This window comes from Pararobbsia alpina, from assembly GCF_965118125.1.
Classification (GTDB): Bacteria; Pseudomonadota; Gammaproteobacteria; order Burkholderiales; family Burkholderiaceae; genus Pararobbsia; species Pararobbsia alpina_A.
In genome coordinates this window covers 460,771-691,456 of sequence record NZ_OZ221287.1, presented here as the reverse complement: position 1 = coordinate 691,456, position 230,686 = coordinate 460,771, and the positions used below count along the sequence as shown (strand labels likewise).

Genomic DNA, 230,686 nt, shown 5'->3' with positions numbered 1-230,686 from the left:
ACCGGCAGGTGGTGTTCCGACGGTTGCAGGTACTGGCCGATCGTCAGCATATCGACGTCGTGCGCGCGCAGATCGCGCATGACCTGCAGAATTTCCTCCTCGGTCTCGCCGAGGCCGACCATCAGGCCCGACTTCGTCGCCACGTTCGGATGCGATGCCTTGAAGTTCTTCAGCAGCATCAGCGAATGGTTGTAGTCCGAGCCCGGGCGAGCTTCCTTGTACAGACGCGGCACCGTTTCGAGGTTGTGGTTCATCACATCGGGCGGCGCGGCGTTGAGAATCTCGAGCGCGCGGTCCATACGGCCACGGAAGTCCGGCGTCAGGATCTCGATACGCGTATTCGGCGAGAGTTCGCGCGTGCGCTGAATGCACGACACGAAGTGTCCAGCACCGCCGTCACGCAGGTCGTCGCGGTCGACGCTCGTGATCACGACGTACTTGAGCTTGAGCGCAGCAATCGTGCGCGCCAGGTTCTCGGGTTCGTTCACGTCGAGCGGGTCCGGCCGGCCATGGCCGACATCGCAGAACGGGCAACGACGCGTGCACTTGTCGCCCATGATCATGAACGTCGCCGTGCCCTTGCCGAAGCATTCGCCGATATTCGGGCAGCTCGCTTCCTCGCAGACCGTGTGCAGGTTGTGTTCGCGCAGAATCGACTTGATTTCGGTGAAGCGCGAATTGCCCGTGGCCGCCTTCACGCGGATCCAGTCGGGTTTCTTGAGCTTCTCGGCAGGAATGATCTTGATCGGAATCCGGGCGGTCTTGGCCTGGGATTTCTGTTTGGCCGTCGCGTCGTACGGGGCCGATGCGGCATCCGTCGGGTTCGTTGCGGCGTTGCCAGGGGCTGCGGTAGTCATGTCGATTCCAAGTAAAGGCTCGCGCGGAACGCTTTATCCCGCTCGAGAAAGGCCCGATTGAGCGCTTCGCCCGCTCAGGCTCCTTATGCCGCGATGGCGGCTTGCCGACCGCCAATCTGCGCGATCAGGTGTTCTGCCAGCGTCTGCGCGACGTCGGCCCACGTCGCCGTGCTGCCGAGTGCCGCCATGTCGATCGTGCGAAGGCCAGCATACCCGCACGGGTTAATGTCGTCGAACGGCCGTAGGTTCATTGCAACGTTCAGACTGACGCCGTGGTAGCTGCAACCGTTGCGGATCTTCAGACCCAGGGCGGCGATTTTCGCGCCTTCGAGCGGCCCGCCATCGACATAAATGCCCGGCGCGCCCGCCTTGCGGACACCGGCCAGATTATACGCCGCGAGGGTATCGATCACGGCTTGCTCGATCCGGGTGACCAGCTCGCGCACCATGAGCTTGCGACGCCTCAGGTCGAACAGCAGATAAGCCACAACCTGCCCCGGCCCGTGATAGGTGATTTGCCCTCCGCGATCGACGCGCACGAGCGGAATACCCGACGCTTCGGCCAGCAGGTGAGCCGGATCGCCGGCCTGGCCCAGCGTGTAGACGGGGGGATGCTCGACCAGCCAGATTTCGTCGGGGGTGTCCGGCGTGCGCGCTTCGGTGAACGCGCGCATCGCGTCGAAACTGACTTCGTAGGATTCGATGCCGCGCCACAGCACATCGACGGGCGGAATGACGCGGGCCGTGCTGGCGGCAGGGGTAACGGGTTCACCGTTGCCCGCCGCTGCAATAAGAGAAGACTGATCGTCCATGATGGGACGTAGTGTAATCAAATCCGGCGAACTTCACCGTAGCCGGCCCGCACGCGCGGCCATCCCCGCAGGCGTGCTGCCGTCCTGCTGCGTCGGAGACCCCGTTGCTGGAGCGAGCCGAAGCCGTTGTGTCCCAAACCGCGCCCTCACCCGATCCGCAAACCCAGTCGCGAACCTGCGATCCCGCCGGCGCGGCGTCCTTGCCACCAGCTATTGATCGCGTCGACGACCCGGCTGCCGGAGCCGCCCGCAAGGCGGAACAGCAGCCGCGACGGGGCATCGGCGTCTACGCTGATCCACAGCATTTCATGCTGCCGCAGCGGTAGCGACTCACCGTCGTGAAGGAAATAGTCGACCGAATCATTGCTGCGGGTCAGCCAGACGCGAGCGCCGGACACCGACAGTTCCTGTCCGCGCCGCACGCGAATTCCGACGCGCTCGCCTGCCTGCAACTCAAACGCTACAGTTGAGTAAATCTCTTTCATGATGAGCTCCGAAATGATTGCGTACTGCCTTGGAAACCATCATAGAAGGGTTGCAGGGATTCTCTTAACGAGATATTTTCAGTGCAAATGTGAATTTAATTCACGTTACAACGCCTGCTAACAGATTCGGTCAGGCGGCCTGACGTGCGACACGGTGACGGAGAACTCGATGGCCAATCCCCCACGAAGACTGCCTAATCTCAGCGCACTGCGCGCATTCGAGGCCGCCGCACGCCACGAGAGCTTCACAGCCGCCGCAGCCGAGCTGTTTGTCACGCACAGCGCCATCAGCCACCAGATCCGGGCGCTCGAGGAAGAACTCGGTGCGACGCTGTTTCAGCGCTCGGGGCGGCGCATTGCGTTGACCGAAATCGGCGCGGCGTACGCGAACCAGATCACTGCGGCCTTCGCCAATATCGCGCTCGCCACGGCCAGCATCGTGCGCGACCACCGTACGCCGCGGCTCGTGCTCAGCACGATCCCGTCGTTTGCCGCACGGTGGCTGGCCCCGCGCCTGGGCCGCTTTATCATCGACAACCCCGAAGTGGACCTCGAACTGCGTTCATCGACCGATCTCGTCGACCTCGAGCACTCGGATGTCGACGTCGGCATTCGCTTCGGAACGGGGCCCTACCCGGAACTGTTTTACGAGCCGCTGATGCACGAGACCTTTCTGGTCGCATGCAGCCCGAAGTTCAACGGCGGCGTGTTTCCCGAGACGCCGGCCGATCTGCCTGACTTCACGCTGCTGCGTTCGGACTACGAACGCTGGCGGCTGTGGTTTGACGCGGCGGGTCTGCCCCATGCGCAGACGCCCACGCGTGGCGCCATTTACGAAGATTCGTCGCTGCTGATCGAAGGCGCAGCGGAAGGGCTCGGCATTGCGATGGTGCGCGCCTCGCTGGCCGCCGATGCAATCGCAAGCGGCCGGCTTGTGCAGTTGTTTCCGGAGATCGTTGCGCCGTCGCCGTGGAGCTATTGGGTCGTGTCGTCCAAGTCCAATGCCGAGCGCCTGCCCGTGAAGCGGTTTCGCGAATGGGTGATCGCCGAAGCGCGCGATTTTCTCGACGCGCAACCCGACACGACTACGCCGACGATGCCCTTCGTGCCCGAGACGGCGTCGGTCGGTGGCGCGATTCCGCCCTCGCCGCGCGGTCTCGGCCGTACGACGAGCGGCGCGCTCAAGTCGTTCCCGCCGCTGAGCGCGCCCCAGACACAGACCGAGGCGTTTCCGTGCCCGGACGCGCATGCACGCGGACAATCCCGATCGCGCAAAAGCAAACAGGCGCCCAAATGAGCGCCTGTGCTTAAGGAACGGCCAGCAACGATCAACGACGATCAACAACAACCCGCAACGATCCGCCGCGAGGGGTACTGCAACCCGGTGCGTGCAACCCACCCGGTCGCGCGCACCGCGTCTCCCCCATCACATCACGACCGACACCATCGGGTGCGACGACAGCGCCCGGTAAATATCGTCGAGCTGCGCGCGGTTCACCGCGCGCACCGTGCAGGTCAGGCCCGTGTAGTTTCCACCGCTCGACGGACGTGACTCGATGCGTCCGCTGTGGAATTCATCGTCGAATTCCTTGATCACGAGAACGATCGTCTCGGTGAACTCGGGATGTGACTTGCCCATGACCTTGATCGGAAAGTCACACGGAAACTCGAACAGCGAGTCATCAGTGGGAGTAGCAGCCATGTCGAATCCTTTTTCGTGCAAATTCGCGTGTTCTCGCACGCGGGTGGGCGGCTTGTTATGCCGCACGGACCGGGCCAGGATGCCTCTCCCGGGTCACGCTGCTCGTCGACGCATCGGACCAGTATGAAGCGAGGGGGGCTTCCGGGCTTGCCGGCGTCTGCAGCACTTCGTCCGCACTGCGCATGTCATCGACGCCGACTGGCCTTTCGATGAACGAATATGGGTAGCGCACCCCAATTTTCAAGTGGCGTCACGATGACGCCACCGGGGCGCGTTGTATCGGGGCGCTCAGGTGGCGCCCCTCGAGCAATACCTTAGCCCGCTTTCTTCTTGAACATCAGCATGATCGAGTCCCACAGGCGGCCCACGATACCGGCTTGCGGCACGGCTTCGAGCGCGACGAGCGGGTACTGCGTGACGTCCTTGCCATCGGCCTGGATCTTGACCGTACCGACGGTCTGACCGACCGTCAGCGGGGCGATCAGCGGCTGGTTGTACGACACGATCGGCTTGAGCTTGTCCGCCGAACCCTTCGGCACGGTGATCAGGTTGTCGACGTTGACACCCAGCTTGACCGTCGATTGCGCGCCCTTGTAAATGCGCGCCGTATCGATGACCTGACCCGGCTTGTAATAACGCACCGCGTCGTAGGCCGTGTAGCCGTACTGGAGCATCTTCAGGCTGTCCTGCACGCGGTCCGATTCCTTCGGCTCGCCCATCATGACGACGACCAGGCGGCGCGAGATATCGGGCGATGCGGGCAGCGGACGCTTGGCCGTCGCGATCAGGCAGTAGCCGGCGGCTTGCGTGTGGCCGGTCTTCAGGCCATCGACGGTCGAATCGATCCACAGCAGACGATTGCGGTTCGGCTGCTTGATGTTGTTGTACTTGAATTCCTTGATCGAGAAGATCGAGTAGTAATCCGGAAAGTCGCGAATCAGACGCGTCGACAGGATCGCGAGATCGCCCGCCGTCGTGTAGTGATTCGGATCGGGCATGCCGTTGACGTCGCCATAATGCGTATGCGTCATGCCGAGCTTTTGCGCCTCGGCATTCATCATGGTGACGAAGTTGCTTTCGCTGCCGCCGACGAGTTCGGCCAGCGCGATCGCGGCATCGTTACCCGACTGGATGATCATGCCGTAGACGAGATCGTGCACGGTCACGGGCTTGTTGGCCTCGATGAACATGCGCGATTCATCGGTGCCGACGCGACGCACGGCTTCGCTCGGCACGACGGTCTGCTCCATCGAAATCTTCTTCGTCTTGAGCGCATCGAACACGAGATACGCCGTCATCAGCTTGGTCAGCGATGCCGGCTCGACACGTTCGTCCGAATTGCCCGAAGCGAGCATCTGGTTGCTCGTCGCATCGACCAGCACCCACGAGCGCGCAGTGACGGCGGGCGGCGGCACTTGAGCGTGCGCGACCTCGGCGGTCAGGGGCAGCAGGAAGGTCAGGGCAAGAGCCGTTGCTCGAACGGCACGGACAGGGACGCCGAAAGACGTCGTAAGGCGAGGAACAGTCAAGCGCATAGGGTATAGGTCAGTCGTGCTGAAAAACGTGGCGCGGGGAGCGGCCGCGCCGTTCGCGGCATCGCGAGGTCTGCAGGATTATACGCGCCACGCCTCGGTGATCACGCGACGCAGGATATGAAGTTTTCGATGAAAAAAATGTTCCGCGCCCGGAATCACGATGACCGGTAACTCTTGCGGCGCCGCCCAGTCGTAGACGGACTGAATCGGCACGGTGTCGTCTTCGTTGCCGTGGATCACGATCGTGTCCTGCGGCACGTTGGCCACCTGCCAGTTGCTGGCGGCGGTGCCGACGAACACCAGTCGTTGCGCAGGCGTGCCCGCCTGGGCGAGCCGCTCGGCGACGTGCGACAGCACAAACGTGCCGAACGAAAAACCGGCCAGGACAAACGGCAGGCCATCGCCGCCGTGTTTCTCGCGCAGATGTGAGAACACCGCAAGCAGATCGTCCTGCTCCCCGTTGCCCTGATCGTGCGTGCCTTCGGTCTGGCCCACGCCACGGAAATTGGACCGCATCACGATGTAGTCGAGGCCGACGAACGTGCGCGCGAGCGTTTGCGCGACCTTGTTGTCCATCGTCCCGCCGTACAGCGGGTGCGGATGCGCGACGAGCGCAATGCCGCGCGGCGCGGCGCCCTGCTCGCGAACGGCATCGGGCAGATCGAGCGCGACCTCGATCTTGCCCACGGGACCCTCGATCAGATACTTCTCGGTATAGGCATTCATTCAGGCCATACCTCTTACTGATTCGAATCGACCGGATCGAGCAGCAAGCGCTCGACGACTTTCCCGCCCACGATATGTGAATCGATGATGTCGTCGATGTCCGCCTCGTCGACGTACGTGTACCACGTGCCCTGCGGGTAGATCACGACGACCGGACCTTCCTCGCAGCGATCGAGGCAGCCCGACTTGTTGATGCGCACCTTGCCGGGACCCGCGAGCCCCAGCTGCTTGATGCGCTTCTTGGCGTATTCCTGCATCTTCTGCGATCCGCAATTGGCGCAGCTTTGACGCTCGCCCGGGTCGCGTTGATTCAGGCAGAAGAAAACGTGATGTTCGAAATAGGCAGCCATGATGAATGCGTGAATACAGTTCGTTTAGTGAAGCGGGCTAAAGGTTCTGCGTCGACAACCACGTGATCAGTTGAGTGATCACCGCATCGCTGGCCAGGCCCAGCGCGCGGGCGCCGCCCGCCGCATCGGCCGACGATGCCTGAGAGGTGCCGATAAATGTCTGCTGCGCGATCAGCGCGCTGCCGTGCAGGATCGTTGCGCGCACGCGCACGCGTCCCGCGCTCGAGCCGGGTTGGTCGAACACCTGGGCGAATTCGTCGAGCTCGACCTTGAGCACGGGCACTGTCGGGCCGCCATCGCTCGTATCGAGCACATGCCCCTGCTTGGCGAGCTGCTCCCGCAAGCGCGTCGTAAAGAGTTGCGGCGGCGGCATCGTCCAGCGGGCCGATGCATACGCATGCGTCTGCCGATCGTCGGCATAGCCAAGCCGATACTGGAATGCATCGGTGCTCAACGCGGCCGGCGCCGATACGGCGGCCACGCGAATCGGCGTCGCGAGCGGCTTGGCGAGCGTCGTCTCGTCAGGCAGCGAACCGAAGTCGTATCGCGCAAGCGGAGCGGGCGCGTTGCCGCCGCCCGTGGAGCAGCCGGCAATCAGCGTCAACGCGACGAGCGAGACGGTGGCGGCCAATGCCGCAGGGCGCCAGACGATTCGAGTGGCCCTATGAAAAGCCGTGGAGGCGGAAGTTCTGCGTCGCATGATGGAAGTTCCAGTCATCGGTTATTTCGTTCCCGCGGCAGTCGGCGCCGTCGGAGCAGCCGGCCAATTGAACCCCGCCTCGCCGGGACCCGGCGCCGGCGCCGGTTGCCCGAACAGGAGGCCACGAGGATTGCTCGATAACGTATCGGCCGCACGATTGAACGACTGCGTCGCGACCCGGATGTCGTCGGATAGTGTCGCGATCCGGGGCAAGGTCTCGTAGTTGAGCGTCGAGCTCATCGACTGGACCGAGTCGCTGAGCTGCGTGACCGCGGCGCCAGCACGGCTCGCCGCATCGCCGACCTTGTTGAGGTTGGTCATCAGCGGGCCCTGCGGGCTGTTCATCGTGCCCACCAGCGTATGCACCGAATCGAGCGTGCCATTGAGCTTGGAGATCGTCTCGGGCAATTTGGCGACAGCAGGGTTGGCATTCTTCGTGAGCGTCGTAATGCCGTCGGCCGCGTGCTGCACGCTTTGCAGCGTGTGCAGCAGTTGCTCGCGCGTCTGATCGTTGAGCATGCGGTTCAGCGACACGGTCACCTGCTCCATCTGCTTGATCATGTCGGCGCCGCGCTTCTGGAGATCGTCGAGCAGGCCGGGGCGCAACGTGAGTTGCGCGACATGGGCTTCAGATGACGGCAGCGGCGTCGGATCGGCGCCGTTGTCATCGAGTTGCACAAAGCCCAGGCCCGTCACACCTTGATAGCCGAGCGTGGCGAACGTCGAATGCGTCATCGGCGTATCGGGGTTCACGGCGATGCGCACGATGATGATGCCCGGCGACTTCGGATCGAACTGGATCGTACGGACCTTGCCGACAGGGATGCCGCGATACCGGACGATCGAGTCGGGGTTGAGCCCCGTCACGCTCGTTTTGGCGATCAGGTCATAGGGAATGCGGACCGCGCGATCGTGGTTGAACCACGCGATCACGAGCACCACGACCGCGAGTAACCCCAGCGTAAAGGCGCCGGCCCAGAATGCGTGTGACTTGTTTTCCATGGCGTCCTGTCTCCCCTAGCGCGCGATATCGGCCGGTACCGGCTCGAACGCGGCCTCGGGCAATTGGGCGCGCCGGTCCGCCGGCAGCGCCTGCAATGCACGCCGTCCGCGCGCACCGAGGAAATATTCTTGAATGAACGGATGTTCGACGTTGGCAACCTGCTCGAGCGGCGCATTGACGATGACCTTGCGATCGGCGAGCACGGCGACCCGCGTCGATAGCGAAGTCATTGTGTCGAGATCATGCGTGACCATGACGACGGTGAGGTCCAGCGCCCGTCGCAACGACGCAATGAGTTCGACGAACTCTTCCGACGCCTGCGGATCGAGCCCCGCCGTCGGCTCGTCGAGAAACAACAGCTCCGGTTCGAGCGCGATCGCGCGCGCGATGCCGACGCGCTTGATCATGCCCCCCGACAATGCCGCGGGCATCTTCTGCGCATGGCGCGTGGATAGCCCGACCATTTCGATCTTGAGCATCACGAGATCGTGAAGCAGATCGGGCGGCACATGTCCGAGTTCGCGAATCGGCTGCGCGATATTGTCGAACACCGACATTGCGGAAAAGAGCGCGCCACGCTGGAACAACATCCCCGAGCGCGCACGAATCAGTTTCGCGTCGCGCTCGGTGAGCTTCGCAAGATCCATCCCGAGCACGCGAATTGTGCCGGAGGTCGGCGCTTCGAGTCCGAGGATCTGGCGAATCAGTGTGGTCTTGCCCGAGCCCGAACCGCCGACCAGCGAGATCACTTCGCCATGATGAACCTCGAAATTGAGATTCTCGTGAATGACCGCCGGGCCGTACTGCTTGAGCAGGCCGCGGACTTCGATAGCGGGAGGGAACGATGCAGGACGCGTCATCGCAACCCCACACGCTGGAACATGATCGCGAACACGGCGTCGGCGAGGATCACGACTGTAATCGAGGCAACAACAGATGACGTCGTGCCTTCGCCGAGGCTCTGGGAATTGGGTTTGATACGAAACCCGAAGTGGCACCCGGTCAATGCAATCAGCGCGCCGAACACCACGCCTTTGAGCAGGCCGATCCACACGTTGCGAATCGGCACGACGTTGGGCAACTGGTGGATAAACAGGCTCATATCGATGTCGAGCGCGAAGTGCGCGGCCATCGCGCCGCCGAGCAAGGCAATGATATCGGTCCAGATCACCAGCAACGGCATCGCCACGGCAAGCGCGACGACTCGCGGAAAGACAAGGCGAAGGCTGTGCGGGATGCCCATCACCTGCATCGCATCGAGTTCCTCGGTCACGCGCATCACGCCGATTTGCGCGGTGATTGCGGAGCCCGAGCGGCCCGCGACAAGAATGGCCGCGAGCACCGGACCGAGTTCGCGAATGATCGTGAGGCCGAGCACATTGACGATATAGGTGCTCGCGCCGAAGGTCCGCAACTGTTGCGACGACAGATAGCTCAGGACGATGCCGATCAGAAAGCCGACCAGCGCAGTAATCGGGAGTGCGCGCGCGCCGGCCGAATAGATATTGGCCGACACGTCGCTCCAGGGAACGCGCCGCGCACCTCGCAGGATATGAAACGTGTCGACGATGACCCCGCCGAACAAGCCAATGCCATCGGTCATGTGATGCAGGAACTTGAAGATGGCAAAGCCGAGGCCGGTGACCAGGTCGATCCGCTCGGGGCCCTCGGGGCGCTCGTACTGTGCGTCGAGGGCCGCGATCCGGTCGAAGATCTGCCGCTGCATGTCCGTCAGCCGGACCGTCGTCGGCCACTTGCGCCCCCAGACCCGCCAGAGCGCCTGCCCGCCCGAATGGTCGAGTCGCTCGATACCCGACAGGTCCCATTCGTGAGCATGGGCGTGCGCCATGAGCTGCATCTTGCGGCTCACGCCACCTTTGCGCTGATCGATCGCGAGCGCCAGCGCGGTCCATTGCCCGGACAGTCGCACGATCGGGCCATCAGCGCCCGAGTCGATCTGCAGTTGCGGAGGAGTGTCGAAATCCAAATGGGTGGCCGATGAACGCGTTGAATGGGTCGGTGCTCGCGGCATTGTATCGAACCGCTTTCATGGCGCAATCGACGAACACACCAATCGTCCGTCTGGCTAAGGCGCGAGCCCGGGTATCGATCGTTACAATAGCTGCATGAGTCGCGTCTCGCATGTCGGCAAGCGAGTGATTTCACGGTTGCCCGTTCCACGCGGCTCGCTGTCTTCGCCACAGTATTCAAAACGTATGACGGCAGCAGATGATTCGGCTTGAGCCCGGCCGCCCGGCGCCCGCGCGAGTTGCCCATGCTGTCGCAACGTTTGTGCCTCGGCAAGCCGGGGCCGTGGCAGACATGGCAGTCCACCATGGATCCATGGCGTCTGCCATCGATCCACGGCGTCCGCGATCGATCATTAACCTGTTTGCTTTATCAAGAGTTCAATGTCCGCCGTTCCTCCTGACCTCGAGCCGACCCTTCATCCGCTGCGCGCGATCGATCGCGACCGGCTGGAGCGCCAATTGTCATCGCCGGCTCGCGCGTGGCCGATCGAAGTCGTCGAGCAGACGACGTCGACGAATGCCGACCTGCTCGAAGCCCTGCGCAGTGAACGCACGCCTCCTGAACCTGCGTCGCGTGGTTCCGCTGCCCTCGCTACGCCGGGAAGCGCCGGGCTCGCCAAGGCGCGCGTCAAGGTCGCCTACGAACAGACCGCCGGTCGCGGTCGCCGCGGACGGAGCTGGGTCGCCCAACCGGGCGATGCCCTGCTGTTCTCGGTCGGTGGATGGCTGCCCAGAGGCATTGAAGGGCTCGGCGGGCTCAGTCTTGCCGTCGGGCTGGCCGTGCACGATGCGTTACGAGAGGTACTGCGCGAATCTCCGGTCGATGCGGCACGCGTGACTCTCAAATGGCCGAATGACGTCCTCGTCGACGGCGCCAAGGTGTCGGGCATCCTGATCGAAACGGCGGCGAGCACACGTGACTCGACAGCGCTCGTCGTGGGCATTGGCATCAACTTGCGCGGTGCCGCGACGATTGCACGAGAGGTTGATCAGGCACGTCAGGCGAACGCGAACGCGACGCCGGTATCGGCCTTGAGCGCTCCGCCGACGCCACCAACCGCCCTCGATGCGATCTGGCCGGAGCCGTCGATGACCGATTTGCTCGCCCGGCTGCTCAATGCGCTGGGGGCCACCTTCGACGCTTTCGGTGAGCGCGGCTTTGCGCCATTGCGCGCCGCATGGTGTGAGGCGGACAGTTACCGGAACCTGCCGGTGGCGCTCTACGAAGGCGGCGATCGACCGACACAGGGGATCAGCCGGGGCGTTGATGAAAGCGGGCACTTGCTTATCGAAACGGATGACGGGTTGCGCACGATTTCGAGCGGCGACGTTTCGCTGCGCGCCGCATGAGCCGCGCGCTACTGGTCGACTCGGGCAATAGCCGGGTCAAATGGGCGGTGGTGGAGACCGGTGCAGCGGTGGTTGAAGCCGGGGCAGCCGCGGTTGGGGCCGGGCCCGCGGTTGGGGCTGGGCCGGCGGTTGGGGTTGCGCCCGCAGTCGTTGAGGCTGGGCCGGCAGTCGTCCAGCCCGGAACACCCGCTGGATCGCTCGCCTCGGGGGTCTTCGACCATGGCGCCGGGTCGTCCGTGTCGTCTGTGCAGGTGGCGCTCACTGAGGCACCCAGGCCGGATCGTGCAGTCATCTCGAACGTCGCGGGTAGCGACGGCGCGGCGCGGATCACCGAGTTGATCGAGCGCACGTGGCCGGGACTGCATTGCGAATGGGTACGGTCGACCGAGCGGCGCGCCGGTGTGACGAACGGCTATCGCACGCCATCCGAGCTCGGCACCGATCGATGGTGCGGCATGATCGGTGCGCACGCCGCTTATCCGGGCGAACACCTGCTGATCGCCACACTCGGCACGGCCACCACCGTCGAGGCGCTGCGCGACGACGGCTTCTTCGCCGGTGGCCTGATCGCCCCCGGCTGGTCGTTGATGATGGAGTCGCTCGGTCAGCGCACGGCTCAGCTTCCGTCGCTGGATGCGTCCGATGCGCGGCGCGCGCTCCGTGCACTGGATGCGACGGAACACAATGGCGGCGCATTCGCGTGCGATACTCGCACTTCGCTCAGCGAGGGCAGCCGCGCGGCGCAGGCAGCGTTTATCGAATATGCGTGGCGTGAGGCGCAGACCCTGTTCGGCGGAACGGTACGCTGCATTCTTGGCGGCGGCGCCGCTGACGCGATCGGTGAAGCGCTGCGCGTTCCGTTCACGCGGCACGACGGGCTCGTACTCGCCGGTCTCGCCTTGATCGCTCGCGAAATGCGCCCATGAAGATGGCGACCGAAGCGGCAAGATAAGACGACGGTACGATTAACCGAATACACAACGAAGGAGTCGAACGATGTTGCGCTGGGTGATCGCATTTCTGCTTATCGCGAATCTCGCGGCATTTGCTGCGGTGAGCGGCGCCTTCGGCCCCCTGCCGTCTGCCGGCGACCTCGAACCGGGTCATTCGAGCAGCCAGGTCCATCCCGAACATCTGGATGTCCAGCTCGCGGCCGCGCCGGCATCGACGGCGATCGTCGGGGCGCCGGTTGATACATCGGCTCCGGCGTCGGCGGCGTTGACTGCGTCAGAGTCCGCAGCGGCATCGAGCGCGGGCGCATCGGCCAGCGAACCCGCTGCCGCGAGCGCGCCGTCGGCATCGTCCGCAACGGCAACGCCTGCTACTGCCAGCAGCGCCCCGTCGCAAGCCGCCCCGTCAGCCGCGTCAACGCCGGCAGCGGCTCCGGCCCAGGCAGCTTCGCAAGGTCACTGATCCGGCGGTCCGGCGCACGGCGACGGACGCGACACTCCCCTCACGCTCATTCACAAGGTTGGCGCCGCCCCGTGCAACACAAGGCGAGTGGCCATGCTCGCCGTGACGGCAGCGAATCCCGTCAGGTTGCCGCGCGCACCTTTTTGAGCAGCGACGTCGTCGAGCGCTGGTGCTCAAACGGAATCGCGAGTGCCTTGCCGCCCCACCCTCTGACGAGTGCCGACTCAGGCAGCACATCCATGTTGTAGTCACCGCCCTTGACGAGCACGTCAGGACGCAGTTCGCCGATCAGCTCGACCGGCGTCGATTCCTCGAACATCACGACCCAGTCGACGCTTTCCAGCGCCGCAAGCAACGCCATGCGGTCGGCCTCGGCATTGATGGGGCGATCGTCACCCTTACCCAGCGTGCGTACTGACGCATCGCTGTTGACGCCGACAATCAATGTCGCGCCCAGCGCGCGCGCATCGGCGAGGTAGGTCACATGGCCGCGATGGAGGATATCGAACACGCCGTTCGTAAAGACAACCGGACCCGTCAGGGAGGGACGCTGCGCAGCAAGGTGCTCGCGCGTCACGATCTTGCGTTCAAAGGGAGCAGGCATCGGAATAGTCGAATAAAGAAAAAGCCCGTCGGCGACGGGCTTTGATCGGATGGCGGTGACGCCGCATCAGGCTGGCTGTTGAGCCTGATCTTCCTCGTTACCCGAGGCTTGAAGGCGACCCACGATTTCCTTGCGATAGCGGTTGAGCTCCTGCGCCGTCGTGAACGTGCGCTCGAACAGCACCGACAGGTTGTGCAGAATGCGCTCGACGACCTTCTTTTCCCAGCTGTCATCAAAGCGGATTTGCTCGTCGAGCCAGTGCTCGAGCCATTCCGGGTCGGGCAGACGCGATTGCACCGTGTCGCGCGGGAACAGATCGCGGTTCACGTGAAGGTTCGTCGGGTGCAGCGGCTTTTCGGTCCGGCGGGCCGACGCCATCAGCACGCCAATCTTCGCGAACGCGGCACGCGCCGAGTCGCCGAAGTTCACGAGCGCCTTCTTCATGTAGCGCAGGTAAGCACCGCCATGACGGGCTTCGTCGCGCGAGATGGTTTCGTAAATGGCCTTGATAACCGGCTCCGTGTGCCATTCGGCCGCACGGCGATACCAGTGGTTCAGGCGGATTTCGCCGCAGAAGTGCAGCATCAGCGTCTCGAGCGGAGGCGCCGGGTCGAACGTGAAGCGCACAGCGTGCAACTCTTCCTCGGTCGGCACCAGCTCCGGCTTGAAACGGCGCAGATATTCCATGAGCACGAGCGAGTGCTTCTGTTCTTCAAAGAACCAGACGCTCATGAACGCCGAGAAGTCGCTATCGTGGTGGTTGTCGCGCAAGAACATTTCGGTGGCCGGCAACGCCGCCCACTCGGTGATCGCGTTCATCTTGATCGTCTTGGCCTGCTCGTCCGACAACTTCGATGCGTCGAAACTCTCCCACGGGATGTCCTTGGCCATGTCCCATCGGACCGATTCGAGAGATTTGTACAGTTCCGGGTAAAGCATCGTTTCCATTTTTCCCACCCCTATCCAGCGCTGTGCCTCAGGGCCGAAGACGCGCTATCGCATGCGTGCGACGCCTTCCGCCTGATCAAGCGCCCGCCAACCCGTTTGCGCAAAGTCGGCTCTAAAATATTTTACGCAGCAAAATGCATGACAGATGCCACGTTCCGAGGATTTTCGGCCTGCTCGAGCGCCGACTCGCCCGGGCATGCATCCGCCCCAAGTTGCGAGAAATCCGCCGATTTTAGCATGCCGCCAGAGTCGAAATTCTTGACCTGGATCCAGCTTTTATATGTGGGGAATATTGGAATCGCCCGTAGTATCCGATTTTCTGCGGCGTTATCCAAGCGTAAGCAACGCGGCATAGGGACGCCCGAACCGGCCCGTCGCTGCGGCGACCTGCGCGGTGTGTGGCATTCGCGCAACTAGCTCGCAGCGACCTGACGCTTGCGCCAGCCGATGACCGCTTCGTCGACGCGACCGAGCGCCGGGACATGCTCGATACCCGACAGCGTGCGCCGCGCGAGCGCCGCGGATGATCCACCGACCCAGATGTGCGTGCCGGTTGGCAGGCGGTCGCGCAATTCGCCAAGCCCGGTCCACACGTCCTGCATGCCCATAACCTCCGAATAGGACAGGGCAACAACGTCAGCGCGCTGCGCTTGTGCGGCCGCGCAGATTTCGAGCAACGGCGTCTGCGTGCCGAGTGCAATGCAACTCGCGCCCGACAGCATGAGCATGGCTTCGGCCATCAGCAGCCCGAGCCCGTGTTGCTCGCCGGGCACCGTGGTCAACAGCACCCGTGGCCTCGCATCGGCGTCTTGCCGCGCGTCGGGCATCAGGTTCATCGCACCCCGCAGCAGGTGTTGAAGGACCTCGCTGAACAAATGTTCCTGATAAACCTGGATCTTGCCGCTTGCCCATGCGTCGCCGACGCGCGTCGACAACGGCGCGGCGGTCTCGAGCACAAATCGCCCGAGGCCGAATGCGAGCAGCCGCTGGGCGAGCGCCTTGCGGACTTCGCCGACCTGGCCTGCCGCCAGCAGATCGACAAGTGCATCGAGCACATCGTCGGGCAGCACGCCGGCGCGCGGCGTCGCCGATCCGGCGAGCTGCTGCAACGCTTCGAGCGGGAGCCGCATGATCTTGCCCGGACGATGGCCGCCGTCGAGAAGTCGCTTGACGATCTTGAGCCGCTCGATCTGCTCCGCCGGATAGACACGCTCGCCGCCATGGGCGCGCAGCGGTTGCGGAAAGCCATAACGGCGCTCCCACACGCGCAACGTGTCCTTCGTCAGGCCGATCTCGCGGGCAATCACGCCGATTCCCAAGGCACCGGCCACGCTCGAATCACCGTGCCCGTTAGCTACGCCGTCCACCTGATCGGGGTCGTGGTCAGCCACGGCGTCCGCATCGGCCGCGCCGTCCGCGCTGGCGGCGCCGTCTGCATCGGCCGGTGAGGCCTGCGACGCGCCTGCAGTTGAAGCGGTGTTTCGAATCGAGTCGGCGTTCAAGTGCGCTCCGGCCCCGTCGATCGCGCCGGAATCGAAGCCTGAAGAGTGAGCATCCTTCGCACCGGTGGCGTCGTCCGGTTGGCGGGGAGAGTCGGGACTGTTCGGATCGATGTGCATAGTCTGACCTGGACAAAAAATCCGGATAAAGACGTCATGACCTATTATAGGCCGCTGCAGATCACATGCCGTCGACGAAATGACAATTTTGTCCACGACAAATTAGACGAATGTCCACTCTACGCGGTCTTCCGCGCGCCTCTCGATCGCTGACCGGCGCGCAGCATCTGCGTGTATCGAAGCCACCCTACCAGAGACGCCACAAAGTCGCGACCGGCGCCGCAACAGAGGGACACACGACGGCGAACTCCGCCGTCGCGGGAACGACAATGGGCGAAGCCGTGCGCAAGCCGCTCGCTTCGCACGCACCCGCATCACCTGCGCCTTTGTGTACCTCACGTGGTTTCAGACCTCGTCGGCATCTACGCTGAACGTGTCGCGCGCAGTTACATATGACGCAGAGTCGTCGTGCCAAGTCGCCACGCTGAGCTGCCATGGCGAGCCGCCGCGCTGAGCCGTCGCCCTGCGTCGCTGATCCGCGGTGCACTGACGCGGACCGGACACCCACGTCCCACAGCGTCGGCCGTCTGACGAGCCGTTGCTAGCCGCCCGGGCGGTCCGACGATCGCTAGGCCTTCTTGGCGCCGTTCCCGGCCGGCTTTGCTTTCTTTGAACTTGCTGCGCGGCTGTCCGGATCCTTCGAGCCGCGCCCGGTCGCGCCCGCGCCACCGGGCGATGCCGGCTCATCAGCGCGTGCCGATTGCGCCGGCTTCACGGCCGTTTTCGCCGTCGGCGCGCTCGCCGCTTTGCTTGCCGGCTTGCCGGCCCCTGCCGCGTCGGAACCGGCAGGCGTCGTGCTGCTGTCCCGTGCGGACGGCTTGGCCGCGGCCTTGGCGCTGCCCGCCCCTGCCTTGGGCTCCGAGCCGCCTGCACCGGCGCTTGCCGGCGTCCCCGCGCTTGCCGCGGCTGCACCCGCTTGTGCACTCGCTGCGGCCAGGCTGGCGATCTGATTGAACTGCGTCTGCAACAGGTTCCACCAGCCATTCGGGTTAAACGCGCCGGCCATCGGATTCGCCTGTGAAGACGACGCCTCTCCCTGCGCCGTCTGCTGACCCAGTGAGCCCGACGATGCGCCAGCACTGCCCGACGCCGCATCGCTCGCTGCACCGGTCCTGGCCGACCCGCTCGCGTTGCCCGCCGCACCCGAAGCGGATTTGCGCGCGGCTTCCGCCGCCGTCTCGGCCGCTTTGGTCGATTCGCGTGTCACCGCTGCGCCTGCCTCGGCTGCAGCCGCAACCGACGACTGCGCGAACGCACCGAACGCACGCAGCGTCGCCAATGTCGCGCGTTGCACTTCGAGCGCCTGCGTCGCGGATTGCAGCATGTTGAGATTGAGCTTGAGCCACTGCTCGACCGCGCGCATTTCCTCGATACGCTTGTCGAGCTCCTCGACACTCGTCATCGGCGTCACCATATCCGACATCATCGACAGCGACGGTGTGCCCGGCGTCATGCCTGCCATCGCAAACGGACCACTGCGAAACATGCCCCACATCTTTTCGAACATGTCATAGCCAAACGGCGTACCTGCGGACTCAGTCATCGATTCCCCCAGCTCAGTTCACGGCGCACTCAGGGCGCAGTCAGGGCACAGTCCAGGCGCGGTTACCAGGCTCGGCTTCGCGCCAACATACTGCGTTATTGCGTTCAGATGCAGCGGCTTACGCGACGCGATCGAGCGGTGCGACCGCTTGCTCGATCGCACCAAAAATCGACTTGCCGTTCGTGTCGAACATCTCGATACGCACCCGATCGCCGAACTGCATGAAGCCTGTCTTGGGCTCCCCATGCTCGAGCGTTTCGAGCATGCGCTTTTCAGCGATGCATGCATAGCCTTTCGAGCGATCGGTATTCGAGATCGTGCCCGAGCCGACGATCGTGCCGGCGCGCACGTTGCGCGTCTTGACGAGATGCGCAAGCAATTGCCCGAAGTGAAACACCATGTCCGTGCCGCACTCAGGCTGCCCGACACGCTTGCCGTTCCAGTGCACGGTCAGCGGCCGGTGCACGCGACCTTCGCGCCAGTCTTCGCCGAGTTCATCGGGTGTGACGGCAACCGGTGAAAACGCGGTCGCAGGCTTGCTTTGGTAGAAGCCGAAGCCCTTCGCGAGTTCAGCCGGAATCCGGTTTCGCAGCGACACGTCGTTGACGAGCATCACCAGGCGAATCGCTCGCAACGCGGCGTCAGGCGCGGTACCCATCGGCACGTCGGTCGCAATCACGGCGACCTCGGCTTCGAAATCAATGCCGTCATCTTCCGACACGCAGACGATATCGTCCTGCGCACCGATAAAGTCGTCGCTGCCGCCCTGATAGACCAGCGGGTCGGTCCAGAATTCCGGAGGCATCTCGGCGCCCCGCGCCTTGCGCACGAGTTCGACGTGATTCACATACGCCGAACCGTCTGCCCAGTGATACGCACGCGGCAGCGGCGCCATGCACGATTCCGGCTCGAAGTCGAAAGCGTTGCGCGCACGCCCCTGGTTCAACGTCTCGTACAGCGATTGAAGTTGGGGCGCGTAAAAGTTCCAGTCGTCGAGTACGCGCTGCAGGGTCGGTGCGATCGAATCGGCGATGACCGCATAACGCAAATCGCGCGAGACGACGATCAATTGTCCGTCCCGGGTGCCATCTTTGAGGGTGGCCAGCTTCATGGGGTAACAAGGGAACTAGTTGGAATCCGGGTATTCTACAAGTGGACCCGACTGCGGCCGCTCCCCGAACTGCGCATGACGCCCCTGACCGCCATCGAACCGCTTCACGTTCGCCCCTCTCACCGCTGGCTCCTCTGGACTCTCGCCCTTGCCGTCGTGCTGGTGCTGCACTTCCTTGCGGGAGTCTGGGTCATCCGCGCCACACGCATTGCCGATACGCATGAAGGCGCGTCGCACGTGCCGGTGCAAGTCGCGTTGCTCAAGCCGCAGGCAGTGACCGATGCGTCGGCCCGTCATCCGCAGGCAACGCAGGACGCGACTGCGCCATCGCAGCGGCCCCCTGCGCCCTCGACGTCCACGGAGAGTCAAGCAGATACCGGCGCCGGGAATCACAGCGCGTTACAAGCGCACTTCGGCGCGCCATCACGTGCGCCTGCGCAAACGGCGCCGCGACGCCCGCCGGACACGGCGCACGCGACTCATGCGACTCATGCAACTCGCGCGGCCAATCAGGCGAAACCCACTCCGTCTGCGTCGACATCGCCGACGAAAACTGCACGCACGTCTCGCTCGTCGAGCGAAGACCGCCCGCGCGACGAGCGTTCGACGGAACATGCGCCCGATGCTCAGGCGTCGACGCCCTCCGCTGCATCCTCATCGACGGTCGATGCATCTGCATCGACAGCGGCCTCCCATGCATCGATTGCATCAACGCCATCCGTCGCATCCGCAGCCTCTTCACCGGCTGACGCCAACGCATCGGCCTCGGCAACTTCAGCCACGGCGACGAACGATCACGACATGAGCAGTGGCGCGGCGTCGGGCTCGGTCCCCGGTATTGCGGCACACGCAGCCAATGCATCCAAAGGCGAGAAGTTCTCATTACCGCCATCGAGCGACTTGCGATACGAGAGCTTTTACAACGGCATGCAAAACCCGACCGGTACGATTCACTGGGCGACCGACGGATCGACGTATCAAATGATCGTTTCGATACCGTTGCCGTTCGTCGGCACGTATTCGTATATCAGTGAAGGTCGGATCGATGCATACGGTCTGTCACCGACGCGTTACACGGAACAACATGGCCGACGCGGTACTGATGTCACGACGTTCGACCGCGATGTGCCCGATGGCAAACCGCACGTGAGCTTCACGCGGACCCCTGCCAATGTGGACTTGCCCGCCGGCGCGCAAGATCGGTTCAGCATGTTCATGCAGCTATCGAGTCTCGTGCGCGGCAATCCGTCGCGTTTTACCCCCGGGGTCACCCGTGAATTTTTTGTACTCGATAACGATAGTGGCGAACTCTGGCCCATCGAAACGGTCGGCGATGAGACGGTCCATACCAATATGGGCTTCGTACCGGCGCGCCATTTCACGCGGTTGCCGCGTCATGAAGGTGACCGCCGCAAGGTGGATGTATGGTTGGCGCCTTCGCTTGGCTGGCTCCCCATTCGCTTCCTGCAGACCGAACCCGACGGCACGCAAATCGAACTCCGCTTTGCGGGATCGACATTGCATGACGACGCGCACGAGCCTTCGGCGCAGGAGAACGAAAACGCTCCCGCTCCGTCTGACGCATCGAGCGCCCCCGACGCTACGCCGAGCGAAAGCGACACATCACGCGACGCGACCCATCGATAGCCGCGTACACGTTGTACGACTTCACACGCAAGTCGAGACCCCTGCGTCGATGCGTTCAACGCCCCTCGTTTAGCGATACGGCGCGAAACATGCGGCACACCCATGCGCCACACCATATAGGACTCCCCATGACCGATGCTTTGTCCACCGCCTGTCTGGTATCGACACATGGTGAGCGCAACAACGACACGCACAACATGCGTTTGAACGAGATAACCCTAAAGCCAACGCGAGTTGGCACCGTTATTCTGTATAAGGACGCACGCAACGGTTCATGCAACACAAGCAGTCCGCGCGTTTACTTTTGGTTACAGCGCGTGCTGCGTGCAGGACCGCAGTGTGCTGTCATCGGCATCATGGTCACGCGCGTTAAGCGGCTAAGGGCGAGGCCATGAGGTTACGTGCGGTACCGATTGCATCCAGTGAGGACCGGGAACAACAACTGCGCTGATATGCTCAGATTGTGAAAGCCGGTACCCACGATCACCGGTAGTGTGAACAATCGGCCTATCGGACGTTGCCATCGCGCAACTTGAGACACGTCGGGCACGGATGCGTGCGGTGTCTCACTGCAGTGGCCTGGATTTGCGACTATGCTGAAAACGTTTCTACACAGCAGAGTCGAAATTGTAGATTCGGAAGCGGCGCAGGCGGGCGCGTCCGGGTCGACCTCTTGAATTCCGATCAACCCGCTCCATTTACGGTTTAACCGTGAATCGAGCAGCAGGAAAAGGAGCGTCGCCATGCAAATGATCTATAACAGCCCGAACTATTGTGTCGTCGAGTTTCCCGCGCAAGAAGACAACGTCGCACTGACCTCCGGCGGCTACGAGATCGTCGACAAGAATCTGCAGAAAGAGCTGTACATCGATGGCTTTATGGCGGCCCGTTTTCGCGAGCACGTCCAGAAGCTGATCGAAACGCAGCCGTCCCTCGATGAGGTCGACGAGTTCCTCGGTCAATTCGATAGCCTGATGCAGCAGCCGGTGGTGTTGCACTGAGGCGGGTACGCGTGAGTCGAACGTGATGTTGAGGCGCTGATAATCGGAGTACTTCGGCTACGCTAGCGCGTGCAGGTATCCGCGTCTGCTCGAAAAAAAGGCCCCGTTCCGCATGGCGGACGGGGCCTTCGCATTGGAAGAGCCGCCCGCTCCTGATGGCGCACGCATCCCTTTGGCTTTGTATCCAAATGTGAAGCCCCGTCACACCCGGTAAAATGCCGGTCTGCCCGGTTTGCGTGCTTTGCGCAAACGGCCGCCAGACCGCGTCAATGCGGGCTGCCCGGCGATTCAATCGATGGACCCGATGGAACGATCATGAGCGAAGCGATCTCATTACCGAAGGCCGCCACTGCGCGCCGCTATACGCGCGGTGCGCGGATGGCCGAGCTGCTCCCGCAGCGGATTCTGATCCTCGATGGCGCGATGGGGACGATGATCCAGCAATACAAGCTGGACGAAGCCGCGTATCGCGGTACGCGCTTCGCTGACCTGAATCGCGATATCAAGGGCAACAATGAATTGCTGTCGCTGACGCAGCCCCAGATCATTCGTGAAATTCACGAACAGTATCTGGCCGCCGGCGCGGACATCATTGAGACGAATACCTTCGGCGCGACGCGAGTCGCGCAAGCCGACTATCAGATGGAAGACCTCGCGGCCGAGATGAATCTCGAATCGGCACGTCTCGCGCGTGAGGCCTGCGACAAGTATTCGACACCCGACAAACCGCGTTTTGTCGCCGGCGCGATCGGACCGACGCCCAAGACCGCAAGCATTTCTCCCGACGTCAACGACCCGGGTGCCCGCAATACGAGCTTCGACGAATTGCGCGACTCGTACTACGAGCAAGCCAAGGCGCTGCTCGATGGCGGCGCCGATGTGTTTCTCGTCGAGACGATCTTCGACACGCTGAACGCGAAGGCCGCGCTGTTTGCACTCGATCAGTTGTTCGAGGACACCGGCGAGCTGCTGCCGATCATGATTTCGGGGACGGTGACGGACGCGTCGGGCCGGATTCTGTCGGGTCAGACCGTCGAGGCATTCTGGAACTCGCTGCGCCATGCGAAGCCGCTGACGTTCGGACTCAATTGCGCACTCGGTGCGGCATTGATGCGCCCGTACATCGCCGAGCTCGCGAAGCTCTGCGACTGCTATCTGTCGTGCTATCCGAACGCGGGCCTGCCCAACCCGATGAGCGACACCGGTTTCGACGAAACACCCGATATCACGTCGGGCCTGATTCACGAATTCGCGAGTTCCGGCCTCGTCAATATCGCGGGCGGCTGCTGCGGCACCACGCCTGCCCACATCGCCGAGATCGCAAAGAAGCTCGCCGATGTCCAACCTCGCCAGTGGCCACAACAATACCGGGACGTTGCATGACCCTCGACTCCAATCGCCCGAAGAATCCGACACGCCTCTCGGGGCTTGAGCCGTTCAATTTCGACGCCGAATCGCTCTTCATCAACGTCGGCGAACGCACCAACGTGACGGGTTCGAAGGCGTTCGCACGCATGATCCTGAACAGCCAGTTCGACGAGGCGCTGGCTGTCGCGCGCCAGCAGGTCGAGAACGGCGCGCAGATCATCGACATCAATATGGATGAAGCGATGCTCGATTCGAAAGCGGCGATGGTCCGCTTTCTGAATCTGATCGCTTCCGAGCCCGATATTGCGCGCGTGCCGATCATGATCGACTCCTCGAAGTGGGAAGTCATCGAAGCCGGGCTCAAATGCGTGCAGGGCAAGGCGATCGTCAATTCGATCTCGATGAAGGAAGGCGTCGAACCGTTCAAGCACCATGCGCGGCTGATCAAGCGGTACGGCGCCGCTGCAGTCGTGATGGCCTTCGACGAAAAGGGTCAGGCCGACACCTACGAGCGCAAGACCGAGATCTGCGCACGCAGCTACCGGATCCTCGTCGACGAGGTCGGCTTCCCGCCCGAAGACATCGTGTTCGATCCGAATATCTTTGCCATCGCGACCGGCATCGAGGAACACAACAACTACGCGGTTGACTTCATCAACGCGACGCGCTGGATCAAGGAAAATCTGCCCTTCGCGAAGGTCAGCGGCGGCGTGTCGAACGTATCGTTCTCGTTCCGCGGCAATGAGCCCGTGCGCGAGGCGATTCACACGGTGTTCCTCTATCACGCCGTGGCGGCGGGGATGGACATGGGCATCGTCAACGCGGGCCAGCTCGGCGTCTACGCAGACCTCGATGCAGACCTGCGCGAACGCGTCGAAGATGTCGTGCTCAACCGCGAAGTTCAAGGCGAACTCACGCCGACCGAGCGCCTGCTCGAGATCGCCGACAAGTTCAAGGGCGGCGCGGCCAAGCGCGAAGACAATCTTGAATGGCGCCAGAAGCCCGTCAACGAGCGTCTGGCACACGCGCTCGTCAGCGGCATCACGACGTTTATCGTCGACGATACCGAAGAGGCGCGGCAACAGTTCACGCGCCCGATCCAGGTGATCGAAGGGCCGCTGATGGACGGCATGAATATCGTCGGCGACCTGTTCGGCGCGGGCAAGATGTTCCTGCCCCAGGTCGTCAAGTCGGCGCGCGTGATGAAGCAGGCGGTGGCCCACCTGATTCCGTTTATCGAAGAAGAAAAGCGCCAGCTCGAAGCAGCCGGCGCCGACGTCCGATCGAAGGGCAAGATCGTCATCGCGACGGTCAAGGGCGACGTGCACGACATCGGCAAGAACATCGTGTCGGTCGTGCTCCAGTGCAATAACTTCGACGTCGTGAACATGGGCGTGATGGTGCCCTGCTCCGAGATTCTCGCGACGGCCAAGGCCGAAGGCGCCGACATCGTCGGCCTGTCGGGGCTGATCACGCCGAGTCTCGAGGAAATGGCCTACGTCGCATCGGAAATGCAACGCGACGAGCACTTCCGCGAACAGAATATTCCGCTGCTGATCGGCGGTGCGACGACCTCGCGCGTGCACACGGCCGTCAAGATCGCACCGAACTACGATGGTCCGGTGGTCTACGTGCCCGACGCCTCGCGTTCGGTGTCGGTCGCTTCAAGCCTGTTGTCCGATGAAGGCGCGGCGCGCTACGTCGAAGAGCTCAAGGCCGACTACGTCCGCATTCGCGAACAGCACGCGAATCGCAAAGCCGTGCCGATGGTCACCCTCGAGCAGGCTCGCGACAACAAGCACAAGATCGACTGGTCGGGCTATACGCCGGTCAAGCCGAAGTTCGTCGGCAGCCGCGTATTCGAAAACTTCGACCTCGCCGAACTCGCGCGCTTTATCGACTGGGGTCCGTTCTTCCAGACATGGGACCTCGCCGGCCCCTACCCTGCGATCCTCGATGACGAGATCGTCGGCGAATCGGCGCGCCAGGTCTTCGCTGACGGCAAGAAGATGCTCGAGCGCCTCATTCAGGGCCACTGGCTCAAGGCCAACGGCATCGTCGCGTTGCTGCCCGCCAATACGGTGAACGACGACGATATCGAGATCTATACCGACGATTCACGCACCAAGGTCGCGCTGACGTGGCGCAATCTGCGTCAGCAGACGGAGCGGCCGGTCGTGGACGGCGTGCGTCGCCCGAATCGCTGCCTCGCCGACTTTATTGCGCCGAAGGAATCGGGTGTCGCCGACTATATCGGCGTGTTCGCGGTAACCGCGGGGCTCGGTATCGAATCGAAGGAAGCACAGTTCCTCGCCGACCACGACGACTACAGCGCCATCATGCTCAAGGCACTCGCGGATCGGCTTGCCGAGGCATTCGCCGAGTGCATGCACGAGCGTGTACGTACGGACCTCTGGGGCTATGCGCCGAACGAGACGTTCTCGAACGAGGAACTGATCTCGGAGAAGTATCTGGGTATCCGGCCGGCCCCGGGGTATCCGGCGTGCCCGGATCACACCGTCAAGAAGCCGATGTTCGACGCGCTGCACTGTCACACGATTCATATGACTGTCACGGAATCGCTGGCGATGCTGCCGGCGGCGAGCGTGTCGGGTTTTTATCTCGCGCACCCGGACAGCACGTACTTCTCGGTCGGCAAGATCGGTCAGGACCAGCTTGAAGACTATGCGCGACGTGCCGATGTGTCGCTCGACAATGCCCGGCGCGCACTCTCGCCGAATCTCTAGGATGTAAGTGAATCCTTACCGGAATTCGCCGACGATTCGCCAAAGAAAAAGGCACGGCCCACTTCAGTGTGCCGTGCCTTTTTTGTTTTGCTTTCCAATCGCCTGCGAGATCTCACCGATCGTCCAACCGCCCGACGGTCTGGCAATGCATGGTCTGGCGCCGCATGTTCTGGTTTTGCGTCAGCCCTTGTTGCTCAGGCATGACGACATGAATGCCTTGCGATCGTCGCCCTTTTTCCCTGCAGCCTGCTTGTTGCAGTCCGTCATCTTCTGCTGCTGCGTCATCGGCGCGGAGGCCGCGACGGGTGCGCTCGACAGACACTGGCTCATGAACGCCTTGCGTTCATCGCCTTTCTTGCCGGCAGCCTGCTTATTGCAATCGGTCATCTTGTCGGTCTGGCTGCTCGCCAGACACGGCAGCGAAACGCTCAGTGCAAGCGTCGCGGCGACTACGGCTAGAGCTTGGCGCATCGTACCCTCCCAAGGGAAAAAGTCTGAACGGCCACCAAGCTTAGCCTGAATTAAATGTAAGGCGCCACCGCGCAGACCCTACCTTTTGACGTCAAACGCCCCAGAGAATATCGGCCTTGTCGCGCAACGAGGCACGCATCATGTCGAGAAACGGAAACGCGCGCTGCGCGAGACCGACCGGCATTTCATGGTGATGGTGATTGGGGTCTTCGCGGTGATGGAGCGCGTCGTGATGCGCTTCTGCATCCTTGTCGACGAGGATCGCGGCCTCGAGCTTTTCGATGGCGACAGGCAGTTCACCGTGGGTAATGACGCCGCGCTCGCCGAGATGCTTGCCGATAATCCCCAGCAAATACTGGGCAAGATTATCGAGCATGATGACTTCGGGTGCCGCGGTCGATTTGAACGTGATCAGCATGAAAACTCCTCGATATTGTTGTGGCATCACAGGTCGACGGGGCTGCATACGACGCGCTCGCGCATGCGTCGCATGTGAGTTTCCATCATAGCACCTGATAAACTCGCTTTTTCCGACGCCTGACGGGCTGACGCGCCGACCGGTTCGCCGCCAGATGCGGCTTGTCCGATTGTGCAGCACTTCCCAGTCCAGGCGCTGTCCAAGCTGCTTTGCCGAGCCTTTATGCTGCCCCAACAACGCCAAACGATCGAATCCATTCTTGCTGACGCCGCCGCGAAGCTGATCGCCGACGCCGGCCTCGAGACCCCGCCAGCACCGCCCTCGATCTCGCTCGACCGTCCGAAAGTCGCCGCACACGGCGACGCGGCGAGCAACCTAGCGATGCAGCTCGCCAAACCGCTGAAGATGAACCCGCGCGAACTCGCGCAAAAAATCGCCGATGTCGCGCAAGCCGATCCGCGTTCGGCGGGCCTGATCGACGCGATCGAAATCGCCGGTCCGGGCTTTATCAACCTGCGCGTGTCCGCGGGCTCGAAGCAGGCTGTCGTTGGTGACATCCTCGTGCAGGGCGCACGCTTCGGCTTTGCGCCGGACAACGCACCGCACGCCGGCGAGAAGGTCATGGTCGAGTTCGTGTCGGCCAACCCGACCGGCCCGCTTCACCTGGGCCATGCACGCCAGGCTGCGCTTGGCGACGCACTCGCGAAGCTGCTCGAAACCCAGCGCTGGAACGTGCACCGCGAGTTCTACTACAACGATGCCGGCGTGCAGATCGGCAATCTCGCCGCGTCGGTGCTCGCGCGCGCCGAGGGCAAGAAGCCCGGCGACGCCAACTGGCCCGAGGCTGCCTACAACGGCGAGTACATTGCGGACATCGCGCAGGACTATCTGAACCGCGAAACGGTATCCGCCAAGGATGGCGAGCCGGTCACGGCATCCGGCGACATCGCCGATCTCGACGCGATCCGCAAATTCGGCGTGGCCTATCTGCGCCACGAGCAGGATCTCGATCTTCAGGCGTTCGGCGTCGTGTTCGATTGCTACTACCTGGAATCGTCGCTCTACACGGAAGGCCGTGTCGAAGAAGCCGTCGAACGGCTGATCGCGTCGGGCAAGACCTATGAGCTCGATGGCGCGCTGTGGCTGCGCACGACCGACGACGGCGACGACAAGGATCGCGTGATGCGCAAGACCGACGGCACGTACACGTACTTCGTGCCCGACGTCGCCTATCACCTGACCAAGTGGCAACGCGGCTTCACGAAGGTGATCAATGTTCAGGGCACCGACCACCACGGCACGATCGCGCGTGTTCGCGCGGGCCTGCAAGGTCTGAACCTCGGCATTCCGAAGGGCTATCCCGACTACGTGCTTCACAAGATGGTCACGGTCATGCGCGACGGCAAGGAGGTCAAGATCTCCAAGCGCGCGGGCAGTTATGTGACGCTGCGCGACCTGATCGTCTGGTCGGGTGGCGGCGCGAACGCCGACGACGCGCACGCAAGCGACACGACGTTCGCGACGCCGGAGGTCATCCTGCGCGGCCGCGATGCCGTGCGCTTCTTCCTGATCTCGCGCAAAGCCGATACGGAATTCGTGTTCGACGTCGATCTCGCGCTCAAGCAGAACGACGAGAATCCCGTGTACTACGTGCAGTACGCGCATGCGCGCATCAGCTCGATTCTGAACACGTGGGTCGCGGAACACGGCGGCCACCTCGCAGCGTTGCCCAAGCTCGGTACCGCCGACTTCGCACCGCTCACGACCGAACGCGCGCAGTCGCTGCTCCAGCGCCTGGCCGAGTACCCGGAAATGCTCGCTCGCGCGGCGGACGAACTGGCTCCGCATGCCGTCGCGTTCTATCTGCGCGACCTCGCGAGCGAGTTCCACTCGTTCTATGCCGCGGACCGCGTGCTGGTCGACGATGCCGAGCTGCGCACCGCGCGTATCGCGCTGCTCGCGGCGACGCGCCAGGTGCTCGCCAACGGCCTCGCGACGATCGGCGTGAGCGCGCCGGAAAAAATGTAACAACGCGCGTCTATAATCGATCACCGTTTCCGGAATCCCTTTCGCGATGGCAACAAAACGTCGGACCAGTTCAAAACAAGGCGGTGCCCCTTCGAAGCAGGGCGGCGGCACTTTTGTCGGGATCGTGCTCGGCCTGATCGTCGGGCTCGCCATAGCGGTGATCGTCGCGCTCTATATCACGCGCTCGCCGACACCTTTTGTGGCCAAGCTCACCGGCGGCGGCGCAAGCGATGCATCGGCCGCATCGGATGTGGACCTCAATCGTTCGCTGCAAGGCAAGTCGCCGGGCCAGGCGATTCCGGGCGCGCAGCAACCCCAGCCGCAAGCGAACAACCCGGCGGCCGGCGGACAGAACCTCGAACCGCAGATCATCGAGGAACCGTCGTCGGCACCGCCCGCGCAGGCTCAGGGACCCAAGGTCGTGCCGGGCAGCAACGGCCCGACAGCTGAAGCTCCGGCCGCACCGCCCGCCTCGACGGCACCGGCGGCCAAGCCGGCGCAGAACGCCGCGAACCAACCGGGCGCTCAACCCGCACCGGGTGCGCAACCGGCACCTGGCGCGAATGACGCCAATTCGGGCTACCTGCTGCAAGTCGGCGCGTACAAGACCGAAGGCGATGCCGAACAGCAGCGTGCGCGCCTCGCGTTTCAGGGCTTCGAGTCGAAAGTCACGCGACGCGATGCCGCGGGGGTGACCTATTTCCGTGTGCGCGTGGGCCCGTTCACCAAGTTCGCCGATATGAACTCGGCGCGGCAACGCTTGGCCGACGCCGGCATCGATACGGTCGTCATCCGCTTCCAGAAGGATACGCAGCAATAAGCCCCTGCTCGCGATGCCCGGCAAACCGCGCGGCTGAACCAAATCCCGCGCGGTTCGTCTGACAGCGAATGTTTTCCCTTCTCCGAACATGATCTCAATGAACAAACTCTTCCGTACCCTGGTCGCCTCGCTCGCGCTTGGTGCTGCATTCGTGAGCGCGCCGTCGTTCGCGACGCCCGCTGCGCCGGTCAATGGCAAGGACTACAAGACGCTGCCCACGGCGCAGACCGTCGACGCACCCGCCGGCAAGATCGAAGTGACCGAGTTCTTCTGGTACGGCTGCCCGCACTGCAATGAGTTCGAGCCGTATCTCGAAACGTGGCTCAAGAAGCAAAATCCGGACGTCGTGTTCAAGCGCGTGCCGGTCGCCTTCCAGCCGCAGTTCGTGCCGCACCAGAAGCTGTATCACGCCGTCGTGGAACTCGGTGTCGAACCGCAGATGACGCCGAAGATCTTCAATGAAATCCATGTGCAGAAGGACTACCTGCTGACGCCGGACACGCAGGCCGATTTCCTCGCGAAGAACGGCGTGGACAAGCAGAAGTTCATGGCCGCGTACAACTCGTTTGCGAACGACAGCATGATCAAGCGTGACGAGCAGCTGATCTCGGCGTATCAGATCGACGGCGTGCCGACGATCGCCGTGCAGGGCAAGTACGAAACGGGCCCGGGGATCACCAACAGCCTCGACGGCACGCTTCAGGTGCTCGATTACCTGATCGCGCAAGTGCGCGCCAAGAAGATGTAATCGGCGCTGCATCACCCGGCTCATGCAACGCGGGCTCGTACGGCGCGGGCTGACCCGGTGATGCAAACGAAGGCGCCATGAAAACGATCCGCGGTTTCATTCGATGAACCGCGGATTTTTTATTGGGGAACGGAATCTGCGCTGTGGCTGTGGCTGTGGCTGTGGCTGTGGCTGTGGCTGTGGCTGTGGCTGTGGCTGTGGCTGTGGCTGTGGCTGTGGCTGTGGCTGTGGCTGTGGCTGTGGCTGTGGCTGTGGCTGTGGTCCAGCTTTCGGCCACGCTGAAGCGGACGTCGTTACCCGATTGCGCATTTATAGGATTCCCGTCACAGGACATCGTCAATGAAACCGACATCGGCACAGAAGGTGTGGATCACGGGCGCTTCGAGCGGAATCGGCCTCGCACTCGCCACGCAGTACGCCGAGCAAGGCGCGACGCTCGGCCTGGTCGCGCGGCGAGGTGACTTGCTGGAGGCGTTTCGCGCCAAGTATCCCGCCCTTGAGATCGCGCTCTATACGATCGACGTGCGTGACCACGCCGCACTGGCGGCTGCCGCACAGGACTTTATGGCGCATGTCGGATGCCCCGATATCGTGATCGCCAACGCAGGGATCAGCGCCGGTTCGGTCACGGGCCGAGGCGATCTCGAGGTGTTTCGCGAAATCATGGATATCAACTACCTGGCCATGACCGCGACGTTCGAGCCCTTTATCGCGCCGATGACCGCGAAGCGGCATGGCACGCTCGTCGGCGTGAGCAGCGTGGCGGGCGTCCGCGGGCTGCCGGGCGCCGGCGCGTACAGCGCGTCGAAGGCGGCGGCCACGCGTTATCTTGAAAGCCTGCGCGTCGAATTACGCGCGGCGGGGTTATCCGTCGTCACGATCGCGCCGGGCTATGTGCGCACGCCGATGACGGCGCGCAACGACTATCCGCGGCCCTTCATCATGGAAGCCGATGTCTTCGCACGCAAGGCCGTCCGTGCGATCGCCCGTGAACGGCGGCATGTCGTGATCCCATGGCAGATGGGGATCGTCTCGTCGCTGCTGCACGTGATGCCACGTTGGCTTTACGATTGGGCCTTCGAGCGCGCACCTCGCAAAAAACGTGCGGCAGACTGATACAGAAAGGACTTCACCATGATGTCATTCCGTCCCGACCCGGCTCGCATGGGTCGACATGACAACGAAACAACGCACCACCGCGGCGCGAGTGCCAATGCCGGCGCAAGTTTGGGTGCCCGCCAGATCGACGCCCAACACGGTGTCACGCGTCGATTTCAGCCAGCGCCGCTGCTCGCGGGTCTCGCCGTCATGGCCGGCGTCATCGCCGGATTGACTCCCGGTGCCGCATACGCGAAGGCATTAACGGTCTGCACCGAAGCGAGCCCCGACGGATTCGACGTCGTACAGTTCAACTCACTCGTGACGACCAATGCGTCGGCCGACGTGATCTTCAACGGCCTCGTCGCGCTCGATGAATCGAACGACAAGGTCGTGCCCGCACTCGCGGACAAATGGGACGTGAGCCCGGACGGCCTGCGCTATACGTTCCACCTGCGCGCGGGCGTGCAATTCCAGAAGACGGACTGGTTCACGCCGACTCGCCCCTTGAACGCCGACGACGTCGTCTTCACGTTCGCGCGGATGCTCGATGCGAACCAGCCCTGGCATAAGGTGAGCGGCCCAAGCGGCTTTCCGCACGCGCAGTCGATGAATCTGCCCAAGCTGATCAAGTCGATCGACAAAGTCGACGCGCAGACGGTGCGTTTTACGCTCAATGAACCCAACGCGACCTTCCTGCCCATTCTGACGATGGGCTTTGCATCGATTTATTCGGCCGAGTATGCGGACCAGTTGCTCAAGGCAAACCGGACGACCGATCTCAATGCGAAACCCATCGGTACCGGTCCGTTCATGTTGCGCAATTACCAGAAGGACGCGGTGATTCGCTATGACGTGAACCCGACGTATTGGGGCACGAAGCCGGCATTCGACAAGCTGATCTACGCGATCACGCCCGACACCGCGGTGCGGCTCCAGAAAATCAAGACCGGCGAATGCCAGATCGCGTTGTCACCGAAGCCGCAGGATGTGCTGGCTGCGAAAAGCGACAAGAAAGAGAAGGTCAGCGAGCGGCCCGCGTTCATGACGGCGTTCGTTGCCCTGAACACGCAGCACAAGCCGCTCGACAATCCCAAGGTCCGCGAAGCGATCAATATGGCGTTCGATCGCGATACCTACGTGAAGGCAGTGTTCAGCGGCACAGCGACGCCTGCGGTCAATCCGTATCCGGCAGGCACATGGAGTTATGCGCAGGACGTGAAGCCCTACGCACATGACATCGCCGCAGCAAAGAAGCTGCTTGCCGACGCGGGCTATCCGAACGGCTTTGCGACGACAATCTGGACGCGCCCGACCGGCAGCGTGTTGAATCCGGATCCGAAGCTCTCGGCCGAACTGCTGCAGGCCGACCTCGCGAAGATCGGCATTACGGCGCAGGTCAAGATCGTCGAATGGGGCGAGCTGATTCGCTCGGCCAAGCAAGGGCAGCACGATCTGCTGTTCATGGGATGGGCCGGCGACAACGGCGATCCGGATAACTTCCTCACGCCCCAGTTCAGTTGCGCGTCGGTGCAGTCGGGCATCAACTTCGCGCGGTATTGCGATGCGACGCTCGACAAGCTGATCGCCGACGGGCGCACGACGAACGACACGGCCAAGCGCACCGCCGACTACGAAAAGGCCCAGAAACAGATCCACGATCAGGCGCTCTGGATCCCGCTCGCTTACCCGACCGCCGCGGCCATTCTGAAGCCGGATGTTCAAGGCTTCACTGTGAGCCCGTTCGGTCGCCTGAACTTCGCGGGCGTGAAGCTCAACTAACGCCGCCGCCGCGGACCGACACGTTCACCGGGTCGGTCCGTCAACCCGGCGCTCAAGGCAGGGTGCTTCATCAAGCGAGATGCTGCGGTCATTGCGGGCGGCGCGATGGGGCAAAGCCCCCGTCGGATCGCTCACACAGACTAAGAGCGCCGACGCCCCACAGCTCAAGGCGCGAAGCGCAGCACACCGTCTTCGCCGCGCACGCGTCGCAGTTCACCGCCGTGCCACAGCACGTGCAGATGCGCGAGCGCCTCACCCATCGCAAACGTGATCTGGTGCGTGTCGAGCTTGCGCTTGAACATCATCGGCAGGATATCCGCAGCGCTTTGGGGTCGCACGGCGCACGCGTCGCGAACCTCCTGAAGGCGCGCGGCATGGTGATCCCGCAACTGGCCAAGACGTGTGTGCAATCCGCAGAACGGCTTGCCGTGCGAAGGCAGCACGAGTGTCTGCTCGGGCAAATCGTCGTAACGGCCCAGCGAATCGAGAAACCAGGCGAGCGGGTTCGCTTCGGGCTCGACGTCGAACACCGACACGTTCGTCGAGATTCTCGGCAGCACCATATCGCCTGAAATCAGGATCTCGCCCTGTGCGCTGTAAAGCGCGCAATGTTCGGACGAGTGCCCAAAGCCCGTGATCACACGCCAGTCGCGCTCGCCGATGCGAACGGTGTCGCCTTCGCGCAGGCGTCGATACGACTCGGGCATCTTCGGCACGAGCTTGCTGTAGTAGTCCTTGCGCGCCCGGATTTTCTCGATCGCGTCCTCATCATGCATCCCGTGCAGGATGAAATGCTTCGCCGCCGCTTCGCCACCGGCGCTCGAGCCGGACACGTCGCCGAGGCACAGCGTGCGGGCCGTCATGTATTCGCCCAGCGACATCCAGAGCCGCACGTCCCAGCGCTGCTTGTCACCGCCCGCGCTGATCCAGTGCGCGAGTCCGACGTGATCGGGGTGAAAGTGCGTGACGAGCACACGCAGCACCGGCAGGCCGTCGAGATGCTGGTCGAATATCTGTTCCCAATGCGCCTTGATCGACGGGTCGGTGATGCCGCAATCAATCACCGTCCAGCCGGCAACGCCATCGATTTCGTCGCGCAACAGCCAGAGATTGATGTGATCGAGCGCGAACGGAAGCGGCATCCGGATCCAGCGCACGCCGGGTGCGACCTCGACGACGTGGCCGGCTTCCGGCAGACGATCGCCCAATGGGTAGGTCAGTTGCTGTTCGAGTACGTTCATAAGCGCTTCATGAAGTGAAAAGGCAGTTTACGCGAACCGGCAAGGTTGACGATTACGTCAACCTCGATTGTAATCGTCCGAATGGCGACCTGCTGCCGAGGCAGCGGTCGTGTCGTCCGATTCCGTTTTCCGGTCTTTCGCCATGAGCGCCCGCTACACGATTACTGAACTTGCGCGCGAATTCGACATTACGCCGCGCGCGATCCGATTCTATGAAGATCAAGGCCTGCTGGCGCCACAACGCGAGGGAGCGGGCGGTCAGCGACGCGTCTACTCGGGGCACGATCGCACGCGGCTGCGCCTGACCCTGCGCGGCAAGCGGCTGGGTTTCACGCTGACCGAAATCAAACGCCTGCTCGATCTTTACGAGTCGCCGACGGATACGGTGCCTCAGCTCAAGGCCTTCCTGGGCACAATCGCCGAGCATCGGCACGTGCTCGAGCGGCAACTCGAGGATCTGACCGCAACGCTCGAAGATCTCGCCCAATACGAGGCGCAATGCAAGGCGTTGCTTGAAGGCGCCACGCCGCACGATGCGGCTGACGCCGCGTAGCGCAATGCTGAACGGTGAAGTACCGGAGTTTTTGCCGTACGATCCGCACCTGCGCTTTCGCGTGCGCTTAGGTTCGCGCTCAGGTTCGCGCTACGCCCATGCGCCAAGCCGACGCTGTTGAGCGTGGGCCCTCTGGGGCCCGTACCGCTCGCGTCGCCTGACACACTCACGAGGAGCTTCATGACTGACCACGATTCCCACAGCCATCCGTTCTCGCTCGAGGAACTGTTCCGCAACAACGATGCATGGGTGACCCGCATGCTCGGCGACGACCCGGAGTTCTTTACCCGGCTCAAGGACCAGCAATCGCCCGCCTTTCTGTGGATCGGCTGCTCGGATTCGCGGGTGCCCGCGAACCAGATCATCGGCTTGCCGCCCGGCGAAGTCTTTGTCCATCGCAACATTGCCAATGTCGTGGTGCCGTCTGATCTGAACTGTCTGTCGGTGCTCCAGTTCGCGGTCGACATGCTCAAGGTCAAGCACATCATGGTGGTCGGGCACTACGGCTGCTCGGGCGTCGGCGCCGCTGTCTTCGGCAAGCGCGTCGGCCTCGCCGACAACTGGCTGCGACACGTGCACGACGTGCACAACAAACATCAGGCCCTGCTCGAAAACTGGCCGATCGGTGAAGCGCGCCATCGCCGTCTCGTGGAACTCAATGCGATCGAACAAGCGGCACATGTCTGCCACACGACCGTCGTGGAAGACGCATGGGCGCGCGGACAATCGCTGACCGTCCACGCATGGGCGTACGGCGTGCACGACGGCAAGCTGCGCGATCTCGGCATGACGGTCGATTCGGCCGAAACGCTCGAGCCGGTTTATCAGGCGTGCGTTGCATCGCTCGCCCCCGGCGGCAAGCGACTCAGCCACGTGCATCCGGACCGCGGCCCCGAAGTACCCGTGGTCTGATTAACGCGCCGTCCAAAGCAGTCATCTGGAACGGTCGGGCGACCCCTGCTCCGGTCCAGCGAATCAGGCGTGCGCACACAACGCGCATGCTTCCATCAGGCAAGCGAGCGTGCGCCTGAGCCCGATCGGCTCTCGACGCACCTCAGGAAAGCAACGGAGAGAGACAACCATGACCGATCCGATCGTTATCGTAGGCGCCGCGCGCACCCCCGTCGGCGGCTTTCAGGGCGAACTGTCGTCGCTGACGGCACCCGAGCTGGGTTCGGTCGCCATTGCGGCCGCGCTCGAACGCGCGGGCGTCTCGCCCGACTCGGTCGACGAGGTCGTCATGGGATGCGTGCTGCCGGCCGGCCAGGGCCAGGCGCCCGCGCGGCAGGCCGCGCTGGGCGCAAAGCTGCCGCTCTCGACAGGCTGCACGACGGTCAACAAGATGTGCGGCTCAGGCATGCGTGCGGCGATGTTCGCGCACGACATGCTCCTCGCAGGTTCCGTCGACGTGATGGTCGCCGGCGGCATGGAAAGCATGAGCAACGCGCCGTATCTGCTGCCGAAGGCGCGGAGTGGTATGCGCATGGGTCATGGGCAGGTGCTCGACCATATGTTTCTCGACGGACTCGAAGATGCCTACGACAAGGGTCGACTGATGGGCACGTTCGCGGAGACGTGCGCCGACGAGTTCAGCTTTACGCGCGAGGCACAGGATGCCTTCGCGGTCGAATCGCTCAGGCGCGCGAAGTCGGCCAATGAGAGCGGCGACTTTCACTGGGAAATGGCACCCGTGACCGTAACGACCAGGCAGGGCGAACGCCGCGTCGATCGCGACGAGCAGCCCTTCACCGCGCGCCCCGACAAGATTCCGACGCTCAAGCCCGCGTTTCGCAAGGACGGCACGGTGACGGCAGCGAACTCCTCGTCGATTTCGGACGGCGCGGCTGCCCTCGTGCTGATGCGCGAGTCGACCGCCGCGAAGCTCGGTCTGGAACCGCTCGCACGCATCGTCGGGCACAGCACCTTTGCGCAGGCCCCGGATCACTTCACGACGGCGCCGGTCGGTGCGATCGCCAAGCTGTTCGACAAAACGGGCTGGCGTGCAAACGATGTCGATCTGTACGAAATCAACGAAGCGTTCGCGGTCGTGACGATGGCTGCGATGCGCGAGCACGGCCTGCCGCACGAGCGCGTGAATGTGAATGGCGGAGCCTGCGCACTGGGTCATCCGATCGGTGCATCGGGTGCACGCATCATGGTCACGCTGCTCGGCGCATTACGTCATCGCGGCGGCAAACGCGGCGTCGCAAGTTTGTGTATCGGCGGCGGCGAAGCCACCGCCATTGCCATCGAGGTGATGTGAGCAAGAAGAATCCGCATTCAGCGAAAGGCGGTGCCGCGGCTGCGCAATCGACGTCGCCTTGTCCGTGCGGCGGCCGGGCGATCGACGCGAAGCACAAGCCAGCCGCAACCTATGACCAATGTTGTGCGCGGTTTATCGACCACGACGACATTCCGGCGACCGCCGAGCAATTGATGCGGTCCCGCTATACCGCCTATGTGCTCGAACGTTTCGACTACCTTCGGCAAACATGGGACGCCGCGACGTGTCCGCCCGACCTCGGAAGTGAACCGGGCCCGCAGTGGCTCGGGCTCGATGTGAAGCGATACGAGCCGGTCGATGCGACGCATGCAAAGGTCGAATTCGTTGCGCGGTACAAGGTCGGGGGCCGCGCGCACCGGATCCATGAAACCAGCCGCTTCATGCGCGCGGAAGACGGACGGTGGCGCTACGTCGACGGCGACGTTTCCGAGTCATGAAGGGCTGTCCTGCGTCGACGCTGATCACACGCGTGCATCGCGTCGCGTCGGTGCTACGGCAACGTGGATACACCGGAGTCACGAGGTTCACGAGGTGCCTGGCAGCCCTGATGCTGTCTTCAAGCGTGCTTTGCGCGGCGCCATCGATCGCGGCATCGCTGCCGGTTGTCGGTCCCGGCATGAACGAGTCCGTCGTGATGATTCCCGCGAATGGTTCGGGAAGCATCGAACTCGAGACCACGCTGTTCAAACCGGATGGGCCGGGCCCCTTCCCGCTCGTTGTGTTCAATCATGGCCGCGACGCAGGCGACCCTCACGCGCAACCGCGCAGCCGTCCCACTGCATTCGCTCGCGAATTCGTGCGGCGCGGCTACGCGGTCGCCGTGCCGAATCGTCGCGGGTTCGCGGGCTCGACCGGGATCTATGCGGACACGGGCTGCGATCTGGAAGCCGACGGGCTCGAACAAGCTCGCGACATCGCCGCGGCCATCGCGTGGCTGTCGCGCGAGCGGTTCGTCGACCCCACGCGCATCGTGATCGCGGGCGTCTCGCACGGCGGCTTCGCGAGTCTGGCGTATGGTGCACATACTGCATCCACCGCCACGACCTCGCCCGCCTCAGCCTCAGCCTCAGCCTCAGCCTCAGCCTCAGCCTCAGCCTCAGCCTCAGCCTCAGCCTCAGCCTCAGCCTCAGCCTCAGCCTCAGCCTCAGCCTCAGCCTTCAACGCCGACGCCGGCATCAACGCGTACCCGGAAGTGCGCGGCATCCTGAACTTCTCCGGCGGCCTGCGCAAGGATGAATGCACGCAGTGGCAACACGCGCTGACCGCTGCCTTTGCTGACTTCGGTGCGCGGTCTCGCATCCCTTCCCTCTGGTTTTACGGCAGCAACGACCGCGTGTTCGACACCGCGCTCGTCAGCACGCTCGAGCATGCGTACAGGTCGGCGGGCGGACAAGCGCATCTGATCGACTACGGCCCGTACAAGGACGACGCACACGGACTCGTCGGCGATCGGGACGCTGTGGCGATCTGGTGGCCTGCGACTGCGCGCTTTTTGAATGCGATCGGGCTCCCCACGGACGTCGTCTATCGCGTCGACGATGCGCGCAAACAACAGCCCGCTCCTCGACCCAGCGGCTTCGCTCAAGTCGACGCCGTCGATGCCGTGCCTTTCCTCGACGACACCGGTCGCATCGGCTATTTACGCTTTTTATCCGAGCCCAGGCCGCGTGTATTCGCGATTTCGCGGACCGGCCGCTGGGCGTGGGCCGCCGGAGGAGACGACCCGTTCGCCGAGGCTATCGACAATTGCTCGCAAAAATCCTCAATACCGTGCAACGCGTACGCTATCGACGACATTGTTGTGTGGCGCGTGAAATAAGTCTGTGTCGCACAAGCAGGCCGGTTTGAGGAATAATCGGGCACCTGCAGCCACGCAGCGCGGATCCGTCCGTTCTGCCAGCCCCTTTCGATCCGAGGAATGCGCGCGATGACACAATCTTCCGCCACACTCCAGCGTATCGCCGTCGAACACGATGGCGCGATTGCGACGGTGACACTCGCGCGCCCCGAGGTGCGCAATGCGTTCGACGATCTGACCATCGTCGAGCTGACCGGTGCATTCCGTGCTCTGTCCGACGACGCTCACGTGCGCGCGATTGTGTTGGCGGCACAGGGTCCGGCATTCTGCGCGGGCGCGGATCTCGGATACATGCAGCGCATGGCCCACTTTTCCGACGCGGAAAACCGCGCCGACGCATTGGGCCTGGCGACGATGCTCAATACGATCTACACGTGTGCGAAACCCGTGATCGCGCGTGTCCAGGGCGATGCGTACGCGGGAGGCATGGGCCTCGTCGCGGCAGCGGATATCGCGATCGCCGTGGACTCGGCGCAATTTTGCCTGTCGGAGGCGCGGCTTGGACTGCTGCCCGCAACGATCGCACCCTACGTGATCCGCGCGATCGGTGAGCGCGCCGCGCGCCGATACTTCGTGAGTGCCGAGCGCTTCGATGCGGCGGAAGCATTGCGACTGGGCCTCGTGCACGAACTCACCACGGCCGACGCGCTCGACGCTGTTGTCGAACGTGTCGCGAAGGCGATCGCGGGCAACGGGCCACAAGCGGTCATCGAATGCAAACGTCTGGTGGGCGATGTCGCCGGCCAGTCGATCGACAGTAAACTCATGCTCGATACAGCCGACCGTATCGCGAGAGTGCGAGGCTCCGAAGAGGGCCGCGCCGGCATCGGCAGTTTCTTACAAAAAAGCAGCCCGCCATGGGCCGAACGCTAAACACACGGGGTGTGCAGGTGAACCAGCGAATGGACATTTCCCCAGGCGCAGACTGGGTCGAACGAAGCAAGCGTGCGGTGTGGCATCCGTGCACGCAGATGAAGCATCACGAGACGTCGCCGTTGATTCCCATTGCACGCGGCTCGGGCCCCTGGCTTTACGATGCGAACGGCAAGCGCTATCTCGACGGCATCAGCTCGTGGTGGGTCAATCTTTTCGGACACGCGAACCCGACGATCAACGCTGCGATCAAGAGCCAGCTCGATACGCTCGAGCACGCGATGCTCGCGGGCTGCACGCATGAGCCGGTCATCGAGCTCAGTGAGCGCCTGTCCGCTTTGACCGGCGGTGTGCTCGGCCATGCGTTCTACGGTTCCGACGGTGCGTCGGCCGTCGAGATCGCGCTCAAGATGAGCTTTCACTACTGGCGCAACCACGGCAAGGACACCAAGCGCGAGTTCGTTTGTCTCCAGGGCAGCTATCACGGTGAAACGATCGGCGCACTTGGCGTCACCGACGTCGCGATCTTCCGCGACGCGTACGACCCGCTGATCCAGCGCGCACATACGGTAGCGGCCCCCGATTCGCGCGACGAGACATCGATTCGCTCGAGCGTCGCCGCGATGGCAGAACTGCTCGCAGCGCGCGCCGATTCGATCGCGGCCGTGATCCTCGAGCCGCTCGTGCAATGCGCCGGCGGCATGGTCATGCATCCGCCCGCGTATCTCGCGGCCGTGCGCAAGCTGTGCGACATGCACAACATCCATCTGATCGCCGATGAGATCGCCGTGGGATGCGGTCGCACCGGTACGTTCTTCGCGTGCGAGCAAGCCGGTATCTGGCCCGATCTGCTGTGTTTGTCGAAAGGCATCACCGGCGGGTATCTGCCGCTGTCGGTCGTGCTGTCGAGCGATGCCATCTTCGAGGCGTTCTACGACGACGACACGGCGCGTGCGTTCCTGCACTCGCATTCGTACACGGGCAATCCGCTGGCCTGCCGCGCGGCGCTCGCAACGCTCGATCTCTTCGAGCGCGATGATGTGCTGAACGCGAATCGCGAAAAATCCGCGCGCCTTGCCAAGGCGCTCGAACCGCTTGCCAAACATCCGGCGGCGCGCAATTTGCGCCAGTGCGGAACGATCTTCGCCTTCGACGCCGCGATCACGCGTCCCGAATCCAGGAAGACGTTCTCACGCCGCTTTTTTGAAACCGCCTTGCGTCACGAAATGCTGCTGCGTCCGATCGGCACCACGGTGTACCTGATGCCGTCGTACGTGCTCAGCAACGAAGACATCGATCTGCTCGGATGGCGCACGCGCGCCATTTTCGAACACGTGATGGCACTCGATCTGTAGTTGAACATGCAATTGCTGGACGATTTGAATCAGCGCCTCGCGGACATCGATTCGCAAGGCCTGACACGGTGGCGCAGGGTGATCGACAACGGCTGCGCCGCCCATATGCGGGTCGACGGTCGCGAGATCGTCGGCTTCGCGAGCAACGACTATCTGGGCCTTGCCTCGCATCCGGCGCTGCGGGAAGCGCTCGCCGAAGGCGCCGCGAAATACGGGGCCGGCAGTGGCGGCTCTCATCTGCTCGGCGGCCACGGTGAAGCGCATGCGCTGCTCGAAGGCGAACTGGCCGCGTTCTGCGGCGGCTTCGTCGATGCGCCGCGTGCCCTCTACTTCTCGACGGGGTACATGGCGAACCTGGCCGTCATGTCGGCGATGTCGGGCCCGGGCGCGACGATCTACTCCGACAAGCTCAATCACGCGTCGCTGATCGACGGCATCCGGCTTTCTCGCGCCAACTTGCGCGTGTATCCGCATGCCGACGCTGACACGCTTGACGCGATGCTCGAAGCAGACAAGGCTTCGGCAAGCGAAATGCCCGGTGTGGCGACCCGGACGAGCGCAGCAGCAGACGCATCGAACGCGTCCCCCACGGCCGCCGCTGGTGCGGATACGGGCGCCGCCCCCATCAAGCTTATCGTCACCGACAGCGTGTTCAGCATGGACGGCGACATCGCTCCGCTTGCCCGGCTGCTCCAGATCGCCGAAAAGCACGGCGCCTGGCTCGTGGTCGACGACGCGCATGGCTTCGGCGTGCTCGGCCGCGACGGCCGCGGCGCCATCGAGGAAGCGGGCCTGCGTTCGGATCACCTGATCTATGTCGGCACGCTGGGTAAGGCGGCCGGTGTCGCCGGTGCGTTTGTCGTCGCCCATCCCAGCGTGATCGAATGGCTCGTGCAGCGCGCACGAACCTATATCTTCACGACCGCATCGCCGCCGGCCGTCGCGCACGCCGTGCGCGCGAGCCTCACGCTGATCCGCGGCGTCGAAGGTGAACAACGACGCGCGCATCTGCGTCATCTGATCTCGCGTACGCGCGCCATGCTCACGCGCACCCCGTGGCAGCCGGTCGATTCGGCCACCGCCGTCCAGCCCCTGATCATCGGATCGAACGAAGCGACGCTCGCGGTCGCCTCTGCCCTCGATGCCGAGGGGCTGTGGGTTCCGGCCATCCGCCCGCCGACCGTGCCGGCCGGCACGTCGCGGCTGCGCATTTCGCTCTCGGCGGATCATTCGGACGACGATCTCGACCGCCTCGAACGCGGCCTGAGAATTGCGGGAGGGCTTGCAGTGCCTGCCTCGGAGCATGCCGCGTGAGCGGCACGGAGCTTTGCGATGACTTCCTCTGAACTGACTGACTCCGGCCCTCGCGTGCGCCGCGCGCGGGGTGTCTTCGTGACGGGCACCGATACGGAAATCGGCAAGACCTTCGTATCGAGCGCGATCCTGCACGCACTGCGTGGCTTGGGTATCCGGCCCGCGGCGATGAAGCCGATCGCATCGGGTGCGGAGTGGCGCGACGACGCCTGGCACAACGACGATGTCGATGCGCTCGTCGAGGCGGCTGCCGTGCAGTTGCCGCCCGAGACCATGACACCGTATCTGTTCCCGACACCCGCGGCGCCCCATCTGGTCGCCGCGAGGGAGGGCGCCAGGCTCGATATCGGACGGATTGTTGCGTGTCACGACCAGGCGCAGCAGCGCGCCGAGTACGTGGTCGTCGAAGGCGTCGGCGGTTTTCGCGTGCCGCTCGACGACCGCTATGACACGGGCGATCTCGCCGTGGCGCTCGGCTTGCCCGTTGTGCTCGTGGTCGGCATGCGTCTCGGCTGCCTGAGCCATGCGTTGCTGACCGCTGAAGCGATTGTCGCGCGCGGCCTGACACTCGCAGGATGGGTCGCCAACCGCATCGACCCGAATTTCACGTTTGCCGACGAAAACATCGACACGCTGCGCCGCCGCTTCGCGTCGCCCGGCGTGACGAGCGGCGCCAGCGCGATCCCCTACCCGGTGCCGATGCTCGGCATCGTGCCGTTTCTCCAACCTGCGCAGCCGCGTATCGCGGCCGCCAGTCTCGATGTCGCACCGCTTATCGCGACATCCGATCGTGAAGGAAAAAACTGATGACCCTCGAAACCCAAACCGCCGCTGCAGTGACTCATGCAGGTGCCCATGCGGGCGCTGCGTCGGCGGTCGCAACCGGCGATGCGCGAGCAAACGACGCACGCTGGACCGTCGCCTCCGTCGTTGCGCTCTATGAGCTGCCGTTCAACGATCTGCTGTTCAAGGCGCAGCAAGCGCATCGCGAGCACTTCGATCCCAACCTCGTGCAGCTCTCGACACTGCTGTCGATCAAGACCGGCGGCTGCCCCGAAGATTGCGCGTACTGCCCGCAGTCTTCGCATTACGACACAGGCGTCGATGCCGACAAGCTGATGCCGCTCGACGACGTGCTCGACGCCGCTCGCAGCGCGAAAGCGCATGGCGCGACGCGGTTCTGCATGGGTGCGGCGTGGCGCAGCCCGAAGGATCATCATCTCGAACAGGTCGCCGATATGGTGCGCGGCGTGAAGGCACTCGGCCTCGAAACCTGCGTGACGCTCGGCATGCTGAAGTCGGAGCAGGCGCGCTCGCTCAAGGACGCGGGTCTCGATTACTACAACCACAACCTCGATACGTCGCCGGAGTTCTACGGCCAGATCATCAGCACGCGCACGTATCAGGACCGCCTCGACACGCTCGAGCACGTGCGGGATGCCGGCATCAACGTGTGCTGCGGCGGCATCGTCGGCATGGGCGAATCGCGCCGCGAACGCGCGGGGCTGATCGCCCAGCTCGCGAACCTCGACCCGTATCCTGAATCAGTGCCGATCAACAATCTCGTGCAAGTCGAAGGAACACCGCTCGCGGGTACGACGGCGATCGATCCGTTCGAATTCGTGCGCACGATCGCGGTGGCGCGCATCACAATGCCGAAGGCCATGGTCCGCCTGTCGGCCGGGCGTGAGCAGATGGATGAAGCGCTGCAGGCACTGTGCTTCGCCGCCGGCGCGAATTCGATTTTCTACGGGGAAAAGCTGCTGACGACAGGGAATCCGCAGGCAGAGGCCGACAAGAAATTGCTTGAACGCCTCGGCATGCGCTCGGAAGTCGGCGCGGCTTAAGCGCCCCGCAAAAAACGCAACGCCCCTTGGACCGACGATGACACGTCGGTCCAAGGGGCGTTTTTTTATTGCCTGACGACTCAATATCTTTGTCGTCTTCGATCGGGCATTCGCTTGATTCGATTCTATGGGCCGATTCGATTGATCGCCGTAAATCTGCGAAATCGAATCGGCTTCAAATCCGAATCAACAATAAATAAAGCGATTCGCGTCGAATGATTTTATTTATTTCTTCGCTTCGGCAATGATCTGATCGAACGAACCGCCATCGGCGAAGTGCGTCTGTTGCGCCTTCGCCCAGCCACCGAAGACCTGTTCGACCGTAAACGTCTTGATCGGCTTGAACTGATCCGCATGCTTGGCGAGCACTTGCGGGTCGCGCGGACGCAGATTGTGTTGCGCGATGATTTCCTGCCCTTCCGGCGAATACAGGAAGTCGAGATAGGCCTTCGCCTGTTTGCGCGTGCCGCGCTTGTCGACCACCTTGTCGACGATCGCGACAGGCGGCTCGGCCAGCAGGCTCGTCGACGGATAGACGGCTTCGAACTGGCCCTTGCCGACATCCTTGTTGATCAGTATCACCTCGTTTTCAAACGTCACAAGCACGTCGCCGATATCGCGCTGCGTGAACGTGGTCGTTGCGCCGCGACCGCCGGTATCGAGCACCGGCACGTTGCGGAACAGCTTCGTTTCGAAGTCGCGCGCCTTGGCGTCGTTGCCGCCATGCGCGAGCACATAGCCCCACGCGGCGAGGTAGCTGTAGCGTCCGTTGCCCGACGTCTTCGGGTTCGGAATCACGACCTGCACGCCCGGCTTGGTCAGATCGTCCCAGTCCTTGATCTGCTTCGGATTGCCCTTGCGCACGAGGAACACCATCGTCGTCGTGTACGGGCTGCTGTTGTCGGGGAACTTCGCTCGCCAGTCGGCCGGCACCAGGTTGCCGCGGTCGTGCAGCAGATCGATGTCATTGGACTGATTCATCGTGACGACGTCGGCCTGCAGGCCTTGCGAGACCGCCATCGCCTGCGCGCTCGACGCGCCGTGCGATTGCTTGACCTCGATCGATTCGCCGCTCGACTTCTTGTAGCTCGCGATAAACGCGGTATCGATGTCTTTGTAGAGTTCGCGCGTCACGTCATAAGAGACGTTGAGCAGCGTGGTGTCCGCGTGCGCCATGCCCGTCATGCCCGTCATGCCGACCGACATCGCGAATACCGCCATCGCCAGGGTGCGCCCGCTTCGCGCCCGAATCGCCATCATGCGTGTGCTCCGAATGTTTTTTGAGGAACTCGGGATTGTAGCGGAGGGTTCGGTGCCGGCTGCGTCGCGCTGGGCCTACAATCGAGGCTGTCGTTTTGCGGTCGATGGCCTTCGGTGGCATTCGATCGACGGCTCGCGCGCGCGTCTCCGATCGGGACCCCCGGGCCAACGCGCCGACATGGCACGGCACCGATCGTCGCGGTGCCATGGCGTCGCACCGTACATCGAGGAGACAGTTATGTTGCCGCGCAAGGTCAAGCTCGTTGAAGTGGGTCCGAGAGACGGCTTGCAGAATGAGAAGGCGTTCGTATCGACGGCCGTCAAGGTCGAGCTGGTCAACCGGCTTGCGGATGCCGGATTTCCGAACGTCGAATCCGCGTCGTTCGTGTCGCCCAAGTGGGTGCCGCAAATGGCCGACGGACTTGACGTCATGCGCGAGATCGCACGTCGTCCGGGCACCTTGTACTCGGCACTCACGCCGAATATGAAGGGTCTCGAAGCCGCGCTTGCGGCGCGTGCGGATGAGATCGTGATTTTCGGTGCGGCAAGCGAGATGTTCTCGCAGAAAAATATCAATTGCAGCATCGCCGAAAGCGTCGAACGGTTTCGCCCGGTCGCACGCGCGGCGAAGGACGCCGGCGTGCGCGTGCGCGGCGCGATCAGTTGTGCGCTCGGTTGCCCGTATCAAGGGGATGTGCCGGTGGCGTCGGTCGTCAGCGTCGCGCAGATGTTCGACGAACTCGGCTGCGACGAGATCGATATCGCCGACACGATCGGCGTGGGTACCGCCGGCCGCGTGCGTGCGGTGTTCGATGCGGTCACGCGCGTGATCGACCGGTCGCGCCTGTCGGGCCATTTCCACGATACCTACGGGCAGGCGCTCGCCAATATCCTCGCCTCGCTTGAAGCGGGAATCACCATTTTCCATGCATCGGTGGCAGGCCTCGGTGGCTGCCCGTATGCGAAGGGCGCGACAGGGAACGTCGCGACCGAGGATGTGCTGTATCTGCTCGACGGCCTCGGCATCGAGACCGGTGTCGAACTCGCCAAGGTCGTCGAAGCGGGCGATTTCATTTCGAATGCGCTCGGCCGCGCGAACGGCTCGCGCGCCGGCAAGGCCCTGCTCACCAAACAACGCGCGGCACGCGAAGCGGCCACGGCTTGAGCGCCCGGTCGGGTACGTGAATCGGGTGCGCGAATGGGGGCCGTGGATCGGCCGCGTGAATCGGGGCCGTGGATCGGGCCAGTGATTCGGTGAAGTAAGTCAGGGACACGAGTCGGTCCCCTCGTTGAGCCGAGGCATCAACGCAATAACCAGACGGAGCAACATGCAAGCAACACCTCAACACGAACTGCCCGACGCCGCTCGGCGCGTCGCCGAATTGCTCGAGACGCACGGATATACCAAGCCGATCGTGATGCTGCCTGAAACGGGCAAGACTTCAGCGGAAGCCGCCGCGGGACTCGGCTGCGAAGTCGCCCAGATCGCCAAGTCGATCATCTTCCGTCGCGTCACCGACAATGCGCCCGTGCTGGTCATTGCCAGCGGCGCGAATCGTGTCGATGAAGTGAAGGTCGCGGCGCATGTCGGACCGCTTGGCAAAGCCGATGCGCGCTTCGTCCGCGAGCAAACTGGCTATGCGATCGGCGGCGTCTGCCCGATTGGCCACGCAACCAAACCGGTCACCCTGATCGACCAGGATTTGCTTGCGCTCGAAAGCCTGTGGGCGGCGGCGGGTCACCCGCATGCCGTATTCAACCTGTCGCCTCAGGAATTGGTTTCGATGACAGGCGCGCCCGTCGTCGACGTCAAGCTGCAGGCCTAGGTTTTAAGGCGCATTCGATCGACGTTTCAGAAAGACCGCGAATTCAATATACGGCGCTGCATATTTTTTAATGCATGCAATCAAGCTCGCGAAGAAACGGCCGTTATAGCGTTAAGGGTTCAAGCATCGCGGCCAGCAGGGGGAACGGGTCGACGATAGGTAAAACATTGAATCGCGATGAGTCAAATCCACGCGTCAGCGAGACAGCGGGTGAAGCCATCGCGCTCGATTGAGGCACAGTGCCGGGTGCACGCGCGGGGGATTCGCGTGCATGACCGGATCCCGGGCGACAGGGGTGCCGATGATGGGCGTCGCAGTGGCACACAAGCAGGGACCGGTGCAGTAAAGGGAGTTCGGAGAGTCGAGGGCGTGTGTGAGACCCACGCGACCCTTTCCATTTGTATTGGTATCAGATGGTTCGAAGATCATGACAGCACACTCAAGTTTCGCACCCAGGCTGGTTCGCGCCGGGGAAGTCCTCCATCACACGTATCAACTCACGCCGAAGAATGTGCGCGAATTCGCGAACGCGGCCGAAGACCAGAATCCGCTTCACCATAATTCGATTTACGCGATCGATTCAGACTTTGGCGGTTTAATTGCTTCCGCCACGCAACTCGTGTCGCTGTTCATGGCCGTGCCGGCCACGCATTATTCGAAAACGCATCAGCCGCTCGGACTCGAATTCGACTTCAAATTGCGCAAAGCCGCGATGGCGACCGATGAACTGTCGTTTCGCTGGATCGTGACCGAAGCGGTATTCAAGGAATCGCTCGAAGGCGACATCGTGACGCTCGAAGGCACCGTCAAGAACAGCGAGGGCGAGACGCTCGTCAACGGCACCGCGAAACTGCTGGTCACCGAAAAGATCTGATCTGCCGCGAATGAATCACCCCAGACGTGCACGACGCGGACTCTCGCGCGTCGGCACGAAAGTGGGTGAATATCGGAACGGTTCGCAGTCCTGCGCAGCGAGAAAGGGGATACGGCCCCGAAGGCACGTATTCAAAAGAAAGCCGCTCGCACTGCTGCGAACGGCCTAATTGTGACGTGATCATCCGTCGTGATTGATGCTACGCCGCACCCTACCGGCAAGCATCGGGACTTTCCCTGAACCATCGATGCCGTGAGGCGTTTCAGCAAGCGCGCGTATCGAAGAACCGCGACATCTCGTCGAGCAGCGCATCCGGCGCATGCTCAGGAATGCACGGGGCGCACTCGAATGCACGACCCGATGTATCGCGCGCGACCTGACGCCAGCCGTCGAGCGGATGGATCGTCCAGGCTCCCCGACCGCCCCACAGTACCCTCACCGGGCACGCGATCTTCTCGCCCCGCTCCAGATTGCCGCGAGCCAGTTCCCGGTCCGCATGCTCCGCGTCGACGATATACGTGGGTGGCACGGCGCCGTTGGTCGCCGATGCATCGTCCGGGTCGGGTACGCCGTCGAGCTCCGACGGCAAGGTCGGCGCCGTGTCGAGCACCATCATCCGGTCGACACATCCGCCATGATCGAGCGCAAGGCGCTGAGCGACGCGCGCGCCGTCCAGATGCCCGCAAACCATGAATTGCGCATAGCCGAGCGCTTCCATCATCGCGACCTGTTCGGCCGCGATTTCGCGATGGCCAAACGGAGCCGTCTGGGTAGCGGCGGCGGCGAGCGGACTGCCATCCCGCTGTGCCGTACGCGTGGTGCCGCCTGGGTTCGCTGCGTCATGGCCCGTACCGGTGTCGCCCGACGTCGGACGCCCATCACGCAACGCGGCGAAATCGATGTCCGGCACGACGATCGCGTGCCGCTCGGCGAGCTGGCCTGCCACCGCGAGCCAGAGTCTCGGCGAATGCGCGCTGCCATGAAGCAGGAGAAGCGGCGGGCCGTCGCCGCCCTTGAACCCGCGGATCGAGGTGCCATTGGCAGTGAGCTCGAAGTCAGTGAAATCTTCGAAGCGCATAGCGGTCATCCCTGCAAAAGAAAAACGTCGGAAATCCGCCGTACGGCGAACGAACCCGCCTCGCATTACGCTTGCGCGCGTCGGATCGCCGTGCAAATTGAAGTGTGACGATTGTAGAAGCCGCGTGTGACGCGGTCAGCGCGCAAACGCGCTTTTTCGTAGAACCTGAGTACTCGTTCGAAAAATAGTCGGCAGCGCAAATGCGTTTCGGCCTCTACAATAGAACGATCGTTCGCAATTTCGAACGTCACAATCTGCTGTGCGCAGCAGGTGCGACTCCTTAAGGGCCATTGATGCCCCTTAAGGAGTCGCACCCGGTCATCACTGAGGAGACAGTACATGGCGCTTCCGTCCGTCCTGCAAAACCTGACGCTGCCGGTCATCGCGTCGCCGATGTTCATCGTCAGCTATCCCGAGCTGGTGCTCGCGCAGTGCAAGGCCGGCATCGTCGGTTCGTTTCCGGCACTGAATGCGCGTCCCGCGGAAATGCTCGATGAATGGCTGACGCAAATCGAAGAAGAGCTCGCGACGTTCAAGGCGGCCAACCCGGGCGCTACCATCGGACCCGTCGCGGTCAACCAGATCGTCCACGCGTCGAACGCGCGTCTCGAGCACGACATCAAAGTCTGTGTCGATCACAAGGTGCCGATTTTCATCACCTCGCTGCGTGCGCCGCCGCGCGAGATGATCGACGCCGTGCATGCGTACGGCGGCGTGGTGTTGCACGACGTCATCAACTTGCGTCATGCGCAAAAGTCGCTTGAAGCCGGCGTCGATGGCCTGATTCTCGTGGCGGCGGGCGCAGGCGGCCATGCCGGCATGCTGTCGCCGTTTGCGTTGGTCGGTGAAGTCCGGCGCATGTTCGATGGCCCCATCGTGCTGTCGGGGTCGATTGCGACGGGCGATGCCGTGCTCGCGGCGCAGGCAATGGGTGCCGACCTCGCGTACGTGGGCACGCGCTTTATCGCAACGCAGGAAGCGCATGCCACCGAGGTCTATAAGTCGGCCATCGTTGAAGCCGATGCGTCGGACATCGTGTACACGAATCTGTTCACAGGCGTGCACGGCAACTACATCAAGCAAAGCATCCTTAACGCAGGCCTCGATCCCGAGAATCTGCCGGTTTCGGATAAGTCGGCCATGAACTTCGGCGACGGCGGTGCGAAAGCCAAAGCGTGGAAGGATATCTGGGGCGCCGGACAGGGCGTCGGCCTGATGGACGATGTGCCGAGCGTGGCAGACCTGATCGCCAGAATGCGTTCGGAATACGAGGCGGCACGCACGCGAATCGGCGCACGCTAGCCAAATGGCCGCCAGCGGATCCGATCCATAGGGCGAAAAAAGAGGCGCGCTCCGTAACCGGTGCGCGCCTCTTTCTGTTTCCGTCCAACGACTCGTGCGGGTACGAGCCGGTTAATTCAGGCGGCTACAAGCCCATGCCGCTTGCAATGCAACGCGGCAACGGCGTCTTGCCTCAGCTTCAAGCCGATTAAAACCCGAACAACGCGGCCGAAAAAGTGAGCCGGGCGAGCACGATCAGCAGCACCTGGATGATGACGAACAGCACGAGCGGCGAGAGATCCATGCCGCCGATCAGCGGCATGGCGCGGCGAATCGGGTTCAGAAACGGCGCGGTCAGTTGCATCGCCACACCCATCGCCGGCGACCCCGGGTTCACCCACGAGAGCACGGCCAGCAGCAGCGTGGTCCAGAGCAGCAGTTGCAGCGCCCATTTGATGACGATCAACAGCGCGACGAGCAGCGCCTGCGGAAACAGTCCGAGCGGTGAAGCCCCGGTCGATCCGGCAAGCAGCACAAGATAGACAAGCGCGACCAGGTACGCGGCGACGATACTCGTCCAGTCGATATTGCGTACGTTCGGAATCGCCTTGCGCAGCGGCAGCACGAGCCAGTTGCTCAGCTGAAACACGGTATGCGAAATGGGATTGAACGGCGGCAGGCGCACTGCCAGCATCCAGGCGCGCAGCAACAGCACGGCGCCAAATAACGAGAACACGGTGTCGAGCAGAAAACTGGCTACGTCGCCGAACATTGAAGCTCCTCTTGTGGACTGATGCGTCTGCGGATTGTCGCATGACGCGCGCATCGCGCGGCACAAGCCCGTATCGGGACAACTGTGTCACGCGATGCACACTTTACGCATCGCCAGCCGGATTTCAACGCAAGCGCACCGGGCTGCGGCTCACCGGCGCGAATCAGACCGCGTCCTCGACGACGCGCCGTGCCGCCGTGTCCTTACGCCGCAGTGTGCTTCCGCCGTCGTGTCCTTTCGCTGTTGTGTCCGTTCGCCGTTGTGCAGCGGCACGTCAGAACATCGTTCGGATCCCGACGCCGTAGGTCTGCCCGACCGACTGGTCCGTGACCTTGTCATAGAGATAGGCTGCGTAGACATCGGTCTGCTTGGAGAGGTGGTAATCGTATCCAACGGCGAACGTGCTGCGGCTCTGGGTCGCCGCGCCGTTCGACTTCGAATACGCGTAGTCGGCGAGGATCGCGCCGCCGCCAAGCGGAATCGAGAAACCTCCCGACCCGGTGTTGACCTTGAGATCGCCGGTGTTGATCGAGTTGTTCACAAACATGTACTGCCCGTAGAGCTTCACCACGCCGAAGTCGTATGAAACACCGGCCTGAACGGCATTCTGTCCGGTCATACCGGGCGTCAGGTCGTCTGCGACGTTGTTGTATTTAGCGTCCTGATAGACGACGGTCGCACCGAACGGTCCCTGGTAGTAGCTCGCGCCCGCGCTCCACTTATGCGAGCCGAAGTCCGTCGAATTGCCGAACGAGAACATCGCATTGGCGGAAAAGCCGCCGAATGCGGGTGTCTGGTACTGCACGGCGTTGTTCCAGCCTGAATCGCCGACCAGCCCCTGCCCGTTCACGCCGATAAAGGTGTGCAAGACGATCGGCGAGAACGTGAACGAATCGACAAACGGATTGAAAATGATCGTCGACAGAAACGCTTCGGTCGTCAGCCGGCCGACGGTCACGGTACCCCAGCTTGGCGAGACGATGCCGACATACGAGTTACGCGCAAAGAAGGTGTCGCCCTGGAATCGCCCGGCCGCACCGGTATTCGCAAGGAAAAAGCCTTCGAGTGCAAACACGGCCTGCAGTCCGCCGCCGAGATCCTCGGTGCCTTTCATGCCCCAGTAGGACGTCGACATCGCACCGCTCTCCTCGACCCAGGCGCGATCCGCACCGGGCGCCTTCTGGCTGCCCACGAACATATCCACGAGCCCATACAACTGGACATCGCCGTCGGCATGCGCTGCCGTGCTGACAAAAGTGCACGCGCAGGCGGCGGCGATCAGGGCCCGTTTGAAGGTGCGATTCATTCTTCTTCCTCGTCGAAGTCGATCAATGATTAAAAAAGACCGGAGCCCGCACGACAAAAGCGCGCGGGCGACACATGCAAAAACTCGAAATGGGTGACCTGCGGGAGAGCCCAGCCGATGGCGCGCAGAGCGTCAGGCGCCAAACGTTTTGCAGATGCTCGACGAACATTTTCTGGAAAGAATTCCAGCGCCGTTATCAGCGGTATATCGAATTCGGAAGGTGCTGAATTAAAGGTGAGAAAAAGAGGGAACACCTGCGCGAATCCCTTATCCAGCATGGGATTTAACCGATATTGCGGTGCAATATAAAATCCGCAGCAGGGCGCTTGCGGCGTTGTTTTGACAGGCTTGACGCGACCTTTTTATCAGGCGGTCGAATGACACGAATCGGCCGCTTTCCGCACATCGAATAAAGTGCATAAGCACTTATCCGGCGCGGTAAATAACCGTGGCGGACGCTCAATACTCAAAACAGGGGATTCGGGCCAATTTGCGCCCGTGTATGGAGGGGTGTCGGTCGATCGCTAGTTCGACCGATAACCGCCGCGCATTTGAGGCGCGCGTGCCGGATCGCCGCCTCCCGTCGCGCGTGGCGTGGCGCGCTCGGCGTTGTACCGGCTCACATCACTGCGGATCGAATTCGACCGCATCGATGCATCTTCCGGCGCACGGGCAGCACCACGGAATTCCTCGCTGACGGGGCGAAATCCGCCGTTCGCATACGCGACCGTGCAAGCGCACGCGCTCGCAAAGACCAGCGAAACGAAGGCTAAGGTTCCTGACCGCAAGGACATGGTGAGTAGACTGCTTGACGCTTTATTGGGCGCAAAACCATTTCGCGCCGCTGTCCGGGTTAGCGGGTACTCGCTTTTCTTGCGTGAAATACCCGTGACCGTTGTCGTCAATTTAGGTATCTGCCCCCACCCTGTCGAGCCGAAAAATGTTAGGTACGAGGCGCGGATGTAACTACGTGTTACTGGTAAAAAATACTGCTGGATGAGGTACTTAAGTGAATTCCGAGGCGCCTTCCAGAGCCCTTTGGGCTCCGTGGGAGGGATCCGTGCGGAGCCCCCGCCGGGCGCTGTCCTCAGGTTGTCACATTCGGTGAAACAGCGAAGATCGGACGCGCTGCCAACGCAGGAAGGCGGCACCCGGTCGCACGGTCGACACGGTCTGTTCGCCCTTCGGACCGAAGGTATGCTCCACGCGTCGTCGTTGCCATCCAGACGTTGGCCCCCTCGGCGATCAACTTGGAGATCAGCGTGGCGATCAACTTGGCGACCCATCGGTGCCTCGCTCGTGACCCTCCCGCGCGTGTGCGCGTCAGAAATACCCTTCACGAATGAATTGACGCGTGGAATGAATTTGCGTGTTGAATAAGTCGCCCGCACAATGCCAGTTTCCGAATCTCCGCCGGACCGTCCATCATGTCGCGCCCACGCTTCCTTCCCGACAATTTCACGCTCGCCCTGATCACGACCGTCGTGATCGCGAGCCTGCTGCCCTGCCGCGGCCCGGCGGCCTCGGCGTTCGACGGCATCACCACGGTCGCGATCGCCCTGCTGTTCTTCCTGCACGGCGCGAAGCTCTCGCGTGAGGCCATCGTTGCGGGCGCCACGCACTGGCGGCTGCATCTGCTCGTGCTGGCGTCGACCTTCATCATGTTTCCGATCATCGGTCTGATTCTGCGCCCGGTGTTTGCGCCGCTCGTCACCCCCGAGCTCTATGCGGGCGTGCTGTTTCTCTGTGTGCTGCCGTCGACTGTCCAGTCGTCGATCGCCTTCACATCGATCGCCCGCGGCAACGTCTCGGCCGCCGTCTGCAGCGCATCGGCTTCGAGCTTTATCGGCATCTTCCTGACGCCGTTGCTCGCCAACGTCATCGTCAATACGCAATCGGCTGCGCATACGTCCGAGCTCGACTCGATCTTCAAGATCGTGTTGCAGTTGCTGGTGCCGTTTATCGCCGGGCACCTGTCGCGTCGCTGGATCGGGCAATGGATCGAACGCAACAAGGGTGTGCTCAAGTTTGTCGATCAGGGTTCGATTCTCCTGGTCGTGTACACAGCGTTCAGTGAGGCGGTTGTCGAAGGCCTTTGGCATCACGTGTCTCCGCTCGCGTTGCTGATGGTCGTCGTGCTGTCCTGCGTGTTGCTCGCCATTGCGCTGTTCATGACGAGCTTTACGGCGAAACGGCTCGGATTCAACCGCGCCGATCAGATCACCATCGTCTTCTGCGGCTCGAAGAAGAGCCTGGCCGCAGGGATTCCGATGGCGAAGGTCATCTTCTCGAGCAATGCCGTCGGTGCCGTCGTGTTGCCGCTCATGCTGTTCCACCAGATCCAGCTCATGACGTGCGCCGTGCTCGCGCAGCGCTGGGGCGCGCGCCAGCAAGAGGCGTCCGGCACGCTCGCATCGGGTTCGTCCCGCGCCTGAAGCGGCCGGCTGTGTAGCGTTGACTGATGTGTGCAAACTTTGCGGATCGCCGCCGGACATCCGGCCCACACCCGCGAAATTGCCCCGCCGTCGGGGTCTGGCATGAGGATTGCCGTCATAGCGTGAAATCTGACTATTGCGACGGCGCTCTTCGCGCGTCGCGCGCCCACGACAGGACTCCGCCGGATGGACGCTTTGAAGCACTCAGACAACGCCGTAGACGGCACACCCGAATCAGTCTGGCAGGCATGGGGCGGTTTTGACGCGCTGCCGGAATTGCGCCCCGATGCGCTGGTTCCATTGCACGGCAAGGCCGTGTTCGTGGCGCCCCACCCCGACGACGAAGTCCTCGGCATGGGCGGCCTCATGGTTCATCTTGCACGACTGCAGCGAAAACTGGCCCTGGTCGCGGTCACCGACGGCGACGCGAGTCATCCGGGCTCGCCGGCCTGGACGCCCGAGCGCCTGCGCGCCGAACGGCCGATCGAGACACGTGAAGCGCTGCAGCGCCTGCGCGCATTCAATGTCGAGGTGTCGAGGCTGCGTGTCGCGGACGGCAAGGTCCGCCAGTCGGAGCACATGCTGCGCGACCACATCGCCAGGCATCTTGGCGCTGACGATGTCGTGATCACGACGTGGCGGTTCGACGGTCACCCCGATCACGAGGCGACGGGCCGCGCCGCCGCGGCGGCCTGTGTTCAATCCGGCGCGACGCTCGTTGAAGTGCCGGTCTGGGCCTGGCACTGGTCGTCGCCGGGCGACACGCGCCTGCCCTGGGGGCGCGCGCGTCGGCTGACTCTGGATTCGAACACGCATGCGCGCAAGCGCCATGCGGTCGAAGCGTTTTCCAGCCAGCTCGAAGAGGATGCTTCAACCGGCCACAAGGCCGTCCTGAGCCAGGGCGCACTCGCGCACTGGCTGCGCCCCTTCGAGGTCTATCTCGTCTAAGCGTTCAGGCAGGTTGGCGGAACAGCTTGATCAGCTCCGGGTCGCACGACGCTCGCAATCGACCGTCGGGCAGGCGTGCGACAACGACTTCGCCCAGCTCGGGCGTCGTGATGACCACTTCATCACGCACGGCCAGCAGCTCGGTGAGACGGCGCTCACCCGCAATGATTTCAACCCCTTCGGTGGTTTCCCGAATCACGATCTCGGCTGTCATGTTCCTTCCCCTCACTTCCGCGCACTACCGGTGACTTCACCCTGAACCCGTCTGGCGGCGCTTTGTCGAGATGCTTTCATTGCGTCGGCCAGATGACTGCGTAACGGCACTTTTCGGAAAAATCTTTAGGGCTGCGGAAAATCATTCGAGGATCCGGCAATTCGTGCCGGCAACTCGTACCAGGAAAGGCTTAAACAGCTGATTCGAAAAAGAAAAACCCCCTTCAATCGAAGGGGGTTTTCAGGATTCAAATCCGCAATATGGTCGCGCTGTTTTTCGCGTTAACCCGATTTGCAGAGGGGCGATTTCAGCCCCCGGGTTTCAATCCGGCATCACGGTCTGCGTGACGGTCTCGAACAAGTAATTGCGGATCGTCGAGCGGCTTTCCTGCGGCATCGATACGAATTCGAGACCGTAGCGCGTGACACCGTCATCTTCGCGCTTGTTGCGGATCACCGTGGTCAGCGCTACCGGGCGGTCCCAGCCACCCGTGTGCAGCTTGAACGACATCTTGATGCGCTCGCCGACTTCAAACACGTTCGACGTCGATGTCGCGCCCGCGCCGATCAGGCTGATGTCCGACAGGCGTGCCTCATGCAGCTGCGGCTGCAGACCGTTGGTCAGCATCTTGGCCGTCACGTCGGCCTCGACGCGCACATGCTGACGCACCGGGATCTCGCGCACATGCGTGGGGTAATGCAGGTGAAGGTATTCGAAAGGTTCGACGCACACCTTCCGCACATAGGTCCGGAATTCGTAAATATGGCGGCCCGAAAACATCTTTGCGTTGAGTTCCTGGCCTTCGTGCAATGCGTCGACGGGGAAGCCCGTCAGCGGCGTCACCATGATGCTGACGTCCTTCATCACGCCGATATAGGCCACGCGGAACGGCGCGTTGGTCACATCGCTGTCGGTGATCGCCGACAACTGGAATGCTTCGACGCCCTTGCGCAGCGACGGGAACGGCACATCGTCACGATCGGAACGGGCCGAGGCTTCTTCCTCTTCGTGCTCGGCGATCACACGCTGCACATTCGGCTTGATGGCCACGAACGGACCGGTCTTCGGACGCGCGAGACCTTCTTCGCGGTACGCACCGATCTCACGTACCTTCGTGAGCAGCTCGACGCTATTGATGATCTGACCGCGCTGCAGCAACAGTCGGTTCGTTTCCGTGTAAATCGCGTATTCGAGTGGCTTACCGAGCTGAATGTCGGCCTTTGCCAGCTTAATCAACGGCATAAATCCTGCCCCGGTGGTCGTGCCTTTTATGAGAAGCGTCAAGTATAAGCGGGCGCGGTCTTCAGGAACAATTGATGACTTGGCGCGAAGTGCGCGTACAACGGCAGGATCGCACCACCCATCGCCCGCGCATCGGCGCCCGCGCGTCCTTGCAGCAGCGCCGGGCGCGCGATCCCTTCCCAGCGTTGGGCATCGAGCGCCTCCGACGTCGCCGCAATCAGCGCCGCGATCAGATCACGATGCAATGACCCGTCGATGACAATCGCATCGAGGTCGAGCAAGGCCGCCGAGGTCGCGAGCGTCGACGCGAGCGACTGCGCAGCATCGGCGATCCAGGCCTGAGTGACCGGACGCAACGCGTCGGACAGCGCGCGTTCATCATGCGCGGCGGCGGCCGGCACCCCTTGCTTGCGCACCGCCTGCTCGAGCACGAGGCCCGACGCTCGATGCAGCAACTGAGTCGCGGTATCGAGCGGCACCGAGCCGATCGCGCCCGCGTTGCCGTTAGGACCGTGGTGGAGCCGGCCGTCGATCACGAGCCCGCCGCCGATAAATGTGCCGATAAAGACATAGAGAAAGTTGTGCACGCGCTGGCCGTGCCCGGTGACGAGCTCGGCTGCGCACGCCGCGGTCGTGTCCTTGGCGAACTCGATCGGCAAACGGGTCATGTCCTGCACGCGTTCGCGGATGTCGAGATTGCGCCATGCATCGAGCACCTGCACGGGTGCGCCGATCAGATCGCGCCATCCGCCCATCCAGAGTGGCGCGGCGACACCGATGCCGACGATGCGCGACGCATGCTCGCCGAGCGTCGATTCGACGAGTTCGAGCTTGCGCCGCATCGCCGGAAAGATGATCTCCGGGTCGGGGTAGTCGTATTCGACGATCTCCCGGCACCGGACGCGGCCAGTGAAATCGAGCGCCAGGACATCGAGACTGCGGCGGCCGACCTTGACGCCGAGCGTGAACGCACCGTCGGGATTGAGCGCAATCGGCACGGAGGGCTGGCCGATACGTCCACGCAGGCGCTCCTGCTTAACCACAAGATCATCGGTCAGCAGCGCGTTGATGATCACCGAGACCGCCTGCATCGACAGGCGCGTGACGCGAGCAAGTTCAGCCTTGGGTAACGGGCCATGCAGCCGGATCGCCTGCAGCACGATACGCTCGTTGAACTGGCGCATGCCCACATGGTTCGAGCCGACCGTTCCCGCAAGCGGCGCGACGCTTGCGCGCTTCGTATGGCGGGCCGGGTCGTCCGCTTCACGCGCGGACGGCGGCGTGACCTCGTCGTCGGCCGACACGTGCTCATCCGCTTTGCGCTTGCTCATACGACTGGACCCTGGAAACAATCGAAAGACGTTCGCGAGACAGCGACGAACGCCATGGCGGCTGTGCCCACACCGCGGACTTCACACCGAGCGCGCAACAGCCTTGTCGCCGCTGCACGCTCGTTGCAACCACCTCACTGCGACCGCCCTACTGCAACGTGGCGGCCCCGGTCATCACGGCGACGGCGTGGTTCATATCAATGTCACGCTTGTTGACGAGCGCGACCCGGCGGCCGAGACGCTGGATATGAATCCGGTCGGCGATCTCGAACACGTGGGGCATATTGTGACTGATCAGAATCACGGGCAGCCCTTTGTCCCGGACCCGGCTGATCAGTTCGAGCACCATGTTCGATTCCTTGACGCCGAGTGCGGCGGTCGGCTCGTCCATGATGACAACATGTCGTGCGAAGGCCGCCGACCGCGCAACGGCCACACCCTGACGCTGACCGCCGGAGAGTGTCTCGACGGCCTGCTTCATCGACCGGATGCCGATCTTGAGGCTCGCCATATGCGCATTCGCCTCGGCGAGCATGCGTCGCTTGTCGAGCAGGCGCAGCTTCTGTCCAAAGAAGCCCGGCTTGTAGAGCTCGCGCCCGAGGAACAGGTTTTCGGTGATCGTCATCGCCGGGGCGACCGCGAGATCCTGATACACGGTTTCGATGCCCTGGGCACGCGCATCGAGTGGGCCGCGAAAACTCACCGGCTTGCCGTCGAGATACATCTCGCCCTCGTCGGGACGCACGGCTCCCGAGAGCACCTTGATCAACGACGATTTGCCCGCGCCGTTATCGCCGATCACGGCGAGGATTTCCCCGGGCAGCAACTCGAAGTCGGCGCCGTCGAGCGCGGTCACGTGGCCATAGCGCTTCACGAGGCCGGATGCGGCGAGCACGGGTGCAAGCCCGCTTTGCGAGGCCGTGGCGGAACCGCCGCGCAGCGGATTGGCCATCGGCTGGGCCGCAGGAGAGTTCGATTGAACGGTAGACATGGTGGACTCCTCTACGTAGCCGCTCAGCGGTGCGAGATCTTGTCGGCCGACACGGCCAGAATCACGAGAATCCCCGTCACGAGGACCTGATAGACAGACGACACGCCGATCAGCGTGAGGCCATTGCGGAACACGCCGACGATCAGCACGCCGAGCAGCGTGCCCATCATCGTGCCGCGTCCACCGAACAGGCTCGTTCCGCCGAGCACGACGGCCGTGATGCTGTCGAGGTTTTCGGTCTGGCCCGACTGCGGGTCACCCACACCGGTGCGAGCGACCGCCAGCAATGCGGCGATGCCGTAGCTGAGGCCGGCAAGCGTATAGATGGTGATCAGGATCCGCTGCGTCGGCAGCCCCATCAGTCGCACCGCTTCGGCGTTGTTGCCGATCGCGTAGACGTGACGTCCGGGCGCGGTCTCGCGCAGCACGAACCACGTGAGCAGATACAGCAGCAGCATGAGCACCGTGCCAAACGTCACCGTGCCGGCGCCGATACCGAACGTGTTGCCGAAGAAGGTCAGCGGCGCGGGCAGGTTCGAAATGCTCTCGGCGTTCGAGTAGATCTGCGTGATCGCGAACGCGATATTGAGCGTGCCGAGTGTCACGATGAAAGCGGGCAGCTTCACGCGGGTGACAAGCAGGCCGTTGATCAGGCCGAACAGCGTGCACACGGCAACGCCGAGCAGGATCGAGATAAACGGGTTGATGCCGTTCGCCACGGCGACCTTGCTCATCACCACTGAGCCGAGCGCCATCACCATGCCGCACGACAAGTCGATGCCTGCAGTCAGCACGATCAGCGTCTGACCGATCGCGATGATGCCGACGACCATCGATTGCTGAAGAATCAGCGACAGGTTCTGCACCGACAGAAAGCGCGGCGTCTGCGAGATAAAGAAGATGCACGCAAGCACGAGCGCGACCAGCGGCCCGAGCAAGGTGAGCGGCGGCAGATGGTCGGAGAGCTTCGCCTTGGGCTTGGCGATCGGAGAGGCGGGTGTGGCGTTCATCATGTGCTCCTGTATGAGACTGAGCGTCGGCCTGGCGGCAAACGCGCCGCGCTTCGACGTGCGCGGCGCGGCCGCGGGCAAAGCCGCCGCGACTACTGAGGCGCCCCTCGACCGGGGCGCCGATCCTGCGGAATGGTGCGGGTCGCCGCAGACGCCGGGGCGTCACGCCCCGGCATCACACCGGCACCCGTTCACGCGCGAGGCGCGTGGATCGCTTGCGTCAGACGATGGGCTTTACTTCGTGCCCCAGCATTCGTCGAGGCCGAACTTCGTGTCCTTGCTCGCGACGCCGTTTTGCGGCTGGTCGGTGATCAGCGTGACGCCGGTATCCGTGTAGCCACTCGGCTTCTTACCCGTCTTCGCGTAGTCCACGCCGGCCTGCACGCCGAGCGCCGCCATCTTGAGCGGGTACTGCTGCGAGGTTGCGGCGATCTCGCCTGCCTTGACGTTGCGCACGCCTTCGCAGCCGCCGTCGATCGACACGAGCAGCACGTCCTTCTTGCCCGCCGACTGGATTGCGCGATACGCGCCCGCGGCTGCCGGTTCGTTGATCGTGTAGACGACGTTGATATCGGGGTTCTTCTGCAGGCAGTTTTCCATCGCGGTCTGGCCCTTGGCCTGATCGCCGCGCGTGTCCTGGCTGCACACGATGCTCGGGTCGCCTTCCTTGACGCCGAAGCCCTTGAGGAAGCCGTTGTGACGCAGCACGCCCACGCTGATGCCCGGGGCAAGGTCGAGCGTCGCGATCTTCGCGGGCTTGCCGTTCATCTTGGCTTTCGCGTATTCGCCGATCAGCTCGCCAGCCTTGAAGTTGTCCGTCGCAAACAGCGCGTCGGTCGCTTCCTTCGGTTCGGTCGGCGTGTCGAGTGCAATCACGAGCACGCCTGCGTCGCGTGCCTTCTTGATGCTCGGCACGATGGCCTTCGTATCGCTCGGCGTGATCAGGATGGCCTTCGCGCCTGCGCCCACCATGTTTTCGATCGCGGTGACCTGCGTCGCGTTGTCGCCGTCGTAGCGGCCCGCGGCCGTCAGCAGCTTCGCACCCGATTTGTCGGCAGCTTCTTGCGCGCCTTGTTTCATCTTGACGAAGAAGGGGTTCGTATCGGTCTTCGTGATAAGACCGACGATCGGCTGGTCAGCCATGGCGACCACGCTGGCCGTCATCGCCAGGGCAAACAGGGTGCGTTTCAACGTCTTCATCGTGTCTTCCTCCGTTTTTTTTCAGACCGGGGTCGCCGGTCACGTGACATGCGCACCGCCGCGTTTTCGCGGCCTGGCGTCGCATCGTTGGGCACTTCTGGGACTTCAACCCGGCCTCGCTGCAAGTCGCTGTTTAGCTGCCAGTCGGACCACTTCGCGAGCACTAAATCAATCTCTGTGAGTTAGTAAAGCCGTTGCGTGTCGACACGTCAAGAAACAAAGCTCAAAAGGCGGGTAAACGAGAGGAGCTGAATGCCGCAAAAGCCCGCTGCAAGCGCTATCAAGGGGTTGGGAGGGGGTTGCATGGGTGGGTATTGAGAATGCGCGCGGCGAACCCGCGCACATTGGGCTCTCAGATTGAGGAGCGGCCGTCCGATGCACGTTCAGGCATACGGGCAGCGCGTAGCGACAGTCGCGCGCGCTAAACACCCGCTAAACACCCGTAGCGCACCGACTGGCAGAAAACTTGGAATCAATGTCATTGATGCCAGCGCCGGGGCTGCCTATCATTCGAGGTCCAGTCCTGTCTTCAAGGTCCGCGCATATGGACACCACCGCCCAGCCCCACCGCATCGTGCTTGTCGCTTTCGACAATGCCCAGATGCTCGACGTCACGGGTCCGATGGACGCGTTCTCCGAAGCCAATACGGCGTGTGAGGCGAACGGCCGCCCGCCTGCCTACGCGATCACCTTCGCGGGTCCGCGCGTTGGCCCCGTATCGACCTCGTCCGGGCTCGAACTCAATGCGCGCACGAGTTTCTACGACGAGACGCTGGCGCCCGACACGCTGGTTGTCTGCGGCGGGCGCGGAGCACGGCTGTCCGCCGATGACGCCGATGCCGTCGCGGCTATCGCCAGGCTCGCGAACAAAGCCTCGCGCGTCGTCTCGATCTGCACGGGTGCGTTCGTGCTCGCGGCAGGCGGCCTGCTGGACGGCCGTCGCATCACGACGCACTGGAAGTATTGCGACGTGATCGCCCGGCGTTTTCCGCGTATCGATGTCGATGCGGACGCCATCTTCATTCACGACGGGAAGTTCTATACGTCGGCCGGTGTTACCGCCGGCATCGACGTGGCCCTGGCCCTGATCGAACACGATCTGGGTCGCCCAGTCGCACTGGAGGTCGCGAGAGAACTCGTCGTGTTCCTGAGACGCCCGGGCGGCCAGTCGCAGTTCAGCGCGCATATGGCCGCCGATGTGCGGGCGGCCGACCCCGACCGGTTCGCCGAACTCACACGCTGGATGAGTGAGCATCTCGCCGACGACCTGTCGGTCGAGCGCCTGGCCGCGCGCGTGTCGATGAGTCCGCGCAACTTTGCGCGCCGCTTCGCGGAGGCGCTCGGCACACCGCCGGGCAAATTCGTACAGGCGCTGCGGATCGACGCGGCACGTCGCCTGCTGACCGATGGCGACGTGCCCTTGTCGACCATCGCGCGCAAGTGCGGTTTCAATTCGCTCGAAACCATGCGCCTCTCGTTCCAGCGCCACCTCAAAGTCGCGCCACAGGATTTCCGTGCGCGTTTTCAGTCGCGCTCAAGCGTCGCTCAGACGGCCGATTCAGTGTGTGCGTAGCGTGTGTGCGTAGCGCGTGAGCAGATCCCCGCTGAATCGGTCAGGGTTGGAAGCAGGGCTCAAAGGGAGTGCATCATTCCCGGCAGAACGCCGTCTGTCGCCTCGTCCGGATTTCGGCTATTTACAGTGCCTTTACACCCGCTCGCTGAAGTTTTCCTGCGTCGATATCCGCCCTGGCCTACCTTTGGAAGGTCCGTGCGCGCCACGTTACGCGCACGACGAGCGTGACTGTCACGGTGAGTCCGCGTCGCTTGCACGACACCCACTCGCCATGAAGCAAGCCTGTACGCAACGCGGTAACGTATGCCCGGCGCATTCGAGTGCGTCGTCACTGGCATCGAAGCCCCGAACGGCGTTAGGCTTGAGGCTGCGCTTCCCATGAGGCCGCCCGATCGATTGCGATCAGGCCGCCCGATGACGTGGGTTTTCAGGAAAAGAGCAACGATGATGAGCAAAATGCTCGCGAGTACGGTGACATCGGTCTTCACGGCCGCACGTCCCGCTTTGCTTGAGTCGCACGGCTACTTGAACAGTCCGGCGGCCAATTCGAACATGAGTCCTTCGACAACGATCAGTCGCGCAGTCACCGCCGCGATCGCGGCCGGCGCTGCGGCGCAGCCCGGGTTGCGGCAGCAAGTGCGAGAGAGCACGGTTCGTGACACTCCGCCGCTGACTTCCCCCGTTCAGCCCGCCGTTCGACCCGCTGCCCGGCTTCACGCCGTTAAAGTCATCACCGCGCCTCGCGTGCGGCTCGACGTCACCCTGCCCCTTGCACCTCGCGAAGCGGCCGACACCAAACTCCATACCCTGATGCAGAGCGGCCTGGGCGCCTATGTCGCCGACATTCAGGTGACCCCACGCAAAATCGTCGTCGAGCTCAACCTCGCGCACGACGATGTCGACTTCGCATTCCACACGCTGATTTCAAAACTCTCAGAAGCGATCATCGGCCCGGTCTGCACGCGGGTTCCACGCCCCTAGTCGCCGCACATCGCGGATGTCACTCGTTGTCACGCCTTCAGCTCTGGCTGCGCGGCGTGTCCGGGCTGAACCGGCACCCGAGCCTGTACCGCGAGCCCGGGTGCACGAAGCGCGCAAACGTGACGGCCACACCGCTGCTCCACGTGCGTCGGACCAGCGTCAGGCAAGGTGCCTCGGGGCCGATTTCAAGCCATTGCGCTTCGGTTCGCGTCGGCAATCCGGCATCGACGATATGTTCGATCTCGTGGGCGGGCACGATGCTCATCAGATACTCCGACGGGCGAGTCCGCGTGAAGTCCTGATCGATGAATTCCGGCACCACGGCAGGGTTCACATAGCGATCCTCGAGCTGGACCGGCAAACCGTTCTCGCGATGGACACAGATGATGCGATAGACCGACGCGCCGGGCTCCAGCCCGAGCGCCGTCGATACGTGCGCAGGCGCAGCCTCTCGCGCCAGCATCACGTGAGTGCAGCTGTATTCGTGTCCGCGCGAACGAACCTCGTCGCCGATATCGGCAATCATCAGCAGCGTGGACTGGGGCTTGGCCTGCGCGACGAATGTGCCCACGCCCGACAAGCGGGTCAGCAAGCCTTCGTCGGCCAACTCGCGCAACGCACGATTGATCGTCATGCGCGACACACCGAGCGTGTCGACAAGACTCAGTTCCGACGGGATCCGATCGCCCGCGCGCCACGTTCCCGACTGGATCGTCGAGCGGATGTATTCCTTCACGCGCGCATATCGAGCCAAAGGCTCCGCATGCCGCGAGGCCGGCGCCGAGTGATTCGTGCGCAATGCCGCGCTTCTCATGAGCGTGGGCCGGCGCCCGCGTTGCCGACCATCGTCGAATCTGCGCTTTCGGCTGCCGGCGGCGTGCGGTGTTCGACAACAGCCGCATTGCCCGGCGCACCGTCGGCCGACCGCGTCCAGAACGCATTGCGGTCGAAGTAGTTCTGCAGGAACTGTCGCAAGCGCGGATGCTGCGCGTCGTGAAAGACGTGCTGCGGAGAACCCTGCACTGCGATGCGCCCCTCGTCGATAAAGACCACCTTGTCCGCGACCTGTGCCGCAAAGCCCATCTCGTGCGTGACGACCGCCATCGTCATGCCGTCGCGTGCGAGTTGCTTCATGACCTGGAGCACTTCGCCGACGAGCTCGGGATCGAGCGCCGACGTCGGTTCGTCGAACAACATGATGTGCGGCTCCATTGCGAGCGCACGCGCGATCGCGACGCGTTGTTGCTGTCCACCCGAGAGTTTCGCGGGATGCGCATCCGCCCGCGCCGCGAGGCCCACGCGATCGAGCATTGCGAGCGCGACCCGGCGAGCTTCGTCGCGACCCATGCCTCGCACGCGCTGCAGCGCTTCCATCACGTTGCCCGCCGCCGTCATATGCGGCCAGAGATTGAATTGCTGGAACACCATGCCGACGTTGCGCCGAACATGATTGATCTGTGTGTGCGACGCTTTCACACGCTTGCCGTTGCGCGTCGTGTAGCCGAGCAACGCGCCCTCGATCAGCACATCGCCCGCGTCGTACTCCTCGAGAAAGGCAAGACAACGCAACAGCGTGCTCTTGCCTGAGCCCGATGGGCCAATAATGCAGACGACTTCCGATTTCGCGATGTCGAGATCGATGCCGCGCAGGACCTCGACGTCGCCATAATGCTTGCGCAACGCGCTGACCTGGATCAGTGGCTCGACGCGCCCCGTCATCGTTGTTCCGGCCGATCCAGGAACGCTCGACGCATGACTCGCAACCCATGGCGCCGGCGAAGGCGCAGTGGGCCCGTCGCGCTCCGCCGCGGGTTCATCCGCCCGCATCCCTCGTTGTATGGCGTTCATCCTGTGTCCTCGGCGGCGATTTATCGCAACGCAAAACGCGCAAGCCTGCGCTCGGCCCATGTTCCCGTTCGCGACGTCAGCTCGACGAGCGCGAGATAGCAGACGCACAGCACGAGCAAGGTCTCGACGAATGCGAATGACTCGGTGCCGATGCCGGTCAGCACGAAGGTCAGCTCCGGCACGGTGACAATCGACAGCACCGCTGTCTCCTTGCTGAGCACGATGATCAGGTTGGTCAGGGCCGGCACGATGATCACGAGCATTTGTGGCAGCTGGATCCGCGTCACGGCCTGCCAGCGCGACAGACCCAGGCACTCGGCGGCCTCGAGGTGCCCCTTCGGCACCGACTGGAATCCTGCGCGAAACACTTCGGCGAAATACGCGCTGCCATACAGGCCCAGACCGAGCACGCCCGCGGTCATCGGCTCGAGCGTAAGCCCGAAATTCGGGCCGCCGTAATACAGCAGGAAGAGCTGGATCAGAAACGGTGTGCCGCGAAACAGCTCGATATACGCACGCAGCACGCCGCGCACGCCCTTGCCGGCGAACAACTGAATCACCGCGATAACAAAGCCGAGCAGCAAGCCGATCGATACACCGGCCGCCCACGTGCCGAGCGTCAACAGCAGCCCGTGCCCGATCTCCGGCAGATTGTGGGTGATCACACCCGGATCGAAACTCGCCATATCCGTTCCTTCACTCCGTGCGCGATGCCGCGCGGAGGCGTGCGGTGCTGAATCCGGGCGTCGCCTCCGCCCGCCTCTGCTGCCCCGTGCTCATGTGGCCCACCCTCATGTGGCCCACCCTCATGTGGCCCACCCTCATGTGCCCCGCCCTCATGTGCCCCGCCCTACTGTGCAGCGCCTCATGTGTCCCACCTCATGCGACACGCAGCCGATGCTCGGCATAGTGCGCGGCGAGCGACAGCGCGCCGTTGATCACGAAGTAGATCAATGCAGCCGCGAGGTACGCCTCGAGCGGCCGATACGTGCTCGCCGCAATGTTCTGCGACGTGCGCGTCAGCTCCGCGACCCCGACGACCGACACGAGCGACGACGCCTTGAGCAACAACACCATTTCGTTGCCCAGTGCAGGCAGGGTCAAGCGGAATGCCTGCGGGACCTGAATGCGCCACAGCATGTTGAAGCGCGACAGCCCGAGCAGGCGCGCTGCCTCAACCTGTCCATGCGGAATCCCGAGGAAGCCTCCCCGCAGGATTTCGGCGACATACGCCGCCGAACACAGCGCGCAGGTGCTGATCGCTGCGACGAGCGGCGGTACGTTGATTCCGACAAACGGCAGCAGGTAGTAGACGAGCAGAAGCTGGACGAGCAGCGGAACGCCACGAAAGAAAAAGACGTAGGCGCCGCCGAGCGCCCGCGCGAAGGCATCGTGCGAAAGCCGCGCCGCGCAGACGGCGACCGCGACAAAGAACCCGATAAAGAGGCCCGCCAGCGAAATGCCGATCGTGGCGAGCGCGGCCTTGAACAGCAGCGGGAAGCCTTGAAGAAATACGCTCAGGTTGAACATGATGCTCGCGCCAGAGAATGCACTGCGTCACACACGAAATACGCGATTCACGCGCGACGCAGCTTGTTGCACATCAGTACGCACGTCCGTACGCACATCAGCACGCACGTCAGTAGTTGAGCACGGGCTCCGTTGTCGGCACATCCATCGCCGTGCCAAACCACTTCTTCTGGAGCGCCGCGAGACGGCCATCCTTGTTGAGCTTGACGAGCGCCGCGTTGAACGCATCGAGCAAGGGCTTGCTGTCCGCGTCCTTGCGCATGCAGTAAGCGAAATACACCTTCGCGCCGAACGCAGGCTGCACAACCGCGAACGTGTCGGGCCGTTGCTTCGCGACATACGCGATATTGGTCAGCGAATTCGCGACGGCCGAAATACGACCGGCGGCCAGGTCGGCGTAGGCCTGATTGTTGTCGACGTATTCGCGCACTTCCGGCGGCTTGGGCAAGGTGGCGATATACGTCTTGAGCTGCTCGAGCTGCGCGGAGCTCTTGCCGGCGCCGACGACCTTGCCGGAGATATCGCCCGACATCTTGATGCTCGTGTCGTTCGACCGCTTGAGCAGCGCATCGGTCGCATCGGCGATCGGTAGCGAGAAGGCATAGCGTTCCGCGCGCGCCTTGGTCATCGTCAGCGGGCCGCCGACCATGTCGAACTTGCCCGCTTCGAGACCCGGCAACACGCTGGGCCAGGGCAGATCGATAAAGCGCACCTTGACGCCGAGTTCCTTGCCGACCTCGGCAAACAGGTCTTTGTTGAAGCCGGCCTGTTGGCCGTTCTCGAGGAAGTCGAACGGCGCGAACTGCATCTCCGTGCCGACCACGAGCTCGCCCGCCTGCTTGACCTTCGCGAGCTGGTCTTCGGCATGCGCGCCGAGACTCACCGCACTCGCCGCGCACAAGGCCAGCGTCATGAAACTGCGCTTCCAGCCTGCCAGAATCTTCATAAAAGATCTCCGAGTAAACCAGGGGTAAGACAGCGTGCGGGCCCCGACAAGCGTCGCTGCGATTCGGGTTGCGTTTCGATCTGCAATTCGATTCACAACTCGATTCACGATTGGCGCCGCGTGAGCGTGTCACGTAGCGCGGATAAGCGACGGGGATACGATGCGGGGCAGTATATACCGCGATATTCGGCCGAAAAAAATAACGGTTCGCACGCTGATCGAACATGCGATGCCTGCGCAACGAACCGACAACGAACGTGTCTCGAGCTTCGGGCTTGCAGGCGCTGTTCTGCAGACCCAACGCCTGTCGTGGGCGTATGGTGCGCCGAGTTTCGTGTCGCATCGCCCCGGGAATCAGCCAGTTGCGTGCGCAGTTTTCGCGGTATATACAGCGGTAGGTGCGCGTTGCCTGGACGCCTGAAAGCGTGTCGAAGGCCACCCGCCTTTCGTCGGGAATCCTTTCGTCGGGAATCCATATCGCCGAGGAGCGCTCATGTCGTCGTCCAGTCGTATTCCGATTATCGATTTCTCCGGCATGCGCAGCACCGATACGCACGCGCCCGACCCGGTCACGCTCGCGCGAGTGGGCCGCGAGATCCACGACGCGTGCACGCAGATCGGTTTCTTCTATCTGGCGAACCACGGCGTGCCGCAGGCCGTCATCGACCGGGCCGAGCAGGCCGCACGCTCGTTCTTCGCTTTCCCGGTCGACACAAAGCGCCGCGCCGCGGTCAACATGCGGCACCGCGGCTTCAACGCACTTGGCGATGCGACGATGTACCAGGCCAAGCGACCCGACTACAAGGAGTTCTTCAGCATCGGTCTCGAACTGCCTGAAGACGACCCCGACGTGCTGGCCGGCCAGGCATTGCGCGGCCCGAACAACTGGCCCGACTTCATGCCCGAACTGCAACCCGCGCTCTATGGGTACTACGACGCGATCGGCGCCTGCGGTGCAGATCTGCTACGCGCTGTTGCATGCGGACTCGGCCTCGACCCGGCCTTCTTCGCCTCCCGCTATACCAAGCGCATGCAGCGCACGCAGATGGTGTACTACCCACCGCAACCGCCGATGTCGGACGAGGACCAGTTCGGCGTCGCGCCCCACACCGACTACGGCTGCATCACCTTGCTCTGGCAGGACAACGTCGGTGGCCTGCAGGTCCGTGAAATCGCCAACGATACGTGGATCGACGCACCGCCGATTCCCGGCACGTTCGTCGTCAATGTCGGCGACCTGCTTGCGCGATGGAGCAACGACCGGTTCCGCTCGACGCTGCATCGCGTGATCAATACGTCCGGCCGCGAGCGGTACTCGATCGCGACGTTCTATGACCCGACTTACGACGCGCGCGTCGATCCGCGCGAGCTCGGCGCCGACCATGGCACGCTGCGCTACGAGCCCGTCGCCGCGGGCGACTATATCCTCGGCCGGATCAACGATTCCATGGCTTACCGGAAGCGCCGCGCATGAGCGGCGCGACGACAGATCAGACCGCAACGGCGGCGAAGGGCGAGATCGACACCGTGATCGCCGCGCTGCGCGATGCGCTCGGCGCGGAGGCCGTGCGCACGGGTGAAGCCATCGGCGAGCGCGCGTTGACGGACTGGACTCGCATGACCCCCACGCGCCCGGCCGCGCTCATCCTGCCGGCATCGACGGAGCAGGTTTCCCGGGCACTGGCCATCTGCGATGCCGCTCGCCAGCCAGTCGTCCCGCAAGGCGGCATGACCGGCCTGGCCGGTGGCGCGATCGCGCGTGACATCGACGTGGCGCTCTCGCTTGAACGGATGTCCGGTGTCGAAGAGATCGACACGGCCGCCGCGACGATGACCGTGCTCGCTGGCACGCCGCTCGAAGTGGCCCAACAGGCAGCAGCCGACGCGGGATTCGAACTCGCACTCGACCTTGGCGCCCGCGGCTCCTGCCAGATCGGCGGCAACCTCGCGACCAACGCCGGCGGCAACCGCGTGATCCAGTCGGGCACCGCGCGCGACCAGACGCTTGGCCTCGAAGTCGTGCTCGCCGACGGCACGGTGCTCAGTTCGCTCAACAAGATGGTCAAGAACAACACCGGCTATGACCTGAAGCACCTCTTTATCGGCTCCGAAGGCACGCTCGGGGTGATCACGCGCGCCGTGCTCAGGCTGTCCCCGCCCCGGAGATCACGCCATACCGCGCTCGTCGCGCTCGATCACTACGACGCCGCGGTCGCGCTGCTCAATACGCTGCGCGCGCGCTTCGGCAATGATGTCGGCGCGTTCGAGATCATGTGGCCGGACTTTTTCGACTTTGGCGTGTCGTTGACGTCGCATGCCCGCTCCCCGTTCGACGCGCCGCATCCGATGTACGCGTTGATCGAACATGCCGGCCTCGATCCTGACGACGATGGGCAGGCCTTCTCTCGCGTGCTGACCGATGCGCTCGAAGCCGGTGCGCTGCGCGACGCGGTGATCGCTCAGTCGCTCTCCGATGCACGCGCTCTCTGGACGATACGCGAGGCCACCGCCGAATTTCCGCTTCGGCTCGAACCTGTCAATTTCGACGTGAGTCTGCCGATCGGCGAGATCGGGCGTTTCGCCGATGCCTGCCGTGCGCGTTTCAAGCAGTGCTGGCCAGGACAGGTCTCCTATTACTTCGGTCATATCGGCGATTCGAACCTGCACGTGACGGTCGACGGCCGCTCCGTCCCGGGCGTCTCGCACGAGGCGATCGACCGCGAACTCTATGCGCTGCTGGCCCCGTATGGCGGGTCGGTGTCCGCCGAGCACGGCATCGGCGTGCTCAAGCGCGCGTTCCTGCCGGTGTCGCGGACCCAGGCGGAGCTCCAGGCCATGCGCGCCATCAAACGCGCGCTGGATCCCCACGGCATCCTGAACCCGGGTAAGCTCTTGCCGGATATGTAACGCGCAAGACATCTCATGGAAGATCTGAAAAAGGACGGTGACGCCGCAGCCCCCGGCTTTCGCGACGGCATGCTCGATGTGGGCGATGGCCACTCGCTTTACTGGCGCAGTCACGGCAACCCGAACGGACCTGCGGTCGTGATCCTGCACGGCGGTCCCGGAGGGGCGACCAATCCGCGATGGGCGGACTTCTTCGACCCCGCGCAGTGGCGCATCGTCATGTTCGACCAGCGCGGATGCGGTCGGTCGACACCGTTTGGCGAATTGCGTGAAAACGGCCTGAAGCAACTCGTCTCCGATATCGAGGCACTTCGCACACTGCTTGGCATCGAGCAATGGGCCGTGTTTGGCGGGTCGTGGGGCACCACGCTCGCACTCGCCTACGGCATTCAGCATCCCGAGCGGTGCACGGGCTTTTTGCTGCGCGGCATCTTCCTCGCGCGCCGGCAGGACATCGACTGGTTTCTCTGGGATGTGCGGCGCGTATTTCCCGACGCGCATGCCCGGTTCCTCGACGCGATCGAACAGGCGAGCGGGCGGCGACCGAAAAACGTCGCCGAGGTGCTCGAGTTCGCCGAGGCGCCGTTGTCGCGGTTCGATACGGCGGGGCTACGTCTCGCTCAGCAGTGGTCGGGGTTCGAATATGGCCTGTCGTCCGTCGGCCCCATGCCGGACGATGCGCCAGCCAAGTCGGGCGACACCGGCGCTTCGGATGCGGATGGAACAGGCGGCGTGCGGAACACGAGTGCTACGAGTGCGACTAGCTCCGCTGCGGGAGCAAACGGCGCGGGTGCCGCGGCCGGTTCGGGCGCGGCAGGCAGCCATGCGCAGAACACCGCTGCAAACACGCCCGGCGCGGCGCGCGTGCCTTCATCGGCAATATCGATGGCGCTGCTTGAACGCCACTACATGGCGAAAGAACTCCCGCCGCCGGATCTGCTGCTGCAGGTCTACCGGATCGCACACCTGCCCTGCTATATCGTGCACGGCCGCTTCGATATGGTGTGCCCGGCCGATCAGGCGCAAGCACTCGCCGACGCATGGCCCGGCGCGAGTCTGTCGCTGGTCAAGGCATCGGGCCACTACACCTTTGAACCCGGCATTGCGGCTGCGCTCAAGCGTGACGCGCAGCGGCTCTATGCGGATACCCGCTCCGCCGCGACACGAGGATAATGGTCGGACCTCAGGGTCGAGCCGTCGCGCGATGCGATGCCTGATGTCATCCCTGACAACGATGCCGAAAAGAAGCGAACGATGAGAGCGTTATGAACGAACCGACAGAAGCCCAGAAGCGCGCCGAAGAGGCTCAGGCGATGGAACGCGTGGTCGCCGCCACACACAAGGTCCAGACGGCCTTTACCTCGCTGCAATCGCAGTTTCCGCCCGAAGGCAGCGGTCAGCCGTCGAAGCTCGCGCTTCAGGTGCTCGATGTCGCTCTACAGGAACTCGAGGACGCGCAAATGGCGTTCGACGGTCTGCTCAACGATCTGCTCGACGGCGAACGCTAGATTCGCCAGCCCACGCCCGATCACTCAATGATCTGGCGTGGGTGCATCATGGCGACGACGTCTTTCGGTTCGGCGCCTTGCAGTCCGGCGTCTTGCAGACTGGCATCTTTCAGACGACGTCGTTCAGACCGGCACTTTGAAAGACTCACGCGCCTTGAGCGCGAGCGCCCGTGCAGCGCATCCATCCTGATGGTCGTTGACCAGCCCCATCGCCTGCATCAGCGCATACATCGTCGTCGGCCCCACGAATTTCCATCCGCGTTTCTTGAGCTCTTTGCTGAGCGCCGTCGATTCCGGCGTGATGGCCATCGTGCTCAACACCTCACGGGTCAGCTTCTTCGGCCGCGTCTTCGGATCGGGCTCGAAGCGCCAGAGAAATGCGGCGAGTGAGTGCTCCGTTTCAAGCAGTTCGAGCAGACGCTGCGCGTTGTTGATCGCAGCCTCGATCTTGCCCCGGTGCCGCACGATGCCCTCATCGCCGAGCAAGCGCTCGATATCGCGCTCATCAAAGCGCGCGACCTTGCGTGCGTCGAAATTCGCAAAGGCCTTGCGGAACGCCTCGCGTTTGCGAAGGATCGTGATCCAGCTCAAACCCGACTGGAAACCCTCGAGACAGATCTTTTCGAACAGGCGCCGGTCGTCGTCGACCGGAAAACCCCATTCGTGATCGTGATAGCGCTGGTACTCGGGGATGCCTTCGCACCAGTGGCAACGCGCGACCATCTCGGCGCTTTCCGAATGGTCGGCGACCATCGGGGCGGCCTTCGAAACGGCCTTTGAAGCCGTTTTCGGGCTCGTTTTTGAAACCGCTTTTGAAGCTTGATCCGGATCCGCCTTCGAGCCCGCTTTCGTACCCGATTTCGTACTGGCCTTGAGCTCCGTCGCGGAACCCGCTTTCAACGTCCCTTTATCGGAAGCGGAGCTCGTTGGTTTCTTTGAAGTCTTGCGCGTTGCTTTTTCGTCAGCCGACATGGGTGTCTCCGTTCGCCGTTCGCGAGTCGGTGAGAGTGTAAGCGCATGCGCGCGACAACGTCTTTGCCGGTTTGGCCTACCGCGACAGCGTGATCAGCAAATACGCCGCGTAAAGCCCGCCGTTGATAAGCAATGCCCAGACACGCACGCCGTCCTTGTGCGAATTGAGCCGCATCCAGATCGCGGCGATAAGCGTGATCGTCACCCCCGTGAGCACTTCGATGCGCGGCGCCCACGGCGTCAGCATGATGCCGATTGCCGGCAGCAGCGTGCCCTGGAACACCATGGCACCCGTGATATTGCCGAACGCGAGCGTGTCCTTGCCGCGGCGGATCCAGAGAATGCTATTGACCTTCTCCGGCAGCTCGGTCGCGATCGGAATGATCAACAACGACAGCAGCAACGCCGAGACGCCGAGCGCTTTCGAGACGCCTTCGACACCGTGAATAAAGCCCTTCGCGCCGCCGACCAGCAACACAACGGCGAGTGCAAGCTGCAGCACGATGGTGGCAAGGTTGGTCGGCAGCCCGAATCGCGCGAGAAACATATGTCCCTCGGCTTCGGTGCCGTGGCCCGCATCGACGAGGGATTCCGAGGCGCGCAGCGTCGACGCGACGTAGGCCACATACACGCCGACCAGGGCCAGCGAGATCAGCGCACGCACCAGCGTGTTGTGGTGCGGCACGAACATCGCCGCGGCCGCGAGTACGAACGCACAGATAAAGAAGTTGAGGTCACGCTCGAAGCCCGAGCGTTCAGGGCGGATGCGGCCCGACACCTTGCGCTCGCGGAACACCGCAAGCGTCATCAGAAATGTCGACAGCGTGGCAAGCATCAGCGGCGCACCGAGAATGGCGCCGACCCCGATCTCCTCGTTGACCGTTCCCGTCGCATGGTCGCCGGACAAAATGGCGAGCAACGGCACCGTGGTTTCGGGCAAAGCCGTACCAACCGCCGCGAACAAGGAACCCGTGACGCCTTCGGAGATCTTGAGGCGCTCGCCCAGATGTTCGAGCGCATTGGTAAAGAGTTCGGCTGCGATGAGGATAATCACCAGCATCAGCAGCAACTCGAGAACAAGAGAGATCACGCAAGCTCCAGGGGCCGGACGATCGATCCATGACGCACCCTTCTCGTCCGGCCAGGACGAAGTGGCGCGTCAATGGTCTCGCCAAACCTTGCAAGGTCGAACGCGCCACGGCTATCGCCGATGATGTTGACGCGCTCTCTTCCCGAAGCGGAAGAAGACTACTCCCCAATGACGGGGGGCATTGTATCGAGCGGGGCGCCTTTCGACAAGTTTTCAGCCGGCAGCATGAAGTCGCGGGTGCCGCTCGAGATGCCGTTCAGGGTGCAGGATACGTACCCGTGCCGTCCGGCCAGGGCGTGAGAACCTCGTACCCGTCGTCGGTCACCGCGATCATGTGCTCCCACTGGGCCGACCACGACTTGTCTCGCGTGACGACCGTCCAGTTGTCTTCGAGCACCTGCGTCGCCGCGCGTCCGATATTGATCATCGGCTCGATCGTGAACACCATACCCGGCTTCAGCTTCAGGCCTGTGCCCGGTTGCCCGTAGTGCAGCACCTGCGGTTCTTCGTGATAGATCTTGCCGATGCCGTGCCCGCAATACTCACGCACGATTGAATACCCCTCGCGATGCGCGACACGCTGAATCGCGTGCCCGACGTCGCCGAGCGTGGCACCCGGGCGCACCTGATGAATCCCGGCAAGCATGGCCTCATACGTCGTCTCGACCAGACGCTTCGCCTTGTCGCTCGCCGGCCCCACGAAGTACATGCGGCTCGTATCGCCGAAATAGCCGTCCTTGATCACCGCGACATCGATATTGATGATGTCGCCATCCTTGAGCGTCTGCTTCGCGTTCGGAATCCCGTGGCAGACCACGTGATTGACCGACGCGCAGATGGTCTTCGGAAAACCGTGATAGCCGACATTGGCCGGAATCGCACGTTGATGATTGACGATGAAGTCGTTGCAGATCGCATCGAGCTCGTCGGTGGTCACGCCCGCGCGCACGTGGGGGGCAATCATCTCGAGCACGTCCGCGGCGAGCCGGCCCGCAATGCGCAGCTTCGCGAGATCCTCCGCGGATTTATAGGTAATGGGCATTCACATTCGACTGAATTGGGCCGCGCGGACGATTCCGCGCGGGCATCGCGACATTCTATCGGCCATTGCACGCGCGCGCTCAAAGCAGGTCACAGCATGCGCACCTGCCTTCAACGTGCGGCGAAGCGGCGATGAGCGGATTCGTCAGCGCCCGATGTGCCCTCGCCCTCGGTGTCCTGAGCCGGGATCACGCGGCCGCCGAACTGAAGGTGTGCAGCCAGCACGCACGCTTCGGTCAATTCATGAAGCGTCGCGACGAGATTGGCGTTGCCGAGATCCGAAATCGATCCGCTTCCCTTCGCCGCCGCATGAATCCATTCCCGGCCCAGACCGAACACGATGGTGGCACCCGGCACACGTTGCTGCACGCGCCGGATCAGGTAGCGCAAATAGAACGGCAGGTATTCGGCATCGAACGAGAGGATGCAGACGATCGTCGAGCGCTCGAGTGCTTCGACGGCCTGATTGTCGCGCGCGAAATCGTCCGACGCGACGTGACTCGCGCTCATGCCGTGCTTGTCGAGCAACTGCATCGCGATCGCGGCCATCAGTTCGTCGAGCTCGCCGCGGCCGGAAATGCACAGCACCGGCGCGTGACGTCCGCCGCGGCCCGGATCGAAGTCGGGCACCGATTGCACGGCCCCGTCAAGCCGCTCGGGCAGGAGATCGCCGATGGGTGCGCGTTCCGCGGCTTCTTCAGGTGACATCGATTCGAGCGCCCGGTCCTCGACATCCTCGAGCCCCTCGATCAGGTCCTGCGTCGCCTGCTTGATGCGTCGCAACTGCGCCTCGGTCACCACGCCACGCGCCATATCGTTGTAGGCGAGGCGCAGGCCCTTGATCGCGACTTCGTCGTAATAGGCCATCAACGAGTTTTCGCGCAACAGGACCTCGGCCTGCGTCAGGGCTTCATCGGGGTCGCCGGCGAGAATGCGTTGATAGAAATTCTCGTCGGGCGTGAGCGCCGGCCTGTCTCCGAACAGCACCTCGAGGAATTGCAGCCGGTCGACGTGCCGGCCCAGGATCACGAGGCACAGCGTCAGCGGCGTCGACAGAATCAGCCCGATCGGCCCCCAGATCCAGCTCCAGAAGATTGCCGCGACAATCACCGCGAACGGCGACAGGCCCGTGCTATGCCCGTACAGCACGGGCTCGATCACCTGCGAGGCAAGGATCTCGACAAAGCCGAACAGCACGATGGTCCAGACGAACAGCGTCCAGTTGGGCTGAACCGCCGCAGCCAGCAATGCCGCCGCGGCCGCAGCGAGCCACGAGCCGATATACGGGACGAACCGCAGCAACGCCGCCAGAACGCCGAACAGCAGCGCGCCCGGCACCCCCATCACGACGAGCCCGATTGCGATGACGATGCCCACGCCCGCGTTCATCGACAGCTGCGCGACGAAATACCGGCTCAGGCGGCGAGCCGCCTCGTCCATCGCCGTGGTCGTGCGGTGCAGGTCGCTCGAGCCGACAAGCCGGATCATCCGGTCGCGTAGGTCACCGCGCTGAATCAGGATAAAGATCGCGACAATCAGCACGATGCCCGACGTCGCGAGTGGATCGACCACCGGCGACAGGAAGCGCTGCGCGAGCTGGAGCGGCGACGCAGACGGCTCATGAACCTCGACGGGCAGCGGGCGCACGTCGTTTTCCGCGTCGGCCGGCTTCGGTGTCGAATTGTCCTGAACACGTTGCCCCGACTCCTTGAGTGCATGGGCGGCGCGCGTCAGCAGGTCGTCGGCCCTGCCGAGGGTCTTTTCCTGGACGGTGTTGACCTTGTCTTCGATGGTGGCCTGATACCGCGGCAGCGACGACGCGAGTTGCGCGATCTGCACGCCGATAAGCCCGCCCATCGCGAGCACGACGAGCAGCGCGAACACGACGGCTGCAATCACTGAAGGAATCCGGCCCAGGCGAAACGACCGCAGCCAGTCGGCAAGCGGCGCGAGCAGGAAACTCAGCAGAATCGCCAGCGTGATCGGAATGAGCACCGTGCGGCCGAAATACAGCGCGCAGACGACGATAACCGCCGTGATCAGCGTCGTGAGAACACGAATACCGGGTGCTTCCGCAGGGGCCACCTGTGCAGGCGGCCGGGGCGGCTTGGGTACGCCATCCATAGAACTCTCACTGTGAACACCGGCGCGACCGGCGACGGTTGAATAGTGCGTCCGGGCCGCGCACGCTGCAGTTCGCCCGCATGGCGCATCGCTGCGAGCAACGTCAAGCAAGGGGCATTCCCGCGGCGCTGCACGCATGCGGTCGATAGAATGCCCGTCTCAAGCGTACGCTTTGCCGGAACCCGATGAAAACTTTCCTGCTCTACTTTGCGACGGCGATCGCCGAGATCGCCGGCTGCTACTTTCCTTACCGTTGGCTTCGCGAGGACGGCAGTGCGTGGCTGCTCGTTCCCGGTGCCCTCTCGCTTGCGCTGTTCGCGTGGCTGCTGACACTGCACGCCAGCGCCGCGGGACGCATTTACGCCGCGTACGGTGGTGTCTATATCGGCGTCGCGATTCTCTGGCTCTGGACCATCGACCGCGTGCGCCCGACAGCCTGGGACCTCTGCGGCGCCGCTGTCGCGATGCTCGGCATGTGCATCATCGCGTTTCAGCCGCGCGTAGCGTGATCAAGACCGGCGGTACGAGCCAGCGGTGCGAGCCGGCAGTGCGACCCTCCGGTCCGACCCGCGGTCCAGGTTCGTCATGCGCTGCCATGATAGCCAAGCCACTGCGCACGCCACCGTGTCAAATCGTTCGAGTGTTGTGTTTGAAGTAACAAACCATTAGCGGGATCGACATTTATCCGGGCCGATGCCCACGCCTACTATCCGCAGACCGTATGAATTCGGATACAAGGTGATGCAATGAATACGAAGTCGAATATGAAGTCACTGGCCGGCGCCGCCCTTATCGGCTTGGGCCTGGCCTGCGCCGCACTCTCCGCGTCCGCGCACGCCGATACGATCAACCCCGTCGACACGCGCAACCTGTGCGCGCCGACACAGCCCGCCTCGACGGGCCCGCTTACCCGCGCGCAGGTCGTGGCGGCAATGCAAGCGGAAAAAGCCAATGGCTGCTGGGAGCTGTCACAGTTCCACTATCCTGCGCCGTACGACCAGCCCCTGCGCGCGCACGTCCTTGCGATGCAACAAGCCGCGGCACGCAACACGTCGGCGCAATAAGCAAGCGGATCGTGCCTCAAGTCGTGCGAGGCAACACTGCTCGCCCTCTTCGAGGCTGCGCCGCCCCACTCCGCGGGTCCGCAGCTCGCTATTTCTTCTGCTGGCAGACGACCTGTTCGACCAACGCCGGCTCCGATTCGGGCTGGATCGCCACGAAGCTCGCGTCGGCGGCGTCGTCGGCGTACACGATGTCACCGCTTGATGCGATGAAATCCGTATGAATGATTTTCGCCTCGTGCCGCTTGCAATCGAACACGATGCGCGCGACCGTCGTCGTAAATTCAAGTCCGCCCGCGGACTGGGGTGATTTGTAGGCCGTTTTCACGAACGCACGGCGCGTCCCGTCCGGGTATATCTCTGCCGCCGTGCGTTTCATCAGCAGCGTCTCGGTATTGCTCTGGGCGATCGGAATCCAGTCCTCGAGCGGCTGCGCACGCACCGAGGCGGTCACCGCCGCCAGGGACAAGGCGGCGCAGAGCACCGGCAACAACGTCTTTCTCATGGCACTCCTCTAAAGCGAACCGCAAGTCTAGCCGAGTCTGCGCGACAGGTCCGTCTGCGACGGCTGAAGGGTCTGTGGACCGTAACTGAGCGTAAGAACGTCGTGACAAAACCGCCGGCCCCCGCCGCTAGAATCGCTGCGACACCCCAAGGCTGGCTACGGACCCGCGCGACGCCGATGCGAACACCCACACTCCTGATTCTGATTGTTGCCATGAGCGGCGCCACATCGCTCTGTTTCGCGCAAGCAAGCCAACCCGTGGAAAGCAGCGTGTTCACGCACCGTGCCGCCGTCGACGACGGCCCCGAAAGCGGCGCCATCAACGACAACTGGAAATTCATCACCAGTCCGCCAGCGAAGCCGGTCGCGGCCAGTGCGCCGCCCGCCGGCGACAGCCCGCGGCATGGCCGAGGCGGCGGGCGCGGCTCCGGTGGTCGCGGGATGCGAGGCACAAGCAGCGCCTCGAGCGACGGATCGAACGGGGCGACCACGGGGGCGAACAATGGGACGAACGCCGGGGCGAACAACGGGACGAACGCCGGACCGAGCCCTGGCCCGAACGGCATGCCGGGGAATCCGCCTCCCGATGCGCCGAACGGCCCTCCTCCGGGCGCAACTGGCGGCCCAGGCGCGGCGCCGCCGTTCGCCGCATCAGGTTCCGCGGGCGGTGGCGCGCAATAGCGACGACGCCTCCCCATCGGCGCTGTGCCGCGATTCCGCCGGCCCCGCAGACAGCGGCCAGATTCACCCCCTGACCCAGGGCCCTGTATCCGGCCCGATCCGCAGTCTGGCGCGTCGCCCGATGCCACTTGCCACCGTTGTTCGCTTCCCCGTTGATGCCCAAATAGCGTGACTGTTGCACGGCAACGATCCCTGCATTGCCAGCGCCCCTGCCTTTGTTGCATGCTCGCTCCACACGGTGTGGCTGTCACGCCGTCAAGGAGCCCCGCCCATGCCCGCTCATGCACGTCGCCCGGCCCGCTATCTGCGCGAACGTACCGGTGACGAAGCGCACGTCACGAATATCGAGCTGTTCTTCGACCTCGTCTACGCGTTCGCGGTGACGCAGCTCTCGCACAAGCTTGCGGGCGATCTCTCGGCAGTGGGCACGGTACAAACGATCGTGCTCTGGTTCGCAGTCTGGCTGGGCTGGCAATACACGTGCTGGGTCACCAACTGGTTCGACCCGGAGCGCCTTCCGGTTCGCGTGCTGATCCTTGTGATCATGCTGATCGGCACGATCATGTCGGCGAGCCTTCCCCTCGCGTTCGGCGAACGCGGGCTCACGTTTGCGATCTGCTACGTCGTCATCCAGGTCGGACGCAGTCTTGTGGCCATCGCATTTCTCGGGAGCGGGCACGATCTGAGTCAGAACTTCAAACGCATCGCGACGTGGCTATCGATCTCGGGCGTGCTCTGGATCGCGGGCGGCTGCGTCGACGGTCCGGGCCGTCTTGCGTTCTGGCTTGCGGCCGTGGCGTGCGAATACGTGTCGCCGATGTTCGGCTTCGCACTGCCCGTGCTCGGGCGATCGCGCTCGAGCGACTGGCAAAGCGCCGAGGGCGGACATATAGCGGAACGCTGCCAGGCCTTCGTGATCATCGTGCTCGGCGAGTCGCTCCTATCGACGGGCAGCACGCTGAGTAGCGCCGAGCGATGGACCGCTCCGGGCATCATTGCGTTTCTCGTGTGCTTTCTCGGCACCGTCGCGCTCTGGTGGATCTATTTCGACACGGGTAGCCGCGCAGGCTCGGAGCGGATTGCGCGTGCCGAGCGGCCCGGGCAGATGGCCGCGTACTTTCACTACGTGCACGCCGTGCTGGTGGCCGGCGTAATCGGCATCGCGGCAGGGGACGATCTGGTGATCGAACACCCCGACGAACGCATCCGCGCGGCGACGGCTCTGCTACTGGTCGTTGCGCCGGCGATCTATGTATTCGGCAATGCGATTTACAAGCGAATCATTTATGGCGTGTTTCCGTTGTCGCACTGGATCGGCCTGGGTCTGTTACTCGTGCTGTTTCCATTCGCATTCGAAACGGACGTGCTGATGGTCGACGGCTTGACGACAGTCATCCTGATTGTCGTCGCCGCATGGGAGAGCGTTTCGCGTCGGCGCAGTGAAGCACTTCGATAAGCACTCCGAGAAGCAACTTGCCCGGCACACGTTCGTGTCCGCATGCTATTCTTGCCGCGCTTAAGACACGACCTATGAAGACCTCTCGCGCCCATCGACGACTCACCGCCTGGCTTGGCATCATTGCCATGTGGCTGGCTGTCGTCATGCCGGTCATGAGCCAGGCCCTCGTGCATAGCGAGCAAACGAACGACGCGCTCGCCGCACTCTGTACGGTCGATTCATCGTCGGCCCAGGGGCATTCGACGGTAGCCGGGCACATGGATGCGTGCGGCTACTGCAATATGCTCGCGCATCATCCCGCCGTTGCCGCCACACCGGTCGTCGTCACGACCACGTCGTGGGTTGCACATACGCACGCTGTTGCGCTGTCGGCCGGTACGCTACCCAACGCCACCTTCCCATCGGGCCGCCCTCGCGACCCACCCGCGGCTTCCTGATCGTTTCCGACTGACGCCCGTGTCACGCGCGATGTATTCGCGCGTGACAGCCGTTCGCCCATTCGATACACAGGGAATCGCTCATGCCTCGCTTTGCCTCGCAAAGCCGGCAGGTGTACGCACGCGCCCACGCGAAGCGCACCTCGGCTTTATTCGCTCGCCTGACCTGCACGCAGTGCAGCGGCAGGGTCTCCGAACGACCACCCCGCCGCTCGACCATTGCCATGCTCATCGCAAGTGTCCCGCTCGCACTGACGTGCAACGGTGCTCGCGCCGAGGAAGGCACCGTCGCGCTGCCGACCGTCACCGTGGTGGCGCCCAAGCTTGTGGCCGCGTCGCCGCTCGACCCCGAACTTCCTGCGAGCACCGAGTCCGTCACGCGCGATCAATTCGAGAACTGGAACGTCGTCAATACCGAAGACGTGCTCAAGTACATGCCCGGCCTCGCAGTTCGAAAACGCTTTGTCGGCGATCTCAATTCGATCATTGCTGTGCGAGGCACCAGCAATTCGCAAAGCGCGCACGGCGTTGTCTATGCGGATGGCCTGCTGCTCAGCAACTTCCTTGGCAACAGTTTTTCGTTCCCGCCGCGGTGGTCCCTCGTGTTTCCCGAAGAGATTGCGCGAGCCGATGTGATTTACGGCCCGTATTCCGCGCTGTATCCGGGCAATTCCATTGGCGCGACCGTCGAACTCACGACACGCATGCCCGATCATTTCGAGGCCGATGCGGATGTGCAGGCGTTCACGCAACACTTCGATTTGTTCGGTATCAATCGCAACTTTGGCGGCGCGCAGACGAGCGCGACAGTCGGCGACCGCATCGGAAAATTTTCGTATTTCATCGGCGCCAACCACCTCGAAAACACAAGCCAGCCGCTCCAGTTCGCCACGCTCGCAAAGTCGACCACGCCCGCGCAACCGGGCGACACCCCGGTGACCGGCGCGCAGTTCTACAACGATCAGAACAACAAGCCGACGGCCGTATTCGGCGTCAACGGCGAAGGCATCGAGCGCACGATCCAGGACGAACTCAAGTTGAAGTTGCGCTACGCGTTCACGCCCACACTCGACGGCGACTTCACGCTCGGCTATTGGCACCAGACCTACAACAGCCAGACGTCGACGTTCCTGCGCGATGCGAACGGCAATCCCGTATACGCGGGTTCACTCAATATCGACGGCTATCACTACACGCTGCCGGCGTCGGCGCTTGCGCCGAGCCTCGGCCAGAACGAGAACTGGCTCTACGGCCTGGCGCTGCGCACGCACAACGCATTCGGCTGGAACGGCGAAGCGATCGCGTCGTACTACGACGTGACTAACAGCGTCGCACGGCTCGCCAATTCGGGCGTGCCGGGTAGTAATGCAGGCACGATCACGTATGGCGACGGTACGGGCTGGAAGACGCTCGATCTCAAGGCGAGCTATACGCCTGAAACGCGTTCCCCCGGGCTCGGCTTCGACGCGCACGTCGTCACGTTCGGCTATCACTACGACAATTATTTCGTCGACAACGAGACGTTCAACACGACGAACTGGCAGGACGGCGGCCCATCGGGCTTTGCCAACGCGTTCAAGGGCAAGACGCAGACGCAAGCCGTCTATGCGCAAGACGCGTGGCAATTCGCTCCGCGCTGGCACGCCGTGTACGGACTCCGTTACGAATGGTGGCAGGCCTATGACGGCTCGCGGGCGCTGGGCGCGACATCGGCGCCCTATCCGGATTCCAGCGAACACCATCCATCCCCGAAAGTCTCGCTGTCGTTCGATGCGACTGACGATCTCATCCTGCGCGCGTCGTGGGGCCGTGCATATCGGTTCCCGACGGTCGGCGAACTCTTCCAGGGGCAAATCAACGGTTCGTCGATCATCAACAACAACCCCAATCTGAAGCCCGAGAACGATCAATCGAAGGAACTCACGGCCGAGTGGAGTCACTGGAACGGCCTCTTCCGACTGTCGCTGTTCGAAGACGATGTGCGCAACACGATCTTCAGCCAGACCGATACGACGGTGATTCCGAATGTCACGAGCTTCCAGAATATCGGGCGCGTACGTTCGCGCGGCGTCGAGCTCGGGTATTCAGGAGAGGACGTGGCGATTCGCGGACTCGACCTGATCGCCAACGTGGCCTATACGCAGTCGAAGATCCTTGAGAACGCACAGAACCCGGCGTCGGTCGGCAAATACTTTTATCGCATCCCGCTCTGGCGCGTGAATCTCGAGACCACGTATCACTTCACCGAAAAGCTCGCGGCATCGGCCGGGGTGCGGTACTCCGGCCGCCAATACAACACGCTGACGAACACGGACACGAATCCCGATGTGTTCGGCGGCACGAGCAACTACACCGTCGCGGATCTCAAGGTCATGTTCCATCCGAACAAACGCAGCGAGCTGTCCGTCGGCGTCGACAACCTGTTCGACGAGCGCTACTTCGTCTATCACCCGTATCCGGGGCGCACGTTCTTCGTCGAAGCGAAGATCGGCATTTAAAGGGGAAAACACGTCATGAACACACGCCTGAAATGGAAAGCGATCGCAGCGTATTGCGCGGCCTCGATGATGATCGGCCTTCCTGCAGCGACCGCACATGCGCATGCGGTCAGCACGTCCGATGGGTCCAGCGCCACGCATGCTGAAACGGCTGAATCTGCCGGCACGTCCAGCACGTCCACCACATCTGGCACATCCGGTATGCCCGGTATGCCCGGTATGTCCGGTATGGGCGATATGCACGGCTCCACGCATCACGGCGTGTCGGGTACCGCCAGCGCGGCATTCGATGCGAACGGGCGGCTCTGGGTACTGACCTCGCACGACAATTTTCTCTGGCTTCAATACTCCGACGACCTCGGCAACACGCTGAGCACCGAGCGACGCGTCAACGAGGTCAGCGAGAAGCTCTATGCCGATGGCGACAATCGCCCGAAGGTGCTGCCCGGGAAGGACGGCCATCTGTACATCACGTACACCCAGGTCATCGGCACATCCTGGGCCGGCAATATCCGGCTCATCGAATCGCACGACAATGGCCGCACGTTTTCGGCACCCGTCACGGTCAACGACAATCTCGATCCGATCAGCCATCGCTTCGACGCGTCGATCGTCGCACCGGACGGCTCGCTCTGGATAGCATGGCTCGACAAACGCGACCAGGCCAAGGCGACGTCAAGCGGCGGAACGTACGACGGCGCGGCGCTCTACTACATGCGCTACGGCTCGAACGAGACGCGCGCAATCGCCGACAGCAAGGTCATGGATAACGCTTGCGAGTGCTGCCGGGTCGCCATCGCTGTCGATACCGACGGCACACCCGTCGTCTTCTGGCGTCAGATCTATGGCGACAACATTCGCGAGCACGCGATTGCCCGACTCGACGGTCACGCGACCGCCATTCGCGCGACACAGGACAACTGGCATATCGAGGCATGCCCGCATCACGGACCGTCGTTGTCGATTTCGGACAATGGGATCTACCACATGGTCTGGTACACGGGTGCTCCGGGCACCGAAGGCTTGTACTACCGCAACACGGCCGATCGCGGCCGCTCGTTCTCGAAGCCCATGCATTTCGGCGACAACGCGGCTCAAGCCGGGCACCCCTACGTCGCAGCAAGCGGACACTACGTGGTGATTGTGTGGAAAGAGTTCGCCGACAACGCCAGCCGCATCCGCATTCTCGAATCCGACGACGATGGCAAGGACTGGTCCTCACCCGAAACGATCGCTTCGACGAAGGGCGGGTCCGACTTTCCGCTGCTGCTTTCGCATGACGGCACGATCTTTCTATCGTGGCTCACCCAGGATGAGGGATATCGGCTGATGTCGACGCGGAAACCCACGAAATCGCTGCAAGCCGGGGCATCCCGATGAAGCGAGAACGTCGAGGCGCGCACGTGATGCGCGTAGTGTTCGTTGCGTTGCTGTCGATGTGCGCGCGTATCGACGGCGCCCATGCAGGGTCACTTAAGCCGCTCACCGTCGACACGCTTCCCGCGCTCGCGTCGAGCCCTGACCACGCGCCGGTGCTGGTCGCGTTTTGGTCGCTCGACTGCATGTACTGCAAGGAAGATATGGCCGTGCTCGATGCGTTTGCGCGCAAGCACCGCGATGTGCGGCTCGAGATCGTGTCGACCGACAACGTCGACGACACCGAGCCGGTGGAGGCCGCGCTCAAATCGTACGGCGTCGATCGCTATGACAACTGGATCTTCGCAGACGCGATTCCAGAACGGATTCGCGGCACATTCGATCCTGCATGGCACGGCGAGCTGCCGAGGACTTACTTCTATGTCGCCGGCGCTCGCCAGCAGGCCGTCAGTGGCCGGGTCAGCGAGGCCACGCTGGAAGGGTGGTACGCAAACGCGGCGCGCGCGCAAAAGTGAGTGAGTCAGGTGCCACGGCCTCTACCGGGCACCGCACTGTCCGGCGTCATATTTCCGCTGGGCCTCCTGAAGATCCGTCGGATAGTACGGATCCCACGCCTTCGGCGTGTAACCGCACGCCTCGAGGTTGGCAAGATCCCGCTGATTCTGCTGCCACACCGGATCGTTGGTCGCACAACCCGCGATGGCCAACGCGGCAGTCGCCACCGTCATTGCACCGATGCGCTTCGTCGCGTTCTTCAATAAGGTTAAGTTCATCCCTGACCTCCACATCACAGTCGGCTGAACAATGCTGGAACGCCTCGCCCCGACCGCATCTCGTCCGCCGTATTCAATCCACTGTCCGTCCGACAGACTTCTCATTGCCCATCCATACATTGTAGGCGTGGCAGCCTTTTCGCGCTTTTTTGTAGGGCACCATCGGCGCGCTCTGTAGGACAAAGCGCCATCTCAATTCAGGCAAGCCGGATTCCAACAGAGGCCCGTCACACGGGGCGCCGCGCTGACTAGAATCGTTTCCGTCGTCCTTTTGCAGACGCAAAAAGATCGCAACGCTTCCGGGCCGCGACGTGCCCGCATCTGACTATCCGGAGTTGAGATGGACACGAACACACTTTGCCTGCTGCAACAGCAACTGCGTCATTCCAAATGGAAGTATTCGAAGTTCAGCCGCGAGAACGTTTTGCCTGCGAGGTCGAGATGGAAGCGCTTTTCCTCTACGCGGTAGGCCTGGTCCGAACTCATGCAGCGTGGATAGGCGTCAACGTCGTCTACCCGCTCGTCCTGCCTACGCTGGGCTCTTGCCTGCTGGTTATGTTTAAAGCCGTATCCCATCGTCATCTCGCGACGATCGTACTGGACACGATCCGATTCGGTCAGCTGAGCTGGCTGGCCATCGCGTGGAGTGCAAGTGCTATTTTTGACGGTTGGCAGCGCTTGTCGGAGGCACCACGGAGTACTTCGTGGATGGGTTGGTGCATCGTTGCCGGGTTCTTTATTTCGGCAGTCGGTACGTTTACCGCGGTGGCTTGTTCCGAAACCGTGCGGCCCTACACGAGGCACCGGCTCAGTCTGGCCGTTTCAGTGTTTGTCGCGATGCTCGCCGCTGCAACAATGATCTACACGCACGATCAAATGACTCGTTGAGGACTCAATGAAATCGCAACCTATTCGTGGCATCAGGAACTGGACCAGCAGGGAGTTCGATCGATTCTTTGGCGTGTACTTTCTCTCCGTGCTCCCGTTCTTCTTTTTCAGCTTCTACATGATGGTCATCTCAGCGCCAAGGTAGTCACTGCAGATATTCGGATGGACCAGACGGGCTTCGGGAGAGCAAAACGATGAACACTGAAACAGCAGAGAGGCAGGAAGACCCCTGTCCGCCGTGGGGTTGGGAGCACACCCGCATGTTAATCATCTGGGTAACCGCAACGATTGCCTTCTGCGGCTCAGGCGGCTACATCGCGGTGCTGGTCGCGACGCATATTTACGGATACGGGCCTTGATCGATGTACGGACGCCGACAACGCAGCCCGCGCTCCCGAGTCTGATGTTTCAAATAGCGGCTTCTCTCAAGGCGGCCGCGCGCTGATCTGCGCGCGCAGCACGCTGAACACCTTGCGCCTTACGCGGCGCTGCGCATCCTCCCTTCGACGATCTCCGCGATCACGGATTCGCCAATACCGGGTCCGACACTCATGCCGACGCCGGTATGCATCCAGACGCCCGTCACCCCGCGCGACGCTTTGAGCACGCTGAATGGGCGATTCACATTCGCCGCACGCGATCCATAGACACCTTGCCAGCGCTGCATGATCTGCAAGGGTTCGTCGAAGAGTCGCTCGGCCAGTCTGAGCAAATGCTGGTCAACCTGCTCCTCGTTGAATGGCATCGGGTCGGGGTTGTAGTCATGTGAATCACCGATGATCACACTTCCATCGGGGGCCGGACTCGCGAGCAAATGGATGCCTTCATCGAGGAGGGCGGGATCGGTCGCGAGCACCTCCTCGTGCAATGCCTGTGCGGACGACAGGTCAGAGAACGCGCCGTAGTGCAGGCAACTCAGGCCGGTCAGCAACGCATGACGCACGGCGATGTCGCGCGTCGGCTTCACACGCAGCATCTGGAGTCGGCACACGCGTGGCCCCAGCGGAGCCAGCGCATCCGACAGCAAGGTCAGGTAGTCGTGCCCCGAGCACACGACGATATGCGCGGCATGCCATTCACCGGTGGTCGTTTCGAGATAACCGTCAGCGACGTTCTTGACTAGCGTGTCGAACACAAACTCGACACCGAGATGGGTGCGCAGGTACTCGATGATCGCGGGCAGGGCCTCGCGCGAGAACACCTGCATGTCTTCCCGACCGTGCAAGGCGGCCTTGTGATGCGCAAACCGGCCGTCGTAGAGCGCGGCAACCTGGGACTGATCGAGCCGCTCGACGTCGTAGCCTTGCTGGCTCGCGCGCGTCGCAACGAACTCGTCGATGACAGCGACCTCGGCATCGGTTCGCGCAAACAGCAGACACCCGGCTTCTCGTGCGAAGAACCCTGCATGCTCTGCCCAGTGCTTCCAGATGCCGCGCGATGTCTTCGCGAGCGTCAGCATTTCGCCCGGCGGCTGGCCGGTCACCAGCACCTGGCCGAAATTGCGGATCGACGCGCCGGTCGGTGTGCCGGTTCGTTCGAATACGGTGACGCGCAAGCCGCGCGAAGCGGCGGCATAGGCATGCGACAAACCGAGGATGCCCGCCCCCACGATGGCCACGTCGGTCTCGCCGACACGCTTGACTGCATTCAATCTGATGCTCCTTGCAAAATCACCACACGCCTGCGCGGCCTGCGTGCCGTATAAAATGGCGGCGTTCGTCACCCAACCGCCCCCAGCCCGCCGCGCACATGCTTGCGAAACAGAGACAGCAACGGATCCTCGAACAACTCGGCCGTGACGGCGCCTTATCGGTCGCCGACCTCGTACGCGAACTCGACGTGTCGCGCGAAACCATCCGTCGCGACCTCAACGCGCTCGCCGAACGCGGCCTGCTCGTCACGACCCATGGCGGCGCACTCACCGTCGATCGAAACGAACCCGACGTCGATACACGCGAGGCGTCGAATGCCGCGGCCAAACGCGCGATCGGCCGACGCACGTCCGAGCTGATCCCCGATGGCGCTTCGCTTGTGATCGACTCCGGCAGTACGACGCTCGCGGTAGCCCGCGAATTGCTCGAGCGTCGCGGCCTGACGATCTACACGAACGACTGGCGCATCGCGCTGCTGCTCGGGCGACGCAACGACAATCGCGTCACGCTGCTCGGCGGCGAGTTGTCGGGCCACGAGGACGCGACCTTCGGCCTCGACACCATCAATCAGCTGCGCCAGTACCGCGCCGATATCGCCCTGGTCGGCGCCGGCGGCATCTCGCTCGACGGCAACCTGACCGACTATTCGCGCATGGCCGCCGAGGTGCGTGCCTGCATGCTCGTGGCCGCGCAAACGGCCATCGTGGTCGCCGATCACTCCAAGTTTGGTCACGTGACACCCGTGCGCGTCGCCAACTTCGAAACCGCGCGATATCTCGTCACCGAACTTGCCCCCGACAAGGCGTTGCGCAAAGCGCTCGCCGCGCTCGGACCGGAACTGCTGATCGCCTGACCCAACGCCTCGATCACCGATCAACGATCACTGGTCGCCGCGGAGCGAGGTGTCTCTCCCGGCGCTCAGCGCCTGCTTTGAGCCCCTCATCCGCAGCGCGTAACCGCATCGACGATCGCGCGTTCACTCGCTCGACGCGTCGACAGGCGTCGCGCTCACCTTCCGCCCCCTTCATACGTCCTCGCCACACCGTGGAATTTCGGCGAGCCACACTCGACAAACACGCCTTGCCGGGCGGTTCAACACGCCCTGTCTTCCGGTTCGGAGGTACTTTTTTGAACACTTGCTCGTTCAACGCCTGTGTAGTTTAGTGGCAAAATGTGTCAGTTGTTGGAAATTTTTTGCGTCGTCATCGCTACGTCACACGAAGCGGTGAAGCTGGCGGCTGTCTGATTCTGTCTCGCATCCGAGACACCGGCACTGATGCCGGGCAGGACACGGGCATCGGGAGTGAAGTTAAATTTGTCGACAATCCCGCAACGCCCGTACAAGACTCGCGGCCGCCACACGGCCGCTCACCGGATCTGTGTGTCGGCACCGCCGACCGCTGGAAGTCCGCACTACGGAGAAACTGAGCAATGACGAAGATCACTGAACCGCGCGCATCCCGCCTGATCGCCCGCACCCTGATGTCCGCCGCTGCTGTCCTCGCCACGTTCGGCGTGACGTCGCAGGCTTTCGCCGCTGGCGAAGTGGTGCTCTACACGGCCGACGGCCTCGAAAACCTCTACAAAGACGTGCTGCCCGCTTTCGAAAAGAAAGAGGGCGTGAAGGTCGCAATCGTGACGGCCGGCAGCGGTGAAGTCGTGAACCGCGCGACGGTCGAGAAGGACTCGCCGAAGGCCGATGTGCTCGTCACGCTGCCGCCGTTCATCCAGCAAGCCGCGCAGACCGGTCTGCTGCAGTCGTACCAGAGCGTGAACTACAAGAACGTGCCGGCGATCTCGAAGTCGACCGACGGCACGTGGGCGACGTTCGTGAACAACTATTTCTCGTTCGCGATCAACCCGGACAAGGTCAAGCAGGATCCGAAGACGTTCGACGATCTGCTGAATCCGGCGTATGCAGGCAAAGTCGCCTATTCGAACCCGGCAACGGCCGGCGACGGCATGGCCGTCATCATCCTGACGAGTTCGCTGATGGGTGAAGACAAGGCGTTCGACTACCTGAAGAAGCTCGAGCAGAGCGTCAAGTTCCACACGAAGGGCACGGGCTACCTCGACGTGCTGCTGTCGCGCGACGAACTGTCGGTGGCCAACGGCGACCTGCAGATGGATCTCGACGACGCCGCGAATGGCGGTCTGTCGCTCAAGCCGGTGTTCCTCTCGGTCAAGCCCGGCGACAAGCCGACGACGTTCCAGCTGCCCTACGCGATCGGCCTGATCAAGGGTGCGCCGAACGCCAGCGAAGGTCAGAAGCTGATCGACTACCTGATGTCGACCGACGTGCAGTCGAAGGTGCCGGATATCTATGGCATCCCCGCTCGCACCGACGTGCCGCTGACGGGCAAGAACGGCGAGGCGGTCAAGCAGGCGATCACGGGCGTCAACCTGATCCCCGTCGACTGGAACGCCGTGATGTCGAAGAAGGCTGACTGGGTCACGCGCTGGAAGAGCACGGTGATCGCCGATTCGGGCAAGCAGCTCGAAGTCGTCAAGCCGAAGCAGTAAGGCAGTTGCCGGGGCACGATCGCGCATTGGCGTGATCCGTGCCCTTGTGCTCGAAGCAGTTAACCCGCGCGGAGACGGACGCACGACCCCGTCTCCGTGCGAGCGCGACGCAAGCGTGACGCATCCCCGGCCAAAGCGGCCGACCCGCGTTCACCGCGCTGTGCCGCCGCATGCAGCCCGTATCAATACGTAGTCCGATTTCACATGCAGGAGACGAACCGGTGAACTTCGCAAGCAGCTCTGCCGCTCTGGACGCCGCCGCCGAACCCACAATTCCGCTCGACGGCGCACACGTCGCCGCCGGTGAGGCCGGTGTGCAGATCGATCGATTGACCGTGCGATTCGGCGAACGCGCCGTGCTCGACGATCTGTCGCTGACCCTTCAACGCGGTGAGTTGCTGACGGTGCTCGGCCGCAGCGGTTGCGGCAAGACCACGTTGCTGCGCTTTATCGCCGGCTTCGTCGAAGCCGATCACGTCACCGGTCGCCTGACCGTGGCGGGCCGTGACCTGACTGACGCTCCGCCTCACCAGCGCAACCTCGGCCTCCTGTTCCAGAGTTATGCGCTGTTTCCTCACCTTTCCGTCTTCGACAACGTCGCATTCGGCCTGCGCGCACGTCGCATCAAAAGCGGCGAAATCGCGCGGCGGGTCGCCGATGCACTCAAGCTCGTGCAACTCGGTGACGCCGGCCACCTGATGCCCGCCCAGTTGTCGGGCGGCATGCAGCAGCGCGTCGCGCTCGCGCGTGCGCTCGTCATCGAGCCCGATGTGCTGTTGCTCGATGAGCCGCTGTCCGCGCTCGACGCCAATCTGCGCGCGTCGGTGCGCTCGGAGCTCAAGTCGCTGCACGAACGGCTGCCCGATCTGACGATCGTCTGCGTCACCCACGATCAGGACGACGCACTCGTGCTGTCGGACCGCACGCTCCTGATGCGTGACGGCCGCATCGCGCAGCTCGGCACCCCGCAGGAACTGTATGAAAACCCGGCGGACGGATTCGTGGCGCGCTACCTCGGCGCGGCCAATCTGCTCGCACCGTCGCTCGTCTTCCCGATCGGCGATCCGCGTCACGCCGAACGTGAAAAGCTTGCATGCCTGCGCCCCGAGCAATTGAAGATCGACACGCTCGGTGCCGGTCCGTTACACGGCGTCATCAACGCGGTCGACTGGTATGGCGCCACGTTGTCGGTCGCCGTCGAACTCGACGCGCTGCCGGGCCTGCCCGTGCTGGTTTCGATGCAGCACGGCTCCGGTCGCCAGCCGGCTCGCGGCGATCGTATTTCGCTTCGCTATGAGGTCGACGATGTCGTACTCGTCCGTCCCTGAGTCCCGCGCGCTGAACGCCGCGTCCGCAGACGTCGCCGGCGCAGGTGCAGGCGGCGTCGCTGCGCAGGTCGGTACCGCTGCGCCGGATGTGCTGAATCCGCACGTGCCCCTTCAGACAGTGCTGCGCCGGCGCCGTGAGCGCGCGGCGTGGTGGCAGATGCTGTTCCTGCTCGTGGTCGTTCTGGGCCCGATGATCGTCTATCCGCTGTTTCGACTGCTGACACTCAGCATCACGGGCGAGCACGGCCTGAGCTTTGCGCCGTATCAGCGCTTCTTCGGCAACAGCGATACGGGGGGCGTGATTCGCACCACGCTGGGTATTCTCGTCACGAGCGCCGGACTTGCGTCGCTGCTCGGCGTAGCGATTGCAGCGTTGCTGCACTTCAAACCGTTCGCCGGCGCGAAGCTCCTCACGCGGTTTCTTGAACTGTTCGTCGCGTTCCCGTCGTTCCTCGTCGCGTTCACGCTGATCTTCCTGTACGGCACGCAGGGCTCGGTCAGCATCGCGCTTCAACAATGGCTGCACCTCGACAGTCCACCGCTCGATTTCCTGTTCGGAACCTGGGGTGTCGTGCTCGCCGAAGTCGTGTTCTTTGCACCGTTCGTCGTGCGCCCGACACTCGCGTCGTTCGCGCTGCTCGATATGCGCATCATCGAAGCCGCGCGCAGCCTCGGCGCGAATGGCTGGATGGTGGCGATGCGCGTCGTCTTGCCGCTGGCATGGCCCGGCATTGCGGCCGGCACGATCCTCTGCTTCCTGCTCACGCTCAATGAGTTCGGGATCCTGCTCGTGTTGGGCAGCGCCAGGCTCGTCACGCTGCCCGTCGCGATTTTCAGCGCCGCGACGGTCGACCTCGATCTCAATGCAGCCGCTGCAGGCGCGGTGCTGATGCTCGTGCTCTCGCTGTCTCTTTACATGCTTTATCGCCAGGTCAACCAACGCCATGTCCAACGCACAACCCGCTAGCGTCTCCTTGCCGCTCGTGGCGCCGAGGCGGCATCTTCTGCGCAAGACACTGTCGGCAATCGGCGTCACCGTGGCCGCACTAATCTGTTTCTGGCTGTTCGTGCTGCCGGTGATCGTCGTTGCGCTGTCCAGCGTCGCGGCGCACTGGTCGGGGACGATCTTCCCCACGGGCTTCAGCCTGCGATGGTTTGAACGCCTTGGCGGCAGCGACCTCGACGCGCTGACGATGAGCATCGTGATCGGATTTACCGTCGCCGCACTCGGCACGGCGCTCGGCGTGTGGCTCGCGCTCGCGCTCGAAGGCCGCGACCGCAAGGGTCTGGGTGCACTCGTGGACACCGTCGCCATGCTGCCGAACGGCGTGCCGAGTGTCGTGCTCGGCCTCGCCGTGCTGATTGCGTATCACAAGCGACCGGTCGACCTGTCGAGTTCGTCGGCCATCGTGATTCTGGTTCAGCTCGCGCTGGTGTTGCCGTTCTGCTATCGGTGCGCGGCCGCGGCGCTGCGGCCGGAACTGACGGTGCTCCGCGAAGCCGCGGCGAGCCTCGGCGCCCCCCCTTCGATGGTGCTGCGCTCGGTGGTCCTGCCGCAGCTCGTTCCGGCGCTGCGCGCAAGCCTCGCACTGGGCTTCGCGCTGTCGCTCGGCGAACTGGGCGCGACGCTCACCGTCTATCCGCCGGGTTTCGCGACCGTGCCAATCGTGGTGGTCGGGCAGGTTGAGCGCGGCTATTACCTACCCGCCTCGGCGTTGTCGCTGATCATGCTGATCGCCTCGCTCGCGGCGCTCTCGCTGATCGCCGTGAAGATGCCGCGCCGACGCGGCGCCTGAGATCCAACAACGGCGCGCGCCGGGGCTGACGCCGCATCAGGCCTGCCTCGCCGACGCGCCCTTTCCACCGGGCAATCAGCCATCCGTGCGCCGCACGTGATCCGTGCCGCTCGGCCTTAAATGTGGCAATTCGTGCTTTTATGTTGCATAATGAGGCGAAATGAACAACAACGCTGAGTCGACGCTGAACGCGACGAACGACGGCCACCCGAAGCACGACGGGGCTGGCGGCGATCAGGCACTGAACACGCGCGTGCGTGACGCCCTGCTCGACGCGATCCAGTCAGGAGAACTGACGCCGGGTGCCAAGCTGGTCGAGGTCGAGTGGGCAAACCGCCTCGGCGTATCGCGGGCCCCGGTGCGCGAAGCGTTCCGCGCACTCGAGCAAGCGGGCCTCCTCGAGATGTATCGCAACCGGGGCGTCTTTGTACGGACGGTGTCGGAGCACGAGGCCGACGAACTTCGCGCCGTGCGCGCGCTGCTCGAAAGCCACGCATGCCGGCTGCTGGCCGAAAGGCTCGACGCGGGGAACGCCGCGGAGCTGCATCGGCTTGTTGATGCAATGTCGGATGCGCTGACGCTCGACGATCGGGAGCGATACGCGCAGCTCAATCGCGCATTCCACGACCTTATCGTCGCGTCGGCCGGGAATCGCAAGCTTCACGGGATCTATCGCGACATGATCGATCAGCTTCATTTGTCGACGCGGGCGGGGACGGACGAGGCCCCGGTCGATGCGATGCGCGGCGTGCTTGCCGAACATCGCGCGCTCGTGACGGCGCTCGCGTCGCGCGACGCCGACGCAGCGGCGCAGATCATGCATCGCCATATCGTCACGCAGGCGCACCCTGCACAGAGCTTTAACTGAACACCGCATCGCAGCACATGAGGACTCGAGCATGACCGCACGCCACCCCACTTCCGAAATCGCCGTGAACGGCCGTTCCTACCGGATGCCCGTCACGCCCACCGTCATCGTGTGTGTCGACGGCTGCGAGTATGACTACCTTGAAGCAGCGGTCGCAGCAGGCGTTGCACCGTTTATCGGCAAGATGCTGGCAAGCGGCACCGCGCTCAAGGGCGACTGCGTGATCCCGTCGTTTACGAACCCGAACAATCTGTCGATCGTGTGCGGCGTGCCGCCGTCGATCCACGGCATCTGCGGCAACTACTTCTGGGACCCGGCCGCGAACGACGGCAAGGGCGCCGAAGTCATGATGAACGACCCCGCGTATCTGCGCGCAGGCACCATCCTCGCCGCAGCCGCGCAGGCCGGCGCCAAGGTTGCCGTCGTCACGGCCAAGGACAAGCTCCGTCGGCTGCTCGGCTGGCAGCTCGAAGGCATCTGCTTCTCGGCTGAAAAAGCCGACAAGGCGACGCTCGCCGAGAACGGCATCGATCAGGTTCTTGATCTCGTCGGCATGCCCGTCCCGGACGTCTACAGCGCCGAGCTGTCCGAGTTCGTGTTCGCCGCGGGTGTCCGTCTGCTCGAGACGCGACCGATCGACCTGATGTATCTGTCGACGACCGACTACGTGCAGCACAAATGCGCGCCCGGTAGCGACGGCGCCAATGCCTTCTACGCGATGATGGATCGCTATCTTGCCCGCCTCGATGCACTCGGCGCGCATATCGGGCTGACCGCCGATCACGGCATGAACGCCAAACACGATCCTGCTTCGGGTCAGCCTAACGTCGTGTATCTGCAGGACGTCCTCGACGCCGGGTTCGGCCGCGATGCAACGCGCGTGATCTTGCCGATCACCGACCCCTACGTCGTGCATCACGGCGCGCTGGGTTCGTTCGCGACCGTCTATGTCGGCGAAGGCGTCGATGCCCGGGCGGTCGCATCCCGTATCGCCGCGCTGCCCGGTGTGCCGCTCGTGCTCGATAACGCCGCTGCCGCGCAACGCTTCGAGCTGCCCGCCGATCGCATCGGCGACCTCGTCGTGGTGTCCGATACGCATGTCGTGCTCGGAACGCGTGAGGCCGAGCACGACCTGTCCGGACTGACGGTGCCGCTGCGCTCGCATGGCGGCGTATCCGAGCAGACCGTTCCGCTGCTGTTCAATCGCGTCGCGGCCCTTTCCGCGGACCGCGCGCGACTGCGCAATTTCGATGTCATCGATATCGCGCTCAATCACCTGGTGACTGCATGATGGCTACGGTAATGCACGAACACGCCGCATTTCGCGCGGCATCGATGCTGATCGGCGGCCGGCGCGAGCAACGCTCGCGCACGCTCGACGTTCTCGATCCGTTTTCAGGGCAGCGCGTGGGTACCGTGCCGATGGCGAGCGTCGACGACGTGCGCCGCGCGATCGAAACCGCCTACGCTTATCGCGCGCATCTCACGCGCTTCGAGCGCGCGCAGATCCTCGAGCGCGCCGCAGCCTTGCTGCGTGATCGCACCGAAGAGGCTTCCGACCTCATCACGCGCGAGTCGGGTCTGTCCAAGAAGGACTCGCGCTACGAGATCGGTCGTGTCGCGGATGTCTTTCAGTTCGCCGCCAAAGAGGCGCTGCGCGATGACGGCCAGACGTTTTCGTGCGACCTGACCCCGCACGGCAAGGCGCGCCGCGTGTTCACACAGTGCGAGCCGCTTGACGGCGTGATCGTCGCGATCACGCCGTTCAATCACCCGATGAACCAGGTCGCGCACAAGGTCGCCCCGGCCATCGCGACCAACAATCGGGTCGTTCTCAAACCATCGGAAAAGGTGCCGCTTTCCGCGTACTACCTGGCCGAATTGCTCTACGAAGCCGGCTTGCCCGAGCCAATGCTTCAGGTGGTGACAGGTGACCCTGCCGAAATCGCCGACGAACTCGTCACGCACCCCCGGGTGCAACTGGTGACCTTTACGGGCGGCGTTGCGATCGGCAAATCGATTGCGGCGCGTGCCGGCTATCGGCGCGTCGTGCTCGAACTCGGCGGCAACGATCCGCTGATCGTGCTCGAAGACGCGGATCTGGACCGCGCCGCGTCGCTCGCGGTTCAGGGTTCGTATCGCAACTCGGGCCAGCGCTGCACGGCGGTCAAGCGGATGCTGGTTCAACGCTCGATTGCGCCGGCCTTCACCGAGCGCGTGGTGGCCCTGACCGAGCGCTGGGCCTACGGCGATCCGTTCGATGAAAACAACGAAATGGGCACGGTGATCGACGCGCACGCCGCCATGCTGTTCGAGACGCGCGTGAACGAAGCCATCGCGCAAGGTGCGCGGCTGCTCGCAGGCAATCGCCGGGACGGCTCGCTTTATGCTCCGACAGTGTTGGACCGGGTCGATCCCGCGATGACCGTCGTCCGCGAAGAGACCTTCGGGCCCGTCTCGCCGATCATGACTTTCGATACGGTCGACGATGCCATCCGGATCAGCAACGGCACCGCTTACGGTTTGTCGTCGGGGCTGTGCACGGATCGGCTCGACCTGATCCGTCGTTTTGTCGATGAACTCCAGGTCGGCAGCGTCAATGTTTGGGAAGTCCCGGGCTATCGAATTGAATTGTCACCATTTGGTGGTATCAAGGATTCCGGGCTCGGGTACAAGGAAGGCGTGCAGGAAGCGATGAAGAGTTTTACCAACCTGAAGACGTTTTCCTTGCCCTGGGGTTAACCGCATCCAACCAGGCACTTTGGGAAACACAGCATGGCTTTGAGTATCGAGGACATCCGCCAGCTTTACGCATCGCACGGCGGCATTGCCTATAGCGGAGAACCCGTCACGCAGCTTGAACATGCGTTGCAATCGGGGATGCTCGCTGAGCAGGCGGGCGCGAGCGAGGAGCTCGTCGTCGCGGCGTTCCTGCACGACCTCGGGCACCTGCTCAATCTTCAGGGCGACTCGCCGACCGTTCAGGGTATCGACGACCAGCATCAGTACTTCGCACTGCCCTTTCTGCGCCGTGTGCTGCCGGAAGCGGTGCTTGAACCGATCCGCCTGCATGTCGACGCCAAGCGCTGCCTGTGCGCGATCGATCCGGAGTATTTCGGCAAGCTGTCAGCGGACTCCGTGCGCAGCCTGAAGCTTCAGGGTGGGGTTTTCAGTCAGGAGGAGGCCCAGGCCTTCCTGGCCAAGCCTTACGCGCAGGACGCATTGCAGCTGCGCCGCTGGGACGACCGCGCCAAGGTCGAGGGTCTGGAGACCCCCGATCTCACGCACTATGTAGCGCTCGTCGCCGAGGTCGCCGCGCGGCACGCGGAACCCAGAACGGTTTGACGGGGTGGCCGCCGGATTGCCGGGCCGCCCGATGACCCACCACCGTTGACGGACCGCCCGGTCGCAGACTGCCGCTTATTCTGCGCTTTCGATCTGCGAGAACGTGTACAGGCCCTTGAGCTCGACGTTGATTGCAGCGAGGTTTTCCTTGCCGCCGGTCTCGCGGTCGATCACGCAGAGCGTCAGATCGACCGGTACGCCATCCTTGCGCAGCTTCTCGACCGCATCCGTGATCGCGCCGCCGCTCGACACGACGTCTTCGATCAACACGATCTTCTTGCCCTTGAGCTCCGCGCCTTCGGCATACTGGCACGTGCCGTATTCCTTGGCTTCCTTGCGGATAAACGCCGCCGGCAGGCCCGTGACCTGGCTCAGCATCGTCACGATCGGGATACCCCCCATTTCGAGGCCGCCCAGCACTTCCGTGCCGGCCGGGATCAACGGCGCCATCGCTTCGGCGATCGCCTTGAGCAGCACGGGGTCCGATTCGAAACGGTATTTGTCGAAGTACACATTGCTCCGCTTACCTGAGCGAAGCAGGAAGTCGCCCGTCAGCTTGGAGACTTCGCGGATACGTTTCGGAATATTCATGGCGACCTTTCTGTTCTGTTGCGATATGACTGCATTTTGTGCGGGCACGAATTTACCATGGACACGTCCGGGTCTTCCGGATACGCGACACTCGGTACGTTGCTGAAGCGGTGGCGCCCGGAGGCCGGACTGCCCTGGCGTCGCACCGGCTGCTTATCGACCCGCACGAGATGTCGACGTTCCCCGACGTTCCCCTGCGTTTTTTGACGCTCCTTGAAGTACCTGAATCCGACTGAGTCACATCGCCACGCTTCGACCATGACCCGAACCTTCACCCTACGCGCTGCTTTCACGCTTGCTTCTCTCTGCATTCCGGCTGTGATCGCGCTGAATGCCTGCGCGGCCAACCCCGATGCGCTCTGGCAGATCGTGAGTCAGAAATGCGTGCCCGCGGCGCAGGCGGGGACGACGCCGAATACCTGCGCCCTGGTCGACACCTCCGCAGGCTACGCGCTGCTCAAGGACATCAACGGCGTCGCGCAGTACCTGCTGATTCCGACCACGCGCGTCACCGGCATCGAAAGCCCGTTGCTGCTCGACCCGCAAGCGCCGAACTACTGGGTCGACGCGTGGAATGCGCGTTCTTACGTCGAGCAGAAGCTCAATGCACCGCTACGCCGCGACGAGGTCGGGCTGGCCATCAATTCCGCGAGCGGCCGCTCGCAGAACCAGCTGCATATTCACATCGATTGCATGCGACCCGACGTGATGCAAACGCTGGTCGCCCACCGTGATGCGATTGGAACGCAATGGCGTGACTTCCCTGAACCGCTCGCGGGACACACCTACCGCGCACGCGTGATGGACGAAGCGACGCTCGAGCGTGACAACCCGTTCAAGGACCTCGCCGCCGATATCGCCGCGCGCGGCGAAACGATGGGCGATCAGACGCTGCTCGTCACGGGCACGACGCTCGCCAACGGAGCGCCGGGTTTTATCCTGCTCGCCGATCACGTTCACGGGTTCGACCGCGCGTCGTCCGAAGAGCTTCAGGATCACGACTGCAAGATTGCGCATTGACGGACAAGTCGGACCAGAGAGGCAGAAGGGCAGAACGGCAGGAGGGCAGGAGGGGCGATCGGGAAGAATCGTGGACAAACGGCTCGGTGAGCATCGAAGCGGCCGGGTCACGAAAGGTGAGAAAAAAAGGGAGTGACGCTCGGATTAACCCGAAAAGCGTTCGACAACCGCGCTCACGCGTTCGTTAATCGCACATTTTCTCCAGATTTCACTTGTGCCCCACGGGCCCCGTCATTAACGTGCTTTCCGTCGGTTGACCCATACACAGGGCACGAGGAGACACGCATGACGTTCGCGATACAGCCCCCCGTCTCGACACCGGTCGAGGCATCCCGCTCCCGCGCGCGCAAAGCCGCGCTCGGCAGCTTTGTCGGCGCCGTCGTCGACTGGTACGACTTTCTGCTCTACGGCATCGTTGCCGCGCTGATCTTCAACACGGAGTTTTTCCCCAAAGGCAATCCAGGCGTCGGCACGCTGGCCGCCTTCGCCACGTTCGGCGTGGGCTTTCTGTTCCGGCCGCTCGGCGGCATTGTGTTCGGCCATTACGGCGACCATCTCGGGCGCAAGCGCATGCTCGTGCTCACGGTCATGATGATGGGCCTGTCCACTGCCGCGATCGGGCTGCTGCCGACCTACGCGAGCATCGGCTGGTGGGCGCCAGCGCTGCTCGTGCTGTTGCGCGCGATCCAGGGCTTCGCCGTCGGCGGCGAATGGGGTGGCGCCGCATTGATGGCTGTCGAGAGCGCACCCAAGGAAAAGAAGGCGTTCTATAGCAGCGGCGTGCAGGTGGGCTATGGCGTCGGGCTCATTCTCTCAACCGGCATCGTGGCCATTCTGAGCGCGACGCTCGACAACGCGGCGTTCAAGTCGTGGGGCTGGCGTATCCCGTTCCTGTTCAGTGTCGTGCTCGTGCTGATCGGCCTCTGGGTTCGATCGAGCATGGAGGAGTCGCAGGAATTCGTTGAAAAAGTCGAACGGCAGCATCACACGTCGCGCATGCCGGTCATCGAAGCGCTGACGCAACATCCGAAGGCGTTTTTGCTGATCATCGCGTTGCGCCTGGCCGAGCTGTTCACGATGTATATCGTCACGGCATTCGCGCTGAGTTACTCGACGTCCACGCTCGGCATGTCGCGTGAATTCTTTCTGAACATCGCCCTGCTTGTCGGCGCAATCAGCTGCGTGACGATTCCGTGTTTCGCGTGGTGCGCCGACCGTTTCGGCCTGCGTCGCATCTATCTGATCGGTGCGGTCATCGGTCTGCTCTCGGCGGTGCCATTCTTCCTCGCGCTCGAAGCCCGTTCGACGGTGTGGATCGTGATCTTTGCAGTCATGCTGGCTAACGGCGCGCACGATTTGATCGTCAGCGTCCAGCAGCCGCTGTTCACCGAGCTGTTCGGCACCGAGTATCGCTATAGCGGCGCGGGCGTCGGGTACCAGTTCGCGAGCGTCGTGGGCGGTGGTTTCACGCCGTTCATTGCCCAGGCGCTGGTCAATATGGGCGGCGGCTCGTGGCATTCGGTCGCGGGCTACCTCGCCGCAGGGTGCCTGATCTCGCTGCTCGTCGCCGCAGGCATGAAGCCGGGACGCCGCACGACGTAAGCAGGCAGCGCCGGGGGAGCCTGACACACGCTCTGTCAGGCTCGCGCTTCCCCATGCATACTTCGGGCATCGTTCGTCAGAACAACCATCATGATGACGCTGCCCTCCGCCCGGGACTGGATCTTCTCCGTCAAAACGTTCATCGCTGCGATGCTCGCGCTTTACATCGCGCTTGCAACGCAGCTGCCGCGCCCGTACTGGGCGATGGCGACCGTCTATATCGTGTCGAATCCCTTTGTGGGCGCGACCACATCGAAGGCGCTTTACCGCGCGCTGGGCACGATCCTCGGTGCCGCCGCTTCGGTCCTGTTCATTCCGCCTTTCGTCGAAATGCCGCTCGTGCTGAGCCTCGTCGCGGCAGTCTGGATGGGCGTGATGCTTTACCTTGCGTTCACCGACCGGACGGCGCGGTCGTATGTGTTCCTGCTCGCCAGCTACACGCTGGCCCTGGTGGCATTCCCGACTGTCAACAATCCCGAATCGATCTTCGATGTGGCCATCACGCGCGCCGAAGAAATCATTCTCGGCATCACCTGCGGTGCCGTCGTGAACTCGGTCATTCTGCCGTCCAAGCTTGCACCGGTGCTCAGCGAGCGAACCGTCGGCTGGTTCCGCGACGCGTCGATCTACGCGAAGGAGACGCTCGCCGGACGCGTCGCGCTCAAGGCGTCCACCGATAGCCGACAGCGCATGGCGACGACGCTCGATGCGTTCGAACTCCTGCTGAGCCAGCTCAGCTACGACGGAACCCGCCCCGATATCGTGCGGCATGCGACTGAACTCCGCGGACGCATGTCCGTGCTGCTGCCCGTGATCTCGGCGCTTGCCGATCCGCTCCGGGTGCTGCTGGCCGACACGACGCCGGCTCATGAGGCCATACGCAAGGTCGTCGACAAGCTCGAGGCATGGATCGACGAGACCTGCCGGCGCCCGGGCTCGCACCCGGACAGCGACGTCCGGCGCATCGCGCGCGAACTGCGCGTCGACATCGAGCAGCTCGAACCCGCGCGTGCAACGCTCGAGCACTGGCATGCCGCGCTGCTCTCGACCGTCGTCTGGCGGCTCAAGCTCGTCGTCGACATCTGGGAAGACTGCATCACGCTTCAGCACTCGATCTCGATCGACGACACCGATGCGTGGCATCCCCAATTTCGTCACTGGCGCGTGGGCGCGATCAATCCGTACTTCGACCGCGGCAATATCCTCTTTGCAATCGTGACGTCGGTCTCCGCCGTGTTCGTCGCATGCCTGCTCTGGATCGAATCGGGCTGGGTCGACGGTGCGGCAGCCGTGTCGCTCGGCGCGGTGGCCTGCTTCTTTTTTGCAGGCCTCGACGACCCGGCGCCGAACGTGTTCCGGTTCTTTATCGCTTCATGCATCAGTATCGTGGTGTCGGGGCTACTGCTGTTCGTCGTGCTGCCGAACGTGCATGAATTCGAAATGCTGGTGGTGGTGTTTGCCGTGCCTTTTATCTGCGTCGGCACGTTGATGCCGAATCCACGCTTCAGCCTGATGGCGACGCTGGTCGCGCTCAATACGGCGACGTTCATCAGCATTCAGAGTGCCTACGACTACGACTTTCAGACGTTCCTCAACGCGAATCTGTCGGCCCTGGTCGGCGTGCTCTTCGCGTATCTCTGGACGCTCGTTACGCGTCCGTTCGGGGCCGAAATGGCCGTGCGCAGCCTGACGCGCTCGAGCTGGCGCGACCTGATCGCCGCGGCGTCGCCGCATCCGATCGACACACAGCGCGATCTCGCGGCGCGAATGCTCGACCGGCTGTTGCAGTTGTTGCCGCGGCTCGCGTCGACCGACACGCCGGATCGCCTTCATCCGCAGGTCGAATACTTCCGCGACATGCGGGTCGGCCTGAATACCCTGGATCTTCAGGTCGAGCGCCAGACCGCTGATCCATCCCTCGTTGCTGCCATCGATCACGTACTGCTTGGCATCCGGCATCATTTCGACGCGTGCATCGAGCACGGCGCACGTCAGGTGCCTCCGCAAAACCTGCTTGATACGATCGACGTAGCGATGGACCACACGCTCGCCCCGATCGCGCGTGGCGAGTCGACCGACGCGATGCATGCGCTGGTCTCGTTGCGACTTGCGATCTTCCCCGATACACCGCCGCCGGCATCGCTGCGGCGTGCGTAACCATGCCTAGCCTTCGTCCTTGCGCGTTACCTTGCGCATCAGATAGCTGTCCATGATCCAGCCATTGCGCGCCCGCGCTTCGGTCCGGATCCGTTCGATCTCGGGTGCCACCTCCTTGAGCTTGCCGGCGACCAGCACCTCGTCGGGCGTGCCGACGTAAGCCCCCCAGAAGATCTCGAGGTCATCGCGATCGATACGCTGGTACTCACCATTCGCATCGAGCATTACAACCACCGTGTCGGCGTGCTCGGGAAATCCGCCGGCGATCTTGCGCCCCGTCGTGATTTCGACCGGCTCACCAATCTGGTTAAGCGGCACGCGATGGCGTGCGGCAAGTGCCTGCACGCTGCTGATGCCCGGTATCACCTCGTACTCGAGCGCCAGTTCGGCCACGGTGCGCCCCTTCAGGGCGATCGCGTCGACGATCCGAAGCGTGCTGTCGTAAAGAGTGGGGTCGCCCCACACGAGAAATGCGCCGCACTCGCCGGGCGCGAGCTCGCTTGCGATCAGCGATTCATACACGGCCTGCTTGTCGCGGTTCAGCGCCGCGACGGTCGCCTGCAAGTCCGGGGTGCCGATGACGAGCTCGGGACTCGGCGCATGCGCAAAGCGGTACCGCCGATGCGTGATATAGCGTTCGCACAGCGATTGACGAAACGCGACGAGGGGATCCTTCGCCACGCCCTTGTCCAGCAGAAAGAACACGTCGACGCGATTCAGCGCGTTGACCGCCTGCATCGTGATCTGCTCGGGATCGCCCGCGCCGATGCCAATGATCAGAATGGTCTTCATGCGACTGGGTGCCGAATCGCGCCGCCAGCGGACGATCAGTTACCGATGCCGACGAGTTCGACCTCGAAGGTCAGGTCGCTGTTCGGCGGAATCGGGCCGATGCCGCGCTCACCGTAGGCCGTCGCGGCGGGGCACGTCAGCTTGGCCTTGCCGCCGACCTTGATGGTTTGAAGACCTTGCGTCCAGCACGGGATCACGCGTCCGAGCGGGAACGTCGCCGGACCGCCATGCTTGGCCGAGCTGTCGAATTCGGTACCGTTGGCCAGCGTGCCGCGGTAGTTGACCTTCACAGTGTCGGCAGCGGTGGGCTTGGGACCGTTACCGTCGACCAGATGCTCGACGACGACGCCCGAAGGCAGCTTTTCCGTCGTGCCAGCCGAAGCAGGCGCAGCCAGAGCTGCGGAAACCGACAGGGCGACAAGCAAAGCGACAGCTGTTTTCACGTGAAAACCTCGTGAGCAATGATGGGTGGACCCGTATTGTAAACACAGGCTCACGGATCGACCGGCAGGCTCATCGACTGGCGTGGCGCGCACCATCCTCAGGTGGACAGCACGCATCGAGCAGCCGCTCGACCTCGCCGAGCAATCCGGACTTTTTCCACGCGAGAAACTTGATGTAGCACGTCTGCTGCGCGGGATATTCCGCGGGCAGATAAATCCATCGTTCGCCGGTCCGCCGGATCCAGCGGATGGCATTGAGAATCGCGCGGGCATCCGCGGGCGGGCGTCCGGCTCCCGATCCGGCACGCCGTTCCTCGAACAGGTGCTCGATGCAGGCCCACTGGACGTCTGAAAGGTTTGTCACGTCAGGCTCCCTTACTTCCAACCCGTCTGCGCGGGGTCGGCAAATGCTGGACGGATTTCGTCTCCCAATCGTCCCACTGCCGGTATATTCGTCTCGCCGACGCATGAAACGGAAACGCAAGACATCCGTAAGAGCCCTTACGTGGCAGTTATTTGACAGTCACACAAAGTGTCACATCAGCGTCGCATCGGATCATTAGGCTGCAAGGCGTTCTATTTGCCGTTCAATTACCCATGCAGGGCCGCCGTTCACTCACGATTCACCTTGAGCAAAACGCTCAAAATCCCCGTTTCCTCCGCGCCTTCGGTGCCCGCCTCGACACATCGTTGAGCCGTGCCGGTTTGAGTTCGGCCCGCGTCGCGGAGCTCATGCGGGTGTCGACCAGCGATGTGCAGCTTTGGCGCACGGGCGTCACCGTGCCCTCGAGTTCGGAATGCCGCCGTCTGTCGGAGCTGGCTGACTCGACGATCGATTGGCTCTGCGGCACCGCGGCCTGACCGCGCGTCTCATTGCTGTACCGTGCGGGCACCGCGACGCCATGACGTTGAAAAACCGGGATACCGCGCCGCTGAGGCATCGCAATCCCTTGCGTCAATGCTTTCTCCATTGGACGTATCGGGTTCGCTCGCACTAAAGTAGGTCGGGCGCTGTGTCGATAACCGTCGTAACTGAGCGTGGGCGACTTGCAGTTTGTGTCGACCCGAACCCCGTCCATGAAAGGTATCCACAGCAGGCCACGCCGGATCTCCGGCGCCGTCGGGACACTGATTGCGGCGCAGCGCGGCAACAGGCTGGCAGGTGTGGCCAACTATCTCTACGCGCGCCCCGGTCTTGTCGGCATCACAGGCACCGTCGTTGCGTTGGCGATGATGGGGCTATCGCTTGTCACGCTCTATAACGGCCGCACCGATGCGCTCGCCCATTCGCGAGAGACGTCGGAAAATCTCGTCGGCGTGATCAGTAACGACGTCGCGCGCAATATGGAGGTGTACGACCTGTCGCTTCAGGCGATGGTCGACGGAGCATTCGCGCAGGGCGTTAAAGCGCTGCCTCCGTTGGTGCGGCGTCAGGTCGTGTTCGATCGCGCAACGCATGCGGGCTATCTCAGCGGCGCGTTCGTCTTCAATCCCGACGGGCAGGCGGTGCTCGATCGCGACAGCGATGTCGCGCGCAGCCTCAATGCCAGCGATCGCGAATTCTTCATTCACCATAAAAACGATCCGTCGACGGCGACGTTCATCTCGCATCCGTTCCAGTCTCGCGTACAGAATGCCGGCCCCACGATCACGATGAGCCGGCGCATCGATCGCGCCGATGGGAGCTTTGCGGGTGTGGCTTCGATCGGCTTGCGCATCGAGCTGTTTCGTTCGCTGCTCGATCGGGTCAGCACGGGTGAGCATGGATCGACCTTTATCGTGCGACGCGACGGCACGATGGTCGTGCGCAAGCCGTATAGCCCCAAAGACATCGGAGCCAGCATCGCGTGGTCGCCGACGTTTGGCGTGATGGCGTCGCACGACCACGGTACCTATGCCGCGCGCGCGGCAGTGGACGGTGTGCGCCGGATTTATACGTTTGCGCGCATCCCGAATACGCCCTTTATCGCTGTCGTGGCGCCGGCTGAAGAAGACGTGCTCGCGCCGTGGCGCCGCCGCACGCTGGTCGTCGGCGGCCTGACGCTGCTGTTCGGATTGACCTTTATCGGCTTGGCCTGGGCGCTCGTCGGCATGATGCGCCAGCACGTCGCGACGCAGATGGAACTGGCGCGTCTCGCTGGCACGGACGGGCTCACCGGTTTGCTCAACCGCCGGGCGTTCGATCTGCGCGTGGGCGATGCATGGGCCCACGCCCGGCGCGAACGTTTGCCGCTATCGGCGTTATTTGTCGATATCGATTTTTTCAAGCTGTTCAACGATGCGTACGGTCACGCCGTGGGTGACGACGCCCTGGTCGCCGTGTCGGACTGCATCGAGGCATCGATCCGCAAACCCGGTGATATTGCGGCGCGGTACGGTGGCGAAGAATTTGTCGTCGTGTTGCCGGCCACCGGATCGGACGGTGCACTCGCGATCGCCGAGCGCCTGCGCGAGCGCGTGGCGGCGGCAGGCATCGCGCACGAGGCGGGTGTCGTCGAAGTGCTGACCGTCAGCATCGGATGCGCGACCGCATTCCCCGCCGAAGGCAGTGACATCGTCGAGCTGCTCGCGGCCGCCGATCGCGCGCTGTACCAAGCCAAGAGCGCAGGACGCAATCGCGTCACCGTGGTCGAGCTGCCATTCGACGAGGTACGCTCAAGCACGGACTCGAATACGGACTCGAGCGCCCATGCATAAATGGGCAAGCGCTAGGCGCCGTCAGCCCCCATCGCCTTGAATACGTCGCTGGCGAAGTCCTTGAGCTGAGCCTCGAAATCCGGGGTGCCCAGGTGAATTTCAGCGTAGGTCGGCTTACCCTGGGCCCGTCGGACCGTATCGACGTACGCCTCAATGATCTGCATCGGCGCGTAAGCACGATCCGCGGAATCGACTGGCCAGGCTTGCGGCTTCGCGCGTTGACCGGTGGTCGCATCGTCAAAGGCCGCCGGCCCCTTTCGTCGGCGATCCGGCAATACGGAAAATGCGGACGGCGCGTCGCCTGCCGCTTCGCTCGCGGAGCGACGCGTCAGGCGTTTGGGCGACGCCGCGGGCGCGCGTTCGGCCGCGCGCTGAGACGCCTTCGCAATCGGGCTCACACCCGAGCGTGGCCATCCTTTTCCCGTCGTGCGCCGATCGGACCGGCCATCCGTAGCAGGGCCGCCCGGGCCCGGTCGTCGTTCACGCGGGGCAAACCCCGGAAACACGCGCGCCACTTCACGCGAGTGCCAATTGTGCATCCAGATCATGCAAAGCTCCGAGAAGGCGCGAAGGTGCTGGTTCTCCCAAAGAGATACTGCGCGGAGAACACTGTCGTGATTTACTCAGCACACTTACCGATGGCTTCCACCATAGCGTGACCGTCTTTTTGTTCAAAGCTCGCGCGGCGAGTCATCGTTCGAACTCGCCATGCGTATCGGTCCGCACTCGAATGCGGCATCCGGCATGCGCGGTGCACGCGGATCCGCCTTTGCTTCCTCTTCGTTGCCGGCCGCGAACAACGCCGCGGCAGGATCATGCTATTTCACGATGGGGCCCGGCATCCCGGCTGCGCACCGGGTACCGCCCATCCGTTCATGGCATGCAGTTCAGGCAATCCGTTCAGGCAGACTGAGCCGGCATCGCCGGCGGCAGCAGGTCATTGACGACCGTCGCACCCAACAACCGTTCGACCTCCTGAATACGTCCGTCCTTTCTCCACTGCAGGAATTTCATATAGCACGTTTGCTGTGGCGGAAAGCACGCCGGCAGATAAAGCCATCGTTCGCCTGTCTGCTGAATCCAGCGGATGGCGTCGAGAATTGCACGCGGATTGGCTGCCGGCCGGCCGGCGCCCTTGCGTTGACGCGTCTCGTCGAACAGATGTTCGACACGCGCCCATTCAATGTCTGTGAGATTGGTCATTTGGCCCCCCTGTTGAGATGACTGTCTTTTGCAGTCTTGGGCGCAAAGATACGGCTGCACTGTCTCCTATTCGTCCTATCTACAGACAAATATGATGAGGCGTGTGTTTAGACCGCCACACATATAGTCGTGGTCATGACGTCTCATGGATGACGTCAACGGATGACGTCAAGCGGTTGTCTGTGCGACGTCCGGTAACAGATACCGATGAACGATCCCGTTGGTATACCGCGGCGATGCCGCAGCGCGACGGCTGTGAAAGACCCGCGCCCGAAGGAGTCCATCGGATTTCGTCGCGATCGGACGCGGCATAATGTGCGCGTATCCGCGCTTGTATCCCGCGCCTGTCACCTGCTAAACCGAGCGACACTCCCATGGTTGACGAACATCGCCACGACCATCCCGGTCACGACCACTCGGCTCCGGACCATGCCGGTCACGACCATCCGGCTCACGACCACGCCGATCACGATCATTCAAGTCACGCACATGCGCATGATCACGGCCATGGCCATAGCCACTCGGGCCACAACCATCTGCACGGGGTGACCGATCAACGTCGTATCGGCTGGGCTTTCCTGATCATCGCGATCTTCATGATCGTCGAAGTCGCCGGAGGGGTGATGTCCGGCTCGCTCGCCCTGCTCGCCGACGCGGGCCATATGGTCAGCGATGCCGCGGCGTTGGGCTTCAGCTGGGCCGCCATTCATTACGGCCGCCGCCCCGCGACGTCGCAACTCTCGTATGGCTACAAGCGGCTCGAGATCCTCGCTGCATTCGTCAACGGCTGCGCACTCTTTGTCATCGCCGCGTGGATCGTCATCGAAGCCATCACCCGATTCGCGAATCCGGTCCCCGTCACCGGCACGACGATGCTGATCGTGGCGTTCATCGGGCTTGCCGCCAATATCGCGGCGTTTCTCGTGCTGCACGGCGGCAATCGCGAGAATCTGAACCTGCGCGGCGCCTGGCTGCATGTGCTCGGCGATATGCTCGGCTCCGCCGCTGCGATCGTTGCGGCGGTCGTGATTCTGCTTACGCACTGGACGCCGATCGATCCGCTGCTCTCGATCTTCGTGGCGGTCATCATCCTCAAGAGCGCCTGGGGTATCGTCCGATCCTCGGCGCATATCCTGCTCGAAGGCACACCCGAAGGTGTCGAGCTTGCCGACATCAAGGCCGACCTCGAACAGCACGTGTCCGTCGTGCGCAATGCCCACCATATCCATGCGTGGTCGATCACCGGCGAGCAGCATTTGCTGACGTTGCACGTGCACCCCGTGCCCGGCGCGACCACGCGCGAGATCGTGATCGCGGTCAAGCAGCGGCTGACTCAGCGCTACGGCATCTCTCATGTCACAGTGCAGGTCGAGGAAGAAGAGTGTATCGACGCCGGTCACGAACACGAAGACGGTTCGTCGACATCGCCCTGCGCCTGAGCGCGACTCGCACCGGCACCCGATGAGCCATCGATTCCTGATCAAGGAAATTGCCCTTCAGGCGGGTGTCGGCACCGCGACCGTCGATCGCGTGCTGAACGGCCGCGTGCATGTGCGCGAGCACATGAGGCGGCGCGTCGAGCACGCGATCAGGGAACTCGAACAGCAGCAATATCAGCTTGCGAGCGCGGGCCGCAAGCTTGTGGTCGACGTCGTGGTCGAGGCGCCTCAGCGCTTTGCAGACGAAATCCGTGATGCGCTCGAGGCCGACGTGGCCGATCTCCAGCCCGCCGTGTTCCGGCTGCGCTACCTGACTCGCGAGATCATGACCACGAGCGAGGTCGTCGAAGCCTTGCATGCGATCGCGCGGCGCGGGAGTCATGGTGTGCTGCTCAAGGCGCGCGACGAGCCCGAGATCGTGCAAGCCATCGCGCTGCTTGAACAACGCGGCATCCCGGTGATCACCATCTTTACCGATATCCCCGGCTCGCCGCGTCTTGCTTATGCCGGGCTCGACAACACCATTGCCGGTGCGACGGCGGCCTACCTCGTCGGCAAATGGCTCGGCCGGCGCGCAGGTCATGTGCTTGTCACGATGAGCCACGAGCGCTTCTACGGCGAGGAACAACGGCTGCAAAGCTTTCGCCGCGTGCTGGCCGAACGCTTTCCGCACTTGTCGCTGATCGACGCAAGTGGCGGACAGGGACTCGATACGCAGACCGAAGAACACGTGCGAACCGCGATCGGCAACGCGAAGATCGCCGCCGTGTACTCAATGGGAGGTGGCAATGTCGCGATCGTGCGTGCGCTGCGTGGGCTCAGACAAAAGCCTGCGTGCTTTATCGGTCACGACCTCGACCGCGATAACGTCGGTTTGTTGCGCGACGGTGCGATCGACGCGATCCTGCATCACGACCTGCGACAGGACATGCGTTGCGCATGCCACCAGATCATGCATTTCCACAAGCTGTTGCCCCGCGCGGCGGTCGAACAATCGTCGTCGGTCGTCGTGGTGACGCCCGAAAACATTCCGCAGCAGATCGAATCGCGTCTGAGCGGCCGAACGCGCCGCGCGGGAGAATGACGCAAGAAAAAGGGACGCCGCGTTGCTACGCCCTTCGCCCGCGCCCGAAAAGCCGCAGGATGGCGAGCAGAATCACCGCACCAATGAGCGCCGTCAACAACGACCCGAGAATGCCGCCGCCCAGGCTGATCCCGAGTGCGCCACCGACCCAGCCGCCGATAAAGGCCCCGACAATGCCGACCACGATATCCATCAGGATGCCGAATCCGCCGCCGTCGACAATCCGCCCTGCCAGTGCACCTGCAATGCCGCCGATAATGATCCAGAAGATGATGCCGTGCGAAGCGTGGTCCATGGTGACCTCCGTGAAAGGAAGAGACTGACTTACCGGGTTCGTGGCTTCATGCGAATCGACCAACGCAGGGTTGGACGCAGCTATCGTACTCCATCGCTCCGAACATCGGTTCGCTCATCACTGACACAAACCTTTCACGCAATATCGGCGCGACTTGGGGCAGAGCAGCGCTTCAGGCCGCGTGCCCGATGCTGTCGAGCAGGCGCGCGACCACTGCGCCGTCGACAGGCTTGGTCAGAAAGCACAGCGCGCCATTGGCATACGCGCGCTGGCGCAGCGTATCGGTCGCAAAGGCCGATACGAAGATGATCGGCAGCTTCACACCGCGCTCGATCAGACGATCCTGCATGTCGACGCCCGTCATACCCGGCATCTGCACATCGGAAATCACGCACTGTACGTCGTCGAATGCACCGGACAACAACAGTGCCTCGGCGGAATCGAATACCTGCACGCGCCAACCGAGCGAACGCGCGAGGTTCGCCATGGCACGGCGCGCCGACTCATCGTCGTCGACGATCGATACAAGCGGGTGATGGCTCAACACTCTGTCCCTGGCCGTACGTACTCTGGCATTGCGTTAGGGGCCACACCGTGCGGCCCTTCAACGTTGTCAGCTTAGGGCACAAGACCAGCGCAAGGTAATCATCTACCTGTATAGAAATGCGCCAGCGACACCGATTCGTCTTGCGATTCACACGTTCGTATAGTCCGGCTAACCTACGGCCTTCTGCAATTTCATCCTTACAGACAATGTTCCGCGCGTGGCCCGATGGCTACCTTATTCACTACGCAATGACGCGTGATGAACCGGGAGCCGGTCGCCATGAAACTCTACGAAAAGCTCGTGAGCCAGGTCGAGCATCTGATCCATATGGGCGTATATCAGCCGGGAGAACGGATCCCTTCGGTTCGGCACGCGTGCTATCTGAACAGCATGAGCGTGACGACCGTGCTGCGTGCGTATTTGCAGCTCGAAAGCCGTGGTGTGATCGAAAGCCGCCCGCAATCCGGCTATTTCGTGCGCCGCCCCGTCGAGGCGTCGAGCGTTGAACGCGCGTCAATCGGGCAGCCGCAGGCCGTGCGCAATTCGGAACGCGACGTGAGCGTGAGTGCGAGCGAGCGGCGTGATGGCGCAGTCCCCGATACGAGTCGGGTACGGAAAGGCCATCGAAGTTCATCGAGCGATTCATCGAGCGCATTAACGTACGCATCTACGTACGCATCCACGAACGCATCTACGCACGAATCAACGTACGCGCCCACGCACACGTCCTTCAGCTGGTCGGCCTCCGACCCTGCACCCGATGCGGGCCAGTTCGTGCTGGCGACGTTACGCGAAATCGCCCGGCATGGCGCATTGCCGCTCGGCTCGCCGTATCCCGATCCCTCGATCTTTCCGACCACGCGCCTGAACCGATATGCGGCTGCGCTTGCGCGTCAGCGTGAAGCGCCAGGTGTCTTGTCCGACCTGCCGCCTGGCGATGCGGGCCTGATCCACCAGATCGCACGCCGCTACGCCGACGCAGGGTGTTATGTGGATCCCGGCGAGATTGTGATGACGGTCGGTGCGACGGAAGCCCTGAACCTGTGCCTGCAAGTCGTCGCGAAACCCGGTGACACGATTGCCATCGAATCGCCGACGTTCTATGCCCATCTCCAGGCCATCGAGAAACTCGGCATGCGCGCGCTCGAAGTGCCGACACACCCCGAAGCGGGCATCGATATCGATGCGCTGACTCGCCTCTGCGACACACAACGTATTGCCGCCTGCGTCGTGATGCCGAATTTCCAGAATCCGCTGGGTTTTCAGATGAGCGACGAGCGTAAGCAACTGCTCGTCGAGCGCATGAATGCGCGCGGCATTCCGATCATCGAGAACGATGTCTATCGCGAGCTCGCGTTCGAGGGTAAGGCGCCCTTGCCGCTCAAGCGTTTCGACCGGGCGGGTCTCGTGCTTCACTTCTCATCGTTTTCGAAGACTCTGAGCCCCGATCAGCGCATTGGATGGGCCATGCCCGGCCGCTTCCGGCAGGCGTTCGAGACACTCAAATTCTTCAACACGCTGACCACGCCGCTGACGCCACAACGCGCGATCGCCGAGTATCTGCGCAACGACGGATACGACGCGCACTTGCGTCGCATGCGCCAACGCTATTCCCAACAAGCCGCGATCATGCGTGCGATGGTGAGCCGCTTTTTCCCTTCCGGCACACGCATCTCGAAGCCCGCCGGCGGTTATCTGCTCTGGATCGAACTACCGAACCGCGCAGATTCGATGGCGCTCTATTCGGCCGCCATCGCCGAAGGCATCACCGTTGGCGCCGGGACCTTGTTCTCGCGCTCTGAACGCTATTCGAGCTTTATCCGGCTCAACTACAGCTACGCGTGGTCGGCGAACACCGAGCAGGCCATCCGCACGCTGGGCAGGCTCGCAGGGGCATTGCCCTCGCGCGAGCCCCTGGAAGCAACACTGCCAGACGAACTCGATTGACACGCTGAGGTACATCATGTGCACGAACTGGACGCTGCAACGCCCCCGGCACACAAGCCGCGCATCGGGCGGTCGTTTAGGTGGTCGCTTGGGTGATCGTTCAGGTGGTCGTTTGACCGCTTGTATGACCGCTCGCACCAGCGTTGCTGCTCAGACACAGAGAGGCACGCTCGCGAGCCTCTGTGGACGCCTCACCCTTTCGGCGCCGCCGGCTCGATACCCAGCGCCTCGGCCTTGCGAACGAGATCGGCGACGGATGTCGCTTCCATCTTTTTCATCGCCTGGGCACGGTGAATCTTGACGGTGATTTCACTGAGAAACACTTCAGCGGCAATCTGCTTGTTGAGCAAGCCCGCGATCACGTAGCTCATGACCTGCCGTTCGCGCAGCGTCAACGTCTCGTACTTCGCACGCAGCTCACCCAGCCCGCGGTTCGCTTTTCGACGCTGGCGATCGTGTTCGATCGCGTGATCGATCGCATCGAGCATGTCCTGATCCCGAAACGGCTTGGCGAGGAAATCCAGCGCTCCCGCTTTCATTGCGCGAACGGACATGGCGATATCGCCATGCGCGGTCATGAAGATGATCGGAATATCGATCTCGGTGTTTGCAAGCTCGGATTGAAACGCAAGGCCGCTTTGCCCCTTGAGCCGCACATCGAGCACCAGGCAACTCGGTGCGTCGGGCATTTCGAAGTCGAGAAACTCACTCGCGCTCGCGAACAGTTCGACACGCAGGCCGACCGAGCGCAGCAGATTGCGAAGCGAAGTGCGAAGCGATTCGTCGTCGTCGACGACATAGACGATCGGCGCCGCTTCGTGGACCGGCTCCTTGCCGGATGTCGTCGTTTGGGTCACGGTGTGATCAGCGTTTCAGAAAGCAATGGCAGGGTGATTTCCATGCGTGCGCCGGGCTGTGCGGATGCGACGCAATCGATCATGCCATCATGCGCCTCGACAATGGAGCGGCAGATCGAAAGCCCCATTCCCATGCCGTCGGCCTTGGTCGTATAGAAGGCATGAAAGAGTTTCGCGGCGTTCTCCGGCGTCACGCCGACGCCTGAGTCCTGGACAGCGATAATCACGCGTCCCCTGTCGTCGGTATAAGTGCGCACGGCCAGCACACGGGGTCGATCCTTGATCGACGTCATGGCCTGCAGACCGTTGATGAGCAGATTGATCACGACTTGCTGAAGCTGCACGCGATCGCCTCGCACGATCAGCGGTCCGTGCGCGAGTTCGAGATCCACGTGCGCGCCATATTGATGCACCTCGCGATTGACGAGGTCCATCGCTTCGCTCACCACCGCGTTGATATCAATCGGCACAAAAGCAGGCTCGCGCTTTTGCGCGAGCGCGCGAATACGCCGGATGATGTCGCTGGCGCGCCGCGCATCGCGAATCATCGCTTCGACGATCTCGCACGCCTCGCCGATTTCGGGCGTATCGCGGCGCAGCCATCTGAGTGTCGCATCGCCGTTCGTCACGATCGCTGCGATCGGCTGACTGACCTCGTGCGCGATCGACGCAGCGAGTTCACCCAGCATCGTCACGCGTGTGGCATGCGCGAGCTCTGTCATCGATCGATGCAGTGCCTCGTGAGCCGCATCGAGCTCATGCACCTGCGCCTCGAGTCGAACCGTGTTCGCTTGCAGGCGCAGCGTCAGATACGTGGTCGTTGCGATCGCAACACACGCCAGCACACATCGCCCGATCGCCGAATACGAGGGGCCTTCGGTATGACCGAAGACATAAGCAATGATCGTGAGCACGATGCACCCCGCGGCGACCGCCAGCGTGCCACGCCGCGACAGCACAGTCGCGGCGAGCATGACGACGATCACGTAGAGCACCATGATCGCCGTCGCGAGGTGACCGAAAGTGTCGATCACGAAGACGACGAGTGCCAGCACGCCCGCAAGCGTCAGCGTGAGGGTCGGGTTGGGTTTGCCGATCAGGGGTACACGTTGCGTGGGAGAGAGCATGTCGTATCGCATGGCGCATCGAATCGAAACGAGTGTAATGCAACCACAGCGTTCCGACAGACCCTCGATCCGCGGCGCCACCGTGCGATCCGGCGGGTAGCGGGCAGCCGGGGTACGCGACTTCGACGGGCCGCCACTTCATTGCGCCTCGATGCATAGGCAAACGATCGTCTCGTGCCTTTACTGGCCGGACGACGCCACCTCAGGCACGCGCCACCCGCCTCCCAGCGCTTCGAGCAATGCCACATCGGCATCGAGCCGGCGGCGTGCGATATCGATCTCCGCACGCTGGTTAGCCAGCGCGGTCGTCTGCACCGTCACGACGTCGAGATACGAAATCGCGCCGCCCTTGTAACGGTTCATCGCGAGCGTCAGGGCTTCGTTCGAAGCCTCGACGGCGCGATGCTGACTCTGCGCTTCGTCGTCGAGCGCGTGCGCCGAGGCCAGACTGTTCTCGACCTGCTCGAATGCCGTGAGCACGGTCTGACGATAGTCCGCTACAGCGGCCGTGTAGTGCGCATCGGCTACATGCAGTGACGCCGTACGCTTGCCGCCGTCGAACAGCGTTTGCGCGAGTTGCGGCCCGAGCGCCCAGAACAAGCTCGGCGCCGTCAGCCAGGGACCGAAGGCAGAACTCTCGAGACCGGCCGTGACGGACAGCGTGAGGTCGGGGTAGAACGCGGCTCGCGTCGCGCCGATCTGCGCATTCGCGGCCGCCACGCGGCGCTCGGCGGCTGCGATATCGGGTCGCCGCTCGAGCAACGTCGACGGCAAGCCGACGGGAATGTCCGGTGCCTCGATGGTGCCGATTGATGAGACAGCGTCGGTCGAAGTCATTGCCCCCGGCGATGTGATAGCGCCGGTCGAAGCGAATTCGCCCCTTGATGCCATAGCGCCGGTCGAAACGATCGGGCGGGTCGGAGCAATGGCGCCCGTCGACGCGGCTGCGCTTATCGACGCGGTCCGGGGTGCCAGCACAAAGGACGATGCCGGCACGCCGATCAACGTTGCAATCGCGTGCTGTAGCCGGGTGCGCGTCAAACCCGCGTCCGTCGCCTTCGACTCGGTTGCATCGAGTTGCGCCTTCGCATCGGCGACGTCCGATGCGCTCGCGATACCGATCTTGAGCCGTTGCTGCGTCATCTCGTAGGCATCGCGATAGGCAGCGACGGTATCGTCGAGCAAGGCCTTGTCGAAATCCGTCTCGCGCAGGTCGAAGTAGTCGGTCGCCAGTTCCGCCCCAACGGCAAGGCGCACGGCGCCGAGGTCGGCGTCGCTCGCCTGGGCATTCGCGTTCGCGGTGTCGACACTCGAGCGGATCTTGCCGAAAAGATCCGGCTCCCACGACGCACCCACGCCAACCGAGTAATCCGGAATCGTCTTGCCCGCCAGCGAATGCCCCTCGACGTTCGACGAAGTCCGGAAGCGCTCCTGCGAGGCGCCGGCTGTCACCGTCGGCGCATAGCCCGCGCGTTCGTACGCCACCAACGCGCGCGCGGCGTCGAGTTCCGCGACCGCCTTGACGACAGTCTGATTCGACACATCGACGCGCTGCTCCAGCGCATCGAGGTCCGGGTCGTGAAACACGGACCACCACGCACCGCGGGGCACGGTGTCGGCCGGTGCGGCAGCTTGCCAATGCGGTGCATCAGAGATTGAGGACGATGCCGCGGCCGTCTGCGCCGATGTCGCTCCTCCCGTTCCGCCCGCTTTTCCAGTTTCGAGGTAGTGGTCAGGCACCGCGACTGAGGGCGATGCATACGGCGGCTCGACCGAGCACGCCGACAACGCGGTCGCTAACACCAATGCCAGCGCGAGCCCCAGAGCCGGACGAGGTGTTGCGATCATCCGTGGCCCGTTCGCCCGAATGCCGCCTGCAGAGGTGCCGATCGTCCGGTCGCGCGTTGCCCGGACGCCGATTTCCCGGCGGCGGGTCGTCTCCGCGACAGTCACACGCCCGCGCATCATGATCGCGCTCCTGCCGGATCCGCTGCGACCTGCACGCGGGCGCCGGCGTAGATCGAATCACCGGGGTTCAGGATCACGCGCTCATCCCCGTTCAGTCCGCTCGCAAGTTCGACGTACGTGCCGAAATCCCTGCGGATCGTGACCGTGCGAAGCTCGACATGCTCCGCCTGTTCGGCGCCCGAGGTCGAAGCACCCGACGAACCAATCGCCGTCGGCTCGGCCACCGCAACCGTCACCCCCGATGCACGGAACAGCAGCGCATTCACGGGCAACTGAAACCCCGGTGTCGCGGGCTTGAGCTGCAGATGCACCTGCGCATACGCGCCTGGAATCAACGCGCCAGCGCGGTTGTCGACGTCGATCTCGGCAAGCAGTGTCCGGTTCGACGGCGTGATCGAGTCGTTCGTGCGCGTGACCGTCGCGGCGATCCGTGCGCCGGGGTTTTCCGGCGTCTCGAGATACGCCGATGTCCCTTGCGAAACCAGCGCGGCCTCCGACTGCGGGACCTGTACATAGACTCTGAGCGCCTGCGTCTGCTGAATATGGAAGAGCTCCGATGCCGGGGTCGACGCCCCGCCGCCCGTGCCCCCCGCGTCGACAAGCGCCCCGACGTCAATGCGCCGCGCGGTGATCACACCGTCGAACGGCGCGACGACCTTCTCGTACGACTGCAACTCGGTCAGACGCGCAACGCTCGCCTGCGCCTGGTCGAGCGCCGCGCGCTTCTGCTGCATGTCGCTGACCTTCAGATCCGTTTCCTGCTGCGACACAGATTGCGTGGCGAGCAGCGTCTGCCAGCGCTGCGCCGTCGTGCTCGCGATCTGATAACTCGCCTGCGCCTGTTCGACCGCCGCTTTGGCCTCGCGGAGCTGCGCATCGAGTTCCGGCGCGGCGATCGTCGCGAGCAAGGTGCCCGCCTTGACCCGAGCGCCGATGTCAACGTACCAGTGGGCGATATACCCGCTCGTGCGCGCATAAATGGACGCATCCTGGAACGGTGCGACGCTACCCGGCAGCGTCAGGTCTTCGGTCGCCGGCGCGGGTTTCGGGGCAATCGTCTGTACAACCGGCACCGCCGATTCACGCGAGATCGACGCGACATGCTCGTTCGCGCGCAATCGGGGCACGATGCCGATCGCAAGTACAGCGGCGACGACGGGGACGATCACCAGCCCGGCGCGGCGCAGGTTTCGGCCGGTGGCGGGGGGCTTTTCAGCAGGCGAGTTCATGTTTTAATTCACCTATTGGCGATAGGGGTATTGGGGAGGGCGGGTGCAGTGGTATGCGAAGCGGTGGCGTGATCGTGAGCAGCGGTATGCACGCCGCCCAACCCCATGCCGCCCGGGCCGGCCGACAGGCCGGGACCGTCCGGCGGCGCGGAATCGCCGTCGTCGTCCGCGAGTCGTTCCCTTCGCTTCTGCATCCACGTGTGGACCGCCGCGAACACGACTGGCACGAACATCAACGTGGCGCATGTGCCAAAAGCGAGGCCACCGATCACCGCCCGGCCAAGCGGCGCGTTTTGTTCGCCGCCATCGCCCAGCCCGAGTGCCATCGGCAGCATGCCGATCAGCATGGCCAAGGCGGTCATCAGCACGGGACGGAAACGCGTGAACCCGGCTTCGAGCGCCGCATCATGCGGTGACGCGCCGCGCGCCAGCGACTCACGGGCCGCATTGATCACCAGAATGCTGTTGGCCGTCGCGATCCCGATGCAAAGGATGGTCCCCGTAAGCGCGGGCACGCTGAGCGTTGTGCGCGTCGTGAAGAGCATCCAGGCGATCCCGGCCAGCGACGCGGGCAGACCAGAGATGATCACGAGCGGATCGATCCACGACTGGAAATTGACGACCATCAGCAGGTAGACGAGCACTACGGCGAAGACCAGTCCACTCGCCAGCCCCGAGAACGACTCGCGCATTGACTGGACTTGTCCGCGCAACACGATGCGCGTGCCGCGCGGCAGAGTCGCCTTCGCCTGGTCAATGATCCTGCTGACGTCCGACGCGACACCGGCGAGGTCACGCCCCTGCGTCGACGCGTAGATGTCGATGACCGGCTGGATGTTGTAGTGCGACACGACCGCCTGCTGCGTCGAACGCGTCATGGTGCCAAGCGTGCCGAGAATATCGGGCGTCGGTGCGGCCGACGCGACTGCCCCCGTCGATCCGCCTGCTTGCGCGGCTCGTGGCGCCGCGCCGGAAGTACCCGACGCTCCGGACTCTGCATCCCCGCCCGACGACGTCGACAACGGCAGATTCGCCAGCGACTGCATCGAAGCAATGTCGTACTCGGGCACCTCGGTGATCAGCGGATAGCTGACGCCGTTCTTGGGGTCGAGCCAGAAATTCGGTGAGGTCTGCGAGCTGCCCGACAGGGCAATCAGCAGATCCTGCGCAATGTCGCGCTGCTGAAACCCGGCCTGAAGCGCACGCGTGCGATCGACATCGACATTGATCGACGGCTGGTCCTGAGGCTGCTGAATATGCGCATCGACAAGGCCGTGCACGCCACGCATCTCGCCGAGAAGGCGCTGTGCGACGGTGTAGTTGTCCGCGACGTTCGACCCGACGATCTGCACGTCGATCGGCGCAGGCAGACCGAAGTTCAGGATCTGGCTCACGATGTCGGCCGGCAGAAACGAGAACTCGATCGACGGAAATGCCTTCGGGAGTTTCAGGCGAAGCTGCTCGACATAATCCGCGGTCGGCCGATGGCCCGGTTTCAGCGAGATCAGGATATCGGCGTCGCTCGTCCCGATCGGCGATGCGGCGTCATAGGTCAGGTTGATGCCGCTGACCGGCAAGCCGATATTGTCGAGCACGCTGCCGAGTTCGGCAGGCGGAATCACCTGTTTGACGACCGACTCGACCTGATCGGCCAGGCTTGCCGTCTGTTCAATGCGCGTGCCCGTCGGTGCGCGCATATGCAGCCGGATTTCCCCCGCATCGACAGACGGAAAGAAGTCGCGACCCGTGAATGGCAACAGCGCGCAAAGCGAACCGACGCAGATCACACCGAACGCGAGCGCGACCGCGCGACGGTTCGCGAGCGCCGTGGCCAACGTGCCGTGATAGCGTTCGCGAAGGGCTTCGAAGCGATGCTCGAAACGCTGCTGGAAAGCGCTCAGGCCCGAACCCAGGCGTACGAGGAAGCCTTTCTCCGCGCCCGAGGCGCGCCGAAACGATTTGGCCCGCAGGATAAACATCGCCAGCGTCGGAATCAGCGTGCGCGAGAGCAGATACGACGCCAGCATCGCGAAGATCACAGCCTCGGCGAGCGGCACGAACAGATAGCGCGCCACCCCGGAAAGCAGGAACATCGGCGCGAAGACGATGCAGATGCACAGCGTCGAAATCAACGTCGGCGCCGCGATTTCTCCCGATCCCTTCAGAATCGCATCGTGCAGCGGCTCACCCATTTCGAGGTGATGCGTAATGTTCTCGATCGCCACAGTCGCGTCGTCGACCAGGATGCCGACCGCGAGCGCGAGGCCACCGAGCGTCATGATGTTGATCGTCTGACCGAGCGCGGAGAACGCCATGATCGAACTGAAGACAGCGAGCGGAATCGTTACGGCAATGATCAACGTGGCACGCCAGCTGCCGAGGAACAGCAGGATCATCAACGCAGTCAGGCCCGCCGCGATCAGTGCCTCGCGGACAACCCCTGCGATCGCCGCCTTCACGAACACCGATTGATCCGAGAGCTGCGTGACATGCAGCGAACTCGGCACGCCCGCGAGCACCGTTGGCAAGAGCTGCTTGATCTCGCTGATGATCGTCAGCGTCGATGCACTTCCGGTCTTGTCGACGGTCAGCAACGCCGCGCGCTTGCCGTCGTTGCGCACCATATTGAGCTGGGGCGCGTAGCCGTCGCGCACGTGCGCGACATCGCGCAAATAGATGACTCCGCCGCCCGGCAACGTCTTGAGCGGAATCGCGTTGAGCGCATCCACGTGCTGAAAGCTCCCGTTGAGCTGCACGTTGACGAGCTGATTGCCGATCTTGGCCGTGCCGCCCGGCACGACGAGGTTTTGCGCATTCACCGCGTTGACGACATCGGCGGGCGACAGGCCCTTGGCCTGCATCGCCTGCGGGTCGATATCGACCATGATCTGACGAACCTTGCCGCCGAAGGGCAAGGGAATCGACGCCCCCTCGATCGTCGACAATTGCGTGCGGATGAAGTTGTTGCCGAGGTCGTACAGTTGCTGCTCGGCAAGCGTCGGACTCGACAGGGCAAGCTGCAGAATCGGCACCGTCGACGCGTTATAGGTCAGCACGGTCGGCGGCAGCGTGCCGGGCGGCATGGCCTTGAGCAGCGATTGCGCATTGGCCGTCGCTTCCGCGACCGCGCGATTGATATCGGCGCCGGGGTGAAAAAACACCTTGATGACTGAGACACCGTTCAGCGAGTTCGACTCGATATGCTCGATATTGTCGACATCCGAGGTCAGCGCGCGCTCATAGATCGAGGTGATCCGGTGCGACATTTCCTCGGCGTTCAGCCCGTTGTAGCTCCAGACGACACTGAGCACCGGGATATTGATGTTGGGAAAAATATCGGTCGGCGTGCGCAGGATGGCGAGCGGCCCGCCGATCACGATCAGGATCGCGAGCACCAGAAAGGTATAGGGCCGGCTCAACGCCAGTCTGACGATCCACATGGAGGCTCCTGTCGTAACGATTCGGCATGACAACGCCAATGCCGCTAAAGTTACGGACGCACGGGACCCCGGACAATTGCACGATCAAGCAGTTCTTTCAGTTTCCAGTGTGAAACGACTATACGAAGAGATAGCTTGTCGCGCGTCCATCACGAGTCATGCCCATGAAAGCGATCGATCTCAATCCGAAAGTCCGGAAAGTCAGCCCTTTGTTCTGGGTATTCGAATCCCTCGAAGACGATCCGGGTTTCATGACGCGCAAGTTCTTCATGTTCGACGCGGCCTATCTCGACGGCCTGCTTTACCTCGCCGTGAACGTCGGCGAGGAGCCGTGGAATGGCCTGGTTGTCTGCACGTCGCACGAACACCAGGCAAGCCTGATCGAAGACTTTCCGGAATTGCACGCGCATCCGATCATCGGCAAATGGCTGTACCTGTCGCAAACGCATCCTGATTTCGAATCGCTTGCACTCAAGCTCGCGCGACTCGCATTGCGACGCGATGCGCGCATGGGGATCGAACCCGGAACGCGCAAGCGCTCGGGCTCGGTCAAGCGCGCGCAGTCCGCTAAAAAAACTGCGACGAAGACCGCGACGAAGACGGCAACCCGCACGAAGAAAGGTACGTGATGGGCGACGTCATCCGTAACGGCATCCGTGACGTCATCAGTAGTTTCAACAACGACGCAATGAGCGACCGGGTGGCCGACGAGATACCGTTGTCACAGCAGGCTTACGATTCGAAGGCATGATGCGATTGATTCTCCACATCGCGATGACCACACCGCAAGGACATTCAGCATGAAGTTCCAGATCGCTTCGGATTTGCATCTCGAACAATTCGCCGCGTTTCCGGGATTCCGCGTGATCGAACCCGCTCCCGATGCCGATGCGCTGATTCTCGCCGGCGACGTGCATAGCCACGCCGAGGCGATCCATGCGTTCGACGACTGGCCTGTGCCCGTGATCTATGTGCACGGCAACCACGAATGCTGGCGCGGCGAATATGGTGGCGTGATCGATCAGATTCGCGGCGCGGCCTCACACGCGGGCATTCACTATCTCGAGCGCACGACCATCGAGCTCGGTAGCGTGCGCATTCTCGGCGCGTGCCTGTGGACCGACTATTTGTGGGGCGACCATATTGACGCGGCGATGGAAGAAGCCACGCGACAGATGCACGACCATCGCGTAATCCAGCTCGGCGATGACGCGTGGTTCACGCCGGAATCGGCACGTGCCGAACATCTGCGTACGCGTGAATGGTTCGAGGCCGAACTCGCCAAGCCCTTCGACGGGAAGACGGTGGTCGTCACGCATCACGGCCCGCATCCCGATTCAGTCCATCCGCGCTATGCCGGCGATATCGTCAATGCCGCGTTTGTGAGTGACCTCACGCCGCTGATGCAACACGTCGATCTCTGGGTGCATGGCCACGTGCACGACTCATTCGACTATCGCGTCGGCGCGTGCCGCGTCGTGGTCAATCCACGCGGGTACGCGCGCAATCGAAAATATGTCGACGATCCGTCGCAACTCAAATGGGAAAACGCGGCGTTCAATCCGCAACTGGTGGTGACGGTCTGACGAGCGACGGCGACTCGTCCCCCAGCGCTCAGGCGCCGCGTGGTGGCGGTTCAGGAACTGGGGCCGACCTTCGCATCGAACGTCGACCTGTCCCGGCTATTCGACCCTGACCGCTGCAGCACCGAACAAGGTGTATTGGCTCTTGCCCGCGTGCTTGGCCGCATAGAGTGCACTGTCGGCACGCATGAACAGTTCGTTGGTCGAGCTGCTGTCACGCGGATCGTGAATCGCGGCGCCGACGCTTGCGCGGCAACGAATGTCGCATTCTTCGATGTCGTAGGGCTGCGCAAGCGAATCGACGATCTTGCGAGCGATCGCGTCGATCGTGTCGACGCTGACATCGCGCTCGAGCACGATCGCAAACTCGTCGCCGCCGATGCGCGCGACCGCATCCGTCTCGCTCACGCAGAGCTCAAGGCGTCCGCCGACGAACTCGAGCAGGCGGTCTCCACATGCGTGTCCATGCGTATCGTTGACGTCCTTGAAGTCGTCGAGATCGACGAGCAGCAACGCCATCGGACGAAGGCTGTCGTTCGATCGCTCGAAAGCCGCGGAAACGCGTCGATCGAAGCCCTTGCGGTTGAGCAGCCCGGTCAGGTGATCGACGAGCGTCGTCTGCTCGAGTCGACGAAACTCCTCACGCTCCGTCGTCACGTCGCGCGAAAACACGTGGATGCCGACAAGCTGCTGCTCCGCGTCGCGCACCGGCTTGTAGACCACTTCGAAATAGCGTGTGCCCGCAGGCGTCTGCCATGCATAGTCGAACGTTGACGACTCGCCCGAGCGAGCCAGTGCGATATGCGGGGCGATATGCGTGTCGTACATCGCATCGCCCCAGACTTCGCGCACCGACCGTCCGATCATGTCGGGCACGACGAAGCCATAGCGCGATTCGAACGCACGATTGGCGAACACGTAACGTTCGTTGAGGTCCAGATACGCGACCAGGTCGGGAATACGATTCGCGATCGTCTCGATCAGTTGCTTGCGTTCCTCAGCGAGCTTGCCCGCTTCACGCAGGCTGTCGGTCTTCTGGGTGAGCTGCCGCATCAGCGACGCAAAGGCGCGTGCAAGGTCGCCGACCTCGCCGCGCTGAGTGGTGGCGAGCGCTTTGTAGGCCGCCGGGTCATGTGCACTTTCGATCACCACACGATGCAGATGCTGCACCGGGATCAACAGCCTCCGAACGATGGCATAGACGACCAGCGCGCCGAACACAAGCGCGATGGCCAGTGCGGTGATCAGACGTGGTCGGGTACTCGTGAACGGCGAGTACGCTTCATCGGGCGGCAGGTTCGCAATCAATTCCCAATGCGTCGACCTGAGCTGATGACGAGAAACGATGGGTCCGAGCTTGGGACTCAGTATCCAGAGTCGCCGCGGTGCACTCGGCACGCAGGCGTCGCCGGCACCGCCCACGGTCGCGAGGATCCGCGACACATCGGGATGCATGACATAGGTCGCTTGCGGGCCTTCCGTCACAAGACAGAACGTCCCCGACTGCACCGGCCGCGCGTGCGACAGCTCGTTGAGGAAGTTCTTGCTCTGCAGATCGAGGCCACCGTTGAGCACCGCCACCATGCGGCCATCCGCCGTGCGCACCGGCACCGCGATGATCACGCCTGGCCGTCCCGTGGCCCGGCTGATGACTGGATCGGAGATCGCCAAAGGCGCGCCGTCGGCGAGCTTCTGAAAATAGTCACGATCCGAATACGCGACGTTGGCCTCGATGCCCGGTCGCGTATCGAAGATGCGCTGACCGTCCGGCGAAATCAGCAGCAGCCAGTCGAACGTCGCGGGGATGGCGACCGATTGACGTGCAATGGTCTCGAGATGTTCGGGATCGTGCTCGATGGCAGGCGCAAGATGCACCGCCAGAGCCTGAAGAATGCGCGCCCGGAGTTCGAACTTGTCGTCGAGCTGCGTGGCAACCAAGGCGACCTGATTGTCCTGCTGTTCCTGCAACAAGCGCCGCAAGCCGATATACGCGTAGTGCCTCGCTGTGAAAATCAGCAGCACCATCAACACGGCCAGCACCGAGACGGTAATCGCGACAACGCGAGACTTGAGTGACCACCGTACCATTGTCAATGTGCCGTAACCATCCGTGAGCGACCTGCGCGACCTTCCTTTAGGGTCTTGAACCGAACGCCGCCATCCTCAATCAGGTCGCTCTGACGTGAAGCGCCTGACGGACCTCGTCGACACAGACCGGTGTCGACTGTGTCACTCCCGACTCACGTGGTTCGTGATGTGCGTTGTTCTTCGCGTGAGTATATCGCGCCGATACAGATGGAAACGCGGTTTTCTGGCGCGCCAGCCCCCTGAAAGCGGCCATAAGCTGCATGCGGACAACAGTCACGCAGCATGCTTACGATTTTCTATCGCACGCATGTGGCATTCACTACATCGGCGGAGTCGAGGACATCATCTAAATATGCATGGCAGAAGCTGTTTTCATACAGGGCGCGGGTTTTCGAGCATTCAGTGCGTGACCTAAACCAAAGGCAGCTGTTTTTTTATTCCGCTGCGGCCGATCAGAATCAAGGTTTTGAATCTGCAACCGATAAACAGACAGATGTGTCTCGATTAACGGCGTGTCGTGCAAGACACCGTGCTGTTTAGCTCTGGAAGCCGGTGTTTCGTTCCAATCATCTGCATTTCGCAGATCCACGATGGTTCGACTGACGGCGAGAAACGGATCGCATCACACAGACGAACCGCGCGGTAGCGGAGTGAACGATGAAACAGAAGTGCAATGTGTTGTTCCTGTGTTGGGCTAACTCGGCGCGAAGCATCATGGCCGAGGCGCTGCTGCGCGAACTCGGCGGCAATAAATTTGGCGCATACAGCGCGGGCATTCAGCCTGCGACGAACGTTCACCCGCTCGCGCTTGCGCAGCTCGATCCGCATGTGACGTCGGATCAGCGCATGCGCCCGGCGAGCTGGCATCTGTATGCGCGCCCCGAAGCGCCGAAGATGGATTTGATCATCGCGATGTGCGAGCAATCGGGCGCGCTGTCGCCGACATTGTTCCCCGGCGATCCGATGTTTTGCCGCTGGAATTTCCCTGACCCTGTCGAGAAGCACGGCACCGATGCTGATCAGGCCCGCGCTTTCGAACAGGTCTTCCGCCAGATCCTGCGCCGCATCAGCGTGTTCGTTGCGTTGCCCTTGCATTCGATGAAGCCGGCCGAGACGGTTGCCGCGATCGACGGAATGCATACGATGAATCAGGCCGGACCTTTCGCTGCGTAAGCGGCATCGGAACCCGGCGCTTCGTCGGGAGCGCGGCTACCGGGCCCGGCCCTGCTTCGGCTTCGCGCCTAGCTGCGGTCCACGTCCTGCCATGTTCCGTGGTGCGTGCTCGCGACCGACGCTGCGACAAGCGCGAGCCCTTTGACGCCGTCGGCGGCCGTCGGGTAAAGCGTCGCGCGGCGCGGTGAATCGATCCCCTTGAGTCGCTCGGCTACGCGTTCTGCGAACTCCGTGTAGAGGTTCGCAAACGCCTCGAGATACCCCTCCGGATGACCGATATGAATGCGTGTCGAACGCTGCGCCCCATCGCTCATCTCCGGCCCGAGCCGGCGCGTGATCGTTTCTTCAAAGCCGCCGTGGCGTCGGTGAATCAGCTTGTTGGGTTCTTCCTGATGCCATTCAAGGCCGCCCTTGTCGCCATGAATGCGGAAACTCAGCCCATGCTCCGAACCGGCCGCCGCATTCGTTACCCAGAGCGATCCGCGCGCGCCGTTCTCGTAGTGCAGAAGGGCTGACACATAGTCGTCGACGCTGCGCCCCGGTATCGCCGAGCCGACGTCCGCACACAGCTTCGTGACATCGAGCCCCGTCACATACGCGCCCAAGTGGAATGCGTGCGTGCCGATATCCATCAGCACCAGCGAATCGCCGCCGCGCTTGTTTTCCGTGCGCCATCCCTTGGGCAACTCGCCGGCCAGATAGCTCTGCACGTATTGCAGATGCACTTGCCGGATTTCACCGAGTTCGCCGTTTTGCACCATGTCACGTGCCTGGCGCACCATCGGGAATCCCGTGTAGCAATACGTCACGCAAAACTCGACGCCTTTGCGTTGCGCGGCCACGGCGATCTCGCGCGCCTGCGCGAGCGTATTGGCGAGCGGCTTGTCGCAGATGATATGGAAGCCGTGGTCGATCGCACGCATGCAGATGTCATAGTGCGAGTCGTTGGGTGTCATGATGGCGATCACATCCACGCGGTCGTCCCGCGCGGCTTCTTGCACGAGCATGTCCTGCCACGATGCATACGCGCGCTCAGGCGCAATGCCAAGCTCGGCAGCTGCTTGCCGCGCACGCTCAGGATCCGACGACAATGCCGAGGCAACGATATCGTAGTGTCCGTCGATGCGCGCCGCGATACGGTGCGTCTCGCCAATCATCGAACCCGGGCCACCGCCAACGAGGCCGAGTCTGATCCGCCTGCCGACTTCCTTGATCACCATGCCGTCTCCTCCGTGATTGTGTTGTATCGCGTCGGAGCAGCTTATTCGGAAACCGTCGTGAGCGGCGTTGATCCCGACATCAAAAATGCATCAACGCGTTCGACACCGAGGGCGTTCTGCTTCAGCGTTTTGTCCGGGCGTCGTGCGGCACCGTCTTGCATCAACGTGCTGCCGGCCGTGGCAATCGATCAAGCTTCCGTGTGCTCCAGCCTGGCTTTGACACGTGCCGCCAGCTGCATCAGCGGATCCCACTCGATCGGCGGGTACAGCGCCGTCTCGCTGACAAGCGGGAAATTGGCGTCTGTCCAGAACGTCTGCGGGTTGAACCAGAACTTGGCGATCAGCCTCCGTCCGAAGTCCATCTCGAAGTGGCGGTAAAGCTCCTTCTGCTTGAAGCCTCCCATCTCGGGGTATTCACCCAGCAGATAGCCTTCCTGCACATGCGGGCGAAGCGCGGCCGGCGGACACACACTCGATAGCCGCACTGCCTGAAGTCCCGCTTCGGCACTCGCTGTCAACCCACCACCCAGAAAAGGAATGCCGAGCACGAACAGAAACGCCTCGGTTTGCGCACCGTGCGAGGCGAACGACGCCGCAATGCGCAAGGAATGCGTGACGTCGATCAGCGGTGTCGGACAGACTTCGTAGTGCTGCAACACCGCCCACCGCACGATGCGCTGACGCTGCAAACGCTGCATGCCGAGAAAGCCGTCGTTGACATACTCCTCGGCAAGATAGGCCTCCGCGGCCTCGAGCACCTCAAAGCGCTGTTGCAACTCCGTTGGCGTCGGATTGCCTTTCCTTGCGCGAAACAGCGTCGGCTTGAGCGTTGAATTGTGCTGCGTATTCCGATGATCGGCCCGTTGACCGCGAAACAGCAGCACGTGATCACGATTGCGAAACTGAAGCTCGGCGACCTTCGAGGCCAGCTCGAGAAAGTTGTTCACGAAGTGGCCGTTGCCGCGACGCACGTCCGAGCAGCGGACCGTGACGGCGTCCGCTTGTCCGACGATAAACGACCACAACCTTTGTTGTCCGATCGTCTCCATGGGCCCGTCATGGTGATGAATGGTGAGGCGAGTGTACTCCCGGAACCGTGTCGGTTTGCTTCACGTCGTAGGCCGAGTCTGCTTCTCTGTCCGACATTTCTGAAATAGGGCCGATTACCATTTCAAGACATCAATAAGGCAAGACACTTGGGCCCCTGCGCGTGAAAGGCACTGCCAGTCGCATGCGGATACGCAATCCCGATCGATCGAGATCGATTGCGTCATTTCATAAAGCTCAAGGAGACGCCATGAATTCCTCCCCCAAGGGTGCGTCCGCGCTCGCGGTCACCGATCCCCCGGCCACGTCACCCACCACCGCCTCTCGTCTACGGTCCATCTTCTCCGGCTCCGTAGGCAACCTGATCGAGTGGTATGACTGGTATGTGTATTCAGCCTTCGCACTCTATTTCGCGCGATCGTTCTTTCCGGCCGGCGATCAGACCGCGCAGCTATTGAACACGGCCGCGGTTTTTGCGGTTGGCTTTCTGGCGCGTCCGGTCGGCGGCTGGATCATGGGCCTCTGTGCCGACCGCTATGGCCGACGGTCAGCCTTGCTGATGTCGATCATGCTGATGTGCTTCGGCTCGCTGATCATCGCCCTGTGCCCGTCGTATGCAGAGATCGGCGTTGCGGCGCCCATCCTGCTCGTAACGGCTCGCCTTTTACAGGGTCTGAGTGTCGGTGGCGAGTACGGCACTTCCGCCACCTATCTCAGCGAGATTGCGACATCGCGTCGTCGGGGCTTCTATTCGAGCTTTCAGTACGTAACCCTGATCGCGGGTCAATTGCTTGCACTGGGGCTGCTCGTTGTATTGCAACGATATGTGCTGAGCACCGAACAACTCGAAGCATGGGGCTGGCGCATTCCGTTCTTCGTGGGCGCCGCGTGCGCACTGGCCGCGATGCGTCTGCGCTCGACGATGGAAGAGACGGACGAGTTCAAACGCGCACGCGCATCGAAGCAGGCGCGTGGCGGCCTGGCGGAATTGCGCAAGCACCCGCGCGCGGTGTTGACCGTGATCGGCCTGACGATGGGCGGCACGATCGCGTTCTACACCTACTCGATCTATATGCAGAAGTTCCTCGTCAACACGGTGGGCCTCACCAAGCATGACGCGACACTGATCTCCGCCGCGTCATTGGCGTTGTTCGCCGTGATGCAGCCGATCGTTGGCGCGATCTCCGACCGGATCGGACGGCGGCCTGTGCTGATCGCCTTCGGCGTGCTTGGCACGGCGTTGACCGTACCCATCCTGACCGCGCTGAGCCATACGCATAGCGGTTGGACTGCGTTCTTTCTGATTCTTGGCGCCCTGGCGATCGTCTCGGGTTACACCTCGATCAACGCCGTCGTCAAAGCCGAACTGTTCCCTGCGCAGATACGCGCATTGGGCGTGGGCTTGCCCTACGCGCTGACCGTGTCGATCTTCGGCGGGACGGCGGAGTACATCGCCCTGTGGCTCAAACAAGCGGGTCACGAATCGCTGTTCTATTGGTACGTGACCGCGGCGATCTTCTGTTCACTGCTTGTCTATGCCGGCATGCGCGACACGAGCAAGCATTCGATGATCAAGGAAAAGCAGGAGGTGGCGGCTATCGACTATCGGTCGCCCCCACCCAGCTCACGGGGGAGCATGCCGTCGATGGGCAGAATGGTTCCAGTCACTTCGTAGTGACGAATCTGTCTAATGATGCCGATCGCCGGCCCCGTATAGAGCAGCATTTGATTCACGACGAGCGTATAAAAGCGCGGCTCGACGCTCACGAGCGTCACAAAGCCGCTCGCTCCCTGTGTAAAGGTGATCGAGGCGGACTGATCGAGTTCCGTGGGCAGGCTCTGATAGATGCTTGCCAGACTCGCATGAGGTCCGATATCGGGTGGAGGCACGATATTGATCGTCGAGTTTAAAGCGCGTGTTGTCGCGCTTGTTGTTATGCATGTATTGAGTTCTGGTACCCATGAGAACCCTGCCTGAGCAACCACCTCCCTGATCCCGACGGGTGCTTCAGGCTACCCAGCGCCAACTCCCGGTGCGGGTCAGATGCTACCCGAACTTCGTTACACGGGACTGCGCGCCGCCGCACCAATGAAAGCTTCACGTCTTTTGCATTGCAGCAGCACCACAGGCATGCGAATGTCGCACAAGCTGCGGCGATGCAGCATGCAGGAGCATTGTCGACACGCGAAGGTTATGAAGCACGCTCGTTATTTGCGCGCTGATCAACGAATACGGAACCGCAACTGCCGCGCACTGGTATTCAATGAGATAGCAACCTATAAAGGGCTTAGTTGCGTCCCCACACCTCATTACTCAGTAAGGCTGATGATGGACAGAGATCCCGCAAAGACAGTGCTGCTTTCATTGATCGCAGTCGGTATTGGCCTTGCCGTGATATCGACCGAGAGGAAACGGCGCGACCGCGGAGCAGCGCTCGCGCATCAGCAGCAAGACGTTGTGCTTAGCATCATTGAAGAAAGCGGCATTGCGAGTTTTGCCGATATCAAGGCGCGATATTCCGAGGCGGTCATCCGATTCCCGGTCGCTGGAATCAGAAAACACGAGATTCATAGCGGCGCACTCAAGCGTGCACTGCTCGCGCTGATTCGCACCGATGCCGTGGCGATGACAGACGAGGGGAAATTCCGTCTGAGAGATTCATCGGAAGAGCACGTGCGTCTGGTGAGTGCTGCGACTTTTGTGCGCAGAGCGGCGCGTGCGGACCGGGTTGAAAGCAAGCGGCGCTGGCTCTATGCAGTGACACCGGAAACGCCGTCTCATGGTGGGCCGAGATCGATTACTTCGAGAATTTCGGAGTCGTAGGCGACGTGTTCTTCGGGCCGCAAGCATGCGCCTCGCAACACCAGGTGTCTCGTCTTCGCCGAGTTTCAGAAGCATTCGACGGCCGCCCGCTCGCACGGCTAACGCTAGTGAGCGACAAGGAATATGTCGCGTCGGCGTTATGTTTCTACAATAGCGGTCGATCCCTTCTTCGACCGCCCTCATGAAAGCAGTCAAAACGCTTCTGGTCGCCGCTGCATTGCTTACCGCAGCGCCACTCTGTCTGGCTGATGAAACAATCGTCTTTCTGCGGCACGGCGAAAAGCCCGCAGCCGGGCTTGGACAGCTGGATTGCCAGGGCCTCCAGCGCTCACTCCATCTGCCGGCCGTGTTGAACACGCTGTTCGGAAAACCCACCGCGATTTTTGCGCCGAATCCAAGCGTTCGGAAAGACGATAGCGGGGTGTCGTATGACTACGTGCGCCCGCTCGCGACTATTGAGCCCACTGCAATTACATTCGCACTGCCCGTGAATACGGATATCGGGTTCAAGGATGTCGATGGTCTGCGCAAAGCGTTGACGGCCCCTGAATATGCAAACGCCATCGTCTTCGTCGCCTGGGAACATCACCTCGCACGCACCGTGACAAAGGACCTGCTCAAACAATTCGGAGGCGATGACAAAAGCGTGCCGAAGTGGGAAAGCGATGACTTCGATAGTTTGTATGTCGTGCGGCTCAAACCCGATGCGAAGGGAAATACGCGCGCATCGTTTGAGTTGATGCATCAGCATCTGAACGAGTTGCCGAAGACGTGTCCGGGCGAGGCGGGTTAGCGCTCAGCGACAGGAGCACCATCTGCGCATTTCATAGCGCTGCAAGGACAAGCCAGCGCGCGAAGGATCTGCATACGTTTGCACATAACGCTCAAACACCCGTCGGGTACTGTACGCACATGCAGAGCGTGCGTCAGTATGGCGCGTCATCACACAAACGCAGCGGGTGGTCTCGTGAATCTCCAAGCCGAACTGGGTTCTCTGTTCGAGGTACATGCCGAGGAGCATGGCGCACAACGGGTCATGACGCCCTTCGAATTTCCCGGAACGGGAGATCGCATCATCGTTCGGGTGCGGCATCACAAAGAAGGTTATTTGATCGATGAGAACGGCGAGGCGTGCTTCCGAGCGAATATGGCCGGCGGCGATACGGAGTCGGATGAAATCGCTCGATGGGCACGTGCGCTTGCGTCGTGTGGGTGCGTCAAGCTACTCAAAGACGAGACCTTGACCGCAACGACCAACGACGTTCGAGTTGTTGCCTCGCTTGTTTTTCAGGTCGCCGAAGCTGCTCAACAACTGTATGCGCTTTCGATCGCACGCACTAACCTGCAATCGTTCGACTCTGCGGTCCGATTGGCCAACGCTGAACGCGCGGCTCGTACGCTGCTCAAGCGACCCATCGAGTCGGACGTTGAGCTACCCGTTGCCGGCATACGTGCAGCCACGGCTATCGAAGGGGTACCGAATGCCACGGAGCAACTTGACGAGAACGTCAGTACGTACGTCGAGCGTGTCAGAGTTTTTATGGAGCAGGCGCGGGCGTGGTGTACCGCGCATGGACTCAGAGTCGAATCCCTGCCAGCGGTCGTCATTGAGTCCTGCGCGCCCAAGTATCTGGCACCCTCGCTGCTCATCCTGAATGGACAGAGCGGCGTGCCTATCGCCGAGTTACTTCCGACGGGTTCGGCGATCATGTGTGCGCAAGGACGGATCGACTTGAAAGGGTGTTTGGCTCGTCATGCCCTTCTTTATCAAACTCGTGACGACCCCGAACGCACGGCGAGTGCTGCGTCGGGTGATGATGTGATCTCGCGCGCGATGCACTCTTCTGCGTACTCAGGCCATGCCGGAGATGGATGGTATTGGCGCGAGGCCCAAATTCGGAAGGCCAAACTCGTCGACGAATCGCTCTTCTTGGAAATGATCACGGATGTCTCGGACCATGAGTTTCAGTAATCCGCTTCAACCCGTTTACAGCACTATTACCGAGTGTGGCGCACGCTGTGGCGCTCAATGCAGCGGGTCCACGCTAGCGGGTTGAAGAGGGAGACGTCGAGCTTTTTCGTGTTCGAGGCGCGTGACGTATTAGCGCTCCGTTCAGCACGATGCAGGTCTCATCAGTATCATCATTTTTGTGTCAGGCAAATTCGCCCACAAACTTGATGATTTTGATCAGGGCATGAGTCCCCCAAGATCCCTCCATCACCGCCAACCGAATGCCCCGATGACCCGAGCTCGCAAGAGCCTGCTTGTTGTTGGGATCATCTTGCTTTTGGCTTTGCTCGGATGGATCCTCGCGCTCATTATCGCCCCCGCGTTCCAGAACACGATCGTCATGACCGCTGGCGTGGACAACGGCATTTACCGCGGTTTCGCGGACAAATATGCAGCGGTCCTTAAACGGCAGGGTATCAATCTCGAGATCCACAGTTCTTCGGGCGCTGTCGAAAACTATGAGCGACTCAAGGACCCTGGCAGCAAGTACGACGTTGGCTTTATTCAATCAGGCACGACTCATCCTCAGCCATCCGATCATCTCGAAACGATCGCGGTGGTCTCGTACGAGCCGATCTGGGTGTTTTATCGCGGTAGTACGGACCTGACTCGCCTCGCCGACCTACGCGGCAAAACGATTGCCGTTGGTGTGCCGGGTAGCGGACTGAATAATGTCGCGATGGCGTTGCTCAGCTTTAGCGATGTCACGCGCGAGAACTCGACGCTGCTCGAAATGGACGCTGTGCGTTCTTACGACGCGCTCGCAAGCAAGAAGGTCGACGCAGGCTTTTTTATCGGACGCCCCGACGCAGTCATTCAGCAAAAGCTACTGAATAGCGACCTCAAGCTGATGAGCTTTTCCCAGGCCGATGCCCTTGTTCAGAAATTCCCTTCACTCTCGAAGATCATCTATCCGCGCGGGTCGACAAGCATCGTCAAGGACCTGCCTCGCACGGATGTGACACTGCTCGCCGCCACTGCCCTGCTTGTTGCGAAGGACGCGCTTCATCCCGCGATGGTCTATGTGCTTCTCGAGGCAGCGAAGCAAGTACATGGCGGCGAGGACTACTTCACGCCGATCGGCGCGTTTCCCAACCTGAAGACCGACGAGTTCCCGGTGTCAGGCGAGAGCGAGCGATACTTCAAATCGGGGCAGCCTTTTCTGCTGCACTACCTGCCGTTCTGGCTCGCGAGCTTTATCGAGCGCCGCCTTTTGATCCTTCTACCCTTTATGGCGGTCCTGTTCGGTCTGATCCAGGCGCTCCCGCGCTTCTATGAGGCGCAGGTCAAGAAGCGGCTCGTCGTCTGGTATCGCGATCTCAAGGCGCTGGACGATGAACTTTGGACAACTCGATCGCCGACTTCGGAGCAGATCGCCCGATGGCGAGATGAAATCGAATACATCGACGCGCAGGCCAGCCGCATCCGGATGCCGCGCAAATACATCCAGGATGTGTATTTGCTCAAGCAAGCCATTGGGGTCGTGCGGGCACGGATAGGGAAACTGACAGAGCCCCTTTGATCTTGCGTCAATGCCGGCACAGCGCCGTGCACTACGAACTTGCTAAAGAAATTTCGGGCACGAGTTGCGTCACAGCCTCGCCCGGCACGCTTTTGCGCCGGACGAGTCACCTTGCTGCACGCAACTCATTTGCTGATTCTGGTGCTGTGTCAGGGAAACGATAGGCTTCCGTTTGGCCGTCGATTGACTCGCCGTGCCCCGCTGGATAAGGCTTTCCGGTTTCCCAAACGCAAAACGCGAAGCGCGGTCACCCCCCATTCTTGGTCAAACTCGCTTGATAGGCCGCGCAGGAAAAGAAAGCCTTCCGAAGCCCGCCCACCAAGCGATTCAAGGTGATTGCCCCCCTCGTTAAAAATCGATGTCAATCTCCGAGGCATCCTCCGCTACATGATGGGTGAGGCCGTCCGCTGCGACTCGCACTTCATCTGAAGCTGTCCTAGCGCTTCTATTCACCTTCGCCAATATTGCGCGGGTGTCGGCTGCACCTGTATGCGCCACGGCGGTCCTTCGGGCTCGCCGGCTGTTGACCTCCAGTGGAAGCCCTTCGACAGCGTCCATCTGCTTCTTGGTGGCCTGTGAAACGCCGCCGCGTTTGACCGCCTGGTCGACTGTAGGATGGTCCCGAGTCTTGAGCAGTTGGTCGCCGAGGTCGGAGAGGTCACGAAACTGAAAGTAGTCGCGAATGTCGGGAATCGAAACGCCGAATTTCGACAACGTCAACTTTGTGGCCTCAAGTTCTTCGAAGTAGCCGTTGTCATCCCATATCGCATGTAACTGCGACGTGAACAGTTCATATCCTGCTACTGGCATCGATTGCCCGTGAATGGCTTCATATTCAACGGCTCTCCTTCGAAGCTCGAATGAAGTGAACTCCTTCTTCTGAAGGGTTACGACGCCGCCGGGGGCCACGGTTTTGAAAGGCTTCGCGAGCCGACGAATCACATCCTCTTCGGTTAGCTCCCACGCCGCATCCCCCTCGCGCATAGCCATGTTGAACTGGAACATGTGCTTCGGCACCGGCGGGACATTCGCCTCAAGCATGACGCTGTTCCTAAGCCTGCGCATGTCCGCCTGCAAGTTGTATCGGCTTATTGCTGTGAGCAACGCCCGCATAAAATCCCTCAGCGTGAGCGTCGCTCCGGCTGGAGCCTTTCGTAACTTGTTCCTGTTCCGTTTCCTCGCTTCTTCCTTCTCCGTCGCCGTGCCGTTAACTACCTCACCGTGCGTGACGCCAGGCAAATGAGCGATTTCGTCCTGGAAGAAACTCATCAATTGCTCAACGTCACCTTTTGCCTTCCCCTCGCCAGGTCGCGCCATCAGTAAGCGCAGCCGCATCAGCTTGACGACCGCTCTTCTTACTTTTTCGGAAATTCCGGAGCCGCGGTCCACGAAAATCGCGCTCGGGCAGCCAAATACCATGCCGTTCAAGTGCGCCAGGTCCCATCGCGCGAGGTCTTCTTCCTTGTCTGTGCAGACGCTGAAGAGACACGCCAAGTATGAATCTCCGTCTTCCGGTCGATATGTTACGTACCATCCGACGATGGCGCGACTTGACCTATCAATCGCGAGAAGGACCGTGGGTTTCAACACTCCGTTGATTGCTACAACCGAGTCGCCAACGCGCAGAAAGCAATCGGCAACGGTGCCGTCGATATCGACTACGTTGAGGTCACCATTTGCTATTTTCGCCGAGTAACTTTTCCCCTTCGCTGAACTGCGGAGCACAGCCATTCTGGCCCGTTCTTGCTTAAATAACGGTCTCCCGATTTTTTTGAGGTTGTCCTCCGACGGCAGTTTCACCGGGCTGATGGGAAAGCTCCGCTTTTCTCCATCGGCCCCACGATTGCTGATACGCATGCCTGCCAGGAAACGTCGAACAATCGCGGTGAGCTTCGCACCAGGAGCGTTCGCTTCCCGTTGCACGAAGTTCGAAAACCTTGCGTGCATGCGCGCTGTAACTTGCACGCGGGTCAATTTAGTCTGCGGATTGATGAGTTGCGCGTAGGTCTTCCGACCGGCATCAATTCGCGTCCCGTCTTCGTGTCGCGCGCCGCGCCTCTCGATACCGGGCCCACCCTTTTCCCAATCATGGTCTATGAGGGCAAACTTATGCTCGCCGTAAAAGAGGTAGCGTTCGTAGTATTGGCGTACTGTCTTCTCGGATAGGTTGTACTTCGTCGCTGCATCGCTCACGGCAGTCGCGTACACCTTCCGATTCTTGAACGCAGCGTCGCCATGCGCGCTCACGATGTGCTCAACGACGTCCGTCTTACTCTTGAGGTTCGCTTCCGCATCCCCCGAGGCGACGAAGCTGTTCATCTCTGGCGGTATGCCACGCTCGGACACGCGCCAAACCATCTTCCTCTCTCTCAGCGCTCGGAGGTGCTCAATCGGCAGCACAAATCGATTACGCTTTGTATTAGGTGCGCGATTCAGATTCAGAACATCGTCCTTCGTCGAACCGAGGTCAACGACGTATGCTCGCGCCTCGTCTTCCCCTAAGTAGCGAATGAGCTTCTGTGTTTCCTTGTCGACCACTAGAACCAAGTTGCAGTTCTTTGGGAATAGCAGCCCGGGACTGGCTGCTTCATCGCTGTTTTCCATGGTGATAACTCCTTTACCTTCAGCCACCTCCGTGGCGTCCCCCGTCAAATTAGGCGCGTACGAATTTAAGTGGCTCCGTCCGCGCGAAGAGATACTGCACGTCCCACCTCAGATGCCCGAGGAACAACGCCACTGCGAGTAGACGGAACGACGTCTGTCTATTCAAACCTAGGATATTTCCAACCATAGGGACTACTCGCGACGCTGGTCCGTCTGCTTGGGTTTCCAGCAGCGCCTCCGAGAGCTGTCGTGCTCCTCCCATCAACTGCTCCAGTTCATCGAGCTCGACGTACTTCATGTAAGAGAACATTCGCAGATAGCTTTCGTACTCAACTTCGGAAACTGCGTCCTCCGTCATGACTTCGTGCGACGTACCCCATATCCACAGCTCATCTACTTCCCGTTGATGCCGTGAAATCACGTTCGGCAGCTTCAAGTGCGCAGCCGGCTTCCCGGACACGCCGTGATAGATGAGGTGGGGTATGCCGGGCACCTTCAGCGTCAGCATGAAATCGACAGTCATAAGTTCGTTGCGCGGAAACATCCGGCCTTCTCGGCAATAGGCGAGAAAGGATTCGCGATTCCACAGAGGGTATTGAGTTCGAATCTCGACTACGAACGGACACATCTCGAAATACGCCAGGAGCCGAGCCTCCAAATGTGAATGGCACGCGACCTGTCCACCTGCTTTGAAGCTGAAGTAGTAGCCGGCCACCCCCACGCGGCTGTCGCTAGCTTTCTTCCAACACTCGAATTGCGGGGCACTCAAGACACCGCGCCGGTCACGCTTGGGAAGCGCTATTGGCCATTGAAGTATCGGATGTCCCGTTAGGCGGCGAAGTTGGAGCCGTTCGCCGAGTACCGCGTCGACCTCGAGGTCTTGTTGCTCCTTTCCCTTTGATTTCGGCGTCTCGATAGGTTCCGACCATGGATACCAATCGGTCGAGCGGACGCCGCTCGCAATCGCACTTCCGCGTAACAGTCTTCCGCGAGCTCGCGAGAAAGACAGGTGTGAGCAATCCCCAATCAGCCTTCGTTTTGCTTCAACCATTTTCTCCCCCGCGTAAAGCGTCTGGATAGCTGCCGTCCCTGCAAACCGTCGAAGGTCTTCTTTTTTGCCCACTCAGAACGTGGGTCAATGCCCCGAGCAAGCGATACAAAGATGTCAATCTTTCGATTGCGCCACGTTGTAAGCGTGTCCGCGCACTCGTTGAGAGCAGTCTCAAGTTCCGGGCCACCCGCTCCCCGCCTGTACGCCGCTTCGTTACCTACCTCACTGAGCAAGAGGGCCCTGCTGATATAGCGTTCCGGACGAGTCCGAACTGTCTCGGCGTAGCGCCTTCTGACCAAGGCCGCCATCTCTGAATCTCGTTTAAAGCTTCGGTCGACTTGGGCGAGAGATGTAGGCACGCGGGCTTGAGTCGGAAGAGTTGCATCCAACCACCCTTCATCGAAGTTCTTCGCAAAGAACACGAGCTTCTCGCCGTTCGGAAGGAAGTGAAAATCCGACCGCACAAGATTTCTGTTCTGCGCAATCGCAAGCAAAATCTTGGCTCTACAGTCAGCTCGGAAGCGAGAGAACTCAGCTGGACCAAGCTGGCTAATTTGACGACGCCACCTCACCGATTTCGTGTTGTTGTGTGGGCGAATTCGCTGTGGCGTGTAGCGCTCGGCCGCGTCGTATTGGCCGGGGTTCGTACCCCTTTCAACCGTTTCCGCAAGGAACTCCGGCCAGCCTCCGAAGAGGCTCCATATTGCAGCGATGTTCTGAACGGGATTTATTAGCGGCCCCTCGACACCGTAGCGACCACCGGCCCGTTCAATACTAGATTCCGTGAAGCGTAGAGAGGAGATAAGGTCTGCCCCCAAGCGAGATTCGAACTGTTCGCGTGCAACCCGATGGTAGTCGCGTCGCCCCAAACTGTGCGCGATTGCACTCACTCGTCGTTTAAGCACGGGTGCCGTGTTATCAGCTAGTTCCGATAAGTCGACGTTCCCTGTTAGAACGTCTTGCGCCATCCTCGCAATTTGAACGGCCGCGTCAACGCCGTTCGGATGCTCGATTGTCTCGAGGTGTTTGAGCGAGCGCCCGCAAACACATGAGTCACGTGGAAACCAAGTTTTGCGCGCCCTCCGATGGCTGAGGTCGCAATGCTCGCAGAAAGTCATCAGCGGCTCGGCATGAGTGGGGCAGAAGAAGATTGATGGCATAAGGTGGATACGCCGCCAGATAGAGAAGCCGTGCTCCTTAACATCGGATGAAATGCAGCTTAGACACACGGCGAGGCGCCCTCTGGTGTGCATCACCAGATGCTGCGTTGCTCCACGTTCGCGCCCTGTCTCGTACTGCTCTAGCATCCTTAACTTTTTGGCCCGCGGTAGAAACGCGCTGTTGTCAACGGCACTCCGGAATTGATACAGCGACTTCCGGCATCGGCACTTTAGATTTGATACACCGATTTGTGGTGTTATTGCGGTGCCGGCCGCGCTCAGTGGGCGTCGTCCTCCTTTGGCACAGCCGATCTCTTCGAGACCAACCCGGCCCGTCGTTTCTCGCGTAGCCGGTAGCTCTCCCCTTGGATGGCCACGACGTGAGCGTGATGCAAGAGCCGATCAAGCATCGCGGCAGTCAGCGTTGCGTCGTCGGCGAACGTCTGATCCCATTGCCCGAACGGAAGGTTGCTGGTCACGATCAGACTGCCGCGCTCGTATCGTTTGGCAATCACCTGGAAGAACAGGTTGGCTTGCTCGCGACTCATGGGCAGGTATCCGATCTCATCGATGATCAACAGTCGGTACGGATTCACGAATCGTTTGAGCGCGTCGCCGAGCTGATTTTGTCGATGCGCCGTTGTCAATATCATCAGCAGATCCGCCGCCGTGATGAAGCGCACCTTGATGCCCGCCTGCGTCGCGGCATAGCCCAGTGCCATCGCGATGTGCGTTTTGCCCGTGCCGCTCGGTCCGAGCAATACGACGTTCTCGTTGCGCTCCAGGAAGGCAAGGCTCGACAGCTCTTGAACCTGCGATCTCGGCACGCCGCTAGCGATGGCGAAGTCGAAGCCATCCAGAGTCTTGATCGCCGGGAAGCCTGCCAGGCGTGCGAACGTCGCTCGCTGCCGCACGAGCCGCGCCGTGTGCTCGGCCTTCAACACCGACTCCAGGAACTCGGTCAGGTTGATCTCGTCGGCGATGGCCTTCTGAGCCAAATGCGGCAGCACGTCAGCGACCGTCGAGAGCTTGAGTTGGGCACATAGCTGCGCCACACGTTCATGTGCGACGTTCATGCGGCAACCCGAATCAACTGGTCATACACCGACAGCGGGTGCTGCAGCGGAGAGAGCCAGTCGTGGAATCGCTCACGCAACTCTTGCCCGCTCGCCGGCGTCGTTGCTGGCAACAAGGCCGGATACGGCGGCGGCAGACTCTGCAATGCCTTCTGCTCCACAAGCAACTGTTCGCCCGGCTTGAGCTTGGTTGTCCCATGTACCCGCATGTGTGCGACCTCGCGCAGCCAGCGCCACACTTGAGTGTTGGCTGTCGTCACGTCTAGCTCAACACTCGCCGCCTTGAACTGAGCGGCCAACGGTACGTAGAAACTGCGGCGCAAATAGCCGTTCATCCGTTCGACTTTGCCCTTGGTCTTGGCGCGGTACGGCTGACACAGCTCGGGTTGGAACCCATAGTGCCGAGCAAAGTCGAGAAACCCAGGTTGGAAGCGATGCTGCTTCGGACCATATGCGTCTCGCTCAACTACGACAGTCTTCATATTGTCGTAGAGCCCTCGCCGAGGCACGCCGCCGAACCAATCGAAACAATTGGCATGGCACGTCAGCAAAGTATCGAGTCGCATGTCGGAAACGAACTCGACGTACGCCGCGCGGCTGTAGCCGAGAGTGGCGACGAACGCGAACAGGTTCGCACCTTTGCGCCTGCGGAACTCGACCCAATCCACCTGCATTTGATCGCCTGCAGCAGTTTCGAATCGCACGAGCGGATCGGGTGGTTGCGCGGGGCGCAGCGTAGCCACGAATTTGCGCACGACCCGCTCGCCGCCGCCAAACCCCATCGCCTGAATCTCGCGCCACAGGACTGTCGCCGGAATCCACTCGGGTGCCGCTGCCGCTACGCGTTCTCGTAGATAGGCTTCGTACGGAACCAGTATCGACTCACGTGGCGTCGTTGCAGGCCGAAACGTCGGCGCGTCCTGCGCCGCCAAGTACTTCCTCACCGTGTTGACTGAGCAGCCAACCTCACAAGCTATGGCGCGAAGGCTCTTGCCCTGTTTGTGCAATATCTTGATCTGCATGTATCCCTCGTACGAGACCATCGCCGCTCAAAGCGGCCATTATCCCTTCGTCGAGGTGTATCAATTCCTCAGTGCCGACTGTGTATCAATTTACCAGTGCCGCTGACACTGTTTAGAAGATACCGCGTGTGCTTCATGACCACGTCGTTCAGCGAGGGCAGTAGGGCATGGAAAAGTTCCTTAGTCACTGCCACATTGGTGCTATGCACGAATGCCGGTCGATGACCGTCTCTTTGAAGCAGAGTCATCAACCCACTGTGACCGCTGACGTTGCTAAGTTCGGTTTGCCGGACGACAAACCCTGTGATGTCCTCTTCAGGTCGGATTTTTGTCGCGTGAAAGGGAATTACGTTGCTCATTTTTTCTTGTATTCAGCTCGTCTAACCGACGAGTCTTAAGTTGTCTGACTGTCGATTGACGCAGTTTCGCCGCGCGCGCCACACGCCATTCCTTGAGCTGGACGGAGCGTTGCCCTCTGGCTACCCACGCAATACGGTCCGTAACGTGCTCATCACGGCTCTGTGTGAAGCCGCCTCGCGAAGTGCGAGCGAGCGAAGAATTGAGCGCGTATTCGCTGACTCCCAACATCAGTCGAAGTCGATACGCACTTTTCCTCGCTGGTGGCCCTTCAGCCGTATCAAGGATGCGCTCTGCATCTCGGACAGAGTGGGTCAGGGCAGCCAGTGGGATGCGCGGTCTGCGGCGGGGAAGTCTTGCGCGGCGCGTCGCTGCAGGCGTCGCATGCCTAAGCCACTGACGCTCGTGGCGATACAACTGAGCGAACGTCGCCGACGCACGTAGCCGGAGTTGTGTCTGCGTCGAGTTGGGTCTTTCGTCCTTGAGCGATTGCCAATCTTGCTTCGCCCTCTCACTCGCTTGTTTCACTCGGCGCCTGTAGTTCGAGTCAACCCAGGGCATCGCCTTTAGGACTCGGTACACGGTCGTCGTCGACGTACTGGTGACGCGACCTACTTCCTGAGGCGCTAGTCCGCGAAGCAGATGTTCGCGAATCTGCATCAGCTTTTCGTCGGTCAACTTAGACGGTCTGGCATCAACAGGGATTTCCGCGCCCCGGCAGAAAATAGACAGCTGATGTGGGCTCGTGTGAAGGACTCGCGCGGCGGAGACGACCGTACCGAACTCGGACAGTGCCGCCCGCACCGTGTCGTTGGTGAGTCTGTTTGTCTCGCGAGGGCTGGGGCGCCCCTTGCTCACGCTGTCGCATTCGCATTGCCGCGCGAACCAGGTCAACAAGATGCACCAGACGGGATGCACCGCGTGGTCTTCACGAACAAGCGCGCGGAGCGCCACTTCAAGGTAGTTGGAGTTGGTTACGAGTTCAGTTAGCCGGCAGTCATCGAAGTGGTTACGAAAGAACGAGCGAAATTCCGACACCAGCTTGGACAACCTGAAGCGATTGCTCTCAGTCAACCAGTTTGCGCTCCGCAGGGACGCGACCACTCCAGCTCTTCTGTACGGGGATGTCGTCTCGTCGCCTTCAACGCATGCAGCGGAATGCTGCGCAAATTGGAGGGCATAGCTCAGGTGCTCCGTCGAGCGCTCTCTCCGACATGCTGCGTCAAAGAAGTTCTCTCCCGATACGCGCTGTCTTAGCCAACAGCCGTGATGCGGGCACGCCCCTACGAACGGTGCAACATCACGACGATGCGTAAACCCGAAGCCGAACCGCTCAAGTGCCGCTTCGGTACACTCCGGGCAAACAGAGAATGCACCCTCAGCTGTCGCAAGCAATACAGGAAGCCGCACCAGTCGAACAGGGCCTGCACATTGCCCTCGAATTCGGGCTCGTTGGGCCGAATGGCGGTCGGGCGACAAACCAAGTAGTTGATACGCAAGCAGCGTGTGCCTCGCCTCAAGCGCCTGTATGTCTCCGAAAAGGTAACCGATGCGTTCTTGGAACTCGTCGAGTCGACTCGGCATTCCTTCTAAAGCTGGAAGTCGAGCGAGAAGCTGACGGCTTACCTTGCGAATCGAACTATCACCGGCGAGCGCCGCGCAGTGCCGGAGGTGCGAGTTCACGGTTTCGCCATCGGGAAATGACGGTATCAACGCAAGCGACGGTTGTACGTCACGCATGTCCGACTCCGAGTAGCGGGCGCGAGCTGAGCGCCTCCATTGCCGAGCCTGCGGCGAAGGGCAGATGGTCGACGTATCGAAGGGCATTCGCCCGACTTACGAATGCGGGGTCTTCCCCGTACTCCGCGATGGTGGTTCTCGCTCCCGCCCAGGTGCAAAGTTGCTGCTCAAAAGTCTCCTTGACGGCTTGCTCCGAGGGGCCACCGCTTTCGAGCAACTTCGGTTCCCAAACGAGACGCTCGAGAAGTGCACGAAAACCTGCCGAAAGCCAGCTAACACGCCCATGGCACAGCTCAGAAGTCCAAATGGGTAAATTGCGGGGCATCTCCAGAAGCGGTGGGAGGAGCCCTGCTTGCCAGAACCACTTGTTGTACGTGCCCCATGTACCAGTGCCCGGGGCTTTTGGATTGGGAGGGCTAAACGGCTTGAATTCGAGACGGTGGCCCCTTAGTACGGCGTCGACTTCCGAGCCCAGCAACTTGGCCCCATGCATGAACATGTCAGTGCACGAAAGCAAGACTGGGACGTTCGTATGCGCCTGTAGCCGACAAAGAAACGCGAGGATGTCTCGAACCTGGCCTTTGAGGCTATTAGCTGAGGCGCCGTCGATGGCTACCATTCCGACGTTCAGTAGGACCATTGCGGCGATGACTGCAGACTCGGCATTTTCGCCGCGCATCTTCCGAAAAATGGGCGCGACATCCCGCGGGTCGCGTATTTCGGACACGAGTTTTTCGCGGAACTGCTTGAGCAGCCCCTTCAGCGTTCCGCAAGTCGGCCATTGCAGCACCAAGAGTGGGAAGTACCAGACAAGCACAATGTCACCCAGCGAATCGCCCACGACGCGAAATGGCGCTCCGAAGAGGTTTCGCAAGCGCTGTATGTATGCGGTTCTGCCTAGTTGGGAAGGCCCGGTTATGACAAAGCTCGCACCGGTCAACGTCTCAAGATGTTGGCGGCTAGGGATACCGCCGCGTCCTTGTACTGCCTCCTGGAAAGAGTAGAAATAGCGCCGGTACCGGCTATCAGCGAGGCTCCTCGATTTCATACACTCGACGTAGGTCGAAAGGAGTGTGAACGTGTATCTTGCGACCTCTTCTGTTGCTAGGTATCCCTTGTCGAATCTCGACATGGCCTGAATCTTTGCCTCGGGACTTGCCCTCCACAACTCAGGGTCCGCTGGGACGAGCCTGTTTCGGAGTCGCTCGATGAGCGCCTGCTTGCTGGGCGGAACGGCAAACTCCGGGAGCTCCGAGGTTTGATTGACGTATGACTCCAGGCTCCCTGACTCAGCCGACACGCTTTGGCGGCGGAACACCGGCCAGCTTGGCATTTCCATGAGCTCCATCATTCGCCTGCACGAACGTGCGCGTCATGGCCTCGTTTGTTCAACGAGGTCATGACGCGTGCTTGGTCGGCGCCGCGAATCTGCGTGCGACGCGGCGCGGAGCCCAGGCTGTGACGGAGTAGAAAGTGTGAGGGCGCCGACTGGCGGTCACGGCTGTGACCCTTTTGGTCAGCCCCCTGGGGACACACTGGCGCTCGACGCCTAGACGCGGGGACGTGATGGCTCGAAACACGGCGTGCGCTCCCCCCAACGACGATTGGGGTGACGCGCGATACAAAATGCATCGCGAACTTCATTTCACAAAATCCTGTTTTCGTATGGCGACCTCATCCGCGCTGCGCCGGAAGGGCGCAACGGACGAGCGTTGACAAACGAGTTCCCGTGTGAAAGAATTCGCGCGTGAGACGTGTACGCGAGTTTCTTTCGGGAACTCGACGAGATGGGACGAAGTTAGCGCTTCGTCCTTTTTTCGTTTACGGCTTTGCCGTGCTATTCGTTGCTTTCTTCGCCTACGTTCTCCATGAGGTGGGCTCGTGCGTAACGGATTTGGTCACAGTTTCTTGCTGGACTTCGAAACGTAAGCGCGAGCGTCGTCCAATTCGTCGCAACGTGTTGACAGCGCGCGAAGTTGCTGGAAGTGCCATTTCTCGCTATACTGTCATTATCTTGCGGTAAGTTCGCTCAACGCGAAGCAAACAGCGCAAGATAGTAGACGATGCAGGAGCGGTTCGCAACCCTGCACTCCGAGATTCCGCAGTTTGATAGTGCCTCGTCGTTTTCGGCACTTCGCAGACGTCGTTTCGCGCTACAGTCCCTCCATCAATCTTGATTGCACACCGTCATTCGTGGCACAAGTTCGTGACACGAACCGTGCCTACGGCAGTGACAATTTGTGAGCGCAGGCCTTCGGCAAGGGCATGAATCCCCACCGATGGCAGCGAACAGCTCGGCGCATCACGCACCGAATTTCGTTTCAAATTTCGACATTATTTTCGCTTTTAGCGTAGGCCAAATCTCACAAAAAGCAAGATTCTTCACAGGAGCACCGTGAACGACCTCAGCGACCCCTGGGCATCGCTCGCCTCGCGAGCAATGCGCGTTGCGCTTGCACGGCATGATGTGACTTACGCATCGCTGTCCGAATCGCTCGTGAAAGATGGAGTGTCGGCCGGCCAAGGTGCCATCGTCTCCCGCATATCGCGCGGCACGGTCCACCTAAGCCTTTTTCTCCGCGTCATTTCGATGACTGGCGACGACACGCCAAAGCGGTGGATTGACGCGCTTCGCGCGCCCGCCAGCTGGGAAGCGCGAGCGTCAGCCGTCATGAAAGCAGAGTTGGCTAGACAACCCACCGAATCTAGCAGCGACATCGTCGGAAGGCTAGAACGGATGGGCGCTCCCGTCTCACTAAGGACGTTCGATTCGCGCGTGCGTTCAGGCGACTCCTCCCTCGCCTTTTTCCTTCAGTTGCTGTACGTACTAAACGCCGATTCGGCGGGACGGTACGTCGCCTTCGAGTCTCTGATGCACGCGGCGCAGTCTGGGTCGGCTCAGCGTCGATAACGATTTTTCTTGCCTTATCTGCAGGCTCGACTAGGCTTAAAAATGATTGAAAAATGTCATATTTTGATTTCTTCGGTCCCCATTTAATTTTTTGACTCCTACCGCTCGTCGACGCGGTAACACGGTGTCGAGCCTCGACTGCTTGGTGTTGTGGGAACCGTTGGGGCGCTCTCAAAGCCTCTAGTCCATCGCTCAAGCCGACGGGCTTGCTAGGGGTCGAAAGAAGTCAGTCTCCGTGACCACACGGGTTGAAGGAACCTAGACTATCGCCCGTGACCCATCGTACTTTAGACCGGGCCACATCTTAAGCTGTACTTAGTTAATACACGTGACAGTAGCCACATCGACTGCGAGTGTCGCCCCAAGTCATGAACACTTTTCTCGCGTTTACGTTCAATCACCCTGCGCTCCTGGTTGCGCCGACGTGCGGGGTCGCGCTCACGATGGTCGTGTTGCGCTTCAAGAGACACCGAGAGAACACAGGCTTTTTTCGGGCAACGGTCGTCTGGCGAACCCGACCCATCACTTGCACCGCCTGAACGGGAAAAGGACATGCCATCCGAAAGCCATATCGACCTCGAGATTGCGCTCAAGAAAATTCACGAACTCGCGGCGGAATCGAACAGCGACCTTGGCGTTCTCTATTGGAATCAGGTCGGACGGTTGCTACAACGTGCTGCGCGCATGCAAGCGGACATCGACGCGCTCAGCAAGGAGCTAGAACGGTGCCAGGCGATGCTGCGCAAAAAGCATTGATGTGGACGCCGACAAGCAGCGCGTGTGCAAGATGAGGAGCGAGTCGCCACTCCGAAGTCCGCACAAAATGCCAATGACAGCGCTGCGTTTATGCAAATCAAGATTGACTCTCTCGGCAACGAGTTGGAACTGTGCCGAGCGATGTCGCAGAAGGCGCTAACAGGAAGCTAGCTCGGACATCTCGACAGGATTCTGACATGGCCATCAACGTGAAAGCCTTACTTGCGAAGGCGACTCCTCTAACGCGCGAGCGCGCAGACGAACTTATCGCCGAAGACATGGCGAAAAACGGTTACACCGCCCGCTATGGTCCGTTCAAAAACGGCACCGAAACCGTCGAGAGCGTCGAATCATCGAAAGATGGGTCCCGGCGTCGAAACACGTCGAAGAGGTCCGAAAAATCGAAGTTGTTTGAAGCGACGTTTGGCAATGTCAAAGAGGGAATGCATATGCCGCGGTCTGCACGAGATAGTAAAACCAATGCAGAACTCAAGGATGCCCGTGCCGAGCATTTCATCCACGTCGCCGTCGGAGCGGCGATATTGGTCGAGCCGGAGGGCGTTGATGAGTGGCTTAAAGTACCTGACGCCGAGCTCGGTCGCCAATTCAAAAACCGACTATGGAAGGCGGCCGGAATTGCTGCAGCCTACAATCTCGACCTGCCTTCGCTCCAGGCCGAGGGAGAGGCGTTACAGAGGCGCGCTAAGCAATATTCGAAACGTCGGGTCAGCGAGCAAGAAGATTCGAGCGAGGACGCCGAACGCTATGCGCTTGTGCGGCAGGGAAAATTTCTGAGCGTCCCTGACTACTGCAGGGCAGCGGGAATCAAGGTGGGCAGACTGCAGAAGGAACTCGCCGCGCAGCGGGTTTTTAGCGTCAACATTGGAGCAGAACAGTACGTGCCGTCCGTCTTTCTATCCGGGCTCTTCGAACGGAAAGCCATTGCAAAAGTGGTCCGCCGATTGGAGCGAATGTCTGGCTGGGAGAAGTATCTTTTCCTTACTACGGCGCTTGAGTTACACGGCGGTGCGACGCCACTTCAGCTTCTGATGGCCGGCTCACTGAAGACGGTATTGAACGCAGCGGATGTAAGAGCTGCGCTAAGCACGAACGACGCCCAGTCATGAAGGTACGCATTCGCATCAAGAGGCGGACGATACGACACGTGCAAGAACGCGAGTTGAGTCGTGAGCGAGCCAAGAATCTGACATTCGTCGACGCTAGTGCCAGCCTTAGTGACGATGATGCCGGACGCGTCCTATCGGAGGCGGAATTTCGTCAACAGCGCCCCCATCATCTGCGCATAACGCTGTCCATTTTAACTTGGCCGGATTGCTGAACACCGTCGAGCACATCGATATTGACGACATGAATCCAAGGAGTGGCTGATGTTCGCTCGGCGTAGGCGTGTCGCCTCCTTCCGAATCTTGATGAACTGAGCATCTATGGAAGCAAGCGAAAACTCGAGCTCATCCGGCGAGCACTCCGCGGTGAGCAGGCTACTGAGCAAAATACTGCGACACGAGCCCGAATTGGTTGGCGTAACGCTCGACCCTCAAGGTTGGGTAGGCATAGATGAGCTCATACGCGCAATCGACCGAGCGGCTAAGGCGGCAGGCGCATCGAAGCGCCTCAGAACACTGCCGCCAATAACGAAAGACCTCATCTACGCCGTCGTCGCGCAAAGCGATAAGCAGCGCTTCTCGCTGTCACCCGACCGCATGCTAATCCGCGCAGCCCAAGGCCATTCGGTGAGCGTCGACCTCGGGTACGTCGCGACGGAGCCGCCCGCGGTTCTCTATCACGGCACCGCTCGAACGAACCTGGCAAGCATCTCTCGCGAGGGCTTGAATCCGGGAAGCAGGCACGCAGTTCATCTCAGCATCGATGTGGCGACGGCGACGCGTGTCGGTGCTCGTCACGGGGCCCCCGTCGTGCTCGTCGTCGACGCGGCACGAATGCACGCCGACGGGTTCGAGTTCTTCTGTTCGGAGAATGGTGTGTGGCTTACCGCGCATGTGCCAGTGAAATATCTTGACCAGCTCGGGACGAATCCAGGCAGGTCTACATCATCAACGCGCGCGAAGCTGTGAACGACACGCAGCACAGTATCAAGTGATGGAGGACGAAATGGCAGACCGACACGTGCCTGAAGACTTTCCGAGAGAGCCGACGCTTGGCGCTGTGGCCGGCGTTCAACCGAAGCTTCTTGTCCGAAAAATCGACGGTCGCTATGTGAGCGGACTCACTGATGACGAGTTGTGGTTACGCTACGATGCGTGCGACGACCTTGCCAACCAACTCTTCGAATACGTGTCACGGAAAGTTGTTACGGCGGGTCTGTCGCCAGACGTAGCTCTGGCACGGGCGGAAACAGGTGTGCGACTAAAAGTCGACGCAGGAAAATGGGATTTCTCGCAGGCTGAAGTAGCATGGGTAATGAAGCGCACGCACTTGTTGCTTGCAGCGAGAGACGATGAATGCGGCGCCGGATACTCACGCCGGTAGCTCAAGTGGGCAGAGCGCTCGCTGCCATCCTTCGGGTCGAAATGCATGTCGACGTCCTGAACTCACGTAAGCATCGTTGGGCGCAACACGTATGTCGCATGACGGCTTGCAACATGTGCTCAAATCGACGCGCGGCGGATGCTGCCCAGACGTTCCTGTCTGGGACAGCAAACTTGAAATCGGTTGGCTGCGCCCTACACTCGAAGCATCGCACCGTGCCGAAGCTGCCATGCCTTCCATGCCGCGTCATAGCCTTACGTCGCAAGCTGCACTCCTGACGTATCTCATAATTTCAGAGCTTTTCGAGAGACATTCGACGGGTCGATGGATGACGCTCGAAGGCGTTGTCGAGTGCTCTACGTTCGCGTCCGTTAGGAGCTACGACAGCAACGACGTCGTGAGAAGGTCGATGCTCGCGAGCCGAGCCTTAAAGTTGGCGCAGGAGATTGAGAGCGAAGGCGCAATCAAGCTAAGCAGTGCTGACCTGCTTTCAATGCTCGACGACAACATCCGGCTCGACCTGTCCTTCTCACCGGCGCGTGACATCTATGAGCGTTGCATCGCTCATCTACTGCGGACAAGATGGTATGCGTAGCCCCGGCTCCACACCCGTGCTGCGACGTTTATTCGCGCCGCGGAGACGTGTAGCCGGAAGGCCCTTATAAGAACAATGGAGCGCGCTCGCTATCAGCGATAGACCGCTAGCTGCTCGGTCCAGCGCCATCCGCATTTTCTCGGACGCTGACGTGTCAGGCCTGGTGGGGCGAACAAACTTCGGCGCGTCCTCCGTCAGCGAAGTTACTTTCTACGACTCGAAGTGCACCCAGGCAGTGGAGAAATTTCGATGAAATGGCTCGTTTTGGTGCTAGTGCTCTCGCTTACTTCCTTTCCGCTCTCGCTGGCGGCACAGCCGAGAGATTGCAAAGTCGATTCCGCATTTGCAAATGGAGTGTTGACCGATGAGCCACACGCTAACGACGAGGCCATCGTCGTTTCATTCGCTCTCGAGTCTCGGTGGGAGGAGTTGAACACGGGCCAGATGCTCGTCCTTTATCACAGAGACGACGGTCTGAACAATCTTGCCGAAGTCTTTCACCTAAAAAACAGCGAGGCTGAGGAGTTTGCGAAACGGCAAGCGCTCATGGACCGGGTCTTCTCCGTCATGGGGCTTAATAACAAAGCACTCGCGCTAAACTGGCCAACTGGTCGCTTGGTCGCATCGGTGCAACAGTTCATCGCATCCAAGAGTTTTAGCCCTGAGATTTTGAAGCGAGTTAGCAGCCAAACGGCCGATGACGCACGCCAAATCTCAAGCGAGTTAAATTCCGGACGCCCACTGCTCATAGTGGCTCATTCGATGGGAAACCTCTACACAAATGCGGCAGTGCTTTCACTTAACGACAGAGTGTCTCCAGGGACGTTGAGCGTACTTGGCCTCGGCGTGCCGGCAGCATTCGTCGTCAGCGACAATCAGACCAACAATCGACTGCTCGCGAAAGGCGACCCCGAGGCCATGGCCAAAGTCGCAAGCGCCCCATACGTCACAAATACGAACGACCTGGTTATCGAGACGCTTCGCCAATTAGGCTCGCCTAACTGGCGCAGTCCGCTTGCGGGGAATGTGACGAACAGCCCTCTCGAACCGCCAGGTCATAGTTTCATCGACATCTATTGGCACTCTGGGAAACCCACCGGGGAAATGGCACTTAGTTACGCGGGCCAGCAAGTCACACGATTGTTCGACGAATGCATGCACAGGCACCCGACGGCCGCAAATGCACCCTCGCGCGACGTTGCCCCCACCCACGACGAAAAACTTCCGGGCCCGGTTCTTCCTTATCCAAACGCAGCAACTGGAGGCGACTCTTTTGAGCTTCCGGGCGAAGTTGTTAAATCCATAGACGCGAACTTCCGTTGGAAGCCTACTCACGATGCCGCCTTGGCATTTGCGAGCGCTTCGCTCAGTTACTGGCTTTCCGTCGCCAAGCAAGATTGGCACTACAACCAGGTGGCCAACGAGCGCGTCGGTGCGGCGCAGGTTTGCCTCCGCACGCTAATCCGCAAGGCTCCTAGACCGGACGGCACACTCGAAGAGTCGTATCTCCGTTTAATCTTGGCGCCTTTAACCGCTAAGAAGTCGCTCTTTGAGAAATATAGCAATGCGGATGCCGTTGCGTCAGGCCATCCATTGCTGCTGAATCTCGATATGGGGACATCGTGCAAAACAGTGGGTGTGAGCATTAACGGCTAGCGATGGCCGTCGCTCTGGTCGCTTGGCTAGCTACCAAGCCTTTCCTTGGGTGTCTTCCAAGACTTGAGTCGCTCAAGAACGTCGACTCTCCCTAAGAACTCTTTGACCAACTGCAGGCGCTCAAGGAGTTCGGGTCTCGTCGCTTCGTCCGCGGCCAAAACAGCGGCTTCAATCTCTTCCACAAACTGCTGAATCTGTCGGGCTTCGGTCCATTTTTGAAATAGCAGAAGAAGTTCCTCCTTGCTTTCCTTCACGGCGTTTTCTTCCCTGCGGACTCGCTCAGCGGCTCTTCGGCGCCGGTCGTCTTCGTCCCATTTCTCCCGCTCAAGTTTTTGTCGGCGCAGCTCGGCTTCAATCAACTTCACGATGTCCGGCGCCGCCGCCTCTATCGTGTCGACGATTTTGTGAAGCAACCCGTCAATTTCTCGAGGCTTGCTCTCACGCCAATGATGAACCCACTTCGCCCCGGGATACGGGGAATACGCCTGCAAGCAGAATCTACCGGTGGCGAACGCCTTTGTAGTGGTCCACGTATGGTCAGCGCCATATGTATGCTTAGGCGGTACATATTCAGATTCTCTTACGTATTCCCCCTTCACGTATCGAACGGGTACTTCCTCGGACATCTCGATAATCGTAAGGCCGATTGCAACCGTGCCGACGTATACAACCGTACATCTGAACGGTGACCACAGGTTCTGAAAGTGATTGCCGCGCGTTGGCTTCTCTCTTTCATCAACTTCGTGACGACAGAGGCGTTCGCCATTGGCCGCGATAACAACTCGGTGACCTCGCGCTTCGAGCGACACAAAGAGTTCGTTGGCTATTTCGAGCGCCCGGTCGAGGCCGTTTTTTGTGACCGCCAAGTCGACCAGAAGCCGCTTTGCCGGCTTGAGGTACTCGGCCTCGTACGATGTCCGCCCGGTCCCAAAATGCTCCCGCGCTCCAACCACGAGAGCGTGGCGACGTTTTCGGCTTTCAATCCGCAAACTTCGAGGGCTTGGCGATTCAGCTTTGGCTTGGGGAGCGGCAGGTGCTTGCGGCGTTGTAGGCAGCCGTCCGTCACGGCTCCAGAAGGTTTCGTCGCCCGGTCTTGCTGGAGGCAGCGTGGGTTGCTTCGCGACTATGCCTACAGCCCGTTTTGCCCAATAGCCTCGGGGAGGCCTTGGGACGTGCAGTGTGGTGCATACGCGAGCCAGGTAACTCGACGAAACACCGTATCGCTCGGCCAGCTTGAGCATTGGCTCAGCCCAGACCAGTTGGTACAGCTCCTCCCGTGTAAGCACCGCAGTGACGCGCGCCGAAGATGTCTCATTTGGACTATCGTCGATGTCTCGTTCGTCCATCGATGTTGACCTCGCCTAAGCTCGAGCACGCCTTCGTTGATGAGACACGGAGCAGGGCCTTCGCGTCGTACCTGCAAAGCCCCGCGCGCAAGCGACAGGAGCTAGGCGTCTGACGCGTCCAGTCCAACCGTATTCGGGTCGTCCACTTTCGTCAACGTGGCTCCTGTCACCGACACAACTATCGATGGTAGGGGAATGGCAATCTGGTCGTTTGGCTTCAATGCAGCCGGAGTAGTGGTGAACTCGAGACTAAGCGCCCACCGGCCTTCTTGAATACCTTGGTCGCGCAATAGCGCACGAACTAAGTCTTCAAAGGTGTACTTGAATGCGCTCGTGGGCATCGTCAACCTCATCGGCGGTTTCCGTGTGCCCAGTCTAGGTTGTTTCCGCACCGGTACCGACCTGATTTTCGACCAATCTCTTATCGCACGAACAGCGGTGAACACAAACCTCGTGGGGAGGGGTGCCGGAAGTTCCAATGCGCGCGAGGCGACGCGCGTTGACAACTGGCTACTGGTCGTCAGGAGTATTCGTCAGCGGCCCACATACTTTTGAAGCAACATCCCCAAGTGCCGTGTCAGGTGCCGCCGAAACTATGGGCATACGCTCATCGGTCCTCGCGACTGGCTGGCCGTTCGACGTCCACAGTGTCGACACGACGGTCGCTGCGAAATCGCGGCAGTCGACGCTGATGCGGAAACGGACATCGTTGAACTGAGCTGCGTCGTCGGAAATACTTTGAGGTGTTGAAAACCGTTCTCTGAACCAAACCGATACCTGGTTGCCGTCACGCGCCAACGTTGACCGTTCGATATCGACGGAGACGTTAGCGGTGCGACTGACCACATCCCAATCAGCTCCTTCAGCCGTAGCCGTCTCTGCAGTGACCAACAACACTGCGGCAAGAAGCAATTTCAGCACAGCCTGCACTCCCCGGTGGATGGGTCTGGGATAACCGAACGACTCAACGCCTGCGGCCTCGTCGTTGCATTCGCTCGAGCGACTTTGCCGTGATGAATTCCCAAACGGAACATGACGGCCAGAGCGTGACCGACCACCCTATGATATGAGGAAATATGGCAGACTTTATACTGCGTGTAGGAGTCGTTGTGTGAAAGCGCCGTGACGGAAAGTCCCAACCTCCGGCTGCCCATCAAATAAATGGGGATTGGAGACCGTCAAATGAAACTGGTGCGGGACTGCAGCACGCTTTGCCGTGCGACGAAACTCATGGGCGCATTCATTCTTGCGCTCGGCCTGACAGCTGCAACGGCGAGGGCTGCAGATGACTCCGTGGTTCAACATCCACACTTCGGCCCATATACACAACAAATCGCATCCGTAGCTGCGTGGAATGTCCAGCCTGGGTATCTGTCGCTCGACAGCGACGACACGACGCGACTGATGGAGTCAATGCAGAATCCCGGGGTCGTCGAGGCTTGGCTTTATGCGCCAAAAGGGCTTGACCGATGGTTTTCAGTAATCAGATACGGCCAAACCGGGCATGTGAGCGACGATGAGAAAATCGATGCTGCGGCCGTGCTTGAGCAACTCAAACGGGCGACCGAGGTTGGAAACGAGGAGCGGCGAAAGCGGGGTTGGAATGAATTCCACATTATCGGTTGGCAGGTCGAGCCTCACTACGAACCAGACACCAAACGACTATCGTGGGCGACGCTAGGGGAATCCGGCGGCCAACAAGTAATCAACTACACCACGAAAATTCTTTCGCGGGAGGGCGTCGCCACGGTCACGCTTGTCACCGCGCCTGCCAGCCTTGACGCATCCATCGCGGAACTCAAGGCTCAACTCGACAACTTCGAGTTCCATCCGGACCAACAGTACGCAGCGTTTCGTAGCGGCGACAAGATAGCGGAATATGGCCTCACCGGGCTGATTGTAGGTGGTGCCGCGGCCGTCGCCGTCAAAGCCGGTGCATGGAAATGGATTGTCGGCATGTTGGCTGTCGGCTGGAAATTTATAGCGGCGGCCGTTGTAGCAGCGCTTGCAGGAATCAAATCGCTCTTTAAACGGCGAACCACGTGAGCACGTTCTTCGGTGACTATAGCCGTTTGCTCGCCGCTGCTATATGGCTGTGCACTGCCAGCGGATTCGTGATGCTGAAGTCAACCGGGATGGGTGTGGCATATCTCGGCCCGGGCGACGTGCGACTGCGCTTTCCGTCCTGGAGAGCAACATTCGGACGTCGTCTGGCGATGGTAGTGCTCCCGGTTCGCTCGTTTTGGCCGATGGCGGCGGTTGGCGTGTTCGAGAGTGCGCGAGAGAATTCGATGCGTGACCTTATGGTCTCCGCGGACCAGTTAGCGCGCTCGATGCGTCGCGCGCGTCCGATTCTGATGGCCGTAAGCGCGGTCGTAGTCTTCGCGATTCCGTCATGGCTGCTCGTTCGAGGAGCAGACCGGGTTTTTTTGGTGTTGGCGTGTCTGGCGTACCTGATGTACGTCGGCACTACCGTCGTATTGATGTACGGCGGCGGCGACGAGGACCGCCGCCGCTTGGCCAAGCACTGGAGGGTCTTGCTTGAGCCTTTGCTGTGTCTTCCGTTCGGTACGCGGCTTTTTCGGAATTTGAGTGAGCACTATCGATTGACAGTACCACTCGTTGACGTGCTCCGTTCGGCTACTGCATTGCGCTTGGAAGACCTTCAAGACTTGCGCGTCAAGCTAGAAGACCATCGTATCGTGACGGACGATTTGCACGAAATAGCGCACATCGCCACTTTGCAAACACTCATCGGCGAGCGCCTCGGGGAGATGAGTAAATGAGGATTGCGGTTCTCGTTGTGTTCGCCCTTTTAGGATTTTGGATAGTTGGCGCCATTTTCGAAACCGTTCAGAAGAAGCGACGTGCCCCCTCATCCCGGAGTGCTGGTGAAAAGGAAAATGCGGCAGACACGGAGCGAACGCGTGAAGACCTCATCGACGAAGCATGTCGAGTGCTTCAGCTCAAAAGGCCCTTCACGGACGACGAGTTGCGAACGGCATATCGTCAGCGCATGTCGCAATATCATCCGGACAAAGTGGCGAGCCTTGGGCCTGAGTTTCGTGAGCTCGCGGAACAGAAGTCGAAGGAAATAAACGGCGCATTCGCCCTGTTGGGTCGAGTTTCGCGATGAGATGCTACTTCCGTGTTTCCAAATATTTGAAAGCATCCATCTTTCTTCTTTCAGCCCACGCGCGGCGCAATCCCACCCGCCTTTGCCATAGCGGGGGCAGCGCCTCCAAGAGGCAATAGGCTTCTTATCCACTAACATCGCGCCAACAATCAATAAGATGCCTTCCCTATTTTTCTCTTACTCACACGTTGACGAGGCCCTGCGGGACCAACTCGAAGTGCATCTGGCGATGTTAAAGCGCGACGGGCTCATCGACACTTGGCACGACCGACGTATCAGTGCCGGGGACACTCTCGACGACAGTATTGATGAGCAACTGGAGCAAGCCGACGTCATCTTGCTCCTCGTAAGCGCCAATTTCATCGCTTCAGAGTATTGCTATTCGAGAGAGATGAGTCGAGCTATTGAGCGAAACGTAAGCGGAGAAGCACGTGTCATCCCGGTCATCCTGCGCGCCTGCGACTGGCACACTGCGCCTTTCGGAAAGCTCCTGGCGCTCCCGACTGACGCTCGTCCGGTGACATCTTGGCCCAACCAGGACGAAGCGTTTGCTGACGTCGCAAGAGCTATTCGAAAGGCGGTAAGCAGAGATGCGGCACCCGCAAGGACAGTAAATTCTCCTGCGCAGCGCGTGGCAATCGCGGCCGCAAGCAGGGCGGAGGAGTACCTTCCTCGCTCAAGCAATCTACGCGTGAGAAAGGAGTTTTCGGACCTTGACCGGGACACCTTTCTCTCGGACGCGTTCAGCTTTATGGCGCGCTTCTTCGAAGGCTCGCTGTTGGCTCTGCAAGAACGTCATCCCGAGCTCACAGGACGCTTCGAACGGATTGATTCGCGTAATTTCACGGCAAGCGTTTACAAGGGTGGCAAGAGCGTTGCCGAGTGCACGATATCGCAGGGTGGGTACGGTCGACGTCACAGCGAAATCCGCTACTCGAATCAAATATCGACGCACCTCAATAGCTACAGCGATGTTCTGACAGTTGGCGAAGACAGTCAAAGGCTGTTCCTGAAGCCGCTCGGGAACATTGGGCGAGGCACTGAGAATCAGCTATCGGAATCAGGAGCAGCTGAGCACTTTTGGTCGGCGCTCATCGAGCGCATCCAGTAGCGCGCTCACGCGTTGAATGAAGCTGGGTACACGGCAAGGTTGAAACACGTAAAGGAGAACTCGTATGCTGGAAGTCACCAACGCGTTGCGAAGCGCACGTGCGGCCATCGAACATCCGCAGTGCGGGCAAACCTTTCAAACAGCCGTGGCGATGGAACCTCGCCCGTTCAGCGACAGTCACGCGCTAGGTATTTTGCTTGCCATCCCTCGCATCCCAGAGGCCAGCGCGCAGCAAGTGGAGGAAGCGAAGAGGTTGCTTGCGTTGTGGGAAAGCAAGTGCAGCCACTGGCGGAATGACCAAATGAACAGTCATAACGCCGCGCCGACGCTCCCGCGCACCTTGGAACATTGGCAGCCATATCTGGTTGCCGCGGAGCGGGAACGCAATGCTGGGTGACCTGTAGTGCGAAGAGTGCGGCACGCGAGCGGTCCGGGCGCAAGTCCGGTCGCCACGGTTACACGCGAATCGCCTTTGAGCATGATTTCTCGCCCATCGCGCGACAATGTTGGGTTAGGGCCTGACGGTCGGCGTTCTTGCCATCATAGTGGCTTTGAAGCCATGCAACATCGTTCTGGCCGCGGCCGCGGCCGCAGGCGCCCAGCCACACGGCCGTCCGTCAAGAAGGTGAGCCCGTCGAGATAGGGGCTGATGTCGAGCGGCATTCAACTTGATGAATCTGCATAAGGTCGGGGAAGGTCTGCACGCTGTTCGAAACGAGTGGGTTGTTTGCCCGCCGTTCGTCCCCGACGTGGTCGTACAAGAATTGCAGCGCGACGTCTCGTCCAGTCGCAGCCCGCCGCAACAAAGTGAAATACTGAAAGTCGTAGTACGGAGTCGTTCCGCCCATCTGTGTGCTCGCTTCCGCAGCGCCCATGGAGTTCAGTGTTGGACTGAACTTGGTCGCGAAATCGTACAGCGTTGAATCGTCTGCGAACTTAAAACGCGTCGGACGGCTTTCCGCACATCAAGGTTCGCTTTCAAGATGAGTTCGTCGAACGCTTCATCGTCGCAGCCTCTGAGGTAGCGCACTTCCTCGCCCGACAGGGGAAGCTTGATGACGGCGGACTTCGGCCAGCCCCTCGTGCGTGCCTTGCTTCCTCGAGTCTTTGGATAGACTCAATATCCAAAATGAATTAAAAAACCACAAACCGCGACACTCGCGCTGCGCAATGGAAAACTACTACGACATATTGAGCATCCGCGAAGACGCGTCGACGAATGAGGTCAAACTAGCGTACCGATATGCCGCCGCGAAGGTTCATCCGGCACATGGAAATGCCTTGCCCGATTCATTTCGTCGTTTCTCGCAACTTGCAGAAGCGTATTCGGTCCTTGCCGACGAAACCGCCCGCGGTGTGTATGACGTCCGTCGCCATCCGGCCGGCAGAACCCGCAGCTATCATCCGTCCCCGGTGGTCGCCGAGGCTGAGTTTGTTTTTATAAGCAGCATGGTTGAATGGGTGCTTGAACTTCGCACCCAAGGGTATGCGGCCGACCCAATTCGCAGCATTCTTGTTTCGCATCAGTGCCCAGGAAGCATCGCCGACTCAGTATGCGCGCTCGCTGACAAGACATTACTCCCCTCGGTAAATCAATCGACGCGCACTCTCGGTCAGGGTGCGCCGGCAACAGGTCAAGGTGGGTACTCAACCGGCTATGCAGCAGGAAAAGCGGTTGGCGGGCAAGGCAAAGCACTTCTCCTTGTGGCGGTGGCCGCGATAGCTTTTTTCGTGATGCTTCAGCACTTTTCGGAGAAGCAACAAAGCTCGTCGGCTATTCCCGCACCTACCGTTACATCCAGCGCCGGCTCCGACGCCTCGGCCGTTGTTGCGAGCGCGCCCGCCGCAGAAACGCCCAGTGGCCCACAGCCTTACGCATTCTTGAAGGACATCCCGGAGTTGCAGTCGGTAGATACAGTGCGCGGCGTGGCCTTGCGGCCAGGTAACTCGTTTCACCTACCCACCGGTGTTTCAGTTCCTGCGAGCCAGTCGGGCTCGTTTAACACGACTGTGGCCCAGCGTATTCCTCTTCCATTTGGCTCTCGGGTTCTCTACCTCCTGACTTCCGTTCCAGTCGAATCGCAAGCATACGACTGCCACGCGTGTGCGCCCGTCGTGTCCGTCGCGGTCACAACCGTGTCAAAGCGAGGCGTCGAAGCGTTAGCGGGTCCCATTCAGGACGTTGACCAAATGGGCGCGTGGGGCAAGTACGACACGACAAATGTCGCACTCGTGGAAATTGGAAAAAGGCGAGTTGGTCTTGTGTTCCCGTTTGAATACACTGGACAAGGCGAAACAAGTGGGTCAATCAGCATCTTCAGCGTCGATTCAGCCAGCATTCGCAAGTTGGCGAATATTGCGACATACGAAGATGCAACTGCCTCTATGTCTTGTGACGGGTCCAACGCCGTGTGCGAGAACTACCGGACTAAGGTTCGCTTTGTCCGAGATAACAAGAGCGCGTACTATCCGCTCGAACTAAAAATTACCGGCAAAATCAAGAATAAGACCGGCTTGATTGTCCCGGTCGATGGGACCTTCGTCGCTAAGTTCAACGGAACGGGCTACGCCCTAGACACGGACGAATCGGCGGCACATCCGACCGAAGATTCTCCTGCCTCCTCGCCGCAGCCACCGGGAGGGGCGTCGTGAGAAACGTCCTGGTGAATTTGAGTCTCTGCGCATTGGTAGGCTTTTGGACCATGCCGACGTCAGCGCAGGTGAATTCAAACCTGCAGACGTGTCTGTCCGGCCGCGTCCCCGCCCTATGCCAACATGATTTATTGACTCCGGACCAAGCAGCTGCGGTTCAGCAAGCTGAGCTAGCTCAAAACTACAACGTTTGCCTGACTGGCCGATATCCGGCGCTATGCCGGCATGACTTACTCACAGGGCCACAAATCGAGTCAGTGAGCGAGGCCGAGCACCGAGCGAATTACGCCGTATGCATTCAGGGGCGATACTCGGCGCTGTGCAACCACGTATGGCTGAGTGCGGCCGAGAAATCTGAAGTCACGAAGGCCGAGCGACAGGAGAACTATCGAACGTGTCTAAGTGGCGTGACTCCGTTCATTTGTCGACATCAGGACTTGACGGCGGAGCAGACGGTCGCCGTGCATGACGCCGAACATCGCGTCAATCAGCGGAACTGTGCTTCGCCCACTATGCAATTCAACTGTCGGCGCGACTGGCTCGCGGAAGACACGCAGGCTGCGACTCCGCCTACGACGGCCCCATCGCCCAGTCTAGCGCCCGTGCCGGCCCCCGTGTCCATCACGACGGCGGTCAACCCTTCGACTCCCGCGGCATCGATATCGGCACCCCAGATTGGATTGGCGAGTTCACCTTCCAATGCGCATCCCGATGTGACTCGCTGCCAAGCTTTTTGGGTCGGCGCCGTTGCCGCAGATGGAAAATACTTGTACTTGTCTGACTACGCGAAATTGACTCCGGTAGCAGCCAGTGACGCACAAATACTGGCCGAGTGGCGGCGAGGACAACACGTCGTGAGATGCGGACAACGCCTAACAAACAAGGATGCCGGACAAACAATTGCCGTTATGGATTGAGGCTGAAAGGCCTCTCTCGATAGCTCGCGTCTATTTGACGACTCGGTAGTCTTCTTCGGCCTGTGCGACCTGTAGGTCCGCGTTCAGCACCATCTCTCGCAAATACCCGCGCTGCTGCTCGAGCTTGTTCTTCGATTGCGTGAGTTGAGAGGGCCCTGCTGCGAGAGCCCCTTCCAGTTGTCGGCGAAGCTGCGCATAACGCTGTTGTAACGTGGCCAAATCGGCTGGCGCAATTCCTTTGTTCGGGTCAAACACGAAACGCGCCTCAAGCGATTTCCGCCAAGCCACCAACTCACCGGTGAGGCGCTCGCCAAACCCTTTGATTGAGCGGACTCGATTCCAGGAAACGTCCGCTGCCGACTCCACTCCGAACGACTCCAACATCGCCTTTCGCGTGGGACCAATCCCGGGGATGTCGTGGTCCGAGATGAAGAAGCGTTCTAAATAGTTCCGGAGCTGAATCTCGCGCGCGTTGGAATGAAGTCGTTGCTTGTCCTGGGCCAGTCGTTGGCCGAGTTCTTCGTACTCTCGCCGCGTTTGCTTTAGCTCCTCCAAGTTGTCTTGGAAGGACTTGTCCGTGGCGGCGCTCGCCCATTGCGACCACGCGGCCGCCGACACCTTATTAGCTAGGTCGAGAGCAGCCTTGCGTTGGATTCTTTCGGGCGCCGCGCCGTTGCCCCATATGAAGCATAGACTCGAGAGCACCAGAAAAAGCACTGCATACTGCTGGGCTGCGGCGATGCCGGCGACACTGACCGCCACGGCAATCCATGGGCGGAGTTGCCTCCATGTTTGCGCCCTTCGCATCTCGGCCGGCAACGCCTTTGCCTTCAAATTCTTCGGCCTGACGAACGAAGGGGCGGCCGCCGTTCCGGGCGACGCAATTGCCAATATGTTGGACCACGCCCTAGCTAAATCAAACGATGACGAACCCGGTCCCGGGCTTCCCGCGAGCATATTGATGAAACAGACGAAGCCGGTTCGGCTCTCGAGTTGACACCACGGGCACGCTCCTATGCCTGCGTAGTACTTGTGAACCGAGTCCGTGCTACACGTACGAAGCTGGTTTTTCAGCCCGTCCAGCGCCGTCACCCACTGCATTGCAGTCGGTCGCGCGTTACTTTGTACGCCAGCCTTCGAAAACGCAAGTTCGAACATTGCGACCATGCTCGGCGGCAAGATTTCCGGCCCCACTGTGTTGGGGGGAGGGCGCATTCCCTGGCTGCCCGCGGGACTGGAAAAGGCGTATCGGAATTCCTTGATAGCCCTTTCCGGCGGCATGTCCTCTCGGCCTGAATAAACGCCAAAAAACGGGTGCCGCCCCATGAGCAAGAGGTGAAAAATTAGAAGAGAGAGGCCGAACCGGTCGTGGTTCACGGTTCGCATTGCGTCGCGCATACTCGACAGCCCCTGTAACTCCGGCGGGGTAAACAGAGGTACACCAACTTCGCATCCGAAGACTCTGTTTCCGCTCGAGAACTGGAACGAATCGCAGTCGATAAGTCGCGTAACCGTGTTGCGACCGACAAAAACCAGATTGGGATTCACATCGCCGACCACGCAGCCCGAAGCATGAAGCACTGCAAAGGCCGCAGCGACATTGCGCGCAGCATTTACTAAGAAGGCCCAATCAGCGTCCGGAAATTGTTGTTTTCGATGGCCAGGACCGTAGAGGTGATGCAGCGGCTCAGCATTGACTGCCTTCGGCATAACAAATCCGATGGTGGGACCCTGTCGGGTCAAATGCAGAGTCTCTAGGGGCCACGCGGCGATTGCTTTTAGGCGGTCGTCCGAACGCGCTACCATTGCACGGAGCTTTTCCTGCTTTTCTTTCGAGACCGGGCCGTGATAAAGCTTCGCTGCCAAGTTAGCGCCAGGAAGCAGTACGTCAAACGCGGTACCTTCGCCCCCTCGGCCTAGTTCGTTTCCCAGCGAGACTTTGCGACCCTGTCCGTCAAAAAGCTCCATTTATGCGGTCCTGCGGGTCGCAAGTATCAACGTCTTGTCGTCATCTGTTCGGTCGTTAATCTGTTTCCCGGATAAAAACAGCGAAAGCTGCGCGCTCAACGCGTCGCAATCCTCTGGCGTTTTGCCTCGCAAAACACCGTACATGGGGTCGAAGAAGGCGAAATGCGGCATCTGCGATTCGAACACCAAGGCAAGACGTTGGAGCCCGTCAGTGAGCAGCGCGACTTCCTGAGCATGCAGAGGAACGCTGCATACTTGCAGGTGCTCGGCCACATCGTCGTCAGTCACGAAGTGAGTCATGTTGGCGTACTGTCCGTTATCGGGCCAGAACACGACACCTTGGGCACTGTCTGTGGTCAGCACGATTGCACCGTCACCAATCTGAAAGAACACTGACTCGTCGTCGCCAAGCACCGCACCCAGCAATGTGCATGCGTAATCGCGAGCCGTTTCCTTGGCTTCGGAAGCGGCGCGTTGAATCGCAACTTGCACGGCGCCCACCCACTGCGTGACATCGTTAACTGCCAGCCCACGCCCTTCGTTCAATGTTTCTTGAATGGCGTTGATGGCCGTCGTACAGGCTAAGTCCGCCCCTCGGGCCGAGAATTTGGCACTGCCCGCGCCGTCAGAGACGAGACAGACCAAGTACGAGCGCCCACCTCCGCTGGTGAGCAGGTCGACAAAGCAGGTATCTTGGCAAACATCACCGGCAGAGACATGAGCTGTACCGATGGCACTAGCGCTGACGGTCTTCCAGGTCACACGAGCGTCCAGTCCGTCGGAGGGTCGATAGAAACCTTTGAGCCCAGCGCCGACTGCGACACCGATTTCATCGAATTCGAGAGCCACTGAAACAGCTCCCTGAACTTCAACCCGTCCAGCTTGACCGGAACGCGTGCCGAAATCTGACGGAGCACGCTCATGTCCGCCCCACCCACTGCTACGGCGAAAAACGCGAACGAGCTCGCCTTTTCTCCGGCATGAACAAGTGCGGCCGCATCCTTCCAGTCGTCGGTAGGGGCTCCGTCCGTAATTAGAAAGACCCACGGCCGGTAGAACGAAATGCCGTTCTCACGATATTCGACTTTGCGCTGGGCCAGCAACTGAAGTCCCTGTTGAATAGCCGCACCAATCGGCGTATCGCCGTTTGCTTCAAGATGAGGGGGAAAGAAATGGGACGCGGTTTGAAACGGAGTCTTGACCTCGACCGGGCCGAAAGTGACCACAGCCACTTCGACTCGTTTCATTGCCAGCGAATCCGACGAAAGTTCGTCCTTGAAGGTGGCGATACCGGCATTCAGCTCGGCAATACGTGCGCCGTCCATTGAAGTCGACGTATCAAGAAGCAGTAAGCAAGGGCATCTTGGCTCGGGATTGTCCGCAAAACTATCCGTTCCGAAAGGAACTTGGACGACCAATTCGTTTCCAGACATCAGATGCCTCCGCCGTTTATGAGCACGCGCAATCATAGCGGTTGACCACGCCAACGGAAACCCAATCGCATTGCCAGATTTCCGGCTATCAACCTTTCTTAAATCAAGACAGCACGGAAAAAGACGTGCCGACACTCCTTTCCGAAAGATGTCAGTCCGATGCAAACGAAGCGCTTCGACCGTTAATAGACAAACTCGAGGCAAACTGACAACTTCCGTTGTGCTGCGTTCGGGAAGCGACGCGTTTAATTACCTTTGCTACTCTTCTGTGTCGGTGGCTATTTTATAACGGAGGGAGTCGTGAAATTGCCCAATGCGTTGTCCATACACCCAACGAAGGCAGTCAAGCGCGTCGGTGCATGCGGCTCTGCTTGCCAACCACGCTTTCTGTGACTCTTTCACGGTGTCGCTCGATGGACCCTCAGTAACATTCTGACAATCGGCGGCTAGCGCCAAGTCCATTGCGGCTCAGCGTGCTCGTTTTTCTTTCGTTCGCAAGAGTGCTGGTCATCAAGAACAGGCAAAGAGCGTATGGTCAGCTCCAGCGAAGCACACATATAGCGAATGCAAATGCCAACTGAAATTGTCTTGCCATCAGGCGTTGAGTACGTTGCCACTGTGGACGCTGCGCGATTGCTAGCGCGCGCGCTTCATCCTGAAGTCGCGCAGGAGCCGCGGACGGTGTCCTATTTCACCAAGACCGCTCGACCGAACGCAACTGGCGAAATGGCGAAGTGGAATGGCTGGCCAATCGACGACGATGACAGGATGGTGTTGGCACGCCTTTGGAAGGACCTTCCTGCACTGCGCGACCACGCTACCTCCGAGGAAGTGGAACCCTACCTTGCGCGAGCCGATAGCGCCGACCTCGATTGGAGTTTGGGTGTCGTCTGGACAAATCCATCGTTAATTGCGGGAATCAATCGCCTCCAGGCCGAGAAAGAGCATCGACAGGCAATCATCACGGCAATTCGACGACGTGAGTTGACCGTGGTCGCACCGAATACACGCCTTCCGACGGACGAATATCGTGGAGACTCGGAAATGTCCGTCGAGGAGCTGCGTCGGTATGCAGCGCAATTCAAGATATTGGTACGGTTCGAGCCTGTTCCCGACTCGTCACCGCTGTCCACGTCGGCGGTAATCGCGGAGCAGGCAACACTCTGGTCGCGGAGGCAACCCGCAAAACTGTTCGGCGACGGATTCGGTCCAGAGATGCAAAAACTAACCACCCTGAGCAAGTACCTCGCGTACGACACATGGACGCCTGAGGCGGCGGCTATGCTCGTGTGCGGCATACAGGCGCCCATCATTGACGGCCAGCTATACACATCAATTCCCGAACAAGGTGCGATGGGTCTCGATAACGGTTTCCTCATGGGCAGCCAGGACCCGTTTCATGAGGCCAAACGTCTGCTGGGCGTTTGGTATAGCCAAGAAAGCCCGCCGGCAAGGATACGGCCGCTTGACTTTATCAAGTGGTGTCAAGCGCGGGGCTTTGATACTTCCTGGTTGCGTTCCATCGAAGAAGAAATGTCCAAGCGGACTAGGGAAGATATGAAAGCAGCGCTCGGCTCCGGCGTAGTTGTTCTTCCGAGTGCGCGGCCGCTTTCCGTCGAATGGCTAGCCCATCAAATTGCGTTCTCGTTGGTTGCAATTCCCGACGACGAACAGCTCGCCACCGTATGCAAAGAGACCGTGGCGGCCCGCACTCGAGGGGCGACCTGTTCAATTCTCAGTGGCGAGGACTGGCGCCTAATTCGCTCGATTTGCGGTAATCCGCCCGTACCATGCTCGCGGTCGCAGTTCGAAGAATGGAGCGGCAAGTTTGCCGCTGCGGAAAACAAACCTGAATGGTCATTGGTCGGTGACTTTAAGCCGAGCGATGAGATGGCAAAAGCTCAGGCGCGATGGTCCGATGCATCGATAGCTCACGGCCAACAAATCGCGAAGTGGCTCAATGCGAATCATATTTCACTCTTAACGACTGGTGGCGTTGAGACCTCAGACACAACGAACGGGCTCATCCGCACTGCGGATGTTAAGCGCTACTTGGACCACTACAACCTCGCGTGGCGCGAAGCCAAGCCTGCGGTCTCCAGTGCTCACACAAGCGGCAGCGACGATAAATCGCAGGAGCCGCGAGAAATCGACGCGCCGACTGCTCGTGAGTTATCGACCATTGGCCTGACCGTCGACGATTGGCAAGATGCACCCGGCGCGCAGAGAGAACGCATACGAGAAACGATTGCCAGTACGAAAGCGAATTCAGACAAGGTCGCCCGCCAGGCCTTAGACCGACAGGCCGGCGGGCGTTTCACCTTGAACGAAGCGGCCAGGCAGATTGCCGACTCAGGCGAGCGCTTCGGCCCGCTTGTCGAAAAGCTGTGTGATGCCGCTCGACGCGGTGACCTTCCCACGTACGGCCCAGGAGAGTCAGCCCGGTACGTTTACGGCAATGGTCGGGAGGTTCGTCCGTATTACGAGGAGGCTCATTGGGGTGACCTGAACTCGTGGCTCGCGAAGAATGAGCCAAAACTAGCGTATCGCTTTTTCGAACCATCGACGATTGAAGTCGAAGATGTTCTGGACTCGCCGCAGAGCCAGTCCGAACAGCAATCAAAGCCGCTTCAACGACACCGATTCCAAGAGCAGGAGATAGTGCGTGTCATCAGGGGACTCGGGCACGACCCGGCAGCAATTCCGAAGTGGCAGAGTGGGAAGTCGGGAATAAAAGCGGCCATCCGAGCAAAGCTGCCAGAGTTTACGGACAAGGTGTTTGAAAAGGCGTGGGAACGCCTACGCAAAGACAAAACAATCAAAGACGTAGATTAGCGCCCCCAATTTGGGGGATAAGGGGACGCTTGCGGGGGACACCAAGAGGGGAAATCAAATAGGCATCGTCATCAACAGACCGCACCTGCGGACAGGAACAAGACGATGTCTTCACACTCTCAAGACCTTTTCATGCAGCCGGGAACTCCGGCGTGGCCCTGCCGAGGCTCTTTGGCTGGGCAAGTACTCCATCGGCTGGTCGCCGGCGAACACCTGACGCAAATCTCCTTCGGCACAGCTCATTGGCGCTTGGCCGCGTACGTCAATCGGCTTCGCAACCTCGGCTGGGACGTGCGCTCATCGCGAGTGCGCGTGCCCGGGAGACCGGGAACGATCGCCCGATACTGGCTCACCCAAAGTGCCGCCGCCTCTTCAATTGGCAATGAGCAGCTCACTCTGCGCTTTGCTCTTCCAATCGAGCAGGCAAACTTGGCGATGGAGGGCCCAAGGCCCGAATCGGTGGATTGAGTTAGCGCAGAAAAAGTAGACGTACGTCGGTCCGGTGGAGGGCCGGGGGACGGGCCTTGTTCGACAAATTTCTCCGTTAAATCGCGCTTTCGGCGACTTAACGGGGGAATATGTCGAACGGTACCCACAGTCGCGAGGTCTGTTCGAGGTGCGTTGAGCGGGAAACTCAGGCTAGCTACGCGGCGATGTAAGTTACCCCGGGAGCAAGCCGCAGCGGCAAGAGGCTGATGGCTACCGTACTCCCCGAAGGAACTCGAGTTTCCTCTTTGCCAACATCGACAGTCGTTACCACTCGTTGGGTCAGCACACCAACGGCCTCATGCGTCCGCACTGTGACACCACAGCGTCGCTTGTTGTTAAAGAAATAGCTATCGTGCGCCGATAGCACACGAGTCAGTACTCGGAATGACTCTGATTTTTTCGCGTGCCGTTTGCATTCCGGCGTCGTGACACTATTCAAAAAACCAGGGCAACCGACGAAGTATTACGTTCGGTTCACAAGGAAACTATGAAGAAGGCATTTCTCATTCTCACCGGCATCACTCTTTCGTCCGTCGGCACAGCGCAGGCTGCAACGGCCGAGGCCAACGTGAACAGCAAAGACGTTTGTTTGTACGCTGGAAAGCCGTATTCCATCGGTGCTCAAGTCGGCGGCAAGGTATGCACCGAGAGCTCGGTTCAAGTCTTCGTACCTCCGGCTAGCGGCGGTGTCGCAGTCAAAGAATCCGACCCTCCGCATTGGGAATCGGTCGTGAAGCACACCGCGAAGAGCCCTAACTAATGCTGTAGAACCAGCAAGCCATGGCCGCTGGTTCATCCGCTGGTATGCGAGGTTGAGCATGCAATGCCGCCTGACGAAGCAACGGCGGACGCGAACGGTCAAGCCGTTTTTGGGGCGATTCCAAGTTCGCTTCGCAACACACTGAGGGGCATTCTGAGCAGTTGACTCTCAGGCGCTACAAGAATTATGTGTTTCGCCGACCGGTGCGGCGCCGCAACGCTAACGCGTTTCGCGATTTCACTGTAGTTCCTCTTGCTCCATGCATCGTCCGCGACGCCAACCACTAAGCAGGTATTCGGGATTCGATTCTCGGCCGATTGATAGAAAAGAGCGGCCGAGCGCATCTTTAGGCCAACCTGGGTCAGCCACCCTTCGTTGAATCCCTTTCGTATGTACTTGACCTCCACGAGGATGTCCTTTCTCAACAGCGCCTTCGCTCGCAATACCAAATCGACGCCAACGTCCGCGACCATCATTCGCGGTTGCGCAATGTACTCGCCGTCGAGCGAGGCAAGTAGCCGAGAAGTCAGCTCCTGTTCAAACTTATGAGAGGTCGACGCGAAGCCACCCATCGGTGTTTCGGCTTCGTCTCCTGCGTCGGAGCTATCCATTCCATCAATGCCGGCGATTTCGTCTTCCGTTTTGGGTCGTATCGAAGCACGCTTCTCTTGCAAGTTGAGGTCGGCGAGCTCGTCCGACATCGATTGGAGATTCCTCCAGCGTCTCAGTCCGTAACCCACGAGACCTAGCCCCGCGACTACGAATGCGGGCGCGACCCAAGGGGACCATGCAACGAGGTCCGCCACGATTTCCTGGCGACGTCGGACCGTCTGCTGAGCGACGGGCGTCAATGCCCTAATGTCGGTATCTTTCAAAGTCAAATCAAAGGGTTCTTTTAGCAAAAGCCAGAATGCTATGACGGCCGCACCCACCAATACGAAACCCGCCGAAACCACAAACTTGTAAAGGTCCCCGAACTCGAATTTCATATGTGTCCCGTTGAGTTTCTAACGCACTCCTCGCGGAGAGAGTTTTCTTGGCGACTCGGTGTGTGAACCCCGTGCGAGGCTATTATGAATAGCGAGCGGAAGGCAATATCCCAATTTGCGCGGTTGTGGGTATCAGGCATCATCTGCTTTGTAGCAACGAGACGCACGATGTATGCCAAATTAAGGCATTTCCCTAGACCCGACGCAATACGGTGGCTCCGACCATAAGCGTTCATGCAGATGAACCAGCGATGCTACTCTTACGTCAATAGTTTGTTCGAATTCAGGAGTCGATGGCACAGCCAATCTGTTGCCCGACTTCGTCGGTTGGGCTCTGAAATGAAAATCCTGTGACGAAACGAAACTCTCGATTTTGATGACAATGAGCGACCACGCCTCATGGACCACCCCTGAGCCCAGCCCCAATCGGGGTGACCCGCCAGACTTCTCGAGACTTGAGTCGAAGCAATTCGAGGAACTCACATGCTCTTTGCTTGATAAAGAGGCGGGAATTCGCACCGCAGATTTGTATCATTTGGACGGCCAAGCGCAGTATGGAATCGACGTCATCGGGTGGTCGGAAGAATCAGGGCGCGTTGTTGTCGTATCGTGCAAGTGCTACAAATCTGCAACTCCAAAACAAATAGCTGACTGGTCGAAAGACTTTCTCAACCATTGGGAAACTCATTGGAAAACACGGGGCGTGCAGCGCTTCATCCTAGCCATAAGCGCGCATGTCCATGAAAGTCACCTGATGGACGAGGTCTCGAAGCAACATAGTCGGTTCCAGGCGATTGGCATCGAATACGAAGTCTGGGGCCCACGGCAATTTCAAGAGAAGTTGCGCCCCCATCGCGGCGTTGTCTCTCAGTTTTTGGATGCGTACTGGGCAGACCGAATATGTGGCGTTTCGACGCCGTCGGAACTAGCACCCGCTGGCATCAGCGTGCTTCTTGAGATGGCATCGAACCAAATCGCCCCCTTACAAGTAGCTCTAGCAGACGAAGTGGATGGGCGTCTCGATGGTCTAAAAGCGAGGCTGAGAGAAGAACGCCCTGGCCCAATCGTCTCCGAACTCAAACAGGTTCGCGATTCGGCGACTTGGTCCCACTTACCCTCGACCACGCGCGCAAAATGTCTTCGCTACCTGGCTTCGGCCGAAATCCAAAGCGGCGACGCCGAGTCAGCGGGGCGACTCGTCGCCGAAGCCGACGCTATTTCACCAAATGGCGGCTTGGCATTGCGTGCGTTGTTGTACGCTCGCAAAGGGGAGCCCGAAGCGGCTCTTCGTATCCTCGAATCTACGACAGAGCCTGAGGCGTTGGAGTTAAAGGTAGCCTTGCTTCTTGAAGGCGGAGACCTCGACACCGCCAAGCGTGAGCTCGACCAGATATGTGAGCCATTGGATGGTCCGCGTTCAATCGAGTTCGCGAGGCTAACTGCTTTTCTGCAGCTCTTTTCCGGTGACCGAGAGGGCGCATTGCGAGCGATTCAGCGCGCCGAGTCGCAAGCACCACGCTGGCTATCAGTTCAGCATGCGGGCGCCGTCATTCGATACGCGTTCGCATTGTCACCCGCTGTAGGGCCCGAGTTTTTTACGAATCCCGCTCCTATTGCGCGCGAATTGGTCAGAGAGGATGACACCAGTCAACGCGAATTGAAGTACGCCCTTCAAACTTTCTCGTCCTTGGCCACCCAGCGACAGTCGCAATCTGCGATTTCTCGGGACGAGATTTGGGCTCTGGCGTGCGAATGCAACATCATCAGTCAATCGAAGCAAGCCGAGCAGCGCTGCCAAGAGTTAATTCACAATAAGCCTGCGTACCCGGAAGCCATTGGGTGGGCCATCGCTCGCGGCTACGACTTCGACAGGTCGCGCTCCATCCAAGCACTTTCTGCCTCGATTGAAAATACTCCCGTGGACCCCAACGAGGTTCTAGCATGCAGCTGGCTCCTGTCGCTGGAGAGCCGCGACGAAGAAGCAGAGGCTCTTCTCCGTAGACACGAGTCGGATTTCCAAACAGAGGCACAACTCGCCGCGTATCAAGCCAGAATGCGCTCGTGGGAAGGCTTCGACGACGTGCAGCACTCGTCAGCGCATGAGTCACAAATCGCGGAAGAGCGACTCCTTTACGTGGTAGCACACTGCGCAGATGAAGGGCCGTGGGACGAAGTTGAATCGCTGTTCAAAGACATCGCCACAAAACATCCAAACTCGGTTTCGCTGCTCGCCGCGAGTAGTCGCCTCGCCGCGGCCAGTCATTGGGAATTCCTTGCACGGAATGCCGAACACGTCCTGAGATTTGCAACGGCTTCAGCGGTTCAAATTGCCATTCATGCGGCCTATAACACTGGCAATTCCGCTCGTGCTCTCGAATTGATGTCGGAACTTGGCGACGTATTTCCAAGCGGTGCAATGCCTCGGGTTCTTCGTCAAATCCAGGCAAGAGCAATGGCCGACGTAGGCGAGCCTCAAGAGGCCCTGAAAGTCGCAGAGCTTCTTGCGTTCGAGGCAGACTCTCCACGAGAGAAGATGCTTGCGGCACACATTCGACTTATTCTGGGGGACGTGCGCGGAGCGCTGCCAACAATTCGAAAGTCGTTGTCGGCGAACGCCATCGGCGCGGAAGATGCTCTGCGCTTATCTCGGTTGGTAGCCCCCGAGGACAAGGAACTGGCAACCAGGCTCTGGAAGCAAGCTCAGATGGACGGTGTGCCGGATGAGCTTGCCTTAGCCGCTCACGAACAGGCGCTACGCCTTGGCCTCCAGCAAGAGGCCAGCGTTTTGGGCACACAGTTGGCGAGACTCGCTAACACACCTGGAAGCGGTACGGTTGTTGTTACCTTTGAAGAGCTTCGCGAAAGGATTGCGGCGTGGAGCGAAAGCCGAACGAATTTCATCGCCGCATATCTCGACGGAAGAGCACCGTTTCACGTTGCCTCGGCAATGGCGCAATTAAATCTTGCTGAGTATTATTTTCTCTCGACACACTCGGCAAAGAGCGACTTGTTTCGCTCGCCTCTAATGCTGCGCCACGGTGCGCGAGCCGCCGACTTCGAAACGCAGGTCCCCCTCCAGGCGTGGAACGTGTACGCGGACATTACAAGTTTGTTTTTGGCACATCAGCTCGACATACTCGAAGCCTTAGAGCAAAGCGTTATCTCGATAACGGTGCCTTCGACAATCCAGCATCAGCTCCTGGAATTTCGCGCCGCGCTCGAGCATCAGCAGCCAGCGCGCTCAGAGATGCTGCGGCAGATTGCTCGAGCATTGCGCGAAGGGCGAATCGACCTTTACCGCCCCACCGAAGACACCAGTGACCAAAGAGAGAAACGTGCGGACTCGAGGCAGGTCTGGAGAATAGTCAGCAGTCAGGCAGAAATCGAATCTGCCAGCGATGAAGGGTTTGCGACCTCCGTGCGGGAGGTATTCGACGGCCTGAGACAAAACGGAAAGGTTGATGAGGCTACGTACGCGCGGGGCATCGAGTCCTTGAAGTCAATCGATTCCGATTGCGGGGCAATTCCTCCGTCAGGCGCAACACTTATATTCTCGTCAAATTCGCTGGAACTGGTGGCTGCAGCGAGCTCACTCAACGCTGTTCTTGCCACGTACAGCGTGACCGTCTGCAGCGATTTCGCCGCCGCATGCAACGCCGAACTCGACAACTCTGAGCGGCGTGAAAAGTGCGCATCGGCTGTGGATAACTTGAGGCGCCACGTCGCAGACAAGCTAATCTCTGGCGAATACAAAACGCTCCCGGTGTACACGCCCAACGACCAACATAACGACGCTGACATTGGCTTGAGCGAATCCTTTCGTACTGGGAATCTTGCTCCGGCGTCGGGTCTATTTGAGTTGCTACGTTGTCAGCCGGCAAACGACGCCGTCTTCATCTGCGATGACCGATATCTAAGCGGCTATCCTTCTATCGGCATCGCACCCTTGGTCGGAATCTACGAGGTTCTTCGAGCTCTGCGTGTGTCGAGGCAGATTACAGACGGTGAATATTTCGCCAAGATGTTCGCTTTGCGAAGTTCAACTGCGATGTTCCTGCCTCTCGAGAAAGACGAAGTCGCGTTCCACCTTCTCGGTGCGCCAGTCTTCGCCGGCGTGGTGAAGGAGACAGACGCGCTCGCTACTTTGAGACGTTATGTCGCTCGGGCGGTGTTACTAGAGCAACATCTAAAGATAGGTGACTTTCCTGCCGGCCAAGCAGGGCGCCCGGATGAGACATGGGTACTGCTTTCGCTGCGGCGCCTCGTCGACGACTGTCTCGTGACCGTCTGGGCATCGAAGGACCTCAGCGAAAGCGAAGCGACGGCGAAAGCCAATTGGCTTTGGTCAAACTTGTTGGTTGAGCGTCACCTTGGATTTCACCCATCGATTAAAGGCGACATCGATGGCGTGCGTACGTATGTGGCCTTGACCATCTGTGCCGCAATATCCACGGCATTTCAACTCGTTGCTGGTGCGTCCGATGAGCGCAGGCGTGCGTTCTCGAATTGGCTCGAAGACGTCGTCGCTAGTCGTCTCGATAACGACGAACGTCTTTTGCGGCACGTCTGCGAGCAGCTCACGTTGCTTATCCTCGGTCTTTCATTTGACGAGCTAGAGCAGCACGAAGGTCAGGTTGCAACAAACATCACGGCAACCTATTTGCGACAGGCTTTCTTGATGTTTCCAAAGCGAATTCGCGAACGGCTAGAGTCGGACGACAAAATTCGGCCGCTACTCAGAATCAACGTGATTTCTGAGGTGACTATCGGGCCTGCCCACATTGAGCGTGCGGCGTTTTTCCGCGCGGTCGAGAAGGCGACAAGATTTGGTAAGTCGTCAACGCACACGCGCAATGGGCAGCCAAAGGCAAAATTTCGAAGGACCGACACCGGTCTCTCACTTCGTTTCGAGGGCAAAGACTATCCAATCGATGACGATATGTTCGCCCTCTTTCGTTTAGCTAAGAATGAAGACATCAAGGCGGTCCTGCTCCGACATCCCGAATGGTTTGACCGCGAGCAGTCGGAGCGAGAGCAATTGGTCAATGAGATTCTTCGGCTTCCAGACGCACAACAGCGGTTTGCTGCTGTTGACGCCTCAAAGCGAAGCTCGCTTTGGCATCGATATGGCGAGATTCAACAAAAGCTCTCCACGGCAGACGGAGTGCCTGTCGCAAGTTTTGCGCTTCCGGCTCCAACGCAGCTGCTGAATCATCTACGATTCACGGGTGTAGGCAACGGCACGTTTGAGTCTAAGTGGGAAAGTGCAGCCGAAGCCGTGCTTCAGGATTTTGGGTTGCAACAGTGCTTCTTACGTTTCGCAGCGCTTCCGATACCGCTACCCGAAGCCTTTGTGCGCGAATTTGGTGTGGCATCGACGGACATGCGGCACAGCGTTTTGATGGGGTGCGCTGATGCCGCAAGCAAATCGCCGACCCACTTTCTTCATGCGCTATCGCTACTCCGTGCTCACAGCCCCACTTCCGTAGTCGCCGAGGCGTATCAACGCATCGCGTCTCACGTGCTCGAGCGATGGGAGGTGCTGGGGGAGGCACTCGGTGCGCTTCTAACTTGGATGGAATCTAGTGCGCAAACTCAACAAGAATGGCGGGAGATGGACGATACTGCGCAAATTGTGGCGTTCTGGCTGCACGCCTCGAATCTAATGGTCTTGTTGAACGAACCCGCTGCTTCGCCAAATCAGATTGCAGAACGATTTAAACGATTCCGGTCAGCGTTGTCTCCCGACGGCGCCCTGGGGAGACTTGACCTCTCGAGAGATGCGGCATCGCCGAGTGCCCACACCGGTGTAGGATTGCTTTACGGCGGCTTGAACTACGTTTTGCGGTCGGCGGGCGACTACGACCCCTTGTCCGACGAACAATGGAAACGGGTGGCGGCAGCAACTCGCATTTCCGATGTAATCAATCCCTGGATTTCATCCGGCCGCGAAAGCATGACGAATCGGACGGGTAGCTTTCTTAGGTTTAAGCATTCGGTGCTTCCTGAGCCAGCCCTTGTGACGTCCACGTACATCGACCAATTCGAATCGAGGTTGATAGACCTACTGGAAAGCACCCCGAACTCGACCATAGCCTGGATTCACTTACATGCGTTGTCCAGGGTCGGAGTGTCCGAATCGATTGCCGCTGAGATTCCAGACCTCCTTCAGCGTGCCGACATCCTCAAATTAAGTGTCCAGCCAGAGCATCCCTTCTATGGCTGCCGTGGACTAGCAGGATGTGCTGCGCTGTACGGTGGTCCCGACACGCTGGAGAAGATTGCAAATCAAATAGTGGCGCTCGCGGACCGATTCGCCCTTCAGCATAAACGAAACGAGTCCGCGGTCGAGCTAAATTCGACGGACGTTCGCGGAAAGCTGCTGACAGAACTCATCGAAATTACGCTCTTGCTTTGCCGCAAGAACAAGGTGGCGGATGGGCTAACTGCCTTCGCCGAATTGAGCTCTCGCTTGGTCCAGGCGTGGCCGCCTGCAACGAAAGCAATGCGAGGCGTATTGGAGCAGATGTGCAACGACTCGTTGCTCGAAGACAATCGCGAAGTCTGGCGGGCCTACATACACCTCCGTGCGCAGTAGACTTCATCTCGAAAGTACGATTCGGTACTGTCATCAATCCCGTCGAGACATGTCGACGAACGCCGGACATTGAACAAAGCAATGACGACATCTACTTCGTCTAATTTACCAAAACTACTGTCCGACGAGCCTGCACTCGTGGACTCATTTGGTGCGCACGAACGAATAGCGTCAGCGTTAGTAACGCTTATCTGTACATCCCCCGGTGGCAAAAGCATCCGACTAGACGGTGCTTGGGGCGCAGGCAAATCGACGGTCGTGGAGTCGGTCAAAGCGAAGTTGGGTAGCACGGCGAACCGCAAAAATACAACCGTACCAAAGACTTCAACATTCACATATGACGCGTGGGTTCATTCTGGAGAAGGCTTGCGGCGCGCGTTTCTCGTGGCGCTAGTTGAGAATTTCAAAGCTACGGGATGGATTCCGAAGGGTTCAACAGCTGAGAAAGACTGGGACGACCGGCTCATGCAAATGGCCGGGAAACGCAAGCGGGTTGAAAAAAAAGTATCTCCAACACTTAGCAAGCGAACTCGGGTGGGTATCTCACTTGGCCTGACGGCGGTGTTTATGGCGCCGGTCTTCTACAAATGTCTCGCATCAATCTTCGAAAACTGGCCTATAGATAGATTGGCGCTGCTATCTATTTGCGTTGCAGTGATACTGTTTTTCGTCATTCTTCGCCTCGGAGTCGCTGACCTTCAAGCGCTGCTGTCAAGGTCGTCACTCGAAGACATAACTGACACAACGACCGACCCCGACCCAACCTCTGTCGAATTTCAGGATGCGTTTGGCAAGTTGATGAGCCAGTGTCTAATCGATTCGCGCAAGTTAGTCATTGTCGTCGACAATCTCGACCGCGTTGAGTCCGACGAGCTTAGGCAGGTCTGGACGCTCCTTCGTTCGTTCCTGGATAACTCAGCTTTTCGACGAAAGGAATGGTTTCAGCGATTGTGGCTACTCGTTCCCGTGGCCGAACAAAGTCTTCTCGACGATGCAGGCGCAAGCGCTGGCGTTCTGGACAAGGTCTTTCAAGTTCGAATGTCGCTACCTCACCCGATGCTACGGTCATGGAAGGAGTTCCTTGCCACTCGGCTGCAACTCTCTTTTGGTGCACCAGGGGAACAAAATGCCCCAATCATCGCGAGAATGTTCCACTCTGTCTTAGAAAGCGGGGCGCCGATGCCCCGAGACATCGTGTTGTTTGTGAATGAACTCGTAGCATTGCACATTGAACGCGGTGGGGACATTCCGCTAGCTACGCTTGCAGCGTACCTCCTATCGAGACGAGCTACCCGAGCCCGATTGTGGGACGTCCCTCAGAGCATCGCGCAAGTGTATTTCGACGCCACCATCCAACAAGATTTTGCGACGCTTTTTCTGCATGCCGAACGTGGAAAGGACTCGTTGTATCTGTTGGTATCTCCAGCACTCGAACGTGCCTTGGAAATGGGAAATCCAGATGCGCTGGGTGAGGCCCTTGACAGTAGCTCGGCATCACTCGACGTCCTCGAGCAATTTCTGACCAAAGAGTTCGCGAGGATGGCCCAAGCGCCCGAGTTTGCAAACAACGAGCAAGACCGGTATTTCGCCTATTTGCGCGCACTCACGCTATTCACTTCAACGAAGCCCGGCGACCAACGCTCAAACAGCTTCCTGGGCCATATTCGAATATGCATCGACCAGGTAGCATACCGACTTACGTCGCTCAAGTTAAACAACCCCAATATCGCCGAAGGAATCGAAGCGTACATCGATATATCCGTAGACACAGGCAAGGCGGCAGCGAGGGTCGACCATCTTTTACGGACAATGCCCCAGCCCGAGGAAACTACTTTCAATCTCCTTGGCGCATGGAAGGTCTGGGTTCGTTCGTTAGTGGAGATATTGACGAAAACCAAAGCAAGAGGCTGGACCTCCATTAACGAGTCGCGGCGGCTTGAACTGAGGCTGACAATCGACCAATGGGCTCAGTTGTGTATGACACTATCGAACGATGTCGCAACGGCGTTTGCGCTAAAGTCGGTAGCCCTTTCTGATTCAGACGACGTTTTGGCTGACTGGATAGTCGGTCAACTTTTACCTGCTGTTAGCGACTGGAATGTCGTTGTCGTTTTTAAGCAGCGGTTCGATGCCCAAGGACCCGAATTTTTTGAGGTTGTTTGCCAAAAGCTTCTTACAGTCATGGCCGCGCGTGGAGACATGGGGCGCGAGCATATTCTGGAATGCTTAGCGCGCTTGGCACGCGTATCACCGGAAGACGCTCGCAGGTTCATCCGTTCTCTGATTGACCGTCAGATATTCTTCCGCTGGATGGGTGAATCAGAAACCTCCGTCACCGTTGACGGGGTATTCGGGTCGTTCGCGCTGGCTTATCTCTGGGCTTGTCAGTCGTTGCCGCCGGCCTTCTCGAAGGCATCGTTCTCTCTTCCAGAGCTTATGCGAGAGTTCTTTTTGACAAATCGAAAAACATCGGACCAAATTACCACGATTTGTTCCGCCTTCGTCGCGCATGCGAGGATATACGATGTCCTCGGGATACTGGCTAACGTTTCTGACACGCGCTCGCGGTTTCTAGCAGCGCTAATTAACGGATTGTGCAGCTACGACGATTTCATACGCACCGCAGAAGCAGAGCTTCGCGGGGAGAGCGTTGATGGCCCCAAGGTTCTCTCGGGAAACCACATCGATAGCCTCCGAACCATCGTGCGAAGCGCGCTACCCATGCCCGAGAAAACGTCGGATTCCACCGTCAGCCGACTTTGACTTTCGGGTCTAGCCGTGGATGACAAGGTGAGCCTGCACCGCTTAAGCGATTTCCAAGAGTTCGTGGGTGATGACCGACTCTTTGGGGAACACGCCGCTCGCGACAACGTGCGCAGCTGTTGCCGCTGGGTTTGCCACGAAGAAGGCGAGCGCAAGCCCGCGCTTGGCTCGCGGCAGCAGACATACAGCAGCCGCAGTGTGCGGCTCCAGGTGTTGTCTTCGCCAGTCTCGAATGCCCTGCGGTCGTCCGCACTCGCTTGCTTCTCGCTTAGAACCTTCTCGTAGTCGTAGAGGTTGTAATCGCTCTCCTCTTCATCCATCACCACCAGCACTCTGTCGAACTGAGCCCCTTTGACACCATGCTGAGTCGCAAACGGTGAGCCCTCCGCGACGTACAGCGCGTACGGTAGAAGCTCGGTTGCGGGGCACTGCAGCAGCTGCGCTACAGCCGAGTCGGCGGCGGCAGTACCACCAAGCTCTTCATCCCCTCCGCTGGCTCCGGCTCCGGCTCCGGCTTCAGCATCGGCGGCGACTTGGTCCTCGACTCCCGCTTGCAGCGCCATCGCCCGCTCCATGCGCCTGTCGATTGCGAGCAGCTGCGTCTCATGCAGGTGCGCGATGGTATCTCCTAGGGTGGTCGATGGGTCGCTTATCATGCTTTGCAGTGCAAGCGTCGCGCCTCGGACTTCCTTTAATACGGTCGCAACACTGCCCCCGACTCCCCCCCGTTGGAGGCGAGGGCAGTGCTCGCGCAAGATGTTTATTGCCGCAAACTCATCCGCGCGACCCATCGCCTGAACCAGCGGTACAACGAAGCCCAGGAACTGACGGACTGGCCAACAAGTTCCATCTAAAAGCCCCTGCTTAAAAGACGGCGGCGCTCCATCGTTGAGTGCTGAGTAAATTCCTGCCCATCCCAGCTGTTTGGCGGCGATGCGGTGAACGATGACAAGAATCTTGACCGCATCTTCTGGTTTGACCCAGCCGTCGTCGCTGTTCGCTACCGCGCTCCACGCGCGGACCTTGGTCAGGGCGCTCTGACGGTCTCCTGTATTCGGCAGCACGAAGATTCTGGCCGAGCCTTCAACAGGTTGCGGGACGTTATCAATGAGCTCGTGGAGTCCTCGGACCTGCTGCAAGCCGTCGCCTTCCTTGCGAATTGCATTTGCCACGCGCAAGATGCTCTGCGCGCACCGGAAGTTTTCCGGCTTGGTGATGGGCCTCCACGCATCATCGAGCCCAATCTTTCCCACACCTCGCAGATAGATTTTCTGCATCGGGTCGCCGAAGAAGCCTAGACAGAAGCGGTCACGCATCTGAGCCTCCACCATCCTGAACGACTCGACAACCTCGGGGAAGGTGTCTTGGCTTTCATCGATGAAAACGAAGGGGAAGTTGAGGGCGACGACGCGTCTAAATAGAGGTTTCTGCTGGAGCAGAAAGCTGCAGAGCTTAAGGATGTCTTCGTGCCCAAGCACACCCTCTTCGTAGTCGCTGGCTACGCCGTAACGGAAAGTGGAGACCTTGGACACGGCCTCTAGGTATTTCGCGTACCGTGCTTGGTCCTTCTTGTTCTTGTCCTTCGTCTTCTGCTGAACCCTGGGGCCGAATACTTTGTTGGCAAGTCCGTCGAGCTGCTCCTGAAGTTCCTTCTGCACCCACGCCTTGATGTCAGCCTGAAACGTGCTCGCGATGGTCCAGTAGAAGCTGTGGATGGTCGCGACATGAACGAGGTTGTCTGCCGCCACGTCCCCACGGATTTCGTTGGCCGCGACGTCGGTGTATGTAATGCAGGCGACTCGCTGACGCTTCATGAGCATGCTATCGCCATGCTCCTCAATCACGTGCTCTAGCGCTTTGATGAGCGATGTCGTCTTACCGGAGCCCGCACCGGCCGTCACGATGAAGGAGCGGGGAGGGATGGCGGTGATGCAGTCGAAAATTTCCCGGTCTGCATCTGTATCGGGACTGTTGGTCCGTCGACTCATTTTTGCGCTCCAGGGGCCGCGTCAGGTGCGATGGCGCCGCCATCGACCGGTTCAATCGCTGCGGCACTGACGGCCACGGCTCCTTCCGCCTCTGCTTCATAGGCCACCATGGTCTCAAGCCAGGTGAGGCCTTCAGAAATATAGGCAGGCACTTTCCAGCCGTTAAGCGGCCCACTAGCCAGCACCTCCAGCGCGAAGCGAGTCTTGTCGAAGCTCTTGCTGGTCACCCTTTTGTGCAGCCCAGTAGCAAGGTCTTGAGGAGTCTCGGCAGCAGTACGCAGTTTGAGCCCCACCGACGAATTTATCTCCTCTTGGCACCAGTCCGCATTTTCCAGTCCGAACGCTTCCTCCAGCGTGCGGCCGCAAACCGCAGAGGTGACCTTGCCTACCGTGACCGAGACCTTGGTTTGATAGGCCACACGCACGTGCGCCTTTCCGTCATCGAGCGTATGCACCTTCTCGTCATCGCCAATGGCCCAAAGCTCGGCGACGGTGCGCTTCTTCGGTATCCAGCTGATGAGCGTTTGGTTGGCGGTGACGGCGTTCGGGGTGTGCGCCTCGCAGGTCTTCCCGCGCTTCTTTGACGTGTTCTTCACGCCCGGGTCGGTTCTGCCGTCCACAACACCACTCTCCTCATCCTCTTCTACTTCGAACGGCTTGAGGTCATCTTCATCACCTTCTTCGCCGGCCGTCGTCGGCGCCCTGACGAGCACGCTGTCCAGGTCGGTGACGACGAGAGTTGTGATTCCAACGAACTCGATAAGCTCGCGAAAGCGATGGGCAAATGCACCACCAACTTCCAAGACCGTGAGTGCCGAGGAGCGCAGCCGAGGCGCGCATGACTCAATCATGGCTGGAACAAGCAGCCGCTCTACGTTGCCTTCCACGAGGATGGCGGCATCAGAGAAAAACAGGTCGCAATGGGTCAGCTTCAGGTAGCGTTGCAGAAACGCGAGTGCATCTTTCTCGTCTTCGCCAGCTTTGAAGCGCGAGAGATTGCGAACATCGGTGTGATGCTCCATCTCCGCGCTTACGCGTCGGAAGTAGCGAATAGGCGAGAAGCCCCTCTCATATAAGATGTGCGGCGAATGTGTGGTGACCACGAGCTGGGTATGGAAAATCGAGTCATGCTCGTGGGACTCTTTCAAGAGCTTCAGGACGTTGCGAACGAAAACCTGCTGGACCTGTGCGTGCAAATGGGCTTCGGGTTCCTCGATGAACACGAGATGTAGCGGCGGTCGCTCGTTCTTCTCCTTGCTCCAACGCTCGTGCAGGTCAATCAGCTCGACGACCATGTACACGAGGTTCTTGAAGCCTAAACCGTTGTAGCTGTCGGGAAGTTGAGCCTCGCCGCCCCCGGGAACAACGTAGTGCACTTTCGCACTCTGACCCAAGACCTTGGACGGGTCCAGCGCAGCCCTGATGACAATGTCGGGGTTATTCACACCGGGATAGCCAAGCTTCTTGAGTTGCTCAAGCGTGTCGCTGAAGACGTTCTTCAGGTGCGAATTCAGTTCTTTCTCGGAAACATCCAGGGCCTGTAGCGCCTGATGGTCGTCCTCGCGCTTCTCTAGATTGCGCTCGTAGAACTTACTTAAGCGGCTGGATAGGTTTTCTGCCCGCGCAGCACCTCCCCCTTGCGGGTCATCTAGGTGACGCTGGGCACGCAGGAAGTCCACTCTGAGAAGCGACTTGAGGATGGTATCCCCCTTTCTATCCCCGACCACTTCGTGCGGACGGTACTCGGCAGACTTCTCTTTATATCCGTCGAACTGGCGTTCATCGAGCACGTAGTAGCGGAATCCGTAGTGTTTGGTCAGCTCCTTTGTGAGGAACTTCGTCAGAGTCTCTGGCCACGGCTTGTATTCTGCGCTCGCCGCTTCGCCAGCCATGGCTTTCGCTGCAAGCTTTGTGGCTGCAGCCGTCGCCTTGTCGCGCAGCTCACGGTAGGTTTGGACCAGGTCGCAAGGGCTTTTCGCCTCGAACGAAACGCGCATGCCCACGCATTTTCCCTCCCAGTCGGTACTCGGCAGCAGCGGCATGGCTACACCCAAATCGGCATCGCCCACGCGAAACCATAAGTCCAGGGTGATGGCAGGAAGTTGCTTGAGCGTGTCCACGTCGCCTGGCGCAGCATTCCCGATGTTGTCAATTTCCGCCCATAGGATGGCGCTGAAATCGAACAGCTCGAAGCTAGACGCATCGCCACGAAGCATCGAGTAGAGGCCTTGCGCAGCAGATGTCTTCCCACTATTGTTTGCGCCAACAAAGATGGAAATCTCGTCGTCCAGCTCGATAGCAACGTCGCGCAACCTGCGATAATTCCGTAGTCGATAGGCGTGAAGCTTCATGGATTCCCTGTCTGTTTGTCTGGCGGTCATAGGGCTCCGCTTTCGCTACGCCAACATGGGGTTGGATGAAAGGAAAACATGCAGGGCTCAGCAACTGCCTGCACGGCCAATCTGACAATCTCAACCGTAGTTTGCGCAACCGATTGGGCCGCGGGCGTCTCCTGGGCGATGCCGCGTAGTAGATTGTCATCAGGGCAGCGGATGCCGTCGCCGACCGACGATAGACCGGTTTCGGTTTAAGGGAAAGACGTGCGTTGCATCTTGAAGTCGCAGCCATTTGCACAGCCGCTGCTCAGCAAACTTGACCGCAAGCCTTGTGGCCAAATGCTCCTGCTCGCAGTGACGCATCACTTGTGCGTAGTCGCGCATTGCAACAAGGTCGTCGTGCGCTCGTCGGATTTGAATAGCCGTCCCCTCTATCCGCTGGCAAATTCGGTCGACTCGATGCATCACTCCACCTCTACGTCGCAGGAACGATACGACAGCGTAGGCGTTCAGGAGTTGGAAGCAAGGATGCGGATGATAGAGGCAATTAGCCCGCCGCCATCGTGGATTCGACAGGTTGGTGCGCTGGCCGGCTTTGGGGACAGGGGCGCGGCGTTGGTGAAGCAGGCCCTCGTATTCGCCCGAACTGAGGCTCGTGTCGGGGGCAGTTCTGACAATCCGTCCTAACGAGCGAATCGGCAGTGGACGGGCCTCGACCGACATTTTTCTTCGCTGACTCTTGTTTTCGATTACTTAGCGAAGAAAAAAACGGACGGCCATCGGAGGAAATCATGGTCTGCGTGCCGCACACGAAACCGGGTCGCTGATTGAGGTGCGGAGCGGGCGGGAAGAGCTGGCGAGGCAAGCCCTCGCACTGGTCCGAGCCGAGCGGGGATTGCTTTCAGGGGAAGTTCTGACGATTTGCTGGCCGCAAATTCGATGAAAGGTTCCGTCGATTAGTTCCGTATAAACCTTGTCCAGCGCGCGTTCGCGCCAGACAAGATACCCCGTTGTACAGAACTAACCGCCGAATTTATACACAACTAATCAATCCGGCGAAATTGAAAGCAAGGGTGCGGAGGGTTGAGGCAGTTAGCGCGCGGCCGACGTGGGCCGGCAGGTCGGCGCGCTGAGCAGTTTTGAGGACAGGGGCGTCCTGTTGGTAAAGCGAGCGCCTGCGGGTGCGTGGGAGGACGAGAACCGTCGCTCGATATTCGCTCACTGGAGACGCTGAGGTCGACTCAACGCACCGCGAGCAACTTGCCCTGGACTATCGCTTCCAATCTGAATAGGGTCCGCCAACCGAACGGACCAGCAGCGTGAGTCGGTGGCCTCGTTTTTTGCTCACAATGGGGGGGCTAACGCCTCTATTTTTCGGTCGAATTCTGCGTGGGAAATGAAAGCCTTCCGATGCCCATCTGGCAAGCGTTTGACGGGTGTCGCGCACCCCGAACGGAAGGCTTCTGGAAACCCCTCACGGAAGGCTTTCTTTTCCTTGAAACAGGTGCACCTGTGTCCCACCGCCCCCCTCACTCCACCGTCACCGACTTCGCCAGATTCCGCGGCTTATCCACGTCCGTTCCACGCGCACACGCCGTGTGATACGCAAGCAACTGCAACGGCACCACGTGCAGGATCGGCGACAGCAAGCCATAGTGCTCCGGCATCCGGATCACATGCAGACCATCCGCATTGACGATCCGCGTATCCGCATCCGCGAACACATAAAGCTGACCACCACGCGCACGCACTTCCTGGATATTCGACTTGAGCTTCTCAAGCAGTGCGTCGTTCGGCGCGACCGTCACCACCGGCATCGCTTCCGTCACCAGCGCAAGCGGACCATGCTTAAGCTCACCCGCCGGATACGCCTCAGCGTGGATATACGAGATTTCCTTGAGCTTGAGCGCGCCTTCAAGCGCGATCGGGTAGTGCAAGCCACGGCCCAGGAACAACGCGTTTTCCTTGCGCGAGAATTCCTCGGCCCACGCAATGATCTGCGGCTCGAGCGCGAGCACGCTATTCAACGCCGCCGGCAAGTGGCGCAGCTGGTTCGTGTACGACGCTTCCTGCGACTTGTCGAGGCGTCCGCGCAGACGCGCGATCGTGCACGCCAACACAAACAGCGCGGTCAATTGCGTCGTGAAAGCCTTCGTCGAAGCAACACCGATTTCCGTCCCGGCGTGCGTGAGGAACGCAAGCGACGTCTGACGCACCATCGCACTCGTCGCCACATTGCAGACCGCGAGCGTGTTGTGATGACCCAGCGTCTGCGCATGCTTGAGCGCAGCAAGCGTGTCGGCCGTCTCGCCCGACTGCGAAATCACGAGCACGAGTGCCTTCGGGTTCGGCACCGAATCGCGGTACCGGTATTCGCTGGCAACTTCGACCTGCGTCGGGATCTGTGCGATCGATTCGAGCCAGTACTTCGCGGTCATCCCGGCGTATGAGCTCGTACCGCAGGCCAGAATCAGAATGCTGTCGATGTTCTTGAGCACCTCGGCCGCGTTCTCGCCAAATTGCTCGGCCGCAAACACGTCGCCACCCGGGATCGTGTCGGCAATCGCGCGCGGCTGCTCGAAGATTTCCTTCTGCATGAAGTGACGATACGGTCCGAGTTCGACCGCGCCGCCGTACGCTGCGACGTGACGCACTTCACGTTCAACGAAGCGGCCATCACGATCGCACACACGCACGCGTTCGAGCGTCACGTCGGCGACATCGCCTTCCTCGAGGAAGATAAAGCGCTCGGTGCTGCCTGCGAGCGCAAGTGCGTCAGAGGCCAGGAAGTTTTCGCCGTCGCCAATACCGGCAACCAGCGGCGACCCCTGACGCGCACCGACGACACGGTGCGGCTCGTCCTTATGGAACACGGCAATCGCATACGCGCCGTGCAAACGCGCGACTGCGGAACGCACGGCTTCGAACAGATCGCCGCGATACACGCTGTGCACAAGGTGGGCGATGACTTCTGTATCGGTCTGCGATACAAATTCGTAGCCCTGACCACGCAGCTCTTCGCGCAGCACTTCGTAGTTTTCGATGATCCCGTTGTGCACGACGGCGACCGTGTCACGCGAGAAGATCGGGTGCGCATTGTCCGTCACCGGTGCGCCGTGCGTCGCCCAACGCGTGTGGGCAATACCGGTCACCGATTCGAGGTGCCCTTCGCGAATCTGCGAATCCAGCTCGGCCACGCGCGACACGCTGCGCGCGCGACGCGCCTCGCCGTCAACGATCGCGGCGACGCCGCACGAGTCATATCCACGATATTCAAGCCGGCGAAGGCCCTCGACGAGAATAGGCACCACATTGCGCTGCGCGACGGCTCCGACGATCCCACACATGAGCGATTTCCCTGAATAAAGTTGGCTTGACTGGCTGGACTCGCGCTGGCCTTACTTCGACTTCTGCTTGACCGGACGGATATAACCGTCGCGCGTCTTCTGCGTCTTGTCGTTGAGCACAAGCGTGTCGGCAGGCACGTCTTTCCAGACGGTCGTGCCTGCGGCAATCGTGGTGTTGCGTCCTACACGAACGGGTGCGACGAGCTGCGTATCGGATCCGACGAAGACATCGTCTTCGACGATGGTCCGGTGCTTGTTCGCACCGTCGTAGTTGCACGTGATCGTGCCCGCACCGATATTCACGCGCGCGCCGATGTCGGCGTCACCGATGTAGCTCAGGTGATTCGCCTTGGCGCCCACGCCGAGCACAGCGTTCTTGATCTCGACAAAATTGCCGACATGCGATTCGTCGCCGAGCTGCGCACCCGGGCGCAAACGTGCGTACGGACCGAGCACGGTGCGCTCGCCGACGACGGCATCGTCAATCGCGGTATAGGCGGCGATTTGCGTGCCTGCACCGATCTTCGCATTGCGGATCACGCAGTTCGGCCCGATCGATACACCATTGCCGATCTCGACCTCGCCTTCGAAGACGCTGTTCACATCGATAAACACGTCGGTCCCACAACGCAGGTTGCCGCGCACATCGATCCGCGCCGGGTCCGCTAGCGTCACGCCCTCGTCGAGCAGTCGATAGGCCACGTTGCGCTGTTGAATGCGTTCAAGCTCGGCCAGCTGCAACTTGCTGTTCACGCCGAGCGTTTCCCATTCTTCGTCGGGTTGCGCAGTCACCACCTGCACGCCATCGCGAATCGCGGATTCGACGACATCGGTCAGGTAGAACTCGCCCTGCGCATTATTGTTCTTGAGTCCGGCGAGCCAGCCGTCGAGTTGCGCGGTCGGCGCAATCACGATGCCGGTGTTGATTTCCTTGATCTCGCGCTCGACCTGCGTCGCATCCTTGTGCTCGACGATACGCACGACATGGCCGTCCGCATTGCGAACCATGCGGCCATAGCCGGTCGAATCGGCGACATTTACCGTCAATACGCCGTAGTGACCACCCTCTGCCGCGCTCACGAGGCGCTCGAGTGACGAAGCACGCGTGAGCGGCACATCGCCATACAGCACGAGCGTGGGAACGGATGCGTCGAGCAGCGGCAGGGCCTGCTGAACGGCGTGACCGGTGCCGAGCTGCTGAGCCTGAACGGCGAACGCGATATCGGGTGCGGCAACGGCTTTCTGGACCTGATCCGCGCCATGTCCGACGACCACGACGAGCTTCGTCGGCTTGAGTCCGCGCGCGGTGTCGATCACATGGGAAAGCAATGGCCGGCCGGCCAGGGGATGCAGGACCTTCGGCAGCGCGGAACGCATACGCTTGCCCGCGCCCGCAGCCAGAATGACGATATTCACGGCGTGAAATCCCGGTTGAAAGGAAGCCGGATTCTAGCACGCACCTATGCGTCAAATCCTTGACAGACAAGGGCTGACGCGCCTTTTCAACATGCTTGTGCTGCCTCAAGTCTTCAGCAGGGCGGTCGATATCTCTGTTACCCATCCATATCGATATGCCGGCCATGAAACGCCTCGTCACTTGCTCTGCCGTTCTCAGCCTGTCCGTATTCACTGCGGCTTCGCAAGCCTCCATCGCGCCGGAACCGTCGGTGACGGTGAAGCCCGCGGTAACGCGCAGCATCCCGTCGTCGGCCCGTCCTGCCGGATCCGCCGCGACGTCCACTGCAGTCCAGGCCAACGCGCCGCACGCCATCACCCCGACACCCGCGGTTCTCGCAAGCATCGCAGGCATCGTGCGCACCGTTGGGCTTGACCCCAATAGCGACAATGGACGCCTGCTGACGCAATGGCTCATCAATGCGTTGAATGACCCTGATTCGCGGCGCTACGCTCTCACGCTGGCGCAAAGCAACCGTTCCGACATCAAGCAGGGCTCACAAACCCATGTGTCTCAGATGAATGCGGCGCTACGACGGCTGAATGCCGACGATCGCCTCGCACTCCTCCGATCGTATACGCAGCTGCTCTCAGGGATGACGCCCGAACAATGCGCTGTGCTTTCAGACGGGGCCAAAGGTGATTTCGCATCGGCGTTATCAATGCTTTCACCGAAGCAGTTCGAACAAGCCCTCGCGATTCTGACCTCGATCATCAAGGCTAACGCAGTCAATCCGCCCTCCAGCGAGACATACTCGACGGCGGCCATCCTTAAGGCAGACGGCGATCTGACATCCGCCACCAACACTGCCTGGGCGAAGCTACGGAAGCACGATCCCGAACTTCCGCTCGTACCTGAGACAGGCGTCAAAAGCCGCGCGGCATGCCTGGCATTCGGCAGCTTGTATGAATCTTTGCTTGCAATGAAAGAGCCCGAGCGCGCCATCGCCAGCTGGGACGTCCTGTCGTCGCCTTGGAAAGGTATGCTCGCCGCCCAGCTTGCCAGCAACCCCGACCAATACATCGACAGCGATTTCGATATCCAGGATCTGCCGGCGGAGATGGTCAGACACCTGCCCAAGTCAGGTGCGCATCCGATGCCCTATGGCCGCGTGGTCGTGCTTACCGAATGGACCAACGCGAAAGACCCGCACTCGCATTACAAGATTGAACAGAGTTTCCGGAATATGCACGACACGGGCGTGATCGTGTCAGTAGAGCGCCTCGCCGGAGTGCCCCGGCAAACTTACGCGACATTCAGCGCGGTTTACGGTGACGTGGATCTCAAGTCACATTCGGTCAGTATCGGCGAGCCCTACTTCCCCCCGGGGCTGATGCCTGCCGAGTACGACGCAAAACTCGACGCCGACGCATTCGAGCCGAGGCCCGGCACGCCGATTTACATGCCTGCCGCATTGCCCTCGCGGGACAACGATCGGGGCGCCGACTGCACGGTATCTGCGAGATATGCCGCCTCGAAGATCGACCCGGCCTTTACGGGCGATGCGGTCGACCTGAAATGCAGCGCCGTGGGGGAGCATTTCGAATACGAAGAGTCGTATCTATACGATTATCGATTCGCCCTGCATAACTATGAAATCGACGACAGCGGACTGGGCTACGTGACGAAGCGTACCGTGTCGATCACCCACTAGACGCCTCCCGCAAAAATCCCGACGCCGGCCTGATAGACACGCTGGCGTTGCGCACGCGGGGGCAACTCGTTCGGTCGCGAGGCCGGCCTTCGGCCTCACGACCCGTCCGACTACTCTTCGTCGAGTTTGACGAACGAGATCGTCTGCCCCGCCGGGCTCGCCGGCTCCGTGCCGCACGGATCTTCATCGAACGCGATATCGCCGTCCGCATCCGGGCGGCCCGTTGCCCGCAAGCCTTCGAAGCCGAACAGGTTGCGATCCATCAGGTGCGAAGGCACGACGTTGCCGAGCGCGTTAAACATGTTCTCGATACGGCCCGGGAAGCGCTTTTCCCAGTCGCGGATCATCGCCTTCATCTCGGCGCGCTTGAGGTTAGGTTGGCTACCGCACAGAGTGCAGGGAATAATCGGGAACTCGCGCAGTTCCGCATACCGTTCGAGATCGCGCTCGTTCACATACGCGAGCGGGCGGATCACAATGTTCTTGCCATCATCCGACTGTAGCTTGGGCGGCATGCCCTTGAGCTTGCCGCCGTAGAACATGTTCAGGAACAAGGTCTGCAGGATGTCATCGCGGTGGTGACCCAGTGCGATCTTGGTCGCGCCGAGTTCGCCAGCCACGCGATACAGAATGCCGCGGCGCAGGCGCGAGCACAGTGAGCACGTGGTCTTGCCTTCCGGCACAAGCTTCTTGACGATGCTGTAGGTGTCCTGGTTCTCGATATGGAACGGCACACCAAGCTTCGTCAGGTACTCGGGCAGTACGTGCTCCGGGAACCCCGGCTGCTTCTGGTCGAGGTTGACCGCGATGATCTCGAAGTCGATCGGCGCGCGTTCGCGCAGCCGCATCAGGATGTCGAGCATCGCATAGCTGTCTTTGCCGCCCGACAGGCAGACCATGACCTTGTCGCCGTGCTCGATCATGTTGTAGTCGCCGATCGCCTGACCGACCTGCCGCGCGAGACGCTTGAACAGCTTGTTGTTCTCGTACGTGTCGCGCTGCTCGCGGCGCGTGGACGGGTGCACGCGTGCGTGGGCCGCATCCGACGGGGCCGCATCAGCAGTCGATGCGGTCGATGCTGTCGACTCGTTCAACGTCGTCGCCGAGGTCGTCGGTTCCGCGGGCGCAAACACTGCGCCGGGCTCGTGGGGAGCGTTCATTTCAGGCTGCCTTGATTCTAAATACTTCGACTCCGACCGATTCGCAGTCCGGATACGCATCCGGCTTTTCGGTCGACACTCGCACCGCGCGCACTGACGGATGATCGAGCAATGCCTGTGCGATGTCGTCGCACAGCGTTTCCTGCAGATGGACATGGCCCGCGGCCACGCGGCGTCCAATCGTGTTGCGCATCAGGTTGTAGTCGACCACCTCGGCGAGCTTGTCCGACGCGGAAGTCGAGGCGGCAAGCATCACAAACAGGTCGACGTTAAATATCACGCGCTGTGGCCCCACCTTCTCCGACTCGTAGGCGCCGATCTTGGTCTGCACTTCGTAATTACGAAGAAACAGGCGCCGGCACTCTGCGAGACTCGGGTGAGAAAGGACGAAGGACATGGCGTATCTCGTTCTAGTGGTCGGCTGACGGGCGCAGCGACGGGTTCAGGTGCTCGCCGCCGTCGACGAGCAGGGTCGTGCCCGTGACGGCACGCGCTTCAGCCAGGTACAGCGCCGCCTCGACGAGGTCGGAAGGCCGCGAGCCGGCGCGAAGCGGCGTCTTGCGGTGGGCGCGCTCGAACTCCTCGGGGCTTTGGTCAAACGCCTGCAGCGTCAGCCCGGGTGCCAGGCCGACCACACGCAGCTTGGGCGCGAGCGACTCGGCCAGCATCGTGGTCGCGGTGTCGAGCGCAGCCTTGGTCAGCGTATACGACAGAAAGTCCGGATTCAGGTTGTACAGCTTCTGGTCGAGCACATTGATGACAACGCCGCGCAGGCGCTCGTCGTCGATGGCCTCATCGGGCGTCGCCGCGTGAAGCGCCCGGGCCAGCGCAAGCGGCGCGCCGACGTTGACCTGCATCATCTTCGTGAGCAAGTCGCACCGGAAATCGGTCGCGCTGTCTTCCTCGAATACCGACGCGCAGTTGATCACGCAGTTTGGCACGCCGATCGCGTCGGCCAGGTCGGGCACCAGGCTCGCGACGGCGGACTCGTCGGCCAGATCGGCTTCGAGCGCAACCGCGCGACCGCCCAGAATTTCGATCTCCTCGACCACCATCAAGGCTGCATCACGGGATCGATGATAGTGAACACCAACATCCCAGCCATGCGCGGCGAATCCGAGCGCGAGCGCACGGCCGATGCGCCGGCCCGCGCCGGTGATCAGCGCGACGCGGCGAGGCGGGTCGGAAAGGGTCGAGGTCATTCGGTCGCTCATTTACAATGCCGGGCTATGGCATCCCATCTTGAACCCGATAGTTTACCTTCTCCCGGCGAGGACGGTCTCGCGCACAGCGCTGCGCTGGTCGCCCGAATCGAACGCGAAATCGAGGCGGCCGGCGGCTGGCTGCCGTTTTCGCGCTATATGGAGCTCGCGCTTTACACCCCCGGTCTCGGTTACTACAGCGGCGGATCGGTGCGTTTTGGCCGTCGTCCGGAGGACGGTAGCGACTTTGTGACGGCACCGGAACTCACGCCGCTCTTCGCCCGCACGGTCGCCCGGCCGGTGGCCGACGCCCTGACAAGCTCAGGTACGCGCGAGGTTTTTGAGTTCGGTGCGGGTACTGGCAAGCTCGCGGCGGGGTTGCTCGAGACCCTGGATCGCTGGTCGGTGCCGGTCGACCGGTACACGATCGTCGACCTGTCGGGAGCGTTGCGCGAGCAACAACGGCAGACGATTGCCGATCGTGTGCCGCACCTCGTTGATCGTGTTCGATGGATCGATGTATTGCCCGAGCAGTTCGAAGGCGTGGCGATCGGCAATGAGGTACTTGATGCCATGCCGGTCCGGTTGCATGTGCGAAGCGAGAACGGCTGGCTCGAACGCGGTGTAGTCGCGAAGTCGCGCGGTGGCGAAGCGATCGAAGTCGGATCTGGCGCGACATCGGCATTCGCCTGGGACGATCGAAGCACGGCACACGATGACGCGCTGCTGACGTTGCTCGACGCGATCGACGCCGACGAGGGGTTCGTCACCGAATCGCACGAGGCCGCACGCGCTTTCACACGCACGCTGGTCGAGAAGCTCACGCGAGGCGTGATCCTGCTGATCGACTACGGCTTTCCGGAGCGTGAGTACTACCACCCGCAGCGCGCCGAAGGCACGTTGATGTGCCACTATCGGCACCGCGCGCATGGCGATCCGTTTCTGTACCCGGGCCTGCAGGACATCACAGCCCACGTCGATTTCACGGGCATCGCTCAGACCGGCATCGATGCCGGTGCGGATCTGCTCGGATATATGACGCAGGGACGCTTTCTGCTCAACAGCGGGCTCGCCGATACGCTCAGCGACATCGATCCGCGCGACACAATTGCGTTTCTACCCGCGGCCAACGCGGTTCAGAAGCTCGTATCGGAAGCTGAGATGGGCGAACTCTTCAAGGTTGTCGCATTCGGTAAGGGCGTCGATCCTGATGCGATCACCGCATTCGTGAGCGGCGACCGGTCGCATACGTTGTAGGGAGCTGCCCGGCTCCGCTGCATCGCCGGTCGCTCAGGCGATTCGGCGTGTTATTCAGCCGAGCGCACGCATCAGCACCGTAAGCGCAATGCCATCGATAAAGCGCACATGCACTCGCCACCCACGTGTGTTGTGGATTGCTCGCAATGTCGTGGGCTCATTTCGCGGCACCTAGCGCCGTCTCTACCGCCGCCACACGCGCCTGATGCACCGCTTCCTTGATCTGTGCGGGGCGATTGGCGTATTGGCTTGCGACTGCGCCGGCGTCGACGGAGCGTGCTGCGGATAGTGCCTGGCGCAGCAGGTCGGCCTGAGGGTAGGCGCTGTCTTCAAACCCGAGGCGCCCTCGTGCGTCGGATTCGCATGCCTGCATGGCCTCTTCGAAGCGGTCGGGTTTGCGCAGTCCGTCGCATCGCTCGATCAACCTCACCAACGCTGCCGCATTGAGTTCGCGCGCGCGATGGATGTTGCCATGTTCGCGCGCGACGAGCACGGCGAGATCGCGGCAGTCGTTCGGTACCTTGAGCCGGTCACACAACGGCTTGAGCAAATCGACACTGCGACCTTCGTGGCCAATGTGGCGCGGCAGAATATCGGCCGGCGTGGTGCCCTTGCCCAGGTCGTGGGTCAATGCCGCAAAGCGGACGGCCAGCGAATACCCCTGACGCGCTGCATGGTCGAGCACCATCATCACGTGCACACCCGTGTCCACCTCCGGGTGATAGTCCGCACGTTGGGGCACACCCCATAGCCGATCAACTTCGGGAAGAATCCGCGCGAGCGCGCCGCAGTCGCGCAGTACGTCGAACATCCGCGACGGTGCGTGTTCCATCAGGCCGCGTGAGATCTCCTGCCACACACGTTCGGAAACGAGCGCATCGACTTCACCTGCCGCCACCATCTGACGCATCAGCGCCCGCGTCTCGTCCGCGACAGTGAATTCGGCGAAGCGTGCGGCAAACCGCGCGAGCCGAAGAATGCGAACCGGATCCTCGACAAACGCCTCGCCGACGTGACGGAACACGCGCTGTTCAAGGTCCCTTTGTCCGAGGTAAGGATCGACAATCTCGCCGATCAGGCTGCCATCAGGCGCACACTCGCGCGCCATGGCATTCACCGTCAGATCACGACGCGCAAGATCTTCTTCAAGCGTCACGTCCGGCGCGAAATAGAACTGAAACCCGTGATAGCCCAGCGCGGTCTTCCGCTCGGTCCGTGCGAGCGCATATTCTTCCTGCGTACGCGGATGCAAGAAGACGGGAAAGTCCTTACCGACGGGGCGATATCCGTCCGCCACCATCTGCTCCGGCGTGGCGCCGACCACCACGTAGTCGCGATCCTTGATGGGCAAACCCAATAGCCCATCGCGAATGGCGCCCCCCACTGCATAAATCTTCATGCGATCTCGTTACTCATGCGCTGAGGTTGATCGTGCAGCATCCTGACGCCGCACCTAGTCGATCTGCGACGCTGCCTGTACAGCACTGTGTGAAGTGCTCGTGGAAGCGCAGGTTGAAGCTATCCAGATGCCTCAAGCTATCGCGTCGTAATACTGAATCGCGGGTTCATCCTTCGACCCGTCGATCCACTCGCGCACCGCCGGCAAAGCCTTCACGCGCTCGATATACGCGAGCGACTCGGCTGACAATCCGCCAGGCTGATACGAATTGAAGCGCATCACGATGGGCGCATACATCGCATCGGCGATGCAAAACTCACCGAACAAGAACGGTCCTCCGCTCGCGGCAAGACATTGACGCCACAACGCATCGATACGCGAAACGGAGTCACGCACTTCGTCGCGCCGGCCGATATCGGGCCGGCTGATCTTGATGTTCATCGGCATCGTCTGACGCACGTCGGTGAAGCCCGAGTGCATCTCCGCACTGATCGACCGAGCGAGGCCACGTGCGGCCGGATTCACCGGCCACAGCGCGTGCTGCGGAAACCGCTCAGCCAGCGTTTCGGCGATGGCCAGCGAATCCCAGATCGCATGGCCGCGATCGTCGATCAGCGCGGGCACCCGGCCCGACGGCGAATACTTGAGGATCTGCTCACGCGTGTCAGGCTGATCCAGCCAGACCTGGATCTCCTCGAACGGAATGCCGAAGTGCTTGAGCAGCAACCACGGACGCATCGACCACGACGAGTAGTTCTTGTTGGCAATGACGAGCTTCATGGGATCCTTGTTGGCTATCGGTGCGCACTGGCCCGGTATCCGTCGAGCCGTGCCTGCAGGGCGCTGCCTCGCAGATAGTCCGTGGCAACCGCCTCCAGACTCGTGAGCTGCACGCCAAGCTCCGGCGGCAGGCGTACGTCGGACGTCGAGGGAACCGTCAACGACGCAAGATTATCGCGCGTAATCGGCGGCTCGCCGGGCATCATCTCGAAGGTCAGCGCCTGCAGATGGGCGAGCGACGTCGGCATTCGAATGATCTTGCGCGGACGCCCGATCGCGAGCCCGGCGTAGTGGACGAGCTCCTCGAGCGTATAGACGCGCGGCCCCGCAACGTCATACGTGTTGTTCAGCGTCAGATCCAGGTCGATCGAGTTGACGATGGCGTCCGCCAGATCGCCGATGAAGATCGGCTGGATCTTCGCATCCGGGCACGCAAGGGGTATGACGGGAAACAGGCGCTGCAGATCGGCGAACGTATTGAGGAAGCGATCGCCCGGGCCAAACACAACCGAGGGTCGGAAAATCGTCATCTGAAGATCGCGCGCTTCCCGCAACACGCGCTCGCCGTCCCCCTTCGAGCGCAGATACATGCTCGGCCCCTCGGGATCAGCCGGCAACGCGCTGACGTGCACGATGCGACGCAGCTTCGCGGCACGACACGCCAGCACCAGTTTCTGAGGCAGTTCGACGTGCGCCACGGAGAAACCCGGCCCGTACGGATCGCCCGTACCGCCGTGGAGAACGCCGACCAGATTGATCACGGCGTCACAGCCGCTCACAAACTGCACAAGCCGGTCGGTATCGTGGATATTCGTTTCGACAACATCGACAGGCAGCATCAGCAGATGTTGGGCGTGAGAACGGCGCCGCGTTGCAACCTTGACCTTGTGCCCGCGTGCGACGAGACGGTTGATCACGCTCGCGCCTACAAATCCGGAACCACCGAGCACGGCCACCGTGTTGTGTTCCATCTTCGCTCCTCCGAGATCGACGCATTGTTATCGGCGGCAGCACATGGCATGCCGTCCCGACCCCGTGCACGAGATGCACGGGCTCAAGACAGGATATTAACGCGGCGTCCCCGGGCGGAGGCGCAAGGCTCAATCAAGGCGCAATCAAGGACCAATCAGGGCTCGATAAAGCCCAGGCGCACCTTCAGCGATTGCGGTTTGCCCTCGAACAAAGCGGCGTAGTAGACCGTGTTCGACAGCACATTCTTCACGTAATCCCGCGTTTCGGTGAACGGGATCGTTTCGGCGAAGATTGCCCCTTCTTCGGGCTTCGTCAGGGCCGCCTTCCATTGGCGGGAGCGGCCCGGGCCTGCGTTGTAAGCCGCGGACGCGAGCACGGCCGAGCCGTCGAACTGGTTGTAGACCATCGACAGATACGTCGTGCCGAGCAGGATATTGGTGTCGATATCGGACATCTGATCCGAGGACAGCGAACCCAGCCCGATCTTGCGCGCGACCAGATTGGCGGTGCCCGGCATCAGCTGCATCAGCCCTTGCGCGCCCACGCCCGACCGCGCCGCGATCACAAAACGCGATTCCTGGCGAATCAGCCCATACGCCCATTCGACGTCGAGATCGTTTTGCTTCGCGTCACGCTCGACGATGTCCTTGAACGGCGCCGCATAGCGCAGGGTGAAATCGTGCTCTTGCTGCGTGCGATCGGCGGTGTTGACGACCCGATCATAGAGTTCGACCGACTTCGCATACTGGGCGGCCGCCAGCAATTGACGATCGGTCATGCCACGCAGCGCCCAGTTCCATTCGCGGTTGCCTTCGAACCGCAGGTTCATCGCGTAGAAGCGTTGAGCGAGCGCGAAGCCAGGCACGTTGCGCATGGCACGGATCTCATCATCCGTAACCGTCGTGCGCGCGGGCACGGTGATCGGATTGCCGAGTTCTTCGGTGGCGAGCTGGCCATAGAAATCGTAGCGCGACGCAATTAACCCGAAATCAGCTGCGGCGCCCACGGGGTCACCGAGCGCCTTCAAAGCACGCCCGTGCCAGTACACCCACGCCGGACGCGTGCGCAGCGTACCGGGCATCGACTCGATCGCCCAGCGCACCATCGTCCAGTCGCCGATGGCCAGCGCGGAACGCACACGCCATTCATACGCCGGATACGACATCGGCGCATTGACCGACAAGCGGTACCAATCGACCGCACCCGGCACCTGCTTGAGCGCAGCCTGATAACCGATGGTGCCCCAGCCAATCGAGCGCTCTTCCGGCGCAAGCGCCTGCGCGATCGACGAGTACGTCGCAGCGGCGACGGCGGGATCATTGCGTGCCATGCGCGTGATCGCCAGCAGCGCAAGCTGGTGCGAAGGCGTATTCATCGACACACCGCGCGCGAGCAACAGCGGCGGCTTGTTCGCCGCCATGTCGAGCAGCGTGTCGTCGGGGCGTTGCTGGCCAAGCGCGTCGGCGATCCGGTTGCCCGTGTTGACGTAGTTGTCTTCGTACGAGATGCGGATCTGCTGCCAGACGTCGTCGCTCGTCAGCTGGCCCTTGAGCGCCATCGCCGTGATCAGATCGACACAGGCGTCACCGTAGTTCTTCGGCTCGACGAGCAGCGCACGCGCCGGCTCGGTCACGTTCTCGTTATGGTTGAGCCGGCTTTCGAGCGCGTAGCACTTGACCTGCGTGTCGTCGTCGAGCGCGAAGCGCTTGTATTGGGCGTCGAAATTCTTCCAGTCGTGGCGCGAACCGAGCACGAGCAAATAGTCGTTGCGCAGCCGGTCGGCGATCGCCTGACCGTCATATTTGTCGAGGTACGCAAGGATCTGATCGTCGGGCGCGTTCGGATTCGCGTGCCCGAAACCGTCGAACAGCTGCGGCTTGAGCGCGAAATACTCGACGTACGAAGGAATCGGATAGCTCGAAAGACGCGCAGCGAGGCTCGCGGCCTGACCCACATCGTTCTGTCGCGCGGCGTCGCGCAACTGCATAAATGCCTGATCGTCCGGAGAGAGTCCGGCGGCAGCAATCGGGCGAATCGGTGAGGCACTGCTGCATGCCACCAGCGTGACACCGGCGATAAGCGCGGCGACCACGCGATATACTCGGACGAGACTCTTCGACATCATTGATACGAGGCAATTCAGTGGCGCAAAGCATAGCACGCGATCCTGAGCTCGCACGCTCTAAAACCGCGCTGCGCAAGGCGTTGCTGGCAACAAGACAACAGTTGCTTTTCGACGAATTGCGCAACGCCCGATTGAGCGATCATGTCGTCCGCGTTTTGGCGGATCGCGCCCCAAAGTGCGTCGCGATCTATTGGCCGATCGCCGCCGAATTCGATCCTCGACCTGCACTCGCCCGATGGTCTGCCACGCGTCCGGATGCCGTTGCCGCGCTTCCGGTTGTCGTCGAACGCGATACGCCCATGGCCTTTCATCGCTGGGCGCCCGGCGACGCGATGCGCAATGGCCGCTTCGATATTCCGGTGCCGGAATCGCAGATCGAAGTCGAGCCCGACTTGCTGCTGATCCCGTGTGTCGGCATCGACGATGCGCGATTTCGCCTCGGCTACGGCGGCGGTTTTTATGACCGGACGCTGGCCGCGTTCGCGTCTCGTGGCCTGCGTCGGCCAGTGACAGTCGGCATCGCGTTCGACGCAGGTCGCGTCGACGCCCTTCCGCGGGAACCGCACGACATCCCGCTCGACATCGGCGTGACCGAATCGGGCGCCTGGTGAGCGCGTACCTGGTGAGCGCGTAATAAGCGTGCAACAAGCCAGCGGGGGCGAACGATGAGCGCGCACTCGAAACACGGTACAGTAGCGATCAATTCGCCGCGTGCGACGCAGGGAACCCGACCGTGAACACCACGACCGCCGACCAAGCCGATCTGTCCGACGCCCCCCACCGGGAGGCGTCGCAAGGCTCCGCATCCAACGCCGGCGCGGGCGATCAGAATGCGGCCCCCCGCGAAGCCATCCTCGCGCACCGGGGCTCCTGGGTTACCGACGGACGTCTGATCGATCTGCCGTACGACATCGAAACGGGCCACCGTCCATTCCCGAGCGCGACGCCCCGCTCGCTCGCGACGCTGCGCAATGTCTCCACCGCAGCTCATGCCCCATTTACGCTGCCGGCCCGCCAGATCCATGTCGTTCATCTGATCGGCGCAATGGGCGTGGTGCTCGGCGATTCGATCGTCGGTTTGACGGCATTGCACTGGCTGCGCCGCACGCACCCGCCGCTCGAACTCGTGCTGTACCGGCCCGCTTCGGCGCCGGACTATGTCGAACAGCTCTATCGGCTCGCCCATACGGTTCGCATCGGCGAAATCAGGCAATTGCCCTGGCCGGTCGCGAGCATCGCGAAAGACGAGCTGGTCGTCGACCTTGGCAACATTGCCTATTGGCCGTCGTTTGCGACGATGCCGATGATCGACTTCTTCCTGCGCGCCATCGGTGTCGATCCGTCGCTCGTGCCCGCGTCGGACAAGGCCAATCGCTGGCTCACCGGATTGACGTTGCCCAAGCTGCCGGCCCCTTGGGCAGACCGCCCCTATGTATTGTTCAGTCCCGAGGCCAGCACGCCGATCCGTCAGATTCCGGCGTCGATGCATGCCGCCTGGATCGACCGGCTCTGGGATGCGCACGGCCTGCCGGTGCTGGGCTTTGCGCCGATCGACCATCCGCGCTACATCGATATCCGAGGCCTGTCGCCCGATACGGCGACGTTCCTGAGCTGGATCCGCGGTGCGCGTGCGCTTGTGACGGCCGATTCGGCCGCCGTGCACGCTGCGGCCGGCTTCGACGTGCCGACTACGGCCGTTTTCACGACCATCGATCCCGTCCTGCGCGTGCGCGACTATCCGCGCTGCCACGCCGTCGATCTCCGTATCCGGGCGCTGCAAGGGATGCATACGAGCGACGCCCCGGAGCACGCCGCGCTTGTCGAACAGGCGTGGCGCGATGCCGACTTCGATGCGATGCCGGTGCCGGCCATCAGCGACGCGCTGACCCCGCTCTGATTTCAGACGGAGCCGTTTTGCGGGTAGACGGGGCACCGCTGAGCGACGCCGGACTTCACACCCTACCTTGAAAGCACGGCTGCTCAATGCTGCGGCGACTCAATACCGCCGCTGTCTTCTGAAGGCCCACCAGCCTGCAATTCCGGTAAACGTCGCCACGAGCAGCACGAGAACCCAGAACCCGTGCCGGTGATTGGCGAGCGGAATCCCGCCCACATTCATGCCGAACAGGCCCGCGACGATATTGATCGGCAGGGCGAGCACGGTGACGACCGTCAGCGTGAACAGCGTGTTGTTGGTCTGCTCGTTGAGCTTCGCGGCGATTTCTTCCTGCAGCAGCTTGATGCGCTCGACGAGCGAGGTGAGGTCGTTGAGCACGACCGAGAACTCTTCGGTCGACTCGCGCAGATCCTGAACGTCGAGGTCGTTGAGCCATGCGGGCGGCTTGTTGAGCAGGCGGAACAGCGACCCCGGCTCGGGCGCCAGCACGCGCTGCAGCCGCACGAGCACGCGCCGCATCGAGCCGAGGTTGGCCCGGTTGTCGAGCAGGCGTTGGGACAGCAGCTGGTCCTCGACGCGGTCCGCGCCGAGGCTCGTCTGACGCACGATTTGCGCAAGCACATCGGCCTGATCGCGCAGCAGATGCACGAGCAGCTCGCCGGGTGAGCGGAATGTTTCGCCGCGCTTCACGGCGGCGCTCAGCTTGTCAACTGAACGCAAGGGCGTGAGGCGCGCCGTGACGAGCAGGTTCGGCGTCACGCAGACCCAAAGCGTGGAGATATCCGACGAAGCAAGGTCGAAGTTGAAGATCACGTCGTTGACGACGGCGAGGAGTTTGCCTTCGAGCTGCTCGATCCGCGTCGAGCGCGAACCGTCCCGCAAGGCGTCGAAGAACTCGTCGGGCAGGTCGAGATGTGTGCGCATCCAGCGCTCACATGACGATCGCGCGAGGTTCAGGTGGACCCAGAGAAAGTCTTCGCCGTGCGGTGCGGATTCGAGCCACTCGGCCGCTTCGGGCAATTCGATGGCCACGCCAGGCTCGCCCGGCGAGAAACGGAAGCCGTTGATCAGGCCGACGTTGTCGGAGCCGAAGTTGGCCAGCGAAACGAGATTCATGCGGGCTCCAGGGCGGATATATATAGGTATTGCGAAAGGGACGAAATGCGACCGCGATCAGGCGCGGATTTCAGCATCTTAATGTGAAGGTAATAGGGCGGTAAGGAAGTGGAAAGGGCTGATATTCTTTCAAAATACTTACGCTAATGCTTGCGCCGGATGCCAGATGCGCGGCAATCAATGATTCGGTCGCTGTATCGAGGCTTCGGAACTCACCGTGAATTCACCATCAGTGAATACCGGTTAATCCCTGTTGATACCCGCTCGATCCGACTCATTTACAACACTTCGGATGCCGAACTTCTACGCAATAAAATCCGCCCTATTCCTGCCAAACTTGCGTCCTATTCTTGATGGCGTACAAGTCCGGGCGATGCACCGCAATACGTCGGGTGCGCCCATAAAAAATGATTGCGGTTCATGGATGTAGCAGCGCTTCGGGCTGTGCGATAAGACCCACGCGGATGTCGTCAATCCGGGGAAAACACAGTGATGGCCTGGCCTGATGTTGCGTGGCACAAGCAGTCCGTGCCATGCGGCACGACGCTTGCGACGCGGAAGTTCACGTGGGTTATCAACAAAGCATCATGAAATAAGGGGCGTTCGGCGCTCTGTTTGCCCGATCGATGCGGATCAATTCGGCTACTGTAACGCCTGTACCGTGGCGAGCAGAGCATGTCGAAGCCGACCCTCGAGCGATCGCCTCCCGAATTGCGCAGCACGGCCTGAATCGACGGTTCCCCCGAAACGCCGGTTTGACCGAAACAAGTACCTGATTTCACCTCTATACCGATTGCCGAGGCACCATGGCTGGCACCACCCCCGAAGTAACCGACGACATTGTCAGCGAAATCGCCCAACGTCTGACCGTCGAAGGCCGCAAAGTCTCCCCTCTCGAAGTCTGGTCCGAAGTCCACGGTGGCTCGATCGTCACGGTCGCGGCCGCGCTGCGCCGCTGGCGCGAGTCGCAGTCGATGGCGCTGGGTCAGCAATATGAGCGCCCTGCACTGCCGAACGATATTTCGGACTTGATGCTGTCGGCTCTCGATCGCCTCTGGACGGCCGCAAACGACGAAGCGCAAAAAGATGCGTCGCGCCGCTTGCGCCTGACTTCGAAGCGCATCGACGAGGCCAACGCCGAACGGGACGAGGCGCTTCAGGAACTTCAGATCACGGTGGAGGAGCTCGAGTCGAGCCGCCGTCGCCAAGGTGAGCTGTCGGATGCATACCAGGAAAAGAGCGACGAGCTCTCGCGCGTGTCGGCCGACCTGATCTACGCGAACAGCCGCGCCGAACAGGCCGAAGTGCGCGCAGGTGCCGCCGACCACAAGATGCTCCAGATGTCGACGGACCTCGAGCGCGGCCGTAACGAACTGGCTGCGGCGAACGAGGCACGGGCTCAGGATCACGCCGCCTATGCGCAGCAGCTCAAGGAGCTTCAGGCGCTGGTCGACCAGGGTGCCGCCCACGCAGCGCAAGCCAGCGCGCTGACGGCTCAGCTGCAGGCGAAGGATGCCGAGATCGCCAAGCTCAACGCGCAAGTGACGGAAGTCAGCGCACTCGCAAGCGAGCTCGCGAGCCAGGCTTCGGAAGCCCAGAACTCCGCGTCGGACCTCAATATGAAGGCGGCCGCGGACGAAGCGAAGATCGCCGAACTGAACGCGCAGGTCACGGACGCGGCTTCGACAGTCGAAGCGCTCAAGTCGCAACTCCACGCTTCGGAGCAGCGCGCCACCGAGCAGACCGCACGCGCTGCGGAGCAATCGGCACGCGTCGCCGAACTGACCACGAACGTCGCAGACCTGACCGCACACGTTGCCGAGTCGAGCGCTGCGGCTGCCGCACACGCACAGCAGGCCACGCAAGCCGCGTCGAAGGTCGATCAGCTGTCGCTGGAAGCCACGGAAGCGGCGGCTCGCATCGAAGTGCTGACGCAGCAGGCACAAGGCGCCGCCGCCCAAATCGAAACGCTGACGCAGCAAGGTGAAATCTCGGCGGCTCAGGTCGACACGCTGATGTCGCAGAACGCGGATTCGACCTCGCAGCTCGACACGTTGTCGCAACAGCACGCCGCCGCAGTGGCCGACGCAGAAACGCTGCGCAAGGAACACGGCGAAGCCCGCGCGCAACTCGAAAGCCTGAGCCAGCGTTACGCCGCCGCAGTGGCCCAAGTGGATGCGCTGAACCAGCAAGCCAGCGTGTCGTCGGCGCATATCGAGCATCTGCAACAGCAGATGGCAGACTCGTCGGCCCACGCCAACGGTCTGGCACAGCAAGCTGCGGCGCAATCGGATCATCTGAGCACGCAGGTCGCATCGTCGGCCGCGCACATCGACGCATTGCAAAGAGATGCCGCCGCGGCTCAAGCCAAGATCGACGCACTGAACGCACAGATCGCCGAGCTGTCGCCGGCAGCGGCGCAAGCGGATGCGCGTGGTGCAGAACTCGCCGATCTTCAGGCCAAGCTGGCCGCCCAGCACGATCGACTCGCATCGAGCGAAGCCCAGACGGCCGCACTCGAAGCGCGCGCATCGGAACTGAATGCCTCGCTCGAGCACGCGCAAGCCGAGCTCGACAACGAACGCGCGAGCCGCGTCGATTCGATCGGCGAAGCAACGCGTCAGAACGAACTGCAGTCGCGCCTGACGGAACTCGGTATCGAACTCGCGCAGGCGCATTCGGAACTGTCGGATCAGCGCACGAGCCACGCCGAAGCGATGGCCCAGATTTCGCGTGAAAACGACGACCTGCGCCGCTCGATCCAGATGTACGACGCGGATCGTGACAAGCTCGTCGCCGCTCATTCGGACGGTGTGTCGGGCGACGCGCAGGCTGAGATCGATCGCATGCAAGGCGAAATCGATCGACTGCTCAACGAACTCGACTACGCCGATTCCCGTGTGGTCACGGCCGAAACGCGTGCGAACGAATTCGATGCACGACTCGCCGAACTCGCTTCGACGATCGGTGGTGCACAGCAGGATCTCGTCTCGGAACGTGAAGCAGCAGTCGAGGCCGTGAAGAAGGTCAACGACCTGCAGCGCGAGCTGGCGACCCATGTCGAGCGCCGCAACGCTGAAATGGAAGAAGTGCACCGCAACTACGAGAAGTGGGATGCGTATGCGAAGAAGCTCAAGCAGCACCTGAACGACGCCATGGAACGCAATGCGCTGTTCGAGTCGCGTGCGGCAGGCGAAGCGTCGTTGCGCAACAAGCTGAGCGCCGAACTGGGTTCGATGAACCCGGGCCACCCGCTGCTGCGTCTGGATGTGCAGGAACAGACGATTGCCGCGGCGCAGGCCGAGCAAGCCCAGCGCCAGCGTCAGACCGAGCCGGCTCGCTGATGACCGGCAAGCCTGATGGCAGGGCGCAATAAAAAACCACCCTTCGGGGTGGTTTTTTTATGTCTGTCGCGTGCTTCGCCCGCCTTAGACCGCGCCCCCACCTTATCGGGTGCTTGAGCTTCAATCCACGCACGGCGCGACCGATGTGCCCCGATCGCTACGCCACCGCCCGTTTGCCGCGCGTGCGCTGAAGCATCGATTTGCCGATCAGGAGCATGTGGTAGTAAAAGCGCGGGCTGAGCCCGTAGTTGTACGCGTGAAGATGCGTGAGCGCGAGCTTGAGGCTGTTGATCGGCTGGTTGTGCCTCGACAGCGTCGAGACGACGATCGGCACCATGCGCTTGTAGGCGACCCGGCGAGCCGACTCCAGATTGCGCGACAACTTGAGCGCGTGCACGACGCGATAGGCCTCGACCGCCGCCGAGTTCAGCGACACGGCGGTCGTCTGCGAAATCGCACCCGGCGTCACGCGATATGACGACACGTATTTCTTCAGGTAGTAGATCTTCGACGCCGCGAGACAAATTTCGACGCCGAACGCGTAGTCGCAGCCCGAGCCGAATTTCGCCTTGTAGTTCACGCGCTTGACGAGGTCAGCGTTCGCGAGCCATCCGTTGTTCGGGAACATCGACACCAGGCCCGTGCGTCCCGGCTCCTTTTGAAGCCCTTCGGCGCGCTGGGTCCGATAAAACGCGATATTGCCGGCCCGGCTTTGTTCGAGATCGACCTTGCCCTCGATATCGATCACATATTGATCACCGAATGCGATTTCAAGGTCGGGATGACGTCGCCAGAGGCCGAGCATCGATTCGAGCGCGTCGTGCTCGAGCAGGTCGTCGTCGTGCAGCAGCAGGATCTTGTCGCCTTCGGCACGCGAAAACAGGCTTGCGACGTTTTGCCCCTGGCCGAGCGAGGGGGTGTTGCGAACGTAGTGGATGCGACCGTCTTGCGCGTAGCGCGTGTGCATCATCGCGTGCGTCGCATCGCCGCGCGAGTCGTCGCCGATCACGATCTGAATGTGCGGATAGGTCTGCGCGAGACACGACGCGAGCGCGAGCTCGAGCAACTCCGGCCGGTCACAGGTCGGGATGCAAATGGAAACAAGCACGTCGCTGTCGATCACGTCAAAATCCCCACAATGTCAGGCCACGCCGAGCCGGCCACCGATCGCCGGCATCCGGGATGCCCGGACAGGTGCCGCGAAGTGACTCGATGTGCGCCGCTCAGCCTCTGCCCGATCGCCGCCAGTCTCTCAGGTGCGCGCCCGGCAGTCCGTGCCCGAGCGAACATTCACGCGATAAGCGATGGTTTTGAGGTATGGTCACGTCCGCGCGCCGCCATCGACGCCCAATTTTTGCCGCATTCATGCAGAACATGTTTCCGACTGGTCCTGCTTCTGGACCCGCTTCCGATCCTGCTTCTGGTCCCGCTTCCGGGCCCGATTCGGATCCCGTTCATGTCGCCTCCGCTGCGCGCGCGTTGCCTGGGGGGATGTCGCTCGCGCCCCTCGACAACGCGTCCGACGCGCTGTCGACGGGCCATCGCCAACGCACGGTGGCTGTGATCGGTGGCGGTCCTGCCGGGCTGATGGCCGCCGAAACGATGGCTGCCGCAGGCTTTGCCGTCGCCGTGTTCGACGCCATGCCGTCGGTCGGACGCAAGTTCCTGATGGCCGGCAAGGGCGGCATGAACCTCACCCACTCCGAGCCTCTCGACGCGTTCCTCGGGCGGTATGGCGATCGACGTGCGCAGCTTGCCCCGTTGATCGACCTGATGCGGCCCGAGGCGCTGCGCGCGTGGACCCGCTCGCTCGGCTTCGAGACGTTTATCGGCAGCTCCGGACGGGTTTTTCCGACCGACATGAAAGCCGCCCCCATGTTGCGTGCGTGGCTCCATCGGCTCAAGCAGCACGGCGTGCAATTTCATATGCGACACCGATGGACAGGGTCGTCGCTGCACCGTATCGAAGGCTCAGGACCGGATCACCGCAACGGCCATCGGCTGACGTTCGTCACCCCCGACGGCGAACGCTCGTTTCTGGCCGACGCCGTCGTGCTGGGGCTGGGTGGCGCCAGTTGGCCCCGGCTCGGCTCGGACGGGGCATGGGCTCCGTGGCTTCAGGCCGCCAGCGTCGATATCGCCCCGCTGGTGCCGGCCAATTGCGGCTTCGATACGACATGGACAGAGCACTTCCGCTCGCGGCATGCGGGGGACTTTCTCAAGTCCGTCTCGCTGGCGGTGGTGACCGGCGCCGGTACCACTGCATTTCGCCAGGGCGAATGCGTCGTCACGGAATCGGGCATCGAGGGCAGTCTGGTCTACGCGTTGTCATCGGTGATTCGCGACGAAATCACACGTGCCGATCAGGCGACCGTGTTGCTCGACCTGGTGCCGGGGCTCAGCGACGAGCGTGTATTCGACGAAGTTGCACATCCGCGTGGATCGCGTTCGATGTCGAGCCATCTGCGCAGCCGGCTTGGACTCTCAGGCGTCAAGGCAGGGTTGCTGCATGAATGCGTGTCCAGGGAGGATTTCGCCGATCCGGCGCGCCTTGCATCGGCGATCAAAGCATTGCCGATCCGTCTGGACCGAGCCCGGCCAATCGACGAGGTGATCAGCAGCGCGGGGGGCGTGAGGTTCGAATCGCTCGATGCCAACCTGATGCTGCGTGCACTGCCCGGCGTCTTCTGCGCGGGCGAGATGCTCGACTGGGAAGCGCCGACCGGCGGGTATTTACTCACGGCATGCTTCGCGACCGGCGTCGCTGCCGGCCGCGGTGTCGTCAGCTATCTGGCGGCCTGATTGTTCCGCGCCGCGAGGCGCCACAACGAGGTCATCTCCCGCGTGCGCGCGGCGTGCAACGGGTCTTCCGTGTCGCTCGCCTTCGGGTGCCGTGGCCGCACGCTGAGTTTGTCGAGCACGGTGAGCCCGGCCTGCTCGAACAGCGCGAGGAGTTCGTCGCGCGTGCGCAGCCCGATATGCTCGGCGAGGTCTGACAGAATCAGCCAGCCTTCTCCACCGGGCTCGAGATGCGCAGCCAGACCGTTCAGAAAGCCCTTGAGCATCTGGCTCTCGGGATCGTAGATCGCGTACTCAAGAGCGGAGCTGGGGCGAGCGGGCAGCCAGGGCGGATTGCAGACAATAAGCGGTGCCCGGCCCTCGGGAAACAAATTGGCCTCGACGACTTTGACGCGCTTCGCATAGCCGAGACGCTCGATGTTCTCGCGCGCGCACGCGAGGGCGCGCGCATCCTGATCGGTAGCCACCACGCGCTCGACACCGCGTTTTGCGAGCAGCGCGGCAAGCACGCCCGTCCCTGTGCCGATATCGAAAGCCAGCGACGTGGAAGGCAACGGAGCCTGCTCCACAAGGTCAAGATATTCGCCGCGCACGGGCGAGAACACACCATAGTGCGGATGAATGCGATCGCCGAGCGCGGGAATCTCGACCCCGCGTTTGCGCCATTCGTACGCGCCAACCAGGCCTTGCAATTCTCTCAGCGAAGCGACGGACGGTTCGCCGTCGGCGGGGCCGTAGGCCTGTTCGCAGGCTGCGCGCACGTCGGGTGCGCGACGCAACGCGATGCCGTAATCGGCCTCGACCGGAATCAGCACCGCGTTAAGCGTGCGTGCCCGTTGCGATTGGGCCTGGCGATGCTGGTTGAACGCATCGATGAGCGTGGCGGGCGGCGCCTTCTTTTTCTTCGGCGGGCGGTCGACGCGACGGGCCATCGCCTGCAGCAATTGGCGCGCATTCTGGAAATCGCCGCGCCACAGAAGTCCCGTTCCCTCGGACGCAAGGCGGAACGCCGTGTCGGCCGTCGTGGTGTCGTCGGCAATCACGACGCGTCGCGGTGCGGGCGTTCCGGTCTCGGACCGCCAATGCGCCGAGCGCGCCTCACCATCATCCTCTGTCCATTCGATTGTCGGATTTGCGCTCATGACCTTGCCGCCGGGGAAACGGCCGATTCTACCTTGGCGAGTGCCGGCGATTCGCAGAAAAGCGTCCCGGCAGGCACATCCCGTGCGCCGGCGACCCAGGTGCATTCCCGACGCGCGGCATCGTGACGGTGCTATGTTGAGCACGCACGCATCGACCTCCGCGCATCGACTCATCGCTGCGCTTGCAGAATTCCCCTAACGACGGAGCACCTATGACTGACAACAAAAGCGGTCAACTGCGCTACGAACTTCACTACTGGGACGGGCTGCCCGGCCGCGGCGAATTCATCCGCCTCGCGCTCGAAGAGGCCGGCCTGACCTACGTGGATGTCGCACGCGAACCGGCCGAGCAACACGGTGGCACGAAGGCGATGATGGCCCCGATGAAAGACAGGCACACGGCCTATATCCCTTTCGCGCCGCCGTTCCTCAAAGCAGGCGATCTTTTGCTGTGCCAGACCGCGAACGCGCTGCTCTACCTTGGGGACAAGCACGGGCTCGCGCCATCCGACGAACAAGGCAAATACTGGGCGCATTCGCTCCAGCTCACGATCGCGGACTACGTGACGGAAGCTCACGACACGCACCATCCGTTGTCGACGAATCTTTACTTCGAGGACCAGAAGCCGGCGGCCAAGCAACGTTCCGCCGCCTTTCTCGAACATCGGGTGCCGAAGTTCATGGGGTATTTCGAGCGCGTGCTCGCCCAGAATCCGGCGGGGGACACATGGATGGTGGGCGACAGCCGGAGCTACGTCGATCTGTCGATTTTTCAGATCGTCGAGGGCACTCAGTACGCGTTCCCGCTCGGCGTCGAGTCGTTCGACGATGTGTGGCCCCGGCTCGCCGCGCTACGCGACCGCGTACGTGAACTGCCGCGCATCGCGGCGTACCTCGAGTCGGACCGCCGGATTCCCTTCAACGAGTCGTGCATCTTCCGCCACTACCCGGAACTCGATCAAAAGGGGCTGGCGACCGGCGGAAAAAAGTAGCGCGAGCCGGTTACGCGCGCGACAGATGAGTCGTATGTGCACCACACCATTTTTTCCGATCAGAGGCTAGAGGAGTCTCTCGGATTGGGCAAAATAGGGGTTTGCGCAAACGATTACGCTCTGTCAGCTTACGGCAGAGCCTTGTCACGTAAGGCTTGCAGAGCCATGCCAGACAGGGCATCGAGCGTGCCAGGCCCACGTTTACCCGTACAAGGGGTCAAGCGCTTAATTTTTTCTTGTTGCGGCGCAAAATCAGACCCGGTACATTGAACCCGTCTCCTCCATGTCCTCCGATATGGATTTAGCCCGCCGTAGCTTGACTACGCGGGCTATTTTTTTGCCTGCGCTCAATGACGACCTGGCAGTGAGCGCAAGCGAGACGGTGTCGGGACGATGTTGCGTCGCTTTCCGGCACTCCGGCTCAATCGGTCGACCCCACATAGAACTGCGTCACGATTTCCTCGACGAGCAGGCGATGACGCGGCGACAGCGCCTCGATCTTGCGCACGAGCGACGCACACTCGCCAAAACGCGGATGGACGTCCATGCCCAACCGGTTCGACGGCGTGCTGGACGTCGCATCGGAATCGGGCGGTGGTCCGTAGTGAAGCCAGTGCTCGGACACATTGAGCCAGCGCGCAAGCGTACCCAGCTTGTCGGATGTGGGGATCGCCTTGCCGCTGAGCCACTTGTGGGCACTCTGAACGCTCACACCTTCACCTTCTCGATGCTGAAGGTTGAACTCGCGCGCAAGGTCCGTTGCGCCTCTGCCCTTGGTGGCTTGGTCGAGCGCGGCTCGCAGGCGACGCGAGAAGGACTGTTTTTCGATGTCTGAGGGCATGGGGCAAATTCTGCATTGAGGACGTCGTGGATGCTCAACCGCCCGAGCAATTGGGTACGGATCCCCAATCGGCGCTCCGGCAACCCTTCGCACGGGCGCTCGCGCCGTGCAATCCCATTCAATGACACGGCCCGAAACGCGAGACTTGCCTTTTGCGCGCGCAGCACGACCGTTCGAAGCCATGCAGTCAGAACAAACAATATGCGACATGTTGTCGCGGATATCCCACTCGGTTTAAATCAGCTTCCATCCCGCTCCATTCGGGATGATGGCCTATCGCGAAATCAGGCATTTCCTCTTCCGGCGTCCATTGAGCGACGGCGTCTTGACGAATTCGTCTTACAGCGGCAGTCATTGGATGGACACGACTTCGTGCTCGCAGGCATCACGCTACAATTCGCGGCCAACGACGCGCCCGTGCTACCGAGACTTCACCATGCTTGCTACCGATCAGGATCCGATTGCCGCCATAGCGACTGCCGCGGGGCGCGGGGGGATCGGCGTCGTGCGCGTCTCGTTCGGCAAACACCGTGGGGAAGTGGTCGAGTCGGCCATCGAGGCACTCTGCGGTCAGGCGCTGACCCCGCGCCACGCGCACTACTGCGGATTTCACGATGGCCGCGGCGAGATCCTCGACCGTGGGATTGCGCTGTACTTCACCGGGCCGAATTCCTACACCGGTGAAGCCGTGCTGGAACTCCAGGCGCACGGCGGTCCCGTGATCATGCAGCTGCTGTTGCAGCGTTGCATCGAGGTCGGGCGCGCGATGGGTGTGCGGCTCGCGGAGCCGGGCGAATTCACGCGTCGCGCGTTTCTGAATGACAAGCTCGATCTCGCACAGGCCGAGGCCGTCGCCGATCTGATCGAGGCAAGCACTGAAGCCGCCGCCCGATCGGCCGGACGCTCACTCGATGGCGCGTTCTCGAAACTCGTTCACGCGCTCGTCGAAGACGTGATCAATCTGCGCATGCTCGTCGAAGCGACGCTCGACTTCCCTGAAGAAGAAATCGACTTTCTCGAAGCAGCCAATGCACGCGGCAAGCTCGCGGCGATCCGGGCCTCGCTGGCGCACGTGCTTGCGGACGCACGTCAGGGTGCGCTGTTGCGCGAAGGCATGTCGGTCGTGCTGGCGGGCGAGCCCAACGTCGGAAAATCGTCGCTGCTGAACTCACTCGCGGGCGCCGAGCTCGCCATCGTGACGCCGATCGCCGGCACCACGCGCGACAAGGTCGCGCAGACCATCCAGATCGAAGGTATTCCGCTGCATGTGATCGATACGGCAGGTTTGCGTGCGACGGAAGACGAAGTCGAACGCATCGGCATCGAGCGGTCGTGGAACGAGATCGAACGTGCCGACGTCGTGCTGCATCTGCTTGATGCACGCGAAGGCATGACGGTCGACAACATCGGCATCGCGTCGCGATTTCCGGCGGGCGTGCCCGTCCTGCGGATCGTGAACAAGATCGACCTTGCCGGTGAGCACGCGCAAGTCGTGATCGATGATGAGGGCGATGCCGTCGAGGTGCGCCTGTCTGCACGCGAAGGCGAAGGCATTGATCTGCTGCGGGCTGCGTTGCTCAAGATCGCCGGATGGCAACCCGGCGGCGAGGACGTGTTTCTGGCGCGCGAACGTCACCTGACCGCACTCCGCGCCGCTGCCGAGCACCTGGCCATCGCGCACGACCACGCCGAACAACGTTCAGACTCGCTCGATCTGTTCGCGGAAGAGTTACGTCTCGCTCAGGACCAGCTCAACTCGATCACCGGCGAGTTCAGTTCGGACGATTTGCTGGGTGTGATCTTTAGCCGGTTTTGTATTGGGAAGTAGGGCACCTCTCAGCACACCCGGGCGCTCACATCTAAATGCGGTGAAACGACTCGCACGATAAGCTCCGACCGGTGCGACCACACGTCGCAGACCGAGCCTGCTCGGATTCAGTAGAATTCGTCATCTTGCACTGCCGAATCCATCGGCGACCAAACGAAACGGGAGGGGCGTACATGCAGTTGACCGGCGTAGGCCTGTACACCTTCCCTGAAGCCGCCAAACTGACGAAGGTTCCGCTTCGTGATCTTCGTCGCTGGCTGAATGGATATCCCTCTCGAGACAAGCACGGTGCGCGGAAAGCCAACGCGCCGCTTTGGGAAACTGAACTGTCCGACGATTGTTTGGACGCGATCAGTTTTCACGATCTTCTCGAGGTTCGGTTTGTTCATGCTTTCCGCAAGCATGGCGTCAGTCTCCATACCATTCGGCTAGCGAGCCAGCGTGCGCGTGAGCTGTTCGAGACCGACTACCCCTTTACCTCGCGCCAGTTCCGTACAGATGGCCGATCTATCTTTGCTTCGGCGCTTCAGGAAACGGGCGAAACGCAGCTGCTAGATCTGGTCAAACAACAATACGCTTTCCGGAAGATCATCGAACCGTCGCTCTATCGAGGCATCGAATTCGATACGAACTCGACTGCCGCGCGGTGGTATCCGTCATCAAAAACCCGAGCAATCGTTCTCGATCCGAAGATCGCATTCGGCAAGCCCGTCGTGACTCACGGGTCTATCAGAACGTCGGTTTTGTACGACGCCGTCGTCGCAGAAGGCGACAAGCAGTTTGTCGCCAAACTTTATGAAGTGCCTGCGACAGCGGTTGAGGCGGCCGTGGCGTTTGAAGAGAGCCTGACCGCGTGAATTTCTTTGTCGATAACAACCTGCCGCCGGCCCTTGCAAAGGCACTGCATGCGTTATCCGAGACAGACGTCACATCATCCCGCCGCCCATCCCGCCTATACCGCCGCTTTGTCCTCCCGCTCCGCCGGTGTTGGTGGTGCCTGAATTGGGGATCGGGTTTGCGGCGCCTGCGGCGGTCACGGCGCTCGACGTTGCTGCTACTGGCATGCCATTGACGTCGACTGCGCCGGCGGTGTTGAGCATTTCGAGATCGGTGTCTTCAGCAGACTGCGTCGCAGAGAACGATTGCGTCAGAAACGCGGTGGTCGTTAGCGAGACCTGATTGCTTTTATCGAGTGTCTGCACGACGGCCGTTTCGGCGCTCGTCACGTCCGCTGCATTGCCCAGCACTTGCTCGATCGTCACGCTTGATGTCAGGCCTGCGAACAGGCCGGTGAGATTGGTGCCGAGTTGCGCGGACAGGTAGTCGAGCAACAACTCAGTCTCCGGCGTCGTGTTGAATGTGCCACCGGCGAAGGCCACCGAATGCAGTACCGTCGATCCGGATGTGACCGTGATTAAACACGGCAGTGCTGCCATGAACGACGCGCTGTAATTGCCGTTGGCATCGCTCGTGGTGCTCCCCGATCCTCGTGCACAGGTCATGCTGACCGACGCATTGGCCAAGGCTTTTCCTGTGGCCGCTGTGCCTGACATCGTCACGGGCGCCGTCGAGGTGCCGCTGCTTGCGGTGCCTCCGCCACTCCCTCCGCCTCCGCACGACGCGAGCAGCAATACGCTCGCTATCCACAGCGATGCCCGCTGTCGAGCAACGGCAGTGTCGGCAACCGAGGCTTGATGTGCCCAGGTAGGCAGCTCGACAAGGGATTCGAGAAACGGCTCGACCGGTGCGCTGTGCATGGCATGCCCCTCGCGGTGTGTCCCACGCGATGGCATCGCACATGACGTCGCCTGATCAAAACGTAGGACTGCGACGGGTAAACGAGCTGCAGCAGCAATCTATTCACGCCGGCGCGCATCAATCACGCATCGCACACGAGCTCCATCGCCCAACCTATGGTGGTGTCGCAATCTCCGGATGCGTAACGCGTCACCCAACGCTGAGGATGAAGCGCCCCATGCACGGCACGCCTGCGTACCGGCACGCTCCCATCGGCACACCTTACGTCTGACCTTTCACATCGTTACACCTGTGTTCCATCACCGTCTTTCGCGGGCATCCCCCGTGCTGCCTGACAGGATATGGAAAGGGAGAACGATCATGAAAACGATCCTCGTCATTTCAGCCGCAGCGAGTGTAGTGGGTCTGCTAGGAGGATGTGTCGCCGAAGGACCGCCGCAATACGCATATGGACCCGCTTACGGGCCGGGACCCGGCTACTATGAGCCCGCCCCGGCCTACTACCCCGCACCTGAGCCATCGGTCAGCGTCGGCATCGGCATCTCGAACTACGGCGATCATTGGCACCATCGGTAGGACGATGTCTCGCTTGAACGCATTGCCTGTCGAGGCGGGGACGGAGCTTCCGGCCCGCGTCGACCGAGGCTAACGTCACAACGCTTTCGGCGTCACGGCGGGGCCGAGCCTCACTTGCCCGACACGATGATCTTGAGCTTCGTGCCACCGGCCGTCGTTGCAGAGATCTCCGTCCGGGAGCCTTTCGGTCCGATGTAAAAGTGCTGCAGCCCCGGCGTGTTCTGATCATGCGTCGCAGCGGGCAGGCATGACGCGATATCCGCCGCGACAGCCTGCAGCGCATCGGCGACCGATCCGGCGCCGGGGTTCGGTGACCACTGACACTCATAGGTATCGTGCGAACCCGTGCACGACGCGTCGCTGCCATAGGGCTGAGCGACGGCCCTTCCGTCGTTGGGTCCCAATGTTTCAAATCCCTGCGGCGCCGCCGAGACAATGCGTTTGAGCGCCGCACACGGGCTCGGCGTGTCGTCGGCATACGCGGCGACCGCACTGGCAAAGCCCGATGTGACAATCAGGCCTGAGACGATGGCACGTGCGGCGACGTGCCCGACACTTCGGGTCGTGCTTCTTGTCATGATCCATCCTCCGGTAGGTCGAAACCTCGTCGGAGGGGCGATGATGAACCTCATCGCAGCACGCACGTCATGCACGGACCGCGGATCCATCCGACTCGCTTCGTGATCAGCAAGAAGCGGGCCTCAGCCAACCTTCGGCGCACGGGACGCGCGAGGCCCGAGCCTCATCGGGAAGCGCGAGGCCCGACCCTCACCGGGGGACGCAGCACGCACGTTCGGCGGCCCCGGGGTCGCTACTTGAGGAACCTGCGCGCCAGTCGCGCCATGAATGGCACGATGCGCGGCCGCAGCAACCGCCGGTCGTACCCGGCCATCCGGCGCTCGTTCTCCTCGAGACAGAGATCGATCATCTGCGCCGGGCTCAGTTGCACACCGACCGCACCTGTTCCGTTGACGGTGAAATTCGTATCCTGCACCGCGCCATCCGCGTCGAGCCCCTTCGCGAGACCGATGCGCTCCCAGATCAGATGAACCCAGACGGCTGCCGTCTTGACCACGAACCACGGGCGTCGCCACCACGGCATGTTCCGGCGATACCACGCGGCCCAGTTCACGAAGAACAGGATATGGCGTCCCTCTTCCTGAATGACAGGCTCGAACGTTTCGATCAGCTCGGGCGGAAAGTAGCCCGAACGTCGCGCGACTTCAAAGAGTCCGAACGCAAAAAAACTGTCGATGCACTCGCCATAGCCGATCGCCATCCAGCCCCACTCCGGGTCCTTGGGCGCCGGATAGTCCGGTTCGGGCTCAAGCGTAATACCGTATGCCTCGACGAGCTTCGACAGCACAGCCTTGTGGCGCAGTTCCTCATTGCCGTCCATCTCGAGCGCGCGCCGGAGCAAGGGGTCGTCGACAGTATTCGCAAACGTCTCCACGCTGATCGAGGCGCTGCCCTCTTTCTGGACAGCGATGTTCCAGATGGGCAACGACGTGACGCGCTGTAATGCCTCGGGCGACAACGTCGGCCAATCGATGACAGCAGGCTTATAGGGGTTGTGCGTCTCGAGCAGCATGTCGCAGAACATGTTCAGATGCTCGCGAGATCCGATCTTGACGCGGCCTGGCCCGGGATGAGACCAGTTCCGCATCGCGTGGTCGGCTTGGCCTTGCGACAGGACATCAGACATTGGCAGCCCCAGGTTCTTGGGAAACGGGTGCAAAAAAAATGGCCGGCGGGGCAGAGCTGCCCGCCGGCCAGCACAACGATGTTAGCCAAATGCAAACTTTTGCGCAGATCACGCCATGGAACTGGGCGTGATATCCACGCGGACTGTGTCGCTCCGGATGACGTGGTGAGCCTAGTACCAGCCCAATGCTGAGTACACCTTGAGCTGTAACAGGCCAAGCCACTCATGCGTGCCGATCACCGTGAACCGGACATTTTCGAGCAGCGGTCGAATCGGTCGCAGCAAGTCGTGGGCGCGCGGGGGCGACAAGGGCGATTCGACAGCGATCGGATCGACGCCGAAGCGACCGAACATCGCGAGCGCGCGACGCATGTGATACGGCGTCGTCACCAGATAGACCTGCGTCGAGCCCAATGCGCCGAGCATCGGTGTGGTGAATTTCGCGTTCTGGTAGGTGTTGAGACTCTTGCCTTCGACGCGCATGTCGCGTTCGGGAATGCCCAGCGCGAGCATGTCGCGGTGGAAAGCTTCGGCCTCGGGGATACCGTGCTTCTGAGGATCGCCACCACTTAAATAAAGGGTGCACGAGGCCGACACACTTTTGCACCGCTCATAGAGCGCGCGCGCCGTGAGTTCTTTGGTTTCCGAATCGCGCTGCGGCACGTATTGGTTGAGATCATCATCGAAGCGGGTCCCACCTCCGAGCACGACAATGGATACCGACGACGCACACGGCGGCAATGGCCGGATCTCCGCGACGCGGAGCCGCTCGAGCAGATGCGAAGGCAGCCAGCCGGACAGCACCGCCACGATGCACACGGCTCCGGCGGACACGGTGAGCCAGCGCCAGGCCGGCAGCCAGCGGAACACGACGTACCAGCCGACGACCAGCAGCACAAACAGCGTTTCGACCAACAGCATGGGGTGGTTCCTCACGCGAATGCGCGTCCGGGCAGATGGGATGCGCAAGCGTAACCCGGATTGATGACGCCGGAACCATCCGGTCAGTCATGTGTGAATGGCGCTGGCCGCGGCCCCCGAACCGGTTGGTTGCGCATCCGACTCCTCCGCGTCGACTTCCTGATACGCTGCGCCGACCGCTTCTGCTTCGCTGCCATGCTCTACATTCTTTTCTCCGCCAGCGCGTTTGGCGCGCTGGCCATCTTTGCGCGATTCGCCTATGCCGCGGGCGTCGACGTGATGACGCTGCTGTTTCTTCGTTTCGGTCTTGCGGCGCTGGTATTTGTCGGGCTGGCCGTCGCGCGCCGCCAATCTTTTCCGCGGGGCCGGGAGCTCTTGATCGTGACGGGCATGGGCGCGCTCGGCTATGCGGGCCAGTCGTTCTGCTATTTCTCGGCCTTGCGCTATATCTCGCCCGGGCTCGTCGCGCTGCTGCTCTATTCTTATCCGGCAATCGTGACGGTGCTTGCGGCTATATTCCTCCACGAAAAACTTCGGGCGACCAAGCTGGTGGCACTCGCGCTGGCGCTCGGGGGCCTGGCGGTGACGATCGGCAAGGTGGGGGAGGTGAACCTGCTGGGGGTCGCGCTAGCGATCGGCGCAGCGCTGATTTACTCGGTCTACATCCTGGTCGGGACACGGGTGCTCTCCCGCGTTTCACCGGCACAGGTCTCGACGATCGTCTGCGGGGCGGCGGCAGTCGTATTCGGCGCATTTGTCGCGGCGCGCGGCGCAACCTGGCCCCATTCCACCGGCGGTTGGCTTGCGGTCGCGGCGGTCGCGCTGGTGTCGACGGTGATTCCGATTCTTTGCTTCTTCGCCGGGCTGGCCCGAATCGGACCGGTCAACGCAGCGATGCTGTCGACGCTCGAACCCGTCGTCACGATCGCGCTCGCCTGGCTGGCATTTGGGGAAGCGATGACGCCAATTCGATTGCTCGGTGGCGTGATGATTCTGGTCGCGGTGCTCGTTCTCGCCCGGACCGACGATGCGCCCGATGCTCATCTCCCCTCGAAAGGACCGGCGGCTTAGCTCATTGGTGCGGAACGCCAGAACTTCGGGTTTGCCAATGAAGCGCGCTCATTAACCTCTGCCATTGAACATTCGCCAAATGGCATTTCGACCCTGCCGAGTAACCCGTTCCAATGAATTGTCGTTTTGACAGCGCCAAGCTTGAAGCGAATCTCTCCGCGACGAGCCCGATCGTCATCGTGAATTGATCTTCGTTTGGCCACCTTGTGGCGCAAACGCACTGCCAGTGCGATTTCCACGAGGCAATTTCATTGGGGATACCGAAACGGAGAAATAAAAAAACCGCGCTCGGAACGAGCGGGCATATGTCTTGCGAATAGAGAATCGGCTCGGGAGTTTTGAGCCTAGCAGTGTGTGTCTCTACTACCCGGTGAGTTTGAGCCCGGCGCCAAGCGCCGGGCGTTTTTTTGTGCGCGCCGTCTTGTCGTTATTACGCTTCAAACAGGTGGTCTCCCCGCGCTTCGAAATGTAGTGCGGCGCACCGGCAGCGCCCATCGGGAGTTGTACGGATTATGCGTTTTAGCCACAGGTCCGCCCTGAATGCCGCTTCCAGCCTTGGCGTCCTCTGCTCAGGCAGCTTATTTGCGCTCGCAGCAAAATCAAATTAATCACGTCATTAACTCATCAGGAAATCCCTGATATTGCGGCTTCGCACAATAATCTGATATCGCGCTCATCAAGCCAGCAAATAGCGGTATTGAGCGACTTACAGAACTGGCGGATTTTCGTGCTGCGTTCGCACAAATAAATTCCTTGTTTAACGAATTAATTCACCTAGCATAAAGATTGCGGACACGGGAAATGGAATTAAGTACATAGCTCATCTGAGTATGCGTTCGCACGGAGACAAAATATGAAACTCAAGCAAGCAGTGATTTCGGTCATCGTTGCCACGCCCGCCTTGATGGGCTTCGGCGCACTTGCCCATGCGGACGGGGTCGCACCGGCGCAGAGCTTTCATTTCAAACCGGGATCATATGGCTGTCTTTCCAAAGACAAGTTCGATTCGGCGTTTCAGCACGAACAAGCCGGGGAACACGGACAGGCCCAGCAATACTTCACCGGTTATGACTGCGTCAACACGCCGCAGGAAAGCGAATTCCGCGCGATCAAGGTGATCGGACACGACGTCGAATTCGTCGGCGCCACCAACGGGGATACCGAAGGCCTCTGGACGACAGACGCCTTTATTCGCCAATAACGGCGATTACCCTGCTTTGATCTGAAAGTAGCCCGCCCACGCCGGTCCGATTATCGGACCGGGGTTCGCTCGCCCGATTGATTCGGGCTTGTGGCGTTTGCGCTTGAGCGCAAATGATCGGAGATGTGAAGCGGGGGCTTCAGCGTGCCAGCTTTGCAGCGCCCGCCTTGCCTCGCACCCGCGCGTCCTGCCGCGCCAGATAGACGAGCATCACGAACGCAATGCTCGACAGCACGGCACACATGATGAATACGTGCCAGTAGCTGAACATTCCCGCTATCCAGCCCGTCAATACGCCCGCGACAATCGCACCGACCCGGTTCGTATTAAAGAACAACGTCGTCGCGCTGCCGGGCTCGTTCGGCATCAATTCCTGGAAGTACTGCATGCCCAGGCACGAGAAAACCGACACGACGACCGCATTGGCGGCCTGTAGCGGTATCAGATGCTCGGCGCTGTCGGCGAGCATGATGCCGATGAAATAGATGACGTGAATCAACGCACCCGCAGCAATCAGCTTGCTTTTGGGCAGCCGTTTCGAGCTCAGCCCGAAGCCGAGCATGATCGGCACTTCGAGCAACGCACCCCAGCCGAACATCATGGCGACCTGGTGACTATTGCCATGCAGCACGTTGACCATATAGATGGGCAGCGCAATCATCACGGCTGCGCCCGACATACCCACGAAGGTGAACGCCGTGAAGGCGAGCAGGATCGTGGTGTCGACGCCGAAGCGCTTCATGAGCGATTGGCCGCCGGCTTTGACACCGGCCATGGTGCCGTGCGCAGACGTCTTTGTGCTCGTGGCGACCGGCCGCGATGCCGACTGCGCGATGGTGGCCGTCGACGCGCGCGATGCGACGGCGGGCGGGTTGCGACGCAAAGGCGCGTCGGCTGCAGCCGGGTGCTCGGGCAGCGTCAGTTCCGGTAGCCCGCTGTCGAGCGGCATGGCCGGCGGTGTATGCACAGGGTGCGAAGCGGACGCCGGCTGCGTCTTCGCACGGAATACCAGGAGCCCGGCCAGCGCGAAACAGCCCGCGGCGATACCGAACAGGCCGTCGAAGTCGAGCAGGCTCAGCAGAATGGCGCCGATCGAGGGGCCGAATACCCAGGCGATCGACACGAGCGTACGCAGCCCCGCCTGTCCGAGGTCTTCCTCTTCGCTGTCGGAGAACGCGAGCGCGGTCTTCGAGAAAGCGAACATCTGCGGGAGGATGGCGGCGGCGATCCCCAGGAACACGCAGCCCAGCACGAGAATCAGCCAGTAATTACTCGTCAGGCCGAGACCACCGTAACCGATCACGGCAGCCAGATTTGCGACGAGCACGTAAGGCCGGCGATTGGGCGCTGCATCCGAGCGCTTGCCGAGATAGCGGCTGATGACGACACCCGAGATGGCCATCATCGTCATGAAGAAGCCCAGTTTTCCCGGGCTCATATGGGCGTGATTCACGCCGTACAGCGAAACATACGGTGCGGTGAACGAAAGCGCCGTTCCCAGCACGAACATCGCGATGGCCATCGGCGTAAAGCCCGACAACCGGAGCAACTTTACAAATTTGTGAGTCTGACCCACTTGATACTCCCGCGGCACAGAAGCCGACGAATTCTGCCGATTCCACTCAATAGAAGTGCAAACGTTTTCCGCCGGACAACGGATGACATATCCATTCAATTCATTGTCGCGCGGTAAAGATCGGTCGAATTGACGCTAAACCGTTGCGTGCAAATGAATTGCGTTGCGTGCGGGATTCGGGCCGGCAAGCCTCGACGAAAGCGTCAGTTTGGCAGAGATGCCGGCAGTCACGCGAGGATCGAGCCCGGTATTTGTTTAATTCAACACAATAGCAACGGTCAAAGCGTATCGGCCGTTATTCCGACTAACGACACATTGCTTAATAACTGAAGGGGTTTGAGCGGACGCGCGGAATGCCATGGCGGGCCGGCATCGCAGTGAACGCAGAACAGGGGGCGCGCGCGACGGGAGCCCGCGCGCATCGGGAACGAACTACCAGATGGTTTCGACGTGGGTCAGCGCCCGCACCTTGGCGTTCTGCGTCACGAGCGGTCCGCCGAACGTCCGGGCGGTCGCGACGATGATGCGTTGATTCGATGGCAGCGTCGGCGACAGGCGCGCGGCCCGAAAGGCGATCTCGGCATCCACCGGGACAATCCGGACGCCCTCGATCGACGCCACGGTCGCGAGCCAGCTGGGCGTGTCCATCGACAACACGAGCTTGCCGCCTTCGACGAGGTCGGCCACTTCCAGTGCACTGATCGACGAAATCAGGATCTCGCCGCCGTTCAGCTCTTTTTCGATCGCTTCACGCGCGGCTTTGCTCAGCGTGCGTCTGCCGCTGAGCCAGCAGACCAGCGCATGCGTGTCCAACGTGATCATTCACCGCTCTCGATGCCAGTCGCTGTTGCTTCACCCGCCACGGGCTGTTCATCCAGTCCATTGAAGTGGACGATCGACGCGCGCAGCACGTCGAGCGGACTTTTCTGAAGCCGGCGATAGGGCCGGATTTCGACCGTCGGCTCGCCGCGATCGGTCACGATGACCGTCTCGCCCAACGTTTCGACATGCCGTAGAAATTCACAGGCCTTGGCCTTGAAGACTGTCTTTGAAACTCGCTTTTCCATCTTTCGTTCCCTAGTGGCTGGTACCGGCATCCGTCACGCGAACCTCGACTCAACCCTGCTCAATGCATCCATGCTGATCGACCCGACTTCTCATCACAGCGAGTGCGCTGCGTCGCTCTGCAGGGGTGCTTGCGAAGTGCGCCGGGATGTCCGGCGCACCCGCTCGAGCAGCCAGAAACGACTGCTGCCGAACGCTCGCTCCGCGCGCCGCATGCCTCGGACGTACCGGGGCATGCACTGCGCGAAGCTTTTCCCGCTACATCACGCCGCTCGCCGCGAATCGCCGCGATCGAACTTCACTGCACGCTCGGCCGAATCGAACAGCACGGCCGCGTCGGGCACCGCGCTGATACCAATCGGCGTGCCCGTGGGCAAACCTGCATCCTTCTTGTCGACCTTGATCGCGATCGGCTTCGACACGCCGTCGATACGCGCATGCAGGATCGATACATCACCGAGGTGCTCGAGCAGCTCGACCTTGGCCGCAAAACCCTGGCCCGCCGGCACGACACTCAAGTGCTCAGGGCGCACGCCGAGCGTGAGGTCGCCCGCGAGCGAACCCTGCGCAAGGCCCGGCAGCGTGATCTGACCCGCACCGCTCGCGAGGGCAATCACCGCACCCGATTCGCTCTGCGAGACGAGCTTGGCCGGCAACATATTCATCTGCGGCGAGCCGAGGAAGCCGCCCACAAACTTGTTCGCCGGACGGTCGTACAGCTCGAGCGGCGCACCGACCTGCTCGATATTGCCCTTGTTGAACACGACGATCTGCTCGCCGAGCGTCATCGCTTCAACCTGGTCGTGCGTCACGTAAATCATCGTGGTGCCGAGATCGCGGTGCAGCTTCGCGAGCTCGATACGCATCTGCACGCGCAGCGCGGCGTCGAGGTTCGACAGCGGTTCGTCGAACAGGAACACGCGCGGCTTGCGCACGATCGCGCGGCCAATGGCCACGCGCTGGCGTTGCCCGCCCGACAGGGCCTTCGGCTTGCGTTCGAGCAGGTGACCGATCTGCAGAATCTCGGCCGCGCGGCCGACTGCATCCTGGATCTCCTTCTTCGATGCACCCGACAACTTGAGCGAAAAGCCCATGTTTTCGGCCACGGTCATGTGCGGATACAACGCGTAGTTCTGAAACACCATCGAAATGCCGCGATCGGCCGGCGGCAAGTCGTTCACCCGTTGACCATCAATAAAGACGTCGCCACCCGTCACGGTTTCGAGGCCCGCGATCATGCGAAGCATCGTCGATTTGCCGCAGCCAGACGGCCCGACAAATACGGTGAACTGACCATCCGGGATCTCGAGGTTGACTCCCTGGATGACTTTCGGCCCTTCGCCGTATGACTTTTCGACGTTGCGTAGTACGAGTTCGCCCATCTTTTACGTCTCCTGATTTCGATACTGGACAGCCCTGACAGCATGCCCTTTTCCGGTTAACGATCGGTTGCGCCTGTACGGTGCGCAATAACGTCGCGAGGCTCGCAGCGCCGGCAGAAACCGGTTCGCGGCCCGCGTACCGATGTCCGCCTTCTCTGAGCGGTGCGCCTGACCGGAGATCGAAACGATTCGTGGCCAGGGTTCGTGCCCCAGGTTCCGCATACGCCTCCCGGAAACTTCCGGAAAAGCACACACATCGCCTGCCGGCCGCGCTTGGAAGAGCCTGGAGGGCCTGTCGTGCCTAGTCACTCAGGTCTGGACAGATTCCTCGTCGGCGCTTTTGCGGCCGTGTTGAAGATGGAAATCGGAGGGTGATTGTATGCACCGTTTTCCGCCCTCAACAATTCGGTACGACCCCTGTCGGCCAAAATCTCAATGCCGATCGGTGATTTTGTTGTCTTGCTACCTTTCTCCATGAAAGCGCATTCATGCGCAGGCAAAAAAAACGATCCCCTTATCCTGCGATTTCGTCAGGTGTCCGATCGAGTGTGTCGACCGCGTTGCGGCGCTGCGTGGTTTCGCGTATTTCCAGTGTCAGCGGCACGGGGTCCATCGTCACCGTCTCGCCCCGGATCAGCTGCACCACCGCGCGCGCAGCGAGACAGCCGATCTCATAGGTCGGCTGACGCACGGTGGTCAACGGCGGCGTCATATAGATGGACGTTGGCAGATCGTCGAAGCCCACGAGGGAAATGTCTTCAGGCACCCGCAGGCCGCGCCGGTACAGCGCGAGGCGCGCGCCATAGGCCATCTGGTCATTCGAGCAGAACACCGCCGTCAGCTGGGGAGCCGTTTCGAACAGGCGCTCCATGGCGCGAAAACCGCCGGCTTCCGTGAAATCGGCCTCGACGACGAGCGACTCGTCGAACGCAATGCCCGCAGCCGCCAGTGCCGCCTGATATCCGACGAAGCGCTCGGTTGAATCGCCGTGATCAGGCGGGCCCGCGACAAATGCGATGTCGCGGTGGCCGAGACCGATCAAATGCGCGGTCGCGTCGCGCGCGCCCGTTTCGTTGTCGATCGGCAGGCAGGCGAGCGAAGGATGCGGCTCGAGTGACCGGCCCAGCACGACGAGCGGCGCGCGCGCCGAGTAGCGTACGAGCAGCTCTTCCGAGATCTGGCCGTGAAGAATGATGACGCCATCAACACGACGCGCGAGCAGCTGCTCGAGCCGCGCAGCCTCTTCCGCCGGGCTCCAATGACTGCTGACGAACAAGGGCGTCAGGCCCGGATCAAGCAAGGTGTCTTCAATGCCGCGCAGCCATTCTCCGTAGAACGGACTCGCAATGGCTTGCGTGAGGACACCGATCGTATTCGTACGTCCGCTTGCAAGACTGCGGGCCAGCACATTCGGCTGGTAATGAAATTCCGCGATCGCCTTTTCGACGGCCTGTTGCTTCGCATCAGAAACGCGAGCCGTCCCGTTCAGAATGCGCGAAACCGTGCTCGGCGACACACCGGCCGCACGCGCGATTTCTTCAAGGGTGACGTTACTGGAACGCGAAGTCGGATCACTCATGCTTCGCAGTGTAGGGGGCATGCAAGCGCTTTCAAATATGGGAGAAACCCTTTGACGCGTTGCAACAGCCTGGTGAACTGCAGAGAGTTCGCGCCCACAAAAAACAAAACCGGTGGGACGCCGCTGGGGAAGCGTCACACCGGCCCTTCTACGAGTAGCTGGTCAAGAATACTGCTTACGTTGTTAGCAACTTATTGCACTACAGGTACCGCGGAGAGTTCTGAACGCGCGTCGATTAGAACGCCGTCATGATCCCGGCGAACACGCCCGTCTGGCTGTGGCCATAAGCCGGGTTGTTGCCGACGATCGCGCCGGTGCTATCCGTGCTGTTGCCATAACCGTCGTTGCCGAGGTCGATATTCGACGTCGAGCTGTTATGGATGTAGCCGAATTCCGTGTACACGAACGTGCGCTTCGACAAGTTGTACGTGCCTGCGAGCGTGTACATCGTCGCATTGCCGTTACCGTGGTTGGCGTTCGTGTGGTACACAGCGGCCGTCAGAGCTGCAGCCGGCGTTGCTTGCCAGGCCACACCACCCCATTCGTGATCAACCGAAGTCGGTGCCGTCACGCCTGCCGGGTTCGCACCCGCCGTGCCGACCACGCCAACGTTCATCGTTGCGTCCGTTGCTGCCGGAGCGTTCAAGTGCTGATAGCCAGCGTAGATCTTGACCGGACCGAGCGTGTACGTACCGCCGCCCATGATCGAACGCGAGTGAGCGTAGACGTTGTCGAACGTGCCTGCGGCGCTGCGGACTTCGTCATAGATGCCGCGCAGTTCGAGGGGACCCAGGTCATAAACCAGTTCGATACCGTCGGTACGGCCTTGGCCGGTCGGCGACGAAGCCTGGTTCCAGTTGTAGTTGTTGGTCACGTCATACTGACCCTTGACCGTCAGGCCCCACAGGTTCGGCGTCGAATACTCGAAGCCGTTCGCTGCGCTCGACCAGTTACGACCACGGACCAGCGTCGAAATTGCATAACGCTGCATCAGCTGCGGGTCGAGACCCCACGAATCCTGCTGGATTTCGCCAGCGCCGAGGTTACCCAACTTGAACGTACCGTAGGCAGCGTTCGTTGCACCGATCGTTGCGTGACGACCGAAGAGTGCGCCTGCGAGTTGGCCGTTGGCCGTGTTCAGCTGGCCTTCCAGTTGGAAGATGATCTGCGTGCCGCCGCCGATATCTTCAGAACCTTGCATGCCGAACCAGGAGCAGCCCCAATCGCCGCTCTCGAAGCTCCACTTGTGGCCGCCGGGCAGGCCGTTTTCGTACTGGAAGCCGTTGTCGATACGGCCATACAGCGTAACGCTGCTTTGGGCTTGAGCAGCGGCTGCGATCGCCAGCAGCGACGTGGTCAAAACAACCTTTTTCATTACGTCTCCTCGATGATTAAAACGCGGGTAGCGCCCCGAATGTCGGCATTTCTCAGCCGCCAAAGCGTCCGAACATGCGAAATGTCTCTTTCACATTTCGGCGCAATTATAGGTTTCACATTTTTGGCGGGGACTCACCGTCTGGCTTAGGGAAAACGCTGTGCAATCAGAAGCTTGCGGAGGGTAAAAGGATGATGTACGGGATGAAAATAGTCAGATTGAACAGGTCGCTAAAACCACGATCCCTTTATAAACAATGCCTTGAAACGATTTGAAATTTAATAACTCGTAGATAATAAACACGTTACTTATAATCAGAGAATATTATTATTGATCGACTGCCGAGGCAGTAATTGGAAATAAGCGCCGAAAGCGCTTTCGCCGAACGTTGTATTCATGCGACGTGATTTGTGCTCTCAAAGTATGTGAATTCGGACAGCCTCTCGTATACCCGCTCCAGGCAATGCTCTCCGGGCGATCGGGCGTTGCGCGGTGTTGCAAAAAGCGGGATTTGAGGCGTGTGTACACACGGCGCTTACGTACCGATATGTATCCAGCGCGATGTCAGACAGGGGGCGAGGGTCCGGCGGGAGGCGAGCGCGGCGGGTTCGGGAAACATGGTGCACAATGCGCCCCCGCCATTCATTCGCCGACGTTGCCGTCATGAGTTCGATGCTGAAATTTCCTGTGGACGGAGTGGTTTCCGAGCGGCTGACGATCCGCCCGATCGCGATCGGCGACGCGGCGGCCATCCTCGACTATCACGTGCGCAATCGCGCGCAC

195 protein-coding genes, 2 pseudogenes and 1 riboswitch (2 of these 198 running past the window's edge) are annotated in these 230,686 nt (G+C 61.3%); of the genes and pseudogenes, 99 read left to right on the top strand and 98 right to left on the bottom strand.

All coding sequences use genetic code 11. The annotated features are described in order from the left end of the window. From lipA to ACMFWR_RS02855, 3 genes are all read right to left on the bottom strand, one after another. Nucleotides 1-857, bottom strand: partial view of a lipoyl synthase gene (gene lipA, locus ACMFWR_RS02865; RefSeq protein WP_413193536.1) — the 5' portion only. 142 nt of this gene lie to the left of the window's left edge; only the first 857 of its 999 coding nucleotides appear in the window; the start codon lies at nucleotides 855-857; the stop codon falls past the left edge of the window. Nucleotides 858-940: 83 nt separating this feature from the next. After that, nucleotides 941-1,669, bottom strand: coding sequence for a lipoyl(octanoyl) transferase LipB (lipB, locus tag ACMFWR_RS02860; protein WP_413193535.1), 729 nt, complete (start codon nucleotides 1,667-1,669; stop codon nucleotides 941-943). Between the two features lie 146 nt (nucleotides 1,670-1,815). After that, nucleotides 1,816-2,154 carry a DUF2917 domain-containing protein gene (locus ACMFWR_RS02855; RefSeq protein WP_413193534.1) on the bottom strand — a complete coding sequence of 113 codons (339 nt, stop codon included), beginning with the start codon at nucleotides 2,152-2,154 and terminating at the stop codon, nucleotides 1,816-1,818. A 169-nt stretch (nucleotides 2,155-2,323) separates the two neighbouring features. Here ACMFWR_RS02855 and ACMFWR_RS02850 point away from each other — a divergent pair, with 169 nt between their 5' ends. Then, nucleotides 2,324-3,451 carry a transcriptional regulator GcvA gene (locus ACMFWR_RS02850; protein ID WP_413193533.1) on the top strand — a complete coding sequence of 376 codons (1,128 nt, stop codon included), beginning with the start codon at nucleotides 2,324-2,326 and terminating at the stop codon, nucleotides 3,449-3,451. 129 nt (nucleotides 3,452-3,580) lie between these two features. Here the strand turns inward: ACMFWR_RS02850 and ACMFWR_RS02845 are convergent, their stop codons facing one another. The 8 genes from ACMFWR_RS02845 to ACMFWR_RS02810 all read right to left on the bottom strand — a co-directional run bounded on the left by ACMFWR_RS02845 (nucleotide 3,581) and on the right by ACMFWR_RS02810 (nucleotide 10,157). Next, nucleotides 3,581-3,856 carry a DUF493 family protein gene (locus tag ACMFWR_RS02845; protein ID WP_413193532.1) on the bottom strand — a complete coding sequence of 92 codons (276 nt, stop codon included), beginning with the start codon at nucleotides 3,854-3,856 and terminating at the stop codon, nucleotides 3,581-3,583. A 314-nt stretch (nucleotides 3,857-4,170) separates the two neighbouring features. Further along, a complete protein-coding gene (locus tag ACMFWR_RS02840) occupies nucleotides 4,171-5,391 on the bottom strand; it encodes a D-alanyl-D-alanine carboxypeptidase family protein (protein ID WP_413193531.1) in 1,221 nt (406 codons plus the stop codon). 78 nt (nucleotides 5,392-5,469) lie between these two features. Then, nucleotides 5,470-6,117, bottom strand: coding sequence for an alpha/beta hydrolase (locus ACMFWR_RS02835; protein ID WP_413193530.1), 648 nt, complete (start codon nucleotides 6,115-6,117; stop codon nucleotides 5,470-5,472). 14 nt (nucleotides 6,118-6,131) lie between these two features. Then, entirely contained in the window at nucleotides 6,132-6,467 is a 336-nt protein-coding gene (locus ACMFWR_RS02830; protein ID WP_413193529.1) for a (2Fe-2S) ferredoxin domain-containing protein, read from the bottom strand. Between the two features lie 37 nt (nucleotides 6,468-6,504). Continuing rightward, nucleotides 6,505-7,167, bottom strand: a complete 663-nt coding sequence (locus ACMFWR_RS02825) for an ABC-type transport auxiliary lipoprotein family protein (RefSeq protein ID WP_413193528.1) — start codon at nucleotides 7,165-7,167, stop codon at nucleotides 6,505-6,507. Nucleotides 7,168-7,188: 21 nt separating this feature from the next. Beyond that, complete coding sequence (locus ACMFWR_RS02820) at nucleotides 7,189-8,169, bottom strand: MlaD family protein (RefSeq protein WP_413193527.1); 981 nt, start codon at nucleotides 8,167-8,169, stop codon at nucleotides 7,189-7,191. A gap of 15 nt (nucleotides 8,170-8,184) precedes the next feature. Further along, entirely contained in the window at nucleotides 8,185-9,030 is an 846-nt protein-coding gene (locus ACMFWR_RS02815; RefSeq protein ID WP_413193526.1) for an ABC transporter ATP-binding protein, read from the bottom strand. Continuing rightward, on the bottom strand, nucleotides 9,027-10,157 hold the full coding sequence (locus tag ACMFWR_RS02810; protein ID WP_413193525.1) for an MlaE family ABC transporter permease: 1,131 nt from the start codon (nucleotides 10,155-10,157) through the stop codon (nucleotides 9,027-9,029). The genes ACMFWR_RS02815 and ACMFWR_RS02810 overlap by 4 nt, the downstream gene beginning before the upstream one ends. A gap of 424 nt (nucleotides 10,158-10,581) precedes the next feature. Between ACMFWR_RS02810 and ACMFWR_RS02805 the strand changes: the two genes are divergently transcribed. From ACMFWR_RS02805 to ACMFWR_RS02795, 3 genes are all read left to right on the top strand, one after another. Next, complete coding sequence (locus ACMFWR_RS02805) at nucleotides 10,582-11,550, top strand: biotin--[acetyl-CoA-carboxylase] ligase (protein WP_413193524.1); 969 nt, start codon at nucleotides 10,582-10,584, stop codon at nucleotides 11,548-11,550. Continuing rightward, nucleotides 11,547-12,476 (top strand): type III pantothenate kinase, encoded by a 930-nt coding sequence (locus tag ACMFWR_RS02800; protein ID WP_413193523.1) that lies wholly within the window; start codon nucleotides 11,547-11,549, stop codon nucleotides 12,474-12,476. Before ACMFWR_RS02805 ends, ACMFWR_RS02800 begins: the two co-directional genes overlap by 4 nt. Before the next feature lie 70 nt (nucleotides 12,477-12,546). Then, nucleotides 12,547-12,963, top strand: a complete 417-nt coding sequence (locus tag ACMFWR_RS02795) for a hypothetical protein (protein ID WP_413193522.1) — start codon at nucleotides 12,547-12,549, stop codon at nucleotides 12,961-12,963. Between the two features lie 121 nt (nucleotides 12,964-13,084). Here the strand turns inward: ACMFWR_RS02795 and rfaE2 are convergent, their stop codons facing one another. The 5 genes from rfaE2 to ACMFWR_RS02770 form a co-directional block, all read right to left on the bottom strand. Further along, nucleotides 13,085-13,567 (bottom strand): D-glycero-beta-D-manno-heptose 1-phosphate adenylyltransferase, encoded by a 483-nt coding sequence (rfaE2, locus tag ACMFWR_RS02790; protein ID WP_413193521.1) that lies wholly within the window; start codon nucleotides 13,565-13,567, stop codon nucleotides 13,085-13,087. Nucleotides 13,568-13,633: 66 nt separating this feature from the next. Continuing rightward, complete coding sequence (locus tag ACMFWR_RS02785) at nucleotides 13,634-14,515, bottom strand: ferritin-like domain-containing protein (protein ID WP_413193520.1); 882 nt, start codon at nucleotides 14,513-14,515, stop codon at nucleotides 13,634-13,636. A gap of 413 nt (nucleotides 14,516-14,928) precedes the next feature. Beyond that, the gene (locus ACMFWR_RS02780) at nucleotides 14,929-16,017 is read right to left on the bottom strand and encodes a MerR family transcriptional regulator (RefSeq protein WP_413193519.1); all 1,089 of its coding nucleotides are present in this window, start codon (nucleotides 16,015-16,017) and stop codon (nucleotides 14,929-14,931) included. Nucleotides 16,018-16,702: 685 nt separating this feature from the next. Continuing rightward, complete coding sequence (locus ACMFWR_RS02775; RefSeq protein ID WP_413193518.1) at nucleotides 16,703-17,677, bottom strand: PhaM family polyhydroxyalkanoate granule multifunctional regulatory protein; 975 nt, start codon at nucleotides 17,675-17,677, stop codon at nucleotides 16,703-16,705. 118 nt (nucleotides 17,678-17,795) lie between these two features. Continuing rightward, nucleotides 17,796-18,788: a fumarylacetoacetate hydrolase family protein gene (locus ACMFWR_RS02770; protein WP_413193517.1), complete on the bottom strand. Its 993-nt coding sequence runs from the start codon at nucleotides 18,786-18,788 to the stop codon at nucleotides 17,796-17,798. A gap of 75 nt (nucleotides 18,789-18,863) precedes the next feature. Here ACMFWR_RS02770 and ACMFWR_RS02765 point away from each other — a divergent pair, with 75 nt between their 5' ends. From ACMFWR_RS02765 to metH, 4 genes are all read left to right on the top strand, one after another. Continuing rightward, the gene (locus ACMFWR_RS02765) at nucleotides 18,864-20,435 is read left to right on the top strand and encodes a DUF3108 domain-containing protein (RefSeq protein ID WP_413193516.1); all 1,572 of its coding nucleotides are present in this window, start codon (nucleotides 18,864-18,866) and stop codon (nucleotides 20,433-20,435) included. A 743-nt stretch (nucleotides 20,436-21,178) separates the two neighbouring features. Further along, nucleotides 21,179-21,436: a DUF3567 domain-containing protein gene (locus ACMFWR_RS02760; protein WP_413193515.1), complete on the top strand. Its 258-nt coding sequence runs from the start codon at nucleotides 21,179-21,181 to the stop codon at nucleotides 21,434-21,436. A gap of 315 nt (nucleotides 21,437-21,751) precedes the next feature. Further along, nucleotides 21,752-22,819, top strand: a complete 1,068-nt coding sequence (locus ACMFWR_RS02755; RefSeq protein WP_413193514.1) for a homocysteine S-methyltransferase family protein — start codon at nucleotides 21,752-21,754, stop codon at nucleotides 22,817-22,819. Continuing rightward, nucleotides 22,816-25,551 (top strand): methionine synthase, encoded by a 2,736-nt coding sequence (gene metH, locus ACMFWR_RS02750; RefSeq protein WP_413193513.1) that lies wholly within the window; start codon nucleotides 22,816-22,818, stop codon nucleotides 25,549-25,551. The genes ACMFWR_RS02755 and metH overlap by 4 nt, the downstream gene beginning before the upstream one ends. A 180-nt stretch (nucleotides 25,552-25,731) precedes the next feature. Here the strand turns inward: metH and ACMFWR_RS02745 are convergent, their stop codons facing one another. Both ACMFWR_RS02745 and ACMFWR_RS02740 read right to left on the bottom strand, forming a co-directional pair. Beyond that, nucleotides 25,732-26,022, bottom strand: coding sequence for a PsiF family protein (locus tag ACMFWR_RS02745; protein ID WP_413193512.1), 291 nt, complete (start codon nucleotides 26,020-26,022; stop codon nucleotides 25,732-25,734). A 91-nt stretch (nucleotides 26,023-26,113) separates the two neighbouring features. Next, nucleotides 26,114-26,440, bottom strand: a complete 327-nt coding sequence (locus ACMFWR_RS02740; RefSeq protein WP_413193511.1) for a DUF1840 domain-containing protein — start codon at nucleotides 26,438-26,440, stop codon at nucleotides 26,114-26,116. 222 nt (nucleotides 26,441-26,662) lie between these two features. Between ACMFWR_RS02740 and argS the strand changes: the two genes are divergently transcribed. From argS to ACMFWR_RS02715, 5 genes are all read left to right on the top strand, one after another. Continuing rightward, a complete protein-coding gene (argS, locus tag ACMFWR_RS02735) occupies nucleotides 26,663-28,468 on the top strand; it encodes an arginine--tRNA ligase (protein WP_413193510.1) in 1,806 nt (601 codons plus the stop codon). Nucleotides 28,469-28,514: 46 nt separating this feature from the next. Next, nucleotides 28,515-29,288, top strand: a complete 774-nt coding sequence (locus ACMFWR_RS02730; RefSeq protein WP_413193509.1) for an SPOR domain-containing protein — start codon at nucleotides 28,515-28,517, stop codon at nucleotides 29,286-29,288. Between the two features lie 97 nt (nucleotides 29,289-29,385). Next, complete coding sequence (locus ACMFWR_RS02725) at nucleotides 29,386-30,036, top strand: thiol:disulfide interchange protein DsbA/DsbL (RefSeq protein WP_413193508.1); 651 nt, start codon at nucleotides 29,386-29,388, stop codon at nucleotides 30,034-30,036. 339 nt (nucleotides 30,037-30,375) lie between these two features. Next, nucleotides 30,376-31,152 (top strand): SDR family oxidoreductase, encoded by a 777-nt coding sequence (locus tag ACMFWR_RS02720; protein ID WP_413193507.1) that lies wholly within the window; start codon nucleotides 30,376-30,378, stop codon nucleotides 31,150-31,152. Nucleotides 31,153-31,344: 192 nt separating this feature from the next. Then, on the top strand, nucleotides 31,345-32,916 hold the full coding sequence (locus tag ACMFWR_RS02715) for an ABC transporter substrate-binding protein (protein ID WP_413194753.1): 1,572 nt from the start codon (nucleotides 31,345-31,347) through the stop codon (nucleotides 32,914-32,916). Nucleotides 32,917-33,080: 164 nt separating this feature from the next. On the opposite strand, the gene ACMFWR_RS02710 is transcribed toward ACMFWR_RS02715, so the two are convergent. Next, nucleotides 33,081-34,157, bottom strand: a complete 1,077-nt coding sequence (locus ACMFWR_RS02710) for an MBL fold metallo-hydrolase (protein WP_413193506.1) — start codon at nucleotides 34,155-34,157, stop codon at nucleotides 33,081-33,083. A 142-nt stretch (nucleotides 34,158-34,299) separates the two neighbouring features. On the opposite strand from ACMFWR_RS02710, the gene ACMFWR_RS02705 reads away from it, so the two are divergent. From ACMFWR_RS02705 to bioB, 10 genes are all read left to right on the top strand, one after another. Then, nucleotides 34,300-34,710, top strand: coding sequence for a MerR family transcriptional regulator (locus ACMFWR_RS02705; protein ID WP_413193505.1), 411 nt, complete (start codon nucleotides 34,300-34,302; stop codon nucleotides 34,708-34,710). A 180-nt stretch (nucleotides 34,711-34,890) separates the two neighbouring features. Beyond that, nucleotides 34,891-35,622, top strand: coding sequence for a carbonate dehydratase (can, locus tag ACMFWR_RS02700; RefSeq protein ID WP_413193504.1), 732 nt, complete (start codon nucleotides 34,891-34,893; stop codon nucleotides 35,620-35,622). Between the two features lie 169 nt (nucleotides 35,623-35,791). Further along, nucleotides 35,792-36,973 (top strand): acetyl-CoA C-acetyltransferase, encoded by a 1,182-nt coding sequence (locus tag ACMFWR_RS02695; protein WP_413193503.1) that lies wholly within the window; start codon nucleotides 35,792-35,794, stop codon nucleotides 36,971-36,973. Nucleotides 36,974-37,053: 80 nt separating this feature from the next. After that, nucleotides 37,054-37,431 carry a YchJ family metal-binding protein gene (locus tag ACMFWR_RS02690; protein ID WP_413194752.1) on the top strand — a complete coding sequence of 126 codons (378 nt, stop codon included), beginning with the start codon at nucleotides 37,054-37,056 and terminating at the stop codon, nucleotides 37,429-37,431. A gap of 110 nt (nucleotides 37,432-37,541) precedes the next feature. Beyond that, nucleotides 37,542-38,813, top strand: coding sequence for a dienelactone hydrolase family protein (locus ACMFWR_RS02685; RefSeq protein ID WP_413193502.1), 1,272 nt, complete (start codon nucleotides 37,542-37,544; stop codon nucleotides 38,811-38,813). Nucleotides 38,814-38,921: 108 nt separating this feature from the next. Then, nucleotides 38,922-39,725, top strand: coding sequence for an enoyl-CoA hydratase/isomerase family protein (locus tag ACMFWR_RS02680; protein WP_413193501.1), 804 nt, complete (start codon nucleotides 38,922-38,924; stop codon nucleotides 39,723-39,725). Between the two features lie 29 nt (nucleotides 39,726-39,754). Continuing rightward, the gene (locus tag ACMFWR_RS02675; RefSeq protein WP_413193500.1) at nucleotides 39,755-41,080 is read left to right on the top strand and encodes an adenosylmethionine--8-amino-7-oxononanoate transaminase; all 1,326 of its coding nucleotides are present in this window, start codon (nucleotides 39,755-39,757) and stop codon (nucleotides 41,078-41,080) included. Nucleotides 41,081-41,086: 6 nt separating this feature from the next. Then, nucleotides 41,087-42,394, top strand: coding sequence for an 8-amino-7-oxononanoate synthase (locus ACMFWR_RS02670; protein WP_413193499.1), 1,308 nt, complete (start codon nucleotides 41,087-41,089; stop codon nucleotides 42,392-42,394). A gap of 18 nt (nucleotides 42,395-42,412) precedes the next feature. Beyond that, complete coding sequence (gene bioD, locus ACMFWR_RS02665; RefSeq protein WP_413193498.1) at nucleotides 42,413-43,201, top strand: dethiobiotin synthase; 789 nt, start codon at nucleotides 42,413-42,415, stop codon at nucleotides 43,199-43,201. After that, complete coding sequence (gene bioB / locus ACMFWR_RS02660) at nucleotides 43,201-44,241, top strand: biotin synthase BioB (RefSeq protein WP_413193497.1); 1,041 nt, start codon at nucleotides 43,201-43,203, stop codon at nucleotides 44,239-44,241. Before bioD ends, bioB begins: the two co-directional genes overlap by 1 nt. A 225-nt stretch (nucleotides 44,242-44,466) precedes the next feature. Here the strand turns inward: bioB and ACMFWR_RS02655 are convergent, their stop codons facing one another. Next, nucleotides 44,467-45,498, bottom strand: coding sequence for a sulfate ABC transporter substrate-binding protein (locus tag ACMFWR_RS02655; RefSeq protein ID WP_413194751.1), 1,032 nt, complete (start codon nucleotides 45,496-45,498; stop codon nucleotides 44,467-44,469). A 241-nt stretch (nucleotides 45,499-45,739) separates the two neighbouring features. Here ACMFWR_RS02655 and ACMFWR_RS02650 point away from each other — a divergent pair, with 241 nt between their 5' ends. The 3 genes from ACMFWR_RS02650 to ACMFWR_RS02640 all read left to right on the top strand — a co-directional run bounded on the left by ACMFWR_RS02650 (nucleotide 45,740) and on the right by ACMFWR_RS02640 (nucleotide 48,201). Continuing rightward, on the top strand, nucleotides 45,740-46,666 hold the full coding sequence (locus tag ACMFWR_RS02650; protein ID WP_413193496.1) for a hydroxymethylglutaryl-CoA lyase: 927 nt from the start codon (nucleotides 45,740-45,742) through the stop codon (nucleotides 46,664-46,666). A gap of 163 nt (nucleotides 46,667-46,829) precedes the next feature. Continuing rightward, the gene (locus ACMFWR_RS02645) at nucleotides 46,830-47,327 is read left to right on the top strand and encodes a YbaK/EbsC family protein (protein WP_413193495.1); all 498 of its coding nucleotides are present in this window, start codon (nucleotides 46,830-46,832) and stop codon (nucleotides 47,325-47,327) included. Nucleotides 47,328-47,754: 427 nt separating this feature from the next. Next, a complete protein-coding gene (locus tag ACMFWR_RS02640; protein ID WP_413193494.1) occupies nucleotides 47,755-48,201 on the top strand; it encodes a MaoC family dehydratase in 447 nt (148 codons plus the stop codon). 262 nt (nucleotides 48,202-48,463) lie between these two features. Here ACMFWR_RS02640 and ACMFWR_RS02635 read toward each other — a convergent pair whose 3' ends face one another. Then, nucleotides 48,464-49,279, bottom strand: coding sequence for an alpha/beta fold hydrolase (locus ACMFWR_RS02635; RefSeq protein WP_413193493.1), 816 nt, complete (start codon nucleotides 49,277-49,279; stop codon nucleotides 48,464-48,466). A 339-nt stretch (nucleotides 49,280-49,618) separates the two neighbouring features. Between ACMFWR_RS02635 and ACMFWR_RS02630 the strand changes: the two genes are divergently transcribed. After that, a complete protein-coding gene (locus tag ACMFWR_RS02630) occupies nucleotides 49,619-50,581 on the top strand; it encodes an NAD(P)H-dependent flavin oxidoreductase (protein ID WP_413193492.1) in 963 nt (320 codons plus the stop codon). 187 nt (nucleotides 50,582-50,768) lie between these two features. On the opposite strand, the gene ACMFWR_RS02625 is transcribed toward ACMFWR_RS02630, so the two are convergent. The 3 genes from ACMFWR_RS02625 to ACMFWR_RS02615 all read right to left on the bottom strand — a co-directional run bounded on the left by ACMFWR_RS02625 (nucleotide 50,769) and on the right by ACMFWR_RS02615 (nucleotide 52,916). Beyond that, entirely contained in the window at nucleotides 50,769-51,332 is a 564-nt protein-coding gene (locus ACMFWR_RS02625) for a YggT family protein (protein WP_413193491.1), read from the bottom strand. 274 nt (nucleotides 51,333-51,606) lie between these two features. Then, nucleotides 51,607-52,638, bottom strand: coding sequence for a porin (locus ACMFWR_RS02620; RefSeq protein WP_413193490.1), 1,032 nt, complete (start codon nucleotides 52,636-52,638; stop codon nucleotides 51,607-51,609). Between the two features lie 29 nt (nucleotides 52,639-52,667). Further along, entirely contained in the window at nucleotides 52,668-52,916 is a 249-nt protein-coding gene (locus tag ACMFWR_RS02615; protein WP_413193489.1) for a hypothetical protein, read from the bottom strand. Between the two features lie 1,149 nt (nucleotides 52,917-54,065). On the opposite strand from ACMFWR_RS02615, the gene ACMFWR_RS02610 reads away from it, so the two are divergent. Together ACMFWR_RS02610 and ACMFWR_RS02605 are read left to right on the top strand one after the other, a co-directional pair. Beyond that, nucleotides 54,066-55,073 (top strand): bile acid:sodium symporter family protein, encoded by a 1,008-nt coding sequence (locus ACMFWR_RS02610; protein WP_413193488.1) that lies wholly within the window; start codon nucleotides 54,066-54,068, stop codon nucleotides 55,071-55,073. Between the two features lie 186 nt (nucleotides 55,074-55,259). Next, nucleotides 55,260-56,021 (top strand): PIG-L deacetylase family protein, encoded by a 762-nt coding sequence (locus ACMFWR_RS02605; RefSeq protein WP_413193487.1) that lies wholly within the window; start codon nucleotides 55,260-55,262, stop codon nucleotides 56,019-56,021. Between the two features lie 4 nt (nucleotides 56,022-56,025). Here ACMFWR_RS02605 and ACMFWR_RS02600 read toward each other — a convergent pair whose 3' ends face one another. The 6 genes from ACMFWR_RS02600 to ACMFWR_RS02575 form a co-directional block, all read right to left on the bottom strand. After that, nucleotides 56,026-56,235 carry a hypothetical protein gene (locus ACMFWR_RS02600; protein ID WP_413193486.1) on the bottom strand — a complete coding sequence of 70 codons (210 nt, stop codon included), beginning with the start codon at nucleotides 56,233-56,235 and terminating at the stop codon, nucleotides 56,026-56,028. Nucleotides 56,236-56,556: 321 nt separating this feature from the next. Further along, a complete protein-coding gene (locus ACMFWR_RS02595; protein WP_413193485.1) occupies nucleotides 56,557-57,477 on the bottom strand; it encodes a flagellar brake protein in 921 nt (306 codons plus the stop codon). Nucleotides 57,478-57,515: 38 nt separating this feature from the next. Continuing rightward, on the bottom strand, nucleotides 57,516-58,661 hold the full coding sequence (locus tag ACMFWR_RS02590; RefSeq protein WP_413194750.1) for an ROK family transcriptional regulator: 1,146 nt from the start codon (nucleotides 58,659-58,661) through the stop codon (nucleotides 57,516-57,518). 295 nt (nucleotides 58,662-58,956) lie between these two features. Next, a complete protein-coding gene (locus ACMFWR_RS02585; protein ID WP_413194749.1) occupies nucleotides 58,957-59,760 on the bottom strand; it encodes an ATP-binding cassette domain-containing protein in 804 nt (267 codons plus the stop codon). Between the two features lie 62 nt (nucleotides 59,761-59,822). After that, nucleotides 59,823-60,812, bottom strand: coding sequence for an ABC transporter permease (locus ACMFWR_RS02580; protein WP_413193484.1), 990 nt, complete (start codon nucleotides 60,810-60,812; stop codon nucleotides 59,823-59,825). 231 nt (nucleotides 60,813-61,043) lie between these two features. Continuing rightward, nucleotides 61,044-62,009 carry a sugar ABC transporter substrate-binding protein gene (locus ACMFWR_RS02575; RefSeq protein ID WP_413193483.1) on the bottom strand — a complete coding sequence of 322 codons (966 nt, stop codon included), beginning with the start codon at nucleotides 62,007-62,009 and terminating at the stop codon, nucleotides 61,044-61,046. Nucleotides 62,010-62,553: 544 nt separating this feature from the next. Between ACMFWR_RS02575 and ACMFWR_RS02570 the strand changes: the two genes are divergently transcribed. Continuing rightward, nucleotides 62,554-63,582, top strand: coding sequence for a GlxA family transcriptional regulator (locus tag ACMFWR_RS02570; protein WP_413193482.1), 1,029 nt, complete (start codon nucleotides 62,554-62,556; stop codon nucleotides 63,580-63,582). A gap of 444 nt (nucleotides 63,583-64,026) precedes the next feature. After that, the gene (locus tag ACMFWR_RS02565) at nucleotides 64,027-64,563 is read left to right on the top strand and encodes a hypothetical protein (RefSeq protein ID WP_413193481.1); all 537 of its coding nucleotides are present in this window, start codon (nucleotides 64,027-64,029) and stop codon (nucleotides 64,561-64,563) included. Nucleotides 64,564-64,600: 37 nt separating this feature from the next. On the opposite strand, the gene hutC is transcribed toward ACMFWR_RS02565, so the two are convergent. The 5 genes from hutC to ACMFWR_RS02540 all read right to left on the bottom strand — a co-directional run bounded on the left by hutC (nucleotide 64,601) and on the right by ACMFWR_RS02540 (nucleotide 68,887). Further along, nucleotides 64,601-65,377 (bottom strand): histidine utilization repressor, encoded by a 777-nt coding sequence (gene hutC, locus ACMFWR_RS02560; protein WP_413193480.1) that lies wholly within the window; start codon nucleotides 65,375-65,377, stop codon nucleotides 64,601-64,603. After that, nucleotides 65,374-66,282 carry an amino acid ABC transporter ATP-binding protein gene (locus ACMFWR_RS02555; protein WP_413194748.1) on the bottom strand — a complete coding sequence of 303 codons (909 nt, stop codon included), beginning with the start codon at nucleotides 66,280-66,282 and terminating at the stop codon, nucleotides 65,374-65,376. Before ACMFWR_RS02555 ends, hutC begins: the two co-directional genes overlap by 4 nt. A 149-nt stretch (nucleotides 66,283-66,431) precedes the next feature. Then, a complete protein-coding gene (locus ACMFWR_RS02550) occupies nucleotides 66,432-67,097 on the bottom strand; it encodes an amino acid ABC transporter permease (RefSeq protein ID WP_413193479.1) in 666 nt (221 codons plus the stop codon). A gap of 193 nt (nucleotides 67,098-67,290) precedes the next feature. Next, nucleotides 67,291-67,941, bottom strand: a complete 651-nt coding sequence (locus ACMFWR_RS02545; protein ID WP_413193478.1) for an amino acid ABC transporter permease — start codon at nucleotides 67,939-67,941, stop codon at nucleotides 67,291-67,293. Nucleotides 67,942-68,050: 109 nt separating this feature from the next. Beyond that, nucleotides 68,051-68,887: a transporter substrate-binding domain-containing protein gene (locus tag ACMFWR_RS02540; RefSeq protein WP_413193477.1), complete on the bottom strand. Its 837-nt coding sequence runs from the start codon at nucleotides 68,885-68,887 to the stop codon at nucleotides 68,051-68,053. A gap of 493 nt (nucleotides 68,888-69,380) precedes the next feature. Here ACMFWR_RS02540 and ACMFWR_RS02535 point away from each other — a divergent pair, with 493 nt between their 5' ends. The 4 genes from ACMFWR_RS02535 to ACMFWR_RS02520 all read left to right on the top strand — a co-directional run bounded on the left by ACMFWR_RS02535 (nucleotide 69,381) and on the right by ACMFWR_RS02520 (nucleotide 73,302). Continuing rightward, nucleotides 69,381-70,361, top strand: a complete 981-nt coding sequence (locus tag ACMFWR_RS02535) for an isopenicillin N synthase family dioxygenase (RefSeq protein ID WP_413193476.1) — start codon at nucleotides 69,381-69,383, stop codon at nucleotides 70,359-70,361. Beyond that, nucleotides 70,358-71,794, top strand: coding sequence for an FAD-binding oxidoreductase (locus tag ACMFWR_RS02530; RefSeq protein WP_413193475.1), 1,437 nt, complete (start codon nucleotides 70,358-70,360; stop codon nucleotides 71,792-71,794). Before ACMFWR_RS02535 ends, ACMFWR_RS02530 begins: the two co-directional genes overlap by 4 nt. Before the next feature lie 15 nt (nucleotides 71,795-71,809). After that, nucleotides 71,810-72,967 carry an alpha/beta fold hydrolase gene (locus tag ACMFWR_RS02525; protein ID WP_413193474.1) on the top strand — a complete coding sequence of 386 codons (1,158 nt, stop codon included), beginning with the start codon at nucleotides 71,810-71,812 and terminating at the stop codon, nucleotides 72,965-72,967. A 92-nt stretch (nucleotides 72,968-73,059) separates the two neighbouring features. Continuing rightward, nucleotides 73,060-73,302 (top strand): hypothetical protein, encoded by a 243-nt coding sequence (locus tag ACMFWR_RS02520; protein WP_413193473.1) that lies wholly within the window; start codon nucleotides 73,060-73,062, stop codon nucleotides 73,300-73,302. A gap of 123 nt (nucleotides 73,303-73,425) precedes the next feature. Here ACMFWR_RS02520 and ACMFWR_RS02515 read toward each other — a convergent pair whose 3' ends face one another. The 4 genes from ACMFWR_RS02515 to ACMFWR_RS02500 all read right to left on the bottom strand — a co-directional run bounded on the left by ACMFWR_RS02515 (nucleotide 73,426) and on the right by ACMFWR_RS02500 (nucleotide 78,529). Beyond that, the gene (locus ACMFWR_RS02515; protein WP_413194747.1) at nucleotides 73,426-74,025 is read right to left on the bottom strand and encodes a DNA-3-methyladenine glycosylase I; all 600 of its coding nucleotides are present in this window, start codon (nucleotides 74,023-74,025) and stop codon (nucleotides 73,426-73,428) included. Between the two features lie 325 nt (nucleotides 74,026-74,350). Continuing rightward, on the bottom strand, nucleotides 74,351-75,334 hold the full coding sequence (locus ACMFWR_RS02510; RefSeq protein ID WP_413194746.1) for a sodium:calcium antiporter: 984 nt from the start codon (nucleotides 75,332-75,334) through the stop codon (nucleotides 74,351-74,353). Nucleotides 75,335-75,366: 32 nt separating this feature from the next. Continuing rightward, nucleotides 75,367-75,543: riboswitch (yybP-ykoY riboswitch) on the bottom strand. A gap of 77 nt (nucleotides 75,544-75,620) precedes the next feature. Next, nucleotides 75,621-76,406, bottom strand: a complete 786-nt coding sequence (map, locus tag ACMFWR_RS02505; RefSeq protein WP_413193472.1) for a type I methionyl aminopeptidase — start codon at nucleotides 76,404-76,406, stop codon at nucleotides 75,621-75,623. A gap of 110 nt (nucleotides 76,407-76,516) precedes the next feature. Beyond that, complete coding sequence (locus tag ACMFWR_RS02500; RefSeq protein ID WP_413193471.1) at nucleotides 76,517-78,529, bottom strand: AI-2E family transporter; 2,013 nt, start codon at nucleotides 78,527-78,529, stop codon at nucleotides 76,517-76,519. Nucleotides 78,530-78,714: 185 nt separating this feature from the next. Here ACMFWR_RS02500 and ACMFWR_RS02495 point away from each other — a divergent pair, with 185 nt between their 5' ends. Continuing rightward, on the top strand, nucleotides 78,715-79,038 hold the full coding sequence (locus tag ACMFWR_RS02495) for a YnfA family protein (RefSeq protein WP_413193470.1): 324 nt from the start codon (nucleotides 78,715-78,717) through the stop codon (nucleotides 79,036-79,038). Between the two features lie 237 nt (nucleotides 79,039-79,275). Then, a complete protein-coding gene (locus tag ACMFWR_RS02490; RefSeq protein WP_413193469.1) occupies nucleotides 79,276-79,593 on the top strand; it encodes a DUF4148 domain-containing protein in 318 nt (105 codons plus the stop codon). An 88-nt stretch (nucleotides 79,594-79,681) separates the two neighbouring features. Here the strand turns inward: ACMFWR_RS02490 and ACMFWR_RS02485 are convergent, their stop codons facing one another. Further along, nucleotides 79,682-80,095, bottom strand: a complete 414-nt coding sequence (locus tag ACMFWR_RS02485; protein WP_413193468.1) for a surface-adhesin E family protein — start codon at nucleotides 80,093-80,095, stop codon at nucleotides 79,682-79,684. Between the two features lie 177 nt (nucleotides 80,096-80,272). Between ACMFWR_RS02485 and ACMFWR_RS02480 the strand changes: the two genes are divergently transcribed. The 6 genes from ACMFWR_RS02480 to ACMFWR_RS02455 all read left to right on the top strand — a co-directional run bounded on the left by ACMFWR_RS02480 (nucleotide 80,273) and on the right by ACMFWR_RS02455 (nucleotide 87,062). Beyond that, entirely contained in the window at nucleotides 80,273-80,776 is a 504-nt protein-coding gene (locus ACMFWR_RS02480; protein WP_413193467.1) for a hypothetical protein, read from the top strand. Nucleotides 80,777-81,047: 271 nt separating this feature from the next. Then, complete coding sequence (locus ACMFWR_RS02475) at nucleotides 81,048-82,232, top strand: low temperature requirement protein A (protein WP_413193466.1); 1,185 nt, start codon at nucleotides 81,048-81,050, stop codon at nucleotides 82,230-82,232. 74 nt (nucleotides 82,233-82,306) lie between these two features. Further along, nucleotides 82,307-82,672, top strand: a complete 366-nt coding sequence (locus tag ACMFWR_RS02470; protein WP_413193465.1) for a DUF2946 domain-containing protein — start codon at nucleotides 82,307-82,309, stop codon at nucleotides 82,670-82,672. Nucleotides 82,673-82,896: 224 nt separating this feature from the next. After that, a complete protein-coding gene (locus tag ACMFWR_RS02465; RefSeq protein ID WP_413193464.1) occupies nucleotides 82,897-85,170 on the top strand; it encodes a TonB-dependent receptor in 2,274 nt (757 codons plus the stop codon). A 15-nt stretch (nucleotides 85,171-85,185) separates the two neighbouring features. Continuing rightward, the gene (locus tag ACMFWR_RS02460) at nucleotides 85,186-86,550 is read left to right on the top strand and encodes an exo-alpha-sialidase (RefSeq protein ID WP_413193463.1); all 1,365 of its coding nucleotides are present in this window, start codon (nucleotides 85,186-85,188) and stop codon (nucleotides 86,548-86,550) included. Beyond that, entirely contained in the window at nucleotides 86,547-87,062 is a 516-nt protein-coding gene (locus ACMFWR_RS02455; protein WP_413193462.1) for a TlpA disulfide reductase family protein, read from the top strand. Before ACMFWR_RS02460 ends, ACMFWR_RS02455 begins: the two co-directional genes overlap by 4 nt. Nucleotides 87,063-87,083: 21 nt before the next feature. Here the strand turns inward: ACMFWR_RS02455 and ACMFWR_RS02450 are convergent, their stop codons facing one another. After that, nucleotides 87,084-87,320, bottom strand: a complete 237-nt coding sequence (locus ACMFWR_RS02450; RefSeq protein WP_413193461.1) for a hypothetical protein — start codon at nucleotides 87,318-87,320, stop codon at nucleotides 87,084-87,086. A 390-nt stretch (nucleotides 87,321-87,710) separates the two neighbouring features. On the opposite strand from ACMFWR_RS02450, the gene ACMFWR_RS02445 reads away from it, so the two are divergent. Then, nucleotides 87,711-88,208 (top strand): hypothetical protein, encoded by a 498-nt coding sequence (locus tag ACMFWR_RS02445; protein ID WP_413193460.1) that lies wholly within the window; start codon nucleotides 87,711-87,713, stop codon nucleotides 88,206-88,208. Nucleotides 88,209-88,686: 478 nt separating this feature from the next. Here ACMFWR_RS02445 and ACMFWR_RS02440 read toward each other — a convergent pair whose 3' ends face one another. Beyond that, nucleotides 88,687-89,859 carry a TIGR03364 family FAD-dependent oxidoreductase gene (locus ACMFWR_RS02440; protein ID WP_413193459.1) on the bottom strand — a complete coding sequence of 391 codons (1,173 nt, stop codon included), beginning with the start codon at nucleotides 89,857-89,859 and terminating at the stop codon, nucleotides 88,687-88,689. 98 nt (nucleotides 89,860-89,957) lie between these two features. On the opposite strand from ACMFWR_RS02440, the gene ACMFWR_RS02435 reads away from it, so the two are divergent. The 9 genes from ACMFWR_RS02435 (at nucleotide 89,958) to ACMFWR_RS02395 (ending at nucleotide 99,720) form a co-directional block, all read left to right on the top strand. After that, nucleotides 89,958-90,713, top strand: a complete 756-nt coding sequence (locus ACMFWR_RS02435; RefSeq protein ID WP_413193458.1) for a DeoR/GlpR family DNA-binding transcription regulator — start codon at nucleotides 89,958-89,960, stop codon at nucleotides 90,711-90,713. Between the two features lie 578 nt (nucleotides 90,714-91,291). Next, nucleotides 91,292-92,383 (top strand): 2-aminoethylphosphonate ABC transporter substrate-binding protein, encoded by a 1,092-nt coding sequence (phnS, locus tag ACMFWR_RS02430; RefSeq protein WP_413193457.1) that lies wholly within the window; start codon nucleotides 91,292-91,294, stop codon nucleotides 92,381-92,383. Nucleotides 92,384-92,604: 221 nt separating this feature from the next. Then, nucleotides 92,605-93,711, top strand: a complete 1,107-nt coding sequence (locus ACMFWR_RS02425; RefSeq protein WP_413193456.1) for an ATP-binding cassette domain-containing protein — start codon at nucleotides 92,605-92,607, stop codon at nucleotides 93,709-93,711. Then, nucleotides 93,689-94,678 carry a 2-aminoethylphosphonate ABC transporter permease subunit gene (locus ACMFWR_RS02420; protein ID WP_413193455.1) on the top strand — a complete coding sequence of 330 codons (990 nt, stop codon included), beginning with the start codon at nucleotides 93,689-93,691 and terminating at the stop codon, nucleotides 94,676-94,678. The genes ACMFWR_RS02425 and ACMFWR_RS02420 overlap by 23 nt, the downstream gene beginning before the upstream one ends. Beyond that, nucleotides 94,656-95,507 carry a 2-aminoethylphosphonate ABC transport system, membrane component PhnV gene (gene phnV / locus ACMFWR_RS02415; protein ID WP_413193454.1) on the top strand — a complete coding sequence of 284 codons (852 nt, stop codon included), beginning with the start codon at nucleotides 94,656-94,658 and terminating at the stop codon, nucleotides 95,505-95,507. The genes ACMFWR_RS02420 and phnV overlap by 23 nt, the downstream gene beginning before the upstream one ends. 160 nt (nucleotides 95,508-95,667) lie before the next feature. Then, nucleotides 95,668-96,375, top strand: a complete 708-nt coding sequence (locus ACMFWR_RS02410; protein ID WP_413193453.1) for an FCD domain-containing protein — start codon at nucleotides 95,668-95,670, stop codon at nucleotides 96,373-96,375. Nucleotides 96,376-96,406: 31 nt separating this feature from the next. Further along, the gene (gene phnA, locus ACMFWR_RS02405; RefSeq protein WP_413193452.1) at nucleotides 96,407-97,666 is read left to right on the top strand and encodes a phosphonoacetate hydrolase; all 1,260 of its coding nucleotides are present in this window, start codon (nucleotides 96,407-96,409) and stop codon (nucleotides 97,664-97,666) included. Further along, a complete protein-coding gene (gene phnY, locus ACMFWR_RS02400) occupies nucleotides 97,666-99,117 on the top strand; it encodes a phosphonoacetaldehyde dehydrogenase (protein WP_413194745.1) in 1,452 nt (483 codons plus the stop codon). The genes phnA and phnY overlap by 1 nt, the downstream gene beginning before the upstream one ends. 33 nt (nucleotides 99,118-99,150) lie before the next feature. Next, entirely contained in the window at nucleotides 99,151-99,720 is a 570-nt protein-coding gene (locus ACMFWR_RS02395; RefSeq protein ID WP_413193451.1) for a phosphonate degradation HD-domain oxygenase, read from the top strand. Nucleotides 99,721-99,795: 75 nt separating this feature from the next. Here the strand turns inward: ACMFWR_RS02395 and pyrE are convergent, their stop codons facing one another. Next, a complete protein-coding gene (gene pyrE / locus ACMFWR_RS02390) occupies nucleotides 99,796-100,311 on the bottom strand; it encodes an orotate phosphoribosyltransferase (RefSeq protein WP_413193450.1) in 516 nt (171 codons plus the stop codon). Nucleotides 100,312-100,569: 258 nt separating this feature from the next. Between pyrE and ACMFWR_RS02385 the strand changes: the two genes are divergently transcribed. The 3 genes from ACMFWR_RS02385 (at nucleotide 100,570) to ACMFWR_RS02375 (ending at nucleotide 105,090) form a co-directional block, all read left to right on the top strand. Continuing rightward, on the top strand, nucleotides 100,570-101,331 hold the full coding sequence (locus tag ACMFWR_RS02385; protein ID WP_413193449.1) for a CDP-diacylglycerol diphosphatase: 762 nt from the start codon (nucleotides 100,570-100,572) through the stop codon (nucleotides 101,329-101,331). Between the two features lie 285 nt (nucleotides 101,332-101,616). Beyond that, on the top strand, nucleotides 101,617-102,933 hold the full coding sequence (shiA, locus tag ACMFWR_RS02380; RefSeq protein ID WP_413193448.1) for a shikimate transporter: 1,317 nt from the start codon (nucleotides 101,617-101,619) through the stop codon (nucleotides 102,931-102,933). A 93-nt stretch (nucleotides 102,934-103,026) separates the two neighbouring features. Then, on the top strand, nucleotides 103,027-105,090 hold the full coding sequence (locus ACMFWR_RS02375; RefSeq protein WP_413194744.1) for an FUSC family protein: 2,064 nt from the start codon (nucleotides 103,027-103,029) through the stop codon (nucleotides 105,088-105,090). Between the two features lie 6 nt (nucleotides 105,091-105,096). On the opposite strand, the gene cobF is transcribed toward ACMFWR_RS02375, so the two are convergent. The 3 genes from cobF to ACMFWR_RS02360 all read right to left on the bottom strand — a co-directional run bounded on the left by cobF (nucleotide 105,097) and on the right by ACMFWR_RS02360 (nucleotide 106,689). Further along, nucleotides 105,097-105,882 (bottom strand): precorrin-6A synthase (deacetylating), encoded by a 786-nt coding sequence (gene cobF / locus ACMFWR_RS02370; RefSeq protein ID WP_413193447.1) that lies wholly within the window; start codon nucleotides 105,880-105,882, stop codon nucleotides 105,097-105,099. Between the two features lie 35 nt (nucleotides 105,883-105,917). After that, entirely contained in the window at nucleotides 105,918-106,325 is a 408-nt protein-coding gene (locus ACMFWR_RS02365) for an FKBP-type peptidyl-prolyl cis-trans isomerase (RefSeq protein ID WP_413193446.1), read from the bottom strand. Nucleotides 106,326-106,395: 70 nt separating this feature from the next. Further along, complete coding sequence (locus ACMFWR_RS02360) at nucleotides 106,396-106,689, bottom strand: transposase (protein WP_413193445.1); 294 nt, start codon at nucleotides 106,687-106,689, stop codon at nucleotides 106,396-106,398. Between the two features lie 374 nt (nucleotides 106,690-107,063). Here ACMFWR_RS02360 and ACMFWR_RS02355 point away from each other — a divergent pair, with 374 nt between their 5' ends. Both ACMFWR_RS02355 and ACMFWR_RS02350 read left to right on the top strand, forming a co-directional pair. After that, on the top strand, nucleotides 107,064-107,186 hold the full coding sequence (locus tag ACMFWR_RS02355; RefSeq protein ID WP_413193444.1) for a hypothetical protein: 123 nt from the start codon (nucleotides 107,064-107,066) through the stop codon (nucleotides 107,184-107,186). Nucleotides 107,187-107,402: 216 nt separating this feature from the next. Next, complete coding sequence (locus ACMFWR_RS02350; RefSeq protein ID WP_413193443.1) at nucleotides 107,403-109,022, top strand: diguanylate cyclase; 1,620 nt, start codon at nucleotides 107,403-107,405, stop codon at nucleotides 109,020-109,022. Nucleotides 109,023-109,033: 11 nt separating this feature from the next. Here ACMFWR_RS02350 and ACMFWR_RS02345 read toward each other — a convergent pair whose 3' ends face one another. Next, entirely contained in the window at nucleotides 109,034-109,570 is a 537-nt protein-coding gene (locus tag ACMFWR_RS02345; RefSeq protein ID WP_413193442.1) for a hypothetical protein, read from the bottom strand. Between the two features lie 352 nt (nucleotides 109,571-109,922). Beyond that, nucleotides 109,923-110,225 (bottom strand): transposase, encoded by a 303-nt coding sequence (locus tag ACMFWR_RS02340; protein ID WP_413193441.1) that lies wholly within the window; start codon nucleotides 110,223-110,225, stop codon nucleotides 109,923-109,925. Between the two features lie 374 nt (nucleotides 110,226-110,599). Between ACMFWR_RS02340 and ACMFWR_RS02335 the strand changes: the two genes are divergently transcribed. Both ACMFWR_RS02335 and ACMFWR_RS02330 read left to right on the top strand, forming a co-directional pair. Beyond that, nucleotides 110,600-111,664 (top strand): cation diffusion facilitator family transporter, encoded by a 1,065-nt coding sequence (locus ACMFWR_RS02335; RefSeq protein ID WP_413193440.1) that lies wholly within the window; start codon nucleotides 110,600-110,602, stop codon nucleotides 111,662-111,664. 22 nt (nucleotides 111,665-111,686) lie between these two features. Beyond that, complete coding sequence (locus ACMFWR_RS02330; RefSeq protein ID WP_413193439.1) at nucleotides 111,687-112,748, top strand: LacI family DNA-binding transcriptional regulator; 1,062 nt, start codon at nucleotides 111,687-111,689, stop codon at nucleotides 112,746-112,748. Between the two features lie 25 nt (nucleotides 112,749-112,773). On the opposite strand, the gene ACMFWR_RS02325 is transcribed toward ACMFWR_RS02330, so the two are convergent. Continuing rightward, the gene (locus tag ACMFWR_RS02325) at nucleotides 112,774-113,043 is read right to left on the bottom strand and encodes a GlsB/YeaQ/YmgE family stress response membrane protein (RefSeq protein ID WP_413193438.1); all 270 of its coding nucleotides are present in this window, start codon (nucleotides 113,041-113,043) and stop codon (nucleotides 112,774-112,776) included. Between the two features lie 172 nt (nucleotides 113,044-113,215). Next, nucleotides 113,216-113,587: a response regulator transcription factor gene (locus ACMFWR_RS02320; protein WP_413193437.1), complete on the bottom strand. Its 372-nt coding sequence runs from the start codon at nucleotides 113,585-113,587 to the stop codon at nucleotides 113,216-113,218. A 282-nt stretch (nucleotides 113,588-113,869) separates the two neighbouring features. Here ACMFWR_RS02320 and ACMFWR_RS02315 point away from each other — a divergent pair, with 282 nt between their 5' ends. Next, nucleotides 113,870-115,537, top strand: a complete 1,668-nt coding sequence (locus tag ACMFWR_RS02315; RefSeq protein ID WP_413193436.1) for a PLP-dependent aminotransferase family protein — start codon at nucleotides 113,870-113,872, stop codon at nucleotides 115,535-115,537. A gap of 191 nt (nucleotides 115,538-115,728) precedes the next feature. On the opposite strand, the gene ACMFWR_RS02310 is transcribed toward ACMFWR_RS02315, so the two are convergent. From ACMFWR_RS02310 to ACMFWR_RS02290, 5 genes are all read right to left on the bottom strand, one after another. Then, on the bottom strand, nucleotides 115,729-116,394 hold the full coding sequence (locus tag ACMFWR_RS02310) for a response regulator transcription factor (RefSeq protein ID WP_413193435.1): 666 nt from the start codon (nucleotides 116,392-116,394) through the stop codon (nucleotides 115,729-115,731). Then, nucleotides 116,391-117,521 (bottom strand): sensor histidine kinase, encoded by a 1,131-nt coding sequence (locus tag ACMFWR_RS02305; protein ID WP_413193434.1) that lies wholly within the window; start codon nucleotides 117,519-117,521, stop codon nucleotides 116,391-116,393. The genes ACMFWR_RS02310 and ACMFWR_RS02305 overlap by 4 nt, the downstream gene beginning before the upstream one ends. 180 nt (nucleotides 117,522-117,701) lie before the next feature. Next, nucleotides 117,702-119,369, bottom strand: coding sequence for an efflux transporter outer membrane subunit (locus tag ACMFWR_RS02300; protein ID WP_413194743.1), 1,668 nt, complete (start codon nucleotides 119,367-119,369; stop codon nucleotides 117,702-117,704). Between the two features lie 116 nt (nucleotides 119,370-119,485). After that, a complete protein-coding gene (locus ACMFWR_RS02295; RefSeq protein ID WP_413193433.1) occupies nucleotides 119,486-120,718 on the bottom strand; it encodes an efflux RND transporter periplasmic adaptor subunit in 1,233 nt (410 codons plus the stop codon). An 8-nt stretch (nucleotides 120,719-120,726) separates the two neighbouring features. Further along, nucleotides 120,727-124,158 (bottom strand): efflux RND transporter permease subunit, encoded by a 3,432-nt coding sequence (locus ACMFWR_RS02290; RefSeq protein ID WP_413193432.1) that lies wholly within the window; start codon nucleotides 124,156-124,158, stop codon nucleotides 120,727-120,729. A gap of 164 nt (nucleotides 124,159-124,322) precedes the next feature. Between ACMFWR_RS02290 and ACMFWR_RS02285 the strand changes: the two genes are divergently transcribed. The 3 genes from ACMFWR_RS02285 to ACMFWR_RS02275 are packed head-to-tail and all read left to right on the top strand — an operon-like array spanning nucleotide 124,323 to nucleotide 125,744. Further along, on the top strand, nucleotides 124,323-124,787 hold the full coding sequence (locus tag ACMFWR_RS02285; protein WP_413193431.1) for a hypothetical protein: 465 nt from the start codon (nucleotides 124,323-124,325) through the stop codon (nucleotides 124,785-124,787). Beyond that, entirely contained in the window at nucleotides 124,787-124,909 is a 123-nt protein-coding gene (locus ACMFWR_RS02280) for a hypothetical protein (RefSeq protein ID WP_413193430.1), read from the top strand. Before ACMFWR_RS02285 ends, ACMFWR_RS02280 begins: the two co-directional genes overlap by 1 nt. A 49-nt stretch (nucleotides 124,910-124,958) precedes the next feature. Further along, nucleotides 124,959-125,744 (top strand): metallophosphoesterase, encoded by a 786-nt coding sequence (locus ACMFWR_RS02275; protein ID WP_413193429.1) that lies wholly within the window; start codon nucleotides 124,959-124,961, stop codon nucleotides 125,742-125,744. Between the two features lie 96 nt (nucleotides 125,745-125,840). On the opposite strand, the gene ACMFWR_RS02270 is transcribed toward ACMFWR_RS02275, so the two are convergent. Further along, nucleotides 125,841-127,829 (bottom strand): diguanylate cyclase domain-containing protein, encoded by a 1,989-nt coding sequence (locus ACMFWR_RS02270; RefSeq protein ID WP_413193428.1) that lies wholly within the window; start codon nucleotides 127,827-127,829, stop codon nucleotides 125,841-125,843. Between the two features lie 657 nt (nucleotides 127,830-128,486). Between ACMFWR_RS02270 and ACMFWR_RS02265 the strand changes: the two genes are divergently transcribed. Beyond that, nucleotides 128,487-129,002 (top strand): arsenate reductase ArsC, encoded by a 516-nt coding sequence (locus tag ACMFWR_RS02265; RefSeq protein ID WP_413193427.1) that lies wholly within the window; start codon nucleotides 128,487-128,489, stop codon nucleotides 129,000-129,002. 68 nt (nucleotides 129,003-129,070) lie between these two features. Here the strand turns inward: ACMFWR_RS02265 and ACMFWR_RS02260 are convergent, their stop codons facing one another. After that, on the bottom strand, nucleotides 129,071-130,222 hold the full coding sequence (locus ACMFWR_RS02260; RefSeq protein WP_413193426.1) for a Gfo/Idh/MocA family protein: 1,152 nt from the start codon (nucleotides 130,220-130,222) through the stop codon (nucleotides 129,071-129,073). A gap of 188 nt (nucleotides 130,223-130,410) precedes the next feature. After that, the gene (locus ACMFWR_RS02255; RefSeq protein WP_413193425.1) at nucleotides 130,411-131,271 is read right to left on the bottom strand and encodes an FRG domain-containing protein; all 861 of its coding nucleotides are present in this window, start codon (nucleotides 131,269-131,271) and stop codon (nucleotides 130,411-130,413) included. 248 nt (nucleotides 131,272-131,519) lie between these two features. Between ACMFWR_RS02255 and ACMFWR_RS02250 the strand changes: the two are divergent. Next, nucleotides 131,520-132,845: pseudogene (locus ACMFWR_RS02250) on the top strand (MFS transporter); the annotation flags it as partial. Nucleotides 132,846-132,871: 26 nt separating this feature from the next. On the opposite strand, the gene ACMFWR_RS02245 reads toward ACMFWR_RS02250, so the two are convergent. Continuing rightward, nucleotides 132,872-133,159 carry a hypothetical protein gene (locus ACMFWR_RS02245; protein WP_413193424.1) on the bottom strand — a complete coding sequence of 96 codons (288 nt, stop codon included), beginning with the start codon at nucleotides 133,157-133,159 and terminating at the stop codon, nucleotides 132,872-132,874. 154 nt (nucleotides 133,160-133,313) lie between these two features. Here ACMFWR_RS02245 and ACMFWR_RS02240 point away from each other — a divergent pair, with 154 nt between their 5' ends. The 4 genes from ACMFWR_RS02240 (at nucleotide 133,314) to ACMFWR_RS02225 (ending at nucleotide 137,626) form a co-directional block, all read left to right on the top strand. Beyond that, the gene (locus ACMFWR_RS02240; RefSeq protein WP_413193423.1) at nucleotides 133,314-134,093 is read left to right on the top strand and encodes a hypothetical protein; all 780 of its coding nucleotides are present in this window, start codon (nucleotides 133,314-133,316) and stop codon (nucleotides 134,091-134,093) included. Nucleotides 134,094-134,274: 181 nt separating this feature from the next. After that, the gene (locus ACMFWR_RS02235; protein ID WP_413193422.1) at nucleotides 134,275-134,886 is read left to right on the top strand and encodes a hypothetical protein; all 612 of its coding nucleotides are present in this window, start codon (nucleotides 134,275-134,277) and stop codon (nucleotides 134,884-134,886) included. Between the two features lie 447 nt (nucleotides 134,887-135,333). Next, nucleotides 135,334-136,065 carry a hypothetical protein gene (locus ACMFWR_RS02230; RefSeq protein ID WP_413193421.1) on the top strand — a complete coding sequence of 244 codons (732 nt, stop codon included), beginning with the start codon at nucleotides 135,334-135,336 and terminating at the stop codon, nucleotides 136,063-136,065. A gap of 268 nt (nucleotides 136,066-136,333) precedes the next feature. Further along, entirely contained in the window at nucleotides 136,334-137,626 is a 1,293-nt protein-coding gene (locus tag ACMFWR_RS02225) for a TAXI family TRAP transporter solute-binding subunit (RefSeq protein WP_413193420.1), read from the top strand. A gap of 348 nt (nucleotides 137,627-137,974) precedes the next feature. Here ACMFWR_RS02225 and ACMFWR_RS02220 read toward each other — a convergent pair whose 3' ends face one another. From ACMFWR_RS02220 to ACMFWR_RS02190, 7 genes are all read right to left on the bottom strand, one after another. Further along, nucleotides 137,975-140,230, bottom strand: a complete 2,256-nt coding sequence (locus ACMFWR_RS02220; RefSeq protein WP_413193419.1) for a hypothetical protein — start codon at nucleotides 140,228-140,230, stop codon at nucleotides 137,975-137,977. Between the two features lie 49 nt (nucleotides 140,231-140,279). Next, nucleotides 140,280-140,999 carry a hypothetical protein gene (locus tag ACMFWR_RS02215; protein ID WP_413193418.1) on the bottom strand — a complete coding sequence of 240 codons (720 nt, stop codon included), beginning with the start codon at nucleotides 140,997-140,999 and terminating at the stop codon, nucleotides 140,280-140,282. Between the two features lie 257 nt (nucleotides 141,000-141,256). After that, a complete protein-coding gene (locus ACMFWR_RS02210) occupies nucleotides 141,257-142,588 on the bottom strand; it encodes a hypothetical protein (RefSeq protein WP_413193417.1) in 1,332 nt (443 codons plus the stop codon). A gap of 131 nt (nucleotides 142,589-142,719) precedes the next feature. Continuing rightward, nucleotides 142,720-143,517: an IS21-like element helper ATPase IstB gene (gene istB, locus ACMFWR_RS02205; protein ID WP_413193416.1), complete on the bottom strand. Its 798-nt coding sequence runs from the start codon at nucleotides 143,515-143,517 to the stop codon at nucleotides 142,720-142,722. Next, nucleotides 143,514-144,539 carry an IS21 family transposase gene (istA, locus tag ACMFWR_RS02200; protein WP_413193415.1) on the bottom strand — a complete coding sequence of 342 codons (1,026 nt, stop codon included), beginning with the start codon at nucleotides 144,537-144,539 and terminating at the stop codon, nucleotides 143,514-143,516. The genes istB and istA overlap by 4 nt, the downstream gene beginning before the upstream one ends. A 315-nt stretch (nucleotides 144,540-144,854) precedes the next feature. Beyond that, nucleotides 144,855-145,556: a TnsD family Tn7-like transposition protein gene (locus ACMFWR_RS02195; RefSeq protein WP_413194742.1), complete on the bottom strand. Its 702-nt coding sequence runs from the start codon at nucleotides 145,554-145,556 to the stop codon at nucleotides 144,855-144,857. Nucleotides 145,557-146,628: 1,072 nt separating this feature from the next. Continuing rightward, nucleotides 146,629-147,477 carry a hypothetical protein gene (locus tag ACMFWR_RS02190; RefSeq protein WP_413193414.1) on the bottom strand — a complete coding sequence of 283 codons (849 nt, stop codon included), beginning with the start codon at nucleotides 147,475-147,477 and terminating at the stop codon, nucleotides 146,629-146,631. A 1,599-nt stretch (nucleotides 147,478-149,076) separates the two neighbouring features. Between ACMFWR_RS02190 and ACMFWR_RS02185 the strand changes: the two genes are divergently transcribed. From ACMFWR_RS02185 to ACMFWR_RS02160, 6 genes are all read left to right on the top strand, one after another. Then, on the top strand, nucleotides 149,077-149,547 hold the full coding sequence (locus tag ACMFWR_RS02185) for a DUF6471 domain-containing protein (RefSeq protein WP_413194741.1): 471 nt from the start codon (nucleotides 149,077-149,079) through the stop codon (nucleotides 149,545-149,547). 552 nt (nucleotides 149,548-150,099) lie between these two features. After that, on the top strand, nucleotides 150,100-150,303 hold the full coding sequence (locus ACMFWR_RS02180) for a hypothetical protein (RefSeq protein ID WP_413193413.1): 204 nt from the start codon (nucleotides 150,100-150,102) through the stop codon (nucleotides 150,301-150,303). Nucleotides 150,304-150,500: 197 nt separating this feature from the next. Then, nucleotides 150,501-151,430, top strand: a complete 930-nt coding sequence (locus ACMFWR_RS02175) for a hypothetical protein (protein WP_413193412.1) — start codon at nucleotides 150,501-150,503, stop codon at nucleotides 151,428-151,430. Between the two features lie 318 nt (nucleotides 151,431-151,748). After that, entirely contained in the window at nucleotides 151,749-152,396 is a 648-nt protein-coding gene (locus ACMFWR_RS02170; RefSeq protein WP_413193411.1) for an RNA 2'-phosphotransferase, read from the top strand. 37 nt (nucleotides 152,397-152,433) lie between these two features. Continuing rightward, a complete protein-coding gene (locus tag ACMFWR_RS02165; RefSeq protein WP_413193410.1) occupies nucleotides 152,434-152,811 on the top strand; it encodes a hypothetical protein in 378 nt (125 codons plus the stop codon). Nucleotides 152,812-153,655: 844 nt separating this feature from the next. Further along, nucleotides 153,656-155,062, top strand: coding sequence for a hypothetical protein (locus tag ACMFWR_RS02160; RefSeq protein WP_413193409.1), 1,407 nt, complete (start codon nucleotides 153,656-153,658; stop codon nucleotides 155,060-155,062). 26 nt (nucleotides 155,063-155,088) lie between these two features. Here ACMFWR_RS02160 and ACMFWR_RS02155 read toward each other — a convergent pair whose 3' ends face one another. Together ACMFWR_RS02155 and ACMFWR_RS02150 are read right to left on the bottom strand one after the other, a co-directional pair. Further along, on the bottom strand, nucleotides 155,089-156,408 hold the full coding sequence (locus ACMFWR_RS02155; RefSeq protein ID WP_413193408.1) for a hypothetical protein: 1,320 nt from the start codon (nucleotides 156,406-156,408) through the stop codon (nucleotides 155,089-155,091). 510 nt (nucleotides 156,409-156,918) lie between these two features. Continuing rightward, complete coding sequence (locus ACMFWR_RS02150; protein WP_413193407.1) at nucleotides 156,919-157,329, bottom strand: surface-adhesin E family protein; 411 nt, start codon at nucleotides 157,327-157,329, stop codon at nucleotides 156,919-156,921. Between the two features lie 261 nt (nucleotides 157,330-157,590). Here ACMFWR_RS02150 and ACMFWR_RS02145 point away from each other — a divergent pair, with 261 nt between their 5' ends. From ACMFWR_RS02145 to ACMFWR_RS02120, 6 genes are all read left to right on the top strand, one after another. Then, nucleotides 157,591-158,454, top strand: a complete 864-nt coding sequence (locus tag ACMFWR_RS02145) for a DUF2167 domain-containing protein (RefSeq protein ID WP_413193406.1) — start codon at nucleotides 157,591-157,593, stop codon at nucleotides 158,452-158,454. After that, complete coding sequence (locus tag ACMFWR_RS02140; RefSeq protein ID WP_413193405.1) at nucleotides 158,451-159,194, top strand: hypothetical protein; 744 nt, start codon at nucleotides 158,451-158,453, stop codon at nucleotides 159,192-159,194. The genes ACMFWR_RS02145 and ACMFWR_RS02140 overlap by 4 nt, the downstream gene beginning before the upstream one ends. Further along, nucleotides 159,191-159,544 (top strand): J domain-containing protein, encoded by a 354-nt coding sequence (locus tag ACMFWR_RS02135; RefSeq protein ID WP_413193404.1) that lies wholly within the window; start codon nucleotides 159,191-159,193, stop codon nucleotides 159,542-159,544. Before ACMFWR_RS02140 ends, ACMFWR_RS02135 begins: the two co-directional genes overlap by 4 nt. 157 nt (nucleotides 159,545-159,701) lie before the next feature. Further along, a complete protein-coding gene (locus ACMFWR_RS02130; RefSeq protein ID WP_413193403.1) occupies nucleotides 159,702-160,655 on the top strand; it encodes a toll/interleukin-1 receptor domain-containing protein in 954 nt (317 codons plus the stop codon). A gap of 64 nt (nucleotides 160,656-160,719) precedes the next feature. Then, the gene (locus ACMFWR_RS02125) at nucleotides 160,720-161,052 is read left to right on the top strand and encodes a hypothetical protein (protein ID WP_413193402.1); all 333 of its coding nucleotides are present in this window, start codon (nucleotides 160,720-160,722) and stop codon (nucleotides 161,050-161,052) included. A 773-nt stretch (nucleotides 161,053-161,825) separates the two neighbouring features. Further along, nucleotides 161,826-163,307 (top strand): J domain-containing protein, encoded by a 1,482-nt coding sequence (locus ACMFWR_RS02120; RefSeq protein WP_413193401.1) that lies wholly within the window; start codon nucleotides 161,826-161,828, stop codon nucleotides 163,305-163,307. Between the two features lie 947 nt (nucleotides 163,308-164,254). On the opposite strand, the gene ACMFWR_RS02115 is transcribed toward ACMFWR_RS02120, so the two are convergent. From ACMFWR_RS02115 to ACMFWR_RS02105, 3 genes are read right to left on the bottom strand one after another with little or no spacing between them, the layout of a single operon-like run. Continuing rightward, complete coding sequence (locus ACMFWR_RS02115; RefSeq protein WP_413193400.1) at nucleotides 164,255-166,192, bottom strand: hypothetical protein; 1,938 nt, start codon at nucleotides 166,190-166,192, stop codon at nucleotides 164,255-164,257. Next, nucleotides 166,193-166,954, bottom strand: a complete 762-nt coding sequence (locus ACMFWR_RS02110) for a PP2C family serine/threonine-protein phosphatase (RefSeq protein ID WP_413193399.1) — start codon at nucleotides 166,952-166,954, stop codon at nucleotides 166,193-166,195. Beyond that, nucleotides 166,951-167,625, bottom strand: a complete 675-nt coding sequence (locus ACMFWR_RS02105) for a vWA domain-containing protein (RefSeq protein WP_413193398.1) — start codon at nucleotides 167,623-167,625, stop codon at nucleotides 166,951-166,953. The genes ACMFWR_RS02110 and ACMFWR_RS02105 overlap by 4 nt, the downstream gene beginning before the upstream one ends. Nucleotides 167,626-168,195: 570 nt before the next feature. On the opposite strand from ACMFWR_RS02105, the gene ACMFWR_RS02100 reads away from it, so the two are divergent. Both ACMFWR_RS02100 and ACMFWR_RS02095 read left to right on the top strand, forming a co-directional pair. Next, on the top strand, nucleotides 168,196-170,460 hold the full coding sequence (locus ACMFWR_RS02100; protein ID WP_413193397.1) for a hypothetical protein: 2,265 nt from the start codon (nucleotides 168,196-168,198) through the stop codon (nucleotides 170,458-170,460). A 976-nt stretch (nucleotides 170,461-171,436) separates the two neighbouring features. Continuing rightward, nucleotides 171,437-171,709: a hypothetical protein gene (locus tag ACMFWR_RS02095; RefSeq protein ID WP_413193396.1), complete on the top strand. Its 273-nt coding sequence runs from the start codon at nucleotides 171,437-171,439 to the stop codon at nucleotides 171,707-171,709. 98 nt (nucleotides 171,710-171,807) lie between these two features. On the opposite strand, the gene ACMFWR_RS02090 is transcribed toward ACMFWR_RS02095, so the two are convergent. Beyond that, nucleotides 171,808-172,698 (bottom strand): hypothetical protein, encoded by an 891-nt coding sequence (locus ACMFWR_RS02090; RefSeq protein WP_413193395.1) that lies wholly within the window; start codon nucleotides 172,696-172,698, stop codon nucleotides 171,808-171,810. Between the two features lie 382 nt (nucleotides 172,699-173,080). Here ACMFWR_RS02090 and ACMFWR_RS02085 point away from each other — a divergent pair, with 382 nt between their 5' ends. Both ACMFWR_RS02085 and ACMFWR_RS02080 read left to right on the top strand, forming a co-directional pair. Further along, nucleotides 173,081-179,296, top strand: a complete 6,216-nt coding sequence (locus tag ACMFWR_RS02085; protein ID WP_413193394.1) for a hypothetical protein — start codon at nucleotides 173,081-173,083, stop codon at nucleotides 179,294-179,296. An 81-nt stretch (nucleotides 179,297-179,377) separates the two neighbouring features. After that, nucleotides 179,378-180,151, top strand: a pseudogene (locus tag ACMFWR_RS02080) (P-loop NTPase fold protein); the annotation flags it as partial. 1,745 nt (nucleotides 180,152-181,896) lie between these two features. Here ACMFWR_RS02080 and ACMFWR_RS02075 read toward each other — a convergent pair. The 4 genes from ACMFWR_RS02075 to glmU all read right to left on the bottom strand — a co-directional run bounded on the left by ACMFWR_RS02075 (nucleotide 181,897) and on the right by glmU (nucleotide 191,146). Further along, complete coding sequence (locus ACMFWR_RS02075) at nucleotides 181,897-184,047, bottom strand: UvrD-helicase domain-containing protein (protein ID WP_413193393.1); 2,151 nt, start codon at nucleotides 184,045-184,047, stop codon at nucleotides 181,897-181,899. Continuing rightward, complete coding sequence (locus ACMFWR_RS02070) at nucleotides 184,044-186,428, bottom strand: ATP-dependent nuclease (RefSeq protein ID WP_413193392.1); 2,385 nt, start codon at nucleotides 186,426-186,428, stop codon at nucleotides 184,044-184,046. Before ACMFWR_RS02070 ends, ACMFWR_RS02075 begins: the two co-directional genes overlap by 4 nt. 1,484 nt (nucleotides 186,429-187,912) lie before the next feature. Further along, entirely contained in the window at nucleotides 187,913-189,730 is a 1,818-nt protein-coding gene (gene glmS / locus ACMFWR_RS02065) for a glutamine--fructose-6-phosphate transaminase (isomerizing) (RefSeq protein WP_413193391.1), read from the bottom strand. 51 nt (nucleotides 189,731-189,781) lie between these two features. Then, nucleotides 189,782-191,146 (bottom strand): bifunctional UDP-N-acetylglucosamine diphosphorylase/glucosamine-1-phosphate N-acetyltransferase GlmU, encoded by a 1,365-nt coding sequence (gene glmU, locus ACMFWR_RS02060; protein WP_413193390.1) that lies wholly within the window; start codon nucleotides 191,144-191,146, stop codon nucleotides 189,782-189,784. Between the two features lie 164 nt (nucleotides 191,147-191,310). Between glmU and ACMFWR_RS02055 the strand changes: the two genes are divergently transcribed. Further along, nucleotides 191,311-192,840 carry a hypothetical protein gene (locus ACMFWR_RS02055; RefSeq protein ID WP_413193389.1) on the top strand — a complete coding sequence of 510 codons (1,530 nt, stop codon included), beginning with the start codon at nucleotides 191,311-191,313 and terminating at the stop codon, nucleotides 192,838-192,840. Between the two features lie 110 nt (nucleotides 192,841-192,950). Here the strand turns inward: ACMFWR_RS02055 and ttcA are convergent, their stop codons facing one another. The 3 genes from ttcA to ACMFWR_RS02040 are packed head-to-tail and all read right to left on the bottom strand — an operon-like array spanning nucleotide 192,951 to nucleotide 195,202. Continuing rightward, on the bottom strand, nucleotides 192,951-194,000 hold the full coding sequence (gene ttcA, locus ACMFWR_RS02050; protein ID WP_413193388.1) for a tRNA 2-thiocytidine(32) synthetase TtcA: 1,050 nt from the start codon (nucleotides 193,998-194,000) through the stop codon (nucleotides 192,951-192,953). A 1-nt stretch (nucleotide 194,001) separates the two neighbouring features. Then, on the bottom strand, nucleotides 194,002-194,397 hold the full coding sequence (locus ACMFWR_RS02045) for a dihydroneopterin aldolase (protein WP_413193387.1): 396 nt from the start codon (nucleotides 194,395-194,397) through the stop codon (nucleotides 194,002-194,004). A 13-nt stretch (nucleotides 194,398-194,410) separates the two neighbouring features. Beyond that, a complete protein-coding gene (locus tag ACMFWR_RS02040) occupies nucleotides 194,411-195,202 on the bottom strand; it encodes an SDR family oxidoreductase (protein ID WP_413193386.1) in 792 nt (263 codons plus the stop codon). A 27-nt stretch (nucleotides 195,203-195,229) separates the two neighbouring features. Between ACMFWR_RS02040 and ACMFWR_RS02035 the strand changes: the two genes are divergently transcribed. After that, a complete protein-coding gene (locus tag ACMFWR_RS02035) occupies nucleotides 195,230-196,459 on the top strand; it encodes a class I SAM-dependent methyltransferase (protein ID WP_413193385.1) in 1,230 nt (409 codons plus the stop codon). 157 nt (nucleotides 196,460-196,616) lie between these two features. Here ACMFWR_RS02035 and ACMFWR_RS02030 read toward each other — a convergent pair whose 3' ends face one another. The 4 genes from ACMFWR_RS02030 to ACMFWR_RS02015 all read right to left on the bottom strand — a co-directional run bounded on the left by ACMFWR_RS02030 (nucleotide 196,617) and on the right by ACMFWR_RS02015 (nucleotide 201,732). After that, nucleotides 196,617-197,858, bottom strand: coding sequence for a multifunctional CCA addition/repair protein (locus ACMFWR_RS02030; protein WP_413193384.1), 1,242 nt, complete (start codon nucleotides 197,856-197,858; stop codon nucleotides 196,617-196,619). Between the two features lie 132 nt (nucleotides 197,859-197,990). Beyond that, entirely contained in the window at nucleotides 197,991-198,638 is a 648-nt protein-coding gene (locus ACMFWR_RS02025; protein WP_413193383.1) for a glutathione S-transferase family protein, read from the bottom strand. Between the two features lie 14 nt (nucleotides 198,639-198,652). Beyond that, nucleotides 198,653-199,609, bottom strand: coding sequence for a complex I NDUFA9 subunit family protein (locus tag ACMFWR_RS02020; protein ID WP_413193382.1), 957 nt, complete (start codon nucleotides 199,607-199,609; stop codon nucleotides 198,653-198,655). Between the two features lie 155 nt (nucleotides 199,610-199,764). After that, a complete protein-coding gene (locus ACMFWR_RS02015; RefSeq protein ID WP_413194740.1) occupies nucleotides 199,765-201,732 on the bottom strand; it encodes a transglycosylase SLT domain-containing protein in 1,968 nt (655 codons plus the stop codon). Nucleotides 201,733-201,752: 20 nt separating this feature from the next. On the opposite strand from ACMFWR_RS02015, the gene ACMFWR_RS02010 reads away from it, so the two are divergent. After that, entirely contained in the window at nucleotides 201,753-202,346 is a 594-nt protein-coding gene (locus ACMFWR_RS02010; protein ID WP_413193381.1) for a 5-formyltetrahydrofolate cyclo-ligase, read from the top strand. 122 nt (nucleotides 202,347-202,468) lie between these two features. Next, the gene (locus ACMFWR_RS02005; RefSeq protein ID WP_413193380.1) at nucleotides 202,469-203,632 is read left to right on the top strand and encodes an ADP-heptose--LPS heptosyltransferase; all 1,164 of its coding nucleotides are present in this window, start codon (nucleotides 202,469-202,471) and stop codon (nucleotides 203,630-203,632) included. A 99-nt stretch (nucleotides 203,633-203,731) separates the two neighbouring features. Here the strand turns inward: ACMFWR_RS02005 and ACMFWR_RS02000 are convergent, their stop codons facing one another. Continuing rightward, a complete protein-coding gene (locus ACMFWR_RS02000) occupies nucleotides 203,732-204,748 on the bottom strand; it encodes a transporter (protein ID WP_413193379.1) in 1,017 nt (338 codons plus the stop codon). An 806-nt stretch (nucleotides 204,749-205,554) separates the two neighbouring features. Between ACMFWR_RS02000 and ACMFWR_RS01995 the strand changes: the two genes are divergently transcribed. Beyond that, complete coding sequence (locus ACMFWR_RS01995) at nucleotides 205,555-208,092, top strand: DNA-binding protein (protein ID WP_413193378.1); 2,538 nt, start codon at nucleotides 205,555-205,557, stop codon at nucleotides 208,090-208,092. Between the two features lie 157 nt (nucleotides 208,093-208,249). Here the strand turns inward: ACMFWR_RS01995 and ACMFWR_RS01990 are convergent, their stop codons facing one another. Continuing rightward, nucleotides 208,250-209,215 (bottom strand): glycosyltransferase family 2 protein, encoded by a 966-nt coding sequence (locus ACMFWR_RS01990; protein ID WP_413193377.1) that lies wholly within the window; start codon nucleotides 209,213-209,215, stop codon nucleotides 208,250-208,252. A gap of 404 nt (nucleotides 209,216-209,619) precedes the next feature. Here ACMFWR_RS01990 and ACMFWR_RS01985 point away from each other — a divergent pair, with 404 nt between their 5' ends. Then, complete coding sequence (locus tag ACMFWR_RS01985; protein ID WP_413194739.1) at nucleotides 209,620-210,894, top strand: TIGR03862 family flavoprotein; 1,275 nt, start codon at nucleotides 209,620-209,622, stop codon at nucleotides 210,892-210,894. Here ACMFWR_RS01985 and ACMFWR_RS01980 read toward each other — a convergent pair. Then, nucleotides 210,879-212,033, bottom strand: coding sequence for a methyltransferase (locus ACMFWR_RS01980; RefSeq protein ID WP_413193376.1), 1,155 nt, complete (start codon nucleotides 212,031-212,033; stop codon nucleotides 210,879-210,881). The two genes, ACMFWR_RS01985 and ACMFWR_RS01980, sit on opposite strands and share 16 nt — an antisense overlap. A 236-nt stretch (nucleotides 212,034-212,269) precedes the next feature. On the opposite strand from ACMFWR_RS01980, the gene ACMFWR_RS01975 reads away from it, so the two are divergent. Further along, on the top strand, nucleotides 212,270-213,025 hold the full coding sequence (locus ACMFWR_RS01975; protein WP_413194738.1) for a glutathione S-transferase: 756 nt from the start codon (nucleotides 212,270-212,272) through the stop codon (nucleotides 213,023-213,025). Between the two features lie 421 nt (nucleotides 213,026-213,446). Here ACMFWR_RS01975 and ACMFWR_RS01970 read toward each other — a convergent pair whose 3' ends face one another. After that, nucleotides 213,447-213,866 (bottom strand): transcriptional regulator, encoded by a 420-nt coding sequence (locus ACMFWR_RS01970; protein WP_413193375.1) that lies wholly within the window; start codon nucleotides 213,864-213,866, stop codon nucleotides 213,447-213,449. Nucleotides 213,867-214,302: 436 nt separating this feature from the next. Between ACMFWR_RS01970 and mnmE the strand changes: the two genes are divergently transcribed. Together mnmE and ACMFWR_RS01960 are read left to right on the top strand one after the other, a co-directional pair. Beyond that, complete coding sequence (gene mnmE, locus ACMFWR_RS01965; RefSeq protein WP_413193374.1) at nucleotides 214,303-215,694, top strand: tRNA uridine-5-carboxymethylaminomethyl(34) synthesis GTPase MnmE; 1,392 nt, start codon at nucleotides 214,303-214,305, stop codon at nucleotides 215,692-215,694. Nucleotides 215,695-215,867: 173 nt separating this feature from the next. Then, nucleotides 215,868-216,551, top strand: coding sequence for a DUF433 domain-containing protein (locus ACMFWR_RS01960; RefSeq protein WP_413193373.1), 684 nt, complete (start codon nucleotides 215,868-215,870; stop codon nucleotides 216,549-216,551). Between the two features lie 69 nt (nucleotides 216,552-216,620). On the opposite strand, the gene ACMFWR_RS01955 is transcribed toward ACMFWR_RS01960, so the two are convergent. After that, the gene (locus ACMFWR_RS01955) at nucleotides 216,621-217,451 is read right to left on the bottom strand and encodes a hypothetical protein (protein ID WP_413193372.1); all 831 of its coding nucleotides are present in this window, start codon (nucleotides 217,449-217,451) and stop codon (nucleotides 216,621-216,623) included. 361 nt (nucleotides 217,452-217,812) lie between these two features. On the opposite strand from ACMFWR_RS01955, the gene ACMFWR_RS01950 reads away from it, so the two are divergent. After that, a complete protein-coding gene (locus ACMFWR_RS01950; protein WP_413193371.1) occupies nucleotides 217,813-218,028 on the top strand; it encodes a hypothetical protein in 216 nt (71 codons plus the stop codon). Between the two features lie 110 nt (nucleotides 218,029-218,138). On the opposite strand, the gene ACMFWR_RS01945 is transcribed toward ACMFWR_RS01950, so the two are convergent. The 3 genes from ACMFWR_RS01945 to ACMFWR_RS01935 form a co-directional block, all read right to left on the bottom strand. Then, entirely contained in the window at nucleotides 218,139-218,606 is a 468-nt protein-coding gene (locus tag ACMFWR_RS01945; protein WP_413193370.1) for a hypothetical protein, read from the bottom strand. 233 nt (nucleotides 218,607-218,839) lie between these two features. Then, entirely contained in the window at nucleotides 218,840-219,733 is an 894-nt protein-coding gene (locus ACMFWR_RS01940; RefSeq protein WP_413193369.1) for a ferritin-like domain-containing protein, read from the bottom strand. 171 nt (nucleotides 219,734-219,904) lie between these two features. After that, nucleotides 219,905-220,654, bottom strand: coding sequence for a YdcF family protein (locus ACMFWR_RS01935; RefSeq protein ID WP_413193368.1), 750 nt, complete (start codon nucleotides 220,652-220,654; stop codon nucleotides 219,905-219,907). Between the two features lie 195 nt (nucleotides 220,655-220,849). Between ACMFWR_RS01935 and ACMFWR_RS01930 the strand changes: the two genes are divergently transcribed. Beyond that, complete coding sequence (locus tag ACMFWR_RS01930; protein ID WP_413194737.1) at nucleotides 220,850-221,725, top strand: DMT family transporter; 876 nt, start codon at nucleotides 220,850-220,852, stop codon at nucleotides 221,723-221,725. Here ACMFWR_RS01930 and ACMFWR_RS01925 read toward each other — a convergent pair. Continuing rightward, nucleotides 221,722-221,964, bottom strand: a complete 243-nt coding sequence (locus tag ACMFWR_RS01925; protein ID WP_413193367.1) for a hypothetical protein — start codon at nucleotides 221,962-221,964, stop codon at nucleotides 221,722-221,724. The genes ACMFWR_RS01930 and ACMFWR_RS01925 overlap by 4 nt on opposite strands. A 614-nt stretch (nucleotides 221,965-222,578) precedes the next feature. Here ACMFWR_RS01925 and sap1 point away from each other — a divergent pair. Beyond that, entirely contained in the window at nucleotides 222,579-222,926 is a 348-nt protein-coding gene (gene sap1 / locus ACMFWR_RS01920) for a surface attachment protein Sap1 (RefSeq protein WP_413193366.1), read from the top strand. Nucleotides 222,927-223,065: 139 nt separating this feature from the next. Here sap1 and ACMFWR_RS01915 read toward each other — a convergent pair whose 3' ends face one another. The 6 genes from ACMFWR_RS01915 to ACMFWR_RS01890 all read right to left on the bottom strand — a co-directional run bounded on the left by ACMFWR_RS01915 (nucleotide 223,066) and on the right by ACMFWR_RS01890 (nucleotide 229,903). Beyond that, the gene (locus ACMFWR_RS01915; protein ID WP_413193365.1) at nucleotides 223,066-224,502 is read right to left on the bottom strand and encodes a sugar efflux transporter; all 1,437 of its coding nucleotides are present in this window, start codon (nucleotides 224,500-224,502) and stop codon (nucleotides 223,066-223,068) included. 432 nt (nucleotides 224,503-224,934) lie between these two features. Further along, nucleotides 224,935-225,324 (bottom strand): type II toxin-antitoxin system VapC family toxin, encoded by a 390-nt coding sequence (locus ACMFWR_RS01910; RefSeq protein WP_413193364.1) that lies wholly within the window; start codon nucleotides 225,322-225,324, stop codon nucleotides 224,935-224,937. Continuing rightward, complete coding sequence (locus tag ACMFWR_RS01905; RefSeq protein WP_413193363.1) at nucleotides 225,321-225,569, bottom strand: type II toxin-antitoxin system Phd/YefM family antitoxin; 249 nt, start codon at nucleotides 225,567-225,569, stop codon at nucleotides 225,321-225,323. Before ACMFWR_RS01905 ends, ACMFWR_RS01910 begins: the two co-directional genes overlap by 4 nt. A 261-nt stretch (nucleotides 225,570-225,830) precedes the next feature. Beyond that, nucleotides 225,831-226,949, bottom strand: coding sequence for an ABC transporter ATP-binding protein (locus tag ACMFWR_RS01900; RefSeq protein WP_413193362.1), 1,119 nt, complete (start codon nucleotides 226,947-226,949; stop codon nucleotides 225,831-225,833). 514 nt (nucleotides 226,950-227,463) lie between these two features. Next, nucleotides 227,464-228,528 carry a LacI family DNA-binding transcriptional regulator gene (locus ACMFWR_RS01895; protein WP_413193361.1) on the bottom strand — a complete coding sequence of 355 codons (1,065 nt, stop codon included), beginning with the start codon at nucleotides 228,526-228,528 and terminating at the stop codon, nucleotides 227,464-227,466. 235 nt (nucleotides 228,529-228,763) lie between these two features. Continuing rightward, the gene (locus tag ACMFWR_RS01890; protein ID WP_413193360.1) at nucleotides 228,764-229,903 is read right to left on the bottom strand and encodes a porin; all 1,140 of its coding nucleotides are present in this window, start codon (nucleotides 229,901-229,903) and stop codon (nucleotides 228,764-228,766) included. Nucleotides 229,904-230,575: 672 nt separating this feature from the next. Between ACMFWR_RS01890 and ACMFWR_RS01885 the strand changes: the two genes are divergently transcribed. Next, a protein-coding gene (locus tag ACMFWR_RS01885) for a GNAT family N-acetyltransferase (protein ID WP_413193359.1) crosses the window boundary here: on the top strand, nucleotides 230,576-230,686 show its 5' end (the start). It continues 450 nt past the right edge of the window; 111 of the gene's 561 nt are visible here — the first part of the coding sequence; it begins with the start codon at nucleotides 230,576-230,578; the stop codon falls past the right edge of the window.

Excerpts from the sequence above, each read along its gene's own strand:
- ACMFWR_RS02165 (WP_413193410.1), top strand. The coding sequence starts at position 152,434 with ATGGCAGACCGACACGTGCCTGAAGACTTTCCGAGAGAGCCGACGCTT.
- ACMFWR_RS02295 (WP_413193433.1), bottom strand. The coding sequence starts at position 120,718 with ATGAACTCGCCTGCTGAAAAGCCCCCCGCCACCGGCCGAAACCTGCGC.
- ACMFWR_RS02455 (WP_413193462.1), top strand. The coding sequence starts at position 86,547 with ATGAAGCGAGAACGTCGAGGCGCGCACGTGATGCGCGTAGTGTTCGTT.
- ACMFWR_RS02580 (WP_413193484.1), bottom strand. The coding sequence starts at position 60,812 with ATGATGAACGCCACACCCGCCTCTCCGATCGCCAAGCCCAAGGCGAAG.
- ACMFWR_RS01995 (WP_413193378.1), top strand. The coding sequence starts at position 205,555 with ATGGCTGGCACCACCCCCGAAGTAACCGACGACATTGTCAGCGAAATC.
- ACMFWR_RS02500 (WP_413193471.1), bottom strand. The coding sequence starts at position 78,529 with ATGGATGGCGTACCCAAGCCGCCCCGGCCGCCTGCACAGGTGGCCCCT.
- ACMFWR_RS02265 (WP_413193427.1), top strand. The coding sequence starts at position 128,487 with ATGAAACAGAAGTGCAATGTGTTGTTCCTGTGTTGGGCTAACTCGGCG.
- ACMFWR_RS02825 (WP_413193528.1), bottom strand. The coding sequence starts at position 7,167 with ATGCGACGCAGAACTTCCGCCTCCACGGCTTTTCATAGGGCCACTCGA.
- ACMFWR_RS02795 (WP_413193522.1), top strand. The coding sequence starts at position 12,547 with ATGTTGCGCTGGGTGATCGCATTTCTGCTTATCGCGAATCTCGCGGCA.
- ACMFWR_RS02675 (WP_413193500.1), top strand. The coding sequence starts at position 39,755 with ATGGACATTTCCCCAGGCGCAGACTGGGTCGAACGAAGCAAGCGTGCG.
- ACMFWR_RS02460 (WP_413193463.1), top strand. The coding sequence starts at position 85,186 with ATGAACACACGCCTGAAATGGAAAGCGATCGCAGCGTATTGCGCGGCC.
- rfaE2 (WP_413193521.1), bottom strand. The coding sequence starts at position 13,567 with ATGCCTGCTCCCTTTGAACGCAAGATCGTGACGCGCGAGCACCTTGCT.
- ACMFWR_RS02130 (WP_413193403.1), top strand. The coding sequence starts at position 159,702 with ATGCCTTCCCTATTTTTCTCTTACTCACACGTTGACGAGGCCCTGCGG.
- phnY (WP_413194745.1), top strand. The coding sequence starts at position 97,666 with ATGGCTACGGTAATGCACGAACACGCCGCATTTCGCGCGGCATCGATG.
- ACMFWR_RS02180 (WP_413193413.1), top strand. The coding sequence starts at position 150,100 with ATGCCATCCGAAAGCCATATCGACCTCGAGATTGCGCTCAAGAAAATT.
- ACMFWR_RS02240 (WP_413193423.1), top strand. The coding sequence starts at position 133,314 with ATGCTACCCGAACTTCGTTACACGGGACTGCGCGCCGCCGCACCAATG.
- ACMFWR_RS02235 (WP_413193422.1), top strand. The coding sequence starts at position 134,275 with ATGAAAGCAGTCAAAACGCTTCTGGTCGCCGCTGCATTGCTTACCGCA.
- ACMFWR_RS02170 (WP_413193411.1), top strand. The coding sequence starts at position 151,749 with ATGGAAGCAAGCGAAAACTCGAGCTCATCCGGCGAGCACTCCGCGGTG.
- ACMFWR_RS02350 (WP_413193443.1), top strand. The coding sequence starts at position 107,403 with ATGAAAGGTATCCACAGCAGGCCACGCCGGATCTCCGGCGCCGTCGGG.
- ACMFWR_RS02655 (WP_413194751.1), bottom strand. The coding sequence starts at position 45,498 with ATGGCGATTCGGGCGCGAAGCGGGCGCACCCTGGCGATGGCGGTATTC.
- ACMFWR_RS02650 (WP_413193496.1), top strand. The coding sequence starts at position 45,740 with ATGTTGCCGCGCAAGGTCAAGCTCGTTGAAGTGGGTCCGAGAGACGGC.
- ACMFWR_RS02695 (WP_413193503.1), top strand. The coding sequence starts at position 35,792 with ATGACCGATCCGATCGTTATCGTAGGCGCCGCGCGCACCCCCGTCGGC.
- ACMFWR_RS02835 (WP_413193530.1), bottom strand. The coding sequence starts at position 6,117 with ATGAATGCCTATACCGAGAAGTATCTGATCGAGGGTCCCGTGGGCAAG.
- ACMFWR_RS02030 (WP_413193384.1), bottom strand. The coding sequence starts at position 197,858 with ATGAAGATTTATGCAGTGGGGGGCGCCATTCGCGATGGGCTATTGGGT.
- ACMFWR_RS02510 (WP_413194746.1), bottom strand. The coding sequence starts at position 75,334 with ATGCTGGTGATTATCCTCATCGCAGCCGAACTCTTTACCAATGCGCTC.
- ACMFWR_RS02740 (WP_413193511.1), bottom strand. The coding sequence starts at position 26,440 with ATGCTGATCACGTTCAAATCGACCGCGGCACCCGAAGTCATCATGCTC.
- ACMFWR_RS02800 (WP_413193523.1), top strand. The coding sequence starts at position 11,547 with ATGAGCCGCGCGCTACTGGTCGACTCGGGCAATAGCCGGGTCAAATGG.
- ACMFWR_RS02785 (WP_413193520.1), bottom strand. The coding sequence starts at position 14,515 with ATGGAAACGATGCTTTACCCGGAACTGTACAAATCTCTCGAATCGGTC.
- ACMFWR_RS02270 (WP_413193428.1), bottom strand. The coding sequence starts at position 127,829 with ATGGTACGGTGGTCACTCAAGTCTCGCGTTGTCGCGATTACCGTCTCG.
- ACMFWR_RS01890 (WP_413193360.1), bottom strand. The coding sequence starts at position 229,903 with ATGAAAAAGGTTGTTTTGACCACGTCGCTGCTGGCGATCGCAGCCGCT.
- ACMFWR_RS02285 (WP_413193431.1), top strand. The coding sequence starts at position 124,323 with ATGAAAGCGATCGATCTCAATCCGAAAGTCCGGAAAGTCAGCCCTTTG.
- ACMFWR_RS02305 (WP_413193434.1), bottom strand. The coding sequence starts at position 117,521 with ATGCTCTCTCCCACGCAACGTGTACCCCTGATCGGCAAACCCAACCCG.
- ACMFWR_RS02490 (WP_413193469.1), top strand. The coding sequence starts at position 79,276 with ATGAATACGAAGTCGAATATGAAGTCACTGGCCGGCGCCGCCCTTATC.
- can (WP_413193504.1), top strand. The coding sequence starts at position 34,891 with ATGACTGACCACGATTCCCACAGCCATCCGTTCTCGCTCGAGGAACTG.
- ACMFWR_RS02820 (WP_413193527.1), bottom strand. The coding sequence starts at position 8,169 with ATGGAAAACAAGTCACACGCATTCTGGGCCGGCGCCTTTACGCTGGGG.
- bioB (WP_413193497.1), top strand. The coding sequence starts at position 43,201 with ATGACCCTCGAAACCCAAACCGCCGCTGCAGTGACTCATGCAGGTGCC.
- ACMFWR_RS02610 (WP_413193488.1), top strand. The coding sequence starts at position 54,066 with ATGTCGCGCCCACGCTTCCTTCCCGACAATTTCACGCTCGCCCTGATC.
- ACMFWR_RS02600 (WP_413193486.1), bottom strand. The coding sequence starts at position 56,235 with ATGACAGCCGAGATCGTGATTCGGGAAACCACCGAAGGGGTTGAAATC.
- ACMFWR_RS02845 (WP_413193532.1), bottom strand. The coding sequence starts at position 3,856 with ATGGCTGCTACTCCCACTGATGACTCGCTGTTCGAGTTTCCGTGTGAC.
- ACMFWR_RS02275 (WP_413193429.1), top strand. The coding sequence starts at position 124,959 with ATGAAGTTCCAGATCGCTTCGGATTTGCATCTCGAACAATTCGCCGCG.
- hutC (WP_413193480.1), bottom strand. The coding sequence starts at position 65,377 with ATGAGAAGCGCGGCATTGCGCACGAATCACTCGGCGCCGGCCTCGCGG.
- ACMFWR_RS02620 (WP_413193490.1), bottom strand. The coding sequence starts at position 52,638 with ATGAATCGCACCTTCAAACGGGCCCTGATCGCCGCCGCCTGCGCGTGC.
- ACMFWR_RS02435 (WP_413193458.1), top strand. The coding sequence starts at position 89,958 with ATGCTTGCGAAACAGAGACAGCAACGGATCCTCGAACAACTCGGCCGT.
- ACMFWR_RS02480 (WP_413193467.1), top strand. The coding sequence starts at position 80,273 with ATGCGAACACCCACACTCCTGATTCTGATTGTTGCCATGAGCGGCGCC.
- ACMFWR_RS02220 (WP_413193419.1), bottom strand. The coding sequence starts at position 140,230 with ATGGAAAACAGCGATGAAGCAGCCAGTCCCGGGCTGCTATTCCCAAAG.
- bioD (WP_413193498.1), top strand. The coding sequence starts at position 42,413 with ATGACTTCCTCTGAACTGACTGACTCCGGCCCTCGCGTGCGCCGCGCG.
- ACMFWR_RS02515 (WP_413194747.1), bottom strand. The coding sequence starts at position 74,025 with ATGGTCGCGCGTTGCCACTGGTGCGAAGGCATCCCCGAGTACCAGCGC.
- ACMFWR_RS01940 (WP_413193369.1), bottom strand. The coding sequence starts at position 219,733 with ATGTCTGATGTCCTGTCGCAAGGCCAAGCCGACCACGCGATGCGGAAC.
- ACMFWR_RS02155 (WP_413193408.1), bottom strand. The coding sequence starts at position 156,408 with ATGGACGAACGAGACATCGACGATAGTCCAAATGAGACATCTTCGGCG.
- pyrE (WP_413193450.1), bottom strand. The coding sequence starts at position 100,311 with ATGAATATTCCGAAACGTATCCGCGAAGTCTCCAAGCTGACGGGCGAC.
- ACMFWR_RS02090 (WP_413193395.1), bottom strand. The coding sequence starts at position 172,698 with ATGAAATTCGAGTTCGGGGACCTTTACAAGTTTGTGGTTTCGGCGGGT.
- ACMFWR_RS02020 (WP_413193382.1), bottom strand. The coding sequence starts at position 199,609 with ATGGAACACAACACGGTGGCCGTGCTCGGTGGTTCCGGATTTGTAGGC.
- ACMFWR_RS02590 (WP_413194750.1), bottom strand. The coding sequence starts at position 58,661 with ATGCGCCAGTTCAACGAGCGTATCGTGCTGCAGGCGATCCGGCTGCAT.
- istA (WP_413193415.1), bottom strand. The coding sequence starts at position 144,539 with ATGCAGATCAAGATATTGCACAAACAGGGCAAGAGCCTTCGCGCCATA.
- ACMFWR_RS02075 (WP_413193393.1), bottom strand. The coding sequence starts at position 184,047 with ATGAGTCGACGGACCAACAGTCCCGATACAGATGCAGACCGGGAAATT.
- ACMFWR_RS02300 (WP_413194743.1), bottom strand. The coding sequence starts at position 119,369 with ATGATCGCAACACCTCGTCCGGCTCTGGGGCTCGCGCTGGCATTGGTG.
- ACMFWR_RS02335 (WP_413193440.1), top strand. The coding sequence starts at position 110,600 with ATGGTTGACGAACATCGCCACGACCATCCCGGTCACGACCACTCGGCT.
- ACMFWR_RS02315 (WP_413193436.1), top strand. The coding sequence starts at position 113,870 with ATGAAACTCTACGAAAAGCTCGTGAGCCAGGTCGAGCATCTGATCCAT.
- ACMFWR_RS01895 (WP_413193361.1), bottom strand. The coding sequence starts at position 228,528 with ATGAGTGATCCGACTTCGCGTTCCAGTAACGTCACCCTTGAAGAAATC.
- ACMFWR_RS02570 (WP_413193482.1), top strand. The coding sequence starts at position 62,554 with ATGGACACCACCGCCCAGCCCCACCGCATCGTGCTTGTCGCTTTCGAC.
- lipB (WP_413193535.1), bottom strand. The coding sequence starts at position 1,669 with ATGGACGATCAGTCTTCTCTTATTGCAGCGGCGGGCAACGGTGAACCC.
- ACMFWR_RS02840 (WP_413193531.1), bottom strand. The coding sequence starts at position 5,391 with ATGCGCTTGACTGTTCCTCGCCTTACGACGTCTTTCGGCGTCCCTGTC.
- ACMFWR_RS02710 (WP_413193506.1), bottom strand. The coding sequence starts at position 34,157 with ATGAACGTACTCGAACAGCAACTGACCTACCCATTGGGCGATCGTCTG.
- ACMFWR_RS02470 (WP_413193465.1), top strand. The coding sequence starts at position 82,307 with ATGAAGACCTCTCGCGCCCATCGACGACTCACCGCCTGGCTTGGCATC.
- ACMFWR_RS02290 (WP_413193432.1), bottom strand. The coding sequence starts at position 124,158 with ATGTGGATCGTCAGACTGGCGTTGAGCCGGCCCTATACCTTTCTGGTG.
- phnA (WP_413193452.1), top strand. The coding sequence starts at position 96,407 with ATGACCGCACGCCACCCCACTTCCGAAATCGCCGTGAACGGCCGTTCC.
- cobF (WP_413193447.1), bottom strand. The coding sequence starts at position 105,882 with ATGAAGACCATTCTGATCATTGGCATCGGCGCGGGCGATCCCGAGCAG.
- ACMFWR_RS02680 (WP_413193501.1), top strand. The coding sequence starts at position 38,922 with ATGACACAATCTTCCGCCACACTCCAGCGTATCGCCGTCGAACACGAT.
- ACMFWR_RS02225 (WP_413193420.1), top strand. The coding sequence starts at position 136,334 with ATGACCCGAGCTCGCAAGAGCCTGCTTGTTGTTGGGATCATCTTGCTT.
- ACMFWR_RS02770 (WP_413193517.1), bottom strand. The coding sequence starts at position 18,788 with ATGAAGCTGGCCACCCTCAAAGATGGCACCCGGGACGGACAATTGATC.
- ACMFWR_RS02730 (WP_413193509.1), top strand. The coding sequence starts at position 28,515 with ATGGCAACAAAACGTCGGACCAGTTCAAAACAAGGCGGTGCCCCTTCG.
- ACMFWR_RS02100 (WP_413193397.1), top strand. The coding sequence starts at position 168,196 with ATGCCAACTGAAATTGTCTTGCCATCAGGCGTTGAGTACGTTGCCACT.
- ACMFWR_RS02640 (WP_413193494.1), top strand. The coding sequence starts at position 47,755 with ATGACAGCACACTCAAGTTTCGCACCCAGGCTGGTTCGCGCCGGGGAA.
- ACMFWR_RS02195 (WP_413194742.1), bottom strand. The coding sequence starts at position 145,556 with ATGCAGATTCGCGAACATCTGCTTCGCGGACTAGCGCCTCAGGAAGTA.
- ACMFWR_RS02745 (WP_413193512.1), bottom strand. The coding sequence starts at position 26,022 with ATGCGCCAAGCTCTAGCCGTAGTCGCCGCGACGCTTGCACTGAGCGTT.
- ACMFWR_RS02040 (WP_413193386.1), bottom strand. The coding sequence starts at position 195,202 with ATGACCTCGACCCTTTCCGACCCGCCTCGCCGCGTCGCGCTGATCACC.
- ACMFWR_RS02630 (WP_413193492.1), top strand. The coding sequence starts at position 49,619 with ATGGCGCTTCCGTCCGTCCTGCAAAACCTGACGCTGCCGGTCATCGCG.
- ACMFWR_RS01905 (WP_413193363.1), bottom strand. The coding sequence starts at position 225,569 with ATGGAAAAGCGAGTTTCAAAGACAGTCTTCAAGGCCAAGGCCTGTGAA.
- ACMFWR_RS02025 (WP_413193383.1), bottom strand. The coding sequence starts at position 198,638 with ATGAAGCTCGTCATTGCCAACAAGAACTACTCGTCGTGGTCGATGCGT.
- ACMFWR_RS02550 (WP_413193479.1), bottom strand. The coding sequence starts at position 67,097 with ATGGCGAGTTTCGATCCGGGTGTGATCACCCACAATCTGCCGGAGATC.
- ACMFWR_RS02575 (WP_413193483.1), bottom strand. The coding sequence starts at position 62,009 with ATGAAGACGTTGAAACGCACCCTGTTTGCCCTGGCGATGACGGCCAGC.
- ACMFWR_RS02705 (WP_413193505.1), top strand. The coding sequence starts at position 34,300 with ATGAGCGCCCGCTACACGATTACTGAACTTGCGCGCGAATTCGACATT.
- ACMFWR_RS02185 (WP_413194741.1), top strand. The coding sequence starts at position 149,077 with ATGCGCGTTGCGCTTGCACGGCATGATGTGACTTACGCATCGCTGTCC.
- ACMFWR_RS02210 (WP_413193417.1), bottom strand. The coding sequence starts at position 142,588 with ATGCTAGAGCAGTACGAGACAGGGCGCGAACGTGGAGCAACGCAGCAT.
- ACMFWR_RS02045 (WP_413193387.1), bottom strand. The coding sequence starts at position 194,397 with ATGTCCTTCGTCCTTTCTCACCCGAGTCTCGCAGAGTGCCGGCGCCTG.
- ACMFWR_RS02625 (WP_413193491.1), bottom strand. The coding sequence starts at position 51,332 with ATGTTCGGCGACGTAGCCAGTTTTCTGCTCGACACCGTGTTCTCGTTA.
- ACMFWR_RS02635 (WP_413193493.1), bottom strand. The coding sequence starts at position 49,279 with ATGCGCTTCGAAGATTTCACTGACTTCGAGCTCACTGCCAATGGCACC.
- ACMFWR_RS02035 (WP_413193385.1), top strand. The coding sequence starts at position 195,230 with ATGGCATCCCATCTTGAACCCGATAGTTTACCTTCTCCCGGCGAGGAC.
- ACMFWR_RS02815 (WP_413193526.1), bottom strand. The coding sequence starts at position 9,030 with ATGACGCGTCCTGCATCGTTCCCTCCCGCTATCGAAGTCCGCGGCCTG.
- ACMFWR_RS01935 (WP_413193368.1), bottom strand. The coding sequence starts at position 220,654 with ATGCTGTTGGTCGAAACGCTGTTTGTGCTGCTGGTCGTCGGCTGGTAC.
- ACMFWR_RS02330 (WP_413193439.1), top strand. The coding sequence starts at position 111,687 with ATGAGCCATCGATTCCTGATCAAGGAAATTGCCCTTCAGGCGGGTGTC.
- ACMFWR_RS02530 (WP_413193475.1), top strand. The coding sequence starts at position 70,358 with ATGAGCGGCGCGACGACAGATCAGACCGCAACGGCGGCGAAGGGCGAG.
- ACMFWR_RS01980 (WP_413193376.1), bottom strand. The coding sequence starts at position 212,033 with ATGAGCGCAAATCCGACAATCGAATGGACAGAGGATGATGGTGAGGCG.
- sap1 (WP_413193366.1), top strand. The coding sequence starts at position 222,579 with ATGAAACTCAAGCAAGCAGTGATTTCGGTCATCGTTGCCACGCCCGCC.
- ACMFWR_RS01945 (WP_413193370.1), bottom strand. The coding sequence starts at position 218,606 with ATGACAAGAAGCACGACCCGAAGTGTCGGGCACGTCGCCGCACGTGCC.
- ACMFWR_RS02565 (WP_413193481.1), top strand. The coding sequence starts at position 64,027 with ATGATGAGCAAAATGCTCGCGAGTACGGTGACATCGGTCTTCACGGCC.
- ACMFWR_RS02555 (WP_413194748.1), bottom strand. The coding sequence starts at position 66,282 with ATGACGGGGCGCGTCGAGCCACTGATCCAGGTCAGCGCGTTGCGCAAG.
- ACMFWR_RS02055 (WP_413193389.1), top strand. The coding sequence starts at position 191,311 with ATGAAACGCCTCGTCACTTGCTCTGCCGTTCTCAGCCTGTCCGTATTC.
- ACMFWR_RS02450 (WP_413193461.1), bottom strand. The coding sequence starts at position 87,320 with ATGAACTTAACCTTATTGAAGAACGCGACGAAGCGCATCGGTGCAATG.
- ACMFWR_RS02535 (WP_413193476.1), top strand. The coding sequence starts at position 69,381 with ATGTCGTCGTCCAGTCGTATTCCGATTATCGATTTCTCCGGCATGCGC.
- ACMFWR_RS02000 (WP_413193379.1), bottom strand. The coding sequence starts at position 204,748 with ATGAATCTCGTTTCGCTGGCCAACTTCGGCTCCGACAACGTCGGCCTG.
- ACMFWR_RS02645 (WP_413193495.1), top strand. The coding sequence starts at position 46,830 with ATGCAAGCAACACCTCAACACGAACTGCCCGACGCCGCTCGGCGCGTC.
- glmS (WP_413193391.1), bottom strand. The coding sequence starts at position 189,730 with ATGTGTGGGATCGTCGGAGCCGTCGCGCAGCGCAATGTGGTGCCTATT.
- ACMFWR_RS02485 (WP_413193468.1), bottom strand. The coding sequence starts at position 80,095 with ATGAGAAAGACGTTGTTGCCGGTGCTCTGCGCCGCCTTGTCCCTGGCG.
- ACMFWR_RS02095 (WP_413193396.1), top strand. The coding sequence starts at position 171,437 with ATGAAGAAGGCATTTCTCATTCTCACCGGCATCACTCTTTCGTCCGTC.
- shiA (WP_413193448.1), top strand. The coding sequence starts at position 101,617 with ATGACGTTCGCGATACAGCCCCCCGTCTCGACACCGGTCGAGGCATCC.
- ACMFWR_RS02420 (WP_413193455.1), top strand. The coding sequence starts at position 93,689 with ATGTCGTACTCGTCCGTCCCTGAGTCCCGCGCGCTGAACGCCGCGTCC.
- istB (WP_413193416.1), bottom strand. The coding sequence starts at position 143,517 with ATGAACGTCGCACATGAACGTGTGGCGCAGCTATGTGCCCAACTCAAG.
- ACMFWR_RS02465 (WP_413193464.1), top strand. The coding sequence starts at position 82,897 with ATGCTCATCGCAAGTGTCCCGCTCGCACTGACGTGCAACGGTGCTCGC.
- ACMFWR_RS02525 (WP_413193474.1), top strand. The coding sequence starts at position 71,810 with ATGGAAGATCTGAAAAAGGACGGTGACGCCGCAGCCCCCGGCTTTCGC.
- ACMFWR_RS02855 (WP_413193534.1), bottom strand. The coding sequence starts at position 2,154 with ATGAAAGAGATTTACTCAACTGTAGCGTTTGAGTTGCAGGCAGGCGAG.
- ACMFWR_RS02135 (WP_413193404.1), top strand. The coding sequence starts at position 159,191 with ATGAGGATTGCGGTTCTCGTTGTGTTCGCCCTTTTAGGATTTTGGATA.
- metH (WP_413193513.1), top strand. The coding sequence starts at position 22,816 with ATGACCCTCGACTCCAATCGCCCGAAGAATCCGACACGCCTCTCGGGG.
- ACMFWR_RS01960 (WP_413193373.1), top strand. The coding sequence starts at position 215,868 with ATGCAGTTGACCGGCGTAGGCCTGTACACCTTCCCTGAAGCCGCCAAA.
- ACMFWR_RS01910 (WP_413193364.1), bottom strand. The coding sequence starts at position 225,324 with ATGATCACGTTGGACACGCATGCGCTGGTCTGCTGGCTCAGCGGCAGA.
- mnmE (WP_413193374.1), top strand. The coding sequence starts at position 214,303 with ATGCTTGCTACCGATCAGGATCCGATTGCCGCCATAGCGACTGCCGCG.
- ACMFWR_RS01970 (WP_413193375.1), bottom strand. The coding sequence starts at position 213,866 with ATGCCCTCAGACATCGAAAAACAGTCCTTCTCGCGTCGCCTGCGAGCC.
- ACMFWR_RS02830 (WP_413193529.1), bottom strand. The coding sequence starts at position 6,467 with ATGGCTGCCTATTTCGAACATCACGTTTTCTTCTGCCTGAATCAACGC.
- ACMFWR_RS02850 (WP_413193533.1), top strand. The coding sequence starts at position 2,324 with ATGGCCAATCCCCCACGAAGACTGCCTAATCTCAGCGCACTGCGCGCA.
- ACMFWR_RS02160 (WP_413193409.1), top strand. The coding sequence starts at position 153,656 with ATGAAATGGCTCGTTTTGGTGCTAGTGCTCTCGCTTACTTCCTTTCCG.
- ACMFWR_RS02325 (WP_413193438.1), bottom strand. The coding sequence starts at position 113,043 with ATGGACCACGCTTCGCACGGCATCATCTTCTGGATCATTATCGGCGGC.
- ACMFWR_RS02725 (WP_413193508.1), top strand. The coding sequence starts at position 29,386 with ATGAACAAACTCTTCCGTACCCTGGTCGCCTCGCTCGCGCTTGGTGCT.
- ACMFWR_RS02145 (WP_413193406.1), top strand. The coding sequence starts at position 157,591 with ATGAAACTGGTGCGGGACTGCAGCACGCTTTGCCGTGCGACGAAACTC.
- ACMFWR_RS02120 (WP_413193401.1), top strand. The coding sequence starts at position 161,826 with ATGGAAAACTACTACGACATATTGAGCATCCGCGAAGACGCGTCGACG.
- ACMFWR_RS02340 (WP_413193441.1), bottom strand. The coding sequence starts at position 110,225 with ATGACCAATCTCACAGACATTGAATGGGCGCGTGTCGAACATCTGTTC.
- ACMFWR_RS02760 (WP_413193515.1), top strand. The coding sequence starts at position 21,179 with ATGCAAATGATCTATAACAGCCCGAACTATTGTGTCGTCGAGTTTCCC.
- ACMFWR_RS02475 (WP_413193466.1), top strand. The coding sequence starts at position 81,048 with ATGCCCGCTCATGCACGTCGCCCGGCCCGCTATCTGCGCGAACGTACC.
- ACMFWR_RS01955 (WP_413193372.1), bottom strand. The coding sequence starts at position 217,451 with ATGCACAGCGCACCGGTCGAGCCGTTTCTCGAATCCCTTGTCGAGCTG.
- ACMFWR_RS02540 (WP_413193477.1), bottom strand. The coding sequence starts at position 68,887 with ATGAAGATTCTGGCAGGCTGGAAGCGCAGTTTCATGACGCTGGCCTTG.
- map (WP_413193472.1), bottom strand. The coding sequence starts at position 76,406 with ATGCCCATTACCTATAAATCCGCGGAGGATCTCGCGAAGCTGCGCATT.
- ACMFWR_RS01930 (WP_413194737.1), top strand. The coding sequence starts at position 220,850 with ATGCTCTACATTCTTTTCTCCGCCAGCGCGTTTGGCGCGCTGGCCATC.
- ACMFWR_RS02670 (WP_413193499.1), top strand. The coding sequence starts at position 41,087 with ATGCAATTGCTGGACGATTTGAATCAGCGCCTCGCGGACATCGATTCG.
- ACMFWR_RS01950 (WP_413193371.1), top strand. The coding sequence starts at position 217,813 with ATGAAAACGATCCTCGTCATTTCAGCCGCAGCGAGTGTAGTGGGTCTG.
- ACMFWR_RS02585 (WP_413194749.1), bottom strand. The coding sequence starts at position 59,760 with ATGGCCAATCCGCTGCGCGGCGGTTCCGCCACGGCCTCGCAAAGCGGG.
- ACMFWR_RS02345 (WP_413193442.1), bottom strand. The coding sequence starts at position 109,570 with ATGATCTGGATGCACAATTGGCACTCGCGTGAAGTGGCGCGCGTGTTT.
- ACMFWR_RS02715 (WP_413194753.1), top strand. The coding sequence starts at position 31,345 with ATGGCCGGCGTCATCGCCGGATTGACTCCCGGTGCCGCATACGCGAAG.
- ACMFWR_RS02260 (WP_413193426.1), bottom strand. The coding sequence starts at position 130,222 with ATGGTGATCAAGGAAGTCGGCAGGCGGATCAGACTCGGCCTCGTTGGC.
- ACMFWR_RS02410 (WP_413193453.1), top strand. The coding sequence starts at position 95,668 with ATGAACAACAACGCTGAGTCGACGCTGAACGCGACGAACGACGGCCAC.
- phnV (WP_413193454.1), top strand. The coding sequence starts at position 94,656 with ATGTCCAACGCACAACCCGCTAGCGTCTCCTTGCCGCTCGTGGCGCCG.
- ACMFWR_RS01900 (WP_413193362.1), bottom strand. The coding sequence starts at position 226,949 with ATGGGCGAACTCGTACTACGCAACGTCGAAAAGTCATACGGCGAAGGG.
- ACMFWR_RS02255 (WP_413193425.1), bottom strand. The coding sequence starts at position 131,271 with ATGGAGACGATCGGACAACAAAGGTTGTGGTCGTTTATCGTCGGACAA.
- ACMFWR_RS02385 (WP_413193449.1), top strand. The coding sequence starts at position 100,570 with ATGACCCGAACCTTCACCCTACGCGCTGCTTTCACGCTTGCTTCTCTC.
- ACMFWR_RS02085 (WP_413193394.1), top strand. The coding sequence starts at position 173,081 with ATGAGCGACCACGCCTCATGGACCACCCCTGAGCCCAGCCCCAATCGG.
- ACMFWR_RS02685 (WP_413193502.1), top strand. The coding sequence starts at position 37,542 with ATGCTGTCTTCAAGCGTGCTTTGCGCGGCGCCATCGATCGCGGCATCG.
- ACMFWR_RS02520 (WP_413193473.1), top strand. The coding sequence starts at position 73,060 with ATGAACGAACCGACAGAAGCCCAGAAGCGCGCCGAAGAGGCTCAGGCG.
- phnS (WP_413193457.1), top strand. The coding sequence starts at position 91,292 with ATGACGAAGATCACTGAACCGCGCGCATCCCGCCTGATCGCCCGCACC.
- ACMFWR_RS02545 (WP_413193478.1), bottom strand. The coding sequence starts at position 67,941 with ATGTTCAACCTGAGCGTATTTCTTCAAGGCTTCCCGCTGCTGTTCAAG.
- ACMFWR_RS02775 (WP_413193518.1), bottom strand. The coding sequence starts at position 17,677 with ATGACTGAGTCCGCAGGTACGCCGTTTGGCTATGACATGTTCGAAAAG.
- ACMFWR_RS02495 (WP_413193470.1), top strand. The coding sequence starts at position 78,715 with ATGAAAACTTTCCTGCTCTACTTTGCGACGGCGATCGCCGAGATCGCC.
- ACMFWR_RS02395 (WP_413193451.1), top strand. The coding sequence starts at position 99,151 with ATGGCTTTGAGTATCGAGGACATCCGCCAGCTTTACGCATCGCACGGC.
- ACMFWR_RS02175 (WP_413193412.1), top strand. The coding sequence starts at position 150,501 with ATGGCCATCAACGTGAAAGCCTTACTTGCGAAGGCGACTCCTCTAACG.
- ACMFWR_RS02755 (WP_413193514.1), top strand. The coding sequence starts at position 21,752 with ATGAGCGAAGCGATCTCATTACCGAAGGCCGCCACTGCGCGCCGCTAT.
- ACMFWR_RS02015 (WP_413194740.1), bottom strand. The coding sequence starts at position 201,732 with ATGTCGAAGAGTCTCGTCCGAGTATATCGCGTGGTCGCCGCGCTTATC.
- ACMFWR_RS02375 (WP_413194744.1), top strand. The coding sequence starts at position 103,027 with ATGACGCTGCCCTCCGCCCGGGACTGGATCTTCTCCGTCAAAACGTTC.
- ACMFWR_RS02115 (WP_413193400.1), bottom strand. The coding sequence starts at position 166,192 with ATGGAGCTTTTTGACGGACAGGGTCGCAAAGTCTCGCTGGGAAACGAA.
- ttcA (WP_413193388.1), bottom strand. The coding sequence starts at position 194,000 with ATGAACGCTCCCCACGAGCCCGGCGCAGTGTTTGCGCCCGCGGAACCG.
- ACMFWR_RS02720 (WP_413193507.1), top strand. The coding sequence starts at position 30,376 with ATGAAACCGACATCGGCACAGAAGGTGTGGATCACGGGCGCTTCGAGC.
- ACMFWR_RS02595 (WP_413193485.1), bottom strand. The coding sequence starts at position 57,477 with ATGCCGTTGATTAAGCTGGCAAAGGCCGACATTCAGCTCGGTAAGCCA.
- ACMFWR_RS02765 (WP_413193516.1), top strand. The coding sequence starts at position 18,864 with ATGACGCCCCTGACCGCCATCGAACCGCTTCACGTTCGCCCCTCTCAC.
- ACMFWR_RS02070 (WP_413193392.1), bottom strand. The coding sequence starts at position 186,428 with ATGACCGCCAGACAAACAGACAGGGAATCCATGAAGCTTCACGCCTAT.
- ACMFWR_RS02105 (WP_413193398.1), bottom strand. The coding sequence starts at position 167,625 with ATGTCTGGAAACGAATTGGTCGTCCAAGTTCCTTTCGGAACGGATAGT.
- argS (WP_413193510.1), top strand. The coding sequence starts at position 26,663 with ATGCTGCCCCAACAACGCCAAACGATCGAATCCATTCTTGCTGACGCC.
- ACMFWR_RS02280 (WP_413193430.1), top strand. The coding sequence starts at position 124,787 with ATGGGCGACGTCATCCGTAACGGCATCCGTGACGTCATCAGTAGTTTC.
- ACMFWR_RS02605 (WP_413193487.1), top strand. The coding sequence starts at position 55,260 with ATGGACGCTTTGAAGCACTCAGACAACGCCGTAGACGGCACACCCGAA.
- ACMFWR_RS02125 (WP_413193402.1), top strand. The coding sequence starts at position 160,720 with ATGCTGGAAGTCACCAACGCGTTGCGAAGCGCACGTGCGGCCATCGAA.
- ACMFWR_RS02615 (WP_413193489.1), bottom strand. The coding sequence starts at position 52,916 with ATGCTGGATAAGGGATTCGCGCAGGTGTTCCCTCTTTTTCTCACCTTT.
- ACMFWR_RS02805 (WP_413193524.1), top strand. The coding sequence starts at position 10,582 with ATGTCCGCCGTTCCTCCTGACCTCGAGCCGACCCTTCATCCGCTGCGC.
- ACMFWR_RS02445 (WP_413193460.1), top strand. The coding sequence starts at position 87,711 with ATGGAAGTATTCGAAGTTCAGCCGCGAGAACGTTTTGCCTGCGAGGTC.